This is a genomic window from Ancylobacter vacuolatus (assembly GCF_030813595.1).
Classification (GTDB): domain Bacteria; phylum Pseudomonadota; class Alphaproteobacteria; order Rhizobiales; family Xanthobacteraceae; genus Ancylobacter; species Ancylobacter vacuolatus.
On record NZ_JAUSUH010000004.1, the window covers coordinates 1 to 224,991 of the forward strand.

The 224,991-nt window shown below is 66.5% G+C and carries 215 protein-coding genes and 1 tRNA gene (1 of these 216 only partly in view); 99 read left to right on the forward strand and 117 right to left on the reverse strand.

Features of this window, described 5'->3' with window-relative positions; translation table 11 throughout:
* Positions 1-393: 393 nt before the first annotated feature.
* From J2S76_RS10515 to moaA, 6 genes are all read left to right on the forward strand, one after another.
* The gene (locus tag J2S76_RS10515) at positions 394-1,278 is read left to right on the forward strand and encodes a substrate-binding domain-containing protein (RefSeq protein ID WP_307060227.1); all 885 of its coding nucleotides are present in this window, start codon (positions 394-396) and stop codon (positions 1,276-1,278) included.
* A gap of 72 nt (positions 1,279-1,350) precedes the next feature.
* Complete coding sequence (locus J2S76_RS10520; protein ID WP_307060229.1) at positions 1,351-2,733, forward strand: sensor histidine kinase; 1,383 nt, start codon at positions 1,351-1,353, stop codon at positions 2,731-2,733.
* The gene (locus J2S76_RS10525; protein ID WP_307060231.1) at positions 2,723-4,045 is read left to right on the forward strand and encodes a sigma-54-dependent transcriptional regulator; all 1,323 of its coding nucleotides are present in this window, start codon (positions 2,723-2,725) and stop codon (positions 4,043-4,045) included. The genes J2S76_RS10520 and J2S76_RS10525 overlap by 11 nt, the downstream gene beginning before the upstream one ends.
* 188 nt (positions 4,046-4,233) lie before the next feature.
* Positions 4,234-4,758, forward strand: a complete 525-nt coding sequence (locus J2S76_RS10530; RefSeq protein WP_307060232.1) for an arsenate reductase (azurin) small subunit — start codon at positions 4,234-4,236, stop codon at positions 4,756-4,758.
* 11 nt (positions 4,759-4,769) lie between these two features.
* On the forward strand, positions 4,770-7,232 hold the full coding sequence (locus J2S76_RS10535; RefSeq protein WP_307060235.1) for an arsenate reductase (azurin) large subunit: 2,463 nt from the start codon (positions 4,770-4,772) through the stop codon (positions 7,230-7,232).
* Positions 7,233-7,310: 78 nt separating this feature from the next.
* Positions 7,311-8,357: a GTP 3',8-cyclase MoaA gene (gene moaA / locus J2S76_RS10540; protein WP_307060236.1), complete on the forward strand. Its 1,047-nt coding sequence runs from the start codon at positions 7,311-7,313 to the stop codon at positions 8,355-8,357.
* Positions 8,358-8,622: 265 nt separating this feature from the next.
* On the opposite strand, the gene minE is transcribed toward moaA, so the two are convergent.
* The 6 genes from minE to J2S76_RS10570 form a co-directional block, all read right to left on the reverse strand.
* Positions 8,623-8,895, reverse strand: coding sequence for a cell division topological specificity factor MinE (gene minE, locus J2S76_RS10545; RefSeq protein ID WP_018391565.1), 273 nt, complete (start codon positions 8,893-8,895; stop codon positions 8,623-8,625).
* Complete coding sequence (gene minD / locus J2S76_RS10550; protein WP_307060239.1) at positions 8,892-9,704, reverse strand: septum site-determining protein MinD; 813 nt, start codon at positions 9,702-9,704, stop codon at positions 8,892-8,894. Before minD ends, minE begins: the two co-directional genes overlap by 4 nt.
* 15 nt (positions 9,705-9,719) lie before the next feature.
* Positions 9,720-10,418, reverse strand: coding sequence for a septum site-determining protein MinC (minC, locus tag J2S76_RS10555; protein WP_307060241.1), 699 nt, complete (start codon positions 10,416-10,418; stop codon positions 9,720-9,722).
* A 315-nt stretch (positions 10,419-10,733) separates the two neighbouring features.
* On the reverse strand, positions 10,734-14,204 hold the full coding sequence (locus tag J2S76_RS10560) for a bifunctional cytochrome P450/NADPH--P450 reductase (protein ID WP_307060243.1): 3,471 nt from the start codon (positions 14,202-14,204) through the stop codon (positions 10,734-10,736).
* A 25-nt stretch (positions 14,205-14,229) separates the two neighbouring features.
* The gene (locus J2S76_RS10565; RefSeq protein ID WP_307060245.1) at positions 14,230-15,513 is read right to left on the reverse strand and encodes a glycosyltransferase; all 1,284 of its coding nucleotides are present in this window, start codon (positions 15,511-15,513) and stop codon (positions 14,230-14,232) included.
* The gene (locus tag J2S76_RS10570; protein ID WP_307060247.1) at positions 15,513-17,054 is read right to left on the reverse strand and encodes an MFS transporter; all 1,542 of its coding nucleotides are present in this window, start codon (positions 17,052-17,054) and stop codon (positions 15,513-15,515) included. Before J2S76_RS10570 ends, J2S76_RS10565 begins: the two co-directional genes overlap by 1 nt.
* 807 nt (positions 17,055-17,861) lie before the next feature.
* On the opposite strand from J2S76_RS10570, the gene J2S76_RS10575 reads away from it, so the two are divergent.
* Positions 17,862-18,020, forward strand: coding sequence for a hypothetical protein (locus J2S76_RS10575; RefSeq protein ID WP_307060249.1), 159 nt, complete (start codon positions 17,862-17,864; stop codon positions 18,018-18,020).
* 160 nt (positions 18,021-18,180) lie between these two features.
* Entirely contained in the window at positions 18,181-18,720 is a 540-nt protein-coding gene (locus J2S76_RS10580) for a GNAT family N-acetyltransferase (RefSeq protein ID WP_307060251.1), read from the forward strand.
* Between the two features lie 113 nt (positions 18,721-18,833).
* Here J2S76_RS10580 and J2S76_RS10585 read toward each other — a convergent pair whose 3' ends face one another.
* From J2S76_RS10585 to J2S76_RS10610, 6 genes are all read right to left on the reverse strand, one after another.
* Entirely contained in the window at positions 18,834-20,627 is a 1,794-nt protein-coding gene (locus J2S76_RS10585) for a ShlB/FhaC/HecB family hemolysin secretion/activation protein (protein WP_307060253.1), read from the reverse strand.
* Positions 20,628-27,299: an MBG domain-containing protein gene (locus tag J2S76_RS10590; RefSeq protein WP_307060255.1), complete on the reverse strand. Its 6,672-nt coding sequence runs from the start codon at positions 27,297-27,299 to the stop codon at positions 20,628-20,630. It abuts the gene before it with no gap.
* A gap of 331 nt (positions 27,300-27,630) precedes the next feature.
* The gene (locus J2S76_RS10595) at positions 27,631-27,846 is read right to left on the reverse strand and encodes a cold-shock protein (protein WP_013165949.1); all 216 of its coding nucleotides are present in this window, start codon (positions 27,844-27,846) and stop codon (positions 27,631-27,633) included.
* Between the two features lie 275 nt (positions 27,847-28,121).
* Complete coding sequence (locus tag J2S76_RS10600; RefSeq protein ID WP_018390360.1) at positions 28,122-28,334, reverse strand: cold-shock protein; 213 nt, start codon at positions 28,332-28,334, stop codon at positions 28,122-28,124.
* Between the two features lie 260 nt (positions 28,335-28,594).
* Positions 28,595-28,921, reverse strand: a complete 327-nt coding sequence (locus J2S76_RS10605) for a YMGG-like glycine zipper-containing protein (protein WP_307060257.1) — start codon at positions 28,919-28,921, stop codon at positions 28,595-28,597.
* A 144-nt stretch (positions 28,922-29,065) separates the two neighbouring features.
* Positions 29,066-31,345, reverse strand: coding sequence for an NADP-dependent malic enzyme (locus J2S76_RS10610; protein WP_018390359.1), 2,280 nt, complete (start codon positions 31,343-31,345; stop codon positions 29,066-29,068).
* A 181-nt stretch (positions 31,346-31,526) separates the two neighbouring features.
* Between J2S76_RS10610 and J2S76_RS10615 the strand changes: the two genes are divergently transcribed.
* On the forward strand, positions 31,527-33,521 hold the full coding sequence (locus J2S76_RS10615; protein WP_307060259.1) for an aq_1923 C-terminal domain: 1,995 nt from the start codon (positions 31,527-31,529) through the stop codon (positions 33,519-33,521).
* A 143-nt stretch (positions 33,522-33,664) separates the two neighbouring features.
* Here the strand turns inward: J2S76_RS10615 and aspS are convergent, their stop codons facing one another.
* Both aspS and J2S76_RS10625 read right to left on the reverse strand, forming a co-directional pair.
* Positions 33,665-35,509, reverse strand: a complete 1,845-nt coding sequence (aspS, locus tag J2S76_RS10620) for an aspartate--tRNA ligase (protein WP_307060261.1) — start codon at positions 35,507-35,509, stop codon at positions 33,665-33,667.
* Between the two features lie 151 nt (positions 35,510-35,660).
* The gene (locus tag J2S76_RS10625; protein ID WP_307060263.1) at positions 35,661-36,131 is read right to left on the reverse strand and encodes a DUF992 domain-containing protein; all 471 of its coding nucleotides are present in this window, start codon (positions 36,129-36,131) and stop codon (positions 35,661-35,663) included.
* 137 nt (positions 36,132-36,268) lie between these two features.
* Between J2S76_RS10625 and rnd the strand changes: the two genes are divergently transcribed.
* Complete coding sequence (rnd, locus tag J2S76_RS10630) at positions 36,269-37,462, forward strand: ribonuclease D (protein WP_307060265.1); 1,194 nt, start codon at positions 36,269-36,271, stop codon at positions 37,460-37,462.
* On the opposite strand, the gene J2S76_RS10635 is transcribed toward rnd, so the two are convergent.
* The 5 genes from J2S76_RS10635 to J2S76_RS10655 all read right to left on the reverse strand — a co-directional run bounded on the left by J2S76_RS10635 (position 37,398) and on the right by J2S76_RS10655 (position 44,508).
* Complete coding sequence (locus tag J2S76_RS10635; RefSeq protein ID WP_307060267.1) at positions 37,398-38,708, reverse strand: ATP-binding protein; 1,311 nt, start codon at positions 38,706-38,708, stop codon at positions 37,398-37,400. The two genes, rnd and J2S76_RS10635, sit on opposite strands and share 65 nt — an antisense overlap.
* Positions 38,709-38,810: 102 nt before the next feature.
* Positions 38,811-40,328: a Ppx/GppA family phosphatase gene (locus J2S76_RS10640; protein ID WP_307060269.1), complete on the reverse strand. Its 1,518-nt coding sequence runs from the start codon at positions 40,326-40,328 to the stop codon at positions 38,811-38,813.
* 4 nt (positions 40,329-40,332) lie between these two features.
* Positions 40,333-42,504 carry an RNA degradosome polyphosphate kinase gene (locus tag J2S76_RS10645; RefSeq protein ID WP_307060762.1) on the reverse strand — a complete coding sequence of 724 codons (2,172 nt, stop codon included), beginning with the start codon at positions 42,502-42,504 and terminating at the stop codon, positions 40,333-40,335.
* A gap of 136 nt (positions 42,505-42,640) precedes the next feature.
* Positions 42,641-43,378: a P-loop NTPase family protein gene (locus tag J2S76_RS10650; RefSeq protein ID WP_307060270.1), complete on the reverse strand. Its 738-nt coding sequence runs from the start codon at positions 43,376-43,378 to the stop codon at positions 42,641-42,643.
* Between the two features lie 2 nt (positions 43,379-43,380).
* Positions 43,381-44,508 (reverse strand): AI-2E family transporter, encoded by a 1,128-nt coding sequence (locus tag J2S76_RS10655; RefSeq protein ID WP_307060272.1) that lies wholly within the window; start codon positions 44,506-44,508, stop codon positions 43,381-43,383.
* 228 nt (positions 44,509-44,736) lie between these two features.
* Here J2S76_RS10655 and J2S76_RS10660 point away from each other — a divergent pair, with 228 nt between their 5' ends.
* The 4 genes from J2S76_RS10660 (at position 44,737) to purN (ending at position 48,544) form a co-directional block, all read left to right on the forward strand.
* A complete protein-coding gene (locus tag J2S76_RS10660; protein ID WP_307060275.1) occupies positions 44,737-45,483 on the forward strand; it encodes a class I SAM-dependent methyltransferase in 747 nt (248 codons plus the stop codon).
* Between the two features lie 78 nt (positions 45,484-45,561).
* Positions 45,562-46,710: a benzoate/H(+) symporter BenE family transporter gene (locus J2S76_RS10665; RefSeq protein ID WP_307060277.1), complete on the forward strand. Its 1,149-nt coding sequence runs from the start codon at positions 45,562-45,564 to the stop codon at positions 46,708-46,710.
* A gap of 87 nt (positions 46,711-46,797) precedes the next feature.
* The gene (purM, locus tag J2S76_RS10670) at positions 46,798-47,877 is read left to right on the forward strand and encodes a phosphoribosylformylglycinamidine cyclo-ligase (RefSeq protein ID WP_307060279.1); all 1,080 of its coding nucleotides are present in this window, start codon (positions 46,798-46,800) and stop codon (positions 47,875-47,877) included.
* A gap of 13 nt (positions 47,878-47,890) precedes the next feature.
* Positions 47,891-48,544: a phosphoribosylglycinamide formyltransferase gene (gene purN / locus J2S76_RS10675; RefSeq protein WP_307060281.1), complete on the forward strand. Its 654-nt coding sequence runs from the start codon at positions 47,891-47,893 to the stop codon at positions 48,542-48,544.
* 4 nt (positions 48,545-48,548) lie between these two features.
* Here the strand turns inward: purN and J2S76_RS10680 are convergent, their stop codons facing one another.
* Both J2S76_RS10680 and J2S76_RS10685 read right to left on the reverse strand, forming a co-directional pair.
* Positions 48,549-49,376 (reverse strand): transglutaminase-like domain-containing protein, encoded by an 828-nt coding sequence (locus tag J2S76_RS10680; protein ID WP_307060283.1) that lies wholly within the window; start codon positions 49,374-49,376, stop codon positions 48,549-48,551.
* Positions 49,377-49,579: 203 nt separating this feature from the next.
* Positions 49,580-49,912, reverse strand: coding sequence for a hypothetical protein (locus J2S76_RS10685; protein ID WP_307060285.1), 333 nt, complete (start codon positions 49,910-49,912; stop codon positions 49,580-49,582).
* 63 nt (positions 49,913-49,975) lie between these two features.
* On the opposite strand from J2S76_RS10685, the gene J2S76_RS10690 reads away from it, so the two are divergent.
* Positions 49,976-50,248 carry a hypothetical protein gene (locus J2S76_RS10690; RefSeq protein WP_307060287.1) on the forward strand — a complete coding sequence of 91 codons (273 nt, stop codon included), beginning with the start codon at positions 49,976-49,978 and terminating at the stop codon, positions 50,246-50,248.
* Positions 50,249-50,263: 15 nt separating this feature from the next.
* Here the strand turns inward: J2S76_RS10690 and J2S76_RS10695 are convergent, their stop codons facing one another.
* The 4 genes from J2S76_RS10695 to ndk all read right to left on the reverse strand — a co-directional run bounded on the left by J2S76_RS10695 (position 50,264) and on the right by ndk (position 54,803).
* On the reverse strand, positions 50,264-52,348 hold the full coding sequence (locus J2S76_RS10695) for a molybdopterin-containing oxidoreductase family protein (RefSeq protein WP_307060289.1): 2,085 nt from the start codon (positions 52,346-52,348) through the stop codon (positions 50,264-50,266).
* Positions 52,349-52,411: 63 nt separating this feature from the next.
* The gene (locus tag J2S76_RS10700) at positions 52,412-53,155 is read right to left on the reverse strand and encodes a TerC family protein (RefSeq protein ID WP_307060292.1); all 744 of its coding nucleotides are present in this window, start codon (positions 53,153-53,155) and stop codon (positions 52,412-52,414) included.
* A gap of 164 nt (positions 53,156-53,319) precedes the next feature.
* Positions 53,320-54,021, reverse strand: a complete 702-nt coding sequence (locus J2S76_RS10705; RefSeq protein ID WP_307060294.1) for a TerC family protein — start codon at positions 54,019-54,021, stop codon at positions 53,320-53,322.
* A gap of 359 nt (positions 54,022-54,380) precedes the next feature.
* Complete coding sequence (ndk, locus tag J2S76_RS10710) at positions 54,381-54,803, reverse strand: nucleoside-diphosphate kinase (protein WP_018390338.1); 423 nt, start codon at positions 54,801-54,803, stop codon at positions 54,381-54,383.
* A 221-nt stretch (positions 54,804-55,024) separates the two neighbouring features.
* On the opposite strand from ndk, the gene J2S76_RS10715 reads away from it, so the two are divergent.
* The 4 genes from J2S76_RS10715 (at position 55,025) to J2S76_RS10730 (ending at position 58,761) form a co-directional block, all read left to right on the forward strand.
* Positions 55,025-55,231 (forward strand): hypothetical protein, encoded by a 207-nt coding sequence (locus J2S76_RS10715; protein WP_307060296.1) that lies wholly within the window; start codon positions 55,025-55,027, stop codon positions 55,229-55,231.
* A gap of 255 nt (positions 55,232-55,486) precedes the next feature.
* On the forward strand, positions 55,487-55,705 hold the full coding sequence (locus tag J2S76_RS10720; protein WP_307060298.1) for a hypothetical protein: 219 nt from the start codon (positions 55,487-55,489) through the stop codon (positions 55,703-55,705).
* Positions 55,706-56,271: 566 nt separating this feature from the next.
* On the forward strand, positions 56,272-56,829 hold the full coding sequence (locus tag J2S76_RS10725; protein ID WP_307060300.1) for a DinB family protein: 558 nt from the start codon (positions 56,272-56,274) through the stop codon (positions 56,827-56,829).
* A gap of 60 nt (positions 56,830-56,889) precedes the next feature.
* A complete protein-coding gene (locus J2S76_RS10730; RefSeq protein ID WP_307060302.1) occupies positions 56,890-58,761 on the forward strand; it encodes an ABC-F family ATP-binding cassette domain-containing protein in 1,872 nt (623 codons plus the stop codon).
* 271 nt (positions 58,762-59,032) lie between these two features.
* Here J2S76_RS10730 and J2S76_RS10735 read toward each other — a convergent pair whose 3' ends face one another.
* The 3 genes from J2S76_RS10735 to J2S76_RS10745 form a co-directional block, all read right to left on the reverse strand.
* Positions 59,033-60,370, reverse strand: a complete 1,338-nt coding sequence (locus J2S76_RS10735; protein ID WP_307060304.1) for a porin — start codon at positions 60,368-60,370, stop codon at positions 59,033-59,035.
* 300 nt (positions 60,371-60,670) lie between these two features.
* The gene (locus tag J2S76_RS10740; RefSeq protein ID WP_307060306.1) at positions 60,671-61,117 is read right to left on the reverse strand and encodes a DNA polymerase III subunit chi; all 447 of its coding nucleotides are present in this window, start codon (positions 61,115-61,117) and stop codon (positions 60,671-60,673) included.
* Between the two features lie 47 nt (positions 61,118-61,164).
* A complete protein-coding gene (locus tag J2S76_RS10745; protein WP_307060309.1) occupies positions 61,165-62,673 on the reverse strand; it encodes a leucyl aminopeptidase in 1,509 nt (502 codons plus the stop codon).
* A gap of 201 nt (positions 62,674-62,874) precedes the next feature.
* Here J2S76_RS10745 and lptF point away from each other — a divergent pair, with 201 nt between their 5' ends.
* The 6 genes from lptF (at position 62,875) to rsmA (ending at position 70,705) form a co-directional block, all read left to right on the forward strand.
* Positions 62,875-64,035, forward strand: coding sequence for an LPS export ABC transporter permease LptF (gene lptF / locus J2S76_RS10750; protein WP_307060311.1), 1,161 nt, complete (start codon positions 62,875-62,877; stop codon positions 64,033-64,035).
* Positions 64,036-64,083: 48 nt separating this feature from the next.
* Positions 64,084-65,169, forward strand: coding sequence for an LPS export ABC transporter permease LptG (gene lptG / locus J2S76_RS10755; protein WP_307060313.1), 1,086 nt, complete (start codon positions 64,084-64,086; stop codon positions 65,167-65,169).
* A 146-nt stretch (positions 65,170-65,315) separates the two neighbouring features.
* Positions 65,316-67,694, forward strand: coding sequence for an LPS-assembly protein LptD (locus J2S76_RS10760; protein ID WP_307060315.1), 2,379 nt, complete (start codon positions 65,316-65,318; stop codon positions 67,692-67,694).
* A 109-nt stretch (positions 67,695-67,803) separates the two neighbouring features.
* Positions 67,804-68,784 (forward strand): peptidylprolyl isomerase, encoded by a 981-nt coding sequence (locus J2S76_RS10765; protein WP_307060317.1) that lies wholly within the window; start codon positions 67,804-67,806, stop codon positions 68,782-68,784.
* A gap of 7 nt (positions 68,785-68,791) precedes the next feature.
* Positions 68,792-69,811 carry a 4-hydroxythreonine-4-phosphate dehydrogenase PdxA gene (pdxA, locus tag J2S76_RS10770; protein WP_307060319.1) on the forward strand — a complete coding sequence of 340 codons (1,020 nt, stop codon included), beginning with the start codon at positions 68,792-68,794 and terminating at the stop codon, positions 69,809-69,811.
* A 9-nt stretch (positions 69,812-69,820) separates the two neighbouring features.
* Positions 69,821-70,705 carry a 16S rRNA (adenine(1518)-N(6)/adenine(1519)-N(6))-dimethyltransferase RsmA gene (gene rsmA, locus J2S76_RS10775; protein WP_307060321.1) on the forward strand — a complete coding sequence of 295 codons (885 nt, stop codon included), beginning with the start codon at positions 69,821-69,823 and terminating at the stop codon, positions 70,703-70,705.
* Here the strand turns inward: rsmA and gmk are convergent.
* The 7 genes from gmk to fabD form a co-directional block, all read right to left on the reverse strand.
* Positions 70,678-71,340 (reverse strand): guanylate kinase, encoded by a 663-nt coding sequence (gmk, locus tag J2S76_RS10780; RefSeq protein WP_307060323.1) that lies wholly within the window; start codon positions 71,338-71,340, stop codon positions 70,678-70,680. The genes rsmA and gmk overlap by 28 nt on opposite strands.
* 5 nt (positions 71,341-71,345) lie before the next feature.
* Positions 71,346-72,233, reverse strand: a complete 888-nt coding sequence (locus tag J2S76_RS10785; RefSeq protein WP_307060325.1) for a YicC/YloC family endoribonuclease — start codon at positions 72,231-72,233, stop codon at positions 71,346-71,348.
* Between the two features lie 88 nt (positions 72,234-72,321).
* Positions 72,322-73,437 carry an endolytic transglycosylase MltG gene (gene mltG / locus J2S76_RS10790; RefSeq protein ID WP_307060327.1) on the reverse strand — a complete coding sequence of 372 codons (1,116 nt, stop codon included), beginning with the start codon at positions 73,435-73,437 and terminating at the stop codon, positions 72,322-72,324.
* A gap of 122 nt (positions 73,438-73,559) precedes the next feature.
* A complete protein-coding gene (gene fabF, locus J2S76_RS10795; protein WP_307060329.1) occupies positions 73,560-74,822 on the reverse strand; it encodes a beta-ketoacyl-ACP synthase II in 1,263 nt (420 codons plus the stop codon).
* Positions 74,823-74,895: 73 nt separating this feature from the next.
* The gene (locus J2S76_RS10800) at positions 74,896-75,132 is read right to left on the reverse strand and encodes an acyl carrier protein (RefSeq protein WP_131834805.1); all 237 of its coding nucleotides are present in this window, start codon (positions 75,130-75,132) and stop codon (positions 74,896-74,898) included.
* 227 nt (positions 75,133-75,359) lie between these two features.
* Complete coding sequence (gene fabG / locus J2S76_RS10805) at positions 75,360-76,097, reverse strand: 3-oxoacyl-[acyl-carrier-protein] reductase (protein WP_307060332.1); 738 nt, start codon at positions 76,095-76,097, stop codon at positions 75,360-75,362.
* A gap of 22 nt (positions 76,098-76,119) precedes the next feature.
* On the reverse strand, positions 76,120-77,070 hold the full coding sequence (fabD, locus tag J2S76_RS10810; protein ID WP_307060333.1) for an ACP S-malonyltransferase: 951 nt from the start codon (positions 77,068-77,070) through the stop codon (positions 76,120-76,122).
* Positions 77,071-77,510: 440 nt separating this feature from the next.
* Here fabD and rpsF point away from each other — a divergent pair, with 440 nt between their 5' ends.
* From rpsF to J2S76_RS10880, 14 genes are all read left to right on the forward strand, one after another.
* Positions 77,511-77,999 carry a 30S ribosomal protein S6 gene (gene rpsF / locus J2S76_RS10815; protein WP_018390317.1) on the forward strand — a complete coding sequence of 163 codons (489 nt, stop codon included), beginning with the start codon at positions 77,511-77,513 and terminating at the stop codon, positions 77,997-77,999.
* Positions 77,999-78,268 (forward strand): 30S ribosomal protein S18, encoded by a 270-nt coding sequence (rpsR, locus tag J2S76_RS10820; RefSeq protein ID WP_018390316.1) that lies wholly within the window; start codon positions 77,999-78,001, stop codon positions 78,266-78,268. Before rpsF ends, rpsR begins: the two co-directional genes overlap by 1 nt.
* Before the next feature lie 138 nt (positions 78,269-78,406).
* Positions 78,407-79,363, forward strand: a complete 957-nt coding sequence (locus tag J2S76_RS10825) for a DUF2232 domain-containing protein (RefSeq protein WP_307060763.1) — start codon at positions 78,407-78,409, stop codon at positions 79,361-79,363.
* Positions 79,364-79,408: 45 nt separating this feature from the next.
* Positions 79,409-79,984 (forward strand): 50S ribosomal protein L9, encoded by a 576-nt coding sequence (rplI, locus tag J2S76_RS10830; RefSeq protein WP_307060336.1) that lies wholly within the window; start codon positions 79,409-79,411, stop codon positions 79,982-79,984.
* Positions 79,985-80,203: 219 nt separating this feature from the next.
* Positions 80,204-81,463 (forward strand): cyclopropane fatty acid synthase, encoded by a 1,260-nt coding sequence (locus J2S76_RS10835; RefSeq protein WP_307060338.1) that lies wholly within the window; start codon positions 80,204-80,206, stop codon positions 81,461-81,463.
* A gap of 167 nt (positions 81,464-81,630) precedes the next feature.
* Positions 81,631-83,115, forward strand: coding sequence for a replicative DNA helicase (locus J2S76_RS10840; protein ID WP_307060340.1), 1,485 nt, complete (start codon positions 81,631-81,633; stop codon positions 83,113-83,115).
* Between the two features lie 10 nt (positions 83,116-83,125).
* Positions 83,126-84,241, forward strand: coding sequence for an alanine racemase (gene alr / locus J2S76_RS10845; RefSeq protein WP_307060342.1), 1,116 nt, complete (start codon positions 83,126-83,128; stop codon positions 84,239-84,241).
* Between the two features lie 539 nt (positions 84,242-84,780).
* Positions 84,781-86,202, forward strand: coding sequence for a DNA repair protein RadA (gene radA / locus J2S76_RS10850; protein WP_307060344.1), 1,422 nt, complete (start codon positions 84,781-84,783; stop codon positions 86,200-86,202).
* A gap of 102 nt (positions 86,203-86,304) precedes the next feature.
* The gene (locus tag J2S76_RS10855) at positions 86,305-86,910 is read left to right on the forward strand and encodes a CvpA family protein (RefSeq protein WP_307060764.1); all 606 of its coding nucleotides are present in this window, start codon (positions 86,305-86,307) and stop codon (positions 86,908-86,910) included.
* Positions 86,911-87,008: 98 nt separating this feature from the next.
* On the forward strand, positions 87,009-88,508 hold the full coding sequence (purF, locus tag J2S76_RS10860; protein WP_370874729.1) for an amidophosphoribosyltransferase: 1,500 nt from the start codon (positions 87,009-87,011) through the stop codon (positions 88,506-88,508).
* A gap of 4 nt (positions 88,509-88,512) precedes the next feature.
* Positions 88,513-88,929, forward strand: a complete 417-nt coding sequence (locus J2S76_RS10865) for a VOC family protein (RefSeq protein WP_307060346.1) — start codon at positions 88,513-88,515, stop codon at positions 88,927-88,929.
* 17 nt (positions 88,930-88,946) lie between these two features.
* Positions 88,947-89,717 (forward strand): SDR family NAD(P)-dependent oxidoreductase, encoded by a 771-nt coding sequence (locus J2S76_RS10870; protein WP_307060348.1) that lies wholly within the window; start codon positions 88,947-88,949, stop codon positions 89,715-89,717.
* 30 nt (positions 89,718-89,747) lie between these two features.
* The gene (locus tag J2S76_RS10875; protein ID WP_307060350.1) at positions 89,748-89,957 is read left to right on the forward strand and encodes a hypothetical protein; all 210 of its coding nucleotides are present in this window, start codon (positions 89,748-89,750) and stop codon (positions 89,955-89,957) included.
* 109 nt (positions 89,958-90,066) lie between these two features.
* Positions 90,067-90,813, forward strand: a complete 747-nt coding sequence (locus J2S76_RS10880) for a hypothetical protein (protein ID WP_307060353.1) — start codon at positions 90,067-90,069, stop codon at positions 90,811-90,813.
* Between the two features lie 76 nt (positions 90,814-90,889).
* On the opposite strand, the gene der is transcribed toward J2S76_RS10880, so the two are convergent.
* The 5 genes from der to J2S76_RS10905 all read right to left on the reverse strand — a co-directional run bounded on the left by der (position 90,890) and on the right by J2S76_RS10905 (position 94,948).
* On the reverse strand, positions 90,890-92,230 hold the full coding sequence (gene der, locus J2S76_RS10885) for a ribosome biogenesis GTPase Der (RefSeq protein WP_307060355.1): 1,341 nt from the start codon (positions 92,228-92,230) through the stop codon (positions 90,890-90,892).
* A 30-nt stretch (positions 92,231-92,260) separates the two neighbouring features.
* On the reverse strand, positions 92,261-92,551 hold the full coding sequence (locus J2S76_RS10890) for a hypothetical protein (RefSeq protein ID WP_307060357.1): 291 nt from the start codon (positions 92,549-92,551) through the stop codon (positions 92,261-92,263).
* A gap of 10 nt (positions 92,552-92,561) precedes the next feature.
* On the reverse strand, positions 92,562-93,368 hold the full coding sequence (locus J2S76_RS10895; RefSeq protein ID WP_307060359.1) for a tetratricopeptide repeat protein: 807 nt from the start codon (positions 93,366-93,368) through the stop codon (positions 92,562-92,564).
* 152 nt (positions 93,369-93,520) lie between these two features.
* Entirely contained in the window at positions 93,521-94,342 is an 822-nt protein-coding gene (panB, locus tag J2S76_RS10900) for a 3-methyl-2-oxobutanoate hydroxymethyltransferase (RefSeq protein WP_307060361.1), read from the reverse strand.
* 36 nt (positions 94,343-94,378) lie between these two features.
* A complete protein-coding gene (locus tag J2S76_RS10905) occupies positions 94,379-94,948 on the reverse strand; it encodes an NnrU family protein (protein WP_307060363.1) in 570 nt (189 codons plus the stop codon).
* Positions 94,949-95,276: 328 nt separating this feature from the next.
* On the opposite strand from J2S76_RS10905, the gene J2S76_RS10910 reads away from it, so the two are divergent.
* Positions 95,277-95,855 (forward strand): L,D-transpeptidase, encoded by a 579-nt coding sequence (locus J2S76_RS10910; protein WP_307060365.1) that lies wholly within the window; start codon positions 95,277-95,279, stop codon positions 95,853-95,855.
* Positions 95,856-95,879: 24 nt separating this feature from the next.
* On the opposite strand, the gene J2S76_RS10915 is transcribed toward J2S76_RS10910, so the two are convergent.
* The 4 genes from J2S76_RS10915 to J2S76_RS10930 form a co-directional block, all read right to left on the reverse strand.
* Complete coding sequence (locus J2S76_RS10915; RefSeq protein ID WP_307060367.1) at positions 95,880-97,487, reverse strand: peptide chain release factor 3; 1,608 nt, start codon at positions 97,485-97,487, stop codon at positions 95,880-95,882.
* A gap of 201 nt (positions 97,488-97,688) precedes the next feature.
* The gene (locus tag J2S76_RS10920; RefSeq protein ID WP_307060369.1) at positions 97,689-98,036 is read right to left on the reverse strand and encodes an ArsC family reductase; all 348 of its coding nucleotides are present in this window, start codon (positions 98,034-98,036) and stop codon (positions 97,689-97,691) included.
* 82 nt (positions 98,037-98,118) lie between these two features.
* On the reverse strand, positions 98,119-98,340 hold the full coding sequence (locus J2S76_RS10925; protein WP_307060371.1) for a YMGG-like glycine zipper-containing protein: 222 nt from the start codon (positions 98,338-98,340) through the stop codon (positions 98,119-98,121).
* Positions 98,341-98,451: 111 nt separating this feature from the next.
* On the reverse strand, positions 98,452-98,775 hold the full coding sequence (locus J2S76_RS10930) for a hypothetical protein (protein ID WP_307060372.1): 324 nt from the start codon (positions 98,773-98,775) through the stop codon (positions 98,452-98,454).
* 165 nt (positions 98,776-98,940) lie between these two features.
* Here J2S76_RS10930 and J2S76_RS10935 point away from each other — a divergent pair, with 165 nt between their 5' ends.
* The gene (locus J2S76_RS10935) at positions 98,941-99,762 is read left to right on the forward strand and encodes a quinoprotein dehydrogenase-associated SoxYZ-like carrier (protein WP_307060374.1); all 822 of its coding nucleotides are present in this window, start codon (positions 98,941-98,943) and stop codon (positions 99,760-99,762) included.
* 55 nt (positions 99,763-99,817) lie between these two features.
* Here J2S76_RS10935 and J2S76_RS10940 read toward each other — a convergent pair whose 3' ends face one another.
* The 10 genes from J2S76_RS10940 to J2S76_RS10985 form a co-directional block, all read right to left on the reverse strand.
* Entirely contained in the window at positions 99,818-100,270 is a 453-nt protein-coding gene (locus J2S76_RS10940; RefSeq protein WP_307060376.1) for a hypothetical protein, read from the reverse strand.
* Between the two features lie 17 nt (positions 100,271-100,287).
* The gene (locus J2S76_RS10945; RefSeq protein WP_307060378.1) at positions 100,288-100,974 is read right to left on the reverse strand and encodes a hypothetical protein; all 687 of its coding nucleotides are present in this window, start codon (positions 100,972-100,974) and stop codon (positions 100,288-100,290) included.
* Positions 100,975-100,986: 12 nt separating this feature from the next.
* A complete protein-coding gene (gene pqqE / locus J2S76_RS10950) occupies positions 100,987-102,132 on the reverse strand; it encodes a pyrroloquinoline quinone biosynthesis protein PqqE (protein ID WP_307060380.1) in 1,146 nt (381 codons plus the stop codon).
* Positions 102,129-102,440 carry a pyrroloquinoline quinone biosynthesis peptide chaperone PqqD gene (gene pqqD, locus J2S76_RS10955; protein WP_307060382.1) on the reverse strand — a complete coding sequence of 104 codons (312 nt, stop codon included), beginning with the start codon at positions 102,438-102,440 and terminating at the stop codon, positions 102,129-102,131. The genes pqqE and pqqD overlap by 4 nt, the downstream gene beginning before the upstream one ends.
* Entirely contained in the window at positions 102,440-103,174 is a 735-nt protein-coding gene (pqqC, locus tag J2S76_RS10960; RefSeq protein WP_307060384.1) for a pyrroloquinoline-quinone synthase PqqC, read from the reverse strand. Before pqqC ends, pqqD begins: the two co-directional genes overlap by 1 nt.
* Positions 103,171-104,109 carry a pyrroloquinoline quinone biosynthesis protein PqqB gene (gene pqqB / locus J2S76_RS10965; RefSeq protein WP_307060386.1) on the reverse strand — a complete coding sequence of 313 codons (939 nt, stop codon included), beginning with the start codon at positions 104,107-104,109 and terminating at the stop codon, positions 103,171-103,173. Before pqqB ends, pqqC begins: the two co-directional genes overlap by 4 nt.
* Positions 104,110-104,148: 39 nt before the next feature.
* Positions 104,149-104,226, reverse strand: coding sequence for a pyrroloquinoline quinone precursor peptide PqqA (gene pqqA, locus J2S76_RS10970; protein ID WP_081620376.1), 78 nt, complete (start codon positions 104,224-104,226; stop codon positions 104,149-104,151).
* A gap of 192 nt (positions 104,227-104,418) precedes the next feature.
* On the reverse strand, positions 104,419-105,108 hold the full coding sequence (locus J2S76_RS10975) for a response regulator transcription factor (RefSeq protein WP_307060388.1): 690 nt from the start codon (positions 105,106-105,108) through the stop codon (positions 104,419-104,421).
* Positions 105,105-106,724, reverse strand: a complete 1,620-nt coding sequence (locus tag J2S76_RS10980) for a sensor histidine kinase (protein WP_307060390.1) — start codon at positions 106,722-106,724, stop codon at positions 105,105-105,107. Before J2S76_RS10980 ends, J2S76_RS10975 begins: the two co-directional genes overlap by 4 nt.
* A 111-nt stretch (positions 106,725-106,835) precedes the next feature.
* Entirely contained in the window at positions 106,836-107,045 is a 210-nt protein-coding gene (locus tag J2S76_RS10985) for a hypothetical protein (protein WP_307060392.1), read from the reverse strand.
* A gap of 476 nt (positions 107,046-107,521) precedes the next feature.
* On the opposite strand from J2S76_RS10985, the gene fae reads away from it, so the two are divergent.
* On the forward strand, positions 107,522-108,028 hold the full coding sequence (gene fae, locus J2S76_RS10990) for a formaldehyde-activating enzyme (RefSeq protein WP_307060394.1): 507 nt from the start codon (positions 107,522-107,524) through the stop codon (positions 108,026-108,028).
* Between the two features lie 284 nt (positions 108,029-108,312).
* Here the strand turns inward: fae and J2S76_RS10995 are convergent, their stop codons facing one another.
* The 4 genes from J2S76_RS10995 to J2S76_RS11010 are packed head-to-tail and all read right to left on the reverse strand — an operon-like array spanning position 108,313 to position 111,344.
* Positions 108,313-109,035, reverse strand: a complete 723-nt coding sequence (locus J2S76_RS10995) for an ABC transporter ATP-binding protein (RefSeq protein ID WP_307060396.1) — start codon at positions 109,033-109,035, stop codon at positions 108,313-108,315.
* The gene (locus J2S76_RS11000; protein WP_307060399.1) at positions 109,032-109,781 is read right to left on the reverse strand and encodes an ABC transporter permease; all 750 of its coding nucleotides are present in this window, start codon (positions 109,779-109,781) and stop codon (positions 109,032-109,034) included. The genes J2S76_RS10995 and J2S76_RS11000 overlap by 4 nt, the downstream gene beginning before the upstream one ends.
* A 4-nt stretch (positions 109,782-109,785) precedes the next feature.
* Positions 109,786-110,796 carry an ABC transporter substrate-binding protein gene (locus J2S76_RS11005; protein WP_307060402.1) on the reverse strand — a complete coding sequence of 337 codons (1,011 nt, stop codon included), beginning with the start codon at positions 110,794-110,796 and terminating at the stop codon, positions 109,786-109,788.
* A complete protein-coding gene (locus J2S76_RS11010) occupies positions 110,793-111,344 on the reverse strand; it encodes a DUF3280 domain-containing protein (RefSeq protein ID WP_370874737.1) in 552 nt (183 codons plus the stop codon). The genes J2S76_RS11005 and J2S76_RS11010 overlap by 4 nt, the downstream gene beginning before the upstream one ends.
* 269 nt (positions 111,345-111,613) lie before the next feature.
* Between J2S76_RS11010 and J2S76_RS11015 the strand changes: the two genes are divergently transcribed.
* The 6 genes from J2S76_RS11015 (at position 111,614) to J2S76_RS11040 (ending at position 116,768) form a co-directional block, all read left to right on the forward strand.
* Positions 111,614-112,855, forward strand: a complete 1,242-nt coding sequence (locus J2S76_RS11015; protein ID WP_307060407.1) for a lanthanide ABC transporter ABC transporter substrate-binding protein PedA1 — start codon at positions 111,614-111,616, stop codon at positions 112,853-112,855.
* A gap of 26 nt (positions 112,856-112,881) precedes the next feature.
* Positions 112,882-113,868: a PQQ-dependent catabolism-associated beta-propeller protein gene (locus J2S76_RS11020; RefSeq protein WP_307060409.1), complete on the forward strand. Its 987-nt coding sequence runs from the start codon at positions 112,882-112,884 to the stop codon at positions 113,866-113,868.
* Between the two features lie 41 nt (positions 113,869-113,909).
* Positions 113,910-114,338, forward strand: coding sequence for a cupredoxin domain-containing protein (locus J2S76_RS11025; protein ID WP_307060411.1), 429 nt, complete (start codon positions 113,910-113,912; stop codon positions 114,336-114,338).
* Positions 114,339-114,425: 87 nt separating this feature from the next.
* Positions 114,426-115,217, forward strand: a complete 792-nt coding sequence (locus J2S76_RS11030) for a lanthanide ABC transporter ATP-binding protein PedB/LutE (protein WP_307060413.1) — start codon at positions 114,426-114,428, stop codon at positions 115,215-115,217.
* The gene (locus J2S76_RS11035) at positions 115,214-116,068 is read left to right on the forward strand and encodes a lanthanide ABC transporter permease protein PedC (protein ID WP_307060414.1); all 855 of its coding nucleotides are present in this window, start codon (positions 115,214-115,216) and stop codon (positions 116,066-116,068) included. Before J2S76_RS11030 ends, J2S76_RS11035 begins: the two co-directional genes overlap by 4 nt.
* A gap of 67 nt (positions 116,069-116,135) precedes the next feature.
* Positions 116,136-116,768 (forward strand): hypothetical protein, encoded by a 633-nt coding sequence (locus J2S76_RS11040; protein ID WP_307060416.1) that lies wholly within the window; start codon positions 116,136-116,138, stop codon positions 116,766-116,768.
* A 98-nt stretch (positions 116,769-116,866) separates the two neighbouring features.
* On the opposite strand, the gene J2S76_RS11045 is transcribed toward J2S76_RS11040, so the two are convergent.
* The 9 genes from J2S76_RS11045 to J2S76_RS11085 form a co-directional block, all read right to left on the reverse strand.
* Positions 116,867-117,457 carry a PQQ-dependent catabolism-associated CXXCW motif protein gene (locus J2S76_RS11045; RefSeq protein WP_307060418.1) on the reverse strand — a complete coding sequence of 197 codons (591 nt, stop codon included), beginning with the start codon at positions 117,455-117,457 and terminating at the stop codon, positions 116,867-116,869.
* A gap of 17 nt (positions 117,458-117,474) precedes the next feature.
* Entirely contained in the window at positions 117,475-118,353 is an 879-nt protein-coding gene (locus J2S76_RS11050) for a substrate-binding domain-containing protein (RefSeq protein WP_307060419.1), read from the reverse strand.
* A 4-nt stretch (positions 118,354-118,357) separates the two neighbouring features.
* The gene (locus J2S76_RS11055) at positions 118,358-118,957 is read right to left on the reverse strand and encodes a c-type cytochrome, methanol metabolism-related (RefSeq protein WP_307060421.1); all 600 of its coding nucleotides are present in this window, start codon (positions 118,955-118,957) and stop codon (positions 118,358-118,360) included.
* A gap of 214 nt (positions 118,958-119,171) precedes the next feature.
* Positions 119,172-120,977 carry a lanthanide-dependent methanol dehydrogenase XoxF5 gene (gene xoxF5, locus J2S76_RS11060; RefSeq protein ID WP_307060423.1) on the reverse strand — a complete coding sequence of 602 codons (1,806 nt, stop codon included), beginning with the start codon at positions 120,975-120,977 and terminating at the stop codon, positions 119,172-119,174.
* Positions 120,978-121,352: 375 nt separating this feature from the next.
* Entirely contained in the window at positions 121,353-122,282 is a 930-nt protein-coding gene (locus tag J2S76_RS11065; RefSeq protein WP_307060425.1) for a quinoprotein relay system zinc metallohydrolase 2, read from the reverse strand.
* Between the two features lie 76 nt (positions 122,283-122,358).
* On the reverse strand, positions 122,359-122,763 hold the full coding sequence (locus J2S76_RS11070; RefSeq protein ID WP_307060426.1) for a c-type cytochrome: 405 nt from the start codon (positions 122,761-122,763) through the stop codon (positions 122,359-122,361).
* A gap of 179 nt (positions 122,764-122,942) precedes the next feature.
* Positions 122,943-123,452: a carboxylesterase family protein gene (locus J2S76_RS11075; RefSeq protein ID WP_307060428.1), complete on the reverse strand. Its 510-nt coding sequence runs from the start codon at positions 123,450-123,452 to the stop codon at positions 122,943-122,945.
* A 24-nt stretch (positions 123,453-123,476) separates the two neighbouring features.
* Positions 123,477-124,577 carry a carboxylesterase/lipase family protein gene (locus tag J2S76_RS11080; protein WP_307060430.1) on the reverse strand — a complete coding sequence of 367 codons (1,101 nt, stop codon included), beginning with the start codon at positions 124,575-124,577 and terminating at the stop codon, positions 123,477-123,479.
* An 84-nt stretch (positions 124,578-124,661) separates the two neighbouring features.
* On the reverse strand, positions 124,662-125,591 hold the full coding sequence (locus J2S76_RS11085; RefSeq protein WP_307060432.1) for a hypothetical protein: 930 nt from the start codon (positions 125,589-125,591) through the stop codon (positions 124,662-124,664).
* Between the two features lie 154 nt (positions 125,592-125,745).
* Here J2S76_RS11085 and J2S76_RS11090 point away from each other — a divergent pair, with 154 nt between their 5' ends.
* Positions 125,746-126,468: a carbonic anhydrase gene (locus J2S76_RS11090; protein WP_307060434.1), complete on the forward strand. Its 723-nt coding sequence runs from the start codon at positions 125,746-125,748 to the stop codon at positions 126,466-126,468.
* 73 nt (positions 126,469-126,541) lie between these two features.
* Here the strand turns inward: J2S76_RS11090 and J2S76_RS11095 are convergent, their stop codons facing one another.
* On the reverse strand, positions 126,542-126,847 hold the full coding sequence (locus J2S76_RS11095) for an antibiotic biosynthesis monooxygenase family protein (RefSeq protein WP_307060437.1): 306 nt from the start codon (positions 126,845-126,847) through the stop codon (positions 126,542-126,544).
* A gap of 422 nt (positions 126,848-127,269) precedes the next feature.
* Here J2S76_RS11095 and J2S76_RS11100 point away from each other — a divergent pair, with 422 nt between their 5' ends.
* Both J2S76_RS11100 and J2S76_RS11105 read left to right on the forward strand, forming a co-directional pair.
* Positions 127,270-127,482: a cold-shock protein gene (locus J2S76_RS11100; protein WP_018390260.1), complete on the forward strand. Its 213-nt coding sequence runs from the start codon at positions 127,270-127,272 to the stop codon at positions 127,480-127,482.
* 200 nt (positions 127,483-127,682) lie between these two features.
* On the forward strand, positions 127,683-127,814 hold the full coding sequence (locus J2S76_RS11105; protein WP_018390259.1) for a hypothetical protein: 132 nt from the start codon (positions 127,683-127,685) through the stop codon (positions 127,812-127,814).
* A gap of 20 nt (positions 127,815-127,834) precedes the next feature.
* Here the strand turns inward: J2S76_RS11105 and J2S76_RS11110 are convergent, their stop codons facing one another.
* The 22 genes from J2S76_RS11110 to J2S76_RS11215 all read right to left on the reverse strand — a co-directional run bounded on the left by J2S76_RS11110 (position 127,835) and on the right by J2S76_RS11215 (position 153,612).
* A complete protein-coding gene (locus J2S76_RS11110) occupies positions 127,835-128,653 on the reverse strand; it encodes a transglutaminase-like domain-containing protein (RefSeq protein WP_307060441.1) in 819 nt (272 codons plus the stop codon).
* Between the two features lie 140 nt (positions 128,654-128,793).
* Positions 128,794-129,069, reverse strand: coding sequence for a DUF1488 family protein (locus J2S76_RS11115; protein ID WP_307060443.1), 276 nt, complete (start codon positions 129,067-129,069; stop codon positions 128,794-128,796).
* A 100-nt stretch (positions 129,070-129,169) separates the two neighbouring features.
* Positions 129,170-129,412, reverse strand: coding sequence for a hypothetical protein (locus J2S76_RS11120; RefSeq protein WP_307060445.1), 243 nt, complete (start codon positions 129,410-129,412; stop codon positions 129,170-129,172).
* Between the two features lie 37 nt (positions 129,413-129,449).
* Entirely contained in the window at positions 129,450-129,752 is a 303-nt protein-coding gene (locus J2S76_RS11125) for a hypothetical protein (protein ID WP_307060447.1), read from the reverse strand.
* A gap of 490 nt (positions 129,753-130,242) precedes the next feature.
* A complete protein-coding gene (locus tag J2S76_RS11130; RefSeq protein ID WP_307060449.1) occupies positions 130,243-131,400 on the reverse strand; it encodes an extracellular catalytic domain type 1 short-chain-length polyhydroxyalkanoate depolymerase in 1,158 nt (385 codons plus the stop codon).
* A gap of 176 nt (positions 131,401-131,576) precedes the next feature.
* On the reverse strand, positions 131,577-133,937 hold the full coding sequence (locus J2S76_RS11135) for an acetamidase/formamidase family protein (protein ID WP_307060451.1): 2,361 nt from the start codon (positions 133,935-133,937) through the stop codon (positions 131,577-131,579).
* Between the two features lie 125 nt (positions 133,938-134,062).
* Positions 134,063-135,301: an acetamidase/formamidase family protein gene (locus J2S76_RS11140; protein WP_307060453.1), complete on the reverse strand. Its 1,239-nt coding sequence runs from the start codon at positions 135,299-135,301 to the stop codon at positions 134,063-134,065.
* Between the two features lie 45 nt (positions 135,302-135,346).
* Positions 135,347-136,981, reverse strand: coding sequence for an amino acid ABC transporter permease/ATP-binding protein (locus J2S76_RS11145; RefSeq protein WP_307060455.1), 1,635 nt, complete (start codon positions 136,979-136,981; stop codon positions 135,347-135,349).
* 75 nt (positions 136,982-137,056) lie between these two features.
* The gene (locus tag J2S76_RS11150) at positions 137,057-137,989 is read right to left on the reverse strand and encodes an ABC transporter substrate-binding protein (protein WP_370874730.1); all 933 of its coding nucleotides are present in this window, start codon (positions 137,987-137,989) and stop codon (positions 137,057-137,059) included.
* 194 nt (positions 137,990-138,183) lie between these two features.
* Positions 138,184-141,849, reverse strand: coding sequence for a PAS domain S-box protein (locus tag J2S76_RS11155; protein ID WP_307060456.1), 3,666 nt, complete (start codon positions 141,847-141,849; stop codon positions 138,184-138,186).
* 368 nt (positions 141,850-142,217) lie between these two features.
* On the reverse strand, positions 142,218-143,084 hold the full coding sequence (locus J2S76_RS11160) for a hypothetical protein (RefSeq protein ID WP_307060458.1): 867 nt from the start codon (positions 143,082-143,084) through the stop codon (positions 142,218-142,220).
* 37 nt (positions 143,085-143,121) lie between these two features.
* Positions 143,122-144,027, reverse strand: a complete 906-nt coding sequence (locus J2S76_RS11165) for a GNAT family N-acetyltransferase (protein ID WP_307060460.1) — start codon at positions 144,025-144,027, stop codon at positions 143,122-143,124.
* A 223-nt stretch (positions 144,028-144,250) separates the two neighbouring features.
* Complete coding sequence (locus J2S76_RS11170; RefSeq protein ID WP_307060461.1) at positions 144,251-145,102, reverse strand: alpha/beta fold hydrolase; 852 nt, start codon at positions 145,100-145,102, stop codon at positions 144,251-144,253.
* Positions 145,103-145,111: 9 nt separating this feature from the next.
* Complete coding sequence (locus tag J2S76_RS11175) at positions 145,112-146,161, reverse strand: proline racemase family protein (RefSeq protein ID WP_307060463.1); 1,050 nt, start codon at positions 146,159-146,161, stop codon at positions 145,112-145,114.
* Positions 146,162-146,171: 10 nt separating this feature from the next.
* Positions 146,172-147,080 (reverse strand): dihydrodipicolinate synthase family protein, encoded by a 909-nt coding sequence (locus J2S76_RS11180; RefSeq protein WP_307060465.1) that lies wholly within the window; start codon positions 147,078-147,080, stop codon positions 146,172-146,174.
* Positions 147,077-148,879, reverse strand: coding sequence for a cobalamin B12-binding domain-containing protein (locus J2S76_RS11185; protein ID WP_307060467.1), 1,803 nt, complete (start codon positions 148,877-148,879; stop codon positions 147,077-147,079). Before J2S76_RS11185 ends, J2S76_RS11180 begins: the two co-directional genes overlap by 4 nt.
* Positions 148,880-148,891: 12 nt before the next feature.
* Entirely contained in the window at positions 148,892-149,206 is a 315-nt protein-coding gene (locus J2S76_RS11190) for an NIPSNAP family protein (RefSeq protein WP_307060469.1), read from the reverse strand.
* A 7-nt stretch (positions 149,207-149,213) separates the two neighbouring features.
* Complete coding sequence (locus J2S76_RS11195; protein WP_307060470.1) at positions 149,214-150,215, reverse strand: 4-hydroxyproline epimerase; 1,002 nt, start codon at positions 150,213-150,215, stop codon at positions 149,214-149,216.
* A gap of 15 nt (positions 150,216-150,230) precedes the next feature.
* On the reverse strand, positions 150,231-151,457 hold the full coding sequence (locus J2S76_RS11200) for an NAD(P)/FAD-dependent oxidoreductase (RefSeq protein WP_307060472.1): 1,227 nt from the start codon (positions 151,455-151,457) through the stop codon (positions 150,231-150,233).
* Positions 151,458-151,471: 14 nt separating this feature from the next.
* Positions 151,472-152,257 (reverse strand): aspartate dehydrogenase, encoded by a 786-nt coding sequence (locus tag J2S76_RS11205; RefSeq protein ID WP_307060475.1) that lies wholly within the window; start codon positions 152,255-152,257, stop codon positions 151,472-151,474.
* 4 nt (positions 152,258-152,261) lie between these two features.
* Positions 152,262-153,014 carry an SDR family oxidoreductase gene (locus tag J2S76_RS11210; protein ID WP_307060477.1) on the reverse strand — a complete coding sequence of 251 codons (753 nt, stop codon included), beginning with the start codon at positions 153,012-153,014 and terminating at the stop codon, positions 152,262-152,264.
* 55 nt (positions 153,015-153,069) lie between these two features.
* On the reverse strand, positions 153,070-153,612 hold the full coding sequence (locus J2S76_RS11215) for a cupin domain-containing protein (protein WP_307060479.1): 543 nt from the start codon (positions 153,610-153,612) through the stop codon (positions 153,070-153,072).
* Between the two features lie 168 nt (positions 153,613-153,780).
* Here J2S76_RS11215 and J2S76_RS11220 point away from each other — a divergent pair, with 168 nt between their 5' ends.
* From J2S76_RS11220 to J2S76_RS11250, 7 genes are all read left to right on the forward strand, one after another.
* Complete coding sequence (locus tag J2S76_RS11220; RefSeq protein ID WP_307060481.1) at positions 153,781-154,455, forward strand: GntR family transcriptional regulator; 675 nt, start codon at positions 153,781-153,783, stop codon at positions 154,453-154,455.
* Positions 154,456-154,529: 74 nt separating this feature from the next.
* Positions 154,530-155,636: a branched-chain amino acid ABC transporter substrate-binding protein gene (locus tag J2S76_RS11225; protein ID WP_307060483.1), complete on the forward strand. Its 1,107-nt coding sequence runs from the start codon at positions 154,530-154,532 to the stop codon at positions 155,634-155,636.
* 146 nt (positions 155,637-155,782) lie between these two features.
* Complete coding sequence (locus J2S76_RS11230) at positions 155,783-156,724, forward strand: branched-chain amino acid ABC transporter permease (RefSeq protein ID WP_307060485.1); 942 nt, start codon at positions 155,783-155,785, stop codon at positions 156,722-156,724.
* The gene (locus tag J2S76_RS11235) at positions 156,714-157,748 is read left to right on the forward strand and encodes a branched-chain amino acid ABC transporter permease (protein ID WP_307060487.1); all 1,035 of its coding nucleotides are present in this window, start codon (positions 156,714-156,716) and stop codon (positions 157,746-157,748) included. Before J2S76_RS11230 ends, J2S76_RS11235 begins: the two co-directional genes overlap by 11 nt.
* Positions 157,742-158,581, forward strand: coding sequence for an ABC transporter ATP-binding protein (locus J2S76_RS11240; protein ID WP_307060489.1), 840 nt, complete (start codon positions 157,742-157,744; stop codon positions 158,579-158,581). The genes J2S76_RS11235 and J2S76_RS11240 overlap by 7 nt, the downstream gene beginning before the upstream one ends.
* Positions 158,553-159,233 (forward strand): ABC transporter ATP-binding protein, encoded by a 681-nt coding sequence (locus tag J2S76_RS11245; RefSeq protein ID WP_307060491.1) that lies wholly within the window; start codon positions 158,553-158,555, stop codon positions 159,231-159,233. Before J2S76_RS11240 ends, J2S76_RS11245 begins: the two co-directional genes overlap by 29 nt.
* Positions 159,234-159,246: 13 nt before the next feature.
* Positions 159,247-160,017 carry an SDR family NAD(P)-dependent oxidoreductase gene (locus tag J2S76_RS11250; protein WP_307060494.1) on the forward strand — a complete coding sequence of 257 codons (771 nt, stop codon included), beginning with the start codon at positions 159,247-159,249 and terminating at the stop codon, positions 160,015-160,017.
* Between the two features lie 6 nt (positions 160,018-160,023).
* On the opposite strand, the gene J2S76_RS11255 is transcribed toward J2S76_RS11250, so the two are convergent.
* The gene (locus tag J2S76_RS11255; protein ID WP_307060496.1) at positions 160,024-160,788 is read right to left on the reverse strand and encodes an HAD family hydrolase; all 765 of its coding nucleotides are present in this window, start codon (positions 160,786-160,788) and stop codon (positions 160,024-160,026) included.
* A gap of 275 nt (positions 160,789-161,063) precedes the next feature.
* Here J2S76_RS11255 and J2S76_RS11260 point away from each other — a divergent pair, with 275 nt between their 5' ends.
* On the forward strand, positions 161,064-161,873 hold the full coding sequence (locus J2S76_RS11260; RefSeq protein WP_307060498.1) for an AraC family transcriptional regulator: 810 nt from the start codon (positions 161,064-161,066) through the stop codon (positions 161,871-161,873).
* Positions 161,874-161,911: 38 nt separating this feature from the next.
* On the opposite strand, the gene J2S76_RS11265 is transcribed toward J2S76_RS11260, so the two are convergent.
* Positions 161,912-162,481 (reverse strand): GNAT family N-acetyltransferase, encoded by a 570-nt coding sequence (locus J2S76_RS11265; protein ID WP_307060501.1) that lies wholly within the window; start codon positions 162,479-162,481, stop codon positions 161,912-161,914.
* Between the two features lie 804 nt (positions 162,482-163,285).
* Between J2S76_RS11265 and J2S76_RS11270 the strand changes: the two genes are divergently transcribed.
* The 3 genes from J2S76_RS11270 (at position 163,286) to J2S76_RS11280 (ending at position 165,346) form a co-directional block, all read left to right on the forward strand.
* A complete protein-coding gene (locus J2S76_RS11270; protein WP_307060503.1) occupies positions 163,286-163,984 on the forward strand; it encodes a DUF2239 family protein in 699 nt (232 codons plus the stop codon).
* Positions 163,981-164,334 carry a hypothetical protein gene (locus tag J2S76_RS11275; RefSeq protein ID WP_307060505.1) on the forward strand — a complete coding sequence of 118 codons (354 nt, stop codon included), beginning with the start codon at positions 163,981-163,983 and terminating at the stop codon, positions 164,332-164,334. Before J2S76_RS11270 ends, J2S76_RS11275 begins: the two co-directional genes overlap by 4 nt.
* A gap of 106 nt (positions 164,335-164,440) precedes the next feature.
* Complete coding sequence (locus J2S76_RS11280) at positions 164,441-165,346, forward strand: alpha/beta fold hydrolase (protein WP_307060507.1); 906 nt, start codon at positions 164,441-164,443, stop codon at positions 165,344-165,346.
* A 185-nt stretch (positions 165,347-165,531) separates the two neighbouring features.
* Here J2S76_RS11280 and guaA read toward each other — a convergent pair whose 3' ends face one another.
* The 4 genes from guaA to guaB form a co-directional block, all read right to left on the reverse strand.
* A complete protein-coding gene (guaA, locus tag J2S76_RS11285; protein ID WP_307060509.1) occupies positions 165,532-167,112 on the reverse strand; it encodes a glutamine-hydrolyzing GMP synthase in 1,581 nt (526 codons plus the stop codon).
* A 67-nt stretch (positions 167,113-167,179) separates the two neighbouring features.
* Entirely contained in the window at positions 167,180-168,502 is a 1,323-nt protein-coding gene (locus tag J2S76_RS11290; RefSeq protein ID WP_307060514.1) for an RsmB/NOP family class I SAM-dependent RNA methyltransferase, read from the reverse strand.
* Positions 168,503-168,527: 25 nt separating this feature from the next.
* Entirely contained in the window at positions 168,528-168,959 is a 432-nt protein-coding gene (locus J2S76_RS11295) for an MAPEG family protein (protein WP_307060516.1), read from the reverse strand.
* Positions 168,960-169,005: 46 nt separating this feature from the next.
* On the reverse strand, positions 169,006-170,496 hold the full coding sequence (guaB, locus tag J2S76_RS11300; RefSeq protein WP_307060519.1) for an IMP dehydrogenase: 1,491 nt from the start codon (positions 170,494-170,496) through the stop codon (positions 169,006-169,008).
* A 310-nt stretch (positions 170,497-170,806) separates the two neighbouring features.
* Here guaB and J2S76_RS11305 point away from each other — a divergent pair, with 310 nt between their 5' ends.
* A complete protein-coding gene (locus J2S76_RS11305) occupies positions 170,807-172,240 on the forward strand; it encodes an MFS transporter (protein ID WP_307060520.1) in 1,434 nt (477 codons plus the stop codon).
* Here J2S76_RS11305 and J2S76_RS11310 read toward each other — a convergent pair.
* The 4 genes from J2S76_RS11310 to J2S76_RS11325 all read right to left on the reverse strand — a co-directional run bounded on the left by J2S76_RS11310 (position 172,237) and on the right by J2S76_RS11325 (position 180,627).
* A complete protein-coding gene (locus tag J2S76_RS11310; RefSeq protein ID WP_307060522.1) occupies positions 172,237-172,968 on the reverse strand; it encodes an RlmE family RNA methyltransferase in 732 nt (243 codons plus the stop codon). The genes J2S76_RS11305 and J2S76_RS11310 overlap by 4 nt on opposite strands.
* A complete protein-coding gene (locus J2S76_RS11315; protein WP_307060524.1) occupies positions 172,965-174,128 on the reverse strand; it encodes a Ppx/GppA phosphatase family protein in 1,164 nt (387 codons plus the stop codon). The genes J2S76_RS11310 and J2S76_RS11315 overlap by 4 nt, the downstream gene beginning before the upstream one ends.
* A 328-nt stretch (positions 174,129-174,456) precedes the next feature.
* Entirely contained in the window at positions 174,457-174,996 is a 540-nt protein-coding gene (locus J2S76_RS11320; protein ID WP_307060526.1) for an invasion associated locus B family protein, read from the reverse strand.
* A 333-nt stretch (positions 174,997-175,329) separates the two neighbouring features.
* Positions 175,330-180,627, reverse strand: a complete 5,298-nt coding sequence (locus tag J2S76_RS11325; protein WP_307060528.1) for an autotransporter outer membrane beta-barrel domain-containing protein — start codon at positions 180,625-180,627, stop codon at positions 175,330-175,332.
* A gap of 516 nt (positions 180,628-181,143) precedes the next feature.
* Here J2S76_RS11325 and J2S76_RS11330 point away from each other — a divergent pair.
* Positions 181,144-181,707, forward strand: coding sequence for a recombinase family protein (locus J2S76_RS11330; protein ID WP_307060531.1), 564 nt, complete (start codon positions 181,144-181,146; stop codon positions 181,705-181,707).
* 284 nt (positions 181,708-181,991) lie between these two features.
* Here J2S76_RS11330 and J2S76_RS11335 read toward each other — a convergent pair whose 3' ends face one another.
* Entirely contained in the window at positions 181,992-182,555 is a 564-nt protein-coding gene (locus J2S76_RS11335; protein WP_307060532.1) for an ATP-binding protein, read from the reverse strand.
* Positions 182,556-183,622: 1,067 nt separating this feature from the next.
* Here J2S76_RS11335 and J2S76_RS11340 point away from each other — a divergent pair.
* The 20 genes from J2S76_RS11340 to J2S76_RS11435 all read left to right on the forward strand — a co-directional run bounded on the left by J2S76_RS11340 (position 183,623) and on the right by J2S76_RS11435 (position 195,584).
* Positions 183,623-183,925: a hypothetical protein gene (locus J2S76_RS11340; protein ID WP_307060534.1), complete on the forward strand. Its 303-nt coding sequence runs from the start codon at positions 183,623-183,625 to the stop codon at positions 183,923-183,925.
* A 2-nt stretch (positions 183,926-183,927) separates the two neighbouring features.
* The gene (locus J2S76_RS11345; protein ID WP_307060536.1) at positions 183,928-184,170 is read left to right on the forward strand and encodes a hypothetical protein; all 243 of its coding nucleotides are present in this window, start codon (positions 183,928-183,930) and stop codon (positions 184,168-184,170) included.
* 135 nt (positions 184,171-184,305) lie between these two features.
* Positions 184,306-185,517, forward strand: coding sequence for a phage portal protein (locus J2S76_RS11350; protein ID WP_307060538.1), 1,212 nt, complete (start codon positions 184,306-184,308; stop codon positions 185,515-185,517).
* On the forward strand, positions 185,517-185,729 hold the full coding sequence (locus tag J2S76_RS11355; protein WP_307060540.1) for a hypothetical protein: 213 nt from the start codon (positions 185,517-185,519) through the stop codon (positions 185,727-185,729). Before J2S76_RS11350 ends, J2S76_RS11355 begins: the two co-directional genes overlap by 1 nt.
* The gene (locus tag J2S76_RS11360) at positions 185,729-186,232 is read left to right on the forward strand and encodes an HK97 family phage prohead protease (RefSeq protein WP_307060542.1); all 504 of its coding nucleotides are present in this window, start codon (positions 185,729-185,731) and stop codon (positions 186,230-186,232) included. Before J2S76_RS11355 ends, J2S76_RS11360 begins: the two co-directional genes overlap by 1 nt.
* A 3-nt stretch (positions 186,233-186,235) precedes the next feature.
* Positions 186,236-187,438 (forward strand): phage major capsid protein, encoded by a 1,203-nt coding sequence (locus J2S76_RS11365; protein ID WP_307060544.1) that lies wholly within the window; start codon positions 186,236-186,238, stop codon positions 187,436-187,438.
* Between the two features lie 10 nt (positions 187,439-187,448).
* Positions 187,449-187,880 (forward strand): hypothetical protein, encoded by a 432-nt coding sequence (locus tag J2S76_RS11370; RefSeq protein ID WP_307060545.1) that lies wholly within the window; start codon positions 187,449-187,451, stop codon positions 187,878-187,880.
* A gap of 16 nt (positions 187,881-187,896) precedes the next feature.
* On the forward strand, positions 187,897-188,163 hold the full coding sequence (locus J2S76_RS11375) for a spike base protein, RCAP_Rcc01079 family (protein WP_307060547.1): 267 nt from the start codon (positions 187,897-187,899) through the stop codon (positions 188,161-188,163).
* Positions 188,164-188,165: 2 nt separating this feature from the next.
* Positions 188,166-188,522, forward strand: a complete 357-nt coding sequence (locus J2S76_RS11380; RefSeq protein WP_307060549.1) for an HNH endonuclease signature motif containing protein — start codon at positions 188,166-188,168, stop codon at positions 188,520-188,522.
* The gene (locus tag J2S76_RS11385) at positions 188,509-188,811 is read left to right on the forward strand and encodes a head-tail connector protein (RefSeq protein ID WP_307060551.1); all 303 of its coding nucleotides are present in this window, start codon (positions 188,509-188,511) and stop codon (positions 188,809-188,811) included. The genes J2S76_RS11380 and J2S76_RS11385 overlap by 14 nt, the downstream gene beginning before the upstream one ends.
* Before the next feature lie 2 nt (positions 188,812-188,813).
* Positions 188,814-189,221 (forward strand): HK97-gp10 family putative phage morphogenesis protein, encoded by a 408-nt coding sequence (locus J2S76_RS11390; RefSeq protein ID WP_307060553.1) that lies wholly within the window; start codon positions 188,814-188,816, stop codon positions 189,219-189,221.
* Between the two features lie 10 nt (positions 189,222-189,231).
* Positions 189,232-189,705, forward strand: a complete 474-nt coding sequence (locus J2S76_RS11395) for an iron ABC transporter substrate-binding protein (protein WP_307060555.1) — start codon at positions 189,232-189,234, stop codon at positions 189,703-189,705.
* Position 189,706: 1 nt separating this feature from the next.
* Positions 189,707-190,036: a hypothetical protein gene (locus J2S76_RS11400; protein WP_307060557.1), complete on the forward strand. Its 330-nt coding sequence runs from the start codon at positions 189,707-189,709 to the stop codon at positions 190,034-190,036.
* Positions 190,033-190,278, forward strand: a complete 246-nt coding sequence (locus J2S76_RS11405) for a hypothetical protein (RefSeq protein ID WP_307060559.1) — start codon at positions 190,033-190,035, stop codon at positions 190,276-190,278. Before J2S76_RS11400 ends, J2S76_RS11405 begins: the two co-directional genes overlap by 4 nt.
* The gene (locus J2S76_RS11410; RefSeq protein ID WP_307060560.1) at positions 190,275-190,685 is read left to right on the forward strand and encodes a DUF3168 domain-containing protein; all 411 of its coding nucleotides are present in this window, start codon (positions 190,275-190,277) and stop codon (positions 190,683-190,685) included. The genes J2S76_RS11405 and J2S76_RS11410 overlap by 4 nt, the downstream gene beginning before the upstream one ends.
* Positions 190,682-190,999 (forward strand): phage head closure protein, encoded by a 318-nt coding sequence (locus tag J2S76_RS11415; protein ID WP_307060562.1) that lies wholly within the window; start codon positions 190,682-190,684, stop codon positions 190,997-190,999. Before J2S76_RS11410 ends, J2S76_RS11415 begins: the two co-directional genes overlap by 4 nt.
* On the forward strand, positions 190,996-191,409 hold the full coding sequence (locus J2S76_RS11420) for a phage terminase small subunit P27 family (protein WP_307060564.1): 414 nt from the start codon (positions 190,996-190,998) through the stop codon (positions 191,407-191,409). Before J2S76_RS11415 ends, J2S76_RS11420 begins: the two co-directional genes overlap by 4 nt.
* 2 nt (positions 191,410-191,411) lie before the next feature.
* Positions 191,412-193,013 (forward strand): terminase large subunit, encoded by a 1,602-nt coding sequence (locus J2S76_RS11425; RefSeq protein ID WP_307060566.1) that lies wholly within the window; start codon positions 191,412-191,414, stop codon positions 193,011-193,013.
* Position 193,014: 1 nt separating this feature from the next.
* Complete coding sequence (locus J2S76_RS11430; protein WP_307060568.1) at positions 193,015-195,012, forward strand: phage tail tape measure protein; 1,998 nt, start codon at positions 193,015-193,017, stop codon at positions 195,010-195,012.
* Between the two features lie 74 nt (positions 195,013-195,086).
* A complete protein-coding gene (locus tag J2S76_RS11435) occupies positions 195,087-195,584 on the forward strand; it encodes a hypothetical protein (protein WP_307060570.1) in 498 nt (165 codons plus the stop codon).
* 448 nt (positions 195,585-196,032) lie between these two features.
* Here the strand turns inward: J2S76_RS11435 and J2S76_RS11440 are convergent, their stop codons facing one another.
* From J2S76_RS11440 to J2S76_RS11450, 5 genes are all read right to left on the reverse strand, one after another.
* Complete coding sequence (locus J2S76_RS11440) at positions 196,033-196,236, reverse strand: hypothetical protein (protein WP_307060572.1); 204 nt, start codon at positions 196,234-196,236, stop codon at positions 196,033-196,035.
* A gap of 182 nt (positions 196,237-196,418) precedes the next feature.
* The gene (locus J2S76_RS23180; RefSeq protein WP_370874732.1) at positions 196,419-196,595 is read right to left on the reverse strand and encodes a helix-turn-helix transcriptional regulator; all 177 of its coding nucleotides are present in this window, start codon (positions 196,593-196,595) and stop codon (positions 196,419-196,421) included.
* Positions 196,596-196,615: 20 nt separating this feature from the next.
* On the reverse strand, positions 196,616-196,924 hold the full coding sequence (locus tag J2S76_RS11445) for a hypothetical protein (protein ID WP_307060575.1): 309 nt from the start codon (positions 196,922-196,924) through the stop codon (positions 196,616-196,618).
* 44 nt (positions 196,925-196,968) lie between these two features.
* Complete coding sequence (locus J2S76_RS23185) at positions 196,969-197,292, reverse strand: helix-turn-helix domain-containing protein (RefSeq protein ID WP_370874733.1); 324 nt, start codon at positions 197,290-197,292, stop codon at positions 196,969-196,971.
* A gap of 129 nt (positions 197,293-197,421) precedes the next feature.
* Entirely contained in the window at positions 197,422-197,889 is a 468-nt protein-coding gene (locus tag J2S76_RS11450; RefSeq protein WP_307060577.1) for a hypothetical protein, read from the reverse strand.
* A 471-nt stretch (positions 197,890-198,360) separates the two neighbouring features.
* Between J2S76_RS11450 and J2S76_RS11455 the strand changes: the two genes are divergently transcribed.
* The 4 genes from J2S76_RS11455 (at position 198,361) to J2S76_RS11470 (ending at position 201,160) form a co-directional block, all read left to right on the forward strand.
* Entirely contained in the window at positions 198,361-198,744 is a 384-nt protein-coding gene (locus J2S76_RS11455; protein ID WP_307060579.1) for a hypothetical protein, read from the forward strand.
* 98 nt (positions 198,745-198,842) lie between these two features.
* Positions 198,843-199,202, forward strand: coding sequence for a hypothetical protein (locus J2S76_RS11460; RefSeq protein WP_307060581.1), 360 nt, complete (start codon positions 198,843-198,845; stop codon positions 199,200-199,202).
* Positions 199,203-199,659: 457 nt separating this feature from the next.
* Positions 199,660-199,938 carry a hypothetical protein gene (locus tag J2S76_RS11465; protein ID WP_307060583.1) on the forward strand — a complete coding sequence of 93 codons (279 nt, stop codon included), beginning with the start codon at positions 199,660-199,662 and terminating at the stop codon, positions 199,936-199,938.
* Between the two features lie 190 nt (positions 199,939-200,128).
* Positions 200,129-201,160, forward strand: a complete 1,032-nt coding sequence (locus J2S76_RS11470) for a tyrosine-type recombinase/integrase (RefSeq protein ID WP_307060585.1) — start codon at positions 200,129-200,131, stop codon at positions 201,158-201,160.
* Positions 201,161-201,218: 58 nt separating this feature from the next.
* On the opposite strand, the gene J2S76_RS11475 is transcribed toward J2S76_RS11470, so the two are convergent.
* A tRNA-Gln gene (locus J2S76_RS11475) sits at positions 201,219-201,292 on the reverse strand.
* A gap of 379 nt (positions 201,293-201,671) precedes the next feature.
* Here J2S76_RS11475 and J2S76_RS11480 point away from each other — a divergent pair.
* On the forward strand, positions 201,672-202,196 hold the full coding sequence (locus tag J2S76_RS11480; RefSeq protein ID WP_307060586.1) for a hypothetical protein: 525 nt from the start codon (positions 201,672-201,674) through the stop codon (positions 202,194-202,196).
* A 194-nt stretch (positions 202,197-202,390) separates the two neighbouring features.
* Positions 202,391-202,594, forward strand: coding sequence for a DUF1127 domain-containing protein (locus tag J2S76_RS11485; RefSeq protein ID WP_307060587.1), 204 nt, complete (start codon positions 202,391-202,393; stop codon positions 202,592-202,594).
* On the opposite strand, the gene pbpC is transcribed toward J2S76_RS11485, so the two are convergent.
* Both pbpC and J2S76_RS11495 read right to left on the reverse strand, forming a co-directional pair.
* Positions 202,581-204,713, reverse strand: a complete 2,133-nt coding sequence (gene pbpC, locus J2S76_RS11490) for a penicillin-binding protein 1C (protein WP_370874734.1) — start codon at positions 204,711-204,713, stop codon at positions 202,581-202,583. The two genes, J2S76_RS11485 and pbpC, sit on opposite strands and share 14 nt — an antisense overlap.
* Before the next feature lie 28 nt (positions 204,714-204,741).
* Complete coding sequence (locus J2S76_RS11495) at positions 204,742-210,069, reverse strand: alpha-2-macroglobulin family protein (RefSeq protein WP_307060588.1); 5,328 nt, start codon at positions 210,067-210,069, stop codon at positions 204,742-204,744.
* A gap of 277 nt (positions 210,070-210,346) precedes the next feature.
* Here J2S76_RS11495 and J2S76_RS11500 point away from each other — a divergent pair, with 277 nt between their 5' ends.
* The 7 genes from J2S76_RS11500 to J2S76_RS11530 all read left to right on the forward strand — a co-directional run bounded on the left by J2S76_RS11500 (position 210,347) and on the right by J2S76_RS11530 (position 216,485).
* Entirely contained in the window at positions 210,347-210,628 is a 282-nt protein-coding gene (locus J2S76_RS11500) for an acyl carrier protein (protein WP_018390121.1), read from the forward strand.
* A 35-nt stretch (positions 210,629-210,663) separates the two neighbouring features.
* The gene (locus J2S76_RS11505) at positions 210,664-211,170 is read left to right on the forward strand and encodes a 3-hydroxyacyl-ACP dehydratase FabZ family protein (protein ID WP_091441389.1); all 507 of its coding nucleotides are present in this window, start codon (positions 210,664-210,666) and stop codon (positions 211,168-211,170) included.
* Positions 211,163-212,347, forward strand: coding sequence for a beta-ketoacyl-ACP synthase (locus tag J2S76_RS11510; RefSeq protein ID WP_307060589.1), 1,185 nt, complete (start codon positions 211,163-211,165; stop codon positions 212,345-212,347). Before J2S76_RS11505 ends, J2S76_RS11510 begins: the two co-directional genes overlap by 8 nt.
* A 40-nt stretch (positions 212,348-212,387) precedes the next feature.
* Positions 212,388-213,668, forward strand: a complete 1,281-nt coding sequence (locus tag J2S76_RS11515; protein ID WP_307060590.1) for a beta-ketoacyl-ACP synthase — start codon at positions 212,388-212,390, stop codon at positions 213,666-213,668.
* Positions 213,638-214,417: an SDR family oxidoreductase gene (locus J2S76_RS11520; RefSeq protein ID WP_307060768.1), complete on the forward strand. Its 780-nt coding sequence runs from the start codon at positions 213,638-213,640 to the stop codon at positions 214,415-214,417. Before J2S76_RS11515 ends, J2S76_RS11520 begins: the two co-directional genes overlap by 31 nt.
* A gap of 111 nt (positions 214,418-214,528) precedes the next feature.
* Positions 214,529-215,551, forward strand: a complete 1,023-nt coding sequence (locus J2S76_RS11525; protein ID WP_307060591.1) for a zinc-binding dehydrogenase — start codon at positions 214,529-214,531, stop codon at positions 215,549-215,551.
* Positions 215,552-215,579: 28 nt separating this feature from the next.
* Positions 215,580-216,485 (forward strand): lipid A biosynthesis lauroyl acyltransferase, encoded by a 906-nt coding sequence (locus J2S76_RS11530; RefSeq protein ID WP_307060592.1) that lies wholly within the window; start codon positions 215,580-215,582, stop codon positions 216,483-216,485.
* 7 nt (positions 216,486-216,492) lie between these two features.
* Here the strand turns inward: J2S76_RS11530 and J2S76_RS11535 are convergent, their stop codons facing one another.
* The 6 genes from J2S76_RS11535 to J2S76_RS11560 form a co-directional block, all read right to left on the reverse strand.
* Positions 216,493-217,179, reverse strand: a complete 687-nt coding sequence (locus J2S76_RS11535) for a DUF6064 family protein (RefSeq protein ID WP_307060593.1) — start codon at positions 217,177-217,179, stop codon at positions 216,493-216,495.
* Positions 217,179-218,096, reverse strand: a complete 918-nt coding sequence (locus J2S76_RS11540) for an aldo/keto reductase (RefSeq protein WP_307060594.1) — start codon at positions 218,094-218,096, stop codon at positions 217,179-217,181. The genes J2S76_RS11535 and J2S76_RS11540 overlap by 1 nt, the downstream gene beginning before the upstream one ends.
* A 68-nt stretch (positions 218,097-218,164) precedes the next feature.
* Positions 218,165-219,523: an MFS transporter gene (locus J2S76_RS11545; RefSeq protein ID WP_307060595.1), complete on the reverse strand. Its 1,359-nt coding sequence runs from the start codon at positions 219,521-219,523 to the stop codon at positions 218,165-218,167.
* Position 219,524: 1 nt separating this feature from the next.
* A complete protein-coding gene (locus J2S76_RS11550; RefSeq protein ID WP_307060596.1) occupies positions 219,525-219,914 on the reverse strand; it encodes a hypothetical protein in 390 nt (129 codons plus the stop codon).
* A 47-nt stretch (positions 219,915-219,961) separates the two neighbouring features.
* The gene (locus J2S76_RS11555; RefSeq protein ID WP_307060597.1) at positions 219,962-220,465 is read right to left on the reverse strand and encodes a DUF3833 family protein; all 504 of its coding nucleotides are present in this window, start codon (positions 220,463-220,465) and stop codon (positions 219,962-219,964) included.
* Between the two features lie 142 nt (positions 220,466-220,607).
* A complete protein-coding gene (locus J2S76_RS11560; RefSeq protein ID WP_307060598.1) occupies positions 220,608-221,027 on the reverse strand; it encodes a VanZ family protein in 420 nt (139 codons plus the stop codon).
* A 320-nt stretch (positions 221,028-221,347) separates the two neighbouring features.
* On the opposite strand from J2S76_RS11560, the gene J2S76_RS11565 reads away from it, so the two are divergent.
* On the forward strand, positions 221,348-221,473 hold the full coding sequence (locus tag J2S76_RS11565) for a hypothetical protein (protein ID WP_307060599.1): 126 nt from the start codon (positions 221,348-221,350) through the stop codon (positions 221,471-221,473).
* 388 nt (positions 221,474-221,861) lie between these two features.
* Here the strand turns inward: J2S76_RS11565 and J2S76_RS11570 are convergent, their stop codons facing one another.
* Entirely contained in the window at positions 221,862-222,971 is a 1,110-nt protein-coding gene (locus J2S76_RS11570; RefSeq protein ID WP_307060600.1) for a polyamine ABC transporter substrate-binding protein, read from the reverse strand.
* Between the two features lie 115 nt (positions 222,972-223,086).
* The gene (locus tag J2S76_RS11575; protein WP_307060601.1) at positions 223,087-224,496 is read right to left on the reverse strand and encodes a glutamine synthetase family protein; all 1,410 of its coding nucleotides are present in this window, start codon (positions 224,494-224,496) and stop codon (positions 223,087-223,089) included.
* Positions 224,497-224,739: 243 nt separating this feature from the next.
* On the opposite strand from J2S76_RS11575, the gene J2S76_RS11580 reads away from it, so the two are divergent.
* Positions 224,740-224,991, forward strand: the 5' end (the start) of a protein-coding gene (locus J2S76_RS11580) for an aspartate aminotransferase family protein (RefSeq protein WP_307060602.1). It continues 1,128 nt past the right edge of the window; only the first 252 of its 1,380 coding nucleotides appear in the window; it begins with the start codon at positions 224,740-224,742; its stop codon lies beyond the right edge, outside the window.

Here is a 224,991-nt window from a genome sequence, read left to right on the forward strand (position 1 = left end):
TCACGTTGCAGAACCCCGGCGGTGCCGCCAGCCCACCGCCGTGAAACAGGCCGGAAACTCTAGCCTCCGGCGGTCCAAAGAATGGGGGCGGATCAGCTCTAATCGTCACTGGATGACAAAGCCGTGGCAGGTCACACCATGGCCAATGGAGAAATAGGAACGCAGCCGGAAGCGGACTGGCCGGTCTTGGGGACTTCAAACGAGAAGCGGACATATCGCCGATGAATGTTCGAGGCTGAAACTGACCCGCTGCAGACCTTCGGTAGGTCTCCAAGGGGGACCGGACCAGGGCGCTATTCGCCACCTGGCGCCGGTGTTTGCCTCGACTATTTCCGTTCCAGCTGAAACGAGTTATCCTGACTGGAAAAAGAAGAACTCCAAACAGGAAACGCCATGCTTCGGGAGGCAGTCTTTGGGCTGAATCGGCGCATCTTCTTGGCGAGGCTGGGATTTTTCGTTGCCTCCCTTGCGGCATTGCCTTGCCTGTCCAAAGCAAAACCGTCCGATATCCGCTTCGGACTGACGCCCGTCTTCCTCACATCAGATCTTGAATTACTCGGGCGCCTGCAGGCCTATCTGGCCCGCGCCACCGGCTTTCCGATCAGCCTGATCACGCGCCGCACCTATCAGGAGATTGTCGCCCTCCTTATTTCGAGACAGATCGATGCGGCATGGATCTGCGGCTACCCCTATGTCATGCACGAGACCGAGCTTCAGCTGGTGGCGCTGCCACGTTGGCGTGGCAAGCCGCTTTATCAGTCCTACCTGATTGTGGATGCGGATCGCCGGGCGGAGATCCTTCCCGACCTCAAGGGCGATGTGCATGCCTTCTCGGATCCGGACTCCAATTCCGGTTTCCTGGTCACGCGCGCTGCCCTTGCGGAGGCCCATCTCCGGCCCGAGACTTTTTTCGAGCGGACATTCTTCACCTATGGCCACCGCAATGTCATCCGCGCCGTGGCATCGGGGCTTGCGACGTCAGGATCGGTGGACGGCTATGTCTATGAGGTCGTCGCCGAGCTGGAGCCCGAACTCACCGCCCGCACCCGCATCTTCCGGCGATCCGAATGGCTAGGCTTCCCACCCATTGCCGCCCCGCGGATCGCCGTCGACAATGAGCGCCTCGAACGTCTGTCCGCCGCCCTGTTGAATATGTCACTGGACGAAGATGGACGCGCCATCCTCGCCATGCTGCGGCTCGATGGGTTCGTGCGGGAAGACCCTGACCTTTTTGATCCGATCGCGGCCAAGGCCGCAATTGTCGCGCTGGCGGGCTAGCCGATGCCCTTCAGTCTCAACCCGCGCGCCTGGCCGGTGACACTGAAGGTACCCCTCGCGGTTGCGGCTCTCATGGTTCTCGTTGGCGTCGTCCTCTCCGAGCGCGTGATGTCGCGCCTGGACGAATCCCAGGAACGCCATCTTCGCGATCTCGCCCAGAGCTATCTGGACGGCCTCTCATCGGCGGTCGCGCCCTCTATCCTGAGGGATGATGTCTGGGAGGTCTTCGATGCCATCGAGCGCGCGCAGCAGCTGAACAAGAGTCTGCGGCCGGCGGAAGCGATCGTCGCGAACGCCGACAACCAGGTGATCGCCGCCTCCGATCCCCGGCGTCATCCGGTCGGAGCAGCCGTCGCATCCTCGATTGTCGACGCAACGGGTCGGGAAACCTTCCGCTTCGATTCCGGCGCGGATCGCGCTTATGCCCTGCGCGAGATTTCCTATCCCGGCCGAAAGGTCGGAACGATCTATGCGAGCTTCGACACCAGCCATCTCGCGATCGAGCGACGAGGTGTCCTGACCACGCTCATCCTCACGAACGGATTTCTGACCCTGCTGCTGGCGGCGGCAGGCTGGTGGCTGGTGGCGCGGATGATGCACCCGATCCGCATTCTGTCCGATCATCTGGGTAGTGCGCGCGAGAGCCATGCCGCGCCCATCGCTTCCGACATCGTCGCCTCCAGCCACGGCGAGTTCGGCCGTCTGTTTCAGGCCTATAACGCGCTTGTCCACTCGACGGCGGAGCGGCACGAGCTGTCCATGCGGCTCGCCGAGGAAGAGCGGCTTGGCAGTCTCGGGCGATTGGCATCGGCGCTGGCCCATGAGATCAACAATCCGCTCGGCGGGCTTTTCAATGCGCTCGCCACCGTCAAGAGCCACGGCCATATTGAGAGCGTCCGGCTCGGCTCGGTGGGGCTCCTTGAGCGCGGGCTGGTCGGCATCCGTGACGTGGTGCGCACGACCCTTGCGCTGTACCGCACCGATAGCGGGTCCCGCGACCTGATGGCCGCCGACATCGAGGATCTGGGGCTTCTCATCGCCCCCGAAGCCCGCCGCCGCGATGTGAGCGTCATGATCGGCAACGAGCTGCAAGGCAGCGTTCCCCTGCCGAGCACGCCAATGCGGCAGGCTATTCTCAACCTTTTGCTCAATGCCGTTGCGGCGGCTCCCGGGGGATCCGTTGTTGCGCTTTCGGCGTCGAGTTCGGGCTCGCGGCTGCTCGTCGAAGTCCGGGACCACGGCCTTGGTCTGCCGCGCGAGGCGGCCGCGCTTTTAACCGGCGCCGCCACGGCCCGCCCGCTGCGCGACGGCGCCGGCCTCGGCCTGTGGATGACGCACCGGCTGCTCAGCGAGCTCGGCGCCTCCATCGCCGTCGACTATCCCGACGATGCGGGCACCTGCGTGCGCGTGTCGATCCCGTTCGCGCGCGACGAGGAGTTCGCCCATGTCGCCTGATCCCGTTCTCATCGGCCTGGTCGAAGACGATCCTATTATGGGCGAAAGTCTGGTTCAGCGGCTGACGCTCGAAGGCATGGCGGTCAAATGGTGGCAGGCCGGGCAGGACGCGCTGGGCGAGATCGCCGACCGGCGCTTCAAGGCGATCATCTGCGACATCCGGCTCCCCGACGTCACGGGAGAAGCGGTGTTTCGTGAAGCCGGGCGAAGCGCCAATGCGCCGCCCTTCCTGTTCATCACCGGCCATGGCGATATCGACCAAGCCGTCCGCCTCATGCGCGCGGGCGCCGCCGACTATGTCACGAAGCCGTTCGAGATGGACGACTTCCTCGCGCGCCTCGGCGATCTGGTTCATCCGCCGCTTGAGGCCGACGGCGCGGTTCTGGGCATCTCGCCGGCGATCCGCGAGACGGAGCGGCTGCTGCGGCGCGTCGCCCGCGTCGGCTCCAGCGTGCTGATCACCGGCGAAACCGGCACCGGCAAGGATGTGGCCGCGCATTTCCTTCACACCCTGTCCGATGCTGCGAACGAGCCCTTCATGGCCGTCAACTGCGCCGCCATTCCCGCCGATCTGCTGGAGAGCGAGCTCTTCGGGCACGAGAAGGGTGCTTTCACCGGCGCCACGCAACGCCATCTCGGCTATGCCGAGCGCACCGGATCGGGCGTGCTGTTTCTCGACGAAATCGGCGAACTGCGTCCTGAGCTGCAGGCCAAGCTGCTGCGCCTGATCGAAGACCGGAGCTTCAACCGCGTCGGCGGTGAACGGCCCATTCGGTTCAATGGCCGGCTGGTCACGGCCACCAATGCCGATCTTCCCCGCCGCGTGGCGGCAGGCAGCTTCCGGGAGGATCTGTATTACCGGATCAATGTCGTCGCCGTGCGCATGCCGCCCCTGCGGGAGCGGCGCGAGGACATTCCCTGGCTGATGGAGCGCATCTTCGCGGAACTCTCTAGCCGGCTGGAGACCCAGGCGAACGGCTTCAGCGCCCTTGCCGAAGAGGCCGCCCTTGCCCACGCCTGGCCCGGCAATATTCGTGAGCTGCGCAACCGCATGGAGCGCGCCATCGCGCTCGGCATGGGGCCCTGGATCATGCCGGGCGACTTGTTTCCCGAGCAGGCCGTGGGTGGCCATGAGGGCGCCCATCAGCTTGGCTCGCTGGAAGAGGCGCGCCTCGATGCCGAGAAGCGGCACATTCTGCGCGCGCTCGCCAGCACGCAGGGCGAGATCACATCCGCGGCGCGGCTGCTCGGCATCGGGCGTACCACTCTGTGGGAGAAGATGCGTCGCCTTGGTCTTGGTGCCGATCTGTAGGGCAAAGCCCGTGTTCGGAAGTCCGAACCGACGGCGCCGCAGCATGTTCGGATTGTCGAACGCGGGGTTTCGACGCGCGTCGGCCTGATGAACGTAAAGCACTGATTTTCATCACTATTCTAAACTGGCGCGCCTCCTGCAAAGCCCTGTCGTCCGCACGCGGACCTGCATGATGGGAGGGAGCTACAATGAAGAGGTGCCAAAGCCTCGTAGATGCCGGCCGCCGCCAGTTTCTGACGGGTGCCGGCGTAATGACCGCCGGAGCGGCAGCAGCAACCGTGCTGCCAGCGCAGGCCAAGGCGGTCGAAGCGGGAGCCGCGCTGGTCAAATACCCTGCGAACCGGCTCGCCAATATCAAAGATCTCAAAGCCAACGTGCCGTTTGATGTCGCTTATCCCGACGAGGACGCTCCCGGCGTCTTGCTGAAGCTGGGTACAGCCGTGCCGGGCGGCGCCGGTCCCGACGGAGACATTGTCGGGTTTTCCATCCTGTGCCCGCACAAGGGATTTCCGCTGGCCTATGCCGCTGGCGACAAGACGCTGAACTGCCCCGGCCATTACTCGCGCTTCGATTGCGAGAAGGGCGGACAACAGGTCTGGGGGCAGGCGACGCAGAACCTTCCCCAATACGCGCTGCGGATCGACGACAAGGGCGACATCTACGCCGAAGGCGTGGACGAGCTCCTGTTTGGCCGCCTGTCGAACGTGCTCTGAGGGAGGAAACAATGGCTTACAAGCGCCAGATCGGCCGGCTGCCCATCGTTCCGGCCAACGCCAAGGTTCACAATGTCGTCTGCCACTACTGCATCGTCGGGTGCGGCTACAAAGCCTATAGCTGGGATGCCCGCTATGAGGGCGGCACGGCCCCGGCCGACAACAAGTTCGGCGTCAATCTTGCCGAGCAGCAGAGCGCGGATACGCCCGCCTGGTACGCCCCATCCATGTACAACATCGTCCGCCAGGACGGCAAAGACGTGCATATCGTCATCAAGCCGGATCAGGAATGCAGCGTGAATTCCGGGCTCGGTTCCGTGCGCGGCGCCCGCATCGCCGAGATGAGCTATTCGCGCCAGCGCAACACGCAACTTCAGCGCCTCACCGACCCGCTCGTCTGGCGCTATGGCCAGTTGCAGCCGACCAGCTGGGAAGACGCGCTCGACCTCGTCGCTCGCGTGACAGCTGCCGTCATCGCCGAACAGGGCGAAGACGGGCTGTTCGTCTCCGCCTTCGACCATGGCGGCGCCGGCGGCGGCTACGAGAACACCTGGGGCACGGGCAAACTCTATTTCGGTGCGATGAAGGTCAAGAATATCCGTATCCACAACCGCCCGGCCTATAACTCCGAAGTGCACGGTTCGCGCGATATGGGCGTCGGCGAGTTGAACAATTGCTATGAGGACGCCCAGCTCGCCGACACCATTGTCGCTGTCGGCACCAATGCGCTGGAAACTCAGACCAATTACTTCCTGAACCACTGGGTGCCAAACCTGCGTGGCACCTCGCTCGACAAGAAAAAGGCGGAGTTCGGCAACGAGCCGGTGGCCCGGGGCCGGGTCGTCATCGTCGATCCGCGCCGCACGGTGACCGTCAATGCCTGCGAGATCGAAGCGGGCAAGGACAACGTGCTGCATCTCGCGCTCAACTCGGGCACCGACCTCGCGCTGTTCAATGCCTGGTTCACCTATGCGGCGGAAAAGGGCTGGATCGACAAGGCCTTCATTGGCGCGTCGACCAAGGATTTCGATGCTGCGGTCGCTGCCAACAAGATGTCACTCGCCGAAGCCGCGGAGATCACCGGCCTGTCGCAGGCCGATATCGCCAAGGCGATCACCTGGATCGCCGAGCCCAAGGCCGGCGGCGCGCGCCGCCGCACCATGTTTGCCTATGAGAAGGGCCTCATCTGGGGCAACGACAATTACCGCACCAACCAGTCGCTGGTGAACCTGGCGCTGGCAACGGGTAATATCGGCCGTCCGGGCGGCGGCTGCGTGCGCATGGGGGGCCATCAGGAGGGCTATTCGCGCCCGTCCGATGCCCATGTCGGACGCCCCGCCGCCTATGTCGACAAGCTACTGATCGAGGGCAAGGGCGGCATCCACCACATCTGGGGTTGCGACCACTACAAGACCACGCTGAACGCTCTGGAGTTCAAGCGGATTTACAAGAAGCGCACCGACATGGTGAAGGATGCCATGAACGCGGTTCCCTATGGCGACAGGCCCGCCATGGTCGCGGCCATCATGGACGCGATCCGCAAGGGAGGGCTGTTCTCGGTCGACGTGGACATCGTCCCGACCAAGGTCGGCGAGGCAGCCCATGTCATGCTGCCGGCGGCGACCTCGGGCGAAATGAACCTCACCTCGATGAATGGCGAACGGCGGATGCGTCTGACCGAACGCTACATGGACCCGCCCGGCGCCGCCATGCCCGACTGCCTGATTGCGGCACGCCTCGCCAACCACATGCAGCGCGTGCTCGGCGAGATGGGCAAGGCGGACATGGCGGCGAAGTTCTCCGGCTTCGACTGGAAGACCGAGGAAGATGCCTTCATGGACGGTTATCACGGCCATGAGAAAGGCGGCGAGTTCGTCACCTATGACCTGCTGCGGGCCATGGGAACCAACGGCTTCCAGGAGCCGGCGACCGGGGTGCAGGACGGCAGGATCGTCGGCACCAAGCGGCTCTTTGCCGACGGCACGTTCAACAAGCCGAACGGCAAGGCGGTGTTCGCCTCAACGCAATGGCGGGGGCTGGAAGCGCCCGGCAAACAGGCCGAGAAGGACAAGTTCCCGTTCCTGATCAACAATGGACGCGCCAATCTGGTCTGGCAGAGCGCCTATCTCGACGTCGAGAACGAGTTCGTCATGGACCGTTGGCCCTACCCGTTCATCGAGATGAACCCGAAGGACATGACCGATCTGGGGCTTCAGGCTGGCGACCTCGTCGAGGTCTATAACGATAACGGCTCGACCCAGGCCATGGCCTATCCGACGCCGACGGCCAAGCCGAAGCAGGCCTTCATGCTATTCGGCTATCCCACCGGCGTGCAGGGCAATGTCGTGTCGGCGGGCGTGAACGAGTTCGTCATTCCCAACTACAAGCAGACCTGGGGAAGCATCCGCAAGATCGCCGATGCACCGAAATCGGTTCAGCACCTGACCTTCAAATCGAAGGAATACACCTCCTGACGGCGACGGGTCGTCGCCGTAGAGGCGGCGGCCCTTCTTCCTGCCTTGAGCCGCATCGGCTGTCCTGGAGTTCCCCTCATGAATGTCCGAGTTTCGCCCGCCCTTGGCGCGGAGAGCCTCATCGCGCGCGCCCCGCTGGTCGACACGTTCGGCCGCGCCGTCACCTATCTCAGGGTCTCGGTCACCGACCGCTGCGATTTCCGCTGCGTCTACTGCATGGCGGAACATATGACGTTCCTGCCGAAGCCCGAACTGCTGACGCTGGAAGAACTCGACCGCCTCTGCTCCGCCTTCGTCGCCCGCGGGGTGAAGAAGCTGCGCCTCACCGGCGGCGAGCCGCTGGTGCGCCGCGATGTGATGACCCTGTTCCGCTCCATCAGTCGCCATCTCGATTCGGGCGCTCTGGAAGAGCTGACCCTGACCACCAATGGCTCGCAGCTCGCCCGCTTCGCCAAGGAACTGGCGGCCTGCGGCGTCAAGCGCATCAATGTCTCGCTCGACACGCTCGACCCCGACCGTTTCCGGGCGCTGACCCGCTGGGGCGACCTCGACAAGGTGCTCGCCGGCATCGACGCGGCGCAGGAAGCGGGCATCCATGTGAAGCTGAACGCCGTCGCGCTGGCCGGCGAGAACGAGCACGAGATCCACGGCCTGATCCAGTGGGCGCATGGCCGCGCCATGGACGTGTCGCTGATCGAGGTCATGCCGCTCGGCGAGACAGGCGCGGAGCGCGCCGACCAGTATCTGCCGCTCTCCACCGTGCGCGAGCGCCTCGCCCGGGAGTGGACGCTGGAGGACATCCCGTTCCGCACCGGCGGCCCGGCGCGCTATGTCAGCATCAAGGAGACCGGCGGCCGGCTCGGCTTCATCACGCCGCTGACGCATAATTTCTGCGAGGGCTGCAACAGGGTGCGCGTCACCTGCACCGGCACGCTCTATATGTGCCTCGGCCAGGAGGACGCGGCAGATCTGCGCGCGCCGCTCCGCGCCTCCGAGAGCGACGAGAAGCTGCACGCGGTGCTCGACGACGCGATCTTCCGCAAGCCGAAGGGCCACGATTTCGTCATCGACCGCCCCGGCCGTGCCCCCTCCGTGCGCCGCCATATGAGCGTCACCGGTGGGTAAGCTCAACAAGCCAAGGCGGGCAGCAAGCCGTGCGGCACTCACGCGCAGGGGTGATGCCTTGGCGAAGGGCACGGGCGGTGAAACGCCGGCGGTCGCGGCCGGTCCGGCGCCTCGGCTTCGTGCGGCCCGTGCCGCAGCATCCCGGGGCCGAGGGCGGTCGGCTCGCTTCTGTTTGGCTTACCGCAAACAGCAACGCCCCTCCCGGCGTGACTGCGCCCGTTCGGGACGCTCACGCCGGGAGGGGCGCTGGAAGACCGGCGCGCCGTCAGGCTGCCCGGCTGGCCGCGAGGCCGACGTCGCCGCGCACCTCGACCTCGATTTCGAGGATCGACATCGGCGTCCCCCGCTCCAGGCGGACCTTCACATTGTCCTGCTCGCAGGGCACGTGCTTGGCGACGACGGCCAGAATGTCCTCGCGCAGACGCGCCAGCAGATCGCCGCCGCCCAAAACCTGACGCTCATGGGAGAGCAGGATTTGCAGCCGTTCCCGTGCCTGGGGGGCGCTGGTGCTGGGAAATAGGCGCTTCCATAAGGTCATGCCGCCCTCCGCAGGAGTTTGCTGAACAGACCGCCACGCTGCCTCGGTATCTCCATGGCGATGTTCTCGCCCTTGAGACGCAGCGCCGCGTCGCGATAGGCGCGGGCCGGCGCGCTGTCGGGATCGTGGATCGAGACCGGAACGCCCATATTGGATGCCCTGAGCACATCGGGGCTTTCCGGAACGATGCCGAGCAGCGGCAGCGACAGGATGTCGAGTACGTCCTCGGTCTTCAGCATGTCGCCACGCGCCGCGCGCGCATGGTCGTAGCGCGTCAGCAGCAGGCGCTTGTCCACCGTCTCGCCGCGCTCGGCCTTCAGCGTCTTGGAGTCCAGAATGCCGACGATGCGATCGCTGTCGCGTACCGACGACACTTCCGGGTTGGTCACCACGATGGCGATCTCGGCATGGCGCATAGCGAGCGTGGCGCCGCGCTCGATGCCTGCCGGGCTGTCGCAGATCACCCAGTCGAAATGCTGCGACAGCATATCGATGACACGGTCGACGCCCTCTTCCGTCAGCGCATCCTTGTCGCGCGTCTGGGAGGCGGGAAGCAGGAACAGCGAATCCAGTCGCTTGTCCTTGATCAGGGCTTGCGGCAGGCGCGCATCGCCCTGAATGACGTTGACGAAATCGTAGACGACACGGCGCTCGGCTCCCATGATCAGGTCGAGGTTGCGCAGTCCCACGTCGAAGTCGACGACAACGACCTTATCTCCGGTGCGGGCGAGGGCGGCGCCGATGGCGGCGGTCGTCGTCGTTTTTCCGACGCCGCCCTTTCCCGACGTGACTGTGATGATCTTAGCCATGTCTTGCTTCGCTCCTTAAAGCGCGGTGATCTGCAGGGTCTCATCTGCGGTCGATACGCGGACCGCCTTGCCCCGGAGGGCGTTGTCTATGTCTTCTGCCGTGCGATAGATGCCGTCGACGGCGAGCAACTCGGCTTCGAGCCGGGTGCAGAAAATCTGCGCCGAGGCGCCGAAAGTCGCGCCGGCGATCGCGCGGCCCGCGAGGGTTCCGTAAACATGGATGGAGCCGCCGGCGATGATCTCCGACCCGGCACCGACCGAACCGATGATCGTCACGTCGCCTTCGAGGCAGACAACCGACTGGCCGGAGCGAACCCGTCGCTCGACCAGCATATTGACCGGTTCCACGGGCTTGCGCGGTTCCGCCGGGGGAACCGCCACATCGGTGATGGCGAGGCTGGTGTCGCGTCCGCCGCGCAGGAGAAGCGGCATGCCGGCATCGACCATGCTGGGCCGGACGCCCTCCAGGCCGATCAGCCTGATGCCCCGCTTGGCAAGTTCGCCGATCCAGCGCTCGACATCCGCCTTGGTTTGCGCCGAGTCGGCGAGATCGAGAACCACGGTACGGCCGTTGAAAAATCCAGGAGAACGCTGCAGCCAGATGTCGAAGTCGGCCAGCCATGCCTGGAGCGGGACATCGGCGACGAGCGTCATCGCCGTGAACGAGCGTCCACGGAAACGGATCGACGGGCCGGTTTGGCTGACAGCGTTCACGGTGCGAATCTCCCTCTCTGGAGGATAGATTCAGTTAATCTTGGTTAACGGCTCGTTAACTGGCGCGGCACTCTCCACCGCCGCGCTACGGCCTGTGCCCGGGCCGGCCGCCACCGGCTGCCCTCCCCCGCCGCCGGCGACGGCGGGGATCGCTCACCGGACCAAAGGCCCAGCCGCATCAGGTGGTGCTGCAAGGGACAACGCAAAGCCAGTGCCCGCTCAGGGACTGAAATGGCGGGGCATGAGGGATTCGAACCGCTCAACGCAGACCGCGAAATGCCCCCCCCTGGCCCAATCGTACAGCTGTGATCACCGTCAGCTGGAGGCCCAAACGTCCTGGAGGTAGCGGTGCGCGGCTTCCAGCTCGGCCAGGGCCGGGGCGCCGAGGATGTCGGTCAGGGCCGCGCGGACATCGGGAGCCATGGTGCGGGCATTGCCGCAAATCAGGATGGAGGCCCCGCGCGCGACCAGTTCCTGGACCGTGGCGGAATGGGCCCGCAGCAGATCCTGCACATAGGTCTTGGGTGTGCCCTCGCGGCGCGAGAAGGCGACCGCGAGCAGGTTCAGCGTGGCTTCGTCCTGGTACGCCTCCAGCTCCTCGCGATAGAGGTAATCGCCCTCGTTCCGGCAGCCGAAGAACAGCAGGACCGGCCCCACCTCAACGCCCTTCGCCTTCAGCGCGTGCCGTTCCTGGATGAAGCCGCGCAGGGGCGCGATGCCGGTGCCGGGGCCCACAAGGATGAGCGGCGCCAAGGGATCTTCCGGCAGGTGAAAGGCGCTGCCCGTGTCCTTCACCACCACGCGCAGCGTCGTGCCCTCGGCGCAATTCGCCAGATAGGCGCTGCACAACCCGTCATGCACGGTTCCATCGGCGCCGTTGAAACGGTGTCCGCCGACGGTGAGGGTGCAGGTGTCCGGCGACAGCAGCGGCGAGGAGGAGATGGAGTAGTAGCGGGGTTTCAGCGCCGGCCGCACACTGAGCAGCGTGGCAAGATCGAGCGTCACGGAGGGCAATTGCGCGAGGAGATCCAACATGCGTGGCTTGCCTGCGGCGACGTTCGGAAAATCGTCCAGCCACTGGGCGATCCGCGCCTGATCGGGCGGGCATCGGGCGGCTTTGGCCCAGGCGCGCAGGTCGCGCCGCGTCACCGGGCCGGCAAGGTCGAGGTGGTCCGAGAGCAGCTCGCCCACCCGCACCGGCACGCCGAAGGGCAAGCCGCTCTCCTGCTCCGCTTCCGGCGTTAGGGCCGTGAGAAGCACGGTTGTCTCCGCTGCGAATCCGCAACGCGCCACCGCCGCGGCCACGAGGGTCGGCGGATTGCAGGGGAAGACGCCGAGATGATCGCCGGCGGCATAGGTGGTGCCGGTGGGCAAGGGCAATTCGATATGGCGGGTCGAGCCCGGGGCGCCGGGCGCCTGCAGTTCCCGGTTGACGCGCACCTTGCTCGGCACGGCGCTCTGATCGAGGGCTGTGCAGCGGCGGGGTGCGGCCCCCGTTGCCACGCCGGCGAAATTAACCACCTCCACTTTGATCGTGGGCGCCGCCGCCGCCTCCCCATCCCGAGGCTGTCCGGCGAAGCCACTGTCGAGCGCACGCCACAGCCCCGCGGTCCAGCTCTCCACCGCTGCCTCGAAATCGCTGTCGGCATCGGCGGCGCCGGGCTCCAGAAGCGGCGTGCCGCCGCGGGCCGCGAGGCCATCGGCAACGGTGCGTGGGAATTTCTGGAAGGTCTGGCGCCACTGCGCGTTGCCGCAGCCCAGCACCGCAAAGCGCAGCCCGGCGCAGGCGTCCATGGGCGCCGTGTCCAGCCAGCGGGCGAAGCCGGCGGCATTGTCCGGCGGCGTGCCATTATAGGTGGAGGTGACGATGACCACCGGCCCGTCCGTTAGCCAGGGTTGGCCCGCCTGTTCATCCAGCTCCGCCACGCGCGCGGCAAAGCCCCGGCTGGCGGCATCCCGCGCGAGCGCAAGGGCGATGTCGCGGCAGCCGCCCATGTTGGAGCCGTAGAGCACACGCATGGGCCGACCCGCCACAGCTGTCCCGGCCGGAACCGGCTGCTCCTTCGGCGCGTCCGCTCTCACCGGGAACCGGCCCTTCACCTCGGGCCGCCGTTCCAGCAGCATCTCCAGATGGTCCGGCTTCACGGTCAGCGCCTGCTTGTGGCGCAGCACGTAATGCGGATCGCGCGGGCGGGCCGTGAATCTCTGGATGAAGCGGGCGAGCACCATGCGCGCTTCGAGCAGGGCGAACTGGAAGCCGATGCAGGAGCGCACGCCCATCCCGAAGGGATGATAGGCATCGCGGTGGTGCTTGCCCTCCTCGCCCGGCAGGAAGCGGTCGGGCCGGAAGCTGTGCGCGTCCGCCCCCCAGAAGCGCGGATTGGTGTGCAAGGTCGTCAGCGACACGAACATGCGCTCGCCCGCCTTCACCTCGTAGCGTCCGTTGCCGACGGTCGTGTCGCGCGTAACGTACCGGGGGAACATGGGCACTGGCGGGCACAGCCGCAGGGCCTCCTTCAGCACGCGCTGGGTGTAGTCCAGCCGGCCGCAATCCTCATAGGTCGGGACATAGGAGAAGTCCCGACCGAGCACCTGATCCACCTCGGCGATCAGCTTCTCGAGCACCTCCGGATTCTTCCACAGATGATACAGCGCGTAGGAGAGCATGCCGCTGGTGGTCTCGTGGCCCGCGATCAGCAGGACGATAAGCTGGCCGCGAATATTGTCGTCCGGCAGCTTCAACCCCGTGACCCGGTCTGGCGTGGTGAGCATCACCTGCAGCAGGTCCGTCGGCACGGGGGCCCCGCTCTCCATGAGCGCGCGCCGCTCGCGGATGATGGCGTTCACATCCTCCAGCATGATCTTGTCGGCGGCGGCACGCTGGTGGCGGGCCTCGTGGTAGAAGACCTCCGGCAGGAGGCGCTTTGGCTCCTGCATGGCATCCACCAGAACCAGATTCATCGCCTCCACGAACGGCGGCAGCGCCGGGGAGTCGATGGCATCGTACCGCTTGTTGAAGGCGGCGTAGGAGATGGCCTCAAAGGTCATCCGGGTCATCAGGTCGGTGGCGAGGAAGCTCTCATCGGGGCCCAGCCGGTCGAGATGGGCCAGCAGGTCGTCCGCCACCTCGACGATGCGGCCATAGTAGTTCTTCAGCGCCGTGGAGCCGAAGGCGGGGGCAAGGATGCGGTGCGCGCGATGCCACAGCGGGTCATTGTCGCTGGCGGTGAACAGCGCGCTGCCGACGCTCTTTTCCGCGAGGTTGCCGAGGCCGCCACGGCCCTCAACCACCTTGGCGAACACGTCGGGCGCCGCCGTCATTTCCGAGACGATATCGGCATCGGCGCAGAAATACGCCCGGCCGCCCGGGGCCTTGAAGGCGAAGAAGTCGCCATACCGGGCGTGGAGATCGGCCACCGCGCCCACGAGGCCATCCGCATTGTGCAGTTCGGGCAGGTTGCCGACGATGGGGTAAGGCTTGGGGCCGGGTACACTTTCATGCGCCACGGCGCCATCGCCGCCGGCCGTCACCAGCGTCAGCCGCGTCCCATCGGGAACGCTGTCGTCCAACGCGACCACGATCCCATCCGGCGTTTCCACATGGAAGACGGCCCCGGCCGGGAGGTGGGCGGCGACGCGGATAGCCTCCCGCAGCGCCTCGGGGCTGGCACCGGGAAACCAGCCGACACGCACGGGACCGGCCGCCTGATCGAGCTCGATGGTCTTCAGGACGGGGGGGGCGTTATCGGCGGCGGTCTCATCGAGGGTGGTCTTGCTGGCGGACATGGGGGTTCCTGGCGCCCGGAGGTGATCAGCGATCGGCGTGCGGCAGCATGGCGGGTGTGCGCTGCGCCAGGCTGCCATGGAGGGCCTCGATCGCCGCCACGGTGCGCGCCATGTCGGCCTCGGGGTCGATCCCCCGCGCCACCGACTGGGCGCGCGCGGCGAACTCCGTATCGTCCAGCACCGCGCGCAGGCTCTGTTCGAGGGTGACCCGGTTGACCTTCTGGTGCGGAAGCACCGCCCCCACGCCCATGCGGCGCATTCGCATCGCATTGTCGGGCTGGTCGAAGGCGAAGGGAATGGTGAGCACCGGCACGCCGGCCCGCAGCGCTTCCGCGCAGCCGCCGACGCCGCCATGCTGCACCACGGCGGCGGCATGGGGGAACAGGCGGGAATGCGGCGCGTAATCCAGCGCCAGCACCTGGTCGGCCGGCGCGTCGGGCGGCGGGTTCTGGCCCATCAGAAGGATGGCGCGGCGCCCGAGAGCGCGGGCCGTATCCGCCGCGATCTGGTAGAAATCATGCGCCAGATGCACCACCGTGGTGCCGAGGGTGAAGACCACGGGCGGGGAGCCGGCCGCGAGGAAGGCGTCGATCCGCGCGTCGGTCTCGGGGCTCGCCTCCTGGGCGAAGAAGGGAAAGCCGGTCTGCACGGAGGCGGCCGGCCAGTCCTGCTGCGGCGCGCCGAAGACCGGCGGAAACAGCGCCAGCACCAGATCGGGCGAGAACTTGTCGGTGAACATGATGTCGCCGGTCCCCACCCCCACCTCACGCTGAAGGGCCAGGAGCGGCCCGGCCCAGCGGGTCGTCTGGCGACGAATGAGGCGGAACAGCAAACGCTGCGGCCAGGCCCCGAGATGGCGCAGGTGATAGCCCGCCGGAAACCAGGTCAGCACGCTGGGATCCAGCGCGGACATCATGGTGGAGGGCGCCAGCATGGCATTCGCCCAGGGCAGGCCGCGCTGCGCCGCGACCAGCCGGGCCACATGGACGAGTTCGCCTGCCACCAGCACATCGGCGCCGTCGGTGGCGTCCAGCAGATCCTCATAGGTCTCCCGGACATGGGGAAAGACGAGGTCGAGGAACAGCCGCCGCCCGCCATGCACCGGATCGCCGAAGATCTCCATCAACACGTCAGGCGGGAAATCCGGCCGCAGGGCATGGAAGGACAGGCCGAGCGCTGCCACGCGGGGACCATAGACCGCCGGTGCCGCGATGATCGGGTCATGGCCCTGCGCGCGCAGGGCCTGCCCGATGGCGAGCATGGGATAGAGGTCGCCGAACGATCCCAGCGTGGCGAGAACGACGCGCATCACGGCGCCCCCTTGACGATGGCCGGCGCGGCGGGCTTGCGGCGCATGAGCAGCATGGCGGCGAGCAGGCCCAGCGCCACCATGCCGGTTCCGACATAATAGCCGTCTCCAATGCTCCGGGCGGCGCTAAGACGCAGCGCGGACGCGACCGCCGGCCATTGCGCCACCAGCGCCTCCACCGCCTCCGGCCGGCCATAGACGGCCTGCTCCATGAGGCCTTCGAGCGCGCTGCGCGCCGCGCCCTCCGGCGCGGCGCCGGCCGCGATGTCGAGGAAGCGGGCGCGCTCCATGCCGGCGACCACCGTGCCGATCGCCGCCATGCCGATCGCGCCTCCCATCTGCCGCACCGTGTCGAGCGCGCCGAAGGCACGGCCGCGCTGACCCTCGGCGGCGCGCGCGGTGCCGTCCGTATAGGTTTGCGACAGAGCGAGGCCCATGCCCGCGCCTGTTGCGACGAGGGCCGGCATCATCAGCAGGAAGTCGGCGCGCGGCAGGGCCTGCGTTTCCCACAACAGGCCCAGCGTTCCCAGGCTCAGGCCGGCGACCACGGGCAGCTTCGCGCCATGGCGGTCATAGAGCAGGCCGCCCAGGGGCGCGCAGACCATCAGCGGCACGAGGAACAGCAGCATGGCCAGGCCGGATTGCAGCGGCGTGAAGTGCAGGATCCGCTGAAGATAGATGGCCCCGAAAGCCGACTGACCCACAAGCGCGCATTGGGCACAGAAGAGCACGATGCTGTCGGCGGCAAATTGCCGGTCGGCAAACAGACGCATATCCACCAGAGGCTCGGCGGCGCGTCGCTGCCCGAGGATGAAGAGCCCCAGAAGAGCGGCTCCGATAGCGACGAGGGCGAGCGTCAACGGCGACGTCCAGCCCCAGACATGACTTTGCTGGAGGCCCAGCACGATCGGCCCCAGCGCCGCCGCCAGCAGCAGGCTGTGGGCCGGCCGGAAGGTGCCGCCGCGCGGGCCGGGTGCCGCGGGACCCGCGGCGCGCAGCGTCAGAAGCGTGGCGGCGGCCAGCGGCAGGTTGACAAAGAAGGCCCAGCGCCAACCCCCAAGCTGCACCAGGGCGCCGCAGATGATGGGCCCGAACACCAAGGCCAGGCCGCCAAGGCCGCTATAGATGCCCATGGCCCGGCCGCGCTGCGCGGGGCCGAACGCCTCGGTGGCCAGCAGCGCGGCGGCGGGGGCCATCAGGATGTTGCCCAGCCCCTCCAGCACGCGGCCGGACAGCAGCATGGGCAGGTTGAGCGAGAGGCCGCTAAGCAGTGAGCCGGCCGCGAACAGCACCACGCCGGCGCGGAAGACGCGGTCGCGGCCAAAGACATCCGCGAGCCGCCCCCCGGTGGCGATCGCGGCCGCCACGGTCAGCGCATAGAGGGTGATGATCCATTGCTGGGCGCCGTGGCTCAGCATCAGGTCGCGCTGAATGGAGGGAAGCGCCACCGCCGTGCCGGTCGCGTCGATCATGATCATGCCCAGCGCGCCGCTGCCGGCAAACACGGCGCACCATCGCTGCTGGCTGGTTGCGGTAGTCATGCAGGCTCCCGAACACACCGACCATTGCGGCACCCGCCAGCGGTGCGTCACGGCCATGATCCGGCGCCAAGTTTCTGCGGCCGGCCCGAGCTTGTCCATGCCCGCGACATAATAAAATACCGTCGCTCTGGCGCCATCGACGGCTCGGACGCCTGTCCGCCGTCAGCGATGCGGCGGGCCCTTTTCGCGACAGGTCGTCGGCGCTTCCGCCCGTGGTCGGCAGCTAGTGAGGGCTCGTCATTGGCCCGCAGGACGTGGCCGGCCCCGACACCCCGCTCGGGGTCAGCCTCAACGGAACCGACCTGATCGGTCCGAAGAAAAGCCTGTTACCCCCTCCCCGGCATCCGGATCGGGGCCATCGGCGTCGTCTGGCGCAACGAACTTCGGCTGCCGGCCCTGCCGGTGCTGTCCGGGCCGGGGATGGCGGGCGCGAGCGACCAGATCTCCCCTTATGCCCTCGGCGAGGTGAGTTGAGGCCGGCTCCACGTCTATGACGGCGCGCTCGGCGCCGTTGCCTACCCTGGATCTATTTTCGCCGCAGCGCTGGCGGCACGCCGAAGCGCGCGGCGAAGACATGGCCGAAGGCGGCGCGCATATGCGGCGTCCTCGACCCTCACCATCCGACGCTGCTCTATAGCGCCGCGCTGTTCACCTCCTATGCCCAGACGCCGAACCCGTTCGCGGTCGCCGGGGCGGCTCGGACTCTGGACGCCGGCAATCCGGTCTTCGATGCCGTCGTGTCGCTGCCGGCCGACGCCGTGCCGAATGCCGACAACCGGCTTTCGGGCGACGCGCCGGTGGTGAGCGATGACCGGCGTCCCGATCGCCGAGGATGCCGCGGGGCTGGAAGTGGGGCTGGATATGCTGGTCGGCGCCCGCACCACGCTGGGCATCGCCTATACCGGCCCGTTCGGTGGCGGCGTCACCCAGAACGGCTTCAACGCCGTGTTGAAGGCCAGCTTCTGACAGTGTACCTCACGGTCGGTCCGCAAAGACCGGGCGTGGCGCGCTGGCGGGCCGCAAGGGATCCGCCCGCCCCCCCTTGTGGTGCGGTCGCGGGGGCCGGGGCCCTGTAGCCCGCCTCCCGGACCCGCCTGGGCCGACCGACGTCTTAGCTGGATTCCCGATGCTCACGCCCCCCACCCTCACCACCGCCCGTCTGATCCTGCGCCCGCACCGGGCCGAGGATTTCGAGGCGTATGCGGCGATGTGGGCGGAGCCGGCGGTGGTCCGCTTCATCGGCGGCGTTGCCTTCACGCGCGAGGCGGCGTGGAGCCGCTTCCTGCGCCATCCCGGCCTGTGGCGGTTTCTCGGCTTCGGCGCCTTCGCGGTCGAGGAGCGCGCCAGCGGCGCCTTCATTGGCGAGGCCGGCTTTCATGATTTCCGCCGCGCCCTCACCCCCTCTCTTGAGGGCACGATGGAGGCCGGCTGGGTGTTCTCAGGCGCGGCGCAGGGCAAGGGCTATGCGCGGGAGGCGATGACCGCCGCGCTCGGCTGGGCGGACGCGCACCGGCCCGGCACGCGCATCACCTGCATGATCCAGCCCAGCCATGCCGCCTCGCTGCATGTCGCCGGCACGCTCGGCTTCGTGCCGCTCGCGGACGGGCTCTATAATGGCCAGCCCATGGCGTTGCTGGAGCGTCGGCGCGCGACAGGCGGCGCCTGAGCGGCAGCGCGACGTCGAGACCGTCTTCCCCCACCCGAAAACGCCACCCGGCGACCGAGCCGGCCTGTTCGGCCCGCGCGCGAAGAACGGGCGGCGGGCGCGGAAGCTCAGATTCAGAAGCTCAGATAAAGCCGCGCCTGCACGGTGACGTCGCCGGGCTGGGTGTAGCCGGCTTCCGTCAGGGCGACGCCCGCCACCAGGCTGGCGGTGAAATTGCCGGCGAGGGCATAGTCGATGCCGGCGCCGGCGCCCGCCATGCTGACATCGAAGCTCGCCACCGGGCCGACAACGCCCTGATAGCCGTAATTATGGCCCCAGCCGACATCCAGGAACAGGTAGGGCGAAAGCTGGTCGCGGGCGCCCGTCCCGCCAAGCGCCGAGAGCCCCGGCAGGGTCGGCGTGCGCAGCTCATTGCGCCAGAAGAAGCCGCTATCGGCATTGCCGTCGTCGAGCGTGTAGCCGCGCGTGGCGTACATGCCACCGAGGCTGATCTGCTCGGTATCGGGCAGTGCCTCGCCCGCCAGAATGCCGGAGAACTGGCTGTTCCAGCTATAGCCCGCCGCCAGCCGCGTGACGCGGGAAATGTCGGCGCCGCCATAGACATAGTTCACGTCGGTGATGCGCCCGCCACTGTAGAGGCTCCAGTTGCGGGCATCATTGCCGTCGACCACCCCGCCGGGATTGCCCACCAGCCGCAGGTCGACGCTGGTCAGCCCGTAAGCGTCGGGCCGGGAGATCGACCAGCCGGCGATGAGATTGAACAGGCCGGCATCGGCGCCGCCAATGGCCGAACCGGCGAAATAGCCGGAGCGCGACACCGTCTTGAAGCTGGCGCCGAGAATTAGGTCGCCGAGATACACACCCGGCAGCACATTGGAGAGCGCCGTCCTGTAGAGTACCGGCACTTCCAGGGTGGAATTGTCGTAGATGAAATCCTGGAATGCCCCGGCTTGCCGGGTCGCGACATAGCTCGGCACGATGTCAAGGCTCTGCCGGTCGCCGAGGTCCAGCACGAGCCGTGCGGCCTGGCTGTAATAGCTCGGCTGGGCCGGGCCGGAGCCGACACTGGCCGGGTCGCGCCAGAAATCCCAGCTGCCGGTCGCCTGATAGGAGATGAAACTGTCCCGCAGCATCGGCAACGCCGCACCGAAGCCGGCGAAGATGCGGTCGAAGCCGGTGGCATGGGTGCCTGTGTTGGACCAGCCGGCAAACACCTGCCACGGCTTCTGCGCCGTCACCTCCAGCGTGAACGTGCTCAGCCCCACCTCGTCGCCGGGGGAGAACACGCCGGAAACAGAGCGATACGGAAAGCGGTTGAGCCAGGCGATGTCCTCGTCCAGCGCCGCGGCATTGATGCGCTCGCCCGGCACGGCGCGCACCCTGCGGGCCAGGCTGGCCTCGCCGCCCTGAACCTCGACGGCGCCGGTGCGGAACTCCACCACCCGGAAGGTGAGAACCCCGCCGGTGATCTCCTGCGGCGGCACCGTCACCGACATGAAGGGATAGCCCTCGCCCCGGTAGACCCGCGCCACCGCCGCCTGGATGTCGGCGATGAGCCGGCGGCTCACCGGCTGGCCGAGAAACGGCGCCAGCGCCGGCTCCAGCCGTGCCGGCGACAGGGCCCCGATCGCGCCGATGCGCAGACCGGGCACGGGCGGCGCGTCGATCGGGTCGGTCGGCCCGGCAAGGCGGATACCCCGGAGGTTGACGCCCAGCGGCGTGTCGTCCGCCGCGCCGATCAGATCCGGCGGGCTGACCGTCAGCTGCCCCTGCCCCGTCACCGCCGGCGGCAGGTTACGCTCGAGCGGCGCGCGCTGCTGCGCGCTCGCCCCGCCGGCCGACGCCATCAGCCCGAAAAGAGCCGCGCCGGCGGCGCCGACCGCGAAAGAGCGAAGACCGCCTGTCATCTACTGGGCCTTCATCGTCAGTTGCGGGCTGTAGAAAATGCCGGGTGCCGGCTCGCGCTGGTAGACATCGATCAGCGAGAGCAGCACGAGCAGCTCCCGGGTCCGCCGGCGCTCATCGGTCGGGTTGGTCTCGATGAAGTCGGGCGGCAGGGGCTGCGTCACCGCGAGCACGCCGGGCAGATAGGTCAGGGCATAGTTCGCCGACGCCACGACGCTGCCCTGGAGAATGGCATATTGGCCGGGCGGCGATGAAATCTCCGCCGGGGTGACAAGCTCCCCCGCCAGCGTGTCGCCATTGACCAGGCCCTCGCCACCGATCGTGTAGGTCAGGGGCGGGTTGGGCTGGTCGACGAAGCGGACCAGATTATTGGCGATGACGAGGATCGGCCGCGGCGTCACGCTGAAGGCGCCGGCTTCATAGGTGAGCGTGTAATTACCGGTGGCCGCGCCGGTCAGCGTGCCGCCGGAGGCGGTGGCGGTGTAGGCGCCGCCGACATTGGAACTTGCCGTCGCCGTGGTGGAATAGGCCAGCCCGGAGAGGTTGCTGTCGCCCTGCCCGTTCATCCAGCCACTGGCGGAGAAGTCATAGCTCGGCGTCGTCGAGCCATAGGTCTGGGTGCCGGTGGCGGTCACGGTCAGCGTCGCCGGGGTCACGGTGAAGGCGCCGGTTTCATAGGAGAGCGTGTAGTTGCCGGTGGCCGCACCGGTCAGCGTGCCGCCGGAAGCGGTGGCGGTGTAGGCGCCGCCGACATTGGAACTTGCCGTCGCCGTGGTGGAATAGGCCAGCCCGGAGAGGTCCGCGTCGCCCTGCCCGTTCATCCAGCCACTCGCCGAATAGTCATAGCTCGGCGTCGTCGAGCCATAGGTCTGGGTGCCGGTCGCCGTCACGATCAGCGTCGCCGGGGTCACGCTGAAGGCGCCGGCTTCATAGGTGAGCGTGTAATTGCCTGACGCGTCGCCGGTCAGCGTACCGCCGGAAGCGGTGGCGGTGTAGGTGCCGCTGACATTGGAGGTGGCGCTCGCCGTGGTGGTGTAATCGAGCCCGGAGAGGTTGCTGTCGCCCTGCCCGTTCATCCAGCCACTGGCGGAAAAATCATAGCTCGGCGTCGTCGAGCCATAGGTCTGGGTGCCGGTCGCGGTCACGGTCAGCGTCGCCGGGGTCACGCTGAAGGCGCCGGCTTCATAGGAGAGCGTGTAATTGCCGGTGGCCGCACCGGTCAGCGTGCCGCCGGAGGCGGTGGCGGTGTAGGCGCCGCCGACATTGGAGGTGACGCTCGCCGTGGTGGTGTAATCGAGCCCGGAGAGGTTGCTGTCGCTTTGCCCGTTCATCCAGCCGCTGGCGGAATAGTCATAGCTGGGCGTCGTCGAGCCATAGGTCTGGGTGCCGGTCGCCGTCACGATCAGCGTCGCCGGGGTCACGCTGAAGGCGCCGGCTTCATAGGTGAGCGTGTAATTGCCGCTCGCCGCACCCGTCAGCGTGCCGCCGGAAGCGGTGGCGGTGTAGCTGCCGCCGACATTCGAGGTGGCGCTCGCCGTGGTGGAATAGGCCAGCCCGGAGAGGTTGCTGTCGCTTTGCCCGTTCATCCAGCCGCTGGCGGAATAGTCATAGCTCGGCGTCGTCGAGCCATAGGTCTGGGTGCCGGTCGCCGTCACGGTCAGCGTCGCCGGGGTCACGGTGAAGGCGCCGGCTTCATAGGTGAGCGTGTAATTGCCGGTGGCCGCACCGGTCAGCGTGCCGCCGGAGGCGGTGGCGGTGTAGCTTCCGCCGACATTGGAGGTGGCGCTCGCCGTGGTGGTGTAATCGAGCCCGGAGAGGTTGCTGTCGCCCTGCCCGTTCATCCAGCCACTGGCGGAATAGTCATAGCTGGGCGTCGTCGAGCCATAGGTCTGCGTGCCGGTCGCCGTCACGGTCAGCGTCGCCGGGGTGACATGGTTGATCCCGACGAAGCGGGTGGCGCCGCCGAGCCGGTAGGTGCCGGTGAGGCCGGTGACGCCGGGATAGGTGGTGCCGGCATTGGTGGTGGAGGTCAGGTCGGCGCCGAAGACCGGCGTTCCGGTGGTGGTGTTCCACCAGCCGGTGCCCATCTGGCTCACCACCGCCGTGGAGGGATCGCTGCCATAGGTGATGGTCTGCATCGCGCCAACCACCCCGGAGACGCCGAACAGCTCGGGCAGATAGGTGGCGTCGGCCGGCGCCCAGACGCTGATATCCCAGCCGGAATAGCGGCTCCAGTCCTGCATCTGGGCGGTGGTCAGCCCATAGGAGGAAGCGGACCCGGCGGAACTCGCCTGGCCGGTGGTCTGGGTGTTCCAATAGGACGACGCGACCGTGCCGGAATTGGTGGCGACGAGGCCGCCGCGCGTGCCGCCGCCGCTGACCGCGCCGATGGCGTAGCTCTCAGTGAGGCTGCCGGTATTGCTGCCGACAAGGCCGCCGAGTTCCGCGTCCGCCCATGTGCCGGTGACGCTGCCGGTGGCGTAGGTTTGGGTGATGGCGCCGGCATTGGCGCCGACGAGGCCGCCGCCCGCGCCGCTGGCCCGCACCGCGCCGCTGGCGAAGGATTGGGTGAGCGTGCCGGCCGTCACCTCGCCGACGAGGCCGCCCACCTTGCTGGCCCCCTCCACATCGCCGGCCGCGAACACCTGGGTCACCGTGCCGGAACTGGCGCCGATCAGGCCGCCGACCGCGTCCTGGCCGACGACATCGCCCAGCGCATAGGAGGTGTTGACCGTGCCGTCATTGCTGCCGATGAGCCCACCCACCTCGGGGGCCGCCTCCTTGCCGCTGACATTGCCGGTGGCGTAGGATTCGATGACGGTGCCGGAATTGGCGCCCACGAGGCCGCCGACCTCGCCGGTTCCCTCCACCGCGCCGCTGGCGAAGGACTGGGACAGCGTGCCGGCCGTCACCTCGCCGACAAGGCCGCCGACCTTGGTGGCGCCCGAGATGGTGCCGGTCGCCGAGGCCTTGGCGAGGCTGATCTCCAGCTTGCCGACGACGCCGCCCGCCCGCTCGCCGGTGCCGGTGACATTGCCGGTGCCGTGCAGCCCGTCAAAGCTGCTGGCGCCGGTGCCGGAAGTGCCGATGAGGCCGCCCACATTGTCCCGGCCGGATACGGCGGCGCTGCTGGTCACGTCGGTCAGCGTGGCCAGCACCACTGTGCCGACCACCGCGCCGACATTGTCGCGCCCGGCGATGCTGCCGCCCTCAAGCCGGATATTCGCGAGGGTGGCGCTGGTGGTGGACGAGCCGGCGACGCCGAACATCCCGACGGAATCGGTGGCGGCGCGGGCGATCGACAGGTCGTGTATCGTGTAGTCGCCGCCGTCGAAGGTGCCGGTGAACGGCGTGGTGCTGTCGCCCAGCGACACGAAGCCGGTCGCGCCCCACACGCTGGCTTCATTGGTGCCATTGGTGGCCGAGGCGTCGATGTCGGCACCGAGGCGATAGCTGCCGGCGAGGTCGAGCCGGACGAACTGCAGCTGGTGCAGGTTGGACAGCGTGGTGACGCCGTCGGCCGCCACCGCCGCCTCCCAGCGGCCAATGGGGCGGATGTCGCCGGTCTGGTACCAATCGGTGGTGAAGTCCCAGTCCGTATAGCTCGCGGAGGTGCGCGCCTCGGCGGTCGTCAGCCCGGTGACACTGGCATTGGTGGCGAAGGAACGGCCAAAGGCGCTTGCCTGGCCGGTGGTCTCCGTGTCCCAGAAGGAGGTGGCGATGGTGGTCGCGGCGGCCACGAGACCAATCAGGCCGCCGACATCGAATCGTCCCGTCACCTTGCCGGAGGCATAGCTCTCCGAGACGCCGCCCGAGCTGAGGTAGCCGATCAGACCGCCGACGTCGCTGGACGCCGAGGTGACGTTGCCGGTGGCGTAGGTCTGGCTCACAGTCCCGCCCATATAGCCGATCAGGCCGCCCAGATATTGCGCGTCGTCGGCCCGCGGGGGAATCGGAACCTCTGCGACATTGCCGGTGGCGTAGGACTGCGTCACCGATCCGGCCAAGCGCCCGGCGAGGCCGCCGACATAATCAGCCGCGCCGGTCACGCTCCCGGTCGCGTAGGAGCGGGAAACCGCGCCGCCGCCGATGCCGATCAGGCCGCCGACATAGTCGTCCGCGCCATAGACGTCGCCCGTGGCATAGGAATTCGTGACATCCCCCCTGGTGTAGCCGACCAGGCCGCCGGCATTGCTGACGTCGCTGTAGGTCCCTGCCGTCACATTGCCGGTCGCGTGGGAATTGGTGATCGCCCTGTCGGCGCTGCCGACCAGCCCGCCGACATAGGCAAGCCCGCTCACATTGCCGGTGGCGTAGGAGTCGGAAATCGGCGTGGACGTTGCCTTGCCGACCAGCCCGCCGACATAGGCGGCGCTCGGCGCCGATATGTCGCCGGTGGCGTGGGAATTGGCGATGGTGCCGCTGGAGATGGAGCCAACCAGACCGCCAACATTCAGGCCATTGCCGGTGACGGCGCCGGAAGAGGACGAATCGATGATTCCGCCGCCCGTCATGCTGCCCACCAGCCCGCCCACATCCGCGTTGAACGTGCTGGTCACGTTCAGAGTGCTGGTGACGTTGAGCACGATGCTGTTGGTCATCGTACCGGCCACGGCGCCGACATGATTGCGCGCCGTGACGCTGCCGCCGATGAGCGACAGGTCGCGCACCGCGATCTTGTCGGAGGCCTCGGTCTCGATGACGGAGAACAGGCCGACATTGACGGCCGGCGGCGGGGCAATGGTGAGGTTGGAGATGGAATGGCCGAAGCCGGCGAACACGCCGGTGAAGGTGCCGTCGACGACCGATGTCGTATAGGTCGTGCCCGCCGCGTCGAGGTCCGCCACGAGCGCGTAGTTTGCGTAAGGGATGAACTCTATGCCGAAATCCGCCATGGAGCGGATCAGGAAGTAGTCGCTAAGCGCTCCCACCGCGCCTATCTGCAGCGAGGCATTGCTGCCGGAGAGGGTGATCGGCGCGTTGACCGTGTAGCCCTTGCCAACGCCATACTGGATCACCAGCCCGGCATTGGTGCCGCTGGCGGTGACGGCGGCGTCGAAGATCACATTGCCGGCCGCCGCCAGCGTCAGCACGCTGTCGGCGGACCAGGCGAGCGGCGCCGCCACGGTGATGTTGCCGGACTGACTGCCACTGGTGCCTGTTGTCACCGTCACATTGGCGGTCGCCAGAGCGGCCGTGAGAGTGTCGACATTCAGCACGCTGTCATCGGCAGTGGCGTCGAAGCCGGAGACGCCCGAGCTGGGCGCGTCCGAGATGGTGAGGTTGTAGGGGTCGAGCAGCAGCGTGCCCCAGGCGCCCCGGCTCGCCCGCAGATCAGCGGTGCCGGCATAGGCGAGCACCGCCTTGCCGGAGACTTCCGCGTCGCCGCCGCGGGTGATGCCGGTGGCGGAGATGGCGCCGGCGAAGCGGGTTTCCTCATTGGACCACACCACCACGCGGCCGCCCGTGCCCGCCGAACCGTCCGCCCGCAGGCGCGCGCCGGCCTCCACCGTGGTGCGCCTCGCGGTGGCGACGGTCTCGGGGAGGTACTTCGCCCCGGCGCCGCCCTGATAGTCGCCGCCGACCAGCACGGTGCCGCCTGTCGCGCCGGACGCGTCGAGCACCGAGGCCGCCCCCAGCGCCACGCTCTCGCCGGTGACAACGATGCTTCCGCCCTTGGCCTTGCGGCCGCGCGCGTCGAGCGTGCCGTCCACCTTCACCGCGCCGCCGGAGACACGGATCTCGCCGCCCTTGGCCTTGCCGGCGCGGCTGGCGGTGCGGGCGGTCATCTTCTGCGAGACGGAGACGCTGCCGCTGGCGCCGGCGGTCAGGAAGATGCGCCCGCCCTTGGTGGCGACACCCTCCGCCGTGGTGAAGCCCTTGGTGTTGCCGGCCAGCGCATAGACATTGCCACCATTGGCCCGCAGCTCCGCCTCGGCCGCCTTGATGACACCGGACGTCTTCACCTGCGTGTCCGAGCCGCCGACCTTCACCACGATCTTGCCGTCGGAGAGCGCGCTATCGCGCACCAGCACCTCATAGCCGGCGGCCAGCGCCACCGTCCCCTCGGGCGCGGTGAGGGTGCCGGCATTCTCCACCTTGCGGGCGATGAGGGCGACATCGCCGCCCAGCGCGCCGACGGTGCCGTAATTCACCACCGCCGCCGTGCTGGTGCCGCGAAAGGTCATGTCGCCGCCGGCCAGGAAATCGCCGTCCGCCACATCCTGGGTGGAGGCGACGAAATGGCCGCCGGTCGACACCGTGCCGGAGGCGCCGACGACGATGCCGGCGGGATTGACGAGATAGAGGCTGCCCGAGGCCGACAGCGAGCCGTCGATTTGCGAGGGCGAGAAGCCGGTGACGCGGTTCAGCGTCGCCCCGCTGCCATTCTCGAAGCGCACGGCATTGCCGGCGCCGACGGAGAACGAGCCCCAATTGAGGATGGCGCGGGCAGTGCTCTGGTTGACGGTCATCGCGCCAGCGCTGGGCTGGCCGATGGTGGCGCTGCCCGCGACCACGGAACCGCCGGTGGGCAGGGTGCCCTGCGCCAGCGCGCCGCCGGGCAGAGCGGCGGCGAGGAAGGCGGCGCCCGCCAGCCACCGATCGGCCGAGGCGCGAAGAATCGATCGTGCGGCGCCGTTGCCACGCCGTCGCACCGGCCCATCGTCACGCATCGGAATCGCCCACCGCTTGCAATGCCTTGGCGCCCTGCGCGCGATACCGTCCCGCGCCACGACCCCTCGTGGGGCACTGTACTCAACTACCTAGCGCTTGAGAAGATCGACCGCCGCCCTTCGAGAGCGGCGCGCCGGGCAAAACGGGCCGCGCCCTCTGGCCACCGTCGCCGGAAGCTACCGCTGGCCCGCCCCCTCCCGCACGGTCGAGGCTCGCGACGGAACGGCGAACCTCCCGCGAATCGCCGGCGCAAAAAGAAAGCCGCCGGCCCGGCGGGACCAGCGGCTTTCGCTTGTTTACGCAGAAACCGGCACCAGGGCCGGCCTGCGATCAGCCGACGCGGAGATTGACCGCCGAGGTCTTGCCCGAACGCTGATCGGTCTGCAGCTCGAAGGACACCTTCTCGCCGTCACGCAGGCCCTGCAGGCCCGAACGCTGAACCGCGCTGATGTGGACGAAAACGTCCTTGCCAGCGCCATCGGGCTGAATGAAGCCGTAGCCCTTCTGATCGTTGAACCACTTAACGGTGCCGGTCTGGGTAGACATTAGGATAGTCTCACGTATCGAGGTTGCACATCCGGCGCAGGCACGGCCCCGCCGCTGGGTCGAATTTGGAAGAAAAGCTGAACGTGCACCCGCAGGTGTAACGGCCCAGAGTCCAGCCAAAGTCTGCCCGTGAGACTACCGCGAATGGCCGTGTTTGCAAGAGGCGCGAATGGTAGAACCAGTGCTTCCGCAGCCGAAATGTCGTCGCTCCAAGGAACGACGACATTGTATTGAATCTAACCGGACTAAACCGTCCGATTCAAAGCCGCGCCGCGTCAGAGCGGACGCAGATCAACCGCCGAGGTCTTGCCCGAGCGCTGGTCCGTCTGCAACTCGAAGGAGATCTTGTCGCCGTCGCGCAGGCTTTGCAGGCCCGAGCGCTGCACCGCGCTGATGTGGACGAAAACGTCCTTGCCGCCATTGTCGGGCTGAATGAAGCCGTAGCCCTTCTGCTCGTTGAACCACTTAACCGTGCCGGTATCCGCCATCAGAGACAACCTTCGAGACCAGTGAGACACCGGCGAACCCCTGCGGGACCCGCCGAATTGCGCCGAGCACCACCAGCCGGCGGTGCCTTGCGGCACCCTCGTCTGACGAATTCGCGCTGCGGTTAGCTTGGTCAGAAATGTGTCATTTCCACGGCAAACATCGCCACATTTAGGTCGTAAAACAACCGGCGGGCGAAAAAGTGCCGCAGCGTCATTGCCCCTCCGCGCGGGGCGGGAACTCTGCCCACCCCGACCGGGTGTTAATAGCAATAGTTCTTGCTGACCTTGATCACCTGCCCGTTGGGGTAGCGGTACAGGCACTTGCCGCCGGACCAGTAGTAATACGACTTGTTCTTGTTCTTTTTCTTGTCGCTCTGGTTGCCGATGATCGCCCCCGCGGTGCCGCCGATCACCGCCCCCGCCACCGCGCCGCCGGCCTTGCCGGTGGTGGCGCCGCCGATGATGGCGCCGGCGGCGCCGCCGAGGAGCGCGCCGGCCGCCGTGTCATTGGCCCGCGCCGCATTGGGGGCGAAGGCGAGAAGGCCGCCGGCCAGCGCCAGCGTCGCAAGCGAGAAAAGGGCACGCATGGGTAAGATCTCCGCTGGGGCGGTGCCGCTCGCCGACACCCGCTAGGCCCGGAACACCGACTTGCGCGGGAAATTGCACCGCGCGAGTCAGCTCCGGCCCAGCAGGGTATCATGAGGCCGCATTCCAGCAGAAGCGCGCTGTGCTCAGGCGTGCTGCGCTTCCACCACCGCGATGGCGGTCATGTTGACGATGCCGCGCGCCGTCACCGAGGGGGTGAGCACATGCGCCGGCCGCGCCGGGCCGAGCAGGATCGGGCCGACCGGGAGCGCGTCGCCGAACACCTTCACCATCTGGTAGCCGATATTGGCGGCGTCGAGATTGGGCATGACGAGGATGTTGGCCACGCCCTGCAGGCGCGAGCCCGGCAGCACCCGCTCGCGCATTTCCGGCACCAGCGCGCTGTCGCCTTCCATCTCGCCATCGACCATCAAATCGGGGGCGCGCTGGAGGATCAGGTCGAGGGTGCGGCGCATCTTCAGCGCGCTGTCATCGTCGCGGCTGCCGAAGTCGGAATGCGAGAGCAGCGCCACTTTCGGCTCGATGCCGAAGCGCCGCACATGGGCGGCGGCGAGCTGCGCCATCTCGGCCAGGTCCTCGGCAGTGGGGTCCGCCTGCACCTGGGTGTCGCACAGGAAGAACGCACCCTTCTGGGTGAGCAGCATGGACAGCGCCGCCACGTCGCGCACCCCTGGCGCCAGGCCGATAATGGTGCGGATGTGGCGCAGATGCCGGGTGAAGCGCCCCTCGACGCCGCACAGCATGGTGTCGGCATCGCCGCGCACCACCGCGATCGCCGCGATCACCGTCGGCGTGGTCCGCACCAGCGTGCGGGCGAGCTCGGGCGTCACGCCGCGCCGGCCGGCGCGCTCGACATAGGTGGTGACATAGTCACGGTAGCGCGGATCGTCCTCGGGGTTGATGAGGTCGAATTCGCGGCCCGGGCGAATGGAGAGGCCGAAACGCTGCAGGCGGGTTTCCACCACCGAAGGACGGCCGATCAGGATCGGGCGGGCGATGCCCTCCTCCACCACCACCTGCGCCGCGCGCAGGATGCGCTCATCCTCGCCCTCGGCGTAGATCACCCGCTTGGGCGCCTGCTTGGCGAGGGCGAAGATCGGCTTCATCACCAGGCCGGAGCGGAAGACGAAGCGGTCGAGCTGCTCCTGATAGGCGGCGAAGTCAGCGATCGGCTGCTTGGCGACGCCCGATTCCATCGCCGCCCGCGCCACGGCCGGGGCGATGCGCAGGATCAGGCGCGGGTCGAAGGGCGAGGGAATGAGTGAGGCCGGGCCGAACACCGGCGTCTCGCCGCCATAGGCGCGGGCCACCACGTCGGAGGGCGTCTCGCGCGCCAGCTCGGCGATGGCGTTCACCGCCGCGACCTTCATCTCCTCATTGATCGTGGTCGCGCCCGCATCGAGCGCGCCACGGAAGATGAAGGGGAAGCACAGGACATTGTTGACCTGGTTGGGGAAGTCCGAGCGGCCGGTGCAGATCATCGCGTCCGGGCGCGCCTCGCGGGCGAGGTCGGGCATGATTTCCGGCGTCGGGTTGGCCAGCGCCATGATCAGCGGCCGGTCGGCCATCGCCGCCAGCATTTCCGGCTTCAGCACGCCGCCGGCGGAGAGGCCGATGAAGATGTCGGCGCCGGCGATCACCTCGGCGAGGGTGCGCAGCTCGGTCTTCTGGGCGAACACCCCCTTATAGGGGTCCATCAGCTTCTCGCGGCCCTCATAGACCACGCCCTCAATGTCCGTGACCCAGATGTTCTCGCGCCGGGCGCCCATGGAGCGCAGCAGGTTCAGCGTGGCGATGGCGGCGGCGCCAGCGCCCGAGGTGACGATCTTCACGTCCTCCAGCTTCTTGCCGCCGAGGAACAGCGCGTTGACGATCGCCGCCACGACGATGATCGCGGTGCCGTGCTGGTCGTCATGGAAGACCGGAATCTTCATGATCTCGCGCAGCCGGGTCTCGATCTCGAAACACTCGGGCGCCTTGATGTCTTCGAGGTTGATGCCGCCGAAGGTGGGCTCCAGCGCGGCGACCACGCTCACCACATGGTCCGGCTCCAGCGCGTTGATCTCGATGTCGAACACGTCGATGCCGGCGAATTTCTTGAACAGGACCGCCTTGCCCTCCATCACGGGCTTGGAGGCTTCCGGGCCGATATTGCCGAGGCCGAGCACGGCGGTACCGTTGGAGACCACGGCGACGAGGTTCTGCCGGGCGGTCAGTTCCGCCACCAGCGACTTGTCGGCGGCGATCGCCTCGCAGACGGCGGCGACGCCGGGCGTATAGGCGAGGGCAAGGTCGCGCTGGTTGGCGAGCGGCTTGGTCGGCTGGATCTCAAGCTTACCGGGACGCGGGTGGCGGTGGTAGAACATGGCGCCAGAGCGCAGATCGTCGGAGATGTAAGAGGCCATTGTGTTTCCTTCCCCGGAGCTTGGCGCGGGAGCATAGGGATTCTGCTCCGTCACACAACGCCTTTCCCATTTTCTGGTGCTGGACTTTGGGCGGTTGGTTTAAGATGGGCTATCGGCCGGCGCGAGCCTGCCAGCCGTCAGCCTCAAGCCGCCCCCCGGCACGTCCCCAGGTCAGCCTCGCATGCGCAAGCCGTTTCTCGTTGCTCTCAGTGCCTTCGTCGTTCTTGGCGTCGGCGGGTATTTCGGCCTCACCTCCTATGTCAACCATGAGGCGCGCAGCCAGGTGGACGCGGCGCTGAGCACGCTGCGGGCGGGCGGGGTGGAGGCGAGCGTCGGCAAGGTGACCTATGACCTGTTCGCCGGCCGGTTCGAGCTTGGCAACCTCTCGCTCGTGGGGCCGGTGCAGGGCGCGCTGAAGATCGACTCGCTGGTCGCCAACGGCGTGGCGCTGCGCGGCGCGGACCGCGCCTTCGCGCAGACGGTGGTGCTGGGCGGCGTCACCCTCAGCCCGCCGCTGCTGATCGGCGCGCCGAATATCAGCCAGTATCAGGCGCCCCGCGTGGTCATCACCGCGCTGGAATTCCCAACCCAGGCGCCGGTCGACGGCAGCCCGCCGCAGATCGCCCTCGACTTCTTCCGCGGCATCACCGCCGAGCGCATCGACATCCCCGCCTCCACCGGCACGGGCGCCGTCGGCGTGGGGGATGCGCGTGTCACCAGCGAGGAGACGAATGGCGACATCCGGCTCGAAGGGCTCGCCAAGGGCCGCTTCGCCACCGTGGACGCCGCGCCGTCGCGCTTCACCATCGCCGGCCCCTCGGGCAGCACCGGCCAGGGCTCGATCGGGCGCGTCGACATCAAGGGCTTCGACGTGGCGGGATTGATGATCCTGCTCGATTCCGAGCTGCGCCAGGCCAACGACCAGTTCATCACGATCCATGATTCGGTCGCCATGGAGGATTACCAAATCACCATGGAAGGGGGCGTGGCGCAGCGCATCGCGCGCCTGTCGATGAAAGATGTGGCGATCCGCCCCGCCGCCATCCCGGTGGAAGAGCTCCTGGAGGCCCGCGAGCAGCTGGAAAAAATCGGCGCGGCAGGTGCCAAGGCTCCGCCGGAGGAAACGGCCGGGCTCTTCCGGATGGCGGCGGTCATCTATGATGAAGGCATCCGCATTGGCGGCCTCGCCGCCGAGGGGGTGGAAGGCACGGCGCCCGGCGGCTTCGCCTTCGGCCTCGGCTCCTTCACCGTCGGCGCCATTGATGGCGGGCGGATGGACAGCTTCGCGCTGGAGAAGCTCACCGGCAAGGGGCCCGATGGCGAGGGGTTCCAGATGGGACGCTTTGCGATCGGTGGCCTGAAGGCCGGCACGCTGATGTCGCTGCTGGCGGAAGGGACGGAGAATCCCGCCGCTATCGGCCGCTGGCCCGCGCCCTTCTTCAACACCGTCGAATCGGTGGAAGTCACCAATGTGGTGTCCCCGACCGATGAGGGCTCGCCGCTCAACATCGACCGATTCGCCCTCACCTGGACCGCCGAGCCGGACGCCCTGCCGACCCGCATTTCCGCCACGCTGCGGATGAGCGGGCCCACCGCCATGGTAAACGCCGGCAACTCCGCCTTCGCGCTGGTGCCTGGGCAGATGGACCGGGCCAGCATCGCGCTGGATTTCGGCGCCGCCTGGAACGAGGCCGATAACAGTGTGGTGGTCGACCCCGCCTATCTCGAAGTCTCCGACGCCTTCTCCTTCAACGCCAAGCTCACCTTGAGCGCGGTGGACGACTCGGTCTTCTCCACCGAGCCGGACGAGGCGCTGGCCGGGGCGATGGAGGTGAATCTCGGCGCGCTCGACCTCACCGTCACCGATGCCGGCCTGTACGACCAGAAGCTGGAGGCCGCCGCCAAGGAGCAGGGGCTGAAGCCGGAGGATGTCCGCCAGCTCATCGCCGGCTTCGCCGACCTGCTGCTGGCGCAGGCGGTGACCGACCGACCGGAACTCGGGCCGGCGGTGGAGGCCTTCGTCCGCTTCGTGCAGAAGCCGATGGGCACGCTCGCTCTGCGCCTCACCCCGCGCCACGAGCCGCTGCCGGTGCTGCTGATCGTCGAGGCGCTGAACAGCGAGGACCCGCTGGGCCTCGTCGACGAACTCAACGTCGAGACGCTCACCGCGCGCTAAGCGGGAGGCAACACCCTCGACCTTCCCTCATCCCCGGGCCGGACCCGGGGACCCAGCCCTTGCCCCCTGCCCCTCCGGCATCCCTCTGGGTGGCCGGGTCAGGCCCGGCCATGAGGGTGGGCGTGAGAGCGGCCCCTCGGGCCCTACTTCTCCGGCAGGTTGGTGCGGATGTGCAGCTCGCGCAGCTGCTTCGGGCTCGCCTCGTTCGGCGCCCCCATCAGAATGTCCTGCGCCTGCTGGTTCATCGGGAAGATCGAGATTTCGCGCAGATTGGTGGTGCCGCACAGCAGCATGACGATGCGGTCGACGCCGGCCGCCATGCCGCCATGCGGAGGCGCGCCATACTGGAAGGCGCGGTAGAGGCCGCCGAAGCGCTCCTGCACCGTCGCCTCGTCATAGCCGGCGATCTCGAACGCCTTCACCATCGCCTCCGGGCGGTGGTTGCGGATGCCGCCGGACGCGATCTCATAGCCATTGCAGGCGATGTCGTACTGGAACGCCTTGATGGTCAGCGGGTCCTGGGTGTTCAACGCCTCCAGCCCGCCCTGCGGCATGGAGAAGGGGTTGTGCGAGAAGTCGACCTTCTTGTCCTCCTCGCTCCACTCGTAGAACGGGAAGTCGACGATCCAGGCCAGCTCGAACCGGTCATGGTCGACCAGCTTCAGCTCCTCGCCCACCTTGGTGCGGGCGAGGCCGGCGAAGCGGACGAACTTTTCCGGGTTACCGGCGACGAAGAAGGCGGCATCGCCCGCGCCGAGCCCGAGCTTGATCCGAATCTTTTCTGTCAGCTCTCGACCAATATTGTTAGCGATCGGGCCCCTACCCTCAATCGAATAACCCTCACCGTGTCCGACAATCTTAGTGCCTTCAGCATCCGTCTCTTTCTCGGAATGCTCTGTCTCGACCTTTACCCACATGATGTAGCCGAGCCCCGGCTGGCCCTCGCCCTGCGCCCAGCTATTCATCCGGTCGCAGAAGGCACGCGAGCCGCCGCCGGTGCCGGGGATCGCCCAGACCCGGTTCTTCGGGTCCTCGAGCATGCGCGCGAACACCTTGAAGCCGCTGCCGCGAAAATGCTCGGAGACGTCCTGCATCTCGATCGGGTTGCGCAAATCCGGCTTGTCGGTGCCGTATTTCTGCATCGAGGTGGCGTAGGGAATGCGCGGCCAGTTCTTCGTCACCGGCTTGCCCTCGGCGAACTGCTCGAACACGCCTGTTATGACCGGCTCGACGGCGGCGAAAATGTCTTCCTGCTCGACGAAGCTCATTTCCAGGTCGAGCTGGTAGAACTCGCCCGGCAGGCGGTCGGCGCGCGGGTCCTCGTCGCGGAAGCAGGGGGCGATCTGGAAGTAGCGGTCGAAGCCGCTCATCATGATCAGCTGCTTGTACTGCTGCGGCGCCTGCGGCAGGGCGTAGAACTTGCCGGGGTGCAGGCGCGAGGGCACCAGGAAGTCACGCGCGCCCTCCGGCGAGGAGGCGGTGAGGATCGGCGTCTGGAACTCGAAGAAGCCCTGGCCCTTCATCTTCGCCCGCATGGCGTCGACGATGGCGCCGCGGGTCATGATGTTCTTGTGCAGCTTCTCGCGGCGCAGATCGAGGAAGCGGTAGCGCAGCCGCGTCTCCTCCGGGTACTCGACATCGCCGAACACCGGCATGGGCAGCTCGGCGGCGGGGCCCAGCACCTCGATCTCGGTGGCGTACATCTCCACCTGGCCGGTCGGCAGCTCGGGGTTCTCGGTGCCGGCGGGGCGCGAACGCACCCGGCCATCGACCCGGATCACCCATTCCGCCCGCACCGTCTCGGCCAGCTTGAAGGCCGGGCTGTCGGGATCGACCACCACCTGCGTCAGGCCGTAATGGTCGCGCAGGTCGATGAACAGCACGCCGCCATGGTCGCGGATGCGGTGGCACCAGCCGGACAGGCGCGCGGTGGAACCGACATCGCTGGCGCGAAGGGCGCCACAGGTGTGCGAGCGATAGCGGTGCATGGCGTCTTCCCGGAGTTGGTGCCGCCGAGAGCTGGCGGAAAATAGCAAAACACCCCTCACGCGGGGCGCGCGGAGGGGTGCATGCGAGGCTCGGCTTTGTCAAGAAGGACAGGCGGCCGCCTTGTGTTCAAGGCGGCGCCGCGGCAAGCGATCAGGGCACGTAGCGCAGGGAGAGACCGCCGACGCCCAGCGCCAGCGACGCGCCGACATTGCCGGAGACCGAGATCGGGTTGAGCGCGAAGGACTGGTCGGAACCGACCAGTACATTGGCGCCGACGCCGACGCCCAGCGCGATATTGCCGGTCACGCCGCCATAGCTGCCGGCGAGCGCGCCGGGCGCCACCGACTTCGTCACCGCCAGCACGCCCCAGGTCAGCACGCCGCCGCCGGTGACGCCCAGCTCGACGCCGATATTCTTGATGGTGCCGGCATAGGACTGAACCGGGCCGTTGTCGGAGGGCGTGAAGGTGCAGGTCAGTTCCTGCTTGGATTCGATGAGCATGCCGATGCTGGTGCCGGCATTGCACACCAGCACGCCGGCATCGACCCGATCGGCGGCGGAAGCGGGCACGAAAGACAGCGCCAGAGCGGCGGTGGCGAGAGCGAAGGCGGCCTTTTTCATCGATATCCCCCAGTCATGGCGGGCATGCCGCCGGAAAGCCTTTGCGACTCGTAGCCGCGAATGGTTAATCCTTTCGCCAAATTGCGGCATGTTTCGGGGTCGAAACGGCGCTCCGACTCCGATATGTAAAAATCAACATGAACATGATCACCAGCACAGACGAACTCGCCGCGGCCTGCGAACGCCTCGCTCGCCACCCGTTCATCACCGTCGACACCGAGTTTCTGCGCGAGACCACCTTCTGGCCCAAGCTCTGCGTCGTGCAGCTCGCCAGCGTGGACGAAGCGCTGGTGGTCGACGCGCTGGCGGAGGGCATCGATCTCGCGCCGCTCTTCGCGCTGATGTCGGACGCCAATGTGTTGAAGGTGTTCCACGCCGGCCGGCAGGACATCGAAATCGTCTGGCACCTCGCCGGCATCATCCCGCATCCGGTGTTCGACACCCAGGTCGCTGCCATGGTGCTCGGCCATGGCGATTCCATTTCCTATGACCAGCTGGTGCAGCGCATCACCGGCGAAATCCTCGACAAGTCGCTGCGCTTCACCGACTGGTCGCGCCGGCCGCTCTCCGCCGCTCATGTCGCCTATGCCGAGGCCGACGTCACCCATCTGCGCGACGTCTTCCTCAAGCTCGACGCCGACCTGAAGAAGCGCGGCCGCGCCGACTGGGTGGGCGAGGAGATGGCGGTGCTCACCTCCGCCGACACCTACCGGCAGGAGCCCGAGCGCGCCTGGGAGCGGCTGCGCTCGCGCGCCCGCAAGCCCAAGGACCTCGCCGTGCTGATGGAGGTCTGCGCCTGGCGCGAGCGCGAGGCGCAGTCCCGCGACACGCCCCGTTCGCGCATTCTCAAGGACGACGTGATCGGCGAGATCGCCTCGCAGCACCCCACCACGATCGAGAAGCTCGGCCAGCTGCGCGCCATCCCCAAGGGGTTCGAGCGCTCCCGCGCCGGCGAGATGATCGTCGAGGCGGTCAAGGCCGGCCTGGCCCGCGACCCCAAGACCCTGCCGCGCATCGAGCGCGATCGGCCGCTCTCCAACGGCGCCTCGGCGACGGTGGAACTGCTGAAGGTGCTGCTGCGCATGACCTCCGAGCAGCACGGCGTCGCTGCCAAGATCATCGCCACCGTGGACGATCTCGAGCGCATCGCCTCCGAGGACGAGCCGGATGTCGGCGCGCTGCGCGGCTGGCGCGGCGAGTTGTTCGGCGATCGCGCTTTGGCGCTGAAATCGGGCCGGCTGGCGCTGGCGATGCAGCGCGGCCGTGTCATCGCGATCGAGCGGACCGCGCTGGAGCGGGCGGCTCAGGAGCGGGCGAACCCGGAGGAGTGAGCCGGGCGCCGCTGCGGCGGGCCGTGCGCAGTTCCACCAGCAGCGCCCGCAGCAGCTCCGGCTCGTCCCACGGCACGCCATGCCACACCCCCCGCAGCGCCGCGTCGGCCGGGCCAGGAATCAGCGCCTGCGGGAACAGCGCCACGCGGGTCTCCTCCCGCACCGTCAAAGCGGGCCCGGCGCCCTCCCCGCCCGGTGCCTCGGCTAGCGCCTTGAGAAAAACGCCCACCAGATCGAGCCCGGCGCGCGCGCCAAAGGGCAGGATCGGCGTCGGCCTGGCGTTGCATTCGAGCAGCCAGGCCTCGTCATTACCGTCGATCAGGAAATCGAACGACACGAAGCCGGAGGCGCCGAACGCCGCCACGAGCGCGGCGGAGGCGGCGACGAGATCGGGCCGCGCGATATAGGCCAGCACATCGGCCGGCAGAATGTCGCGCGCGCGCCGCTCCGCCACCGCGCTCAGCACGCCGAGCGTGCGCCCCTCGATCGCGGCGGCGCAGGTCACCGCCAGCCGACCTTCAATATAGGGTTGCACGCTCAGCTGCGGCGGCGGCTCCATCCAGTCGCGTCCCCGCAGCCGGGCCTTGAGCCGCCGCCACAGCGATCTCGGCCGCAGCCAGAGCGCGCAGGCGGCCTCCAGCTCCACCGGCGTCCGGCAGATGCGCACCCCGCCGCCACCGCAGCTGCGCGGACGCTTCACCATCACGGGAAAGCCGATTCGCCGCGCCGCCGCCCGCGCCGCGTCCGGGGTAGCTGTGAGAATGTCCTGCGGCGCCCGCACCCCGATCTCGCGCGCGCGGCGCTGGGTCAGCGGCTTCAGGGTCCGCGCCGGCAGCGTGTCGAGAAGGCCGAGCGAGCGGGTGAGGCAGGCCCTGAGGCCGGGCGAGAACGCGGCGAGGCCGAGCCGGCCGCCTTGCGCCCGGCAATGATCGAGAAACCACAGCGTGCGCTCGTCGCACGGCACCAGCAGGTCGGGCGCGAAGGCGGCACAGGCCCGTTCCAGATCGGCCAGCAGGTGGCGGGCGCTCGGCGTCTGCGCCAGCGGAAAGCGCGCCGTTACATGGCGAGAGCGGAACATCAGGCTGTCGGCGTCCGCCAGCGCGCCGACCTCGGCACCGGCAGCGGCGAAGGCGGCCGGCAGCCGGCAGCTGGAAATATGCCGGCCCTCCAGCGCGACCATCAGCACCCGCACGGGCCGGCCGCCGCCGGCCGGGGTGGCCGACGAATCCTCGAAGCACTCACGCACGAAACGGCCCCCGCCGGCACAGCCACGCTGCGATAACAGGCGGTTCTAGCCGTGTCGGTGACCCGAATCCAGACGGGCGGATGGTATTGTTTGCCTCTGGCCCTACCCGCCGAGAACCGTCGATTCCCGGCCGATCAGCCGGCCGAGCGTGCGCAGGCGGCTGGCGATGCGGTCGCCGCTCAGCGGCGCCAGGTCGCCGCGCAGCTGCAGCGCCAGCTTGCCGCGCTCCACCGTCAGCGGCGTCAGCGGCAGCGTGCCCGGCATGGCGGCGGAGAGGATGTAGCCGACCCGCATCGCCGCGCCGAGAATGCGCGCCCGGTCCAGCAGCCGCGCCGTGACCAGCTCGCGGATGCGCGGCGACAGGTCCTCGTCGATCAGCCCCATATGCCGGTAATAGATGGCGAGGGCGAGGAAGGCCCGGCCGGGATGATCCACCCCGATGAAGGAAGCGTGGGCGATGAGATTGAGGCTCTGCTCGCCGCGATAATCGGGATGCGCCCGCCAGCTGATATCGGAAAGCAGGCAGGCGGCGTGGCGCAGCCGCTTTTCCTCGACGCTCTCGTCGATGTGGCTGCTCTTCATGAACTGGTCGGTCCAGTCGATCAGCTCCCAGCCATGGGCGGGGGAGCGGGCGCGCACCTCGTTCAGCTCGGCGGCGGCTGATATCAGCGGATCGTGCTGGCGCTCCTCCACCTCCAGCAGCTCATAGAGCAGCCCCTCGCGCACGCCCTGCGCCGAGATGAAGACATTGGCCGGCTTGCCGATGCGGATCAGATGCTCCAGCACCAGCGCGCCATAGGGCAGCAGCGGCCGGCGCACATCCGACACGGTGTCGATGCGCGAGAGCGTGTCGATCGGGACCCGCCGCACCAGCCGGCAGAACTCCAGCGCCTCGCGGGCGGGGATGATGTAGCCGTGCATCACATGCAGGGGATAGCCGCGCTGGAACATGTGCAGCCGCGCCAGCGCGCGCCAGGTGCCGCCAACGGCGTAGAAGGTGCGCCCCCTGAGATGTTCGAGGTGCGGCTCCTTGGTGAGCAGGTCCTTGACGATCTTGTCGGCCTTCTTCAGCGAGCGGCCGGACGTGTCCTGCAAGGCGAGGCCGCCGAGCGGGAAGGTCACGCCCGAGCCGATGCGCTGGCCGTGCAGGTCGGCAAGTTCCAGCGAGCCGCCACCGAGATCGCCGACCACGCCATTGGCGTGGTGTACGCCCGAGAGAATGCCGAGGGCGGAAAGCTGCGCCTCGCGCTTGCCCGAGAGCACCTCCACCTCGGTGCGGCAGATTTCCGTGCAGGCGGCGACGAAGTCCGGCCCGTTGGCGGCGTCGCGCGCCGCCGCGGTGGCGAGCACATAGACCTTGCCCACCCCCATGCGGTCGCACAGCACCCGGAAGCGGCGCAGGGCGGCCAGCGCCTTCTCCACCGCGTCCGGGTTGAGCCGGCCGGTGGTCAACACCTCGCGGCCGAGCCCGCAGGAGGCCTTCTCGTTGAAGATCGGCGTCGGCGAGCGCGACAGGCGTTCATAGACGACGAGGCGGACAGAGTTGGAACCGATATCGATGACAGCAACCGACATGCCGGACAACAGGCCGTGTCCGGCATCACGCAAGACTTCGCTCATGCGCTCACGTCCGATCGCGACGGCGCAGGAGGTTGCGGGGCGAGGATTCCTTGAGCGACTTGCCACGTCCCGACAGGCTCGGATTGGTCATGAAATATTGCTGGGCGTTGAACTTTTCCTCGCCCTCGCCGGGCACTATGCGCTGCGAGGAGCCATCGGGCAACACGCGCCAGCTCTGCTGGTTGTCCTGCAGGTTGGCGACCATGATCTGTTCGAGGATCTGCATGTGCACGGTCGCGTTGGTGATCGGGCACAGCGACTCCACCCGCCGGTCGAGATTGCGCGGCATCAGGTCGGCGGAGGAGATGTAGAGCGCCGCCCCGGTATGGGGCAGGCCATGGCCATTGCCGAAGCAATAAATGCGCTCATGCTCCAGGAAGCGGCCGACGATCGACTTGACGCGGATGTTCTCCGACAGGCCCGGCACGCCGGGGCGCAGGCAGCAGATGCCGCGCACCACGATCTCGACCGGCACGCCGGCCTGGCTGGCGCGGTAGAGCGCATCGATGATCATCGGGTCGACCAGCGAGTTCATCTTCAGCCAGATCGCCGCCGGTTTGCCGGCCTTGGCGAATTCCATCTCGGCGTCGATATGGTCGAGGATCTTGGTCTTCAGCGTCAGCGGCGCGATCGCCAGCTTCTCCAGCCCCACCGGCTCGGCATAGCCGGTGATGAAATTGAAGATGCGTGCCACGTCGCGGCCGATCGCCGGGTCGGCGGTGAAGAAGGACAGGTCGGTGTAGATGCGGGCGGTGATCGGGTGATAATTGCCCGTGCCGACATGGCAGTAGCTCGCCAGCGCCCCACCCTCGCGCCGCACCACCAGCGAGAGCTTGGCATGGGTCTTCAGCTCCAGGAAGCCGAACACCACCTGCACGCCGGCGCGCTCCAGGTCGCGGGCCCAGCGGATATTGGCCTCCTCGTCGAAGCGCGCTTTCAGCTCCACCAGCGCCGTCACCGACTTGCCGGCCTCCGCCGCCTCGGCCAGCGCCTTGACGATCGGGCTGTCGGAGGAGGTGCGGTAGAGCGTCTGCTTGATGGCGACGACATTGGGGTCGCGCGCCGCCTGGCGCAGGAACTGCACCACCACGTCGAAGGATTCATAGGGGTGGTGGACGACGAGGTCCTTCTCGCGGATGGCGGCGAAGCAGTCGCCGGCATGGTCGCGGATGCGCTCGGGGAAGCGCGGATTATACGGCTTGAACTTCAGGTCCGGCCGGTCGACGCCGACCAGCTGGCTGAACTCGTTCAGCGCCAGCACGCCGTCGACGAGGAAGATCTCGTCTTCCACCACGCCGAGCTCGCGGGCGACGAAGACGCGCAGCTCCTCCGGCATGGAGGCGTCGATTTCCATCCGGATCACCTGCCCCAGCCGGCGGCGCTTCAGCGCCGTCTCGAACTGGCGCATCAGGTCCTCGGCCTCTTCCTCGACTTCGAGATCGCTGTCGCGGATGACGCGGAAGCCGCCCTGGCCCTTCACCTGATAGCCCGGGAACAGGCGGCCGATGAACAGGCCGATCATCTGTTCCAGCGTGATGAAGCGCTGCAGCCCGCCCTCGCCGTCCGGCAGGCGGATGAAGCGGTCGATCTTGGCCGGCACGCGGATGAGCGCGTTCATCATGCGCCCGTCATGGATGCGCGAGAGCTGCAGCGCCAGCGAGAAGCCGAGATTGGGGATGAACGGGAACGGGTGCGCCGGGTCGATGGCGAGCGGGGTCAGCACCGGGAAGACATGGGCGAGGAAGAAGTCGTCGAGCACCGCCCGGTCGGCGCGTTCCACATCGGCGCCGTCCACCAGCACGATGCCGCAGCCGATGAGCGACTGCCGCAGCCCGCGCCAGCGCGCCTGCTGGTCCTCGGCGAGTTCGGCCGCCGCCACGCCGATGCGCGCCAGCTGCTCGATCGGGTTCAGCCCGTCCGGGCTGCGGGCGGTGTAGCCCTCGCGCACCTGTTCCTTCAGGCCGGCGACGCGGACCATGAAGAACTCGTCGAGATTATTGGCCGAGATGGAGAGAAAGCGCAGCTGCTCCAGCATCGGGTGCTCGGAGTTGGCGGCTTCCTCCAGCACCCGGCGGTTGAATTCGAGCCAGGACAGTTCACGGTTGATGAAGCGCTCCGGCGCCTTCATCAGCTCGTCTTCCAGCGGACGGGGCGGCACCGTCGGCTGAATGGCCATCTCGGTCAGTTCCGCAATCGGCTCGCCCTGCATTTCCGTCTCGCTCACCGTCGCCACTCCATCCTCTTTGCGGGGGGCCCGCTTCGTCCGGCGCGAAGGTCGCTGGGCATCGTGACGGCTGGATGACATGTCGGGTTTAACCTATGGTCAAGTCGTTGAGGACAATTTCGCCGGCTGCCGGTTCCGCCTCGTCGGAGGCATCCGCCCGCCCGCGCAGCAGTTCGGCGGCGAGCGCCCGGGTCAGCGGGCGCTTGCGCGCCAGCGCCTCGCGGTCGAGTTCGGCGACGACATCGCGCAGCCCGGCAATGGACCGTTCGACGCGAGGCAGAAGGTAGGCCAGCAGCGCCTCGTCGGGAAGGATCTGCCGGTCGGCGAACAGCTTCACCGCCACCGCCGCCAGCAATTCCTCATCCGGCGGGCCGAGCCGCACCACCGGCAGCACCCGCAGCCGCGAGGCGAGATCGGCGGTGGCGAGGGTTTCCGACAGCGTCGAGGGCAGCCGCGCCGAGGTGATCAGCAGCCCCGCCTTCTGTTCGCCCACCAGGTTCAGCAGGTGAAACAGCGCTGCCTCAGGCACCGGCCCCTCGCCCAGATCCTCCAGAACCAGCGCGCCGCTGGCGAGCAGGCCGGGCACGGCGGCGATGTCGAGCGCCGACGCCGGAATGACCTTCGCGCCCGAGGCTTCGGCGAAGATGGCGGCGAGATGCGATTTGCCCGAGCCCGCCGGCCCCACCAGCGCCACCGCGCGGGCCGGCCAGTCCGGCCAGGAATCGATCAGCGCCAGCGCCGCCTCATTGGCGAGGCCGGGCAGGAAATCGTCCCGCGAGCGGCTGTCGGCATGGGGCAGATCGAGGGCAAGCTGCCGGCTGGCCATGCTCAGCGCACCCGGCTTTCGGGAAAATAGGGCACCGGCGCGGGGGCACTGTGCAGTTCCGCCTCGCCCTCCCCGGTATAGAGCGGACTTTCCAGATATTGATTGATGGCGAAGCGCACCAGCACCCCCACCGCCGCCGCCAGCGGCACCGCCAGCAGCAGGCCGAGGAAGCCCAGCAGATAGCCGAAGGCCAGCAGGGCGAACATCAGCCACACCGGGTGCAGTCCGACGCTATCGCCCACCAGCTTGGGCGAGAGGATGTAGCCCTCGATGAACTGGCCGAACACGAAGATGCCGATGACGATGGCGATCATCGAGTAGTCGGGGAAGAACTGCACGATGGCAACGCCGCCGGCCAGCACCAGCCCGGTCAGCGAGCCGACATAGGGGATGAAGGTGATGATCCCCGAGACGAAGCCGATGACGAAGCCGAAATTCAGCCCGGTCATGGTCAGGCTGATGGCGTAGAAGCTGCCGAGGATGAGGCAGACCAGCGACTGGCCGCGCACGAAACCGGCAATGGCGCCGTCCATCTGGCCGGCAAGGCCGCGAAGGGTGGCGCGGTGGCGCACCGGCAGCCAGGAATCCACCTTCTCGACCATGCTGTACCAGTCATTGAGAATGTAGAACGCCACCACGGGGGTGATGACCAGCAGCGAGAACACCGAGAGCAGCGCCTGCCCGCCGGTCCACAGCCCCTGGATCAGGGTGAGCATGTAGGTGGCCCCCTGCGACACCAGCTCGTTCAGCCCGGTCTGCACGCTCGGCAGTTTGTCGCCGACGAACTCGCGCAGCCACGCGGCCTTTTCGCCCTCGCCCGTCAAAAGGTTCTGCAGCTTGCCGATATATTCCGGCAGGCGCTGGATGAAGGCGGCGAGCTGCGAGCCGAAGATCGGCACCACAAGCAGCATCAGCAGGATCGCCAGCAGCAGCGTCAGGGTGATTGTCGCCAGCGAGGCCACCAGCCGGTTGACGCCCCAGCGCTCCAGCCGCGTCGTCACCGGATTGAGGAAATAGGCGAGCGCCAAGCCGGCGACAAAGGGCAGCAGCACGCTGCTCAGCAGCCATGAGGCAGCAATGAACAGACCGAGCACGGTCAGCCAGAACATCACCTGCTTGTGCCACGCCATTCGTTGACCGCCTCTCGCCCGGGCCCGCGCCTCGCGGCATCGCCTCGCGCACATAAATACAGGAAAACGGCGCCCGTGCGATGCACAAGCCGCACCGACGGCACGCTCGCCCCCGCCATTCACAGCGCGCGCCCGCCCCCCGGCGATATTGACAGCGGGGGCGGCGGCACCTTCCCTCGCCCATTGCCCTGCCAGGAGGCGGTTGAAGGGCCACACGGGGAAGAACGCATGCTGGACGACGACCCACTCTATAACGACGCAGCGCTGGTTGGGTTCTACGATGCCGAGAATGATTGGGGCGCCGACCGCAGCTTCTGCGCCGACCTTGCCCGCGGGGTTGGCTCGGTGCTCGATCTCGGCTGCGGGACCGGGGCGTTTCTGGCGGGGCTGGCCAATCCCGTCCGCGTCGGCGTCGATCCGGCGGCCGCGATGCTCGACGTAGCCCGGGCCCGCCCGGGCACGGAGGGCGTCGAGTGGATCGCCGCCGATGCCCGCACGCTACGCCTTGGCCGGCAGTTCGATCTCATCGTGCTGACCGGCCACGCCTTCCAGGTGTTCCTCACCGATGACGACCAGCGCGCCGCCCTCGCCACCCTCGCCGAACACCTGGCGCCGGGCGGGCGCTTCATCTTCGACAGCCGCAACCCGGCCGTCCGCGAATGGGAGGAGTGGCAGCCGCAGAATTCGCGGCGGGAGTTCGATCACCCCGCCCATGGCCGGATCGAGGCGTGGAACACCGCACGTTGCGACGAGCTCTCGGGCATCGTCACCTACGGCACCTATTATCGCCTGGACGACGGGCGCACCCTCTCCGCGCAGAGCCGCATCCGCTTCACCCCGAAGACCGATCTTGAACGGCGAATCACCCAGGCCGGATTGAGCGTGCAGCGCTGGCTGGGCGATTGGAACGGCGGACCGGTCGAGGCGGCGTCCCCCGAGTTCATTCCCCTCGGCGGCCTTGCTCCGCCGGTGTGAGCCATCCCTGATGACGGCGCCGGCCGCGCGTGCCAAAAGGCGTCGTCGCGCCGGCCCGGCGCTGTTCGGATCCGCCGCATGCGTTCCTCTGTCGTCACCTCAGGCATCGTCGCCGCCCTTGTCGGCTTTGGCGGCACGCTCACCCTTATTGTCGCGGCGGCGCAGGCGCTCGGCGCCACGCCGGGACAGATCACCTCGGGCGTCATCGGCCTGTGCCTGTCGATGGCGGCGACCTCGGCCTGGCTCGGCTGGCGCCACCGCATGCCGATCATCACCGCCTGGACCACGCCCGGCGCGGCGCTGATCGCCGCCTCGCACGGCCTCACCATCGAGCCGGCGGTGGGCGCGTTCATCGTTGCCGGCGCGCTGATCCTCGTCACCGCCGCCGTGAAGCCGCTGGGCGCGCTGGTGCAGCGCCTGCCGGTGGCGATCGCCGCTGCCATGCTGGCGGGCGTGCTGTTCCGCTTCTGCACCGGCGTGTTCGCCGCCGGGCAGACCGACCCGTTGCTCGTGCTGCCACTGGTGCTGCTGTTCCTGGTGGCGCGGCGGATCAGCCCCTTCGGCGCCGTGCTGGCGGTGCTGGTGCTCGGCATCGCGCTGGCCTTCATTCTCGGCCGGGTCGGCCCGCTGCCTGACGGCGTGCCATGGCCGACGGTTGAACTGATCGTGCCGCACTTCGACCTGCAGGCGATGATCGGCGTCGGCATCCCGCTTTACATCGTCACCATGGCCTCGCAGAACCTGCCCGGCCTCGCCGTGCTGCAGGCGGCCGGCTACAAGCCGCCGGCGCCCTCGATCCTCGCCTCCACCGCCATCGCCTCGCTGATAACCGCGCCCATCGGCTCGCTGACCAGCAATCTCGCCGCCATCACCGCCTCGATCTGCACCGGGCCGGACACCCATCCCGACCCGGCCAAGCGCTGGCTGGCGACGCCGTTCTATGCGCTGAGCTATGTCGTGCTCGCCGGCTTCGGTGCCGGCGCTGTGGCGCTGATCGCCGCCCTGCCGCGCGAACTGGTGGCCACCTTCGCCGGGCTCGCTCTGCTCGGTCCGCTGGTGAATGCGCTGGCCTCGGCGATGGGCGACGTCGCCAAGCGCTTTCCCGCCGTGCTGACGCTGGCGGTCACCGCCTCGGGCCTGTCGCTGTTCGGCCTCGGCTCAGCCTTCTGGGGGCTGGCCGCCGGCCTCACCGCGCTGGGCATCGAGCATGCCGGGCGCCGGGCCTGAGGCCGCAGCGTGCGGGGGAAAGCCGCCCGCGACCTTGCCCGCCGCGCCATAAGCAGCTAAGCCGCCAGCATTCCGAGAGGGCATGAGATGAGCGGTACGGACAAGGGCCTCAGCTATCGCGATGCGGGCGTCGACATCGACGCCGGCAACCGGCTGGTCGATCTCATCAAGCCGCTGGTCAAGGCGACCCGCCGGCCGGGCGCCGATGCCGACATTGGCGGCTTCGGCGGGGTGTTCGATCCCAAGGCCGCCGGCTTCAAGGACCCGCTCATCGTCGCCACCACCGATGGCGTCGGCACCAAGCTGAAGATCGCCATTGAGACCGGCCGGCACGGCACCATCGGCATCGACCTCGTCGCCATGTGCGTCAACGATCTCGTGGTGCAGGGCGCCGAGCCGCTGTTCTTCCTCGACTATTTCGCCACCGGCAAGCTGGCCCCCGAGGTCGGCGCCACCATCGTCGCCGGCATCGCCCGTGGCTGCGTCGAGGCCGGCTGCGCGCTGATCGGCGGCGAGACGGCTGAAATGCCGGGCATGTATGCGGAAGGCGACTACGATCTCGCCGGCTTCTCGGTCGGCGCGGTGGAGCGCGGCGAACTGCTGCCCTCGCCCAATGTGCGCCCCGGCGACGTGCTGCTCGGCCTCGCCTCGTCAGGCGTGCATTCCAACGGCTATTCGCTGGTGCGCCGCATCGTCGAGCTGTCCGGCCTCGCCTGGGATTCGCCCGCCCCCTTCGCCCGCGGCCTCACTTTGGGCGAGGCGCTGCTCATCCCCACCCGGCTCTATGTGAAGTCGGCGCTCAGTGCCATCCGCTCCACCGGCAAGGTGAAGGCGCTCGCCCACATCACCGGCGGCGGCCTCACCGAGAACCTGCCGCGCGTGCTGCCCAAGCACACGATCGGCCGCATCGACCTTGACGGGCTGCACCTTCCCCCGGTGTTCCGCTGGCTGGCGCAGACCGGCAATGTGGCGCCGGAAGAAATGCTGCGCGCCTTCAATTGCGGCATCGGCATGGTGGTGGTCTGCGCCCCGGAAGACGCCGAGACCGTGGCCGACGCTTTCGCCGAGGGTGGCGAGGAAGTGGTGCATCTCGGCGTCATCGAGCCCGGCGAGGGCGCGGCGCACACCGTCTATGACGGCACGCTCACCCTCGACACGCCGCTCTGAGCCGGACGGCGCCATGACCAAACCCCGCGTGGCCGTCCTCATCTCCGGGCGCGGCTCCAACATGATGTCGCTGATCGAGGCCGCCGCCGTGCCGGACTTTCCGGCCGAGATCGCGGTGGTGATTTCCAACCGCCCGGACGCGCATGGCCTTGCCCGCGCGCAGGCCTGCAACATCCCGACCCGCGTGGTCGACCACAAGGCCCATGCCGACCGCGCCGCGTTCGACGCCGCGCTGGACGCGGTGCTGGCGGAGGAGCAGGCCGATCTCGTCTGCCTCGCCGGCTTCCTGCGCCTGCTCACCGGCCCGTTCGTGGAGAAGTGGACGGGGCGGATGCTCAACATCCACCCGGCCCTGCTGCCGAGCTTCAAGGGCCTGCACACCCATGAGCGCGCGCTGGCCGAGGGCGTGCGCATCCATGGCTGCACCGTGCATTTCGTCACGCCGGAAATGGATGTCGGCCCCATCCTCATTCAGGCCGCCGTGCCGGTGCTGGACGGTGACACGCCCGACACGCTCGGCGCCCGGGTGCTGGCGCAGGAGCATCTGATCTACCCCGCCGCGCTGCGCCTCGTCGCCGATGGCCGCGCCCGGCTGGTGGAGGGCCGCGTCGCCCTCGACGAGTTCACCCTCGCCCCGCCGGCGCTGGTCGTGCCCCCGGTCGGCTGAGCGCCTAAGCGATTCCCACCGCCCGCAGCGTCGGCGCGGCGTGCGCCACCTCGTCGAGCGGGGCGATCGATACCTGCATGTCCGTCATGACAGCGTCGCCATAGATAGTGGCGAAGGCGGCATCCGCCGCGTCGCGGCCGACGCCGATCCGCACCAGCCCCTGCAGCGCCGCCTTGCGGGTGGGATCGAACACATACCAGGCGCCGTCGAGATAGCACTCGAACACGGCGTGAAAGTCCGGCGGGTCGAGCTGCCAGGCATAGGAACTGGCGAAGCGCGAGGGGATCGACAAAGCGCGGCAGAAGGCGATGCCGAGATGGGCGAAATCCCGGCACACCCCGGCGCGCTGCACCATCGTGTCATAGGCCGAGGTTTCGGAATTGGTGCTGCCGCTGAGATACTCCACATTGTCGTAGATCCAGTTGCAGATCGCCGTCACCCGCTCATGGCCGGGCGGCAGGCCGCCGAACTGGTGATAGGCGAAGCGCCCGAGCTGGTCGGACTGGCAGTAGCGGCTGGGGTTGAGGAACGGCACCACCGCCAGCGGCAGCTCCGCCACCGGCGTCTCGCTGACATGGGAGGGGTCGGCATCGAGCATCGCCAGCTCGACCGTCGCGTCATAGGCGACCTCGAACCGGCCCGGCTCCACCACCACGCGCACCAGCCGCGTGCCGCCCGCCAGATCATGCCTTTCCAGCGCGAAGGCGGGGGTGAGCCGCAGCGATTCCGACAGAATCGTCTGGTGGCGCAGCGCCGCCGCCTCGATGTTGAGGATGAAGACGGCCCTGTCGCGCACCTCATAGGCGAGCCGGGAGGCGACGTTGAATCTCATGGGGCGGTTCCGCTGCGAGGAGAGATGTCGATATGACGCCGACAGGGTCGATCGGTTCCCCTCAGTTACCACCTCTTGGGTCGTAAATTTGCGACAGCGGCGCATTTCGCGGCCGAGGCGGCGCTGCCCTCCCCTCTTCCGGCCACCATCGCGTGCGCTCCCGGCGTGACCCGTGCCAACGCAGGCCATGCAAGCGGCCGCCCTTAATGGCCGCCCGGCCAGCGGGCTCTCAGTTCGCGCTGCACCCTTAGAAGCCCATCGATGCCCTCAGGCACGTAGTAGGCGAGTTCGTCATCCATGTTGTGGGGATAACCGGTCAGGTTGTTCAGCGTGTCGAGCACAGCGAGCCTGAAGTCCCGCAAGTCCATCTCTGGCTCAGGCCAGCCCACATAGACGCGCCGCAACGTCGCTCTATCGATGCCGAATATCGTGGAGAACTCTATTTCGGGGAAGAAGTCGCCCTCAGTCGCGGCTTTTACCGCACGGCCGACCATATCGACATCCTCGGGCGACAGCATATCCCTGATCTTCGGCATGTCGCCTCTCAACAACGTACCAAACGCTCTACCGGAGCAGCCTCAAGGACGGGAGACCAAACCGTGGAAAACGCAAACCTGAATCGGATATGCAAACTTCTATACGATGCCTTCATAGAAATCCGCATGGCGTCCCGCGAAGGCGACAACAACATTAGCTTCTGGCTGGCGGACCTGCTCCACATAGGCCCCCTCGCCATTGCGAAAGAAGCAGCCGCCGGCAGCGATTTCAGCGACACACTTCGCACCATCCTGCAGCGTGCCGACGAGCGCGGAATACGTTCGTGGGTGGACACCCGCCTGGCGACGACCGCTGCCGGAGAGCGCCCGGAGTAAAACCGGCCGCCCCCCTCACGCCCTCCCGATCCGCACCCTATTGTCGTGCAGCGCCGCGCCGCCGGCGGGGGCGACGGGGTCGGCGCCGGTGAGGCTGTTAATGCCGCGCCCGCCTTCATGCGCGCGGTTCGGCCAGATCGATTCCGCCACCACCACGCCGCGCCGCAGCCCGTCGAACAGGCGGGCATGCAGCAACACCTCGCCGCGCGCGCTGGCCACCGAGAGCAGGTCGCCTTCCTCCACGCCAAGGCCGGCGGCGTCCTCGGGGTGGAGCAGCAGTTCCGGCCGCTTCTCGCGCGCAATCGAGCCCTCGGTCTCGGTGAAGGTGGAGTTGAGGAAGGAGCGCGCCGGCGCGGTGACGAGGCGGAACGGGTAGTCTTCATTCGCCTCCTCGATCACAGCCCAATGGTCCGGCCATTGCGGCATGTCGCGATACGGCCCGAACTTGCCCGGCGAGGTGAAGCGCGAATGCGCCCAGTCCGGCTTCAGCCGGAATTTTCCGTCCGGCCAGTTGAAGCCCTTCACATAATGGGCGGTGGCGAAATCCGGCTGCACATCGAGGAAGCGCTTTTCCTCCAGTTCGTCCACCGTGCCGCGCCCCTTCGCCTGCAGCAGCCAGTCGACATGTTGGCGCGGGCTCATGGCGAAACCCTCATGCGCGGCGCCGAGGCGCTGCGCCAGCGCGCCGATCACCTCGTGATTGGTCCGGCACTCGCCCGGCGGCTCCACCAGCTTGGGGCCAAGAATGACATATTGATTGCCGCCGCCCTGATAGAGGTCGTCATGCTCGGTGAACATGGTCGCCGGCAGCACGATGTCGGCCATGCCAGCCGTTTCGGTCATGAACTGCTCATGCACGGCGACGAACAGGTCGTCCCGCGCGAATCCCCGCCGCACCGTCTCCTGGTCGGGCGCGATGGAGACCGGGTTGGTGTTCTGGATCAGCATCGCGGTGACCGGCGGCCCGCCGAGCAGCGCTTCGGCGTCGCCGGCGAGGATGTCGCCGATGCGCGACTGGTCGAGCTCGCGCGCCGTGGTGGGGATATCCAGCCCCTCCACCATGCGCTTGTTCCAGCCATAGATGGCGCTGTTGGAATGGAAGGCGCCGCCGCCCTCATGCTTCCAGGCGCCTGTTATGGTCGGGATGCAGCTCACCGCATGCATCGCCACCGCGCCATTGCGCGAGCGGGTGAAGCCATAGCCGGCACGGATGAAGGTTCTCGGCGTCCGCCCGATGGCGTGGGCGAAGGCCTCGATCTCATCAGCTGGCAGGCCGGTGATGTCAGCCGCCCATTCCGGCGTGCGGGTGGCCAGATGCGCCTCCAGCCCGGCCGGGTCGTCGGCGAAGGCGGCGAGATAGGCACGGTCGGCCAGCCCGTCGCGGAACAGCACATGCATCACCGCGCAGGCCAGTGCACCATCCGTGCCGGGGCGGATCAGGATCGGAAGGTCGGCCTGTTCCATGGTCGGCGAGCGGTAGACATCGACCACGGCGATCTTCGCCCCACGTTCCTTGCGGGCGCGGATGGCGTGGGTCATCACATTGATCTGGGTCGCGACCGGGTTGGTGCCCCAGATCACCACAAGGTCGCTCTTGGCCATTTCGCGCGGGTCCGGCCCGGCGAGCTTGCCGGTGCCGGCGAGAAAGCCGCTCCAGGCCGGGTTGACGCAGATGCTTGAGAAGAAGCGCGAATAGCCCTTGGCGCGGGTCAGGCGGTTGATGCCGTCGCGCATCACCAGTCCCATCGTGCCGGCATAGTAATAGGGCCAGACCGCTTCCGGCCCGTGCCGCTTTTCCGCCTCGCGAAACTGGTGGGCGATCTCGTCCAGCGCCTCGTCCCAGCCGATCGGGGCGAAGGCGCCCTCACCTTTCGCCCCCATACGGCGCAGCGGCCGGGTCAGCCGGTCGGGGTGGTTGGCCCGCTCGGCATAGCGCGCGACCTTGGCGCAGATGACACCGGCGGTGAAGCTGTTGTCGCGCGAGCCGCGCACGCGGCCGATGCGCCCCTCCGCCACCTCGATCTCCAGCGCGCAGGTGGAGGGGCAGTCATGCGGGCAGGCGGAAAAGCCGGTACGGACAGGCGAGATGTGCTGATTCATGAAAAAGGCGCTCCGCCATTATCCTAGCGGAGCGCCTCGATTTTTACACCTGTGCGGTCAGGCTCAGTGCGCGGTTGCCTCGCCGCGGCGGCTCTTCACGATCCAGCCGAAGCTGATGACGAAGATCGCGCCGACCACGGCCGCGAGATAATGCGGGATGGCGGAGGGCTTGAGGCCGACCGGGTCCTCGGGGTCGGCGATCACGTCGACCAGCCACGGGGCCATGCCCTGCATGGTCTCCAGCACCACCTTGTCGCTCACCAGCATCTCGCCGGCGATCCAGCCGAGCAGCGCGGCGCCGAACCAGATCAGGATCGGGAAGCGCGAGATCAGCTTGAGGATCAGCTGCGAGCCGAACACGATCAGCGGGATGGTGAGCAGCAGGCCGAAGATGAACAGTTCGGCATGGCCGCGCGCCGCGGCGGCAATCGCCACCACATTGTCGAGGCTCATCACCGCGTCGGCGATGGCGATGGTGCGAACGGCCTTCCACAGGCTGTCGGCGCCTTCGACATGATGGCCCTCGGCGCCCTCGTCGAGCACCAGCTTGATGGCGATCCAGAACAGCAGCACGCCGCCGACCACCTTCAGGAACGGCACGCCGAGCATGTAGGAGACCACGAGGGCGAAGACGATGCGCAGACCCACCGCCGCGCCAGCGCCGAGCAGAATGCCCCATTTGCGCTGCTTCTCGGGCAGCGAGCGGCAGGCCAGCGCGATGACCACGGCATTGTCGCCGGAAAGCAGCAGGTCGATCCAGATGATCTGGAGCAGCGCCACCCAGAAGATCGGGCTTGAGAAATCCATCGTGTCCTCTCCGAGGGTCGGAATCCAAAGGTCAGGTAGGAACGCCCGGCCCACCGGCGGCAGTTCTGGAATACATTATTAAGTACGCCAGAACGCTCCGCTCAATCGGAAGCGCCCGCGACGGGTGAGGTCGCGGGCGCCGGTGGGAGGGAGTCCCGATTCGATCAGGTGCCGCGCGGCCCCGCCGCATGCGGACCCTTCAGCCGGGAAAGGGCCCAGCCCGTGCCGAGCACGATCACCGCACCGGCCGCCGCCGCCGCGTATTCGTAATGGTGGACCACGGCTTCGCCGAAATAGTCCAGCACCTTGATGTCCGACACGAACATCTCGCCCGCGACCCAGCCCAGCAGCGCCGCACCGGCCCACACCAGGAAGGGGAAGCGCGCCAGCAGGCCCATGATCAGCGCCGCGCCGGCAATGATCATCGGGATGGAAATGACCAGGCCGATGATGATCAGCGTCCAGTTGCCATCAGCGACCGCGGCGATGGCGACGACATTGTCGAGGCTCATCACCAGATCGGCGACCGCAATGGTGCCGACCGCGCGCCACAGATTGTCATGCGCGGCGACGCCGCCTTCCTCGCCCTCTTCCGGCAGCACGAGGTCGACCGCGATATACATCAGCGCCAGCGCACCGACGATGCGCAGCCAGGGCAGGCCCAGCAGCACGGCGATGATGGCGGTGAACACGATACGCATACCGACCGCGACGGCGGCGCCGAGCACCATGCCGGTGCGGCGCATCTTGTCGGGCAGCGAGCGGCAGGCCATGGCGATGACGACGGCGTTGTCGCCGGAAAGCAGGACGTTGATCCAGATGATTTTGAGAAGTGCTAGCCAGAAGAGCGGCTCAAGATAATCCATGTGGTCATTCCCTCACCTCCCGCCCGGATGCGGGCGGGACTCCAGTCAGTTGTTTCGGCGTTGGCGCGCCATTTTTTCTGGTGAGGCAAGAGGAGGTGGCTCCGGCGGGCCCACTCCCGGGCGCTCTTGGCGCGCCATTAAACGGCATCCCCGCTGCGGGCCACTTCTCCATGGCCGGACCCCCGCAGCGCCCATCTAGGGAACATACATAATAATCCATGCGGTGGCCAAGCCCGAATACCGCATTTTGCCAATTATCGTTGCTGCGAACGCTTACTCTACGCTGCTTCGCACAAAGAAACACCCCGCCCGGCAAGCCGGACGGGGTGTAACGCTGCCGAGGTCGGACGGCGCGAAGGTCAGCCGACGATCTCGTTACCGGCGAAGAACTGCGCGATCTCGATCTGCGCATTCTCCAGGCTGTCGGAGCCATGGGCCGAATTCTCGCCGACCGACAGGGCGAATTCCTTGCGGATGGTGCCTTCCGCCGCATTGGCCGGGTTGGTGGCGCCCATCACTTCGCGATACTTGGCGACGGCGTCCTCGCCTTCCAGCACCTGCACGACGATCGGCTCGGAGATCATGAAGTCCACGAGCTCGCCGAAGAAGGGGCGCTCCTTGTGGACGCCATAGAAGGTCTCGGCCTGGGCGCGGGTGAGGAGCATGCGCTTCTGCGCGACGATGCGCAGGCCGGCCTTCTCGATGGTGGCGTTGATCGCGCCGGTGAGATTGCGACGGGTGGCGTCGGGCTTGATGATGGAGAAAGTGCGCTCGAGCGCCATGACGTGCTTCCTGAAAATACAAGGGGGCGAAAGGTTCGCAGCGGCTTATAGCGGCGCCTCCGCCTGCGGACAAGAGAAGCGCGGGCGGCGTTTTCGACAAGCAAGCGTCCACCCTGTGGGCGGATCGTTCGGATAAGAAACCCACGCCTTGCGGCGGAACCCTCGCGCGCTCATTTGTTTAGCAACAGAGCGGCCGGTGCCGCAGCCCAGGATGTTCGCCCATGAAGAAGTGTGTTGTCGCCGCGTTGGCTCTGGCGGCGGTTCTTGTCGGCCTTCTCGCCCTGCCCTTCCTGCCCGTCGCCGACGCGACGACCGACCCCTCCCGGCAGCCGGCCGGCTACAAGACCTGCTTCCTGGAGCGTCGTGCCGTGTTCTCCGAGGGGGCGCCGCGCTGGGTGAAGGAAACCCGCTGCGTATTCGCCGAATAATCGCGCGATCACGACTTGATGATCGCCTCTTGGAACTTCGCCGGGAGTTCGCACGTTAAGGGTGTGTTAACGGACGGAATGAGGCGAATACGGATGAACGAACGCGAAACGTTTCGTTCCGCCGGGCCGGCCACGAAGAGTGGCGGCGCGGTACCCGGAGTTTCGTGCCTCGCGTTTCCTTCCGCAGTCGTGAGCGACGCAATGACGATGTGAATTCCGGTGGGTCATCCACCGGCAGGTGGATGAGGTGCCGAGATGTACAAGGCCATTGCCATCAGTGCTGTTGCCGCCATCATGGGGTTTACCGCCCTGTTCGTGGGTGCGGCCGACGCCACCGGTTATTTCAAGCGCCAGCTGCCGGTAGCGACTGTGGAAATTCCGGTCGAGCAGATTGCCGGTGACTGCGTGATGCAGTCGCGCTGGGTCAGTGATGCCGGCCGCATGGTCGAGGTCGAGCGTCCCGTCTGCTACTAAGGCACCCCTTCTCGATCGGCCCGGGCAGGTTCGGCTGATGCGCTTTTCCTGCTTCGTTGTGACTGGTCATTTTTGCCGGGTCTGTTTGGCCTCATCGGCCTGACACTCCACCTCACTGCACTCACTCGCCACTCGTTTCACAAGGTTAGGCTCGCGGCATCCCCACTCCCCCAAGCCCCAACGCGAGCCCATCAGCCCCGGCTTCTCCCCCAAGGAGCCGGGGCACTTTTTTGTCCGCGCCGCCCCGGCGCTCAAGATGAACAACAGCCAACGGCCCGTTCAGCGCCCGTTGTCCATCCCCCTGCAATATAAGCACATTCCGGCAACGGATAGCCGACGGCACCCGCCGTTCCCGCCGACCCGGCGGAGGCCCGACGCAAACGCCCCGCTCCTGCTTCCCGCAGGGCCGGGGCGTTTCCTTGTGCGGCTTCAGTGGTCAGCCGCGCGCGCGGTGATGGCTTCCATCACCACTGCGAATTGGTCAGCGCCCGTGCGGCAATGCATAATGCCGTCAATGGCTTGGCGCCCTCAGAGGGCAAGGGCCGGCGCCACGGAGACCGCTAGGGATGACGACCGACACACCATCCGAGACCCGTTTCGAGGCCCTCATCACCCTCCGCTACCGCGATTTCGCCGCCTATAATGAATGGGCCAATCGGCGCCTCTACGCCGCCGCCGCCCAGCTGAGCGAGGCCCAGTACCGCGCCGATGGCGGCGCCTTTTTCGGCTCGGTGCATGGCACGCTGAACCACATTCTGGTCGCCGACCGTTTGTGGCTGCGCCGGATCACCGGCAGCGGCGAAGAGCCCGCCGGCCTCGACGCCATCCTGTTCGAAACACTGGCGGAATTGACGCCGGCCCGCGCGGCGGAAGATGCGCGCATCGCGGCCTATGTCGGCGGCCTCGACGCCTCCACGCTGGCCGGTGACCTCACCTATACCAATGTCGCCGGCACCCGCTTCACCCAGACTCTGGCGCCCGTTCTCGACCATGTGTTCAACCACCAGACCCACCATCGCGGCCAGGTTCATTGTCTTATCAGCGGGTTACTCGGTAAATCCGCGGCGCCCTCGCTCGACCTGATCGCCTTCCAGCGCGAAAACGGCGCTTCCCGCCAGATCTGAAGGGCGGCGGAAACCGCCGTCTCTCTTGCCCGGCGGCGCGTGGCGCGGCACAAGACGGGCATGATCATCCTCGACGACATTTCGCTCCGCATTGCCGGCCGGCTTCTCATCGACCACGCCTCGGTAGCGCTGCCGGAAGGCGCGCGGATCGGCCTTGTCGGCCGCAACGGCACCGGCAAGACCACGCTGTTCCGCGCCATCACCGGCGATCTGGAACTGGAGAGCGGCGACATCCGCATTCCCACGGCGGCCCGCATCGGTCAGGTGGCGCAGGAGGCCCCTGCAGGCCCCGAGAAGCTGATCGACGTGGTGCTCGCGGCCGACACTGAGCGTGCCAAGCTCTTGGCGGAACGCGAGAATGCCACGGATCCCGCGCGCATTGCCGAGATCGAGCTGCGCCTTGTCGACATCGACGCCCACGCCGCCCCGGCCCGTGCCGCGCGCATCCTCGCCGGCCTCGGCTTCGACGATGAAGCCCAGCAGCGCCCCTGTTCGGAATTCTCCGGCGGCTGGCGCATGCGGGTGGCGCTCGCCGCCCTGCTCTTTGCCGAGCCGGACCTGCTGCTGCTGGACGAACCGACCAATTACCTCGACCTCGAAGGCACGCTGTGGCTGCAGGACTTCCTCGCCCGCTATCCCCGCACCGTGCTCATCGTCAGCCATGATCGGGAATTGCTCAACGAATCCGTGGGGTTCATCCTGCATCTCGACCAGGGAAAGCTCACACTCTGGCGCGGCGGCTATGATTCCTTCGAACGGCAGCGGTCCGAAAAGCTGGTGGTCGACCAGAAGGCGCGGGCGAAGCAGGAAGCCAAGCGCAAGCATATGGAAGCCTTTGTCGAGCGCTTCCGCGCCAAGGCGACCAAAGCCAAGCAGGCTCAGTCCCGGCTAAAAGCGCTGGCCCGCATGGCACCGATCGCCGAGGCCACCAGCGAGCAGGCGGCGGCGATCTCGATCCGCCATCCCGAGCGCATTCCCTCGCCGCCCATCCTCACCCTCGATGGCGTGTCGGCCGGTTATGAGCCGGGAAAGCCGATCCTGCGCGGGCTGACGCTGCGCATCGACCATGACGATCGCATCGCCCTCCTCGGCCCGAACGGAAACGGCAAGTCCACGTTTGCAAAGCTGATTTCCGGCCGGCTGGCGCCGCTGGGCGGAACGATGGTGCGGGCTGCCGGACTGGAAATCGCCTATCTCGCCCAGCACCAGCTGGACGAACTGGTCGCCGATGAGACGGTCTATGACCATGTGCGCCGGCTGATGCCGGAGGCGCCGGAGGCCAAGGTGCGCGCGCGCGCGGCGGAAATGGGCTTTTCCGGGCCCACGGCCAATACCACGATCGCGGCGCTGTCCGGCGGCGAGAAGGCGCGGCTGCTGCTCGGCCTTGCCGCCTTTCACGGGCCGCATCTGCTCATTCTGGACGAACCGACCAACCATCTCGACATCGCCGCCCGGCAGGCATTGACCGAGGCGATCAACGATTTTCCTGGCGCCGTCATCCTCATCAGTCACGATCGTACCCTGCTAGACGCCTCCGCCGAACGGTTGTGGCTGGTGGCGGAGGGGACGGTGCGTCCCTATGACGGCGATCTCGACGAGTACCAGAAGCTTGTCGTCGGTCGCAGCGCGTCGTCCTCGCGTAAGGAGGCTTCCGGTACCCGGGCCGACGAGCGGCGGCAGGCGGCCGACCGGCGCACGGAGACGGCTCCGCTACGCAAGCGGATCAAGGAGCTGGAGGCGGCGATGGTCAAGCTCGAGCGCAGTATCGCCACGCTCGATGCCAAGCTCGCCGACGACACGCTCTATACGCGGGCGCCGCTGGAGGCCCAGCGTCTTGCCCGGGAGCGGACGGTAGCGGCCGAAACTCTCGCCAAGGCGGAAGAAGACTGGCTGCACGCTTCCGCCAGCCTCGATGAGGCGACCACGTCCTAGGCGCTGAGCCACCACCATACCGAAATCCCGGCTGGGCGGTACGGAGTCCCTTGGGGGAGCCGCAAGCCGTTGCGCGGACAAATGTCGAGACCCAGTCCCGGCCTAAAACTCTTCGGCTCCGCGCTTCCCCATTCCCCAATCAGCCATTTTCAGCCCGGCAGCACGAAGGCACGCGCCGGTGCCTGAAGGCGCGTCGTTTCGAAGGCCACCCCAAAAGCAAAAAGCCCCGGCACAAGGCCGGGGCTTTCCGTAGAGCCGATCTCAGAAGAGATCAGAACTTGCGCTTGGCCGAGAAGGTCACGCGGTTCTGCGTGGCTTCGGCGGAGTAAGCGAGCGGGGTGACCGGACCATAGAGGTAGTCCGAGCCCTGGTATTCGGCGCTCAGGTAGTCGTACTGGAGGACGAGGGTCAGGCCCTTGACCGGGATCCAGCCGATGTTGACGCCGACGTTGTAGCCGGTGAAGTCGGTGGAGGCGATGCCGTCGATGCCATCGTCTTCGCCGAGAAGGTCGTAACCAACCGAGAAGTTGTCGCTCTGGGTGTAGCTGCCGACCAGGGTGGTGAACACCGAGGGGGTCCAGTAGTGGATCAGAGCGCCGCCGACGTACCAGCCGGAAACCGCATTGCCGAACGCGTCGACGACCGGGATGGTGCCGGCGAGGCCGAGATAGCCCGGAGCGCCCGAGGAGTAAGCGCCTTCGACGTACAGGGTGGTGGTCTCAGCGAAGTCGAAGCGCACGCCGGCGAGGACGGCCCAGCCGGAGTCATCGTTGCTGTTGAAGAGAGCAACGTCTTCATCCGGACCAACGAGCGGGTTCCAGTCGCCGATCTGGTGCCAGGCACCCGACAGCTTGAACGCGCCCCACGTGCCTTCATAGGCAATGTTGGCGACGATATCGGGAACCTGCTGACCGCTCAGCTCAGAGAAGTTCGCGAACTCGTCTTCACGGCCGTAGGAGTCTTCGAGGGCGATGGTCGCCGAGAAGCCGTTGCCGAAGTCAGCGGTGTACTGGATGACGTTCAGCGTGGCGTCCGAATAGTACGAACCCGGCTGAATGCCCTGCCAGCCGTCGCCGGCCCAGAAGTCGAACGCCGAAGTGGCCATACCGAAGGTGAAGCCAGCGAACTGGATGTAGCCATACTTCAGGACAGCCTGGTTACGCGCACCATCGCTGAAGCTGAAGTCACCGGTCGTGATCTGCTGACCGAAGCCGTAATCTTCACCCGCATTGAAGCGGCCTTCGAAGTACGAACGCAGGGTGCCGTATTCGGTCTGCGTGCGGGCGTCGAGCTGAACGCCAACGCGGGTCAGGAAGTAGCTCTGGCCATCCGGATCATCGGAGACCGAGGCGTAGCCGAGCGGAGTGGCAACGCTCGCCTTGAAGTCGATGTCGGTGTAGTAGGTGTCGGCCGTCACGTAGCCGCCGACCTTGAGGCAGGTGTCGGTGCCGGGGATGTAATAGAAGCCCGCGCCGTAGGTGGAGCAGATCTTCACATATTCCGCAGCCTTCGCCTTCACAGGCAGATCGGCCGCCGCAGCAGTCCCGACCATAGCAAGCCCGGCAACCGAACCGAGCAGCACATTCTTAATGACCGTCTTCAATTTCATTCTCCCCCAAATTGGACCAATGTTGGGTTTTCAATTGTCAGGACCCGCCGCACGGCGCGGCACCCACAGCGATACTGTTCGAAACCACCGGGCGGTGCAAAGCCAAAGTGGTACCAAAGGGCCCCTCTTGCCCATTCCGCAACGAAGTGTTGCCATCGAGACACAATTTTCACGCCACCCCATTCCTGAGCGGGACCCGTCCCCGCCTCGCGAAAAGCGTTGGTAAATCAGGGATTAACGGGTGCGTATGAGAGGACGGGCGCGGCAATTGTGGCACGAGGCGCCTTTGCGGGGCCCCAATCAGCGCCGCTGCCAGCGCCCCTCGGCGTCCTGCTGCCAGTAGGTCACCTCGTGCCCGCCGGCACGCGCGTCGCGCCAGGCCTGCCGAACAGGTGCGACGGCGTCGGAATCGTTGCCGTCAAACAGGTGGATCACCCGCTGATAGGCGCCGGGATCGAGAATCGCGGCGCCGTCGATCAGGAAGCGGACGACGGCGCCGTTGGGATTTGATTCGTCAGTCGTGAGGAGAATCGGCTGGCGCGCAGGCTCGGCCTGGCGGTCGGTGCCATGCGGCAGGAACGAACTCTCGTCATAGGTCCAGAGGAGAGTATCCAGCGCCTCGACCCGCTCCGGGGAGGTCGTCTGCACCGCGCACCGCCATCCCCGCTCCAGGCATTTCTCCAGGAGCTGGGGCAAGGCGGCGTCGAGCGGCCGGCTTTGCAGGTGATAGAAGAACACTTCGCTCATGAAACGCGCTCCCTATCCCTGCCCGCGCGGCCGCCGGAAAGCGGGCGTCACGATTCGTAGTGACGCGCCACCAGATCGTCGAGCAGGCGCACGCCCCAGCCCGAACCCCAGCTGCGGTTGAACTCGGTGGCGGGCGAGGACATGGCGGTGCCGGCAATGTCGAGATGCGCCCACGGCACGTCGCCGACGAAGCGTTGGATGAACTGCGCGGCGGTGATCGAGCCGCCGAAGCGCCCGCCGGTGTTCTTCATGTCAGCGAACTTCGAATCGATGAGCTTGTCGTAGTCGGCGGAAAGCGGCAGGCGCCACACCTTCTCGCCCGTCGTCAGCCCGGAATCGGTCAGCCGTTCGGCCAGCGAGTCGTTGTTGGAGAACAGGCCCGCATGCTCGGTGCCGAGAGCGACGATGATGGCGCCGGTAAGCGTGGCGAGGTCCACCATGAATTGCGGCTTGAAGCGCTCCTTGGCGTACCAGAGCACATCGCCAAGCACGAGCCGGCCCTCGGCGTCGGTATTGATGATCTCGATGGTCTGGCCGGACATCGAGGTGACGATGTCGCCCGGGCGCTGCGCCTTGCCATCGGGCATGTTCTCGACGAGGCCGATCAGGCCCACCACATTGGCCTTCGCCTTACGGCTCGCCAGTGCGTGCATTAGGCCGACGACGCAGGCGGCGCCTGCCATGTCGCCCTTCATGTCCTCCATGCCGGCGGCCTGCTTGATCGAGATGCCGCCGGTGTCGAACACGACGCCCTTGCCGACAAAGGCCACCGGCGCCTCGCCGGCCTTGCCGCCGTTCCAGCGCATCACCACGACGCGGCTCTCCTCGCCGGAGCCCTGGCCGACGCCGAGCAGCGCGCCCATGCCGAGCTTCTTCAGGTCCTTCTCGCCCAGCACCTCGACATCGACGCCGACCTTGGCGAGGTCGCCGGCGCGCTTGGCGAATTCGGTGGGGGTGAGCACATTGGCCGGCTCGTTCACCAGATCACGGGCGATCACCACGCCCTCACCGATGCCCTCGCGCTTCTTCCACGCCCGCTTGGCCGCGGCATCGTCCTCTATATAAAGAGTCACCTTCGGCTTCGCCGTCGCTTCATCCGGGTTCTTTTTCGTCTTGTAGCGGTCGAAGGCATAGGCGCGCAGACGCAGGCCAAGCGCCAGCTCGGCGGCCGCCTCGCCCGGCACCTCGCCGCCCGGCAGCGCCAGGACCACGTTCACATCCTTGGCTGAGGCCGGCAGGCGGCCCATGATCGCCCCGCCGAGCTTGAGCCAGTCGAAGGTCTTAAGGTTGGCCGCCTTGCCGACGCCCATGACGATGAGGCGGGACGCGTCGAGCCCCGTCGGCGCCAGGATCTCGAGCCCCTTGCCGGTTTTTCCGGTGAAGCGATCCGCCTGCATCGCGCGCGCGACGAGGGATGCGGCCGGCGCCAGAAGCGCGTCGACGGACGGCGCGAAGGCCGGTGCCTCCCCCTCTGCCGGCTCGGCTGCGAGGAGGACGACGAGCCCTTCAAGAGTGGCCGGCAACTTGGCAAAACTGATCTTTACATGGTCGGGCATCGGGGCACCTTGATTGGACGCGGCTCTGTTCGTCTCTCTTTAGCCGAATGCGCGACGGGGGACGAGCCTCAAACGGGCCTCGGGGTCAACGCAGCTCCGCCCGATTTGCGCCGGAACGCTCAGCCAATTATGCATCGTGCGCAAGCATGGCCACGCCGGGGCAGCGGGCAGTCACCGACAGGGATCAGGATACGCCGCTCGATGAACCGCCTGGATCGCTATGTGTTCCGCTCGGCCGCCACGGCCTTTCTCGGAACGCTGCTGGTACTTACCGCTATGATCTGGGTGACGCAGGCCCTGCGCGAGCTCGACATCATGACCTCGCAGGGCCAGACGATTCTTGCGTTCGTGGTCATCACCGCCCTCGCCTTGCCCGCCCTCATCCTCGGCCTCGCGCCAGCGGCGCTCTTCATGGCGGTGGCGCAGACGCTTTTCCGCATGAACAGCGATTCTGAAATCGTGGTGGCGAGCGCGGCCGGAATCTCAACCTGGCGCTTCCTACGCCCACTGGTCATTCTCGCGGTGGTGGTGGCCGCGTGCTGCGCCGCGCTTTCGATCGAAATCGTGCCGGCGGCCATGCGCCAGTTCCGCTATGAGATTACCAGGGTGCGCGCAGATGTCGTCGCGTTCATCGCCCAGCCGGGCCGGTTCACCACACTGTCGCAGGGCATGGTGTTCCATGTGCGCGAGCGCAATGCCAACGGCGTGTTGGGCGGCATCTTCATAAACGATGCGCGCGACCCCAAGGAAGTGAACACCTATCTTGCCGAGCGCGGCCAAGTGATCGACTCCGCCGAGGGCACGTTCCTGGTTCTCGAAGAGGGCGCCATCCACCGGCGAACTCCCGGCAAGGCGGACAGCAATGTCGTCGAGTTCCAGCGCTATGCTTTCGATCTGTCGCCCTTCACCAATAGCGGCGAGCCGACCGTCTATCGTGCGCCCGAGCGGCCCTTCCACGACCTGTGGAGCCCCGACCCGAAGGATCTGGTGGTCAAGATCGAAGGGACGGGACGTTTCACCGAGGAGCTTCATCGACGCCTGTCGCTACCGCTCTATGTGCTTGCCTTCTTCGCGATCGCCTGTGCGGCGCTGGCGGAGCCGCGCACCACGCGCGAGGGGCGAGGCCTGGCGCTGGCCGGCACAGCACCCTTCATCATCTTCCTTCAGATCACGAGCTTCGGGCTGATCAACCAGGTCCGCAGCGAACCCGCCCTTATCCCCGTGGTCTATCTTGTGCCGACCCTGTTCATCATCGGTGCGATGGCCTCGCTGAGCGGGCGTTTCAAGCCGCGCATGCCGGAAGCGATTCGCATAAGGATCGATCGCCTCGCCCAGCGCGTCGTACGCGCCACCGTGAACTGAGCCGCCGATGCGCGATCACGAAGAAATCACCGCCAGCGGAGCGTCGACATGATCGGGCGCACGCTGGGATTCTATTTCGGGCGGCGGTTCATCACCTCGGTGATGGGCATTTTTTTCGGCTGCGCCAGCCTGATCATGCTCATCGACCTGCTCGAATTGTCCCGTCGCGTCGGCGAGCGGGATGTCGACTTCGGCACGCTGCTGCTGCTTGTGTTCTACCGCATGCCGTTCTTCACCGAGCAGTTGCTGCCCTTCGCCGTGCTGTTCGGCGCGATCGGGACCTTCCTCACGCTATCGCGGCGGCTTGAATTGGTCGTGGCGCGCGCGGCCGGCATTTCGGCCTGGCAGTTCATCGCCCCTGCGGCGCTGATCGCCCTCGCGCTGGGTACGTTTTCAACAACCGTCTACAATCCGGTTTCGGCCGTGTTCAAGGAGCGGGCAAGCCGGCTGGAAGCCGAGATCTTCAACCGTCAAACTGGCCTGTTCGCGGCAGGTCGCAGTGGCTTCTGGCTCCGCCAGCAGAGCGTTGACGGGCAGGCCATCATCCAGGCGGCAGCCACCAGCGATGGCGGGCGCGAGCTCACCGGCGTCAACGTCTTCCTCTTCGACACGCACGACAAACTGCTGGAGCGGATCGAGGCCCGCCGCGCCGTGCTCGATCCCGGCGCCTGGCGGCTGGAAAATGCGCGCGTATTAACTCCTGCAATAGGTTTGCAGGAGTACGACGTGTACATGCTGGCCACCAATCTCACGCCCAATCAGGTGCAAGAATCGCTGCAAAGCGAGACCGTGCCGTTCTGGGATCTGCCCGCCGCCATCGATGCCGCGACTCGGGTCGGATTTGGTGCGGAACGCTACCGGCTGCAATATCAAAGCCTGCTGGCGCGACCCGCGCTGCTGCTGGCGATGGTGCTCATTGCCGCCTCGGTGAGCCTGCGCGTGTTCCGGTTCGGCGGCATCGGCCAGACGATTCTCGGTGGCGTCGCGGCCGGCTTTCTGCTTTATGTTTTCACCAAGCTCGCCGAGGACCTCGGTGAGGCCGGGATTGTGCATCCCATTATAGCAGCGTGGTTTCCAGCGGGCGTAGGAGCATTGATGGGCATTCTCATCCTGCTTCACCGGGAGGACGGATGAAGGTCGGCAACGTGATAGCCGGCCAGGCAGATTCGGCGATCCCGCGACTGAGACGTCGCCTGCGCCGGTCTGTCTGTGCGTCGATTATCGGAGCAGGCTCCGTTGCGTTGGTCGCCTTCGGCCCGGCGACGTTTGCACATGCCCAAATGAATGCTGCCCAGACGAGTTCGTCTCCGGCGGCGGCGCAGCCAGCTGGCCTCGCTGGCGGCCTTGTCACGCGCCAGACCGATCCTAATGCGAAGATGCTCGTGACGGCGGACGAGCTTGTCTACGACAACACCCGCAACGAGGTGATCGCGGAAGGCAACGTCCAGATCTATTATGACGGCGCGGTCCTGGAAGCGCGACGAGTCGTCTATGACCGCACCGCCAACCGGCTGCGTGCCGAAGGGGGCGTGCGGCTGAAGGACAAGGATGGCACGGTCATCGCCGCCGACAACCTCGACCTGTCGCAGGACTTCAGCAACGGCTTCGTCAACTCGCTGCGCATCGATTCGCCCGACGACATGCATTTCGTCGCCGCCCGCGCCGACCGCGAGAATGGCGACACGACCGTCCTGACCAGTGGCGCCTACACGCCCTGCGAACCCTGTAAGGAAAATCCGCAGAAGCCGCCGATGTGGCAGGTGAAGGCCGCAAAGATCATCCATAAAGAAAAGGAACAGATGATCTATTTCGAGGATGCCAGGATTGAGTTCCTCGGCATCCCGATCGCGTGGGTTCCCTATCTCGAAGCGCCCGATCCGACGGTGAAGCGCAAGTCCGGCTTCCTGATCCCGCAATTCGTGAGCACTTCCGAGATCGGCTACGGCGCGACAATTCCCTATTTCTGGAACATCGCGCCCAATATGGACGTGACGTTCTCGCCGATGATCGTCTCCAAGCAGGGCGTACTGCTCGACGCTGAGTTCCGGCACCGGCTGGAAACGGGCAGCTACAGCATCCGCGCTGCGGGTATCGACCAGCAGGACAAGGGCGAGTTCCTTAACAGCAACGTCGTGGGGCCGCAGCCCGGCTACCGCGACCAGCGCGGTGTGGTCGAGACGCACGGCCGGTTCAACATCAACGAGAACTGGTATTGGGGCTGGGACGGCTGGCTGATGTCAGACCAAACCTTCCTCCAGGACTACAACCTTATCAACGCGACGACCCGTGAGGTCACCTCGCAGATCTACCTCGTCGGCCAGGGTGACCGCTCATATTTTGATCTGCGGGCGATGTATTTCACCGGCCTCACCTCCTATGACGTGGAAGGCCAGCAGCCGGTCATCCATCCCGTGCTCGACTACAGCAAAACGCTGGACGATTCGGTGTTCGGCGGGCAGTTCAGCTACGACATCAACTTCACCAGCCTGACGCGCAACGAGATCGACCTGCGGGCCACCTCAGCGGCCTACGCGCCTCTGGTTCCCGAATTCTACAACGGCCCGACCAATCAATGCGACCTGTCGCGGATTCCGCCGGGCACGAGCGTGCGGGATGCCTGCCTGATGCGCGGCATGGTGGGCAGCTATTCGCGCCTGTCGGGCGTCGTGGATTGGCGCCGGACCTTCATCGACACCGCCGGCCAGACCTGGACGCCGTTCTTCAACATGCAGCTCGACGTGGCCTCGGTGCAGGCCCAGGCGGCCGACGAGCCTTGGCTCGGAACCGGCGGCGACAACCAGCTGATCCGTGCCATGCCGGCGGTCGGCCTGGAATACCGCTACCCCTTCATCGCCGTGCAGAGCTGGGGCACGCAGACCATCGAGCCGATCGCCCAGGTCATCATCCGCCCGGACGAGACCGATATCGGCCAGTTCCCGAATGAAGACGCGCAGAGCCTGATCTTCGACGACACCAACCTGTTCGAGATCAGCAAATATTCCGGCTATGACCGCGTGGAAGGCGGCGGCCGCGCCAATGTGGGCATCCAGTACACTGCCAACTTCAACGATGGCGGCCAGATCAACGCCCTGTTCGGCCAGTCCTACCAGATCTTCGGCGTCAACTCCTACGCCAATTACGACATGGCCAATACGGGTGCCGAGTCCGGCCTTGAGGACGACGCCTCCGACTATGTCGCCCGTCTGTATTACCAGCCGACGGACAAGTTCTCGCTCATCAACCGCTTCCGCTTTGACAATGACGACTGGTCGGTCGAGCGCTATGAGGTCGAGGGCCGGGCGACTCTGAGCAAGCACCTCACCGTGTCCGCCCTTTACGGCCTCTACACGGCGCAGCCCCTGCTCGGCTATTATGAGGAGCGCGAAGGCATTCTCGGCACCGGCACACTGAAGCTGAACGAGAACTGGAACCTTCGGGCGGCCGCGCGCTACAATCTCAATCTCGACGAGATCGACTACACGATGTTCGGCATCTCCTATATCGACGAGTGCTTCGGCATCGCCCTCAGCTATCGTTCGGACTACACTGAAAGTGGAAATCGCGAGCGGGTCGATACGGTTCTTGTCACCTTCACGCTGAAGACGCTGGGCGAAGCCGGGTTCTCGACGCAGGTCGGATCGGCCAGCAGCAACGATTAGGCAGCGGCGTCGCATTGATGCCACATCCGCCGACGAGAACATCGCGGATCGGCGAGGACGCAGTGGAGCGAATTCCCTTCGTCTGACCGACAGGTAGAGTGGAGAGAAAATGCTCGGACGGTCTTGGATACGGGATGGCTGGCGCGCCGGTCGTCGTCGCGTCGTGGGACTGATCACCCCCGCGCTGGTTCTCGGCTGCGCGGTCGTCGCCGTCATCACGCTTCCGCCCGCGCCCGCCAAAGCCCAGCAGATACTCGTCCTGGTGCAGGGGCAGCCCATCACCAGCTTCGATGTCTCCCAGCGCATCAAGCTTGCCCAGCTCACCGAGCGCCGGAATCTCTCGCAGAAGGAAGCGCTGGAAGAGCTGATCGACCAGCGTCTGAAGATTGTCACTGCCGAGCGGTTCGGTGTCACCGCCGACAAGGACGAGATCGAGAAGATGTTCGCCCGCATGGGTAGCCGAAGCGGCCGCTCGCCGGAGCAGCTGACCCAGGCGCTGGCGCAGTCCGGCCTCGACGCCAGCATGCTCAAGACGAAGATGCGGGCCGACTATGTCTGGAACAACTATGTCCGCGGCCGTTTCTCCTCTGCCGCGACGATCCGCGATTCCGACGTGTTCGCGGCGCTGGAGTCGAAGGGCGAGGACCTGACCCGCGCCCAGCGCACCACCGAGTATACAGTGCGCCAGATCGTCCTCGTGGTGGGCCGCACGGCCAATCCCGGCGAGCGTTCGCAGCGCATGGCGGAGGCCAACAGCCTGCGCAAGCAGTTCACCGATTGCGAAACGGGTGTCCAGACCGCCCGCGCCATGCGCGAAACCGTGGTCCGAGATCCGGTCATCCGCACCTCGGCCGACATGAGCGCGCCGGTACGCAAGGTCATGGACGATACGCCGGTCGGCCAGATGACCGCGCCGGAAGTCACCCGCGCCGGCATAGAGATGATCGCCATCTGCAATCGGCGCGAGGTGGTCGGCGAAAGCGCGCAGAAGCGCGAGGTCCGTACCGAGCTTGAGAACAAGCAGTTCGACGCGGTCTCCAAGAAGCTGCTGGACGATGCCCGCAAGTCCGCCATGATCCAGTATCGCTGATCGGCCGATGGCACGCCCTTCGCCTGTTTTGGCACTGACCTTGGGCGAGCCGGCCGGCATCGGTCCCGACATCACCCTCGCGGCCTGGCTCATGCGCGACGCACGGGCTTTGCCACCCTTCTTCGTGACCGGCGATGCCGGCCTGCTCCGTCGCCGGGCCGAAGCTCTCGGCCTCGCCGTGCCCTTGCGGGAATGCACGCCCGAAGACGCCGCTGCATGGTTTCCCACCGCCCTGCCCGTCGTTCCAGCCGGCCCGGCGGCGACCGCTGCCGCGGGCGAGCCGAATGCCTCCAGCGCACCTGCCGCCTGTGCGGCGATTGACAGCGCCGTGGCGCTGGTAAAGGCCGGGCGTGCGGCGGCGGTAGTGACAAACCCGATCTCCAAGGCCGTCCTGTATGCCGATGGCTTTGCCTTTCCCGGTCACACCGAGTATCTCGCCTATCTCGCAGGCCCGCCGGCGCGACGCCCGGTAATGATGATCTGGTCGCCCGACCTCGCCGTCGTCCCCGCCACGATCCATGTGCCTCTCGCCGACGTGCCGCGCCTGTTCACCCGCGAGCTGCTCATCGAAACCGCCCGCATCACCGCTCATGACCTGAGGCATCGCTTCGGCATCGGAGCCCCCCGCCTCGCCATCTGCGGACTGAACCCGCATGCGGGCGAGGACGGCACGCTCGGGCGCGAGGACGAGGACGTAACCCGCCCCGCCGTGGCGGCGCTGCGGCAGGAGGGGATCGATGCGCGCGGGCCGCTGCCGGCGGACACGCTTTTCCATCCCGCCGCCCGCGCGACGTATGATGCCGCCATCGGCGCTTATCACGACCAGGTCCTGGCGCCGGCCAAGGCCCTCGCCTTCGATCGCGCCGTCAACGTCACCCTGGGGCTGCCTTTCATACGTACCTCGCCGGACCATGGCACGGCATTCGCCCTCGCCGGCACCGGGCGTGCCGATCCCTCCAGCCTGATCGAGGCGCTGCTTCTGGCGCACCGGCTCAGCGCGCGCGATGCCGCGCGGGCGGAAGGCTGAGGCCAGCAGATGAGCATCGACAGCCTGCCGCCGCTGCGCGACGTCATCCGGGATCATGGGCTGTCGGCGCTGAAGTCGCTCGGCCAGAATTTTCTGCTGGACCTTAACCTCACCTCGAAGATCGCCCGCACGGCTGGCCGGCTCGACGGGCTGACCGTGATCGAGGTCGGCCCCGGCCCCGGCGGCTTGACCCGGGCGATCCTCGCGCTCGGAGCGCGGCGCGTGATTGCCATCGAGCGCGACGCGCGCTGTGTGGCGGCGCTGGCCGAGGTGGCGGCGCATTATCCGGGTCGGCTGGAGATCATCGAAGGCGACGCGCTTCAGACGGACTATCGCGCTCTTCTCGCGCCGGACGAGCGCGCCGTCATCATCGCCAACCTGCCCTACAATGTCGGTACGCCGCTCCTGGTCGGCTGGCTCTCGGCCGATCCCTGGCCGCCCTGGTATGCGAGCCTGACACTGATGTTCCAGCGCGAAGTGGCCGAGCGCATCGTCGCCGCACCGGGGGAGGACCATTATGGCCGTCTCGCCGTGCTGACCGGCTGGCGGGCGCAGGCCTACATCGCCTTCGACGTACCGCCCTCGGCCTTCGTGCCGCCGCCCAAGGTCACGTCGTCGGTGGTGCACATCGTGCCCCGCCAGACGCCCCTGCCCTGTTCGCTGCAGGCGCTGGAGCGCGTCACCGAGGCCGGCTTCGGCCAGCGCCGCAAGATGCTGCGCCAGAGCCTCAAGAGCCTCGGCGTCGATACGGGCGCCCTACTGGAGTCGACGGGCATCGCCCCGACCGAACGCGCCGAGCGTGTGACGGTCGAGGGCTTCGTCGCCCTCGCCAATGAATGGATGGCGATGCGCCGCGCGGGCGCCGGTCAGGATGTCAGCGTCGCCAGTTCCTGATCGAGCCGCTCGACGATCGGCGGCAGGCCGAGCTGGCGCTCTCGACGCAGGCGCTCGGCGGCCAGGATCGCCTGAAGATTGATGAAGGTCGCGTTCAGGTCCTCATTCACCAGCACGTAGTCATATTCGCGCCAGTGGGCGATCTCGGTGCGCGCGTTCTTCAGCCGCTTCTCGATCACGCCCGATGCGTCCTCCGCCCGGCGCTCCAGCCGCGTCTTTAGCTCGCCGGCCGAGGGCGGCAGGATGAAGACGCCGACAATGTCCGACCGCATTTTCTCATAGAGCTGAAGCGTGCCTTGGTAATCGATGTCGAAAAGCACATCCTTGCCGGCAGCAAGCGCGTTCTCCACCGCCTCGCGCGGCGTACCATAGAAATTGCCATGCACCTCTGCCGATTCCAGCAGGTCGCCGGCATCGCGCATCTTCTCGAAGCGCTCGCGCTTGATGAACTGATAATGGATGCCCTCGATCTCGCTCGGGCGACGCTCGCGCGTCGTCACTGAGACAGACAGATGCATCTCGGGGTGCTCCCTCAGAAGCATCTGCGCCAGTGTGGACTTACCTGCCCCGGAAGGGGAGGACAGCACCAGCATCAGCCCGCGGCGGACGACGGAAATCTGGGAAGGGCTGGTCATGGCGCTCACTCGATGTTCTGGACCTGCTCGCGGAACTGTTCGACCAGCCCCTTCAGCTCAAGCCCGATGGCAGTCAGGGACACGTCATTGGCCTTGGAGCACAGCGTATTGGTTTCACGGTTGAATTCCTGGGCGAGAAAATCCAGGCGGCGGCCGATGGCCCCGCCTTCCGCCAGCATGGCGCGGGCGGCGGCGACATGGGCCACCAGCCGGTCCAGTTCCTCGCGGACATCGACCTTCGACGCCATCATCAGCGCTTCCTGATGCAGCCGGTCCGAATCGAAGCTGGCGCCGGTATCCATCAGCACCCGCAGCTGATCGGCGAGCTTGGCACGGATGGCCTCCGGTCGGCGGGACGGGTTGGCCTCGGCGGCAGCGGTAAGCGCGGCGATGCCGTCGAGCCGCTCACTGAGCACGATGCCGAGAGCGGCGCCTTCCTGCCCGCGCATAGTGGCGAGTTCGGCGAGGGCCTGCTGGAAGCCGGCGACGACATCCGCCTCCAGCGCCGCCCGCGTCGCCTCGCTCTCCTGCGCCTCGCTGATTTCCAGCACGCCCTTCAGGCCGATGAGGCTTTCAAGCTGCACCGGCGGCGCGCCGAGCTCCTCGGAGACGCGGCGCACCGATTGCGCGATGGTGCGCAGCACATGCTCGTTGACGCGCACGCTGACCTCGGGGTCGGCGCGGGTGAGCGAGAGATTGGCGTTGACGTTGCCGCGCGACAGCACGCGCGCGGCGGACTGCTTGAGGCCCGCCTCCACGCCATCCCAGCCCCCGGGCAGTCGCAGGCGGACATCAAGGCCCTTGCCATTGACCGATTTGAGTTCCCAGGCCCAGCTCCACGCGCCGTTGATGCCCTGCGTGCGTGCGAAACCCGTCATGCTGGCCAGCGTCATGCCATCCCCCTGCCCCGTCCCCAGACGGCGGGCGGACCATAACGGGGGGCGCCGCCAGCCTCAAGCCGGCAGCGGAGAGTCATTGGCCTCAGTCGACGGCGGTGGCGCCCGTCGTGCCCGAGGTGCCGGCCGGCTGCGCCGACGGGTCCACCTTGCGCTCGCGCTCGATCTGGCGCCATCGCGCCACATTCTTGTTGTGCTGGTCCAGTGTGGCGGCGAAGGCGTGCCCGCCCGTACCATCGGCGACAAAATAAAGATTGTCGCTCTTTGCCGGACGTGCGGTGGCTTCTAGCGAGGCACGGCCAGGATTGCCGATCGGTGCCGGCGGCAGGGCCGGGATCGTATAGGTATTGAACGCCGTCGGCGAGGTGATGTCGGTGCGCGTCAGCGGACGCTCCAGCCGGCCCTTGCCACGCACCAGCCCATAGATGATCGTCGGGTCCGATTGAAGGCGCATCTTCTTGTTGAGCCGGTTGATGAATACCGCAGCCACCTCGGCCCGCTCCTCGGGAACGCCAGTTTCCTTCTCGACGATGGAGGCGAGAATCACCAGCTCCTCGGGCGACTTCAGCGGCAGGGAAGTGTCGCGCTTCTCCCAGATTTCCTTCAGCGTCGCGTCCTGTGTGCGGGCCATGCGGCGCAGCACATCCTCGCGCGATGTACCGCGCGTGACCTTGTAGGTATCCGGCATCAGGCTGCCCTCGCGCGGCACCTGACGCACATTTCCCGACAGTTCCGCTATTTCCAGAAGCCGCTCGACGATCTGGTCGCTGGTCAGTCCCTCGGGGATGGTGACGGTGTATTCGATCACCCGGCCGGAGACGATGGTGTCCAGCACCTGCTGGATCGAGGCGCCGGAGGCGAAGGCGTACTCGCCGGCCTTCAGCTTGCCGGAGGCGCGGGTGCCGACCGCCGCGCCGACAAACACCCATTTGTCGTCGATGACGCCTTGCTTGAGCAGGAGATCGGCAATGTCGATCACGCCGTAGTCGTTCGGCACAATCACCGCCTTGTCCGCTGTGAGCGGACCGGGTGCGTAGAAGCGCTCCTTGCCGATCCACAGTGCACCGCCACCCAGGACGATGGCGACGATCAGGAGCGTGAAAACCATGCTGCCGGCGACGACGAGGGGATGATTCGCTCGGCGCGACGCCTTGTGCAGGTCGGGGGGCTTTCCCGGCGTCGGGGAGATCGGATCGGTCATCGGGGGCCTCGCCTAGCGTTCGCGGGCAGCGCAACGCACTGGCAGACTACCCGAAAAGATGGCGAAAGCGGGAAACCCGCTGCCCTAAGGGCCGCGATTCCCCAGCGTTCGCACCGCCGCGTTCAGTGCGCGTAGCGCTTGAAGACCACGGAGGCGTTGGTGCCGCCGAAACCGAAGGAGTTCGACAGCGCATAATCGATCCGCCGCTCACGCGGGGTGTGCGGCACAAGATCGATGGGTGTCTCAATCGACGGATTGTCGAGGTTGATCGTCGGCGGGGCGATCTGGTCTCGGATCGCCAGCAGCGAGAAAATCGCCTCCACCGCGCCGGCCGCACCCAGAAGATGGCCGATGGCGGACTTGGTGGACGACATCGAGACCGTTGCGGCGCTGTTCCCGAGCAGGCGCTGCACCGCGCCGAGTTCGATCTCGTCCGCCATGGTCGAGGTGCCATGGGCGTTGATGTAGTCGATCTCTGCCGGGGTGATGCCCGCCCGCTTCAGCGCCGCCGTCATGCAGCGGAAAGCGCCGTCGCCATCCTCGGAAGGCGCGGTGATGTGATAGGCGTCGCCCGACAGGCCGTAGCCGACGATCTCGCCATAGATCTTGGCGCCGCGCGCGAGAGCGTGCTCCAGCGCCTCGACCACCACGACGCCCGCCCCCTCACCCATGACGAAGCCATCGCGATCCCTGTCATAGGGGCGCGACGCCTTTTCGGGGGTGTCGTTGTAGCTCGTGGACAGTGCCCGGCAGGCCGCAAAGCCCGCCATCGCCAGCCGGTTGATCGGCGATTCGGTGCCGCCCGCGACCATCACGTCGGCATCGCCGAAGGCCACGAGGCGGGCCGCATCACCAATGGCATGCGCGCCGGTGGAACAGGCCGTGACGACCGCATGGTTCGGCCCCTTGAGGCCGTGCTCGATCGACACATAGCCGCCTGCCAGATTGATCAGGCGGCCGGGAATGAAGAAGGGGGAAACGCGCCGAGGCCCGCGTTCCTGCAGCAGCAGAGCGGTTTCGGCGATGCCCTGAAGCCCGCCAATGCCGGAGCCGATCAGCACGCCGCTGGCGCACTGGTCTTCATAGGATGTGGGATGCCAGTCGGCATCGTCCAGCGCCTGCCGGGCCGCAGCCATCGCATAAATGATGAAGTCGTCGACCTTGCGCTGTTCCTTCGGCTCCATCCACTGGTCGGGATTGAAGGTGCCGTCGGTGCCGTCGCCGCGCTTCAGCTGACAGGCAATCTTGGCCGGCAGGTCGGAGACGTCGAAGTTCTCGACGCGGCCGGCACCGCTCTTTCCGGAAAGCAGACGTTGCCAGGTAATGTCGACGCCGCATCCGAGCGGCGTCACCATGCCGAGGCCGGTAACGACGACGCGCCTCATCCGATATCTCCGGAGCACTTCAGATCGGTAGGCGCTGCGACGGAAGAACCGCCGCAGCGCGCGAGAGCGGCAATCAGGCCGCGTTCTTTTCCAGGAAGTTGATGGCGTCGCCGACCGTCAGGATCGTTTCGGCGGCGTCGTCCGGAATCTCGCAGTTGAAGGCTTCTTCAAAGGCCATGACCAGCTCGACCGTATCGAGGCTGTCGGCGCCGAGGTCGTCGATGAAGCTCGCATTCTCGGTAACCTTCTCGGGCTCGACGCCCAGATGCTCGGCTACAATCTTCTTCACGCGCTCGGCAATATCGCTCATCGGTTCACCCTCGTCCGTATCCGGAGGTTGCTACGTTATACCATTTGGCCCCCGCGCGAACGCGGTGTTGGCGGCCTGCTTTTTTGCCCCGATTACAGGATGTCTCGAACATTTCCGCAATGAAGTTGCGGAGTTCAACCCTGTGAGCCGAGGCGGCTGTTAGCACACTTCAAACGCCAAAACCAGCACCGCAAAGCACGGGTTAACAGCGCTCTGGGTGGGCCTCATCAGATCATGGCCATTCCGCCATTCACATGCAGCGTCTGCCCGGTGACATAGCCCGCCTCGCTGGAGGCGAGATAGACGGCGGCAGTCGCGATATCCTCCGGCGAGCCCAGCCGCGCGGCCGGAACGGCGGAAAGAATCGCCTGCTTCTGCTTGTCGTTGAGCACCTCGGTCATCGGCGTGGCGATGAAACCCGGGGCAATGCAGTTCACCGTCACGCCGCGCGCCGCCACTTCCTTGGCAAGCGCCTTGGACATGCCGATCATGCCGGCCTTGGCGGCGGCATAATTGCCCTGCCCGGCATTGCCGGTCACGCCCACCACGGAGGTGATGCCGATGATGCGGCCGGTGCGCCGGCGCATCATCGAGCGAGCAGCGGCCCGGGTCAGGCGGAAGCCGGCGGTGAGGTTCACCGCGATCACCGTATCCCACATCTCGTCGGTCAGCCGCACGAACAAGCCGTCGCGGGTGATGCCGGCATTGTTGACCAGAATGTCGATGTCACCCATGGCCTCCTCGGCCTGCGGGACCAGTTGCTCCACCTGCTCGATATTCGAGAGGTCGCAGGGAATTACATGGGTGCGCTCCCCCATCTCAGCGGCGAGCGCTTCAAGAACCTCGCGGCGTGTACCGGAGAGCGCCACCGTGGCGCCCTGCGCGTGCAGCGCCTTGGCGATGGCTCCGCCGATCCCGCCGGTGGCGCCGGTGACGAGTGCCGTCTTCCCCGTCAGATCGAACATGGGAACCTCCTGGATTGCTGTCTCAAGCCTGCGCCGGTGCTGCGGCGAAGGCGGCGACGTCCTCGGGCGCGCCAATACTGACGGCGGCCACCTGACGGGCGATGCGCTTGGTGAGGCCGGCCAGCACCTTGCCGGTGCCGACCTCGACGAGCCGGGTCACCCCCTGCTCGGCCATGAAGGCCACGGATTCGCGCCAGCGAACCGTGCTCGTAACCTGGCGAACCAGAAGCGCCCGAATCTCGTCGGGCGCGCTGACGGGGGCCGCCGTCACATTGGCAACCAGCGGCACGCGCGGCGCGTGAACCTCAACGCCGGCCAGTGCCTCGCGCATGGCTTCGGCGGCGGAGGCGATGAGGCGGCAATGGAAAGGCGCTGAAACGGTCAGCAGAATGGCGCGCGACGCGCCCTCGCGCTTGGCGACCTCGCAGGCGCGCTCGACAGCGGCGGCATTGCCGGAGACGACAACCTGTCCGGGCGCATTGTCATTGGCGATGTCGCAGACCTCGCCCTCAGCCGCTTCGGCGGCAACCGCTGCGACCTTGTCGAAGTCGAGGCCCAGAATCGCCGCCATGGCGCCCGTGCCGACCGGTGTCGCCGCCTGCATCGCCGTGCCGCGCAGGCGCAGCAGCCGCGCTGTATCGGCAATGGAGAGCGAGCCGGCGGCAGCAAGCGCCGAATATTCGCCCAGCGAATGGCCGGCAACGAAGGCCGCGTCACGGGCGAGATCGAGCCCGGCTTCGGCTTCCAGCACGCGCAGCGCGGCAAGAGAGGCGGCCATCAGGGCCGGCTGGGTGTTCGCCGTCAGTGTCAGGGTTTCGATCGGCCCGTCCCACATGATGGCGGAGAGCTTTTCGCCCAGCGCCGCATCGACTTCGTCGAACACCGCGCGCGCCACCGGGAACTGGTCGGCGAGGGCCTTGCCCATGCCGACGACCTGGCTGCCCTGACCGGGGAAAACGAAAGCGATGCTCATGACGTTGCGATATCCATTCCTCTTTGAATTGGCGGGCGCAGGAACAACGCCCTGCGTCCCATGTCAAGCTGCAAGGGCGCGGCCGTCGGGTGTCGGCCGGCCCTCGGACATCTTGTCATTGTAAATGCATGGTGCGCCGATATGGAGGAACTCTCTCAACGTGTTTCCATCGTCGCGTCGGCGCCCATCCCTGCGGCACCGCAATGCGGTCGAACCCTTGATTTCCTGCTCTTTTGGCGTATAAGCCCGCGCACTGTCGGTCCCGGCCGGGGGCTGAACGGACGGTTTCGCATGGCTTTTTGCCGAGCGTGGCAGCGTATCCGAGGATTCGCGTCGTCCCGTGTCCCCGCCTTCGAGAATATTCGAGCCTTTCCGGGCTCGAAGGGCTCGGCGTCGGGACGATGGCCGCAATAGTGCGGAACATAGGAAAGGCACGAAACATGGCTCTTTATGAGCACGTGTTCCTCGCGCGCCAGGATGTAACGGCGCAGCAGGTCGAGGAACTCACGGCACGCTTCAAGGGCGTGCTGGAAGCGAATGGCGGCTCGGTCCCCAAGGTCGAGTATTGGGGTGTGAAGACCCTCACCTATCGCGTCCGCAAGAATCGCAAGGCGCATTTCTCGCTGCTCAACATCGACGCCCCGCCGGCCGCCGTGGCCGAGATGGAGCGCCAGATGCGTATCGATGAAGACATTCTGCGCTTCATCACCGTTCGCGTCGAAGAGCTCGAAGAAGGCCAGTCGGTCATGCTGCAGAAGCGCGACCGCGACGATCGTGGCGATCGTGGCTTCGGTGATCGCGGCTTCGGCGGTGATCGCGGCTTCGGCGGCGGCGGGCGCAGCTTCGGCGGCGACCGTGGTGGTGATCGTGGCGATCGCGGCCCGCGCCGTGACCGCGAAGAGGCTCCGGCCAGCGTGGAGACTGAGTGATGGCTTTCGGTGGCACCGGCGGCGCAGCCGCAAACACCTCGGGCGCCCGTCGCCCCTTCTTCCGCCGTCGCAAGACCTGCCCGTTCTCCGGCGCCAACGCGCCGAAGATCGACTACAAGGACGTGCGACTGCTGCAGCGCTACATTTCCGAGCGCGGCAAGATCGTTCCCTCGCGCATCACGGCCGTCTCGGCCAAGAAGCAGCGCGAACTGGCCCAGGCGATCAAGCGCGCGCGCTTCCTCGGCCTGCTGCCCTTCGTGATCCGCTGATCGCGTAGCGCCTTCGTCCCCGGCCACGGCCGGGGACGCTTCGTAAAGTGGTATGACAACAGGCCCCGGGCTTCCGGCGGCCTTGGCTGGGCTGGACTGTGATCCATCCCTAACCGCTAAGGGCGGGACAGCGTGTCGATGATTCAAAACTGGCTCATAGCGCTCGGTGCCGGCGCGGCATCCGCGCTTCTGGTCGCCACCGTTGCGACCGGCAGCCCGCTTGCGCTCCCCCTCTTCTATCTCGCTCCGCTGCCGGTGCTGATCGTCGGACTCGGCTGGACGCATGTCTCGGCGCTGATCGCCGCCTCGGCGGCGGCCGTCGCCATTGGCGTGTTCTTCGGCGTCGAGCTTCTCCTCGCCTATGTCGCCGGCGTCGGCCTTCCCGCCTATGTGCTTTCCTATCTGGCGCTGATGGCCCGGGAGCCGCAGCCCGGCGCGCCGCTTGAATGGTTCCCCATCGGTCGCGTGGTGCTCGCCGCCGCCATTCTGGGCTGCCTGGCGGTCGCCGCGCTGATCCCGCTGGTGGCGGGAAGCGTCGAGGGCTACCAGGCGGCACTGCGCACGCTGTTCCAGGCGATGTTCGAGGAAAGCCCCGGCGCCGGCGGAGCGGATGTCGAGCGGATGGTGGACCTGCTGGTCCTTGTGATGCCGCCGGCGGCCGCCGTCGTCACTATGGTGACGCAGATCGGCAATCTCTGGCTTGCCGCGCACATCGCCCGCGTCTCCGGCCGGCTGATGCGTCCCTGGCCGGACCTCGCGACGATCTCGGTGCCGCGTCCGGTCGCCGTGCTGCTCGTCGGCACCTTCATCGCCACCAATCTGGCGGGCGGCTTCGTCGGGCTGATGGCGCAGCTTCTGACCTCCACGCTGGTCATGGCGTTCGCCTTCATCGGGCTCGCCACTATCCACTGGATCACCCGCGGCGCCGCCGGCCGCGCACTGGTGATCGCTACCGTCTGGATCGCCGCACTCGCGCTCGGCTGGCCTTTCGCGCTGCTCGCGCTGCTGGGCCTCGCCGAAACGCTGTTCGGCGTGCGCCAGCGCTTCCGAAGGGGCGGGCCGCCCGGGTGCCCACCGGCCGCCAACGACGTCTGAACTCACTCAACCTTTCCGCTTTGACGCATTGAATGGAGAACTGAAATGGAAGTCATCCTGCTTGAGCGTGTCGCCAAGCTCGGCCAGATGGGCGAAGTCGTTCGCGTGCGCGACGGCTATGCCCGCAATTTCCTCCTGCCCTCGGGCAAGGCGCTGCGCGCCACCAAGGAGAACAAGGGGCGCTTCGAATCGATGAAGGCCCAGCTCGAGACCCGCAACCTCGAACTCAAGTCCGAGGCCGCCAAGGTCGGCGAGAAGATGAAGGGCACCGAGATCATTCTGGTCCGTCAGGCCGGCGAAACCGGCCATCTCTACGGCTCGGTCTCAACCCGTGACATCTCTGATGCCCTGACCGCCGCCGGCTTCTCGGTGGAGCGTCGCCAGATCGTCCTCAACCAGCCGATCAAGACCATCGGCGTGCATGACGTGCCGGTCACGCTGCATCCCGAAGTCGAGGTGTCGATCCGCGCCAACGTCGCCCGCAGCCCCGAGGAAGCCCAGCGCCAGTCGCGCGGCGAGGACCTCAGCGTCGTTCGCGATGACGAGGACGAGGACGAGGACGTCTACGTGGAAGAAGCTGATGTCGAGGCCGACGAAGAGGCTGAGGCCGAGCAGGCCTGAAGCTTTTACGTTAGGTCACATGGCAAAAGGCGTGGCCCGGCCGGTTTCGGCCGGGCTTTTTTGCGTCCAGGGCAGTATTTGCCATGTTGCGAGGCCGAAGATGTTGTGATGCAATGAGTGGCAGATAGCAGACATGCCCAGAGCATGGGCAGGCAGTCTTCCGCGGAGACGAGCCTTTGCGGTTTGTCGTCGCGACTGCCAGTACTTTGGGATTGGCCGATGGAACGGTTGCTCGCCAAGGTCCTCGAGCGCATCGTGCGCCGTGGCTCCCTCGCCGTCACTTTCGCCTCCGGCGCCCGTGCCGTCTTCGGCGACGGCAGTGGCTCCCCCCTCGCCGTCCGCTTCATCTCCAATGCCTGGCAACGCCAGATCGTCCTCGACCCCGAACTCACCTTCGGCGAGGCCTATATGGAAGGCGGCATGGTGGTCGAACAGGGCGACATCGCCGAGGTGCTCACGGTCCTGATGTCGCAGGTCGGGCTGCAGGTGCCGAGCGCCAGCGCTCAGTTTCTCCTGCGGCTGCGCTTCCTGTTCCGCCGGCTCGCCCAGTTCAATCCGCCGGAGCGTTCGCAGAAGAACGTTGCCCATCACTACGACCTCAACGGTCGGCTCTACTCGCTGTTCCTCGATGCCGACCGGCAATATTCCTGTGCCTATTTCGAGGCGCCAGGCCAGTCGATCGACGATGCGCAGTTGGCCAAGAAGCGGCACATTGCCGCCAAGCTGCTCTTTGACCGTCCAGACCTCACGACGCTGGACATTGGCTGCGGCTGGGGCGGGATGGGGCTCTATCTCGCCGGCCATGCGGGTGCCCGCGTCACCGGCGTCACGCTCTCGCAGGAGCAGCTCGGCGTCGCCCGTTCGCGTGCCGAGGAGCGGGGCCTGTCCGGCCGCGCCGACTTCCGCCTGCAGGATTATCGCGATGTGCCCGGCCCCTTCGACCGCATCGTCTCGGTCGGCATGTTCGAGCATGTGGGCGTCGGCCACTATGATGAGTATTTCACCAAGGTAGCGGCGCTTCTGAAGGAGGATGGCGTCGCCCTCATCCACTCCATCGGACGTTCGGAAGGGCCCGGAATAACCAACCCCTGGATCGCCAAGTATATATTTCCCGGCGGCTACATCCCCGCATTGTCCGAGGTGCTGCCGGCGGTGGAGAAGGCGGGATTGCTCGTTACCGACATCGAGATCCTGCGCCTGCATTATGCCGAGACGCTCAAGGCCTGGCGCGAACGCTTCCTCGCCCATCGCGAGGAGGTGGAACGGCTGTACGACCCGCGCTTCGTGCGGATGTTCGAGTTCTATCTCGCCTCGTCGGAAATGGCGTTCCGTCACCAAGGAATGATGGTCTTCCAGATTCAGCTCGCCAAGCGCGAGGGCGTGGTGCCGCTGACTCGCAACTACATCGCCGAGGGCGAGGCCGCGCTGCGTGACATGGAAAACCAGAGCCGCCCCGGCCTGCGGCTGGCGGGCGAGTAGCCCGCCACCACAGCAGACGGGCCGCAACGGTGGCGGAATCCCGTCAAGCGAGATTCGGCTTTCCACAGGCCCTCCACAGGACAAAATAGGCAGGGTACGATTCGTCCCGGACTTATCCCCGGGGCGGCGCTAGCTGTTGCGTCGCCCCACCCGCACCCGGAACAGCCATGCTCGATTCTCCGAACCGCCCCCCGGCGGAGACCGACGCGACCTATCGCACCGCCCCGCACAATATCGAGGCGGAGCAGGCGCTGCTGGGCGCGATCCTCGTCAACAACGAGGCGTTCTACCGGGTTTCGGACTTCCTGGAACCGCGGCATTTCTTCGAGCCGATCCATGTTGCCATCTACGAGACGACGTCGGCCCTGATCCGTGCCGGCAAGGTGGCGACACCGGTCACGCTGAAGACCTTCCTGCCGAGCGATTTCGATGCCGCCGGGCTGACCGCCCCGCAATATCTCGCCCGCCTCGCCGCCGAGGCGACGACGATCATCAACGCCGAGGATTACGGCCGCACCATCTACGATCTCTCGGTGCGGCGCGACCTGATCCACATTGGCGAGGAGATCGTCAACGAGGCCTATGAAGCGCCGATCGACGCCACGCCGCAGGAGCAGATCGAGGAAGCGGAAAAGCGGCTCTACGAGCTCGCCGAAACCGGCCGTTACGATGGCGGCTTCATGCGCTTCAACGACGCGCTGAAGGAAGCCGTCGACATGGCGAGCCGCGCCTTCCAGCGCGACGGGCACCTATCCGGCACGGCCTCCGGCCTCAGTGATCTCGACCAGATGATGGGCGGGCTGCAGCCGTCCGACCTGATCATCCTCGCCGGTCGTCCGGCGATGGGAAAGACCTCGCTTGCAACGAACATCGCCTTCAATGTGGCGGCTGCCTACAGCTCGGAGACGCTGCCGGACGGCTCCATCCGCGCGATCGATGGCGGGGTGGTCGGCTTCTTCTCGCTGGAAATGTCGGGCGAGCAGCTCGCGACCCGTATTCTGGCCGAGCAGGCGGAGATCGCCTCCTACAAGATCCGTCGTGGCGACATTTCCGAGCACGAGTTCGACAAGCTCGCCAGCTGCGCGCAGATGATGCAGACGATCCCGCTCTATATCGACGACACCGGTGGCATCTCCATCGCCCAGCTGCGCGCCCGCGCCCGTCGGCTGAAGCGTCAGCGCGGCCTCGACTTCATGGTGGTGGACTATCTCCAGCTGCTCACCGGCTCCTCCAAGAGCTCATCGCAGGGGCGCGTGCAGGAAATCACCGAGATCACCACCGGCCTGAAGGCGCTGGCGAAGGAGCTGAGCGTGCCGATCATGGCGCTCTCCCAGCTCTCGCGTCAGGTGGAGAGCCGCGACGACAAGCGTCCGCAATTGTCCGATCTTCGCGAATCCGGCTCGATCGAGCAGGATGCCGACGTGGTTATGTTCGTGTACCGCGAGGAATATTACCTCAAGGGTCGCGAGCCGAAGGAAGGCACCGAGGAATGGTTCAAGTGGGATCAGGACATGAAGGCGGCGCAGGGCGTCGCCGAGGTCATCATCGGCAAGCAGCGCCACGGCCCGACCGGCACGGTGAAGGTTTCCTTCGAGCCCCAGTTCACCCGCTTCTCCAATCTGGTACAGTCCGACCGTCTGCCTGAGCCGTGAGAACACCATCTTGAGTGCTGACCTTATTCCGCCCGCCGAGGCCGGCGGCGTTCTCACCGTCGATCTCTCGGCGTTGGCGGCAAACTACCGGGAGTTGGCGCGCCGCGCGTCACCAGCCACCTGTGCCGCCGTGCTGAAGGGCGATGGCTACGGGATCGGCCTCGCCGCTGCCGCCAGTACCCTTTGGGAGGCTGGCGCGCGCAGTTTCTTCGTGGCGCTGCTCAGCGAGGCACGCGACCTGCGCGATCAGCTTCCCGAGGCGGAGATCTTCGTCCTCAACGGCCTGTTTCCCGACACCGAGGCGACCTATCGCGAACGCAACCTTCGCCCGGTGCTCGGCAGCCCGTCGGAAATCGTGCGCTGGAGGGTCTTCTGCGAGCGCACCGGCGAACAACTGCCCGCAGCGGTGCACGTCGACACTGGCATGAACCGTCTGGGGTTGACGCCGGCCGAGGCGGTGAGCGTGGCAGAGGGGCGCGCCGAGCTCGGCTTTCCTCTGGCGCTGCTCATGAGCCACCTCGCCTGCGCCGACGAGCCCGACCATCCGCTCAATGCGCGCCAGTTGGAGGATTTCCGCGCCATCGCCGCCCTGTTTCCCGACGTGCGCGCCTCGCTAGCGAACTCCGCCGGAACGATGGGGGATCCGGCCTATCATTTCGACCTCGTGCGGCCCGGCATCGCCGTCTATGGTGGACGCCCACGGGCGGATGTCGCGCCCTTGCGGCCCGTGGTGCGGCTGGAACTGCGCATCGCCCGCATCCGTCATGTCCATGAAGGCGAGACCGTCGGTTATGGCGGCGCACATACCGCCATCCGTCCTTCGCGCGTCGCGATCCTGTCCGCCGGCTACGCCGACGGCATTCCGCGTCTTGCCGGCGCCTCGGACCTGCGCCCGGGCGCTGAAGCCGTGGTCGCAGGCCATCGCTGCCCACTGATCGGCCGCATTTCGATGGACCTACTCGCCATCGACATCACCGATATCCCCGAGGATGCGGTCCAGCCCGGCGATTTCGCTACCCTGCTGGGCGACGGACTGACCCTCGACAATCTGGCGCGCCACTCCCACACCATCGACTATGAGATCCTCACCTCGCTGGGGCGTCGCTATCACCGTCGCTGTGTGTAGTTGGAACGCATCCGCCCCGGTGCGACCCTGTCGCGAGAGCGGACGCGGAAGGCCTCCACCAGGTCGTCACCGTTCTGAAGCCAGCCAGGGCTGATGAAGCCCCGGCCGGTAGTAAACTGAACATCGACCCGCGTGATGCTAGGCCCTGCCGCCTCGAGCCTCTTACGAAGCTGATAGCCGCGCACCCGCTTCCAGGGCTCGCGCCGCCCCGACCACAGCGTGACGCCGCCTTCGTCAACCCGGCTGACAAACGAGCCGCGCCAGAGCCACAGAAAAACGCTACCAATGCCAAGCGTGCATGGCACAAGGACAATGAACCACATCATATATCGATGGTTCATTCGGGCAATTACCGGCATTTTCAAAGCAATCATAAAGATGCGAGATGAATTTCATCCGACACCAGTGCGACTGTATTCAGCCGAAAGCAAGAGTTGCGCTATAGGCCATTTCCACCGATACCTCTGCCTTCATGACTTTCGCGCCACAGCCTCATCGGGCTAGAAATTCGCGAAAAGGCGAAGCGGAACGGTTCATCCATGGCAAAGCGCACGGCATCCTTAATCTGCCAGATCTGCGGCGCGGTGCATTCGCGCTGGCAGGGCCGCTGCGACTCCTGCGGAGCGTGGAATTCGATCGCCGAGGAAGCGACAGCTACCGACACCATGCCAGCCAACCTGCGCGGCGGCCGCCGGGGCCGGCTCATCGCGCTGGAGAGTCTAACGGGAACCTCGGAAGACGCCCCCCGGGTGCAGGTCGGCATTTCCGAACTCGACCGCGTTGCCGGCGGCGGCATCGTGCCGGGCTCGGTGCTGCTGATCGGCGGCGATCCCGGCATCGGCAAGTCGACTTTGCTGATCCAGGCTTCCGCCGCGCTGGCGAGCGCCGGGCACCGCATCATCTATGTCTCCGGCGAAGAAGCCGTGGCGCAGGTGCGGCTCCGGGCTGAGCGGCTGGGCCTTGCCGGCGCCCCGGTGGAACTCGCCGCCGAAACGAATGTCGAAGACATCGTCGCCACCCTTTCCGAAGGCCGCCGCCCCGCGCTGGTAGTGATCGATTCGATCCAGACCATGTGGACCGACACGGTCGAATCCGCGCCCGGCACGGTGACGCAGGTACGCTCCTCGGCACAGATCCTCATCCGCTACGCCAAGCGCGCCGGCGCCGCCGTCATCCTGGTCGGCCATGTCACCAAGGACGGCCAGATCGCCGGCCCGCGCGTGGTCGAGCACATGGTGGATGCGGTGCTGTCCTTCGAGGGCGACGGCGCTCACCATTTCCGCATCCTGCGCGCCCAGAAGAACCGCTTCGGGCCCACCGACGAGATCGGCGTTTTCGAGATGACCGGCCTCGGCCTGTCCGAGGTCGCCAACCCATCCGAATTGTTCCTGTCAAACCGCGACAGCGGCGCTCCCGGCACGGCGGTCTATGCCGGCATGGAGGGCACGCGCCCGGTGCTGGTGGAGATCCAGGCGCTGGTCGTGCCCACCAGCCTGGGCACGCCGCGCCGTGCCGTGGTCGGCTGGGACCCCAGCCGCCTGTCCATGGTGCTGGCGGTGCTGGAGGCGCGCTGCGGCATCAAGCTCGGCGCCCATGATGTGCATCTCAACGTCGCCGGCGGCTTCCGTATCAGCGAGCCGGCAGCGGATCTCGCCGTCGCGGCGGCGCTCATCTCCTCGCTGGCGGGAACGGTGCTGCCGCCGGACAGCGTCTATTTCGGCGAGATAAGCCTCACCGGCGCCGTGCGCGCCGTGCCCCATGCGGTAGCGCGGCTGAAGGAGGCGGCAAAGCTGGGCTTCACCCGTGCCGTAGCGCCGGCGGCGAAGGGCGCGGGCGCCAGCGGGCGCGAGCCGGCCGAAGCGCCGCTCGCCATCGACACCATCGCCTCTCTTGGGGATATCGTGGCCGCCATTGCCGCCAAGGGGCCACGCCGCGCAGTAGCCCCGCCGCAAGAGGGATGACGCGCGCCCGGCGCCGCGCTATACGTCGCCCTTGCCTCCTGCGAGGCTGGAAGGCGCAGATTCGCTGTGCTTTCCCCTGCGCACCACATCGACCACGGTGAGATCGTCTTGACGCTCCTCGACATCATCCTGATCGCCGTGATGGTCGTGTCCGGCCTCCTCGCCATGGTCCGCGGGTTCGTGCGCGAGGTCTTCGCCATCGTCTCCTGGCTCGCGGCGGCGCTGGTCACGCTCTATGCGTATCCGCACGCCCTGCCCTTCGCCAAGCAGTACATCGCCAACGACACTTTCGCGATGGCTGCCACGGTCGGCACGCTGTTCATCGTCACACTGCTGATCGTCTCGATCATCACGGTGCGGATCTCCGACCTCGTGCTCGACAGCCGTATCGGCGCGCTCGACCGCACCCTCGGCTTTCTGTTCGGGCTCGCCCGCGGCTTCCTGATCATGGTTGTGGCCTTCCTGTTCTTCAACTGGCTGGTCCAGAACGAACAGGGGCAACCGGAGTGGATTCGCGACGCGCGGGGCAAGCTGGTCTTGCAAAGTGCGGGTGACTGGCTCATTTCCATTCTGCCGGAAGACCCCGAGAGCCTCATCCGAGAGATGCGTAGCTCGAAGGACGCCGAGCCGACCGAGCCGCCGCCTGAGCCCGTTGCACCGGGCACCACGCCGGCCACGCCGAGCCCGGTGACGCCGTCGGCGCCTTAATTCGACCGCGCCCATGGGACAAGGCGTCCCGGACGCAGTTGCTTTTGAGCACAGTGGAGCGGGCGCAGCCTTGAACTGCGCCGAGGAGCGAAGATCCTATGGCCGATCTGATGGGTGATCACGTGGCGCCGAAATCGGCGGAAGCGGACGATTTTTACGACGACTACGGGGACACGCTGCGCGAGGAGTGCGGCGTGTTCGGCATTTATGGCCACCCCGATGCGGCGGCGATCACTGCCCTTGGACTGCATGCGCTTCAGCATCGCGGCCAGGAAGCGGCCGGTATAACCACTTATGACGGCAGGCGTTTTCATTCCGAGCGCCGGCTCGGCCTAGTCAGCGATGCATTCTCCGACGGCGAGGCCATCAAGCGCCTGCCCGGCCATATCGCGGTTGGCCATGTGCGCTATTCGACCACGGGCGAAACCATTCTGCGCAACGTCCAGCCGCTCTTCGCCGAGCTTGATGGCGGCGGATTCGCCATTGCCCATAACGGCAACTTGACCAATGGCCTGACGCTTCGTCGCCAGCTCATCCGCGATGGCGCGATCTGCCAGTCGACCTCCGACACCGAGGTAATGCTGCATCTCGTCGCCCGCTCGAAGCGCCCGCGCTTCACCGAGCGTTTCATCGACGCGCTGCGCTCGCTGGAAGGCGCCTACGCCTTTGTCGGCCTCACCAACAAGAAGCTGGTGGGCGCCCGCGACCCTCTCGGGATTCGCCCGCTTGTGCTCGGAGAGCTCGACGGCCACCCGATCCTGACCTCTGAGACCTGCGCTCTCGACATAATTGGTGCGCGTCACGTGCGGGACATCGAGCCTGGCGAGGTCATCGTCTTCTCCTCCGACAAGGTGGAGACGCTTCGTCCCTTCGGCAGCTTGCCGCCCCGTCCGTGCATCTTCGAGTACATTTATTTCGCCCGCCCGGATTCGGTTGTGGGCGGGCATTCCGTCTATCAGGTCCGCAAGACCATGGGCATGCAGCTCGCCGCAGAGGCCCCGGCCAATGCCGACCTCGTGGTTCCGGTGCCGGATTCCGGTGTTCCGGCGGCCATCGGCTACTCCCAGGCATCCGGCCTGCCCTATGAACTCGGCATCATCCGCAATCATTATGTGGGCCGCACCTTCATCCAGCCGACCCAGTCCGTGCGCGACCAGGGCGTGCGGATGAAACACTCGGCCAATCGCGCGGTGGTCGAAGGCAAGCGGATCGTACTGATCGACGATAGCCTGGTGCGCGGCACCACCTCGGTGAAGATCGTGCGGATGATGCGCGAGGCCGGCGCCCGCGAGGTGCATTTCCGCATCTCCTCGCCGCCGATCACCCATCCGGACTATTACGGCATCGACACGCCGGACCGCGACAAGCTGCTGGCCGCCACCCACGACCTCGAAGGCATGCGTCGCTATATCGGCGCCGACAGCCTCGCCTTCCTGTCCATCGATGGTATCTACAAGTCGATGGGCTATGAAGGCCGCGACCCGCTGCGCCCGCAATTCACCGATCATTGCTTCACCGGCGAATACCCCACCCTGCTGTCCGATCGCGAGGGCGAGGTGGCGCCGCGCCAGCTCTCGCTTCTGGCCGAGGCGAGCTGACCGCATGGTAAAGTTTCGCGAATGGCATCGCGGTAGGCTGATCGACCATGTCTCGCTGGTCGTCGCTGACTATGAAGCCTGCCGCCGTTTCTATTCGGCGGTCCTCGCGGTGCTCGGCGTGCCGCAGTTCGAGGGCGAGGACTGTTTCTTCGCCGACGAACTTGTCGTCTCGCCCGGTGTGCCGCCGACCGGGCGAGCCCACATCGCCTTCCAAGCAGCCGATGAGGAGACCGTGCGCCGCTTCCACGCCGCCGCACTCGCCGCCGGCGGGCGCGACAACGGGCCGCCGGGCCTGCGCGATTATCACCCCGGCTATTACGCCGCCTTCGTGCTCGATCCCGAGGGCAACAACATTGAAGCGGTCTTCCACGGCCCGGCCCGGCGCTCCGTGCCCTCCGTGGTCATTACCGACGACACGTGAGCCTTCGAGGAACCGCCATGTCCGACCTTTCCACGGCAGAGCCTGCCGCGCGTCCGCTTGACGGCCGGATCGCCCTCGTCACCGGCGCCACACGCGGCATCGGCCATGCCACCGCCCTGGCGCTGGCCGAGGCAGGCGCACATGTGGTGGCCTTGGGCCGCACCAGCGGCGCGCTTGAGGAGCTCGACGATCGGATCGTCAAGGCCGGCTCCACCGCGACGCTGGTGCCGCTGGACATCAAGGATGGCGAGGGCATCGACCGGCTCGGCGGCGCGCTCTATGAGCGCTTCGGCAAGCTCGACATCTTTGTTGGCAATGCTGGCGTGCTCGGGCCGATGACGCCGCTGGCGCAGGTCGACCCCAAGGAGTGGAACGACACGCTGGCGGTGAACCTCACCGCCAGCTGGCGGCTGATCCGCTCGCTGGACCCGCTGCTGCGGCTCTCCACGGCCGGCCGGGCGGTTATGGTCTCCTCCGGCGCGGCCCACAAGGCGCGGCCGTTTTGGGGCCCCTACGCCGTCACCAAGGCGGCGGTGGAAGTGCTGGCCCGCACCTGGGCGGCGGAGGTGGAGAACATCTCCAGCCTGAAGGTCAACCTGATCAATCCGGGCCCTGTCCGCACCCGTATGCGGGCCAAGGCGTTCCCGAGCGAAGACCCGAACACCCTACCCACCCCCGAAGAGGTGGCGCGGGCGATTCTCGCCCTGTGCCTGCCGAGCTTCGAGGAAACCGGCCGGCTCTACGACTTTCCCACGCAGCGGCTTATGTCTTTCAACCTGCCATCGTGAGTGTCCCTATACGCCAGAGGCCGAACCTCTTTGAAGATTCTTATCGCGACCAACCATCTTGCGCTCTATGGCGGCTCTGAGATCGTCTGCCTGGAGATGGCGGAATACTTCAAGAGCCGCGGTCACCGGCTCACGGTCTTCGCGAGCGTGGCGGCGGCGCCGATGGCCGACATATTCGGATCCCGCGTCGGCGTGAGACTCGTCACCGACCCGTTCGAGATCGCCCCTTTTCCGCTATGACCTCGCCTATATCCAGTATCAGGTTGCCGGCCTGTTCGATTACAAACGCGACGCCCATTCGCTGGAAAAGACAGCCTTCGTCTTCGGCAAGCTGGGCCGAAAGAGTTTCATGGAAAGCGGCGGCTGGCGCCATGATCGCGTACTTGCCGACGCGTATTTCGCCAATTCGGAGGAGACGGCGAGCAGCCTGCGCGGATTGGGCGTTCCGGCGCCCGTCACGGTCTTCCACAACGCCGCACCCGAGGCCTTCTTTCGACCGACCTCCCCGGCCCAAAGCACCTTGAGGACGATCACCCTCATTTCCAACCACAACGATCCCGAGCTTATGGAGGCGATCGATCGCCTAGCACTTGACTATAAAGTGCAGCGCATCGGCCTCAGGCAAGGCCGGCAGACGTTGGTGACGCCGGCCGTCATCCACGCGAGCGACCTCATCGTCAGCATCGGCAAGAGCGCCCCTTACGCGCTGGCGAGCGGGGTACCGGTCTTCGTCTATGACCATTTCGGGGGGCCCGGCTATCTGACCCACGACAATTTTGACCGGGCAGCTCGCTTCAACTTCAGCGGCAGATGCTGCGAACGTCGGCTGGATGCTTCAGCCCTGGCGCAGGAAATCGTTGAAGGTTACGCTTGCGGCCGCGCGTTCATTAGGGAACTGGGCACCGAGAGGCTCGCGCGATACCAGCTAGAGCCGTATCTCGACGCCATGCTGGCCATTGCGCCGACCGAGCGGCCCTTCTCGCCGCAGACCCGATTATCGCGCAAGAGCGGCTCCTCGCCACTTATGTGCGCAACCAGTCGCTGGAAGAGCATGTTAGCCGAAACCGCCCGGAGCAGCGGCTCCGCGGGACGATAAAGAGAGCGCTCATTCTTGCTCGACGACTGGACCTCCTGATCACCCGAAAGGGTCTGAGGCCATTTGTCGGGCGGGCTCAGTCCTTCTCGGCGTAGGGATTGTCCTTCTCCCGCAGCGTGAGCCGGATCGGTACGCCGGGCAGATCGAAACTGGCGCGTAGATTGTTCACGAGATAGCGCACATAGCTCTCGGGCAGCGCGTCGGCGCGCGAGCAGAACAGCACGAAACTCGGCGGCCGGGCCTTGGGCTGGGTGATGTAGCGCAGCTTGATGCGGCGGCCCGAAACGGCCGGCGGCGGATGCTGGTCGGTAGTTTCGATCAGCCAGCGGTTCAGCGGATTGGTGGCGACGCGGCGGTTCCACACCTCGTGCGCCTGCTGCACGGCACGTACCAGACGGTCGAGCCCCTCGCCGGTCAGGCCTGACACCAGCACCACCGGCGCGCCCTTGACCTGCGAGAGCCGGTCATCAGCCTCCTCGCGCATGCGGGTGACGAAGCCCTGCTGGTCCTTGACCAGGTCGGACTTGGAAATCGCCAGAACGACCGCCCGGCCCTCGCGCTCGACGAGGTCGGCGATGCGCAGGTCCTGCTCCTCGAAAGGATGGGTTGCGTCCATCAGCACGATCACAACTTCGGCGAAGCGGGCGGCGCGCAGTCCATCAGCGACGGAGAGCTTCTCCAGCTTGTCGTCGATCCGGGCGCGCTTGCGCATGCCGGCGGTATCGAAGACGCGCAGTTCCACCCCGTGGCGCTCGACATCGACGGCGATCGAGTCGCGGGTGATGCCCGCTTCCGGCCCCGTCAGCAGCCGGTCCTCGCCGAGAAGCGCGTTGATCAGCGTGGACTTGCCGGCATTCGGGCGCCCGAGCACAGCGACGCGGATACGACGTCCGGCCTCGGATTCTTCCTCTTCATCCCCCTCGTCCGGCACGCACAGCGCCAGCGCACGGAGGAGATCGCCCATGCCGTCACCATGCTCCGCAGAAAGCTCCACCGGTTCTCCGAGGCCCAGGGCATAGGCGTCCAGCGTTCCGCTTTCGGAGCCCTTCGCCTCGGCCTTGTTAGCAACGAGAATGGTGTGCTTGCCGGAGCGGCGGGCGAGTTCGCCAAAGGAGCGATCGCTTGGCGTGATTCCTGCCTTGGCGTCGATCATGAACAGCAGCACATCGGCATCGGCGATGGCGGCCTCGGTCTGCGCGCGCATACGGCCTTCAAGCGATTCTGCCTTGGCCTCCTCCAGCCCCGCCGTATCGATAATCCGGAAGGACAGGTGGCCGAGCCGAGCGTCGCCCTCGCGCCGGTCTCGGGTCACGCCGGGCCGGTCGTCGACCAGCGCTAGGCGCTTGCCGACAAGACGGTTGAAGAGCGTCGACTTGCCGACATTCGGCCGGCCGACAATGGCGACGGTCATCGTCATGGAAGAACTGGGCCTCCGCGCCCATCAGCTCTACTGGGCCGGGCCGGTGGCGGCCGCCGCGCCCGCGGCCGGCGGCTCGTTCTGGTAGGGATTGTAGGCGGAATTCGCCGGCTGCGGCGGCGCCTGGTTGTAATCCACGCCCGGCACGCCTTCGGGAAACACCGGCTGGCGGGCACCGGGCAACGGCTTTTCGCGCTCGTTGAACGGGTTCAGGGAGTCCAGCGTCTCGCAGCCAGCAGCCGCCAGCGTCAGCCCGAGCACCGGGATCAGCAGCAAGGTGCGGCGCAGGCGCGAGCGGAACAGGGATGTCTCATTGCGCATCAGCATCTCCTCACGGCGCGGCGGGGGTGGCCGCCCCCGGCTCAGATGCCGGCGATGTCGAGGGCGCCGCAGCGGGCGCCTCGGGCGAAGCAGCAGCGGGAGCCGAAGCCGGTTCCACCGCCGGCGGGGTCGTCTGTACCGGAGCGGCAGACGCGGCGGGCGCCGGAACTGGCAGCGAGGAGGCCGCCAGCGTCCGCATCAAATCCGCACGGCGGCGCAGGCCGGGAGGCGTCTCGCCATCGCCGAGGATGGTGGTGAAGGTCGTGGTCGCGCCCGCATAGTCGCCCGCCTTGTACTGGGCGAGGCCGATGATCTCGCGGGCGGAATGGCGGAACGCCCCCGAAGGAGTGTCGAGCGGCTTCATCCGTCCTTCGATGTCGGCAAGCGGGGCGGTGTCGACCAGCAGCAGCGCGGCGCGCACCTGCGCCACATTCTGCATCAGCGGGCTGATCGAGGCATCACGGGCCAGCGCGTCATAATCGGCAACGGCCGCCGCGCGGTCGGTCTTGGCGAGTTCATCGGCGGCTTGGAAGCGCGCCAGAATGCGGTAGCCGCGCGTGCCGTCCTTCTCCAAGGCGGCGAAGGCGGCCTCGGCCTCGGTGGTCTTGCCCTCGGAAGACAGCTTCATCGCCGCCTCGAACTGCGCGCCGGCGGCCTGATCCTGCTGCAGGCGCCACCACTCATAGCCACGCCACCCGGCGACGGCCACGACGATGAGAACGGCAAAGCCGATGAGGTAGGCGCCGTAGCGCGTCCATAGCCGACCGAAGCGCTCGCGGCGCAGGTCCTCGTCGATCTCGTTGAAGATGTCAGCCATGTCGCGTCCGTGGGCACTCGTCGGAAGGGCGCCGCAGGGAAGCGGGGCCGGTACTGGAAAGGGCCGCGTAAACTACCGATGCGGCTTCAACAAGGCAAATCGCGCGGCGACCGTGTACAGCGCTGCGCGTTTCACCTGCATATGTGGGATTTCTAGCCCTTTTTCGGGGCGTAGACATGCTCCGGGCCGGGAAAGCTGCGCGCCCGCACTTCGCTCGCATAAGCCTCCACCGCCGCGCCAATGGCAGGGCCGATATCGGCGAACTTCTTGACGAAGCGCGGCACGCGGTCGGAAAGGCCGAGCATGTCTTCGAGCACGAGAATCTGGCCGTCGCAGGCGGGCGAGCCGCCGATGCCGATGGTGGGCGGTGCGACCTCCTCGGTGATCTGGCGGGCGAGAGGCTCGGAGATCGCCTCCAGCACGATGGAGAACGCGCCGGCCTCGGCAATCGAGCGGGCATCATCGAGAATCAGCGCCGCGCTCGCCTCGTCGCGCCCGAGCGCCTTGAACGAGCCGAGCGTGTTGATCGCCTGCGGCGTGAGGCCGACATGGCCCATGACCGGCACGCCGCGATCAGCGAGAAAGCGCACCGTCTCCGCCATGCGGCGCCCGCCTTCCAGCTTGACCGCGCCGGCACCGGTTTCCTTCAGCACCCGCGCGGCGGTGGCGAAGGCCTGCTGCGGCGAGCCCTCATAGGAGCCGAAGGGCAGGTCCACCACCACCAGCGCGCGCGCCGAGCCGCGCATCACCGCCTGTCCCTGAAGGATCATCATGTCGACCGTCACCGGCACGGTGGTTTCCATGCCGTGCATCACCATGCCGAGCGAATCGCCAACCAGCATGAAGTCGACATGCGGGTCGACAAGGCGGGCGGTATGGGCGTGGTAGGCGGTCAGCGAGACGATCGGCTCTCCGCCCTTGCGCGCCCTGATATCGGGTGCGGTGAGGCGGCGGGCGGCGGACTGGACGGACATGTCAGGCGGTTTCCTCGTTTTCTTGCAAGGGCTTGCTCAGCCCATGACCGGCACCCCGACGATATAGGGGTGGAACCAGAAAGTGAGGATGGCATAAAGCACGACACCGCCAGCGACCGCAACGAGGTCGCCCCACCAGTTGGCGGGTGCGGCCGGCAGCGGCGCCGCGCGGCGCTTGGCCATGATCCGCAGCACCACCGCCCAGGCCAGGATGACGACGGCGAGGGTTACGGTCGCGGCATCGCCATTGGAGATCAGATGCGCCAGCGCCCAGGTCTTGATCGCCACCAGGAACGGGAATTTCAGCCGCGCCTTGATATGGCTCGGCACGAGCGCCGCCACAGCGAAGATGGAGGCGAACAGCATCAGCAGCAGTGCGAGATGGCGCAGCCCCACGGGCGGGTTATAGAGCTGGGCTGGGCCTTCCGCCCGCCACTGGCCGAAACCATAGGCAATCATCAGCACGCCGATGATCGCGAGCACGCCGTGCACGATCCGGTAGGTGGTGACGCCGAATTGTGCCGTCAGCGCCGTGCCCATCTTGCGCCGCGCGGCGACGATGTGAATGGCGACGAACAGGGCAAGCCCCGCCAGCATCAGGATCATGATCGTGCTCCCCGGTGTGCGATGGCGCGCACGCTAGATCGTTTCCAATCGCCGCGCCATCCGGGCAAGGGCCGACTTTTTGTCCGGGGCCACCGGAGGCGGGCGCCTGCGGGCCACACCGGGATGTGTAAACCATAAGAGGGGACGGCTCTCCCGTGCCGGAAGGGCGCGTGTCAGAATGATGACGCCATCGGTTGGGGGAACCGGAATGAAATCCGTGCTGGCGATTCTCGCACTGGGTCTGTTGCTGGCCCTCGCTCCACCGGCGAGCGCGCAGGGTGTCGTAGCCGCAGCCACCGGAGCACCGACGGCAACGGAACTGGGTGAGATGGCTCTCCGCGGGGCCGCGCTGGCCACGGTAGCCGCGCCGCCGGAGATGAGCCCGCCCTCGGCCGCCACCCCGGGGGCGCTCTCCGCCCCCGCCATGTCAACCACGCCGCAGGCAGCCCCTTCACCTGCGGCTCCCCTGGCGCCCGCCGCGCCGGCGATGCAGGCGGCGTCCGTCGGGGACCCTGCCGGCCCGCTGGAGGCCGCGCTGCCGCCACCGCCCGATGTGCGGGTGGAGGTCAGCCTTTCCAGGCAGCGCATGGTGGTGTCGGTAGAGGGGGTCGAGCGCCATGCCTGGCCGGTTTCCACCGCCCGCAAGGGCTATCGCACGCCCCTTGGCACCTACCGGCCCGAGCGCATGCACAAGCGCTATTTCTCGCGCAAATACGACAATGCGCCGATGCCCTATGCGATCTTCTTCCACAGGGGCTGGGCGATTCACGGAACCAATGACCTGCGGCGGCTCGGCCGCCCCGCCTCGCATGGCTGCGTGCGGCTGCATCCTGGCAATGCCAAGGCACTGTTCGCCATTGTCAGCAAGTATGGCCGCGCCAATACGCGGATCGTCGTCGTTCGCTGAAGGCGGCCGCGTGTGCGGCGGGGATCAGCCGGTCTTTTTCACGTCCTTCACATCGGTGAACACGATGCCCGGCCAACGGTCGCCGGTGTAGCCGATCATGAAGGCCGAGGGGCTGAGGAAGACGAGGTCGCCATCGAGGTCGTCGGCGGTGGAGAGCCGGTTGCCAGCGGCGAAGTCGTCGAGCTTTTTCGGGTCTTCCGAGGACACCCAGCGGGCGAGCTGGAATTCCGACATGTCGAAGCCGACCTCCAGCCCGTATTCGGCCTCCAGCCGGTTCTTCAGCACGTCGAGCTGCAGCGGGCCGACCACGCCGACCAGCGCCGGCGAGCCGTCGGTGGGGCGGAACACCTGCACCACGCCCTCCTCGGCCATTTCCTGCAGCGCCTGCTTCAGCTTCTTGGCCTTCATCGCGTCCGGCAGCTTCACCCGGCGCAGGATTTCCGGCGCGAAGGAGGGAACGCCGATGAAATTGATGTCCTCGCCTTCGGTCAGCGTGTCGCCAATGCGCAGATTACCGTGGTTGGGAATGCCCACCACGTCGCCGGCATAGGCTTCCTCCGCCAGCTGGCGGTCCTGAGCGAAGAAGAATTGCGGCGTGGCGAGGCCCATCGGCTTGCCGGTCCGGACCAGCTTCGCCTTCATGCCGCGTTGCAGCCTGCCCGAGCACAGGCGGGCGAAGGCGATGCGGTCGCGATGGTTCGGATCCATATTGGCCTGGATCTTGAACACAAAAGCGGTCATGCGCGGCTCTTCCGCCTCGACCCGGCGCTTGTCCGCCTGCTGCGCGCGCGGCGGCGGGGCATAGCGGCCCAGCCCTTCGAGCAGATCGCCGACGCCGAAATTGCGCAGCGCCGAGCCGAAATAGACCGGCGTCAGATGGCCTTCGAGAAAGGCTTTCAGCTCGAACGGGTTGCACACTTCGCGCACCAGCCCGAGTTCCTCCGCCAGCGTCTCCTCCTTGAGCGTGACGTTCAGCGCGGCGATGTCGGCCATGCTCATCTGCCGCAGCGGGCCGGTCTTGCCCTCGTCGCCATCGAGCAGCCGCATACCGCCGGTGGCGATGTCCATGGTGCCGACGAAATCCCGCCCCTGCCCGACCGGCCATGTCATGGGCGTGGTGTCGAGCGCCAGCGTCTTCTCGATCTCGTCGAGAATCTCGAACGGGTCGCGGCTTTCGCGGTCCATCTTGTTGATGAAAGTGATGATCGGGATATCGCGCAGGCGGCAGACTTCCAGCAGCTTGCGGGTGCGCGCCTCGATGCCCTTGGCCGCATCGATCACCATCACCGCCGCGTCAACGGCCGTCAGGGTGCGATAGGTGTCTTCCGAGAAGTCCTCATGGCCCGGCGTGTCCAGCAGGTTGAACACATGGCCGTTGAACTCGAAGGTCATCACCGAGGTCGCGACCGAGATGCCGCGCTCGCGCTCGATCGCCATCCAGTCCGAGCGCGTGGAGCGGCGGTCTTTCTTGGCCCGCACCTGACCGGCGAGCTGGATCGCGCCGCCGAACAGCAGCAGCTTCTCGGTCAGCGTGGTCTTGCCCGCATCCGGGTGCGAGATGATCGCGAAGGTGCGCCGGCGCGCCACCTCGGTAGCGATGGGCGATGCGGCGGAATTGGAGAGAGCGTTCATGCAGGCGGATGTGGCAGGGAAGCCGCGCCGGATCAAGGGGTGGTATGGTTGTTCCGTTGCCCGCTGTCCAAGCCGACCAGTTCCATCACCGTCATGCCGGGCGCAACGTCGCCAAGCGCCGGGATCGCTCTCCATTCGGGTGACGATGCCAGATCGGCCTGAAGACCTTCCGCGATGAAGGCCAGAACATCGCCCTGCCGCTCAGCCGAACTGCTTCTCGTAAGCCTCCGGCCTGAAACCAACCAGCAACGCGCCGTCGATATCGAGCACCGGCCGCTTGATCAGCGAAGGCTGCGCCTGCATCAGGACCAGCGCCTTCGCCGCGTCGAGATCGGCCTTCTCCGTGTCGGAGAGCTTGCGGAAGGTAGTGCCAGAACGGTTGAGGAGGGTTTCCCAGCCAACCTTACCGACCCACTCGCCGAGGCGGTCGGCATCAATTCCTGCGGCCTTGTAGTCGTGGAAGGCATAGGTGACGCCACGACCATCGAGCCAGGCGCGCGCCTTCTTCATGGTGTCGCAATTCTTGATGCCGTAGATCGTGACGCTCACAGCCATCTCCCCGCACTGCCGCCCCCGTCATAGCGGGGACGGCACGGCGTTTGAAGAAGGATGTCAGGAAGCCTGGCGACGATCAGTTGGCCGTCGCCGCGCCGATGGCGCCGCCGGCCACCGCGCCGATGCCCGCGCCCCAGGCGGCGCCGGTGCCGCCGCCAGCAATGCCACCGATCACCGCGCCGGTGCCGGCGCCGATCAGCGCGCCCGTGCCGGTGCGACGCTGGGTGTTGGAACAGCCCGCCGCGACGAGAGCGACAATGGCGACAACGGTGAGCTTGACGGCAACGGATCTGGACATCGGTCGATTCCCCCAAATGAAACAATGGACGAAATTACCGCCGCCGCCTCACTCTCACAATCGCGCGCAGCTAGCTACCATTACGGAGAACAACCCAGCCGCGCATCGGCGCTAGCGCCAGCTGCGAACCCAGCGGCCGGGCTCATAGACCCATTGGCCCCGGCGCAGTACCCAGCGCGGGCCGACGAATTCGAACCCGCGACGGTTTTCCTCCCAGTGACCCGCTGTCCACACCCAGCCCCGGCGCGGCTTCCAGGCCCAATGCCCCGGTATCCATGTGTAGCCACGGCGCAGCGGCGGGCGCGGTTCGCGACGCGGGGCTGGCGGTCGGCTGGTCGGCGCCGATTGCGCCTGCGCCTCCTCCTGCGTCGCGAGGCCGATCGGGACGGCCAGCAGCGCGAGAGCGGCTTTGAGAACAGATCGGCGCGAAAGCATATCAGTCACTCCAGCGGAGGGCGTTGGCCGATGATGACCGGCGCCTTGGCGCGGCGCAACTCAGCGAGCGGCTCGCGTGTTCGTGCCCTGCAATTCAACGCTCGAAAGGTGTATGATGCGTTCAACCGCCGGACGATCAAAGATCCGGCAGGCCGGGAGGTCGCCATGCATCGCCGTATTCGCCTGTTCCTCGCCGTCACCTTCTTCTCCGCGCTCGCAGTCACTGCCGCCGCCGCGCAGGAGCCGGGGGCCGACGCCAGCTGGAAATCGTTCAAGCCGGACGTGTTCGGCGAGCGACCGATCGAGGCGGCAAGTCCGCTCGTGCGCCTTACGGCTCCCAAACGCGCGGAGGATGCCGCCATGGTGCCAATCGATGTCGAGATCGTGCTTCCCGAGGGCGATCCGCGCACCATCACCAAGCTGACGCTCATCGTCGACGAGAACCCCGCCCCGCTCGCCGCGACCTTCACCTTCGGCGGCAACCGCCGCGATGTCGCGCTCGGCACGCGGCTGCGGGTGAATTCCTATTCCTATGTCCGCGCCATCGCCGAGACCAGCGATGGCGGGCTCCACATGGCCGAGAGCTATGTGAAGGCGTCCGGCGGCTGCTCCGCCCCGGCGATGAAGGACGAAGAGGCCCAGCTGAAGAACCTCGGCCAGCTCAAGCTGAAATCGGTAAAGGCCGACGGGATGGGTGACGCCAGCCAGGCCAGCCGCGTCTCTCAGCTGCAATTGATGATCCGCCACCCCAACTATTCCGGCCTGCAGATGGACCCGCTGACGCGGGCCTATATCCCGGCGAAGTTCGTCGACAACATCCGCGTCACGCAGGGCGACGACTTGGTGTTTTCCATGGTTGGCGGCATCTCGCTGAGCGAGGACCCGGCCATTCGCGTTTCCTATGACCCTGCGGGCAAGGAGATCCATGTCGATGCCGGGGACACGGACGGGCGCAAGTTCGAGGGCGCGCTGAAGCCCGCAAGCTGAACGCCCGAACGACGAAGAGCGGGAGCCGCGCCGGCCGCGCGCCTCCCGCACTCGCTCAATAGAAGCAGGTGACTTCCGCTTCCGCCTGCGCCCGGTGCAGATCAGCGACAATGTCTCGGAAAATGCCGGTATTTCGGAACAGTTCCGCTTGCTGGCCTGCCACCTGGCTGACGCTCATGATGGTCTCGGCCTCCTCATAGCGCTCGTAGGGCAGGATGGTGGCAATGGTGTCGATCGAGCACGAGCACTTCTCCAGCGCCTGACGCGTCTGGCCGTTGGCGGCCATGCAGCCGAACACATAGTCGGCGCGGGCGACGGTGGGATAATCGTTGATCAGTCCGGCCTGCGGCGCCTGCGGGGGTGGCTTGCGGGCGCCGGCGGTGAGACCGGGCGACAGCATGTCCTGTGCCAGAACCCCACCGGCACCAAGCACCGTCAATATCAGGACTGCGGCCGTGCGGCGGAAGGCCTTTTCTCCCCGCACGGGGCGTGTGTTCGCCATGGTCATTCCTCCTGGGCGGCCGCCTATTTCACCGCCGGGGTCGTGGAGGCCCCGGTCAGAGTCAGGCTGGTCTCGATGATGTTGGCTCCGCCATCCGCCTTGGGCGTGACGACGTCGATGGAATAAAGCCCGCCAGGCACGGCATCGGAGAACAGGAACTCATACCGGCGGCCGACCAGTTCCTGCAGCTTGTCCTTGTTGGGATCCTCGGCGAAGGGAAGCATGGTCAGCTTCCAGCCCTCGACCTCGCGGCCATCGAAGGAAAAGCGCGCGGGCGTGACCGTGCCGGAGGACAGATGCTCGCGCACCCGGTTGCGTAGATAGAAGGGACTGCCCTTGGTGAGCTGTGCGAGTTCTTTCACGTCGCGCTCCAGCAGGATCAGCGCGATCGGATTGCCGTTCATGGTCGGGAACGGCCCGGCTTCGCCTTCCTTGCTGCCGCGATGGATAAGCACGTCGGCGATCCGCTTGGTGGGATCGTCGGCGGGGGCGGCCACCTTCATTTCCAGCGTTTCTTCGAAGCCGTCGCCAAGCTTGGCCTCGGCAGTCACATGCTTGTAGGCATAGGTGAGCGTCGTTCCCACGGCCACATTCGACAGATAGGGCCGCTCGAAGAAAAGCTCGGTGGCCGTCGGCGCGGCGAGCGCAGCTGTCGCAAAGAGGATCGCCATCGAGGCCGTCGCGGCGAGGGTACGGGCAGAACGCAACATGAAGACTCTCCGTCAGCCGGCGCGGTCGGGCTGGAAATAGCGCCGGTAATCGTAAATGTCGGAGCCTTCGGCGTCGGCCTCGGCAAGCGCCAGCAGGTCGGCATGTAGCGGCGACAAATGGCAGGCGGGATCGGTGGCGGCCGCATCACCGGCAATCGCCATCGCCTGGCAGCGGCAGCCGCCCCAGTCGATTTCCTTGCGCTCGCAGCTCTTGCACAGATCGGGCATCCAGTCGGTGCCGCGAAAGGCGTTGAAGGCGGGCGAGTTCAGCCAGACATCGGTCAGCGAATGCTCGCGCACGTTCCAGAAATCGAGGCTCGGAATCGTCTCAGCCGCATGGCAGGGCAGCACCTTTCCGGACGGGGTGACGTTGAGCGACTGCCGCCCCCAGCCATTCATGCAGGGCTTGGGATATTTGGCGTAATAGTCCGGCACCACCGCATCGATGGTAAGCACGCCCTTCAGCCGAACCCGCGCCTCCTCAACCACATCGAGCGCCCAGAACACCTGGTCGCGGGTCGGCATCAACGCGCCACGATTGCGCAGCGCCCAGCCATAATATTGCGAGTGGGCAATCTCGATCCGCCGCGCGTCGAGCGCCAGTGCCAGCTCGATGAAATCGGGAATCTGGTGGATGTTCGCCCGGTGGACAACCGAGTTGACGGTAAGCGGCAGGCCGAGCCGGCGAACTTCGCGCCCGACAGCCAGCTTCCTCTCATGAGCGCCGCGGAAATTGGAGACCTTGTCGGTCATCTCAGCCGTCGCGCCCTGGAAGGACAGCTGCACATGGTCAATGCCGGCATCCGAGATCGCCTGTAGCCGCTCGGGCGTCACGCCGACGCCGGCAGTGATAAGGTTGGTGTAGAGACCCACGTCGACGCAGTGGCGGATCATCTGCTCCAGATCGCGGCGCGCCGTTGGCTCGCCTCCGGAAAGGTGAACCTGCAGCACGCCGAGCTTGGCGGCCTCGGAGAACACGCGCAGCCACGTCTCGGTGTCGAGCTCGACATTGCGCCGATCGAGTTCGACCGGGTTGGAGCAATAGGGGCATTGCAGGGGGCAGCGATGCGTCAGCTCTGCCAGCATGCCATAGGGGATGGGAGGCGCCGGACGGGCCGGCACCTCCACGCGGCTGCGGGGCTCTTCGATCAGGCTCATGACGCGGCATCCCCGATCACTGGCGACGTCACCTCGATGAGGCCCTTTTCGGCGAGGCCGGAAAGGAATGCATCGACATCGGTCGCCACCGTTGTGCGCTCCACGGTGAAGGCGGTCGCCAGCTCATCGACGATGGCGTCGATGGAGCGGGCGCCGTCCACCTTCTTCAGAATCTCCACCGCTACCGGGTCGGGGTTCAGCACGCGCTCGGGCGCCAGCAGCACCCACTGGCCGCGCGCCTCATCGTGACGCAGCCGCACGCCGCGCGCGAGCTTGGGAACGCCAGTTGCGGCAAGAGTCGCTGTCATCACCCCTCCTTCGGGACGAAGGCCCCCGGATAGGCCATTTTCGGATCGATATAGGCGAAGTACAGCGCGTCGAGTTGCACCCAAAGCACGTTGCACTTGAACTCGAGCGCACGGATCGCCTGCTCCTGCTGCTCCGGGGTGCGGGCGTGCTGCTTGACATAGTCGAGCGCGAAATCCGCATCACGCGGCGCTTGCGTCAGGCGCTTGTCGAAATAGGCCAGGGTATCCTTGGAAACGAAATCATAGTTCTTCAGCATGCCGGCCACACGCTCGCCGATGATGCCGGGCGAAAACATCTCCGTGAGCGAGGAAGCGATAGCCTCTAGAAGGCTCTTCTCGCGCACGAAATGCACATAGGCATCCACCGCGAATTTCGTCGCCGGCAGCAGGCCGGACAGCGAGGTGACGGTGTGGCGGTCAAGGCCGAGGCTGTCGGTCAGCACCAGCCAGCGGGCGATGCCGCCCTCGCCTTCGTGGTCGCCATCGTGATCGACAATGCGCTGGCGCCAGACGCGGCGCAACTCCGGCTCCTCCATACGGGCGAGGATGGCGGAATCCTTCACCGGGATCATGGCCTGATAATAGTAGCGGTTCAGCGCCCAGGCCTGCACCTGCCCAAAGGTCAGATTGCCGTTATGCAGCAGCTTATGAAAGGGGTGAAGGCTATGATAGCGGCGCGTCCCGACATCGCGCAGGCGATTTTCCAGTTCTTCCGGCGAGAGAAGCGTGGTCATAGGGCAATCTCCATCCCATCTTGAGCGATTTCCCATCCGGCTTTATTCGCCGTTATCCGCTCTTCTGAGCCATCAACGAGCACCGGATTGGTGTTATTGATGTGAACATAGATTTTCCGGCCGACGTTGACGTTTCTCAAGGCCTCTATCGAACCGCGGTCGCCCGACATCGACATATGCCCCATGCGCGCGCCGGTCTTGGTGCCGACCCCGGCGCGGATCATCTCGTCGTCGCGCCAGAGCGTGCCGTCGAACAGCACGGCATCGGCACCCTCAAGGCGCGCCCTCAGCGAATCGGTCATGGCCGCGCAGCCAGGAATATAGAGGACTCGCCGCGCGCCGGCCGTCAGTTCGACGCCGATGGTCTGCTCGCCCTCCCGATCGGTGGTGAGCGAGCCCTTCTCAGCCTGCTCGCGCGCTTCGAGATAGAGGGCAATCTTGCCGGGCACCGGGAAGATTGTGGCCCTGACCCCCGGCACCAGATCGAAGGAGGAGCCGAGCTCGACGGGGCGGCGTTCGACAACGTCCGGCGCCAGCACGTCGAACGCACTGCTGCCGGCAAGCACGCCATGCACGCCCGGCGTCGCCATCAGCGTGAAGGGTTGGGCTTCACGTAGACTCAGCAGGCCGGCCACATGGTCGATATCGGCATTGGTCAGCAGCACGGACGCCAGCGGCGAATGCCGCAATCCATGGCGCGGGTGCAGCGCCGGCGTGGCCTGAAGCTGCGAGAGGATTTCCGGCGCACAATTGACAAGCGCCCAGTCGACGCTATTGGCGCTAACCGCGATCGAGGCCTGCGTGCGCCGCTTGACCCGCGGATCATTCGCCCAAGCCAACGAGCAGACCGCGCAGCGGCAGTTCCACTGAGGGAAACCACCGCCCGCGGCCGATCCAAGGATCACAAGTTTGAAGCGGGACGGGGACGTTTCCATCGGTGGGCCGATTTTACGCCATCCCGTCCCTTATTAGGCTCAGAAGTCAGCCGGATAGTAGGCGTTGACTTCCATGCCGACGCAGACTTCAACAATGCGGGGAGCAGTCCAGGCCATATCTTCCTCCTCGATTATTCAATCTCATACTACTTCATAAGAAGTTCATAAGAGATTGAGTTGCTTTGCGGATATTACACCGCACCAGTAATGTGAGGATCGTTTCGCCATCCGTCAAGAAGACCCTGTCATCTTTCGTTCTGGCGCACATAATACCACTCCACTTCCGGTGCTTTCTCCCTCGAGAGACGCTCAACTCTCCTCGGCTTCGAGCATGAAGCCACGGCCGCGTACCGTCATGATCAGGTGCGAGCCCTCCGGCAACGCCTCGGCGAGCTTGTGCCGGAGATAGCCGACATAGACGTCGACCACATTCAGCGAAGCGCCGCCATGCCCCGCCCACAGCGCGGCGAAAATGTCGGCCCGCGACAGCGGCTCTCCGGGATGACGCATCAACAGCGCGAGAAGTTCCACCTCACGCTCGGTCAGCCGCACCCGCGTGCCCCCGAATTGTGCCTGCCTTGTGTCGAGATCGAGAGACAGCGCGCCGACCTCCAGCCGGCGCGGCTCGGTGCCGGCATTGCTGCGTCGCAGCGCCTGCACCTTCACCCGGGCCAGCAATTCCTCGAAGGCGAACGGCTTGACGATATAGTCATCCGCTCCGGCCAGAAGCCCCTCAGTGCGCTCGTTAACGCTGGAGCGGGCGGAGAGCATGAGGATGGGAGCGGTCTGCCCACCGGCCCGGAGCGCCTTGCACACCTCGATGCCCGAGCGGCCCGGCAGCATCACGTCAAGGATGATCGCTCCCCAGGCCTTGCCATTGACCACCCGCAGGGCCGCCTCGCCGTCCCCCACCAGTTCGACATCATAGCTTTCCGAGGAAAAGCCACGCCTCAGCAGCGAGCCGATATCGGGATCGTCCTCAACGACCAAAATGTTCATTGAGCGGCCTCCAGTGTGATGTCCGGCACGGGGAGCGGCAGGCGCACGGTGACGCAGGTCCCGCGCCGCCGCCCGTCTTGTCCCGTACTGCTTTCAAGAGCGATGCGCCCACCATGGCGGTCGACGATCCATTTCGCCAGGGCGAGACCTATACCGAATCCCGTGCCTTCGCGCGTGCCGGCAGAGCCGCGCCAGAACCGCTCGAACACATGCGGCACTTCGTCTGGAGGGATGCCGGTACCATGATCGCGCACCTCGATCACCACCTCGTCTCCCTCGTGCCTCGCTGTCAATCGCACGCTCTCGCCGGGCGGGGAATGGCGCACCGCATTAGCGACGAGGCCGTCGAAGGTCTGGCGCAGCCATTCGCGATCAGCGTCGACGGCGAGACTCTCACTGCCCCCGTCCGCCTCTAGCACCAGACCGCCAGCCCGCGCCACGGGCGCCATGCCCTCGCAGACCTCGGTGAGCAGATCCGACACCAGGAACAGCGAACGGTCGAGTTCGATCTGTCCGCTCTCCGAGCGCGCAATGCGCAGCAGGTCCTCGACCCGGCGGTGGAGCCGGCGGGCACGCGACTGGATCACCAGCAGCGCCGCGCGCAGGTCCTCCTCGCGCGGGCGCTGCGGGCGCAGCGTGATCTCGACTTCGCCGAGGATCACCGTGAGCGGCGTGCGCAGTTCGTGGCTGACATCGGTGAAGAAGCGCCGACGCGCCATGTCGACATTTTCCAGCCGTGTATTGGCGGCGCGCAACTCCGCCGTGCGGTCGTCGACAATCTGCTGCAGCTGCTTCTGCGCTGCCACAAGCCGCGCCTCGCGCCGGGCAAGATGCACCGCCATGCGATTGAAACGCGCCATGGCGAGGCTCAGCTCGTCGTGCCCGGTGACGTTGACCCGGGTATCGGAGCGCCCACGCGCGATCGCGGCCGCGGCCGCCGACACGTCGGAGACCCGGTTCACCAAAGAGCGGCCGAGCAGGTTGTAGAGCGCCACCGCCAGCAGGCCGGTGAGCGCCAGGCCGATCAGCCCCCAGCGCAGCGTGCGGTCGCGCAGCATTTGCACCTCACCCTGTGTGGCGTGGGCGGTCGTACGCTCCTCTTCCATCGCCTGGGTGAGCGGGCTGCCGAAGCCGGCGGCGAAGACGTCGAGCACGACGCGCACACCGGTCGAGGCGTCCGGACTGGCCAGCGCATTCTCCACCTGGCGGTCCAGCACCTCGAACTGCGCCTTCAGCCGGGCGACGGTGCGACTGCGCGCCGCCATCAGCGTGCGCTGCTCCTCATCCTGGAAGCGTCGCACATCCTCCGCGAGTGCGGCCTCGAATCGGGCGAAGGAATCGCGCGTGCCGCGCCGGGCCATCGCCAGCGCCTCCTGGGTGCGGGCGCTTGGCTGCTGCGCGGTCTGCAGCGCCATCAGCGCGTAGTCGCCGATGCGCCCGGAAATCGCCGAGAGCAGTTCCAGCCGGTTCTGCGCCGAGACCAAGCGGTCAAGCTGATTGCTCGCCGCGCCAAGCGCGAACACGAGCACCAGTGTGGACGCGGCTGTGACCAGCACGGCAACGGACAACAGCAGCGCCATGCGCGCCCTGAGCGACGAGAACAAGCCACGCCCCATGGTGTCTCACCGAATGACGCCATCCCAAACATGATGGCATGCCGATGATTTCACGGACGTGGCGCGCGCGCACGCTGCGGTGCAACAGGACAGGAGACAAACGGTCGGCGATCAGATCTCGCGACCGCTGGACCCGGGCGGCGCGCAGCGCCATTTGAGCACCTTCCACTTGGGATGGGTCTCGCGCCATTCGGCGATGACGGGCATGGCCCCGACGAGGCACTGCACCGGCGCAGGTGGCCTCTCCAAACCGACGGATACCGCTTCCTCGCGGCACGTGCCGGGGCTGGCAATGAGGCAGATCGACAGAATGAGCTCCACTACAAACTCCTCGTGGCGTGAGTTCGCTGCCGCCCCAGCGCCTTCCCTATGGCTGGTCCCGATCTCTTACGCCGCACGCGGCAGTTGGATCACCTTGTCATGCCGCATCGCAGCAACTTTTGTTCCGTCCAAGCTTCCCAACGTCGCCGCCCGAGATACCCTTGACCTGAGCAGACGCCTCGACTTCGCTCGGCATGAAGTATGCCGCATTTTTGGTCGTGCCGCCATTATCCGCAACCTTAGGACCATTATCCATCCGCGACAAGAAACCATGGGGCAAGCGCCAGGGCGGGCGTCATACGGATGAAGAATCCCTTGCAGATAAAGGCGAAGCGGGCCTAGTCTCTCGCCGTAACGTGTCTGGTCGCGCTATCGGGCCAACCGGTTTGGTGTTCCAAACGCTGCAACAAAGATAGCCGGGACATCGGGGGACAATTCCCGTCCCTTGTCATGCAACCCCGTTCTGGGAGGAATAGATGGCCAAGATCAACAAGGTGCTCATCGGCGAGTCGCTGGTGGGTGACGGCAACGAAGTCGCTCATATCGACCTCATCATCGGACCGCGCGGCTCTGCGGCCGAAAGCGCCTTCCTGAATGCGCTGACCAACAACAAGGACGGCTTCACCTCGCTGCTCGCGGTCGTGACCCCGAACCTGCTCGCCAAGCCGAACACCATCCTGTTCAACAAAGTGACGATCAAGGACGCCCGTCAGGCCGTCCAGATGTTCGGCCCGGCCCAGTATGCGGTGGCCAAGGCCGTCGTCGACAGCGTCGCTGAAGGCGTGATCCCGGAAGACGAAGCCGACGACCTGTTCATCTCGGTCGGCGTGTTCATCCACTGGGAAGCGGCGGACGACGCCAAGATCCAGCAGTTCAACTATGAAGCCACCAAGGAAGCGCTCAAGCGCGCCGTGGACGGCTCGCCGACGGTGAAGGAAGTTCTCGCCCAGGCCGCTTCGGCCAAGCACCCCTTCGCTGCTTAGATCGGAAGCAACCCTGGGCAGACAACAGCTCCGCCCGCGGCCCAGTATCCGAAGGGCCTGCTCCAGCGGTTGGCGGCGATATTCCTGAACAAGTGACAGCGGCTGCCGCCGTCACTTGCGCAACGGAGACGGCGGGTTCCGCCCTCTTACGCCGACACAGCACATCTGGCCCGGGGCATCACTGCTCCGGGCCTTTTTCTTTCGCGCCGGGAATCTTCAGGGGTGATATCGCCGATTTCGCGTTGCCAAGCTGCCGCTGAGGGACGCCGGCCTTCGCCGCGAAATCAGCCCGGCGCTGCGGCGCCAAGCGCGGCCCGCACCTCGTCGATGCACGCCGCATTCGCCCGCTCCGCCGGCGTCAGGGCGAGAGGCAGGTCTCGGACGATCCGCACCGGCGTCCCTTCCAGCACGACGATGCGGCTCGCCAGTTCCACCGCCTCGCGACGATCATGGGTGACGAAAAGCACCGTCGCCGGGCGCCCGGCCAAGAGGCGCCGCAGCAGGTCGCGCAGCCGCGCCGCCCCCGCCTCGTCCAGCGACACGAAGGGCTCGTCCATCAGCAGCACGTCCGGCTCGATGGCGAAAGCGCGCGCCAGCGCCACCCGCCGCTGCTGGCCGAGCGACAGGCGCTCGGGATAGGCGTCGGCCAGTTCCCCAAGGCCGACTTCCTCGAGCATTGCCCGCGCCCGCCGCTGTCCCTCCGCCCCCGGCGGCAGCGGCAGCGCCACATTCTGCAGAACGGTGCGCCAGGGCAGGAGGCGGGGATTCTGGAACGCATAGCCGACGCGCGGCGCCGCGGCGCCGAAGCGCACCGTGCCGCGATAGTCGCGATCGAGACCGGCAACGATGTTGAGCAGCGTGGTCTTGCCGATGCCGGATTCGCCGAGCAGTGCGACAAACTCGCCAGCACCGATATCGAGCCGGAAGCCGCGAAATATCTCCCGCCCCGCCTCCCCCGCCGGCGCCCGGTAGCGCTTTTCCGCGATCTCGATGGCGATCGCGTTCATCGCCGCCACCGATTGGCGCGCCGCTCCCAGGGTTGCAGCAGGCCGATCTCGATCACCTGTACCACCGCGGTAAACGCCAGCGCATAGGCAAGGATGCCCGCGACATCGAACAATTGGAACGCCGTCTGCAGTTCGAAACCAACGCCATTGGACCGACCGAGCAGTTCCACCACCAGCACGATCTTCCAGGTCAGCGCCAGACCCGAGCGGGCGCTGGCGGCAAAGAAGGGCACGAGCTGCGGCAGGGTGACGTGGCACAGCGCGCGCAGGCGTGGCAGGCGGTAGACCTGCGCCATCTCATCGAGATCGCGCGACAGCGCCGCTGCGCCCTCGCGCATCGTCACCGCGACATTAGGGATCTTGTTGATCGCCACCGCCGTGATCGCGGCAACCTCCGTGAGGCCGAACCAGACATAGCAGAGGATGATGACCACCAGCGCCGGCAGGTTCAGCAGCACCACGACCCATGGCCCCACAAGCTCGTTGAGCGCGACCGAACGCCCGAGCGCGATGCCGATCGCCGATCCCAGCGCCATCGCGATCAGGAAGCTCGCCGCCACCCGCGCCAGGGTAATGGCGATGCTTTCGGGCAGCACGCCGGTTCGCGTGGCCCGGATCATCGCCTCGAACACCTCCGACGGTCCGGGAAGCAGGCGCGACGCGACCCATAGGGCAGCGATCTGCCAGAGCAGGAGCAGCGCCAGCAGCGAAGTGGCCGTCAGCAGCAGTCGTTTTTGCGTCGACACGGCCTCACTCGCCGACAGGGCCGAACAGCGTCCGGTCGAAGCCCGGGGTGGGTCCGACCAGTTCCGGCCCGCCGATCTGCGCCAGCACCTCGTAGAGCTTCGCGCAGGAAGCGCGTTCCGCCTCACCGAAGCTGCCGGGAATGCCGGCGCGGTAATAGTCGCGCAGCCGTACAAACTCGGCATCGTCGGACGCCTGCATCAGCGGACGGATCCGCTCCCACGCCGCATCCTTTGTCGCCAACACACGGTTGGCGGCTGCGGCCGCGCGCAGGAAGGCGGCAATCGCCGCGCCCTTCTCGGCCATCACAGCGTTGCGCCAGACGAAGCCGACCAGGGGCGGCACCGGTGCGATACCGAGCCCGGTAATCATCTCGCGAACGTCGATCAGCCGGGCGAAGCCGCGCGCGTCGAGGCGGGCGGCGTAGGGCCAGAAGGTGAGCACGGCATCAACGCGCCCGAGGGCCAGTTGCTCGCTCACCAGCGGCGGCGCGCCATAGACGGGCTCGGCTGCGCGGGCAAGGTCGATGCCGCTCTTTGCCATCCCATAGGCCCGCATCAGCAGCCAGCTTTTGTCGAGGGCGCCGCCGGCGACGCCAATCCGGCGGCCGCGCAGATCGTCGATCGTCTTCACCGGCCCGTTCGCCGCCACCATCACCGCGCCGAGCGCGCTGGAGAAAGGAGCGAAGCGCATCGACTCACCTTCGCTGGTGCGGCGCAGGGCCCAGAGCCAGTCGCTGACGATGAGGTCGACATCGCCGGCCTGCAGCGCCACCGTGGTCGCCTGGCCGCTGGCGAAGTCGACGCCCTCCAGCGCCAGCCCCTCGCGGCGGTCGAACCCCTCAGCGCGGATCGTCTCGACCAGCCAGTTGAGTGTGCCGAATTTAAGCGCGCCAACGCGAAGACCGAGCGGCGATGCGTCCTGCGCGCGGGCAATGAGCGGCGCGGCAAGGAGGCCAGCGGCTGCCGCGAGCACGGCACGGCGGGACAGCGCGGCGAGGCTGCCGGCGAAGATCATGGTGCGGCTTTCCCGGTGAGCGGAGGATCGAGCAGGCGGTTGCGTATCAGATAGGAGACGCCGCGCTGCCAGGATTCATCCGTGTTGTTGCGGATATCGGCGCTGCCGGCCCGCAGCACCTGCCCGGTGGCGACATCGCGCAGCTGGAAATTGATGTTGAGAATGAGGTTCGAGACCTTCTGCACCAGCCCGATCACCTCAATCTCCGCACCGAGCGCGCGAGCGATCTTGAGCTCGCAGCTGTTGCAGTTGCGGAACGGCGTCGCTTCCTCGATCTGCGCGGCCTGCGGGGCGAGATCGACCAGCTCAAAGCCGGCCTCCTTCAAGCGCTTGCGCATTTCGCCGGTGATCAGGTCCAGCCGGCGAATCTCGTCCGGCTTGGGTCCACGAGGATCGAACTCGCCGCTGGTGTCGAGAAGCTCGAACTCGAATACCACCACCCGCGTCGCCGCGTGGGCGGCAGCACAGAACCCAGGGACCGCCGCCATCGCGACCAGAACGGTGATCGCGAGGAAAAGACTGCGGCTGATGGCGGTTCGAACTGACATGGCGTTTTCACCTTCCCGACATGATTTCTTCCCGGGCGGATCGATCATATCGCCAAGAAGCCATCCCGCAACTTACAGGGAAAAGTTCCCGATTGAAATAACTTCGCTTTTCTTGCGCCAACAGAAGCGTTACATTCTCTTATTAGTTTCTTATACTCGCAATTTTATTGAATGCTTGATTTTGTTTGCGTAGAGTTTTCCCCAAGGCTCACGAGAAAAGTTCCGAGGACAATGTCCCGGACGAAGCAAGCCGCGGGATGGAAAGGCCGATGACCAGGATGGCAAGCGCCGTCGGCGCGACGCTTTTTGCAATGATGTGCGTGTCTGTACCCGCCGGGGCACAGGACGGCGCGTCCCCCACCTCTCCGGTGGCGCCGCTGGCGGCCAAGCCGGCAAAGACCATCGGACCAGAACAGACCTTCCTCATCGGCGTGGTTCGTCAGATTCCCGAGCCCCCGCCGTGGATCGCGCCACTGCAGATGCCGCCCGACGATCTCGGTATCGCCGGCGCCGAGCTTGGCATTCGCGACAACCTCACCAGTGGCCGCTTCCTCAAGCTCGACTACAAGCTGTCGAGCGAAATCGTCCCGACCGATGGCGACCCGCTCCTGGCGGTGGAGAAGCTCGTGGAGGCCGGCAACCGCTTCATCCTGCTGGACGTGCCGCCGGATGCGCTCGTGAAGATTGCCGACACCTACAAGGACCGCGACATCCTCTTCATAAATGTCGGCGCGACGGATGACCGGCTGCGGCAGCAGGACTGCCGGGCCAATGTGTTCCACATAGCCCCGAGCCGCTCCATGCTGACGGACGCGCTCGCCCAGTTCCTCGTCACCAAGCGCTGGCAGAACTGGTTCCTGATGGTCGGGCGCACCGACAATGACAAGCTCTATGCCGAGGCGGTGCGGCGCTCGGCCAAGAAGTTCGGGGGCAAGATCGTCGCCGAGAAGACCTGGGACTATGGGCCGGATGCGCGCGCCACCGCCCAATCCGAAGTGCCGCGCGGCACCCAGGTCGGCGAGTACGACATGCTGATCGTCGCCGATGAACTCGGCGAGTTCGGCGATATCCTGCCCTATAACACCTGGCTCTCGCGGCCGGTCGCCGGGACGCAGGGGCTGATGGCGCTCTCCTGGCACCCGACGATGGAGAACTGGGGCGCCTCGCAGCTGCAGAGCCGCTTCTTCAAGCAATCCAAGCGGCTGATGCAGCCTCTGGATTTCCAGATGTGGCAGGGCGCGTTTGCCGTCGGCTCGGCTAGCCTCAAGACGCGCAACAGCGACCCGGCCAAGGTGAAAGCGCAGATGCTATCGCCCGATTACGACCTGCCGGTGTTCAAGGGCGTCGCCGCCACTTTCCGCGACTGGGACCAGCAGTTGCGCCAGCCCATCCTGCTGACCCATGCCACCAACACGGTCACGCTCTCACCGCAGGCCGGCTTTCTGCACCAGAGCTCGCCGCTCGACACGCTTGGCTTCGATCGTCCCGAGTCTCGCTGCAAGCTCAAATAAAATCAGACAATTGCCTGGAGGAAACGATGAAACGACCGATTCTGCTGTCCACCAGCTTGGCGACCCTCGCGGCGCTGCTGCTGGCCGATGCGCTGCCGGCCGAAGCGAGCCCGCGCGCTTTCGTGACCAACGAGCGTGACCACACGATGAGCGTCGTCGACATGGAGACGCTGAAGGTCATCGACACCATCAAGACCGGCCGGCGTCCGCGCGGCATCATCGCCAGCCCGGACGGCAAGCTGATCTATGTCTGCGCCTCCGACGACAACCGCGTCGAGGTCTATGATGCGGCCACGCTGAAGCTGGTGAAGACGCTGCGCTCGGGCCCGGACCCGGAACTGTTCGTGCTGCATCCCTCGGGGAACCCGCTCTACATCGCCAACGAAGACGACAACATGGTCACGGTGGTCAATGTCGAGAACAATGAGCTGATCGCCGAGATCCCGGTCGGGGTCGAGCCGGAAGGCATGGGTATCAGCCCCGACGGCAAATACATGGTCAATACCTCCGAGACGACCAACATGGCGCATGTGGTCGACACCTCGAACAACGAGATTATCGAGAACATCCTCGTCGATTCCCGTCCGCGCATCGCCGAATTCACCAAGGACGGCAAGCAGCTCTGGGTGTCGGCGGAGGTCGGCGGCACGGTGGCGGTGATCGACCCGGCGACCTGGAAGATCATCAAGAAGATCTCGTTCAAGATTCCCGGTGTGGCCGACGATGCCATCCAGCCGGTCGGCGTGCGCATCACCAAGGATGGGTCGAAGGCCTTCGTCGCCCTCGGCCCAGCCAACCGCGTCGCCGTCGTCAACGCCAAGACGCTTGAAGTCGAAAACTACCTTCTCGTCGGTCAGCGCGTCTGGCAGCTCGGCTTCACGCCGGATGAAAAGTTCCTGCTGTCGACCAACGGCAACTCCAATGACATTTCGGTCATCGACGTCGACAGCCAGAAAGTCACCAAATCCCTCACCGTCGGTCGCGCGCCCTGGGGCGTGGTCGTGGTGCCGTGACCGCAAGAAAGAAATCAATCAGCCCATTCGGAGGAACACCCATGAAGACCCGCCTGATCCTTGCCGCCACCGCCGCGACCCTCGCGCTCTCGGGACTCGCTTATGCCAAGGGCGACCTCACGCTGAAGCCCGTCGAGCTGGAGGAACTGACCGTCGGCACCGGCAATTCCGGCTTCGGCGTCTCGCAGACCAAGTATGAGCTGGAGACCGGCAAGTCCTACAGTCTGATGATCAAATCTACCGGCAAGAAGGAATGCGCCTGGCAGTCGCCCGGCCTGTTCCAGAGCATCTTCCTGCGCAAGGTCGAAGCCGGCGGAATGGAGATCAAGGCCATACACCTCACCGAGCTTGAGTTCGAGGAAGAGGGCGAGGCCGAGATGTTCTTCGTGCCGATCCGGCCGGGCACCTTTGCGTGGTACTGCAAGGGCATGGAAGAGCGCGGCATGAAGGGCGAATTCATCGTCAAATGAGTGCCCGTCCTCGCTGACTTCTTCTCCTCGTGAACACTGTCCCCGGCTAGCCCCGGGGACTTTTCTTCTCTCGGCATGGGAGACGCTATGACGGCCCGGTCTCGCGACATCCCTCCGCTGCAGGCGCTCGATGCCGGCGTGGCGGCCCTTGATGTGCGCGGCGTGAGCCACGTCTTCGGCGCTCGCAAGGCGCTGGACGATGTCAGCCTCGACGTTCCCGCCGGCAGCTTCACCGCGCTTCTCGGCCCGAACGGCGCCGGCAAGACCACGCTGTTCTCGCTGATCACCCGCCTTTACGACAATCGCAGCGGTGTCATCCATGTGCTGGGCTTCGACGTGCGCCGCCAGCCCGCCGCGGCGCTGAGTCGCCTGGGCGTGGTGTTCCAGGCCCGCACGCTGGACCTTGAACTCTCCGTGCTCGACAATCTGCTCTACCATGCGACGCTGCACGGCGTCGGCTTTCACGCCGGGCGCCAGCGGGCCTTGGCGCTGCTAGAACAGGACGGGCTCGCCGACCGCGCCCGCGACAAGGTGCGCAACCTCTCAGGCGGCCAGATGCGCCGGGTGGAGATCGTGCGCGCGCTCATGCATCGTCCCCGCCTCCTGCTGCTCGACGAGCCCACGGTCGGGCTCGACATCGCCTCCCGCGCGGCGCTGGTGGCGCAGGTCCGCGCGCTGGTGGCCAATGAGGGCATCGGCGTGCTGTGGGCGACCCATATCATCGAGGAAATCGCTCCGGGCGACCGGGTGGTGGTGCTGCATCGTGGACGGGTCCGCGCCAATGGCACCTATGAAGGCATGCTGGCGCAGACCGGCGGCGAGGACCTCTCGGCGGCCTTCCTGCGCCTTGTCGACGACACCGGGGAATCAGCGGCATGAGCGCACCCTCCCCCCCGCCCCCCGCTCGCTTCCGCTTGCCGCTCGCGGGCTATCTCATCGTCCTCGTCGGCATCTGCTGGCGCGAGGGGTTGCGGTTTCTCAACCAGCGCGGCCGCTTCCTGTCGGCGCTGGTGCGCCCGCTGGTGTGGCTATTCATCTTCGCCGCCGGCTTCCGTTCCGTGCTCGGCGTCTCGATCATTCCGCCTTACGAGACCTATGTGCTCTACGAGGTCTATGTGACGCCTGGGCTGGTGGCGATGATCCAGCTCTTCAACGGGCTGCAGTCCTCGCTCTCCATGGTCCATGACCGCGAGGTCGGGGCGATGCGGATCTTGCTGGTGAGCCCCTATCCACGCTGGTACCTGCTGGTGTGCAAGCTCATCGCCGGCATCTGCGTCTCGCTGCTGCAGGTCTACGCCTTTCTCGCCGTCGCCTGGTTCTGGGAGGTGGAGCTGCCGCCGATCGGCTATTTCACCGTCATACCGGCACTTTTGCTGACGGGGCTGATGCTCGGCGCGATGGGGCTGCTGATGTCCTCGCTGTTTCGGCAGATGGAGAACTTCGCCAGCGTGATGAACTTTGTGATCTTCCCGATGTTCTTCGCCTCCTCTGCGCTTTATCCGCTCTGGCGCGTGCAGGAGAGCAGCCTGGCGCTGTGGTGGATCTGCACCCTCAATCCGTTCACCTATGCCGTGGAACTGATCCGCTTCGCCCTCTATGGCCAATTCGCGCCCCTGCCGGCGCTGGTCGTCGCCGGTTGCGCAATGGTGTTCCTCGCGGCCTCGATACTAGCCTATGATCCTTCCGCCGGCGTGATGGCCCGCCGTGGTGGGCCAGAGAATGCGAAGTAAGCCCGCAGCGCCTGCCAAGCCGCAACGGAAGCCGCAGAGCTTCCGGACAAAATCTCGAGGAAAACCCATGCCCACATCCCGCTCTTCCCTGCACTCCCTTTGCCTCGCCATTCCCATGCTCCTGCTCACCGGCGTCGCGCCCAGCTTTGCAGCGGCGCCTGCGGGCGGACTCTGGCCCTGCATTCAGCGCAAAGTGCCGGAACTGGCGGCCGGACAGATGTGGTCCGGCCCGCCGATCGACAATCTCAAATGGCAGGATGACCTGCAGGTCGCCGAACTGGTGCCGGTGCTCGCGGCCCAGCGCACACCCATCGATGAGGCGACAAAGCAGATCGACGCCTTCGCCAGCACGCTCGGGGCCAACAGCAAGGAGCGGCTCACCCTGCTGTTTGCCGGCCTGTTCGAGCAGATCAATGCGCGCCGCAGCCGGATCATGAACGGCATTGAACGCTACGCGCAGCACCAGATCGAGCTCTCCAAGCGGATCAAGGAAGAGAGTCTGGCGGTCGCCAAGGCCAAGAAGGCCGCCGGGCCCGAATTGGACAATGCCAAGGCGCTGGAGCTGGAGAAGCAGCTGCTCTGGGATACCCGGATCTACGACGCACGCCAGCAATCCATGTCAGCCGTGTGCGAGAGCCCGGTGCTGCTGGAACAGCGCATTTTCACTCTCTCGCGCGCGATCCAGGAAAAGTTGCCGTAACCAGCAGCCAGCCCCCGGCCGTACAGCTGGGGGGCTGGCCGGGCCGGAATAGGCTCACGGCCAAATCGCGAGGAGGCCGCCGCACGGACGGCGGTGGCTCAGGGGGTGGGCTGGCCCTGCTCCAGCGGCAGGCCGCTCCTGGCCCAGCCGTCACTGCCGGCCGGGTACCAGGCGATATTGGAATAGCCATATTCCTCGATCGCCCGCTTGGCGGCGTTCCAGCTCATCCAGCAATCGGTCTGGCAGTAGATGACCAGCGCAGCGGTGCGGTTGCTCCCGGCCAGCGCCTCCAAATGGGAGCGAAAATAGGCGTTGGTCTCGGCGGTAAGGGCACCATAGCCGACATTGGGCAGCCAGACGCTGCCCGGCAAATGGTCGCGCCGTTTGTCACGCCAGAGCGTACCGGGGGGAAGATTGGCAGGCTTCACGTCGCGCGGCATCACGTCGACGAAGATCGCCGCCTTCGCCCGCCAGAGCCGCTCAGCCTCGGCGGTGTCGATCACCCGGGCGCCCTTCAGCGTTGCTGGAGTCGGCGCCCGGTAGTCGTCCATGCGGTAGCCCGCCGGCTCGGGCACCGGCGGCTCGCCCCGGCCGGCGGTCGGCGCAAAGGCGAAGAGGACGGCGGCCAGCCCGGCCATGCCCAGCCAGGCCAGACGGGCGAGCGATGAATCGGGCCGATCGTTTTTCACCGCCGCCTCCTTCGGGCTCAGGGTGCGGCGTCGATCGGGCGGTTCTGACCGTCGAGCAGCGGAACGCCATAGTCGAGCAGGATGCGGTTGATCGCCCCCTGCTCTTCCTTGATGAAAGCATTGAGCTGATGCTTCCAGTTCAATTCGCCCGGGCGAATGCCGAAGGTAATCCGGTAGACCAGCGCCGGATCGCCCTTTTCCTTGACCAGCGGCACGACCGAGAGCGGTACGTCCGACTTTTTGGCGTAGTAGCCGCCAATAGGACCCCACAATATACCGGCGTCGATCTCACCGGCATCAATGTCGGCAATCATCGCTTCGGCGGGGCTTTCGAATCGGCGGTCCACCATCAGCGCATAGGGGCGCGCCATGGGCATGAGCCCATTGCGGCTGAGCAGGTCGCCGGGCGGCGTGCCGGCGATGACGCCGATCCGTCGACCCTTCAGGCGCGGGTCTTCCAGCGTGTCGATACCGGCGAGATCACTGTCCTTCTTGGCGATCAGCACCCAGGCCGAGCGGTAATAGGCATTGGTGTTCAGCACCGGGTCGCCGCCCGCCACATAACCCATCACCACGTCGCAGCGCTTGGCTCCCAGCGTCATGCGGTAGAAGCCGGTCGCTTGGGGAAACCACGTATAGTCCAGCGCAAGGCCGAGCTTCGCCGCCATGAGTTCGGCGATCTTGTTCTCGAACCCCTGCCCCTCCTCATTGGTGAAGGGCATGTTGGCGGGATCGGCGCAGACGCGCAGCGTCGAACGGTCGACCAGATCCGCCACCTGGGCCGGCGCCTGGATAGGAAAGGCGGCAAGGGTGGCGAGCGTCACGAACGCCGCGACGCCCCGCCCCTTCATGCGCGCCGAGCGAAGGATGTTTCCCGGCTGCGCCATGTTCGCCATGGCGTCAGCTCGGCCGTCCGAAGCACTGGTTCTCATTTGCGGTGTAGGCCTTGGTCTTGTCCTCGCGCTTGCTGGGACGCTCGCGGCCGAGGGCACCGTCGGCGCGGGCCTTCAGATAGATGTAGATATCGTCGAGATAGCACATAACGTTCTTGTTCTCGCCGAAGGCCGGCATCACCTGGTCGGCCGTTCCAACGCCGATATTCTGCTTACCGTTGACGACAATCTCCATGAACTGGGGATACGTCATCGTCTTCAGCGAATTGGCGAGCGCCGGGGCATAGCTGGAGCCCATGCCGTCGGGACCGTGGCAGACATGGCACTCGGCGTGGTAGCGGCGGTAGCCGGAATAGGTGTACCAGTCCAGCGTACCATCGGCCTGGATGTTGTAGATCGGGTCGCCATCCGCCGTCGTGTACTTGCCGAGCTCATCCTTCTCCTTCTCGACAGGCGCCGGCGTTGCCGTCGGGGTCGCCGCCGGGGCCGGCTGCTGGGCATGGACCGGGGCGGAGAAGGACAGGGCAGCGGCGAGGATCAGCGCCGACGCGCCTGCGGACGCCGGCAGCATGCCGGAAACAAACCATCCGCGAACGGAATTCTTCATGAAGCAGTCTCCTCAAGGCGCCGCAGGGGGCCGTTTCCGGCATGTCGGCGGGCGCCCAGGGGCGCCGCTCGGCGGCTTTGGAATTTTTCTAAGAATCTCATAAAGTTCCGGGCCCCGAGACGTCGGGGCCCGGCGCACCGGATGAACCGGCGGCCAGGCCCCTTTTTTGTCTCGGAAAGGGCGGGCGTTCCTTGGAAGCCCGCCGTCCCTTGGATCAGTTCGGCAGCGCGAACACTGTGAGCTGGCCGCCGAGATTGGTGTAGTTGGACAGGGCGGCATAACCACCCACTGCACCAAGACCGGCATTCGGGTCGGTCAGGCCAGCCGCAAGGCCGATACCCGCCCAGCCACCGACACCCGACAGGATGGCAATGTACTGCTTGCCCTTGTGCTCATAGGTGGTGACGTTGCCGATGATGCCCGACGGGGTCTTGAACTTATAGAGTTCCTTGCCCGTCTTGGCGTCCACCGCCTTCAGATAGCCTTCCAGCGTGCCGTAGAACACGATGTCGCCGGCGGTGGCGAGAGCACCCGACCACACCGAGAAGGGCTCGGGGAGCGACCAGACGATCTTACCCTTGTTGTTGTCCCAGGCGATGAAGTTACCCATGCCGCCATGGCTGCCCGGTGCGGGATACATCGACAGGGTGGCACCAACATAGGGCTGGCCCGCCGTGTAGCTGACGCGGAACGGCTCGTAGTCCATGCAGACGTGGTTGGTGGGCACGTAGAACAGGTTCGTCTTGGGCGAGAAGGCCGCCGGCTGCTGGTCCTTGGTACCGAGCGCCGCCGGGCAGATGCCCTTGGTGTTCACGTCCTCGCCCTGCTGGGCGGTCGAGTACTTGGATACGACCAGCGGACGACCATAGGTCGGGCTGCTCTTGTCCATGTCGACCTTGGTGGCCCAGTTCACCACCGGATCGAACTTCTCGGCAACGAGCAGTTCGCCGCTCACGCGATCCAGCGTATAGCCGAAGCCGTTGCGGTCGAAGTGGGTGAGCAGCTTGCGCGGCTTGCCGTCGAACTGCTGATCCGTGAGGATCATCTCGTTGACGCCGTCGAAGTCCCACTCGTCATGCGGGGTCATCTGGTAGACCCACTTGGCCATGCCGGTGTCGGCGTCACGCGCCCAGATGGTCATCGACCACTTGTTGTCGCCGGGACGCTGGGCCGGGTTCCAAGTCGAGGGGTTGCCCGAGCCGTAATAGACGAGGTTGGTTTCGGGGTCATAAGAATACCAGCCCCAGGTGCAACCGCCGCCAATCTTCCACTGATCGCCTTCCCAGCTCTTCAGCGAGGAATCCTTGCCGATCGGCTTGCCGAGAGCGGTGGTCTTCTCGGGGTCAACGATCATCTCGCTGTCGGGACCCATCGAATAGCCGCGCCAGATCTGCTTGCCGGTCTTGGTGTCATAAGCGGTGACGTGGCAGCGCACGCCGAACTCACCACCTGAAATGCCGACGATGACCTTGTCCTTCACCGGCAGAACGGTGGCGGTGTTGGTTTCGCCCTTCTTCGGATCGCCATTGACGACCGACCACTTCTTCTCGCCGGTCTTGGCGTCGAGCGCGACCAGGGTGGTATCGGCCTGGTGCAGGTAGACCATGCCATTGGAATAGGCGAGACCGCGATTGACCGTATCGCAGCACATCACCGGAATGACGTTCGGGTCCTGCTTGGGCTCGTATTTCCAGATGATCCGCCCGTCATCATTCAGGTCGAGGGCGTAGACGATATTGGGGAAGGGAGTGTGGACGTACATGACGTCGCCGATGATGAGCGGACCGCCCTCATGGCCACGAAGGACGCCCGTCGAGAAGGTCCAGGCCACCTGGATCTTGCCGACATTGCCGGCATTGATCTGGTCGAGCTTGGAGTAGCGGGTATTGGCGTAGTCGCCCGTCTGGATGCCCCATTGCTTGGGGTCCTTGATGATGCTTACCAGTCCATCATTGGCCGATACTGGCCAAGCATAGACCGCCGCAGCACCCAGCAGTGCTGTCGCAAGAAACTTGCGCATGCTTATTCTCCTCGTGAACGATCCTCCGGGACCGACCGAATGCACGGACGACCCGCCGCGGCTTGTTTGCCGTCTGACCTTTTTGTCTTCGACAGCGTGTCACGACCGGCTGGAGGGAGAAACAGCCGGATCTCACGGGGGCGTCCCGCCCCAAGCTGGCCTACGAACCGGACCCGGGAACTTCTTCCCGATTGCCGTTGAAGCCGAAGACGAGATTACGCTAATCCGAATCCCTCGGACTGGCAATAAGAACTCTTATGAGAAAGACCTCTTATTATGATTTTGCTGCAAGAGCGAACAAATATACAATATACCAGCAGCAATCGCTGAATTCCGGGCAGTTTTACCACTACAGCGATGCTGCAATGCAGCAAGTTACTCCCATTCCAGCTCGTGATAGGCGGCAATGGCATTCCGGGAGTTGAACTCGTCGAAAAGCGCCCAGTCGGCGCGCTCGGACACAACTGCGTGTGCCGGCGCCTCGCTAATCGGACGCCCCTCCTCCAGCAGCCGGCGCATGTCCCGCCGCAGCGCTGCCAGATAACGCCGCTCGGCGTCGCTCGCCTGCGGCCAGCCGACGCTGGCGGGACCGTGCCCCGGCACGGCGCGCTGGACAGCACTACCCGCCAGCCGATCGAGCAGGTCCAGCCACCCGACCAGACTGCCGTCAAGGGTGGGAATGTGGCCGACGAAGAGCAGGTCGCCCATCACCCAGGTGCCGCTCGCCACATCGAAGACCGTAAGGTCGTTGTCGGTGTGCGCCGTCGGGTGAGCACGCAGTTCCAGCGGCCGCCCCCCGAGATCCAGCGTCAGGCGATCCTCGACCAGCAGGTCAGGCAGCACGATTCGCGTCCCCTCCCCCTCGGTACCGAGCAGGCGCTCGACCTGAGCGAGATAGGTCTCGGCCCTGAGCGAAAGCGCGCGCGGCATCTTGTGGTGGGCGACAAAGCGCACGCCTTCGGCTTCAAAGGCAGCGTTGCCCAGAGTGTGATCGGGATGCATGTGGGTATTGATGACATAGCGCAAGGGCTTGTCGGTCACCCCACGCACCGCCGCCTGCATCAGGGCTCCGGCGCGATAGCTATTGCCGGTATCGATGACGGCGGCGCCCTCTTCGCCGACAATCAACGTCATATTGGCGATCGCCCCGTCATTGGACGGGGCGATCAGCTCATAAGGCGCGCGGAAGACGTGCACCCCGTCGGCGACAGCCTCCAGCGGCAAGGCGGCGACACCGCGCTCCTGGGCGCGAACAAAATCCGCCCGCCCGACCCCGGCCGCCAGCGCGACGCCGAGAGCGAGCATGCCACGTCGATCCAGTCGCGGCAGGACCGGCATCGGAGCACCTTGTGTCAGCAGCCTCCCCAGGGAGGCGGGATGGCTATTTCTTGGTGCCGTCGAGGTTGAACTGGCCGAGATACGCCTCGAGGTTGGCGCGGTCGCTTTCCTTCGGCAGGCCGGCGAACACCATCTTGACGCCGGGCATGTAAGCCTTCGGGTTCTCGAGGTAGGCGCTGAGGACTTCCGCCGTCCACACGTCGCCCTTGGCGTTGTGCTCCTTCAACGTGTCGGAATAGTTGAAGCCTTCCACGGCGCCCATCTTGCGGCCGATGATGCCGTTCAGCTCGGGCCCGACCTTGTTCTTGGCGCCCTCGCCGATGGCATGGCAGGCCATGCACTTCTTGAAGACGTTGGCACCCTTGACGGGATCGGCGTCCGCGCTCTGGGCCAGAGCGGCACCGGTACCGAGCACGAGCAGTGCGGCTGTTGTGAGGAAGCGGTTCATGGGGTCCTTCCAGGCGATGATCATTGAACGGCGCCCTTATGCGAGGCGCTTGCGGTGAGGCGCAGATGTTAGCGCGACCTTTAGAATGATCCTAGGGGGTGAAAGGTCCAGCCCCGCCGGCCATGAAACGCCCGGCACATTTCGTCGCGGCAGTAGCAAGCCCCCCTCCGCGCGACGCCTCAGCGGGTGAGGTCGGCCGGGTAGAGTGATTTCCAGAATGCGCAATGATGCGCGGCGGAGGCATCGAAAAGGCCGACCCTGCCCGGCTCCAGATTCATCACCCGGTCATCGGTGAGGAACGGCTCCCAGGCCGGGGCCCCTGACACCGATGGCACGCCGGAGCGCGCGAAACTGGCCCAATAGGCGATCATCAGATCAGCCAGCTTTTGAGAGGCCAGTTTGAGATCGGGCCCGGCGCGATTCATCGTGTTGTCGAAATGGGGAAAGAGATAAGGCAGCTCGGACGAATGCACCGCGCCCATCTCAAACCCCGGATCGGTCGGCGTGACCGGGGGCGCCTCCGAATCGGCGAAGACAAACTCATAGACCGGCACGAACGCACCCATCAGCTTGCCTGCTTCAAGATAGGCGCAATTGTTGATGCCAACGTCCCTGCGGAAATCCGACCACACCGTGCCAAGCGTCGCTGGCGGCGAGGAGGAGTAGGTTGCGGGATATTTGCCGAGCACCGCTCCCGCCTTCTCTTGATAAACCTAGCTTATCTTCTCGGAATAGTTTGCCGCCGTGACCGCCTCCCCGGCCAGCACGGCATAGCCGACATAGAGCCGCTGCTCGTCGCGCGTGCCGCCATTCATCACCGGCACCTTGACGAATTTGCCGGCCGGAAACGCCTCGGCGCCCGGCAGCGGCACGGTCTTGGCGCCGATGAGCGGCGTGAAGGTCAGGATATTGGCGCCGGCGATATCGGCGGCCGCCTTGAGCAGATCGTCGACCGGCTTGGCGCGCAGGCAGGCGAGCGCGCTCGCCGGATCGGCGCAGCCGACCTTGGCGGCGATCGCCACGCCAATCTTCTCCCCCTCGGCGACGCTCGGCAGCACACTGGCGCAGCCGGCGCTGAGCACGATGGCCCGCTCGAACAGGCCCGTCGTCTGGTCCGGTGCCAACAGGTGCATGCACACGGAACCAGCCCCCGCCGATTCACCCGCCACCGTCACATTGCCAGGATCGCCGCCAAAGGCTGCAATGTTGCGTTTCACCCAGGCCAGCGCGGCGCGCTGGTCCATCAGGCCATAGCCACCATTGTAGTCGGCATCGAAGGCGGGATGGGCCGTGAAACCGAAGGCGCCGAGCCGATAGTTTAGCGACACCACCACCAGATCGCCCTCCTTGGCCAGGGCATCGAGAGGATAGAGGCCGCTGGAGCCACCGACGAAGGCGCCGCCATGGATCCACACTAGAACCGGCCGCGGGGCGGCGGCTGTTTCTCCGGCACGATGCGGAGCGGCCACATTGACGAACAGGCAGTCCTCGTCGCTGCTGGATTCGGGAATGCCGTAGCGTTCCAGCTGTGGGCAGGCGCTGCCATAGCCGGTCGCATCGCGCACACCGCTCCATGGCTCGGCCGGTTCGGCAACAGCGAAGCGGCGCTCTCCCGTCGGTGGCTTGGCATAGGGAATGCCCTTGAAGGCACGCACGCCGTCGGCGACGATGCCGCGCACCGCGCCTTCCTGCGTCATCACAACGGCAGGGTCCGCGACCGGTGGCATTTGAGATTGAGCCTGCGCCGGAGCGCCCAGAATGCATGCGGCGAGCAGCACGAGCACGCCCAGCCTTGCCGGTGAAATACCGTTCATCACATCCCCCTGTCAGATCGCATGCGCCAGCGGCACCTCTCCGCTTCACCAGCAACATACTACCCTAAGGTATCATTATAAAATCTATAGTTGTAAATCCTTTGCCGCTTCCGGCTCCCCCAGCCACGCGACATGCACCATCTGCCAAGCTGCCCAGCGTTCAAACTCGGCGAGAAAATCTGCGTCGAGGGCGGCTAAGTGGCCGCCCGGCGCGATCCTGAACCAGCCTCGCGCCTCCGCTTCCGCGAACAGACTGCCGATATGGGCGGCCGACACCTGAAAGCGGTGGGCCAATTCCCGCCGACGCAGCGGCCGCGGAGTCGCGGCACCCTCGATCGTTTGCCCGTAATGGTTGCCGATCACTGCTGTCAGCAGCGGATAGCCGCAATCGCGCTGGGCGAAGAACAGCACGCTGGGGAATGGATGCAGCAGCGTTCCATTGGCGAGCACATAGGCTGCCGAGCGCGCGATCAACTCGCCCAGCGCGTCGGCGTCAGTCAGGCGAGCGGCGCGGGGCGGTCGCGACGGGTCGGACGGTGGGTCGAGCCGGTCGAACGCCTCGACGAACAGCCGCAGGGACCGGCCAATCTCGGCGATGACCACCGGCGAGGGCCGCAGCAGCGTGGCGCGCCGATCGGCGGGATCGGCCTCCACCTCGACCAGCCGTCCGGCCCGAAGCGCAGCAACGAAGCCGGCGGTCTGCCGGGGACTGGCCCCCGCCACTTTCTGCAGGGCAGAGAGCGTCGGCGACGCCCCTCCCCGCTCGCGCCACTGGTAGTAATTGTGGATCAGCATGAAGCAGACGAGATAGCGTCCCAGCTGGTCGAACAGCTTGTAATACGGCCAGCGCACCGCCGGGTTGGCGGTCATGCCGCAGCAGTAACCGGCAATAGCGCGGCGCAGGCCGGGATGACGCAGAAGGCGATCGGCGTGCTCGTCGAAACCGTCGGGCAGGCATGCCGCCGCCCGGCCGGTCGGTCCGCGTGATCCCTGCTCCACCGCGCGTCTCGACACCTGGCTTACCTGCAAAGTTTGGGCTGGCCAGCCCGCTCTACGTAGAAATACTTGGAACAAAGTCGAACGCGGAGGTACCACAGCAGGGGGGCACCTCTGTTGGCGGCTGCGCGCCGGATTCTTCACCCACGACACGCCCCCGGGAGAAACACCCATGTGCAACGATCACACCTTCGCCCTGTCGCGTCGCAAGGCGCTCACCACCGGCCTCGGCCTCGCCTCGGCCGCTTTTCTCGGTGGCCTGGCGCTACCTGTCGGCGCTTGGGCGCAAGAGGCAGCACCCAACGCCATCAGCCCCGACGAGGCGCTGAAGCGGCTGATGGACGGCAACGCACGCTATGCATCCAACGCCAGCACCAACAAGGATTTTTCTGCCGGACGAGCCGCGCGCGCCAAGGCCCAGTACCCCTTTGCCGGTCTGGTGAGCTGCGCCGATTCGCGGGTCGCGCCAGAACTGGCTTTCGATCGCGGGCCGGGCGAACTATTCGTCGTCCGCGTGGCCGGCAACTTCGTCAATGTCGACGGCCTCGCCAGCCTTGAATATGGCGTGAAGTTTCTCGGCGTGCCCCTCATCATGGTGCTTGGCCACACCAATTGCGGCGCGGTCGGCGCCGCGATCAAGGTGGTGAAGGAAAATATCAGCCTGCCGGGCCATCTCGACGAGCTGATCGACAGCATCAAGCCAGCGGTCGAGATCGCGCTGAAGGACAATCCGCAAGACCCGCTGCACGCCGCGATCATAGAGAATGTCCGCTACAACGTCCGGGAACTGTCGGAGGCGACACCGATCATTACCGAGTTCGTGGCCAATGGTAAGCTGAAGGTCGTCGGCGGCCTTTACGACCTCGCCACCGGCAAGGTCACCCTGGTTTCCTGACCCGGGCGGCCCGGCGCGACCGGGCCGCTCTCGCACGGCCCGCCGGGGCGTCACCTGAAGGACGGCGCGCCCGTCAGATCGACGGGCCGAGATCGACCGTGCGTTCATGCGTGACCACCGGCGGCGCGGCGAAGGTGGCTCCGACCAGGCCGCGCCACAGCTGGAAGTCCTCGGAATTGCGGAAATCCACCATGTGGTTGTCCAACGTCTCCCACCGCACGACGAGCCGATAGACGCCGGGCGTCTCGATCACCTGGTGCAGGGCGACGCCATGGCAGCCCTTGGCGCGCTGAAACAGCGGCACCGCCTTGGCGACGCCCCCCTCGAAAGCCGCCTCCTCGCCGGCCTTGATCCGCAGTTCGGCAATTTCGATGATCATGCGCGCTCCTCAAGCCTGATGACACGGTGCGCCGGAGCGCTCCCCTGCGGCGATCACAAGCACGAACATGTCGGCGCAACAAGCCGGGCGGATCGTGCTCGTCCCCACGACGGCCGGCGGCGCCCCGCATGCGCAGGCCGTGCTTTGCGATGGCTCCCGGCAGCGACGGAGGCCGCGATGTATTCACTCACCGCCGCGCCCGAAAGAACATTGGGCTCGATTGGGTTTCCAAATTTAAAAGTAAAGGCTCTTGAATAATGACCATTTGCGGCGCATATTGATTTGGTCGATAGACGGTGAATGCGCCCAGTTTTCATACATGAATTCATGTGTGTCGCGCGGCTTTTTATCCCTGAAAATGCAATTTCGACGACCCGCATCTTTGCGGGAACGCTATGTCTATAATTACGAAAGGGTTTTCCATGACCGTGGGAACCGTTAAGTGGTTCAACGCCCAGAAGGGCTTTGGATTTATTGCCCCCGATGACGGCGGCAGCGATGCGTTCGTCCACATCAGCGCCGTGGAACGTGCTGGCATGAGCGATCTGCGCGAAGGTCAGAAGGTGGGCTTCGAGCTCGTCACCGACCAGCGCAGCGGCAAGATGACCGCCGACAAGCTCGAAGCGCTCTCCTGAGGGCTTGACGTTGGCGGCCCCGCCCGGGGCCTTGCCGACATCGCCCTTTTCCTACCGCGTCGACCACGGATGTACTGGCGGCCGGAACGGGAAGGCAGAAACGACAAGGCGCACCGCGCCTGTCAGCCCCGCTCCTCCTTGAGGTTGCGGGGCTTTTCGTTCGTCACAGTGCCCTTCAACCGAACCGACAGGAAAACGTCATGGCCAAGGAACAACGCAGCAATCGCGAAGCCAAGAAGCCGAAGAAGGTGAAGGCTCCCGAGACGGCGGCGCCCAGCCTCTCCAAGGGGCTATCCACGCCGATCACCTTGCCGAAGAAGAAGAAGGGCTGAAGCGTCGCGCCTGCGGATCGCTAAATCTGCGGCGCGCCGTCGACCTCGTAGGTCCACACCCGGAACGACTTCAGCAGATGCGGCCCGAAGGAGTTGATGAGCGGAATGTCCGCCGCATCGCGCCCGCGTGCGACGACGATCCGGCCGATCCGCCGCACATTGTTGCGCGGATCGAACGTGTGCCACGCGCCATCCAGGAACACCTCGATCCAGGCGCTGAAATCCATCGGATCGACAACCGGCACTCCGATATCGCCGAGATGGCCGTTCACATAGCGAGCGGGAATGTTGAGGCAGCGGCAGAACGCCACCGCTAGATGTGCGAAGTCGCGGCACACGCCGACCCGCTCCCTGTAGGCATCGAACGCCGATCGGGTCGAGCGCGCCTGCTGGTAGTCGAATCGTATATGGCCATTGACGAAATCGCAGATGGCCTGCACCCGGTTCCAGCCCGGCGGCAGCGCGCCGAAGAGATCCCAGGCTGTCTGGCTGAGCAGGTCCGTTTCGCAGTAGCGGCTGCCCAGGAGATAGACGAGGCATTCGTCCGGCAAATCCGGCACCGGCACTTCGCGCGCCTCGGAATGCACAGGGTCGAGCTCGCCGTCATCCTCGATCGTCGCATCGCCCCAGATCATCAGATCGCCAGCCGGTGCCACCAGGCGGCGGCAGCGATTGCCGAACAGGTCGCGATACGTCGAGGACGGCACGTCCGGCGTGGTGAAGAAGGTTTCAGGCGCCCGGATGTCCCGCCCGCGTTCCTCATGCACCGAGAGAAGGCACACCAGCGCGGTTGGCTGCGGGCAGGTGAGCGTCATCTCGTAGCCGTAGCGGATCAGCATGGAGTATTCCCGGAATCAGAGTTCGGAGCAGAGTACACGCCATTCGCGAAACGCCCCATCGTAGCGAACACCCCAACCCCTGACAGGGGGTAAGCAGCAAAAAGCCCGATGCGACGGCTTCCGCCGATCGGTTCGGGCGTTCAGCGGATATCGGCGGCGGTCAGGGTCAGCGGCCCGCGGCGCCCCCCCGAATAGGCCTTGCTGGCGGCGGCGTAGATGGAGCTGCGCAACGTATCGAAGGCAGACAGGCAGGTGGTTTCCAGCCCATCCGACGGGCGCAGCTCCGCCGCCGACTTGCCCAGGGCGGCGATTTCGACAAGGAACTGCACCTCGAACATGCCGTCATAGCCGGTGAACCGAACGGCGCTGCGCGCGCGGTCGAAACTGCGGCTCGGATTGGGGAAGATCAGCGTCACGATACGGCTCCCTCGGCATGCCCGAAGGCCATCCGGACGGCATGCCGTCCGCAGTCCGCGCCGGCCTTTCCGTCCCGTTCAATGCTCATGCCCGTTTCAGTCACGGCGGCGGCTCCTCGTCCGGACACTGGAAACTGTCGAAGGCACCTGAAAGGAGCACCCGGCCGGTCATGTCGACGATGGACAAGGCGTCGGGCCGCTGTGGCATGTCGAGTGCGCCGGCCAGAGCCCGCGCCATCTCGACAGCGCCGTCCAGGTCGTGCACCTCGACGGCTTCGCGGCCGACGACCGCATGCGCGCTGTCCTGAGCCCGCGTGCGGTAGAATTCGATCACGACCTTCATCGCGGCGCGTCTCCGCCAGCCAACGGACGTGCCGACCTCAGCGGCTGAAGGTCCGGTCCACAAGCGCCGAGCCTTCGCCCGGCTCGGCCGCGCGCATCGGCTCCAGGCTGTCCTCCGGCGCCACGCGCTCATACTGCTCGCGCTCATTGCGGATGCGGTATTGCAGCGCATTACCGCTCGGCGGCAGCATCGCGGTGATGCGGTAGATGTCGCCCACGCGCGAGGTAAAAACGCCATACCCGCCCCTCAGCCGCACAACCTGCCCGACCGCAAAGAGATGGATCGTCGGATCGCGGTGGACGGCGGGCTCGCGGCGGGACGCGGAATTTGCGGGGGTCATGATGACATGTCGTCCTTTGTGAAGGCGGAAGGGCGACCGTAAAGTCGCCACGGCCGGTCTGGTGACGCGGCGATAGGGCACGCGGAAAGAGGCGCACGGCGCGCCGGCTTTGCCCAAAGTGGAACTGTCCGATGACCGTCAGTAAATCGGCGATCGCGGGAGGACAAATGCCGCCATGAGGCCGGAAAACACGGGCGCCGCATCGGCCCCACCTGTCTGCCCGTCGAAAATTCAAAATCCTGAACCACCGATATGCAGCACTGCCGCGTCAGCTCAATCAGGAACAATTTCTATTGTACGTTTGAATTGCGATTCAAACAAGGAAAAAACAAAGTATTACAGCCGCGGGGCCGCCCCGCATCTGGATTTTCTCGTTCCGCGCACGGCGGGGCACCCGATAAGCGCGCCAATGATGGCTCGCGCCGCTTCCACGAATGCTTATCGCCGCGCGCATTTGTTCCTCCATCTCGTGCGCTCATCAAGAAGGGCGCTAGCGCATCAACCCGGCCGCACGCAGGGCCTGCTCAATGATACCTCTGACACCGTCCGATCCCTTGACGGCCCGCCGCGACGAGGCGCCCGGCGCGTCGGTCTCGGTCCGTTCGTCCTGGCGGGAAGAGCGGATGGCGGGTACCGGAGGAGCCGCCGGACGGCTCTTCTTGGGCGAGGGCGACGGTTTGGCCGCAGCCCGCTCCGCAGCGTCGATGCCCCAGAAGCGGGCGATCTCGCGCGTCGACGAAATGCCGACATCCAGCATATAGGGGCCCGGGACACCGAGATCCTCGCCAAGCGGCGTGCCATGGCCCATGGCGGCGACCGTGTTCAGTTCGATCACCGCTTCGCCGGCGCCATTGCGCCAGATGCGCCGTGCGCGGCCGCCAGACACTTCCTCCTGCGTCGGTGCCTCGCCGAGATGATGCACGCTGCGCCATTGCGCGGCGATGTCGTCGGCATTGGAGGGCGCGACGGTGTGATCGGCCGCACCTTGCCAGATGGCCACGCGCGGCCACGGCCCGGCATGGGCCGATGCCTCCCGCAGCAGCGCCCAGAGTTCCTCGTCCGACGCTGTGCCCTGCCCGCGCATACAGTCGAACGCCTCCGGCACGGTGGTGGCGGTGCCATAGGCCAGCCCGGCGATGATGGCCCCACCGGCGAAAATCTCCGGGTAGGTCGCCAGCATCACATTGGCCATGGCCCCGCCGGCGGACAGTCCGGTGACGAAGACACGGTCGCGATCGAGCCCGTGGGTCTCGACCATGGCCGCAATCATCTGGCGGATCGACAGTGCCTCACCAGAATCGCGCCGCGCGTCGCGTGGGCGGAACCAGTTGAAGCACATGTTGGGATTGTTGCCGTGGTTCTGCTCGGGATAGAGCAGCGCGAAGCCAGCCTGATCGGCCAACTCCGACCAGCCCGCGCGATGATCATATTCGCCCGCGCTCTGCTTGCAGCCATGCAGCACGACCACAAGCGGCGCGCCTTCCGGCAGATCCGCAGGCCGGTGGTAGAGGCCCCTCAGAGAACCGGGATTCGATCCGAAGTCGCCAAGCGGCAGCAGTCGGCCGGGCGCATGGCCTGCCGAGAAGGGAGTGCCCTGTCCCGCGCCGAGCGAGGCGAGAAGGGCCATGGTATCCGACATTGTCCGCAAGGGAGGTCTCCTGGCTGCGGCGCCCAGTAGCTGGACGGTATGGGGCTTAACGCCTTGACATCCACATCGTTGCTGCACCGCACAAAAACAAGAGCCATCGCGCGGGCGTGACAGCTCCAGGGACGCCGCAGAACCGCAACCGCGCCAGGGAGAGTTCCGGGCGGAGCGCGGATCGGTCAGCTTCCGAGACCCCTCTCGCCGGGCTCATGCTGCGCAAAAAGTCGTTTGCTGAGAATGGCATGGACGCCCCAATTGCCGTCCACCACCTGGGTGATGCCGAAATCCACGGCCGCCGACATCAACGCCACGGCCTCATCCTCGCTCAAGGCCTTCGTGGACATCAGGAAGCGCCTCATCTTGCGGAAGGCATCGCGCATGGCGAGATCGAGCGAGGATTTGGCATAGACTTCGCTCTGACTGCTGGCCCCGAATTCGGCGAGGTAGTTGGGGTGGCTGAAGCCGGTTAACACCCAGTCTTCCGGCGTCTCGATCAGCGGGTAGGTCAGGTCGGCGAGCACGGTGCCACCGATGTTGGCTTTCTTGTGCAGGGTGACGCAGAAGGTTCCGGTCATCGAACACTCGATCGCCGTGCCCGAAAGCTCGCCATCGCCCTGCGCGGCGTGCGGATCGCCGACGGAGAGCAGCGCCCCGGGAACCGACACGGGCAGATACACCCTCGCCCCCTTGCCGAGCCGCCAATTGTCGAGATTGCCGCCGAAATAGGCCGGAGGCACTGAATCGACGAGTTCGGCCTCGCGCGGCGCCACCGCGATCACGCCGAAATGCGGCCGCAGCGGAATTCGCACCCCATTCAGCACCTTCTCCTGCAAGGTCACGGTGCCGGGTCGAACCAACACGCCGGGATAGTCATAGAGCATATGCTGGACTCCGGACGGGTCGGTCTGCGGCTCCCAGCGGTAGGAATGAAGAGCCCTGGCGTAGGGTTCGTCGGTATCGGTGACGATCTCATAGATCGTCACGCATTCGCGCGGGTGCGGCTCGCTGAGCAGTTCGGAGTAGTGGTAGCCCCACCAGGCCGCCACGCTGCTGCCGAACACCCGGCCGGCATGGGCGGGATGGCGCGAGCGGCGGGGCACGATGTCGAGAATATGCACCTCCAGAACGTCGCCCGGCTGCGCCCCATGCACCGCGATCGGCCCGGTGCAGATATGCACCCCGAACCCCTCCCCGGCGCCGCGCCCGAACACAGAGGCGTCGAGCGGGCCAGCGCCGCGCCGGTTCACCGTCTTGTCGGTCGACGTCCAGTGGAACACGCTTTCCGCCCCGGGATCGCCTTCGATCATGCGCTCGGGATCGTCCGAGGCGTGCTGGGTCAGCGTCTCGACCGTGACGATGTCGCCGGAGGCAATCTCGATCAGCGGTTCGAGCGAGCGGCTGAAATAACCCCAGTGCACATGCTGGGCGTGGACCGGCAGATAGTGCCGCGCCGGCGCCTCCGACACAGGTGTCCCCACCTCGCCATCCTCGCGCAGCGCCGGCCGGCGCACCGGCCCGCTCGCGACCTGACGCGCCCGCAATTGGACCAGTGCCTCCTGCGGCCAGCCGCGCTGCCCGCTCGCCACCGCGCTGTGCGTCTGCCGGTCGACTTCGCGGCGGCGTAGCTCGCGCGGCGGCAGGCCGAAGCGTTCGCGGAACAGGCGGCTGAAATGGGCGGCGTCAGCAAAGCCGCAGCGATAGGCGATCTCGGCGATCGGCACGGCGGCCTCGGCCGGGTTGGCCAGGTCGTGCCAGGCCCGCTGCAGCCGTCGCTCGCGCAGATAGTGGCTGAAGCTCTCGCCCGTTCCCTCGAACAGCTTCTGCACATAGCGCTCCGAAATGCCCTCGGCCTGGGCGATGTCGGCGATCGAGATGTCCTCGCTGCCAATGCTGCGCTCGATGGTGGCGTAGAGCCGCTGGAGCAGCGCCGCACGGCTGGAGGACGGGTCGCTGGTCGCCGCCACCAGCTCGCTGGACAAGGCCAGCAGCAGTTCGGCTGCGCTTTGCGCCACCGCCTCCCATTCCGATTCGGAGAGCCGATCAAGCGCCTCGGCGGTGGCGAGCGCGGTGCGACCCACAATATCCGGCAGCCCCTCCGCCCCAAAAACGCGCGGCTGGGCGGCGGCCAGCGGCGGCACCTTGCGGCCGCGAAACGCCTCCGCCGGGACGGAGAGCACCACGGCCCGCAGCCCGCGCTGGAACTGCAGCTGCCAGTCCGCTCCGCGCGGTGCGAGGATGAGCTGGCCGGTGGCGACGATCTGCCGGTCGTCTCCGGCCACCAGCACCGTACTGTGCTCGACCGGAATCAACAGCAGCGGCAGGCCGGCGCTGGGCGGCAAAGAGCGCAGGCTCTGCGCGTCGGCCGAGAATTTGCCCAGCCGCACGCCGCTCGAGGACAGGCGCGAGAGCGCGCTGGCATGGGCGGGCGACCCGTGCCGTGCACCCTGCGACTGCAGGCCGAAGCCGCGCAGCACGTCCTGCCACGCAGCCTCGCCCGCGTCGCCCGAATAGGACTCGCTAGTAAAGGGTTGAGCGTTCATCGGCGGCGCCTCGGCATGGCTTCCGGCCAGCAGGGCCTGCTGCCAGCAGCGCCATCTGCCAGCAAGAAGCGTGCCTCATCGATGCCGGCGCCGGAGCGCGCGACGCCGAGGAGGTGCCGGCGCCGTCAGCGCGCCGGGAAGAGGCTCTTGCGGATCGAGCCGGTGACGCCCCAATTGGCATCGACCACCTGGGTGACGGCGAAATCGGCCGCCACCGACATCAGCGAGATCGCTTCGTCCTCGGAGAGCTTTTGCGTGGTCATCAGGAAACGCCGCAGCTTGCGGAAGGCGTCGCGCATGGCGCTGTCGAGGCTGCCGCGCTTGAGGATTTCGCTCTGGTGGTCGGGGCCGAGCTCACTCAGATAATTGGCGACGCTAAAGCCATAGACCGACCAGACATCGTCGTTTTCGAGCAGCGGGTGGGTCAGCCCCTCCAGCATGGTGCCGTCAAGTTCCTCTTTCTTGTGCAGGATGAATTCGAACTCGCCGGTGAGCGAAATTTCGATCGCGGTGCCCGACAACTCGCTATCGCCCTGCGAGGCGTGGGCGTCGCCGCAGGAGAACAGCCCGCCGGGCACGGCGACCGGGTAGTACATCCGCGCGCCCTTGGCGATGCGCCAGTCGTCCATGTTGCCGCCGGTGTAGTTCGGCGGAATGGTGGAGACGAAGTCGGCCTCGGCCGGGGCAAGGCCCATCGTGCCGAAATGCAGTCGCGCCGGCACCTTGATGCCCGGGAGGATCCCCTCCTTCTTCACGATCGTGGTGTGGTCAACCCGCACTCCGGGATAGTCGATGGTCGGGTGGGTAATGCCATCGGGATCGGTCTGCGGCGTCCAGAGATAGGAATAGAGCGCCTTCACCGAGGCGTCGCCCATATCGAGCTCATAGATGGTGACGACCTCACGGGGGGCTGGCCCCTCGATCAGGTCCTTGTACTGGAACCCCCAATTGGCCGCCGGGTTGGAGCCGAAGAAGCGCCCGGCATAGGCGGGGTTGGCGCTCGGGCGCGGCCAGGTGTCGATGACCCGCACCTCGATGATGTCGCCTGGCTCCGCGCCCTCCACTGCCACCGGGCCGGTGAGCAGGTGCACGCCCAGCCCCTCGCCGGCACCATAGGTGAAGGGCCCGTCGGTCGTTCCGGCGCCGCGACGGCGCAGGGTCTTCTGGTCCTTTGTCCAGAGAAAGATCTCCTCCGCCGCCCGGTCGCCTTCGATCATGCGGGCATAGTCGTCATTGGCGTGATGGGTGATGGATTCGATCATCGCCCTGTCGCCGGACTTCAGCGTGAGCACCGGCGCCAGGGTCTTGCTGAAATAGCCCCAATGAACCGTGTCGGGCGTGGCGGGCAGATGATGCTTGGTCATGTCGAACCTCGGGAAACAGGAACGGGCGGCTGCAAGGCAGCACACCTATTCGGCGGTCATGGAGCTGAGAAAGCGTGCGGTCAGCGGGTGGGAGGGGGCGGAGAGAAGGCGCGCGGCCGGCCCTTCCTCGACGATCACGCCGCCGGACAGGAACATGATGCGGTCGGCAACATCGCCAGCGAAGCGCAGTTGGTGAGTGGAGATAATCATGGCGAGCCCCTCCTCCACCGCCAGCCGGCGGATCACCTCCAGCACCTCGCCGACCAGTTCGGGATCGAGGGCGGAGGTCGGCTCGTCGAGCAACAGCACGGTCGGCGACGGTGCCACAGCGCGGGCGATGGCGACGCGCTGCTGCTGGCCTCCGGACAGGTGGCGCGGCAACGCGTCAGCCCGGTGGGCAAGGCCGATGCGCTCCAGAAGATCGCGGGCGCGACGGTCAGCGTCGAAGCGCGAGAGCCCCTGCACCCAGCGCAGCGGGCCGGCGATGTTCTCGCGGGCGGTCAGGTGGCCGAACAGGTTGAACTGTTGGAACACCATGCCGACGCCGACGCTGGCGCGCATCTGCGCCGTCATCCGCGGCGAGAGCGGACGCCCGTTTTCGTCCACACCCAACGACCGGCCGCCGACCCGGACGGTGCCGTCCTCCCAGCCTTCCAACCGGTTGATGCAGCGCAACAGGGTGGACTTTCCCGAACCCGAGGGGCCGAGCAGCGCCACCACCTCGCCCGCGCGCACGGTCAGGTCAATGCCGTCGAGCACGGTCTGCGCGCCATAGCTCTTGCGCAGCCTCCGCGCCTCCACGGCGATATTGTTGCCAGCGAGACGCGCCGCGCGGGCGGCGGGGTCTCGCCCGGTACTTACAGGCTTGGGCGAGGCGGGCGGCAGCGGATCGGCGACGATCTCGGCCACGATCTCGCGGGCGACATCCGGCGGGGTGACGCCGGTCGCGGGAACCGCCAGTTCGGGAAAGGCATCCGGCCGGCCCGGCACCAGCACCCGGAAGAAACGGCGCAGCTGCTCGCGCGGCGGGGGCCGGTCGAGATCGAGCAGCATTTCGACCACGATCTGGATCACCGCAATGGCGCCGGTGAGCACGAGGTACATCAGCCCGGAGGCGAAGAAGATGGAGAAGAAATCGAAGGTGGCCGATGCCAGCTGGGTCGAACGCAGGGTCAATTCCTGCACCGCTACCACGGAGGCGAGCGAGGAGTTCTTGAGCGCGCTCACCGCCTCATTGCCGAGCGCCGGCACCATGGAGCGGATTGCCTGCGGGGCGATGATGCGGCGCATGATGGCGGCCGGCGTCATGCCCAGCGCCTGCCCGGCGCTCACCTGCCCGCGCTCCACCCCGAGCACGTTGGCGCGCAGGATTTCCGCGATGAACGGCGCCTCGTTGAGCGCGAGCGCCAGGCTGGCGGCGGAGATGGCGGAGAGCTTGATGCCAATCAGCGGCAGGGCGTTGTAGCAGAACACCATCTGCAGGATCAGAGGTGTCCCGCGGAACACGATGGCGTAGGCCCGCGCGACAATCGCCAGCGTGCGGAAGCGCGAGAGCTGCATGGCCGCGAGGACGACGCCCATGACAAGCCCACCGAGCAGACCGAGCACGGTGATGAGGAGCGTGTAGCCCACTCCGTCGAGGAGGTAGGGCATGCCCAGATAATGCAGGAAAAGATCCATTGGCCTTCTTCGCAACGGAGGAGAGCGGCGGCCGCGAAGGGAACGCGCGGCCGCCGGTGCCGGCGCCTCGGGAGGTCAGTCGGCGAGCACCAGCTTGGGGGCCTCAAGCTGGTCAGCGGGCAGGTTCCACTTCTTCATCAGCTCCGCCTGCACGCCGGCCGTCTGCAGCGCAGTGAGCGCCGCCATCACCGCGTCGCGGAACGGGATGTTGTTGCGCGGCACGGCGATGCCGACCGAATAGGGCAGCGTGACCGCCGTCGCTTTGTCCAGCTTGTCCGGATAGGCCTTCACCGCGCCGTCGACGGTGTTGACGTCGTTGATGTAGGTATCGGCGCGCCCGGCGAGGATGGCCTGGATGCAGTTGGCGTTATTGTCGAACAGCAGGATTTCCGGCGCCGGCTTGCCGGCGGCCTTGCATGCGGGCTCCAGCGCCTGGATCAGCGGCACTTCAACATAGCCGGTATTCTCGGCCGCCACCGCGCCGCACAGCGAGGCGTCGATGCCGGTGATCTTCTTCGGGTTGCCCTTGGCCACTAGCACCCCGTCATACACCTTCAGATAGGTGATGAAGTCCGCCGCCTTCGCGCGGTCCTTGGTGGCGTAGATGTCGGAGATGACGATATCGGCCTGACCGGCCTGCAGGGTGGTGAGCAGCGAGGCGAACGTCACCGCCTTGTAGGTCAGCTTGAAGCCGAGGCAGTCGCCGATCGCCTCGCCGAGATCAATATCGAAGCCGATATAGTTGGTCGGATCCTTGGGGTCGATCGTCTCATAGCCCGGCGTGTGCGGGTTGATGGCGTTGACCAGCGTCTTGCCCTTGAGGTCGGGATATTTCGCCTGCAGCGTGGCGCAGGCTTCCGGCGTGGCGGCCTGCGCCATCTGCGGCAGGCCGGCGGTCAGCCCCCCGGTGGCGAGGGCCAGGCCAAGGGCGCCGAAGAGGGCCGAGCGAAGGTGCGAGACGACGGACAGGCGCGGCCTGCCGGAACGGATGTCGAGAGCGTGTGCCACGTAACTTCTCCTCTGCTAGCGTGCCCCGAGGGACGGCCAGACGGATAGCGAGGCCCGAAGTGTGACGCAGGAGGGGTCGAGGAGACTTGTCTGAGGGCGCACCGATTGTTGGATGGGCAGATGCCAACGCGCAGGCATATCAGCCTAATTAATGAGCAGTTTTCGCCCGGCGAGGCTTTCACGCCTCGCCGGCGCTACCTCTCGATGATCTCGCGAATGCGGGTCGCCAGAATGTCCATGGCGAACGGCTTGGTGATCATCGCCATGCCGGGCTCGAGAAAACCCGATGCCAGCGCGGCATTCTCGGCATAGCCGGTCATGAACAGCACCTTGAGCCTGGGCCGGGAGACGCGCCCACCATCGGCGACCTGTCGCCCGTTGAGGCCAGGCAGGCCGACATCGGTGATCAGCAGATCGATGCGCTGGCGGGACTGGAGGATTTCCAGCCCCTTCGGACCGTCGGCCGCCTCGATGGCGCGGTAGCCGAGCTCGTTCAGCACCTCGACGATGAGCCCACGCACCACCGGTTCGTCTTCGACCACCAGCACGACTTCCCCGGCCTCCGTCCCCGGGGCCTCGCCAGGACCGGCCCCGCCGTCCTCGGCATCATCGTCGCCGCGATAGCGAGGCAGGTACAGCTTGATGGTGGTCCCCTGCCCGAGCTCGGAATAGATGCGTGCATAGCCTTCCGACTGGCGCGTGAAGCCATAGACCATCGAAAGGCCGAGCCCGGTGCCCTGCCCGATCGGCTTGGTGGTGAAAAAGGGCTCGAAGGCGCGGGCGATCGTCTCCCGGCTCATGCCGGTGCCGGTATCGGTGACGCAGATGCAGACATACTGGCCCGGCTTGACCTCGCGCTCGCGCGCCGCAAACAGGCTGTCGAGATGGGCGTTGCAGGTCTCGATGGTCAGCTTGCCACCCTGCGGCATGGCATCACGCGCATTGATGGCCAGGTTGAGGATGGCGCTCTCAAGCTGATTGGGGTCGCAGCGCGTCAGCCAGAGCCCGCCGCCGAGGACCAGCTCCAATTCGATACGTTCGCCCAGCGTCCGCCGCAGCATGTCCTCCAGCGAAGCGATGAGCGGGTTGGCGCGCACGGGCCGCGGATCAAGCGGCTGACGGCGGGAGAAGGCGAGCAGGCGATGGGTGAGCGCGGCAGCGCGGTCTGCGCAGGTTCGCGCCCCGCCCACCCAGCGCGCCAGGTCGTCCGTACGCCCCTGGGCGATGCGGTTGCCGAGGATATCGAGGCTGCCGGTGATGCCCTGCAGCAGATTGTTGAAGTCATGCGCGATGCCGCCGGTGAGCTGGCCGACCGCCTCCATCTTCTGGCTCTGGCGCAGCGCCTCCTCGACTGCCCTCTGTTCGGTGACGTCGCGCCCCACCGCATGGATGCGGCCATTGCCGGGCACGGCGCTCCAGGCCAGCAGGCGGTACTCACCCGCCTTGGTGCGATAGCGGTTCTCGAAAGCGAAGGTGGCGGCACCGCCCGAAGAACTGGCCAGTTCGCGGGCATTGGCTTCGAGATCTTCCGGGTGCAGGAAGTCGGCGACCCTCCGGCCGACCATCTCGCCCTCGTCCCAGCCGAGCAGCCGCTCTGCCGAAGGGTTCACCGCCGTGATAGTGCCCTCGAAATCGCAGACCAGCATCAGGTCCTGGCTGATCCGCCACAGTCGGTCGCGATCCTGGGCAAAGGCTTCCTCGGCACGCTTCTGTGCCTCGATGTCGGTATTGGTTCCGACCCAGGCGCTGATCAAGCCTCGAGCATCGATCAGCGGCACCGCCCGCGCCAGATGCCAGCGATAGGTGCCGCCAGCGTCACGCAGGCGCATCTCTGTCTCATAGGTCGCGCCAGAGGCCACGGCCCGCGCCCAGCGCTCGCGTGCGTTCGGCAGGTCGTCGGGCTGCACGAGGCCGGTCCAGCCCTCGCCGTCGAGGCTGCCGGGCGCGGCGCCGGAATAGACGTAGATCTGGTCGTTGAACCAGTCGAGTGCGCCATCGGCACGGGCCGTCCACACCTGGTTGGGCATGTTCTGCGCCAGCGCGCTGAACTGCGCCTCGCTCTTTTCCAGCGCCATCTGGGTGCGGCGCCGGTCGGTGACATCCTGCACCGCGCCGACCATGCGAACCGGGCGGCCGGCCTCGTCGCGCTCGTAACCTGCCTTGCGCGCGATGATCCGCTCCTTGCCCGTGTCGTGCCGGCGGATACGGTACTCGACATCGAGCAGCGCCGATCCCCCCTCGCGGCTCACGACGTTGGAAATGCGCAGGGCATCCTCCGGCACCACCAGCCGCTCGACCATAGACGCGGGAATTTCCGCGGCCGGGGGCAGGCCGAAGAGGCGGCAGAATTCGGCGGTAGCGTGGATCACGTTGCTGGTGATGTCGATGGAAAAGAGCCCGACCCCACCCGCCGCTTGGGCGCGACGCAGCTGTTCCTCGCTCTGGCGAAGCGCCTCCTGCGCCGCATATTCAGCCGTCCTGTCTCGGATGAGCTTGACGAAGCCGATCGGCGTCCCGGCCGCGTCGCGCAGGGGCATCATCTCGCTCAGGCCCCAGAAGCGTTCGCCCGAGCGGTTGAGATGCCAGCGCGCGTCATGGGCGCGGCCGGAGGCGAGCGCCTCGTCGCGCTTGGCCTGCGGCCGGCCGGCCTCGCGGTCCTCCGGCGTAAAGAAGGCGTCCACCGGCTGGCCCAGCATTTCCTTTTCGGTCCAGCCGAGCATCTCGGCGGCGCCACGATTCCACAGGGTGCAGCGCCCGTCGAGATCGGTGGCGACGATGCCGTAATCGACGGCGCTGTCGAGAATCTGCCGGTGATGAGCCTCGCGCTCGCGAAGTACGCCCTCGGCTCCGGCGCGCTGAATATGCGCCCAAGACCGTTCCGTGACCTCGCGGATCACGCTCAGCTCATAATCGGACCAGTCATGCGGCACCTTGTCGTGAACCGCCATCAGCGCGATGAGGCGCCCCTGCTTGAACAGCGGCATGCAGATCGTCGCCGCGACGCCCAGGGCGGCAAAAGCGGCGGCCTCCTGCGAGGGAAGCTCTACACCCGTGTCACGGAGGATGAGCGGGCGGCCCGCACTGAGCTCGCCGGAGACACGGCTACCAAAATCCGCGAGGCGATAATGACCGAGGATCGAGAGCGAACCAGGCGCGTGCCAGTTGCCGCGGATTGTGAAGCCATCCTCATCCTCGTCCATGTCGGCATAGGCGCAGATGGAGACGGCGAGATGCTCCGCCGTCATGCGGGTCGTGATGGCGAGAATTTCGCCCGCGTCGCGGCATTCGGCCACCGCACGCCCAAGAGCGTCGAGGAAGCGCAGCCGCGTCTCGCTCTCCTCGAGAGCGACCCGGGTCCGGTGCGCTTCTGTCACCTCCACCACGACGGCAATGACGCCGCCGGGTGTGCCGTCATCGCCGGCCACCGGCGAGTAGTCCAGATTGAGCCACACCTGCTCGGGATGGCCGTCGCGGTGCAGCGTCAGCGGCAGGTCCCGGTAGCTGAGCGTGGCGCCCGACAGGCCCACCCGCATGACATTGTCGTTGAAGTCGGCGACCTCGGGCCAACCTTCCCGGACATTCGACCCCAGAAGACGGCTGTCTCGCCCGCCGGCGAAGACGGAATAGGCGTCATTATAGATCATCACGCCGTGCACGCCCCACAGCAGCACGAGCGGCACGGGGCTGGCGAGCATCAGGCTGACCGTGTTGCGCAGGCTGGAGGGCCAGGCTCCAAGTGGGCCGATCGGCGTTGAGGCCCAGTCAAACTCCGCAATGCGGCGCGCAAGTGCCCCACCGCCGGCAGAAGATGCGCGATCGGTGGCAACGACGCTCTCGTCCAGCCGCACGTCAAACCCCATGACACTAGCGTCTGCCCTGAACCCGGCCGGACAGGGCTTCGACCTGCCAGAACGCACAAATATCGTTCCAGTTCCACTCGTGAACGGGGTTTTGATTGCGAGCCCAAGAGGCCGCTTCGGACCGGATTCGAGGGACAATGCCACAACAGGCCCTGCGGCCGTGGCGGCAGAATCTGAAATGGCGAGACAATCCCTGCCACAGGCGCCTCCGAACCGCGCTCGCTGGGCCGTCGGCGGGAGATACCCTGCAGCGCTCGCTGCAGCAATCGAACGGCGAACCGAGGACGCCTGGTGTCACCGATCACCCCTCCACCTTCCTCCTAGCCGAAGGAATAATGGATCTCTGGCCGTCGGCTCCAACGCTCATTTCAGCGACGCGGCCACAACACCTTCCAAAATCTGTCGCTCTGCTTTCGAAGAGGGGCCGCCTCTGGCACAGGCCAGCGCGTGTGGACTTCGCGCACAAAGTCATGTGTGAACGAACTGTCCCTAAACTTGCGGGCATAGTTTTCGACCAGATTGTCCTGCCACCAGATGTTTTTCTGACAAGAGCAGCCCCGCGGATCGTGCCACCCCTCCTCCTCGCTTATCACCCTGATATCGCAACCGCTAATCGCCGCTTCGCGCAGAACATTGCTATAGTGATCATAGGAGTAGAGGGTCCGGGTGCGCCGCAATGTATCCCCGAGGGCCGCCATATCCGGCGTCCGGTCTTCCAAAGCTTCGATAGACAAGCCCGGTGGTAAAGGGAATCGCTCCCGGAGGGCACGTCCCTTGTGCGTGAAAGAACAGTCGATTGTCTTCGGCACTGACGCATCAGGGAAGATGACTTCCGGATCGATCAGTCCTGTCCACAATACGCGGTTGGGGCCCAGAGGCTCGCTCACGGCCCGGCTGACGGTTTCGAGTTTTTGCGGATCGTAGACGAACACCATTTCTTCGTCGGGATAGGTCGTGTCTCCGGCCAGCAAGCCGGGATCATTGAGCGCCCACCTCACCACTTTCCCTGCACGGAGTGGATTTCCCGAAACGATCTCGGGATAGACGACAATGCTGTCTCCCACCGCGCCTCGATGAAACGGAACATTCCAATCGGATGGCCGCACTTCGCGGTCCGCCTTTATGGCGCTGGGGTAGCCGGCCTCATTCAAATGATGGCAGAGCCGGTAAAGGGCACGCACGCCAGAGCTTTTGCTCGTGTAGGGCGGCGCCAAGATAATGAAGATGTACTTCATGCGAGTCTCTATTCCGCAACACGGCGTCTACAACGTGCTAGGCGCACATTTGTGTGGGCGCAGCCTCACTGGCGACGCCCTCTCGGGCGCGGTAGGCGGGGAAGTAACGTGTGTCCGGAGCTCGCTCGGCGCAAAGTGCCCTATACGCCCTTGCGTCATTGACAATGCGCAGCAGGTAGACCGGCTCGGAATGGTTTGCCCAGCGCTGCTTGAACAGCCTCAGCCCATCTGTGCCGGAATCCGGCATTCCTCCCGTCAACAGCCGAACGCCGAGTTCCCTCGCTTGTCGCTGCAATCCCGCCATCAGCAGATAGGACGCATTCCACCGAAGCCCGTCATCCGTGCTGGCCATATGCAGGATCTGCAGCATGTCCCCGAAGAGCACGCCGCACGCCATGGCACCAATTCCTTGTGCGTCACGAACCTCGAAAAACACGCCACTTTCGAGGCGCGCGATGGTCTCAAAGTGCGCGCGTGGAAAATCGACATAGCTGCCTGCCAGTCCCCGACGCGCCAGAAGTCGTGCATGAATGTCCGCCATCTGCAGGCGGCAGGTCATCTGGGTGACAGGGCGAAATTCAGCACGCTCCTCGCAGCGGCTCAGGCGCAGTCGCGTACGCCGGCTCATCGGAACGTCCGGACGCTGTGGATCGTAGACGAAATGCTGCTTGAGCAGTGTGGGGTTGCCCATGGATCCATGCGGCACATAGCCAGGCTGCGTCACTGCAGTAATCGTCACGAGGTGGCGAAAATCCTCGTGGAGCGCCCTTACATCCTCGCCACCACCAATCCAAAGATAGGGCCATGGTCCGACGCCATCATGCAAATCCGTGCCGGCGATCGAGCGCCGGAGAACCATCAAGCCGCTGCGCGCGCCGCGTTCCGGCGCTCCCATCAAGCCAGACGCGTAGCTCTCCGAGTTAAATGGACAATCAAGAACCATACGTCAGTTTTGCCTGGAGTGATGATTGACGAACGCGGCTGTCCTCGGTGGACAAGACAGTCCCCGGCTGCAGTATCGCCGACCGCACAGATCGATGCCAGAGGTATCATGCTCTGCAAAACCCTCCATATCAGAAGGGCCCGCCTCACTTTAGGGACGTAAAATGCTACGGAATTGATTTTAAAGGGCAAACTTAATCAAAAAACTTCCGAGCCTTCGCAGGCTATCGAGGCCCGTCGACCCGCTGCGCGGGGGGCGCGTCCTCATTTGGCGCAGGAGCGCTACCCGGCACAAGAAAATCCGCGACGTGCTGGGCGAACAGGTCTGCCCGCGTGCGCGGGTAGAAATGTCCACCATCGAACGCGACAAGCGTTGCGCTCGCAATGTCACGCGCAAGGCGCTCGGACTGCGTAAAGAGGATCATCTCGTCATCGCGTGCGCCCAGGATCAGGGTCGGCGCACGGATTTGGCCGAGTTCCCCCGCCCGGTCGAACGCGAGCAGCATGCGGATGCGGGCGATCGCGACCGGGAGCGGCGCCAGAGCCTGCCCCGCTCGCCGAACCGCCGCGTCGAGATCGGCCTCATGGGCGGCGATCCAAGCCGCGTCATAGCCCAGCACATGGGTGAAAGCTTGATAGATATCCGGTCGGCCGGCTTCGAGAAGGGCGAGTCGGGCCTCGAACAGGGTGCGAAAACGCGCATCCGGTCCGGGCCAGCTTCCGGAAATCACGAGGTGGTCGGCCCTCGCCGGGCTGTCGAGGGCGAGGGTCTGGACCACGGCGCCGCCCGTGGAATGGCCGACAAGATGGGCCCGCGCCCATCCGGCCTCGTCCATGATCTCTACGACGTCGCGGGCGATGCGCCCGATTGTGTAGGGCCCCGCCGGCCGGTCACTGCGCCCAGCGCCACGATGATCGACAATCAAGAGCCGGAAGCGCGATTGCAACCGCTCCGCGACCGGTTCCCAGAAGCGCCCGTCACCACCGAGCCCCGGAATCAGCACCACAGCGGGGCCGCCGGCGCCTCGCACCTCGAAGTGCACGCGGCAGCCATCGGATGTCGTCATCAGGGGCATGGCTGGACCTCAGATCGGCTGCTCGCCCGTGTATCCCGGCCAGGTGTCGCCCAGTCGGAAGCCGTCTGGGAACGGGTCAGTCGGATCGAGCACATATTGATGGAACGCGGTGATCCAGCCCGGCCCAGTGATGGTCGGCAACACGGCCGGCAGGCCGCCGAGCTCGGTGGTGCCGCGCAGCCGGCCGATGAACTCGGTGCCGATCAGCGAGCGATGCAGGAAGCGCTCGCCCACCTGCAGCATGCGCTTGGCATGCAGCACCGCCATGCGCGCGCAAGTGCCGGTGCCGCAAGGCGAGCGATCGTGCCGACCCGGCGAGACGATGACTGTGTTCCTGGACACCAGCCCCTGCTCGTCGCGCTCCAGCGGCCCGGCGAAGAGTGTCTGGTTGATGGTGTGGATCTCTGGGTTTTCCGGGTGCACGCAGGGGATTTGCTCGGCCGCCGCCGCCTTGATGCGCTCTCCCACCTCCACGAGTTGCGCCGCCTCTTTCAGTTCCAGCCGGAAACCGAGCGATGCGGCGTCCACGATGGCGTAGATCATGCCGCCATAGCCGACATCCACGGTGATGCGGCCGAGCCCCGGCACCTCGACCTCGCGGTCCAACGCGAAGGCAAAGCCGGCAACGTTGTCGAAGGTCACGTTCACGCACTTGCCGTCGCGGCACTCAGCCGAGACCTTCACAAGCCCGGCGGGCGCTTCCAGCACCAGATGCGTGACCGGCTCCTGCATGGGAATGATGCCCGTCTCCAGCAGCACGGTGACGGTGCAGATCGTGTTGGTACCCGACATCGGTACGTAATAGTCGGACTCGATGATGACGAAGCCGGCGTCGGCTTCCGGCGTCGTCGGCGGCAGCACGAGATTGACGCATTGCGAGACGCGCCCGCGCGGCTCGTTAAGCAGAAACCGGCGCAGCTCGTCGCGATGCGTCTGCACATATTTCATCTTTTCGAACATGGTCTTGCCGGGAACGTCGCGCACGCCCCCGGTGATGACCTCGTTGAGTTCGCCGGCAGCGTGGGCCCCGACGACATTGATCATGCGGCTGAAGCGCATCGCGCTCTCCTCAGATTGCCGAACGCGGGGTGGTGGCAAGCGCCGTGACCGTCGCCTCAAGGACGCCGAGCACCCGCTCGCGCTCCGTCCCAATGAGCGGTAGGCGCGGCGCGCGTACCCATTCGGGCGCGCCATAGGTCACCTTCTCCGCCAGCTTGATGTATTGCACCAGCTTGACGTCAGTATCGAGGTGGAAGGCAGGCGTGAGAATACGGTAAAGCGCGCGGGCTTCAGTGTAACGTCCGGCCATGCAAAGATTAAAAAGCTCGACGCATTCGGCGGGCCAGGCGTTGGTCATGCCCGACACCCAGCCGGTGACGCCAAGCGCGGCGCTTTCCAGCAGCAGATCGTCGACGCCGCAGAACACTGAGAAGCGGTCGCCGCACTCATTATAGAGGTCGGTGACGCGGCGGATGTTGCCGGTCTCCTCCTTGATGCAGACGATGGTCTCCACATCCGCGATTTCGTTGAGAATAGAGGGGGTTACATCGACGCCATAGGCGATCGGGTTGTTGTAGATCATGATCGGCAGGCCGCAGCCCGTGCCCAGGGTACGGTACCAGGCTGCCGTCTCGCGCGGGTCGCTCTTATAGGCGATGGAGGGGAAGGCCATCAGGCCCTGCGCCCCCAGCTTCTCGTAATGGCGGGCGGATGCCAGCGCCTCGGCCATGCCGACATGGGCGAGGCCCGAGAGCAGCGGCACGCGGCCGGCGACGACTTCCTTGGCGGCGAGGATGACGCTCTCGCGCTCGGCCGCCGTCAGCGAGGCGTTTTCTCCCAGCATTGGCAACACGATAACGCCGGACACGCCGTTGTTTATCAGCCGGTCGATGCTGGCCTGGGTGGCGGCGAGATCGAGGCTTTCATCCTCCTTGAGCTTGGTGGTGACGGCGGGAAAGACTCCGGTCCAGCGGGTCATCGCGTGTCCTTTCGGAAGACAGAACGGGTGGCGGCGGGTTGGTCGATGAGTGCAGTGAGGTGATCGATCAGTGCAGTGGGGGTAAGACAGGGCACGACACCGAGGGCGGCGATGTCGGCGACGACATCGACCGGCAGGCCGGAATTGGAATCCTCCGGCACCTGGTTCAGCCGTCCCCCGATGCAGACCGGGAGGTCGGCCCCGGCGCGGGCGAGCGCCTGGATCACCTCGCGGGCGTAGCGCAGGGCGATGCCGTTATAGGTGCTGATGGCGATGATGTCGGCGCCGGCGGCCAGCGCGGTGGCGACGAGGTCGTCGGCATCGACCGAGGTGCCGCCGTCCACCGTGGCGACGCCGAGATGGCCGAGCGTGAGCTCGATGAGGTTCTTGCCGTGCTCATGCACGTCGCTGGAGGCGACGCAGGCGGTGAAGCCGCGCGCGGCGAGGCGGGCGGCGGCCGCCGGCGGCACCCGGCCGGCCCAGTCGCGCGCGGCGTGCTCCAGTTCCTCAACCCATTCGGCCTGTGCCACCGCGCGGCGCCCGCTCCACGCCTTCGCCTCCGGCACGCCAGCGCCGAACGCCGCCTCCAGGCGCTTCGGGCCGATGCGGCGCAGGGCGAGCATCATCTGGGCGGGATCGGCGGTGTCGATGCCCGCGTCCTCCAGCCCGGCCAGCGTTCGCGCGGCAAACAGACGGCCGCCCTGAACCAGCCGCTCGGCCAGCGCATCGACGGGCGCGGTATCTATCAGCCCGGACGAGCCGGCGGCATGTTCGGCGAGGCGGTGGGCGAACATCTGCGCGTCGATGATTTCGTCAATATCGGGGATGCGCTCATTCTCGGTCACCGGCACCGGATTGACCGCATGGCCCGTCGGCTGGCGCCCGAGCGCCCAGAGGTCGGCCTGCAGGTAGCTCGCCAGGCTGGCATAATTGCCGGCGGGGGTGGTTTTGTAGCTCACCGTGTTGCCGAAGATCATCGTCCCCGGCGTGTCGGTCACTTGCGCCAGCGCGGCGTGGAAGGCCATGCGCACCAGCGGCGCGGTGAAGTGGTGGCCGAAGCAGTGCGACAGCCGGGCGCCGATCAGCGTCTCGACGATGTGCTTTTCCACCAGCACCATGCCGAGCGCCGAGCTCATATCGGCGAACAGGCCGGCAAAGCCGTCGTCGAGATTGGAATGCACCAGCACCTCGACCGGCTGCGCGGCGATGAGGCCGAGCGCGGTGACGGTGGCGTGGGTGGTGGCGACATCGTCGTCCCAGTCCGGCAGGCGGAAGGTGAAGTACTGGCCAAGATTGCCGATGGCGGTGGCACCGGCGGCGAGAGCGCCCTTGGTGTTCTCCAGCGCCCCCGGCAGGCCCAGCATGAAGTCGCCGAAATGCGCGGCGGCGGGCGCGGCATTGGTGATGCGGGCGAAGCTCTCGGCCCCTTCCAGCACGATGCCGGTGCCGCGCCGGCTACCCTTCCGCATTTCCGGCGGGTAGCCCATCGATATGTCGAGCGTGATGCCGAAACGGTCCACCTGGGCGCCGTGCCGGGCACAGGCGGCGTGCACTTCGGCGATCGCGGCGACCGTGCGCTCCACACTGCGGAAGCCGATATGGGCGTGCTGCATGACGCGCCCGGCGACCGCCTCGCGGCGCTTATACGCGGCCTCGCTTGCCACATTCTGCGCGTCGAGGAAGGCATTGCGACCGACCGTCCAGTCCCGGGCCAGCGCCCGCCCCGCGGCCACGAGGTCCTCGCCCGGCTGAAGGGTCGGCGGAATCAACTGGTCGCGGGAGGGAAGCGGCGCGGTCATGGGCGGACTCTGTCAGCGCATCGGGGAGAGCGCGGTGGGGGCGAGCAGGCGCGTCTGCTGGCTCTGGATCATGCCCTTGATCGCGGCGAGATAGTCCTGCCATGGCGGATGGGCGAGCATCAGCGCCCGGCGCGCCTCGCGATCGGCCATGCTGTCATAGCGCCAGAGCGCGACGACATGGTTCAGTTCGCCGATCTCGGTGACGAAATGACCGATGAACGTGCCCAGAAAGCGCTTCTGGATGTCGAGGCCGAGCGTCTCATAGGCGTTGAGGAAATCGCCCATCCGGCCCGGCACGATGTGGTAGTCGCGCTCTTCGAGGATCATCGCCGCCTCACGCCAGCTGGAAGCCGAAGGCGAGCGGGTCGCGCTCGTCGACGGTAATGGTGTTGTGGCCGTAGACGCGGGCCCAGCCGCCAATGCTCGGGCGGATCGCCGGACGGCCGGCGACCTCGGCGGCGCTCTCCACCCTTCCGTGGAACAGCGTGCCGATGATGCTCTCATGCACGAAGTCGTCCCCCACCTTGAGCAGCCCCTTCGCCACCCGCTGGGCCATGCGCGAGGACGTGCCGGTGCCGCAGGGCGAGCGGTCGATGCCCTTGTCGCCATAGAACACCGCGTTGCGGCCATGGGCCTCCTTGTGCTTGGGGCCATCCGCCCACATCACATGGCTGACGCCATTGATGCGCGGGTCCTCGGGATGCACCGGGGCCACCGCTGCCTGCACGGCCGCGCGCACCACCGGGCTCCACTTCAGGATATCCTCGGCCTTCATGCCGTCGAGGCCGGCCCAGTTCTTCTGCGGCTCGACAATGGCGTAGTAATTGCCGCCATAGGACACATCGACGACGAGTTCGCCGATGCCGGGAATGTCGACCGTCACCCCCTCCGCGTGCAGGTAGCTCGGGATGTTGAACAGCCGCACCTGATCGACGAAGCGGCCATTGCGCGTGTATTCGATCTCCACCCGCCCGGCCGGCACTTCCAGCGCCAGCCGGCCCTCCACCCTCGGCACCACGAAGCCCTGTTCGAGCGCCACGGTGACGGTGCCGATGGTGCCGTGACCGCACATGGGCAGGCAGCCGGAAACCTCGATGAACAGCACGCCCAGCTCGCAATCCTCCCGCGACGGCGGGTAGAGGATCGAGCCGGACATCACATCATGGCCGCGCGGCTCGAACATCAGCGCCTTGCGCACCCAGTCATGGTCGCGAAGGAAGATCTGTCGCTTCTCCGCCATCGACACATTGGGCAGCAGCGGCGCGCCGCCCGCGACCACGCGCACCGGGTTGCCGCAGGTGTGGGCATCGACGCAGAGAAAAGTATGCGGGTTCATCACGGGCTCCGCGTTTCAGTTGAAGCGTTGGATGGCGAAGGGGGTGACGTCGACGGCGGGCGGACGGCCGGCGACCAGTTCGGCGATCAGGCGCCCGGTCGTCGGGCCGAAGGTGAGCCCGGTATGGCCATGGCCGAAGGCGTAGAACACGTCGTCACGCCGGGGCGAGCGGCCGATGACCGGGAGCGAATCCGCCGTGGTCGGGCGATGGCCCATCCAGCGCGTGCCGCCTTCAATGTTCAGGCCCGGCAGGAAGCGGCGGCCCAATTGGGCAAGCGCGTCGGAGCGGGCATAGTTCGGGGCGGCCCCCAGCCCGGCGAACTCGGCCGCGCCGCCGATGCGCAACCCCGCCTCGATCGGGGTGGCGACGAAGGCACGCTCGGCGAAGATCACCTCGCGTGTGAGCGAAACGCCCGGCGCGGGCAGCGTGGTGTTGTAGCCGCGCTCGCTCTCGATCAGCGCCCGATCCCCGATCTGGCGGGCGAGCTGGCCCGACCAGGCGCCGGCGGCAACCACCAGCCGCTCGAAGGCGATGCGCCGCCCGTCCTGGGTCAGCACCTCATGGCCGGATATGCCGGCCACCTCGCCCCGGACCATCGCCACGCCGCGCGCCTCAAGATGGACGCGCAGGCGATCGACGATGCGTTTGGGATCGGAAACATGCGACCATTGCGGGGTCATGATGGCGTGGCGGATCGTGGTCGCCAGCGCCGGCTCCAGAGCCTGCGCGGCCGCGCCGTCCATCTCCTCGCAGACGAGGCCATGCCGGCGGCGCAATTCGTGGAAGCGCCGGTCCGCCTCGAAGCCCGCCCGCGTCTCATACACCCACAGCGCCCCGACGCGGTGCAGGTCGCCCATCAGGTCGAGCTCGGCGAGCAGCGGCAGAAGGTCGTCATAGGTGCGGGCCGACAGCGTGGCGAGCGAGGCGGCGATCGCCTCCACCCGGTCCCAACGTCCCTCTTTGAGAAAGCGCAGCAGCCAGGGCAGCAGCTTGGGGAAATGACCCATGCGCAGCGACAGCGGGCCGAGCGGATCGGCCAGCCAGCCCGGCACCTTCCACGCGAGGCCAGGCACGGAGGCGGGGATGATCTCGGTGACCCCGATGCCGGCAGCGTTGCCGAAGGAGCATTTGTCCCCGGCCGGGTCGCGGTCCAGCACCGTTACCTCGTGCCCCTCCGCACGCAGCGAGCGGGCACAGGAGAGGCCGACAATGCCGGCGCCGATGACGAGAATGCGCGACATGGTGGATGGCTCTCTCAGATGACCAGCGAAGCGAAATGGCGCCGCACCGCCTGGGCGAGGCTGAGTGCGGTAACGACCGACGTCTTGGGATTGTCGGGTGAGGGCCGATTGGCAAAGCGCAGCGTGGCGGTGCCGGCCGGGCTCTCGATCTCGATCTCATGCGTGTTGCCGCTCACCGCCGGGTCGGCGATGACCTGCACGCTCACCACAGCCGGACCGGCCGCCAGCGCAACGGTCAGCCCGGCATTGAGATTGCGCGGGTAGCGGCGGGCCGCCTCCGCCGCGTTTCCCTCGAACAGCACGATCGCCGAGGCGAGACTTTCCGACGCGTGCCCCAGCGCCGCCAGTTCGGCGCGCCACGCGGCCGGCGGCTTGCGGGAGATATAGCGCACCTTTGCGCCCCCGATCCCCGCCACGGCGGCGAGATAGTCGAGCCCGCCAATGGCGCCGGCCGGCACGATGAGCCGGGCGCCACTTTCCTGCGCGGCAGCGGTGAGGCGTTGCAGCAGGCTTTCATCGGCCAGCGCACCGGTGGAAGCGACGACGAGGCTGATGCCGGCCTTGAGCAGCAGCGGCCCATATTGCGCCACCGCGCTTTGCCCCGCCGCCTCGACGACCAAAGCGGGCCGGGCAACGATGAGCGCCGCCACGTCAGGCAGGGCCCGGATGTTGGGGGGCAATTCGGCCGCATGGTGCGTCAGCACAGCAAGGCGATGGGCGGGGTCGCAGCCGAGATCGGCGGTCAGCGCCCGGCCAATGGCGCCGAAACCGATGAGAGCGATGTCTCGCGCGGCGCCCATCACCTCACCAGGCCGACATGCCGCCATCGACGGTGAACATGGCACCGGTGGCGAAGGAGGCTTCATCGGAGGCGAGCCAGAGGATGGCGTTGGCAATCTCCACCGGCTGCGCCCAGCGATTGATCGGCGAGCGCGCCTTGAGCTTGGCCTTGAAACTCTCGGGGTCGGGATGGTTCTCGACCATTCTGTCGAAATAGCTCGACCAGGTGACGCCCGGCGCCACGCAGTTCACCCTTATGTTCTGCTCGGCATGGTCGAGCGCCATCGCCTTGGTGAGCGCCGCGACGCCCCCCTTGGAGGCGACATAGGCGGCGCGGTCGAAGATGCCGACGGAGGCGACGTTCGAGGCGGTGTTGACGATGGTGCCGCCGCCCTGAGCCGCCATGACCGGAATCGCGTGCTTGCAGCACAGGAACACGCCCTTGAGGTTGACCGCCATCAGTGCATCCCACGCGTCCTCCTCGGTATTTACAACCGTACCGGGGATGCCGTAGCCAGCATTGTTGGCGAGGATGTCGAGCCGGCCGAAACGCTCTACCGCGCTTTCCACCATGCGCTTCACCTCGTCGCTGCGGCTGACGTCGACGGCGATGGCGGCGGCATTCGGGCCGAGGCGTTCGGCGACCTGCGCGGCCCCCTCGCCATTGCGGTCTGCCAGCAGGACGCGGGCACCTTCCCGCACGAAAAGCTCGGCCGCCGATTCACCGATGCCGGCGGCAGAGCCAGTGATGATGGCGACCTTGTCTTTGAGACGCATGGATTCCTCGATCGTCGGGAAGGGCACGAACGCGCGGGCCTGTGGGCACGTCGGCTCAGGGCTGGCGCTGGTCGTCCGGCTGGGCCGCGAACACGGTGTCGCGCTCGATCTGCAGCACGTTCTCGGGCCGCGGGAACGGCTCGGGCGTCGGCTCGTCCGGCTGACGGGGACGGCCGATCAGGCGGAAGAAATCCTCCAGCCCGTTGGGCACGATGAGCCACGTCCAGAGGATGTCCTCGGTGCCCTCATTGATGAACATGTGCCGGCGGTTGCGGCCGATGAAAAAGGCCGAGCCCGACTGCATCTCGTGGCTCACGCCCTCGACCACGGCACGGCCCTTGCCACGGATGACGAAGATGACTTCCTCATTGCGGTCATGGGCATGCTCGCGCACATAACCGCCCGGCGGCACGGTCTGGGTTCCGAAGCCTATCGGAAACTCCATCGGCACGAGATGCGGGGCGAAGATCACGTCGATATGGCCATTGGCCGGCACGGGCTGCCAGTAGCTGACCTCCTCGCCCGGCTGTTTCACCAGCACATCGCCGAGATGGGAGGTGTCGCCCGCCTGGGCCGACCGGCCCGCCTGTTCCGACATGAGTCTGCTCCGTTCGCCGGGGAGATAATTGAATACAATATTCAGCCTAGACACTCAGAAAGGAGAATAAAAGATGAAAAAATAGGCATATATAACCCATTTTTGCCTAATAATTGTTCTTGTTGATCCGTATCAATTGAATATCGTATTCAATATGGAGCTTGTGGAATGGTCGTGAAAATCGGTCGTCAGTCGTTGACGGACCAAATCGTCACCGAATTGCGGCGCCAGATCATCATCGGTCAGCTGCCCGAAGGCGCCCCGCTGCGCCAAGAGAAGCTGGCCACCGAGTTGGGGGTTTCCCGTGTCCCTCTGCGCGAGGCGATCCGCCAGCTGGAGGCCGAGGGCCTCGTCGTGTCGGAGCTGCACAAGGGGACGGTAGTGTCGTCCCTGTCGCTGGAGGAGATCGAGGAACTTTTCGAAATCCGTGCGCGCATGGAAACCTGGCTGTTCGAAACGGCCATTCCGCGCCTGACGGAAGAGGATTTCGCCCTTGCCGAGGCGGTGACGGACGAAGCCATGGCGAGCGGCAGCGTCGAGAACTGGGGCGAGCTGAACTGGCGCTTCCACGAGGCGCTGTATCGCCCGAGCGGTCATCTGATCGCGCTCAAACTGCTGCGCACCGTGCACGACCACGCCAATCGCTACGTGAACCTGCAGATCGCGGTTGCGGAAGATGTCGAACGCGAGCTCGCCGACCATCGCGCGCTCATCGCCTTTGCCCGGCTCGGCGATATCCGCCGGGGCGTGGACACGCTGCGGGCACACATTCAGCGGGTCTCGCGCAACCTCATCGCGTCGCTGGCCGAAGGCCGGATGGGGAAGGCGCGCGACATAGCTTGAAGAACGGGCTGCCGGCGCGTGTTGGCACCCTGAAGCAACGGTCCGGAACGGACCCCAGAGAGAAGGGAACTGACATGCGTATCAAGAGCATACTCTACGCTGCCGTTGCCGTGGCCGCGCTGACGGGAGCGGCGCGCGCCGATATCCTCATCGGCACAGCAGGTCCGACGACCAACGCCGAGGCTCTCTTCGGCACCACGTGGCAGAACGGCATGGAACTCGCCGTGCGCCAGGCCAATGCGGCGGGCGGCGTTCATGGCCAGAAGCTCGTCCTGGTGCGCGACGACGATGGTGGCGACCCCAAGCAGGGCACGCTGATCGCGCAGAAGCACTGCGACGAGACCGGCATGCTTGCCGTCGTCGCCAATTTCAACAGCGGCGTGACCATCCCGTCTTCCGATGTCTACAATCGCTGCGGCATGCCGCAGGTGACCAACGCCTCGAACCCGAAGGTCACCAAGGCCGGCTACAAGAACCTGTTCCGGCCCATCGCCAACGACCTCTCGCAAGGCTCGGCCCCGGCCGATTACGCGCTTGCCAAGCTCGGCGCCAAGAAGGCCGCCGTCGTGCATGACAAGCAGGCCTTCGGCCAGGGGGTGGCCGAGGTGTTCCGCGAGAACTTCACCAAGGGCGGTGGCACCATCACCTCCTTCTCCGGCATTGCCCAGACCGATGTCGATTTCAGCGCCCTGCTCTCCTCCATCCGCGCCGAAAACCCCGACGTGGTGTATTTCGGCGGCGTCATGCCGGCGGTCGGCCTGTTCGTGAAGCAGGCCCGCGAGCTCGGCATCAAGGCGACCTTCTTCGCCGCCGACAGCGCCTTCACCCCGGACTTCATCGCCGGCGCCGGGCCCGCCTCCGAGGGCACGGTCGTTTCCTTCCAGGCCCCGCCCTACGATTCCTCGCCCGCCCTGCAGAAGTTCGCGACCGACTACAAGGCGGCGTTCGGCGAGGATCCCGGCCCGTACTCGGCCTATGGCTATGTCGAGGCCACCATCATCATCAAGGCGATGGAGAAGGCGCCGACCCCGCTCACCCGCGCGGGCATCGCTTCCGAAATCGCCAAGAGCGACTTTGACGGGCTGGTCGGCCACGTCGCCTTCACCCCGGCAGGCGAGCTCCAGAAGCCCTTCCTGTTCCTCTATGCGGTCAAGGACGGCAAGTTCGCGCTGGTCCAGTAGCGCGCCGCCTTCCCGAAACGGGTTTGCTTCATCGAACGGCCCCCTCCCGTCTCGTGAAGCCTCCTGGTCCGGCGCTGGCGCGCCCCCGCGCGCTGCGCCGGACCTCTTTCCGCCCGCTACCGCAAGCAACGGACCGAAAGGCTGACATGGGCGCCCTCATTCTCCAGCAGACGATCAACGCCCTCACCGTCGGGTCGATCTACGCGCTCATCGCGCTCGGCTACACGATGGTCTATGGCGTGCTTCGGCTCATCAATTTCGCCCATAGCGAACTGTTCACCGCCGGCGCTTTCATCGGCCTCGCGCTTGCCGGCGCGCTGGGCATTGCCGGCCACCCGACGGGCGGGCTGCTCGTGGGGCTCATCACCTTCGTGCTCGTCGGCCTCGTCGGCGTCAGCGTCGAGATCGTGGCCTACCGCCCGCTGCGCGGCACCTCGCGCCTGGCGCCGATGCTCTCGGCTCTCGGCATGGCGGTGGTGATCCAGAACGCGGTGATGCTGATCGGCGGCCGCCGGCCGATGATCTATCCCTCTTTCCTGCCGTCGGGTGCGATCGACGTCTTCGGCGCCGTCGTCAGCTACAAGCAGATCACCATCTTCCTCGTCGCGGTGGTGCTGATGGTCGGGCTCGAACTGTTCGTGAACCGCACCAATCTCGGCGTGCGCATCCGCGCCGTGGCCGAGAATGCCGAGACCGCCTCGCTGGTCGGCATCAATCCGAACATGGCGATCTCGCTGATCTTCTTCATCGGCCCCGGCCTCGGCGCCGTCGCCGGCATCCTCTATTCGTCCTTCTACGGCGTGGCGACCTTCACCATGGGTTTCGTCATCGGCATGAAGGCGTTCACCGCCGCCATTCTCGGCGGCATCGGGTCGATCCCCGGCGCGGTGCTCGGCGGGTTCCTGCTCGGCGCCATCGAGACCTTCGGCACCGCCTGGATGCCGGTGCTGACCGGCGGCGTCATCGGCACGGAATATCGCGACATCTTCGCCTTCTCCGTCCTCGTCCTGATCCTGCTGTTCCGCCCCGCCGGCCTGCTCGGCGAGCATGTCAGCGAAGAAACCAGGGTGTACAAGAGTGACTTCTGACGCACCGAATACAGGCGGAGCGGCGGCCGGCGCGCAGAGCGCGGCCCCTGCCCGCACGATGCGGGTGTGGCCCGGCGCGCTCGCCATGGCGCTGCTGCCGGTGCTGGCGCTGATCGCCGGGCAGTTCCTGCCGGCCTATCCGCTGCGCATCCTCGACATGATCCTGCTCTATGCCATCCTCGGCCTGGGGCTGAACATCATCGTCGGCTATGCCGGGCTGCTCGACCTCGGCTATGTCGCCTTCTACGCCATCGGCGCCTATTCCTGGGCGCTGCTGGCCTCCGGCCAGTTCGACATCCACCTGCCCTTCGCGCTGGTGCTGCTGATCGGCGCCAGCCTCGCCGGCCTCGCCGGCATCTTGCTCGGCATTCCGGTGCTGCGGCTGCGCGGCGACTATCTCGCCATCGTCACGCTCGGCTTCGGCGAGATCATCCGCGTGCTGATGAACAATCTCGACGGCGTGACCAATGGCCCGCAGGGAATCGCGCGCATCGACGAGGCGCACCTGTTCGGCTGGACGCTGAGCACGCCGCACGACTTCCTCTATCTGCTCGTCGCGATGCTGGTCGTCGTCTTCCTGTTCGTCTGGCGCATCCAGGAGAGCGCGCTCGGCACCGCCTTGTCCGCCGTGCGCGAGGACCAGGACGCCGCGCGCGGCTGTGGCATCGACACGACGCGGGTCAAGCTCGTCGCCTTTGCCTTCAGCGCCTTCGTCGGGGGCGGGTGCGGCGTGGTGTTCGCCGCCATGCAGCGTTTCGTCAGCCCGGAGAGCTTCACCTTCTGGGAGTCGCTGATCATCGTGCTGGTGATCGTGATCGGGGGTCTTGGCAACCCGTTTGGGGCGCTGCTTGGCGCGACGCTGCTGATCCTCATTCCCGAGCTGCTGCGCGCCTATGCCGACTATCGGCTGCTGCTCTACGGGATGGCGCTGGTCATCATCATCCTCGCCCGTCCGCGCGGCATCATCAGCCGTCCGTTCGGCCCGACCTGGCTGATGCGACGGCTGGGAGGCGGCAAATGCTGACATTCGACCATGTCACCAAGCAGTTCGGCGCGCTGAAGGCGATCGACGACGTCTCCTTCGCGGTGAAGCCCGGCATCATCACCGCGGTGATCGGGCCGAACGGCGCCGGCAAGTCCACCCTCGTCAACATGGCGGCCGGCTCCTACGGCGTCAGTTCCGGTCGCATACTGGTCGATGGCGTGGAATTGCAGCGGCTGCCCAAGCACCGCATCGCCCATGCTGGGCTGGCGCGGACCTACCAGAACATCCGCCTGTTCGACGCCATGAGCGTGGTGAAGAACCTCGAAGTGGCGCTCGTCCCGCCACGGATCGGCCGGCTCGTCGCCGACACGTTCGGCCTCACCCCCCGGGCGGCGGCCGAGGAGCGGCGCGCACGCTGCCACGCGGTGCTCGATCGCCTCGGCCTCGGCCCGTATGCGGAGCGGCAGGCGGGTAGCCTCGCCTATGGCCAGCAGAAGCTGGTCGAGCTGGCCCGCGCCGTGGTCGCCGGCCCGCGCGTGCTGCTGCTCGACGAGCCGGCCGCCGGGCTCAACCATGGCGAGACCGAGCAGCTCAAGCAGCACATTCTCGCTTTGCGCGCGCCCGACCTCGCCATGGTGCTGATCGAGCACGACATGAAGCTCATCATGTCCATCTCCGACACCATCGTCGTGATGGAGCGCGGGCGGGTGCTCGCGCAGGGCACCGCCGCCGAAATCCGGGCCAACATCGAAGTGCAGGAGGCGTATCTTGGCCAGCCAGGAGCCATCAAGGACATCGAGGCCGCTGCTCGCGGTCGACGCAATCGAGTCCGGATACGGGAGGGTGAAGGTCTTACATGGCATCAGCCTTGAGGTCCTGCCCGGCGAGATCGTCTGCCTGATCGGCCCCAATGGCGCGGGCAAGACCACGCTGCTGCGCACGATCAGCGGGCTGAACCGCGCCACGCGCGGGACCATCCGCTTCAAGGGCGAGGACGTCGCCGGGCTCAAGCCGCACCAGATGGTCCGGCGCGGCATCGGCCATTGCCCGGAAGGGCGGCGGGTCTTTCAGCTCTCGGTCGAGGAGAACCTCATCACCGGCTATATCGCCGGCCGGGGCAAGAGTTTCGCCGAGCTGCGCGACGAGGTGTACGGGCTGTTTCCGATCCTCGGCGAGCGGCGCCACCAGTCGGCGGGCCGGCTGTCGGGCGGCCAGCAGCAGATGGTGGCGATCGGCCGCGCGCTGATGGGCAGCCCCGAACTGCTGCTGCTCGACGAGCCCTCGCTCGGCCTCGCGCCGATCATCATCCACCAGATCTTCGAGATCGTGCTCAAGCTCGCCGAGAGCGGCGTGTCGATCATCCTCGTCGAGCAGAATATCGACCTGTCCTTCGAGGTGGCCGATTTCGTCTATGCGCTGGAGCACGGCGCGCTGCAATGTTCGGGACCGGCCGCGAAGATGGCCGCCGACCCCCGCATCAAGGACATCTATCTGCCGGGCCTCGACAGCCACGGCGCGCACTGAGGCGGACAGCACGATGTACAATCTTGACGGACGCGTCGCCCTCGTCACCGGCGGGGCGGTCGGCATCGGCCGCGGCATCGCCATCCGCCTCGCGCAGGAGGGCTGCGACGTCGCCCTTCTCGATCTCGACCTCGCCGGCGCGCGGGAAACGGCCGCTCTCGTACAGGCGGCCGGGCGCCGCGCGCTGGCGCTCGCCGTCGATGTGGCGGATGCCGAGGCGGTGGCGGCGGCGGTGGCAGAGATAAAGACCACGCTCGGACCGATCGACATTGCCGTCAACAATGCGGGGATCACCGGGGTCGGCAGGGTGGTCGATCTCGAGCCCGCGGCCTGGCGGCGCATGTTCGCCATCAACACCGACAGCGTCTTCCATGTCGCCCGTGCGGTGCTGCCGGACATGATCGACCGCGGCGCCGGGCGCATCGTCAACATCGCCTCCTGGTTCGGCAAGATCGGCAAGCCGAGCTATGCCGCCTATTCCGCCTCGAAGGCGGCGGTGATCGTGTTCACCCAGGCGCTGGCCGCCGAGGTCGCCCCGCTCGGCATCAACGTCAACGCCGTCTGTCCCGGCTCGATCGTCGGCACAAAAATGCGCGACGACGCCGACCGGATGTCCCGCGAGCAGGGGCTGCCCACCGCGAAAGAGCGCGAGCACCTCATCCCGATCGGCCGCGTCGGCGAACCCGACGACATCGCCCGCGTCGTCGCCTTCCTCGCCTCGGACGAATCCGCCTACATGACCGGGCAGGCGATCAACGTCACCGGCGGGTTGTGGATGAACTGAGCGCGCTTACCCCGCGAGGAGAGCGGGAAAGGCGGAAAGATCGGCCAGCCGTGGCACCTCGGGCGGAAAGAAGTCCGGCGCCCCCTCCCCCACAATGGCGAGAAACGGGATGCCAAGGTCGCGCGCGGCCTCGAACTCGGTGGTGGAATCGCCCACCGCCAGCACCTCTTCCGGTGTGAGGCCCTCTACGCCGAGGATGCGGCGAAACTCCTCCCGCTTGTGCTTGGGCGCGCCGGCGACCGACGCGAAGAACGGCGTGAGCCCGCGCCGCGCCAGCACCGCCACCAGTTCGTCCTCCGGCATGCCGGAGACGAGATGAAGTGGCACCCGGCCGTGCAGCGCCCGCAAGGTCTCCCGCGCTCCCGGAATGAACGGTGCCTCCCGCATGGCCCGGTCGATGTGTTCGGCAAAGCGGCGGCATAGCGCGTCCAGCGACAGGGGATCGGCAGGCCGGCCGAAGAGGCTGCGCTCGAAATGGGCGAACTTTTCGCGTCGCCCAATGCCGCCGTGCCGCTGCTGATAATCGACGACGGCGGCGATCTTGCCGGCGTCTTCGCCCGCATAGCAGTGGGCGAAGGCCTGTGTCTTCACGCCCGCTGAATCGAGGATGACCCCATCAAAATCGAAAATAATCGCTTTGACCTGCGGTGCGGGGTGTGAGTCCATCAGTCGGCCTCCCTGTCGATACGTTCCGCGTCGTCCGATTGATGCGTCGGATACGTCGCCGGCGATTTTCTGTTGTCTCATCCCGTCGCACCCGGCGGCAACCAAGCCGGCGCATCTTGCGGGTATCCGGGCTGTCGATGCGGGTGTCTCGGGGGAAGTGGGTGCTGACAGCCGCGCAAATCAGACGGGCCATGGCCGGAAGTGGGCAGTCGTCCGTCTTGGGCGATATGGCTTGAAAGGCGCTGGTGGGACGCGCCTTCCTGATCGATCGCAGCCATCGAAAAACAGCAAGATCGGGACCGCCGGCGGACGTTGGTCAGGCTATTCTCCCGTCATGGCAATAGTTGGAGACGGCGAAGATGAAGGGTTGGATCGCACGCATGGAACGCGCCCTCGCGTTGCTGGCATCCCGTCTGGACGCTCCACCATCGCTGGAAGAACTTGCCGCCGCGGCGAACGTATCGCCCTTCCACTTTCACCGCATCTGGCGCGCCATGACCGGTGAGACGGTGGGCCAGACCGTGGCGCGTCTGCGCGTCGCGAATGCCCAGCAGCGCCTGACCGAGGGCAACGCCACGATCACAGCGGTCGCGATGGAGGGCGGTTTCGGCACGCCGCAGAGCTTTGCGCGTACGTTCCGGCGCGTAACGGGGGTGTCGCCAACACAATTCCTATCGCACGGCACCGGACGGATCGCCGCCGCAGCGGTCGGCGATGCGCCAGTCCGGATCGAATTGCGTGAAAGGGGCGAGCTTGTCGCCTTGCATCGGCAGGGCGGCGCGTATCGCGAATTGAACGCTCTCTTCTGGCAGCTGTGGAACTGGGCGGAGGGAGCCGGGATGCTGCAGGACCTGCAGGGCATTTACGGCATTCCGCTCGACGATCCGGCCAGCGTTCCGGAAGAGCGACTGCGCTACGACGCTTGCCTCGCGTTCAGCGATCCCGGCGCGCCGCCCGCACCTTTCAGGCACATCACCTTGGCCCCGGGCCACTATGCGACACTGCGGCATAACGGCAGCTATGACGGTTTGGAGGATTCAAACCAACGCCTCATCGATGGCGTTCTGGCATCGGGACGGGAACCCGCCGACTTCCCCCTGATCCACCACTTCCTGGACGACCCGGAGGAAGTTGCATCTGATGCACTGCGCACCGACATTCTGGTGCGCCTCAACGCGGAAAGTGCCTGAGCTTCTGCTGATGCTCTCCGGCGTAGCGCCAGCGCCGGTCATCCCGGCGGTTGCCAAATTGCCGGAACACCCGACAGCCATTCCCTGCGCAGGATGGCGTATTGCAGGGTGTTTTCGTAGATCGGATGGCCCGCATCGTCCTTGGTGAACGATACGAACTCGATGAACACGCCTTCCCGGCGCATGCCGAGCTTTTCGCAGAGGCGCTGCGAGGGCGTGTTGTGGTCTTCGACATAGGCATAAAGCCGGCGAAAGTCCTTTGCCCGGAAAAGATGGTCGCAGAAGGCTCTGGCGGCTTCGAACGCATATCCCCGGCCACCGAATTGCGGATTGAGGTTCCAGCCGACCGAGGCCGTCTCGTCCTCCTCACCCTCTCCGGCGCCGCTGAACAGATCGCCGATGACCTGACCGGTCTGCTTCAGGCATATCGCCACGCTGCCCTCGTCGAGGGCGCGCTTTCTGACCTCGGCCTCCGCCTCGGCCAGGTCTGCGAGCTTGAGCGAGAGGAAGCAGGTGGCGGCGGGCGCACGCAGATAGGCGAACAGGTCCGCTGCATCGCCCTCCCGGAAGGGGCGGAGGATCAGGCGCTCGGTTTCGATGATCTGCATGTCCGGACCTCTTCAAAAGGCGGTCAATGATGCGCATGGGACTGGCCGCGATACCCGGCCAGCGCGAAGAAAACCACGACCGCCAGCATCGCGACCACCCCGGCCGCCGTCGTCAACAACACGGAGTGTGCCTGAGTGACGGCGATCCTGCCTGCCCCGATCAATGCCTCACCCTGCTCACCCGAAATCTGGCCGGCGACGATGCGGAGCGAGCGATGGGCAGGCGGCTCGGGTCGCGCTGCTGGCCGTCGAGGGCCGGTTCCTTCTGCGCATGACCGGCATAGATGAAGACGGCGAATGGAGTGGGCTTCTCGACGACGTGGAGAGCGTCTTTGAGCGGCGGCTGGAGACAAGATAGGCCGTATCAGACACAGTCTGGAGCGAAGACGAAGACGGCCGTCCCCTGCGGCCGTGGCGGGAAACGGAGCGCGGGCCTGCCGGCCGATGGCGTTCAGTTCGGCTTCGTCAGAAGGGCGTCCTCTATCGCAAGGCCGACGAGGCCAGTCGCAGTGCCTTCCAACGCCATGGCTGCGCGCCGTTCCGCTTTGCCGGCGCCTCCGGGCTGGAGAGGCACTCGACGACCACGAAGGCTTGTCAGGATGCGCTGAGGGCCGCCCGCTCGGTTCATCGCCGATGATCCGCATGGCCACATGTGGAGCCACCTCAAGACGGTCCGGCAATTCAGTGCAGGTCGCAGCGGGTCGTGCACGACGTCGGACGTGAATCCAATTTAACCCGGGCAATATTGACGAGCCGTTTTTATCCGGGTAATAACGGACCATCATCCTTTCCGGTGCACGCTCAATGTCCGACCTGCTGTCAAAACCCTGTACGGCCTTCGAAGGCTATCGGCGGCTGCTCGCCGGCCCGCTGATCGATGTCGCTCTCGCCGTCAAAACCGCGACCGAAGGTGGATCGCCGAGCGCGATCCTCGTCTTCGACGACAGAACCGGCCGCGTCGTCGATCTCGACCTGCGCGGCGGCACGGCCGAGATTGTCGAACGACTGTCTCGGCCGCCCCAGACGTTCGCCGGGCGCCATCGGCCGCCCTCGAACCAGCTGGCCGAGCCTGCGAAGGACAATGCCGCGAAGGATGACGCCGCGAAGGAAGAGGGCACCGAAGCACGAGGCCGGGGGCGGCCCAAATTGGGGGTCGTCGCCCGCGAGGTGACCCTGCTGCCGAAGCAGTGGGACTGGCTTGCCACCCAGCCGGGCGGCGCCTCCGCCGTCTTGCGACGGTTGGTGGACGATGCCCGGCGCAATGGCGGGGAGCGGCAGGCCCGGCGGGCCGCGCAGGAGGCCGCCTATCACTTCATGCAGGCGATCGCGGGCGACCTACCGGGCTATGAAGAGGCGACACGCGCGCTCTTCGCCAATGATCGGCCGAAACTGGAGCACGGCATCGCCGACTGGCCACACGACATCCGCGCGCACGCCCTGCGCCTGGCGTTCGGCGCGCCGGATGGCGCGATGTCGGAGAGCGGCCGAAAAGAAACGCCATGACCGCGTCCGCCGGCATCGGCCACCTCGAACCGACGCAGAACGCCGGCAGGCTCTTTGTCCAGCGCGGCCTTGAAGGCCCCTTCATAATGCTGAACCTGCTGCGGTTTCGCGAGGTCGCCGATTACACGGCCCATCCGGACCTCGCGCCGGCCATGCCGATCAGCGGGGCGGAAGCCTTCGCTCGGTATTTCAGGCACACGCTGCCCTTCTTGCGCGAGAGCGGCGGCGACGTGGTGTTTCTCGGCGCCGGCGGGCCGTTCCTGATCGGGCCGGAGGGCGAAAGATGGGACCCGGGCATTGCTGGTCCGTCAGGCGAGCATCGCCGCCTTCCTCGCCTTCGCCAGCCATGAAGCCTATCTGGCGGGTCTCGGCCACCGCAGCGCGGCCTTACAAGATTCGCGCCTGCTTCCCCTCGCCGAATTGCCATTCCCGACCTGATCCGGAAAGAGCACGTCCATGAACATGGTGAAAGCCAATGGCATCGATCTGGCCTGGGATCAGTTCGGGCGCGAGGGCGATCCGCCGATCCTGCTGATCGCCGGGCTGGGCGTTCAGATGATCCGCTGGGCCGTTCCGTTCTGCGAGCAACTGGCGGCACACGGCTATCGTGTGATCCGTTTCGACAACCGCGACGCGGGATGCTCGACGCATTTTGCCCAGTGCGCCCCGCCGGACTTCGGCGCGTTGGCCGCCGCGCTCATGGCCGGTCAGCGGCCGGAGGTTCCCTATACGCTCCACGACATGGCTGCCGACGCGATCGGTCTGCTGGATGCCCTCGCCATCGATCGGGCGCATGTGGTCGGCCTGTCGATGGGCGGCATGATCGCGCAGATCATGGCGAGCGAGCATCCCGAACGGGTCCTGTCCCTCACCTCGATCATGTCGGGCACCGGCAATCCCGCCCTTCCGCAAGCCGAGCCGGACGTCATGGCGATGATGATGCGTCCGGCGCCGGATCCGCTCGCCGACGAGGCCGGATTTCTGACACACAGCCTCGCCTTCGCACGCCGGATCGCCGGCCCGGGCCACCCGGTCGACGAGGCGGCACAGCGCGTCCTTGTGCTGGAGGAGGTCAGGCGTGCCTATGATCCGGGCGGTGCCGGACGACAGATCGCCGCCATGGCCGTGGCGGGTGATCGCCGCGCGCGCCTCGCCACCATCGGCGTGCCGACGCTCGTCATCCATGGCGCCGACGATCCGCTGATCCCTCCGGCCTGTGGTGCCGAGACCGCCGCCTCGATCCCGGGCGCCGAGTTGATGCCGATCGACGGCATGGGCCACCACCTGCCGACCACGCTGCATCGCACGGTCGCGGAGGCCATCGACCGAGTGGCGAGAAGGGCACCGCCAAAAAGAAGGTGATTTACCTGGCCCGTGACCGCGCCCAACACCGCCGCGCCGCACTATGCCGGTCGCGTTCTCATCGGCCGCGGTCCACTGAACATATGCGGCGCACGCATCCGGTCACGACACACGTTCAATTCCCATAAAGCTCATCAACGGCGGTAGCAGCGTCGGCACGCCCGATAGCTTCGGATGGGACTGAATCACTCCCACTCGATGGTCCCGGGCGGCTTGCTGGTCACGTCGTAGACCACGCGGTTGACGCCCTTGACCTCGTTGACGATGCGGGTGGCGACGCGGCCGAGGAAGGCCATGTCGAACGGGTAGAAATCCGCCGTCATGCCGTCCACCGAGGTCACGGCGCGCAGGCCGACCACATAGTCATAAGTGCGGAAGTCACCCATCACCCCCACCGTCTTCACCGGCAGGATCACGGCAAAGGCCTGCCAGATCTCGTCATAGAGGCCGTGACGGCGGATCTCTTCGAGGTAGATCTCGTCGGCAAGGCGCAGAATGTCGAGCTTCTCGCGGGTGATCTCGCCGGGGCAGCGGATCGCGAGGCCCGGCCCGGGGAAGGGATGGCGGCCGACGAAGACTTCCGGCAGGCCGAGCTCGCGGCCCAATGCGCGCACCTCGTCCTTGAACAGTTCGCGCAGCGGCTCGACGAGCTTCATGTTCATGCGCTCGGGCAGGCCGCCGACATTGTGGTGGCTCTTGATCGTCACCGAGGGGCCGCCGGTGAAGCTGACGCTCTCGATCACGTCGGGATAGAGCGTGCCCTGGGCCAAAAATCCCGCGCCGCCGACCTTCTTCGCTTCGTCCTCGAACACGTCGATGAACAGCTTGCCGATGGTCTTGCGCTTCACCTCGGGGTCGGTGACGCCTTCCAGCGCGCCGAGGAACATCTCGGAAGCGTCCACATGAACGAGCGGGATGTTGTAGGCGTCGCGGAACAGGGTAACGACCCGCTCCGCCTCTCCGAGGCGCAGCAGGCCATGGTCGACGAACACGCAGGTCAGCTGGTCGCCGATCGCCTCATGGATCAGCACCGCCGCCACCGAGGAATCGACGCCGCCGGAGAGGCCGCAGATCACCCGCCCCTCGCCCACCTGCTCGCGGATACGGCGGATGGACTCTTCGCGATAGGCCCTCATCCCCCAATCGCCGCGCGCACCGGCGATCTTGCGCACGAAATTGCGGATCAGCGCCGCGCCATGCGGGGTGTGCACCACTTCCGGGTGGAACATGGTGGTGTAGATGCGCCGTGCCTCGTTCACCGCCACGGCGAAGGGCGCGTTCTCGGAGGTGGCCACCACCTCGAAGCCCTCCGGCAGGCGGGTCACGCGGTCGCCATGGCTCATCCAGACGGGATAGCGCTGGCCGACCTCCCACACGCCGTCATAGAGCGCGCTCGGCTTGTGCACCGTCACCTCGGCGCGGCCGAACTCGGCGGCGTGGCCACCTTCCACCTCGCCGCCGAGCTGCAGCGCACAGGTCTGCTGCCCGTAGCAGATGGCGAAGATCGGCACGCCGAGCTCGAACGCCTCCTGCGGCGCGCGCGGGCTGCCCGCGTCCATCACCGATGCCGGGCCGCCGGAGAAGATGATGCCGACCGGCTTGAGCCGCCGCACCGCCTCGGCCGCGCTCTGGAACGGCACGATCTCGGAATAGACCCCCTCCTCGCGCACGCGGCGAGCGATGAGCTGCGTGACCTGCGAGCCGAAGTCGATGATGAGGATGGTGTCGTGCTCGGCGGTGGCGGCGGTCGGTTCAAACTGGGTCATGGCTGGCTCTGTCTGGCGGGCTCTGTCTGGCGGCTCTCGGCGGTGGGGGCGGTCTCGTCTGCGTTCCTTATCCGGCTTGATCGCCGCGCACCATCAGGCTGATGAAGAAGCCGTCAGTGGCGGTGCGGCGCGGGGTCAGCAGCAGGCCCTCGGGGCGCTCCAGCGCCGCGGCGCGCAGCGTCATGCCGCGTTCGCCCAGCGCCAGCACCATCTCGGCCGGCGGCACGAGGCGGAATCCGGGGTGACGGTCGAGGAAGCCGCGCACCTGGCCGACATTTTCCTCGTCCAGCAGCGAGCAGGTGACATAGGCGAGGCGCCCGCCGGGCTTCACATAGCGCGCGGCCGTGTCGAGGATCGACGCCTGTTCCTTCATCCGCTCGGCCAGCGCGCCGGGGCGCATGCGCCATTTGGCGTCGGGGTTGCGGCGCCAGGTGCCGGTGCCGGTGCACGGGGCATCGACCAGCACGAGGTCCATGCGGTCTTCAATGTCCTCCAGCACGTCGGCCTTGCCACGCGGCGAGCGCACCTGGACATTATGAGCGCCGGCGCGCTGCACCCGCTCGTGAATGGGGGCGAGGCGACGCAGATCGTCGTCATAGGCGTAGAGCTGGCCGGCGCCATCCATCAGCGCGGCGAGTTCCAGCGTCTTGCCGCCGCCGCCGGCGCACAGATCCAGCACCTGCCCGCCGCGCGGCGGGGCGGCAAGGATGGCGGCGATCTGCGAGCCTTCGTCCTGAATCTCCACCAGTCCCTTGAGATAGGCCGGCTCGGAGGTGAGCGGCGGTGCCTTGCCGTCGGCCTCCAGCGCGATGCGCAGCGCCAGCGGCGACCAGCGGCCGGGCGCGGGCGACAGGTGGCCGATCAACTCGCCCGCCTTGTCGACATCGCCCTTGAGCGAATTGACCCGTAGGTCGAGCGGTGCCCGCTCGGCCAGCGCCGCGCCTTCCTCGGCCCGGGCCTCACCGAACACGGCGGCCAGCGCCGCGTCGAGCCATTCGGGGTAGTCGCCGCGCACATGGGCGGGGGCGTCGCCGAGCGAAGCCTCCGCCAGCCGCGCATGCTCGTCCTCGCTCAAAGGCGCGGGGGCGAAGCGCGAGCCGTCGCACAGCGCCGCGATGGCGCTCGCGTCGAGGCCGCGGGCGACCTTCAGCATGCCGAGAACCAGCCCGCGCGGGCTCTCTTCTCCCATTCGCTCGCCCATGATCCAGGCGGCGGAGGCGCGGCGGCGCAGCGCGTCATAGACCAGCGAGGCCAGCGCCGCGCGATCGCCCGAACCGGCGAAGCGGTGGCTGCGGCCCCAATCCTTCAGCACGTCGGCGGCCGGGCGGCGTTCGGCGAGGAGGGTGCCGATCACCTCGATAGCGGCGGAAAGCCTGGCAGCCGGCGTCATCTCAATTCCACTCTCAAAAAGGGCATCACGGCAGGGCCGGCGCCAGCAGGATCGCCAGCGCGAACATCACCCACATAGCCAACAGCACCAGCGCGCCGAAGGCGAAGGCGCCGAAGCGCCAGCCGATGTGGTTGCTGGTCACATAGACGAAGGCGTGGACGATGCGGCTGAGCACGAACAGCCATGCCAGCACATGGAAGAAGTCGCTCGTCTGGCGCGTCATCAGCGCCAGAATGACCAGCGCATAGAACAGCACCGGCAGTTCGAACTGGTTGCGGAAGCAGTTGCTGGCCTGCCGCACCTTCGGCGGCCAGCCCCTGTCGTCAAGAACCACCTCCTCGCGGACGAGGCCGCCCGCGCGGATGGCGGCGAGCCGCACCGCTCCAAGCCGGAACAGCACGACGAAAGTGAGGGCGACCTGCACGAACACGGGCAGCAGAGTGGCAGTGACGTACATGGATCAGCCCTCCCTCATCGGTTCAGCGCGGGCGGAAGCCCGGCGCTCAGACGGCGCCCGGGTAATTCGGGCTCTCGCGGGTGATGGTCACGTCGTGGACATGGCTCTCGCGCAGCGAGGCGCCGGAGATGCGCACGAACTTCGCCTTCTCGCGGAAATCCTGCAGCGTGGCGCCACCAACATAGCCCATGGCGGCCCGCAGGCCGCCGGCCAGCTGGTGCAACACGCCGCCGACCGGACCCTTATAGGCCACCTGTCCCTCAATGCCTTCCGGCACGAGCTTCAGCGTGTCCTTCACCTCGGCCTGGAAATAACGGTCGGCCGAGCCGCGCGCCATGGCACCCACCGAGCCCATGCCGCGATACGACTTATAGGAACGGCCCTGGTAGAGATAAACCTCGCCCGGGCTCTCGTCGGTGCCCGCCAGCAGAGAGCCGATCATCGCGCAGTCAGCGCCGGCGGCCAGCGCCTTGGCGAGATCGCCCGAGAACTTGATGCCGCCATCGGCGATGACGGGCACGTCGCTCTTCCGCGCCGCTTCCACCGCGTCGAGGATGGCGGTGAGCTGGGGCACGCCGACGCCGGCAACGATGCGGGTGGTGCAAATCGAGCCCGGGCCGATGCCGACCTTGATGGCGTCCGCGCCGGCATCGATCAGCGCCTGCGTGCCCTCGGCGGTGGCGACGTTGCCGGCGAGAATCTGCACGCTGTTGGACAGCGTCTTGATCCGGCTGACCTGGTCGAGAACCTTGCGCGAATGACCATGCGCGGTATCGACCACGACGAGATCCACGCCGGCCTCGATCAGCAACTCGGCGCGACGATAGCCGTCCTCGCCGACCGTGGTGGCGGCGCCGACACGCAGGCGGCCCTGATCATCCTTCGCCGCGTTGGGATTGGTGACGGCCTTTTCCATGTCCTTGACGGTGATGAGGCCGACGCAGCGGCCTTCATCGTCCACCACCAGCAGCTTCTCGATGCGGTGCGTGTGCAGCAGGCGCTTGGCTTCGGCCTGATCGACGCCCTCGCGCACCGTGATCAGCCGCTCCTTGGTCATCAGCTCGGAAATCGGCTGGGCCGGGTTGGTGGCGAAGCGCACGTCGCGATTGGTGAGAATGCCGGCCAGCCTGCCGGCGCGCCCGTTCGGGCCACGCTCGACCACCGGGATGCCGGAAATGCCGTGGTTCTTCATCAGCGCCAGCGCATCGGCCAGCGGCTGGTCGGGATGAATGGTGACGGGGTTCACCACCATGCCGCTCTCGAACTTCTTGACGAGGCGCACATGCTCGGCCTGCACCTCGGGATCGAGGTTACGGTGGATCACGCCGAGGCCGCCGGCCTGGGCCATGGCGATGGCGAGACGCCATTCGGTGACCGTATCCATGGCCGAGGACAGGATGGGGATATTGAGCGAAATGGTGCGCGTCACCCGCGAGCGGATGTCGACTTCACCGGGCATGACATCGGACAGGCCGGGCTTCAGCAGCACGTCGTCGAAGGTAAGCGCTTCCCGCGCGAGGCCGTCATAGACCGACATCGCCAACTCCCGATTGGGGGCAAGGGGAGCATGGCTCCAGACCCGCCCGATGAATGGATGGACGAAGCGGGCCGGCCTGACAGAGAACGCCCGCTCGCTTCGAGTTGGCGAGGGCTCATACCATGGCCTGTCACGCTTTCCTAGGCATCTATCTCTGTGCCTGGCGCATTGCCGCTGCGCGTGGCACGGCCCCTGCGTAACCCGCGCCGATGACAGATTTGTGCGTGCGTTTCCGGTCGCCGGATGGCGGCGTCGGCGTTATAGCCGGAACCCGCCTGTCTCTCCCCCGCCCGCGAATCCGGACCGGCCCGTGCGCTCCGAACGTCTCGTCCCGCTAATCGTCGCCTGCGCGCTGTTCATGGAGCAGCTCGATTCGACGGTGATCGCCACCTCTCTGCCCGCCATTGCAGCCGACCTGCAGGAAGACCCGATCGCGCTGAAGCTGGCGCTGACCTCCTACCTGCTGAGCCTCGCCGTGTTCATTCCGGCGAGCGGCTGGTTCGCCGACCGGTTCGGCTCGCGCACCGTGTTCCGCGCTGCCATCGTCGTCTTCACGGCCGGCTCGCTGCTCTGTGGCCTGGCCCAGGCGCTGCCGGACTTCGTCGCCTACCGCATCCTGCAAGGAATGGGCGGGGCGATGATGGTGCCCGTCGGGCGCCTCGTCATCCTGCGCACCGTGCCGAAGGAAGAACTCGTCTCCGCGCTGGCCTGGCTCACCATTCCCGCGCTGCTGGGCCCGGTGATCGGCCCGCCGCTCGGTGGCTTCATCACCACCTATTTCGACTGGCGCTACATCTTCTTCCTCAACCTGCCGATCGGCCTGCTCGGCTTCGTACTGGTCAGCCGCTTCATTCCCGACATTCGCGAGCCGAACGTGCCGCCCTTCGACCTCCGGGGCATGTGCCTTTCGGGACTTGGCCTGGCGGGCCTCGTCTTCGGATTCGCGCTGCTCGGCCAGCATGCGGTTGCCCCCTCGCTCGCCTTTGCCGTCATCGCCATCGGCGCGGTGTCGATGGGGTTCTATGTCCGCCACGCGCGGCGGACCGTGAAACCGATCCTCGACCTCGCGCTGCTGAAGATTCCCACCTTCTTCGCCGGCGTGGTGGGGGCCTCGCTGTTCCGGGTCGGCATCGGCGCCCTGCCCTTCCTGCTGCCGCTGCTGCTGCAGCTCGGCTTTGGCCTGAGCCCCTTCGCCTCCGGCATGATCACCTTCGCCTCGGCGGCGGGAGCGATGACGATGAAGTTCACCGCCGCTCCCATCATCCGCACCTTCGGCTTCCGCCGCGTGCTGGTGGTGAACTGCGTCATCGCGGCGGCGTTCATCGCGATCGGCGCGCTGTTCCGGCCGGACATGCCTTATCTGCTGCTGATCGGGGCGCTGCTGCTCGGCGGCTTCTTCCGCTCGCTGCAGTTCACCAGCACCAACGCGCTCTCCTATGCCGACATCCCCTCCGAGGCGATGAGCCGGGCCACCAGCTTCGCCAGCGTGGCGCAGCAGGTATCGATCTCCACCGGCGTGGCGGTGGCGGCGCTGGTGCTCGACCTCATGCGCGGCTGGCGCGGCGACGGCACCATCGCGCTTGGCGATTTCAGCGTCGCCTTCCTCGTCGTGGCGGGGATCGCGGTGTGCTCGGTGTTCTTCTTCCTGCGCCTGCCGGCCGACGCCGGCGCCGAACTCGCCCGTGGTCGGGTGAAACCGGCGCAGGTGCCCGCGCCCGCTGGCGAGATGGGCAGTGCGGGCTAATCGGCGGCGGACGCCGGATCGGGCGCGGCCTGCCGCCCCCGGAACCCGGTCGCCACCACATAGAGCTCGGAGGAATCCGCCCGGCTGGCCTGCGGCTTGATGTGGCGCACCGTGGTGAAGTCGCGCTTCAGCTCGGCCAGCAGCGTGCTCTCCGTGCCGCCCTGGAACACCTTGGCGATGAACGCCCCGCCCGGGGCCAGCACCTGGCGGGCGAAGTCGATCGCCAGTTCCACCAGCCCGACGATCCGCAGATGATCGGTCGCCCGGTGCCCGGTGGTGTTGGCCGCCATGTCCGACATGACAAGGTCGGCGTCGCCGCCGAGCATCGCCTTCAGCTGCCCGGGCGCCTCCTCGGTCAGGAAGTCCATCTGGGCGAAGTCGACGCCCGTGATCGGGTCGACCTCCAGAAGGTCGATGGCGATGATCTTGCCGTGCCCTTCCTCCAGCTTGAGCCTCTTTGCCGCCACCTGGCTCCAGCCGCCCGGGGCGGCGCCGAGATCGACCACGCGCAGGCCGGGCCGCAGGATCTTCAGCCTGTCGTCGATCTCGATCAGCTTGAAAGCGGCACGCGAGCGCCAGCCTTCACGCTTGGCGCGCGCGACATAGGGATCGTTGAGCTGGCGCTGAAGCCATTTCTGCGAGGAGGAGCTGAGCGAGCGGGCCTTCTTGAGCCGCACTTTGAGCGGCCGCGCCTCGCCGCCCTTGCCGGGCTGGGGCTTGTCGATCACGTCGGGGCTCCAGCCCTCTGACGCCACACACCATCGGCACGCATCAATTCCACCAAAATTCCTTCCCGCAGGCCGCGATCGGCGACGCGCAGACGGTCGCAGGGAAAAGCCCGGCGCACCGATTCCAATATCGCACAGCCGGCCAGCACCAGATCGGCACGCTCGACGCCGATACAGGGATTGGCGGCGCGCTCGGCGAAAGGCATGGCGAGCAGCCGGTCGACCACCACCCGCACCTGTTCCGCACCGAGCCACGTACCATCGACCTGCGAGCGATCATAGCGCGGCAGGTCGAGATGCACGCCGGCAATCGTCGTCACCGTGCCCGAGGTGCCGAGCAGATGCAGACGGCCGCAATTATGCGGCCCTACCGCCGAGACGAAGCCGGCGAGGTGCGGGGTGAACTCATTGACCATCGCCTCGAAATCGTCGCGCGTCACCTTCACGCCGCCATGACGCTCGGCCACCGTAACCACGCCGAGCGGCACCGACACCCAGGCGCGGATCACCGCCGCCGGCGGGCCGCCGTCGCGCGTCTCCAACCGATCGAGCCAGACCACCTCGGTCGAGCCGCCGCCGATATCGAACAGCACGGCGCCGTCCGAGGTGGGGTCGACCAGCGGGGTGCAGCCGGAAGCCGCCAGCCGCGCCTCGGTCTCGCGGTCCACGATCTCCAGTTCAAGCCCGGTCTCGCGGGTGACGCGGTCGATGAACGCCTCGCCATTCACCGCCGTTCGGCACGCCTCGGTGGCGATCAGCCGACGGTCGACAATGTGGCGCGCCTCGATCTTGGCGGCACAGACCTTCAGCGCCTCGACCGCGCGGTCCATCGCCGCCTCGCCCAGGCGGCCAGAGCCGATCAGCCCTTCGCCCAGCCGGACGATGCGCGAAAAGGCATCGACGACGCGAAAACCACTCCCCGTCGGGCGGGCCACCAGAAGCCGGCAATTATTGGTGCCGAGGTCCAGCGCGGCATAGCAGGGATCGTTGTTGCGCGGCCGCGCATGGGACCGCGGATCGCGTCCCGTCGCGCCGGCCGGCGCACCGCCCTGGGCCGGCCCACCGCCCTGGCGATGGCGCGCACGCGCCGGGGGCCGCTCGTCGCGAGCCGACGTATCCGTCACCCGCTCCCCGGCCCACATCTGGGTCTCGTCGACCATTTCAGTTTCCCCGGCCGAAGCCGTCGTCCTGGCCACGCAGAAGGGCGGCCCAGGCTCGCATTGTTCAACATCTCGGGTGAAATGTAACATTCGCGAGCGCTGGCGCAATCGACTTCATGGCAGCCCGGCGCGGCAGGCGGGGCTGGTTGCGGCGCAAAGACCCGCAGGGCAAGGGTGCAGCGCCTCTGCCGCCCAAGCGTCAGGGGCGGTGCTTTTTTGCCTTCCGGCGGTCGCCGCACCGATTCGCCTCGGTCCGGCGCCGGACGGAGCCCGCCCGCAGCGCCGGCGGGTCGCATCACGGCAGGACAGGGGCGGCAGGTTGGCCGGCTCAGCCCTTGAGCGCCGGCAGAGCCTGGGCGATGCCGGCGATCGGCAGGGTCACGTTCACCGTCTGGCCATTGGCGAGCACGAAGCTCGCGACCACTTCCTTGGCGGTCATAAGTTCCTTGCCGAAGGCATCCTCGAAGGGACCGATGGCCTCGCAGCCGCCGCGGTTGCAGGAGGCGTAATCGATCTTGCGCGGCTTGCCCTTGCCGATGGTGATCTGCACGCCATCCTTCAGCCGCACGCCGAGCGGGGTGCGAACCAGATAGGTCGGCGTCCCGGCCTTGTCCTGGCCGACCTGCCAGAGCAGCACGGTCTTCTTGGACTTGGCCTCCGTCACCTTCATCGTGGCGACGCAGGTCTTCTTCGCGCCCTTCTCGACGCTGGCGCGGCAGGTGACGATCCAATTGTCATAGGTGGTGGATTCGGTGCGGACCGGGGCCTTGCTCTCGGTCGGCGCCGTCTGCGCCAGGGCGGCAGGAATGCCGGCCAGAAGGCAGGGCGCCAGCAGCAATGCGGCGGCCCGTGTGGCGAAAATGGTCATGATGTCCTCCGGCGGATATCCCGGGGCCGGTCGACGTCGGCTCTGCGCCGCCGACCGGCGCCACGGGATGAGAATCACTGATCTGTTTGTGCCATTGCGCGGGGCACATGGCGAGAGGCACGCGGCGAGAGGCAAATGGTGAGGGGACATGGCGAGGAGCAAGGCCCGTCTGCCGGGCCGCCAGTTCCGAGGAACGGCCGGCCCTGGGGGCCTGCTGCCGCATGCCGTGCCCGCTGACGAATGCCCCTTAACAAAGCAATGGGCCGACCACGAGGGCCGGCCCAGGCTCATCTTGTGGGCGAGCGGCCGGAGCCGCGCGCCATCCGCTGGAGCTTACCAGCGGAACTTGACGCCACCCTGGCCGGCCCAGCCCTGGACATCGCCGAAATTGTATTCGCCGGTGCCGAACAGGGCCACGCTGCCATTGAGGTCGGCGGTGAAGCCGAGGCCGGCATTGTACCAGGTGCCGTTAATGTCGCTGGTGAGCACGGTGCCCGCGACATTGGTCTTGTTGTCGCCGAGGAACTCGGAATTGACGTTGAAGATCGCGTAAGGCGTGATCGTCTGGCCGGTGGCCATGACGAAGGTCGACTGGACCTGCAGGCCCAGGCGGCCGATCAGCGACTCAGCATCACCCGGCGAGATCGAGGTGCCGATCGAGTCGTAATAGGCGTCCTGGCTCGCGCTGGCATAGGTCAGCTGGGCCTGGGGCTGGATCACCCACCCGTTCGAGATTTCAAAGCCATAGCCCATCTCGACCGAGCCACCCCACACCGTGGCGTCGGTGTTCGCCGTCACGTTGCTGGTGGAGGTGATGTCCAGGTCGAGCACGTCCACCTTGCCGACGAGGTCGGTGTAGAAGCCGGCGCCCGGGACAAGGCCGACCTGGCGGATCGAGGCGTAGATACCCGCGTTCCAGCCATTGATGTCCATGCTGGAGCTGCCGCCCCAGGACGACCAGTCGCCATCCACGTCGACATCCGACCAGCCATAGCCGCCGAAGGCGCCGGCGGTGATGCGCCAGTCATTATAGTCGAAGGTGTAGTCGCCACCGGCCTGGAGTCCCCAGGTCTGCTGCGAGAAGTCCCACCCGCCGCTGACGTCGTAGCTGAGATCCGCACCACCGCCGCGGCCCCACATCTGGAACTTCGGCGCCGGCACCGGCTGGTAGGCAGGAGCCTTTTCCACAGAAGACTGGGCCAGATCGGCATTGCGGCCTTCAAGCTGGTCCTGCTGGCGCACCTCGCCGAGCCGCTTATGCAGCGTGTCGAGGCCGGCATAGAAGTGGCGCTGCATGGCAGAAGGCGCCGTAGCATAGCCGGTGGCCTGGGCGGTATAGCCCGCGCGCAGATACCAATCGCCAGCGCCGGTGTCGATCGACTTGCCGAAGGTCGGCGCCTCATTGTCGGGGTCCTGGTACAGGCGGTAGGAATAGGCGCCCGCCATGACCTCGCGCTGGCCGCTGACCGTGTTGCGCGCCAGCTGGAAGGCGTCATCCGGCGACACGCCGCCCTCGGAGACGTCGACCACCTTGATGCCCTGGCCGAGGCCCGTGCCGGTGTAGACGCCCTCGCCGGCATTGGTGTTGTTGACGTAGATCGTCGTCGTGTTCTCGGCAGCCACGTTGCCGTTGATGACCAGGATGTCGGTCGGGCTGTTGGCGTCACCCAGATAGGTGTCGATCAGCAGGTTTCCGCCGCCGATATAATCGCCATTGATGGTCAGGCGATCGCCGGCAACATCGTCAATCCCGTTGTGCAGGGCGATCGTGCCCTGGTTGATGAAGGTCGCATCCGGCAGGCTCACACTCGGCTCGCTGCCCTCGGTGTTGGTCAGTTCGACCTGGGTGTAGGCAAGGCCGGTGGTGGTGTTGCCGGAGACATCCAGCACGCCGCCGGTCTGGTCCAACCAGCCGGCATCCCGGCCAGTGTAGATCGAGCGGTAGCCCAGTTCGCCATCTTGCGACGCTTCCAGGACGACGGTTCCGGTATCGAGGTCGGCATCGGGATCCGAAAGCTTGAGGTACGAGGTCGCGTCGACCGTCACCAGCCCATCGGTCTCGCTGTTGCCGTTGAAGTTCACCCAGCGCTGGGTGAGTTCGAGATAGGAGCCCTCTTCAACCCCGAGCTGTTGGAAGTGCTCGACATCATCGAGCGACAGCGTGCTGCCATTGGTAACGACGAGTGTATCGAAACCGCGCCCGCCGTCGACTTCCCCGCCGATGAAGAAGTTGGAGTTCATGTTGTCGAGACCCGACAGCACGACAAGATCATCGCCGCTGCCGCCGCGAATATTGTCGAGGGAGATCCAGGTCCCCTCCGCATCGGTGCCGCCGATAAAGATGTCGTCGTCGCCCGAGCCGCCGTCGATGTCGTCGATGCGGATATCGCCACCGTTGGCGTAGAGGGCAATCCGGTCGTCGCCCGAACCACCGTCAATGTCGTCTACGCGGATGTCCCCGCCTTCCTTGGCCAAGAGGCCGATGAAGTCGTCGCCACGATTGCCGTCAATGTCGTCGCCGCGGATGTCGCCACCTTCGGACGCCACGAGCGCAATGACGTCGTCGCCGCTGGAGAACCAGCCGCCGTCGCCGGAGATGTCGTCAAAGCGGATCTCGCCGCCCTTCGACGCCACCAGCCAAATGGAATCAGCGCCATCGCCGCCGGAGATATCCTCGACGCGGATCTCACCGCCCTTGGTGGCGATCAGGCCGATCTTGTCGTCACCGAAGCTTCCGTCGATGTCGTTGCCGGAGATCTCGCCGCCCTTGGTCGCCAGCAGCCCGATGACGTCATCGCCAAAGCCGCCGGAAATGGTGTCGAAGCGCACTTCGGCCCGGTCCGAGGCGAAGAGACCGATGAAGTCCTTGCCGAGGCCGCCCGAAATGTCATCGACCCGGACGTCGCTGCGCCGGTCCGTCGCCGACAGCAGGATCGTGTCGTCGCCCCAGCCGCCATCGATGTCGTCGACGCGGATGTCGCCACCTTCGGAGGCGAACAGGCCGATGAAGTCATCGCCAAGATTGCCGTCAATGTCGTCGCCGGTGATGTCGCCGCCGTCCGTCGCGGAGAGCACGATCCGGTCGTCGCCGCTCGACAAGAAGCCGCCGTCGCCGGAGATGTCGTCAAAGCGGATTTCGCCGCCGCTGCTCGCGCGGAGCGTGATCTCGTCGTCGCCATCGCCACCGGAGATGTCCTCGACGCGGATCTCACCGCCACGGCTGGCGGTCAGTCTGATCTCGTCATCGCCGAAGCCGCCCGAAATGTCCTCGGCGCGGATCTCGCCGCCGCGGGTTGCCCGGAGCGTGATTTCGTCGTCGCCGAAACCACCGGAGATGTCGTCGACGCGCACTTCGGCGCCCCGGCTGGCAAAGACGCCAATGAAGTCCTTGCCGAGGCCGCCCGAAATGTCGTCGGCGCGGATGTCGCTGCGCCGATCGGTCGCCGACAGCAGGATCGTGTCGTCGCCCCAGCCGCCGTCGATGTCGTCGACGCGGATGTCGCCACCTTCGGAAGCGAACAGGCCGATGAAGTCATCGCCAAGATTGCCGTCAATGTCGTCGCCGGTGATGTCGCCGCCGTCCGTCGCGGAGAGCACGATCCGGTCGTCGCCGCTCGACAAGAAGCCGCCGTCGCCGGAGATGTCGTCAAAGCGGATCTCGCCGCCCTTCGACGCCAGCAGCCGAATGGAATCATCGCCATCGCCGCCCGAGATATCCTCGACGCGGATCTCACCGCCCTTGGTGGCGATCAGGCCGATCTTGTCGTCACCGAAGCTTCCGTCGATGTCGTTGCCAGAGATCTCGCCGCCCTTGGTCGCCAGCAGCCCGATGACGTCATCGCCAAAGCCGCCGGAAATGGTGTCGAAGCGTACTTCGGCCCGGTCCGAGGCGAAGAGACCGATGAAGTCCTTGCCGAGGCCGCCCGAAATGTCATCGACCCGGACGTCGCTGCGCCGATCGGTCGCCGACAGCAGGATCGTGTCGTCGCCCCAGCCGCCGTCGATGTCGTCGACGCGGATGTCGCCACCTTCGGAAGCGAACAGGCCGATGAAGTCATCGCCAAGATTGCCGTCAATGTCGTCGCCGGTGATGTCGCCGCCTTCCGTCGCGGAGAGCACGATCCGGTCGTCGCCGCTCGACAAGAAGCCGCCGTCGCCGGAGATGTCGTCAAAGCGGATCTCCCCGCCCTTCGACGCCAGCAGCCGAATGGAATCATCGCCATCGCCGCCGGAGATATCCTCGACGCGGATCTCACCGCCCTTGGTGGCGATCAGGCCGATCTTGTCGTCACCGAAGCTTCCGTCGATGTCGTTGCCGGAGATCTCGCCGCCCTTGGTCGCCAGCAGCCCGATGACGTCATCGCCAAAGCCGCCGGAAATGGTGTCGAAGCGTACTTCGGCCCGGTCCGAGGCGAAGAGACCGATGAAGTCCTTGCCGAGGCCGCCCGAAATGTCATCGACCCGGACGTCGCTGCGGCGGTCCGTCGCCGACAGCAGGATCGTGTCGTCGCCCCAGCCGCCATCGATGTCGTCGACGCGGATGTCGCCACCTTCGGAAGCGAACAGGCCGATGAAGTCATCGCCAAGATTGCCATCAATGTCGTCGCCGCGGATGTCGCCGCCGTTCGTCGCGGAGAGCACGATCCGGTCGTCGCCGCTCGACAAGAAGCCGCCGTCGCCGGAGATGTCGTCAAAGCGGATTTCGCCGCTCTTAGACGCCACCAGCCGAATGGAATCATCGCCATCGCCGCCGGAGATATCATCGACCCGGACGTCGCTGCGGCGGCCCTTCGCCGACAGCAGGATCTTGTCGTCGCCGCGATCACCCTCGACGTCGCCACCGATGGTTATATTGGCACCTTTGGTGGCGGAAACCGAAATCTCGTCTCGCCCGGAGCCGCCATCGACCGAACCATCAATGACGATGTCCTTGGTCGAGGAGTTGACGATGTTGATATCGTCGTCGCCAGAACCGCCGAGAACATTGGCGCTATCGTTGACGCCATCCTTGGAAATATAGGTCCCAACCTGGTCGGAAGCAGTGATGTTGATGACATCGTCACCACTGCCGCCATCGATGTTTCCCTGATGAAGTGAGACCCAGCCATTCGACCAGTTGTTCGAGGAACCACCGCCGAAATTGATTGTGTCGTTACCTTTGCCGCCGTTGATCGACCCCTTGATGTCGATCGAACCGTTCGGGTTGAAGGCAGCGTCGGGCGCAATGCTGATGACATCCTTGCCGCCACCACCATTCACATTGGTGGAAACGAGGACGCCGTCCTGCCAAGAATAATTGCCACCGACGATTGTGATGGTGTTGTCGTTGGCGTTGCCGTCGATGTCGCCCTGGCTGAGCGGGGGATCGTTGTCGCAGAACCAACTGCCCGAGCCGGACGAGGTTTCGGTGCAGCTTGCCGGGGTCGGATTGGGCTCAGCGCGCACCGGCGCGGGGGCCAAAATCACGGCGGCGGTCAGCATGGCCGCCACGGCGACGGCAGAGGCCGACCCGAACAGCGCGCCCTTTCGATGATCGATAATGATGGAAGCCTCTGCGTGGCCCGCATTCAGCGCCACGCGCGCCTTCACGGCGCGCGCACCACGGCGCACCTGGGCAATCTTCTTCGCCATATAATCCCCCGAAATCCCCATATCGAGCGGGCGGTCGAGCCGCCCATTGCGCGACGAAGCCGGTGCCCGCTAGCCCGGAACGTCACGATTCGGGGACACGCTAATGCAACGCCCTTTGAGGTTGCAAGGACGCCTCATTGTCATAAATGTTGCGTAAGTATCGGTAATAAACTGCCTTTTGTGGTACCATAGAACTCCGATTATAAAAACATGTATGAATTTCAACAATTTCAAAACAATCCCCACAGCCGCGAAAATTTCTCAAAAATGACGCTAAAATCGTACCGCTCGCGAGACGTGCATGTGAGCGTGGCAGTTCTCGTCGACCGTGCTATTTTTGCTACGCATTAGGGGAGGCCAGAGGCACGGTCGGAACGGGTTCGACCGACATTCTTTTTGCGGAGGATGCCCGGCCTGCGGGGAATTATGCTCATTGGTTATTGTCTCGTCGAAACCGACGGCCGGACGGACGGCAGCGCCGTGCCTGGCCCCTCTTTTCTCTTGCCGGGAGATTCCGTGTCTCCTCACGCCCGCACGCCTGAGCGGACCGAGCCGGAACCGCCGGAAGCCGCAGCGCTGCGGGCGCTCGGCTGCGAGCATGTCTTCACCGACATAGACGACGATCGCCGCTTCGATCGGCCCGGCCTGCGGGCGGCGCTGGATTTCTTGCGCCTCGGCGATGTGCTGACAGTGCCGGCGCTCGGGCATCTCGGCGCCGATGTCGAGACGGTCGTCCGCATCGTGGCGTCCCTCAGCCAGAAGGGCGTGACGATCCGGTTGGGCGGCATGCCGATGGACATGATGATTCCCACCGGCGAGGCGCTCGCCTTCGCCTGCCGCGCTCTGGCCCAGCTGACAGAGCCCGGCCCGGCGCCGGCGGTCACATCAAGCGGGCCGCGGCGGCGCGGTCGGCCACAATCGCTCTCGAACAAGGATATCGCCAAGGCCCACCGGCTGCTGGCCAACGGCAACGCCGTCCCGGAAGTTGCAAGGGCGCTCGGCGTCTCCCCGGCGACAGTGTACCGGATCTTCCCCCGCCGCCCCTCGAAATCCGGGCACCCCGACGACACCGCGAACTGAGCGGCGGGTCCCCTGAGCAGGTCGCTGTCACCCCCGTCTCTGTCCGCCTCAGCGAGGTCGAAGGCGGGCGCCTCGGGGGCGTCAGGCTGCTCTTCGGGGGCGGCGTCGGGTTTCGTCTGCATGGCGGTCTCTCCTCGTGCCCGGATCGAAGCATGAGGACGAAAAGGGAAAGTGTGTCCTGCGGCGTTGACACTTTCGCCAGATGCCCCGGATGGCGCGCGTAGTCGCCAAGCTCGTTGAAGAGACGGCCCTTTCGCGCTCACGCAGGCGTTCCGCCCGTTCGATCAGTCGCGGAGAGAGTGGCCGGACAGCACCTGAACAACGGACTGCGCTAGTTCCTCCGTGGGGCGTTCCCCTTGCAGGCGAAGCACCGGCGCGGATTGATCAGCTAACCAGCGCTCATGCTGCGCCTGATTACGCCCCTCGAACAAGGGATCATCATATCGCGATGCCCAATCACGAAATGCGCGGTGGGCTTCATGCATATCGCCGCCGGGAAGAATGCGCGCACCGTGCCGTTCCGCCTCCCGCGCGGCCAACCGCCGCAATCGAATCTCCGTGGGCGTCCAAAGAAAAACGATCAGATCAACGACCTGAATAAGCGCGTCGCCCCAGCCGATGAACGACCCCGTAAGGACCCAACCTTCGGCCTCATTTTGATTCTGCGTGATGAGGCGAACTCGATCCTCGGGCGAGCGCTTGATGCTGTACGGAGGATCGGTTGGCATCCAGTAGAAGTCGTCCACATCGAGATGCGGCACCTCAAGCTGGGTGGCCAAGGCACTCCCCAGCGTGGAAACGCCTGAACACGATGCCCCCATGACATAGATACGCGGGCGTCGGGTCATCACTCCCTCCGAGAAAGCCACATCAGTTCCTCAAGCGCCTAGGCTTGCGGGTGTATTCGTGGGAGTATTTGGTGGGTGGAGCCGCAGATTAAAGTCTTTGATTTCAAAGACTTTTCTGGGGTGGCTGGGGGACCTGGATTCGAACCAGGACTAACGGAGTCAGAGGCCCCGAGCGAGCATTGATTAGATTGCGCCATTCTCCCGAATGCGGAGAAGGCCTATCATGTCGGATCAATGGGTTAGGAGCAATATCCCGAATACTCCTGACGTCATACGGCCCGTTGCCACTCGTTCGACCGGGGCTCGCGCATGAACATTTGCGCAGCCGCCGATGCCCTAAAGCTCGCCATCTCGCAGGCCTCGGGTTCGGAACTGGATCGCCTTTCCGCTGCCGTATGGGAGCAATGGGGCGCCCAGCGTCTGACTGATGATCAGGCGCAAGCCTTGGCCGATCTGGCCTCCCGTCGCCGGGTGCCGAGCGCTTCACCGCGAGCTTCCTCCGTGATGGCGAGTTTGAGCCGGTTCAAGCCGCGCCGACGACAGACGTCTCCGGATCGCGAAGCGTCCAAGCGGCGGCGCCGTGGCTTGGCACGATCGGCGCCCATGCCCGCAGCATTGGCCGCTTGTTTTACAGAGGCTGAGAGCGCTGCCCTGGCAATCGTCGCAGGCGAGGTAAAACATCGCGGTGCATGCGAACTTCCTATTGATCAGATAGCAGCCCTGTCCGGCGTCTGTCGTACCAGTGTGCAGAACGCGCTTCATGAGGCGCGGCGGCTCGGCCTGATCGACATCGCCCATCGACCGCAGAAGGGCCGGAAACATCTTCCGAACCGTATCGAGATTGTGTCGCCTGAGTGGTCGGCATGGATCAAGCGCGGCCCGACGTCTCATCGGCCGATAGGGTCCAAACGTTCGGAACGGTCCAAAAATCTGAACCCCACGAAGAGCCAGAAGCAAAGGAAAGGAGGGCCTTCGAGAAGGATAAAGGAAGACGTGACATCAAACGGAACAAGTAGAGCGCAATCACCACCTGTCAACGGGAGTGCCCTAGCCGCATAAAATGCCACATGCTTCAGACCAGCAACATCGTCGCCTCGACGTCTCTTGCCGAACTGGCGAGAGATGCGGTCTTTGGCACTCCCGATCACGATTGGACCTTCGTCGAAGCCGGCAGTCTGGCTTGGCAGCAATGGTGCGACTTCTGTCGTTCTGAGATTGGCCGAGAGCCTGCTGTCGCCCACGTCTTCGCCCATCTGCCCGGCCGGTCCTTCGGTCGGTATCGCGGGCGCAGCCTGCCGATGGCTCGACCTCCGGGCGCCCCGTCTCTTGACCGCATGCGCATCGCCAGCGGCGAGCGGGAGGATAGCTGACCATGCGAGCCGGGCGCCCACGCAAGACCGACGTTCGCGCCATCGACGCGGGCAAACTCAACCGGGCGGCACGGCTGCAGGACCTGCGGGAGCGGCTGAGGCGGACACAGTTGTCGGTCTCTCGCCTCGAGGCTGAGGTTGCCGCCAACCCTCGCGCCTCCAATGGCAGGGCCAACCTGAACCAGATGAAGCAGGCCGTGGTGATCCTCGAGCACGAGATCATGAAGGTGGAAGCGCGTGGATAGCTGCTCACCGCGCGTACCCCGGGGTGGTCGTGAACTTCCGGGACCCGGCCGGGACCGGCGGGGGTAGCTTCGCGCGCGATACGGGCCAATTAGGATTTTTACTTTATTTATCAGTTAGATAGGCAGAGGTTGTAAGTGCTTCAGCGGCTCTCAGGATGGTTCAGGACGACGAAGAGCTTGTCCGCTCCCGATGCGGAGCTGCAGGCGGTCTTCGGCGCGCTGCCCTCCGGCCTCGGCGTCGGAACTGCCCAGGCGCTGACCGTGCCGGCGGTTCAGTCCGCGATCCGGCTCTTGAGCGAAGCCAGCGCATGCCTTGATCTTCGCGTCGAGCGCCGCGTCGGCGGTGCCTGGATCGAGGCGCCGGAGCACCCGGCCGCTGCTCTCCTCGGCAGCCAGCCGAACGACTGGCAAAGCAGCTATGAGCTGATCCGTGATATGGTGGCGGCGGCGCTGATCACCGACAAGGGCTCGCTCGCCCTGGCGAATAAAGTGGACGGCCGGACGATCGAGCTGGTGCGCTATGAGCCCGGTCACTTCACGGTCGATTATTCCGGCGATGGTCGGCTGGAGCCCAGCTATCGCATCAACAACACGCCCGTGTCGGCGGACGACGTGGTGCATCTGCGCTCCCCATTCGCCCGTTGCCCTCTCAGCCTTGCCGCCGACGCCATCGGCGTGGCGAAGACGCTGGAGGAGCACGCTGGCCGGCTGTTCAAGAACGGTGCCCGGCCCTCGGGTGTCCTGTCGCTGAAGGATCGTGTCACGCCGGAGGCGCTCAAGCGCATTCGCGAGGCGTGGGCGATCGCGCATGGCAACGGCAAGTCCGGCGGCACCGCCATCGTCGAAGGCGGGGCGGAATATGCCCAGCTCACCATGCTCTCGACCGATGGGCAGTTCTTGGAGAACAGGACGTTCCAGCTTCAGGAGATCGCCCGCGCTTTCCGAGTTCCGCCGACGATGATCTACGAGCTTTCGCGAGGTACTTTCAGTACAACGGAAGCTCTCGGACGTGATTTTCTTGTGTTCAGCTTGGACCCTTGGCTGCAGGCGCTTGAGGGTGCGCTGCGCCGAGCGCTGTTCGCCGCCGGTGAACGCCGCGAATACAGGGTGAAGTTCGACAGGGATGATTTGACGAGGGCAAGCCTGACCGAACGCGCCACGGCCATCGCCTCGCTGATCGCCTCTCGGGTGCTCAATCCGAATGAGGGCCGTTCCTGGCTGGACCTGCCGCCCCGCGAGGGCGGCGAGGAGTACGCCAACCCGAACACTGGCAGCAACCAGCCCGGCGGACAGATCGGCGCCGCTGCTCCGCCTCCCACACCCGACCAGCGCGAGGATGACGCCTGATGGACAACGTCATTCATCTGCACCCCCGAGCGGAACTCGACGGGGGCGTCATCACAGGCGGCGGCCCGGACGCGGGAACGCCCTGGTTCTTCATCGAGTACTGCGGCCTGACCGTCTGGGACGGCCTTTCCTATGAGGATGGCGTCAGCGTCCTTGCGGATCTCTGCCGCGACGGTGTGCGCACCGTCGATCTCGTGGGGAGGTCTCACTGATGGAGCACGCCTTCATCGAGACCAAGGTCATCGCCGACAATGCCGGCACCATCACCGGCCTGGCGTGGAAGTTCGGCACGCCCGATCGCGTCGGCGACATGATCGAGCCGGGCGCCTTCAAGGGCATGAAGCTGCCGATTCCGATGCTGTTCGGCCACGACATGAACGATCCCGTCGGCGTGTGGACCGAAGCCCAGGAGACCGGCGCCGGCCTCGCCCTGAAGGGCCGCATGCTGGTGGAGGACGTTCCCCGCGCTCGCGAGGTCCGCGCCCTGGTGATGGCCGGCGCCGTCGGCGGCCTCTCAATCGGCTTCGTCACCAAGAAGGCGGTGGCACGCAGCGGCGGCGGCCGCACCATCAAGTCGCTTGAGCTTTTCGAGGTGTCGCTTGTCACGGCGCCCATGCACCCCGGCGCGCGGATTACCGGCGCCAAATCCGCGGCGGACGCCTTCCGGCTCGCCGAAGCACTCCGCCGCGCCGATGCGGCTCTCCGAGGAAACTGAAAGATGAAGCATACCTGCCTGCACGCGCTGGCGCCCGGCGCACTGGAACTGAAGGGCGAGAACGACGATCCGAACGAGATCGTCACCAAAGCGCTCGGCGACCTGACGAAGACCGTCACCGATGGCCAGAAGGCGCTCGGCGATCGCATCGCCGCGCTGGAGGGCAAGGGCACCAAGCCGGACGACAAGAAGGACGACCCGGCCGCGAAGCTCGTCGAGCGCCTGGACAAAATCGAGGCGAAGGTGAACCGCCCGAACGGCACCGACACCAAGGGCGAGCCGACCGTCGAGCAGAAGGCCTTCGCCTCCTACCTGCGCTTCGGCAATCAGGCCCCGGCCGAGGAGCTGAAGACCCTCACTGTCAGTTCGGACCCTCAGGGCGGCTATTTCGCCCCGGCGGAGATGAGCACCGAATTCCTGCGCAACCTGGTCGAGTTCTCGCCGGTTCGCAGCGTCGCCAGCGTGCGCTCGACGGGCGCGCCGAGCGTGATCTACCCGACCCGAAGCTCGATCACGGCCGCCCGATGGAAGGGCGAGACGCAGGCGCAGGAGGGCAGCGAGCCGACCTTCGGACAGGCCGAAGTCGTGGTGAAGGAGATCGGCACCTATGTCGATATTTCCAACCAGCTCATCGCCGACAGCGCGGGCAACGTCGAATCCGAAGTGAACCTCGCCCTCTCCGAGGACTTCGGCCAGAAGGAAGCCCTGGCCTTCGTGTCGGGTAGCGGCGTGCTGGAGCCGGAAGGCTTCATGACCGCCGCTGGCATCGGCGAGACGGTCAACGGCCACGCGACCAACCTCTCGGCCGATGCGCTGATCACGCTCCTCTACGCCCTGCCTGCGACCTACCGCAATTCCGGCGCGTGGGCGATGAACGGCACCACGCTCGCGGCCATCCGCAAGTTGAAGGACGGACAGTCCAACTATCTCTGGCAGCCCAGCTATCAGGCCGGCCAGCCCGAGACGATCCTCGGTCGCCCCGTGCTCGAGATGATCGACATGCCCGACGTGGCCTCGGGAACCTTCCCCATCATCTACGGCGACTTCAGCGGCTACCGGATCGTCGACCGCATCAGCCTCACGATCCTGATGAACCCGTTCCTGCTCGCGACCAACGGCCTCACCCGCTACCACGCGACCCGTCGCGTCGGCGGCCGGGTGCTCCAGCCGGCCAAGTTCCGCAAGCTCAAGATGGCCGTTTCCTGAGGAGGGACCCATGCGCGACATCATCTCGAACATCGCCGTCGTCGAAGCCATCCCGCCCGCCGCCTACGCGGCGGACAACACCCCGGCGGCGATCGACATCAAGGGGTTCGACGCCGCCATGCTGGCGATCCACGTCGGCGTCGGCGGCATCACATTCAGCGGCACGAACAAGATCGAGTTCAAGCTGACTCACAGCGATGACGACTCTACCTATTCGGCCGTCACCATCGACGACGTGCAGGGCATCGCCAGCGTCGGCACCGGCGGCATCGTCAAGTCGCTGATCGCCGCGCACGCGGCGCCCACGATCACCCGCGTCGGCTATGTCGGCAACAAGCGGTACCTGAAGCTGCTGGCGGACTTCTCCGGCACCCACGGCACCGCGACGCCGTTCTCCGCCTCTGTCGTCAAGGGCCACGCCGCCGACAGGCCGGTGGCGTGATGTGGGGGTACGGTCAATGGACCTGAGCACCTTCGCACCCACGCCGACCAGCTTCCCGCGCCGGGGGCGGGCGATCACGCCGAGCAACACGACCGATCTCCCCTTCCCGGCCAAGGCCGTCATCGTCGTTGTGGCCGGCAATGTGGTGGTGCTTCCGATCGAGAACCCGGACAACGAGCCCATTACTTTCACGGGCTGCGAGATGGGTTTCGTCGTGCCGTATCAGGTCCGCCGCGTGCTCGCGACTGGAACCACGGCAACCGTCTACACGGCGGAGAGCTGAACATGCCGGTGCGCGCGCCCCGAATCTGCGGCTGTGGCTTCCGGATCGCGTCAGGGCAGCAATGCTCGTGCGAACGGCGGCGCGCGGCAGAGCGGAATGCGCGCGCCGAAGCGCAGCGACCCTCTGCCCGCGAGCGCGGCTATGACAGCAAATGGGACCGCGAGCGTGAGGTTTACCTGAAGGCGCACACGACCTGCGCACGGCCTGGCTGTCGTGCCCCCGCGACGGTGGTCGACCACATCATCCCGCACCGTGGCGACCGCAAGCTCTTCTGGTCGCGCTCCAACTGGCAGCCGATGTGCCGCTCCTGTCACAGCCGGGTGAAGCAGGCCGAGGAGAAGCGCCATGGATACGTCTGACATCGTCAGCCTCGCCGAGATCAAGGCGCACCTGAACATCACCGACAACGACGACGACACGTTGCTGACGGATGCGCTGGAAGCAGCCCGGCGTCATGTCGAGGCCTGGTGCGGCTCGTTCGACGAGATCGAGGGCGCCGCGCCGCAGGATCTTGTCGAGGCGCTGAAGCAGCTCGCCGGGCACTTCTATGAGAACCGCGAGGCAACTTTCACGGGTCAGGGCTCCGTGAGCGAGGTGCCTTTCGGGTTTCACGACCTGATCGGTCCGCATCGGAAATGGGAGTTCTGACCATGAGCGCCCAACGCGATCGTCTCCGCCGCAGGCTTAAGGCTATCCCGGCAGCCACCATCGCGGCGACTGCGCCAGCACTGCGCAAGGCGGCCGATCAGATGGCCGACACGATGCTCCAGTTCGTGCCCGTCGATACGGGCGAGCTGGCGGAGTCGATCACCGTCACCCCGGCCGGGCATACGACGCCGCCCTATTCCCAGCCGGGCGGCTCCATGTCGGTGCCGGCGAACGCGGTGGCCGTGACGGTCGGCAACGCCGATGTCCGATATGGCCACCTCGTCGAATACGGGACGACCAAGGCCCCGCCGGATCCCTTCTTCTGGCCGGCGGTGAGGCTCCACCGGAAGAAGGCCACCAGCAGCATCAAGCGCGCCGTCGCGAAGGCGGTGCGGTCCACCAAGGCATGAGGAGTTCGTCATGACCATTGCATCCGCCGCAGGCGCGAAGATCTACATCGGCACCACGGTGCCCGCGTCAAACGAGACCGCTTTCGCCGCCGACATCTATGTCGAGATCAAGGAGATCGAGGACCTTGGCGAGCTCGGCGATGAGAGCGAGGCCATCAACTTCGCCAGTCTCGGGGATGCCCGCGTCAGGAAGCTGAAGGGCGCGAGGGACGCCGGCACGCTCGTGCTTGTCGTCGGCCGCGACCCGCTCGACCTGGGCCAGATTGCCGCGAAGGCGGCGGAGAAGACCAGCTTCGAATACAACTTCAAGATCGTCGCAAACGACGCCCCCGACGCCGATCACACCAGTTCGATCTATTACTTCCGGGGTCTCGTGATGTCCGCTCGCGACAATTACGGGCAACAGAACAACGTGGTCCGCACCACGTTCAACATCGGCATCAACACCGCAATTATCGAGGTGCCTGCGGAAGAGGAGGCCTGACATGGACGAGATCGAGATCCAACTCGGTGGCTCCGTCGTCACTCTCCGCCCGACTCTCGGGGCCGCCATGGGCATGAGCAAGAGGCACGGCGGGCTCATGAACGTGCTCGCAGGCCTCGAGCGCTACGACCTCGCGATGGCGGCCGATGTCGTCTCGGCCGGCACGGGAGCCGGAGCGGACCAGCGGCAGGCGATCGAGGAGAAGGTCTTTGCCGCCGGGCTGGCCGGTCTCGTCTCGCCTCTGGTGCGGTTCGTCATCCTGCTGTCGAACGGCGGGCGATCTCCCGAAGAGCCCGAGGAGGCGAAAGGGGTAGAGCGCCCTTTCGCGTGACCTTCGCCGATTACTGCGAGTGGCTTTTCAAGATCGGCACCGGCTGGCTCGGCTGGCCCCCCGCCATCGTTCTCAGCAGCACCATGCGCGAGTTGCGGCTCGCCTATGAGGGCAAGGTTTCCATGCTCAAGGCGATCCATGGCGGAGGGGAAAAGAGCGGTCCGGTGCTGACGTCGGCGCGGGATGTCGCTGGCGTGAGAGCTTTGATGAAGGGCCTTGGCGCCCGGAGGGCGGAGCTGTGACGGATGTCTCCCTGGCGATGCAACAGGCGATCCGCGCGCGCCTGACCGGCGACGCCAGCGTGCTGGCACTGGTGCCGGCGGCGAACATCTTCGACCGTCATTCCCGGCCGGAGCGGTTCCCCTGCATCATCCTCGGCGAAGGTCAGGCAGTGAGGGACAACCTGACACTCGCCGACAATCATGTGCGCCTGTTCTCGACCATCCACGTATGGACGCGAGACGGCGACCTCGTCTCGGCCCGTGCCATCGCCGGGGCGGTCGGGGTGGCGCTTCGGGGCCGGTTCTTCGGCGACCGGGCTGCCGTCCGGGCTCGCTACCGCGACGCGCGCTTCATGCGCGATCCCGATGGTGAGACCGGGCACGGCGTGCTCACCTTCGAGGCGCTGGTCGAGGAGTTCGCGGCATGAGAGCCGGAGCCTTGGACCGAGTGATCGATATCCAGCGATCCACCGAGAGCGTGAACGGCCTCGGCCAGGTGGTGACCGGGTGGAGCACGATCGCGACCATGCGGGCGCAGAAGGTCGAGGCCAGCACGGCGGAGTTCATGCGCGCCTTCGGTGCCAGCACCGAGACGGCCATCGTCTTCCGCATCCGCTTTCTCGACGGCGTCACCCTGGCGGACAGGGTTTCTTATGAGGGAGCCGCCTTCAACCTCATCGAGGTCAAGGAGATCGGACGTCGCAAGGGGCTGGAGCTGCGCTGCACAAGGATCGGCCCGTGAGAGGTCGAAAGCCGTCCTTCGTAGATCCCGGATCCTCGCCGGTGCGCGGCCCGCTCGATCCGCCGGAGTGGCTGTCGCCTGACGCCCGCGCCGAATGGGAGCGCGTGGCGCCGATCCTGATCGAGGAACGCCGCACCCTCACCATGACCGACGTTGCCACCCTGGCGAACTATTGCGTCGCGGTCGGGCGGGCGGCGGAAGCCGAACGGCTCATCACCAGCGAGGGCATGATTTACCACAGCAAGACCGGGCCGAAGAAACATCCGGCCGTCGCGATCTCCTCCGATGCCCAGACGCAGGCACGCCTGCTTGCCGGCGAGCTCGGCCTTACCCCTGTCAGCCGCTCCCGCCCGGCTGCCCGCGGTGCGGCTGATTCCGGACAGGACGACCTCTTTGGAATGGATGGCTGACCATGGCCCGCTCGACCTATCCCGAATGGATCTTCGACGGCAGTGAGATTGCCGACCCGATGGGGCGAGGCGAGCGCGCCGTGCGCTGGCTCCGGATGCTGAAGCACCCGAAGAGCAGCCAGCCCGGCCGGCCGTTCCAGCTCGACCCTTGGCAGGAGCGGATCGTCCGCCGCATCTACGGCCCTCGCCATGTCGACGGCACGCGCATCGTCAAGACGGTGGTGTTGCTGCTGCCGCGCGGCAACCGGAAGACCGCGCTCGCGGCGGCGCTGGCGCTGCTGCACACGATCGGGCCGGAGCGGGTACCGGGGGGCGAGGTGATCTCGGCCGCTGCCGACAGAAAGCAGGCTCGTCTGGCGTTCGCCGAGGCGCTTGGCATCGTCCGCGCTGTGCCGGCGGCCGCTTCCAACACCCGCGTCGTCGACTACCGCAACCGACTGACGTACCCGCGTGACGGCTCGTTCTATGAGGCGATCTCGGCAGATGCCGGCACCCAGCATGGGCGCACGCCCGCCTTCGTGCTCGCCGACGAGTTGCACGCCTGGCCAAAGCGCGAGCTTTGGGACGTGCTGCGCTCCGGCCTGGTTAAGCAGAAGGGTTCACTTCTGGTGGTCGCCACCACGGCCGGTCGGGGGCAGGAAAACGTCGCGTGGGACATCGTTGAGGATGCCCGCCGCGTCGCTCGCGGCGAGATCGACGATCCCTCGATCCTGCCGATCATGTTCGAGGCAGACCGCGATTGCGACTGGACGGACGAAGCCGTGTGGCATCGGGTGAACCCCGGCCTCGCCTATGGCTATCCCGACCTTGAAGGCCTGCGCCAACTCGCCCGCGAGGGGCAGCGCCGCATCGGCGACCGCGAGGCCTTCCGCCAGCTCAACCTCAATATCTGGCTCGACCACTCCGCCGACCCGTTCGTCGATATGGACGTCTATGACGAGGGCGCGGTTCCGGTCTTCCTCGAATCTCTCGAGCTGGCGCCGTGCTGGCTCGGCGTCGACCTCTCCAGCAATCACGACCTCACCGCCGTCGTCGGCGCCTGGCGCGATGAGAAGGGCGGCTATGTGGTCCACCCTTGGTTCTTCTGCCCCGAGGACAACCTTCGCGTCCGTGCCGACCGCGACGGCGTGCCTTATCCGACGTGGGCGGAGCAGGGCTTCATTATTCCGACACCCGGCAACGTCGTCGACTTCCGCGTCGTCGAAGACACGATCCGCGATCTCTGCTCCCGCTATGCGGTGCAGGAGATCGCCTTCGATCCGCACCTCGCCCGCAACATGCTGAACAACCTGCTCGACGATGGCCTGCCGGCTGTCGAGATGCGGCAGGGCTGGGTGACGATGGCGCCCGCCGTCAAGGAGCTGGAGCGCGCCATTGTGGGGCGCCAGCTCACCCATGGCGGCCACCCGGTGCTGCGCTGGTGCTTCGACAACATCGCTGTCCACACCGACAGCGCCGGCAACCGCATGTTCCACAAGGGCAAGAGCCGGGACCGGATCGACGGCGCTGTCGCCTGCGCCATGGCGGTCGCGCGGGCCTCTTCTGAGGGTGGCGGCAGCATTTACGAGAGCGACGACTGGTCCCCCGAACTCATGGTGATGTGAAATGGCAGCGGATGAGGAACGCCTTGTCGTCTTGCTTGAGGCCCGCGTGCGGGACTTCGAGCGCAATTTCGCCCGTGCCCAGCAGACCGCCGACAAGCGGTTCAAGGCGATCGAGGATCGGGCGAAGTCGTCGGCCACCCGGCTGAAGGCGGCCTTCGCCGGCATAGGCGGCGCGGTGTCCGGTGCAGCCGGTGCTCTCGGCGCCGCAGCGGGTATCGGCGGACTGGGGCTGGCGGGTCTTTTCGCCGGCGCGAAGACTGCCGCCGCTGACCTGGCGCAGATCGCCGCCGAAGCTCAAAAGGCCGGTGTCGCTGTAGAGGCCTTCCAAGAGCTTGGCTATGCGGCGCAAGGCGCGCTGGTGAACATCGACGCCCTGACCGATGGCGTGAAAGAGCTGCAGCTTCGTGCGGACGAGTTCATCGTCACCGGGGCGGGCGGCGGTGCGGAGGCTTTCCAGCGGCTCGGCTATACGGCGGACGATCTCAAGACCAAGCTGCAGGATCCGGCGGCCCTGTTCGAGGAGATCATTGAAAAGCTGGGTCGGCTCGACAAGGCCTCGCAGATCCGAATCTCCGATGAGCTTTTCGGCGGAACGGGCGGCGAGCAGTTCGTGCGCCTGCTGTCGCAGGGTAACGGCTACATCGCGAGGATGCGGCAAGAGGCTCGCGACACGGGCAATGTGCTGGATGCCGAGCTGATCCAGCGCGCTGTCGAGATCGACCGGCAGTTCGCGAAGCTGGCGACGACGGTCGGCACGCAGCTTAAGGGCGCCCTGGTCGGTGTCGTGGCGCTGATGCGCGACTTCACCGACATGTTGAACTCCACGGAAACACAGACCTCTGCCACGTTGCAGCGACGAATCGACCTGCTCACCGCTGCGGCCGAAAACATGCGGAAATCGAGCATGGCTTTCGCTCTCGGTGGCGGGGAAGATGGCATCAAACGCCGTGAGGCCGAAGCCGCCGCGCTCCAAGCGCAGCTCGATAGCCGCCCGCCACGGGTAACGGTCAATCCTTCTGGCGTCACCGGCGGTCGGGGGGACCTCTCCAATGTCGGCGAGGCGCATGACCTGGCGAAGGCGTACGACCAGATTGTGCAGTCCGCCGAGGGCCGCATTGCCCAGATGGCAATTGAGCAGCAAGCGCTCGGCCTGACGACTGCCGCTGCCGAGACGCTTCGTGTGAAGCAGGAGCTTCTTGCCGAGGCGCAGCGAGCCGGCATCACTCTCACCGCGGACCAGTCAGCAAAGCTTGAAGAGCTGGCCCAGCGATCGGGCGTGGCGGCGGGGGCATTCGAGCAGGCGGCGCTCTCGCAGGCTCGCCTTCAAGAGACCATGCTGCAGTTTGAAGACATCTCCTATGATGCGGTCTCGGGGTTCGTCAGCGATCTTCGGGCGGGTGTCGACGCTGCCGACGCTCTCCAGAACTCGCTGAACCGCGTTCTCGACACGCTGATCGAGATGGCTCTTCAGGAGAGCATCAAGTCCATCTTCTCCAGCCTTAGCGCGCCCGCCGGCGGGGCCGCCGGCGGAGGTTCGGTCGGCGGCGGGCTAATCAGCAGCATCATCGGCATGGTGGGCTCCGCCTTCGGCTTCGCCGAGGGTGGGTTCACTGGCGCGGGAGGCAAGCACCAACCGGCCGGCGTGGTCCATCGGGGCGAGTACGTCTTCAGCAAAGCGGCAGTCGGCCGGATCGGGGCGGGCAACCTCGATGCTCTTCACAAGGGTTATGCCGAAGGTGGCTATGTGGCGCCCGGCTTTGCTATCCCCCAGCCCGGTATTGGGTCCTCAAATGGCGGCTCGCAAGTCAACGTCACGGTGAACAACTCCGCCGGGGCCAAGGTCGACTTACAGCAGTCGCGCGGGCCGAATGGTGAGACAAACCTCAAGCTCCAGATCGATCGCGCCGTGGAGAGCGCGATGGTCGATCAATTCCAAGGCCGTGGCCGCGCTGCCAGAGTATTCGAGAGCGCCTACGGCGTCCGCAGGTCGACCGCGTGAGCCGGCGCGCACCTCAGCGGCACCGTCTGAACCGCGATCGGGAGAAGGTTGTCCGCGAGAGGATTGCCGCTCTCATGACCAAGGCGGAACCGACGCCCTTTGCCGCTGAAGGTCCCTGCCGGGCTGGCGTCCGCTCCGCTCTCTGCCTTCAGGGCTGGCCTTGGCACGATGCCGATCGTGCGGCCTCCGAGGTGGTGGGAGCGGCCCTCAGGATCGTGGGCACGGTGCGCCCGACTTGGCAACAGGGCCAGCCGGAATGGACGCAGGACGGCATCATGGCTGTCGAATACGTGTGTTGCCGCAACTGCTCCCGGCCGCTTGAGGCGGGTCACTACAAGTTTTGCAGCAGCACCTGCCTTCAGGCTTACCGATGGAGACACGATGGGAGGTGGTTGGATGAACATTACCTCGCACAGCGCGCCGCAGCTAAAGCAGCACGGCTGGAGCGGCGGCCCATCTTCGCCTGCGAGCATTGCGGAACAGGCTTCAAATCCAAGTATGACCGCCAGAAATTCTGCTGCGCATCCTGTGCCCAGCTTGCCCAGAAGGTCTACTGCGCCAGTGTGTCTTGAGGCGCTGGCCGGTGAAGTCTGCCTTCGCTGCGGGAAGCCCTTCGAGCCCCGCGCCACCAATCATCTTTTCTGTTCGAAAGTGTGCCAGGCGGAAGCTCACAGCGGCTTGCCCGTGGTCCTGCCGTCCACCGATCTAGGCAGGTTTCCGGAGGCAAGCTGCGCCTGGTGCGGCGGCAGCTTCCTGCTTAGGAAGGAGGACCAGAAATATTGCAGCCGGCGTTGCAACGCCACGGCGTTGCGAGATCGGGCTATCAAGAAAAGGCACGCCCAACTGGCGGCGCAACTAAGGTGTGTCGATTGTGGAGGGGCGCTGTCTCGCCCGACGCGAAAGAGCTGCAAGCGTTGCCCGGCCTGCAATGATCGGCACTGGAGGGCTTACCGCATCGAATACTGCCGTCGGTGGCGCGGGGCGCAGCGCTCTGTTTGATGCGTTTCAGAGACAGGCGCATCAACTGACGTTGTCGAGCGTGAACGTGTTCTCCGGCTCGCCTTCGGCAATCACAGCATCAAGCGCCTGAATGGCGAGTTGTACCTGCGCTATTTTCTCAAGCCGCTCGTAATTGAAAGCGTGGTGGATCCAATGCGCCTCCTTCCTACGACGTTCTGCCAGCTCTTCACGCAGCTTTTTCAAATCTTCAATCGTTTCAGTCATTTTCTTCCCCGAGTCTTGACCGAGTTTTCTGCAACGTTAGCAGCCCAAGAACCAGTGTCGAGTCAGCGTGTAACCTTCCGCCTCACCAGAGCTCGAACCAATCCGCTGTCGGCAGGCCTGACAGCCGGCGACGGGGGCCTACCCGGCGCGGGTTGTGGCGCCGGGTCGCTGCACGCCTCGATCTACTCGACCGCAGACAACGGTATCCTGAGCAGCCGACCGCCAAGGCGGAAGTGCTTCAGTCGCCCGGCGCGGATCATGTTGCGCACGGTTCGCTCGGAGCACCCCCAGCGCTCGGCGACATGCTTTGGCAGAAGCGGGCGCGGTGGCAGATTCATGCCTTGAACTCCCAGTGACATGGTACGAATTACGTCCGATGTCAGCGGCCCTCCAAGACCTTGCCGTCGACTGCGACGCGCATGGTATGCCCAGCCTCAAACACGCACACAGCAGAACTCAATTTGTCGCCGTGGATGAAGGCCCCCTGGACCTTGCCGTTGTATACGTCGCCTGCAACTCCCAGCGCTGACACCTCTCTGCCGCTGAGATGATATCCCGTCAGTGCCTCGATATGGTGCTCGCACTCCAGCTTGGCGGCGGTCACAGGGTCGATGCCGCGCAGCAACAACCATCCGCAGATGCCGGCGCTGACGACTGCAAGAGTGGTCACATACCGATTGAGCTTCATATCGTCCCCCGGCAGATTGTGTACCACAACACGTGCGGGTTGCATCAGCCCTTGATTTGACGCAACTCCCGCAGGACTTTCTCGTAGGCCTCTGCTGAGTGTTTGGCTTGCAGTGGCGGCCATGCCTTCGGATCATAAGCTTGCCTGGGCCTTGCTGCCCGTGGCTCTCGTGCCGGCGTCTCCGGGGTCGATATCGCCTTCAGCCAGCTGCGAAGAGTGTTCTCGTCAAAGGTCCAGAGCCCGCCGATCTTGGCGGCGCCGGGTAGCTCCCCCTTAGCTGCGAGCGATTGCACAGCGCGGACGGATATCCCGAGGATTCCCGCCGCTTCGTGCGCCCTAACGCGCTCCCGCAAAGCTGGTTGCTGCATCTTCACGCTCCACGCCGGTCAAGCTCGAGGAGCGTGCCCCAACGCGCGCGACCTCGCATCACTCTTGACGGGAGGGGGAGACCATCAAGTCGGCTCTGCCGCGCGGGCAAATCGAGATAGCGTCTAAGCCTATCTGAGAAATGCCGCGATCAGTCGCTTTAGCTCGACTCTGACGGCTGGCCCAAACTTTTCCCCACGGGGAATGATCTCGACCGGGCGGGGAAGCGCCGGAGGTACGGCCTTCCATTTCCACTCTTGGCGCGACAGCTCCATTTGGGCGAAACAATCATCGTCCGGCACGCTATTGGCTGACCCTTGGTCGAGCCTAGATATTGTGATGGTGGCCGAGGGGTAGACTAGTTGATTTCCGTCCAATCGTCCTAGATCGCTCTTTAATTCGACCTTGCCATTTTGCGGACGAAGGGCGGCATCCGCCTCGTTGACGATTGGCCTCAGTAATTTTGTTAATTCATCATTTGCTTGTTCGATTCGCGTTAGTTCAACTTCCCTTCGGTCTTGTTCGGCCTTCTGTTTTTCGGTCCGCTTTTGCTGATTTGCCTTCATTGTTTCTCTTACAAAGTCGTCAAACTCCGACATATTCTCCTCCAATCCCATTGCATCCTTAGAAGGTGAGCGTGTCGAGATCGGCCTACATCGGCTGAAGCAATGCCACTGCTCTTCGGGTCGAGATAGGGTTGCACGGCCTTCGGCTACCAGCAAGCGCGCGCGTTCGCATCCCTCTTGGCGAGAGGGGCGAAGCAGCGCATAAATGGGATTGGGCGTGACAACCCGGACCTGAGATAGACCGCACCATCCTTTGGCGAGGATGCTGCCGGACCCTTGGCGGGGAACGGCGGCGGTCGAAACGCATCTCCCTTTTCAGGGAGAGCAACGGACGAGCTTGGCGGCTCGGCTCCGAACCGGAACATATTGTCCGGGGTCGGGCGTGCTGTCCAGAGGGGCAACCCTTAAAAGCGTCCGGCCAGTCTCTCAGGCTGGTTGTCACCCCCCGGATGCCGACTCCGTCCGTCGGCACGGCCGTGACAAGCCGAAACCTGAGAACGAACCATGTACCTCGATAGCGCCTATGGCGGCCCTGCGCCGTCACCACGCCGCGATCGCCAAGCGATGTGGCACGACCTCACTGACATCATCGAGCGCGCCATGGCAGCGCTGGACGCCCTGGACGGCGACACCGACCGGGAACCAGATGAAGAATACGAGCACGACGGCGCCGAGCCGGACAGCGACGGCGAGCCGAGCCTCGGCGCCCCGGAAGCCGTCATGGCTGATATGACATGGCGGGGCGCGGACGGCCTGCCGCAGGTCTACCGCATGACCGGCTCGCAAATTGGATGGGCAGCGGGCGCCAGCGACGACGGCGAGGACGGCGACGACAACGGCATAGCCGACGACGGCGGGCTTCGTGAGCAGTGCGGGGACGCAGAATGAACCGGCGCGCCCTTCTCACCGGCGGGAGCGCACTTGCCTTCTGTGCCCTCCCTCAGCCCGCCAGCGCGGTCTGCGCGCTTCCTGCTCCAGAGCACCCCATGATCCGCGCCCGGCGGCTGGCGTGGGAGCTAGCCGACACGATGAACGACTATGAGGGCGGCGAATGGCACGCCGTCGTGCATCCGTCGCGGTCAGTACATCCCGTCGCGTTTTTCATGACGGACCTGCAGCGGACGCCCGAAGAGCGGATCGAGCGCGCGCTCGCCACCATCAAGGCAGCGCTTGCCGAGAAATACCCGGCTCACTTCATCACCAGCTCTGCCGACATGGGAAACCACACGGCGGGTGTCGTGGTCGCGGCCTCGCGCTTGGCCGATGATCGGGCGCAATGGTGGTTGCGCAATGGGTCGTTGCTGGCGGCGGATGCCGGCAACCTGCCGAACGCCTCGCCGAGCTAATGCCAGATCGCCCGGCGGTACGAAACGTACTGCCGGGCCTTCGGCCGTTGGGTTTGTCACAAACTGAGGCAAAACCCTCTTGTCAGGACTATGCACTTTGGTGTTCTCTATATGTCCCCGGCGGCGCTCATTGCCGTTGAAGCTGCGGCATCTGTGTTCCCAGCTTCGCTATGGCTCAACAATCCCGAGGCCCCGATGGGGCGGCAATCATACATTCTGTGCGTTGCTTCGCGTGGCCGCGACGGCCTCGCCATGCATTCGCGTGTCAAGACAAATCACGCAGTACACAGGCCTTCCACACCCTCTTTCTTTCAAGAAGGTTCAAGTGTTTGCGGTGGGATTCCATGGCGCGCCTAATGTTCGCGCGATGTTCCATTAAGGAACGGCCAGGACGGGGAGCCGATGCTTGCCGGCGACGCTCCCCGTCCCGTTCATCAAACCCAGCTATGGAGTGAGCATGACGGATAACCATATTGCCCCCTTGAGCCGTGAAGGCAACGCTCTTGTTGCGCCTTCTTGCACCGAACGGCCGGCGCAGGTTGCGGCCCCTGCCGGGGACGACGAAGTCATTCGCGGATCTGCAGCGATCGCCCACGCCTTCGGCTGGTCAAGGTCGACCCTGAACCGGATGAAGGCACGCCTTCCGCTTCGCAAAGGATGCACGGGCGGCAAGACCTCGCCGCTCGAAATCGACCGCAGGGACGTCGAGGCGTTCAAGCGGGCGCGAAGGGGTTGAGCCATGGCGCGACCCTCCGCCTTCCGCCAAGTTGATGTAACGCGCGCAGTGCGCGCGGCGCAGTCGTCAGGGCTTCAGGTCATGCGGATTGACGTGGCGCCGGATGGCAAGATCAGCGTCATCACCGACGCTGGTACGTCGGCCGCGCCGGCACCGTCCAGCCCCTTCGATGAATGGAAGTCCGGGCGAAATGCGCGTTGAACTGAAAGGTATCAACAAGAAGACCGTCAAGCTCGCGAGCGGGACGGTCGCCACTTATTATTACGCTTGGAAAGGGGGGCCGCGGCTCTCTGGCAAGCCTGGATCGCCGGAGTTTACGGCCAGCTATCTGGATGCAGTAAGCCGGAAAACTCGCGCCGCCGACAACTCGATCCTATGGCTGCTCGATCGCTATCAGCAAAGCTCCGACTTCATCGACAAGGCGAAGCGGACCCGCGCCGACTATCTGAAGCAGATTCACAAGATCGAGTCAGAATTTGGCGACTTTCCGCTGACGGCGCTTGCCGATCGGCGCACGCGCGGCGAGTTCCTGGCGTGGCGTGACCGGCTGGCCATCAAATCCCGACGTCAGGCGGATTATGCCTTTCAGGTGCTCGCGCTGGTCATGGCATGGGGCAAGGAGCGGGGGCACATAGCGGTCAACCCGTGCGAAAGGGGCGGACGGCTTTACCAGTCGAAGCGCGCCGATCAGGTGTGGTCGGATGCGGATGAGGCTGCTTTCCTCGCGGCCGCGCCGGGCCATCTACATCTGCCCTTGTTGCTGGCCCTCTGGACTGGCCAACGCCAGGGCGATCTGCTGCGGCTGCCATGGTCGGCCTACGATGGGGCGAGGATCCGTCTGAAGCAGGGAAAGACGGGCGTGCGAATCGTCATACCTGTCGGCGCGCCGTTGAAGGCGGCGCTTGATGCCACGCCCCGCCGATCTCCGCTGATTCTGACCAACATGGACGGTGTGCCCTGGACGTCGGACGGCTTTCGCTCGTCATGGCGCAAGGCCTGCATTAAGGCCGGCATCGTCGATCTGACATTCCATGATCTCCGAGGCACGGCTGTAACCCGCCTAGCGGTAGCTGGCGCCAGCGTACCGGAAATCGCGGCGATCACCGGGCACTCGCTGCGAGATGTCTCGGCGATTCTCGATTCTCACTACCTCAGCCGCGATCCAGCGCTCGGCGAGGCGGCGATCCGTAAGCTCGAAACGAGAACAAAAGCACCCGAATGAGTGCCCGAATGGGCGCTTTCATCTTGAACCCCGAGGGGGAAAGCGCAGCTAAATCAAGTGGCTGGGGGACCTGGATTCGAACCAGGACTAACGGAGTCAGAGTCCGCAGTTCTACCGTTAAACTATCCCCCACCGTGGCGCCGCGAGCGGCGCTTCCGGGGCCTTCCGCGGCGACACGAGGTGTCGGGGCGCGGGGGCAGCGGCAGTGGCGCGCTCTATAGACGCTCCTGCCGGCTCGGTCTACCCCCCTGCGTGCAGTTTCCACCATCCCCGCTCCGCCCTGCCGGAAAGCGGGCGCCACGGTTGGGCCGGCCACCTCGCCAAGCCGGAATGACCCGCGCCCGCCACGCGGCGCTGTCCCCCAATTTCCCCGCATGCAGCCCGGACGGGGGAGCGCCGATTCGGCGGCCAACCCGGCCGGCGGCGTCGACACCGCAAAAGCCGTCGCTCGCGATCGCTGCTCGCAACTGGCGGACGTGACATCATCGCCCATCTGGAGAGCCGGCATGGCGTGGCGCTCGACGGCGGACTCACCCGCGCGCAGCGCGACACGGTGCTTCTGGTCACGCGCCGGCTCGATGACGTCGATTGGGTCATGTCCTCTTCGCGCTGGAAGGACCCCGCTTTCCGGCCCGCCTTCCACGCGGCGGTGCGGCGCGAGCATCCCGAGCTGGCGGCCCCCCCTTCTGCAGCAGGCCCGCGACCACAACGCCCAGCGCTACCATTTTCAGGGATCAGCCGTTATGAGCCGCACGCCGCCTATGCGCGCGGGCTGGCCGATCTCGCCGTGCCGGCGCGGCAGTTCCCGGCTGAGGGCGATGCCTTCGGGCCGGCGCCGACCCGCGTCGATGCGGCGATCTTTGGTTTCATCGCCACTATTCTATTCTCCGACATCGAGACCCCGCTGCGCCGCTTCACGGGGGGGGCAGCCGAACCTCGTGCGGCACTGCCAGGCCATCCACGCCGCCACAGCCCCCTCCGCAGGGGCGGAATGACCCTCGTTTTAAACATGGCTCCTAGGCCGAAAGGCGCATGAAAGGGCAGCTAGATCGGCCATACCGGAGAATTCTCAACCATTTTGGTTGGATTGAACCCTATTCAGCCGGTTAATGCTGGATTAACGGGCAAAGTCAGGCATGCACGAACATCAGTGCTGCCATGCAGCATTCCGTCTTTTGCGCTGCGGTAAAGCCTCTATATTCCGTGGCATACAGAATACTGGAGGCTCAAATGAACACCACGACCCTTAACCACACCTCGTCCGACTTCTTCTCGCGCATCGTCGAAGGCGTCACCAGCTTCTTTGAAGCCATCGGTGAAGGCCGTCGCATCGCCCAGCGCTACGAGGCTCTCGCCCGTCTTTCGGACGCTGCCCTCGCCAAGCGTGGCCTGACCCGCCAGGACATTGCCCGCGCCGCCGTCAACGGCCGCTGAGACGTCCCGGCTGAGCGGCCTCGTTCAAATCGGTCGCTCCGCGAATACGCAAGGTGACGCTGTCGGTTGATCCTGCAGCGTCCATGACGGTCAGACGCACGAAGCCCGCGCCCGCCGGCCGCCAGAACAATGTGGCGGCCCCGGCGGGCTGGCCGCTCGGCACGCCATCGACGAACACGGTCAGCTTGCCGGCCCCGCCGCTCACCTTGAGCACCATGGGCTCGTCGCCCTCGCGTTCCAGGCTGGCCCCATCAGGCGGGAAGGCGATTTTCGGCCCCTCTCCCCCATTTTCCTGCCCCGACGCCCGCCCGAAATGCCGGAGCGGCGGCGGCAATTGTGCGTTCTTCACGTCCAGCGCCTCGCGTGGCGCCGGCGCGAACGGGGCGGGTCGGCTCACCAGCCGGGCAAACGCCTCGAACAGGATCGGCGCTGCCGCCTCACGCCCGATCATCCCGGGCACCGGCTGGCCGTCGGGCCGCCCCACCCACACCGCGATCGTCCGGCGCCCGTCGAACCCGACCGCCCAGGCGTCGCGATAGCCGAAGGACGTGCCGGTCTTGAAGGCGATGCGCCCGGCGCGCTCGTTGCGCGGCGCCGGCGTGCCGGCCAGCGATTGCGCGAGATAGGCCGCGGCGACCGGGCTCATCAGCTGCCGGGCGCTCTCCGGCCCCGAAGCGGCGCCGTCCAGCCGGTCGCGCAGGCCCTGCGCCGCCCCGCCATTGGCGATGCCAGCATAGAGGCCGGCCAGTGCGTCGAGGCTCATGCCGACGCCGCCCAGCCCGACAGCGAGCCCCGGCACCTCGCCCGGCGGCAGCTTGAGCGCGAAACCCGACTGGCCGAGCCGGCTGGCGAGCCTTTGCGGCCCCACCGCCTGCAGCAGCACCACCGCCGGCACATTCAGCGACAATTGCAGCGCCTGCTTCACCGACACCGTGCCCTGATAGTCGCGGTCGAAATTGCGCGGCCGGTAGGCGCCGAAGCGCGCCGGCCGGTCCTCGATCAGCGTCTCGGGATGGGCAATGCCGTCCTCGAAGGCGAGGCCATAGATGAACGGCTTCAGCGTCGAGCCGGGCGAGCGGATCGCCCGCGTCAAATCCACCGCGCCCGCGCGCTCGGTGTCTTGCGGGTCGGCGCCGCTCACCCGCGCCAGCACCTCGCCGCTGGCATTGTCGACCATGACAAGCGCCAGCGAGACGCCCGTGCCGAGCTCGCGCACCCGTTCGGCGGCAAGGGTCTCCAGTCGCGCCTGCGCCGAGGCGTCGATGGCAAGTGCATGGCTCTGCGCCGCCGGTTGCTGGCGGCGGGCCGCCTCGGCCGCGTGGGGGGCGAGCATCGGCAAGGCGAGGCGCCCCGTGGGCACCGGCGCCCGGCCGGCGAAAGCCACCTCGGCCGCGCCGAACAGCCCGGCCTCGCCGAGCCGGGCCAGCACCGTGTCGCGCGCTTGCAGGGCCCGGGCCGGGTGCCGGTCCGGCCGGCGTGATTCCGGCGCCTGCGGCAGGGCGACCAGCAGCGCCGATTCGGCCAGCGTGAGCCGGCGCGGCTCCTTGCCGAACCAGGCGAGGCTGGCCGCCCGCACGCCCTCGATATTGCCGCCATAGGGCGCCAGAGTGAGATAGAGCGCGAGGATCTCGCTCTTGCTCAGCCGCGCCTCCAGCTGGATAGCGCGACGCATTTCGGCGAGCTTGGCGCCGAGCTTGGCCGCGAACCCGCGCCCCTCGCGCGGCTCCAGCAGCCGCGCCACCTGCATGGTCAGGGTAGAGCCGCCGGAGACGATTCGCCCGTGCCGCAGCATCTGCCCCGCCGCCCGCAGCAACGCGAGCGGATCGACCCCGCCATGCTCCCAGAAGCGCTTGTCCTCATAGGCGACCAGCATGTCGCGAAAGCGCCGGTCGACCTCGCGGGTCTCCGCTTTCAGCCGCCAGCGCCCGTCAGTGAGGGCGAAGGGGCGCAGCAGCCGCCCCTCGCGATCACGCACCTCCACCGAGAGGGCGAGCCCGGGTGGCGGCGGAGCGCTGGCGCGCACGCCGGCGAGCCAGGCCGTGGAGCCCCCCGCCAGCAGCATCGCCCCGAGGACGGCAAAGCCGCCGGCGCGCCACAGTCCCCGCCTCACGCGAGCCATGTCGCGCCCCTCATCGCGCCGCCGGCCCTCACTTCGCCGGTCCCGTCACCTCGGTCCGGCCCGCGCTGGTGCGGGCAAAGCGGCCGGGGCGGTACATGTCTTCGACGATGGCCGGGGGATGGGCGTAGCGGCCGGGGGAGACGGCGCGCACGATATAGGCGACGCGCAGCAGCTCCGGCTCCTCCGAGCCCTGGGTGCGATCGAAGGCGGCGGCGAAGAAGGCGTCGCGGAACTCCGCATGCGCCGGCTGCGTCGTATCGCCCAGCCAGGCCAGCGCGCCGACATCCGAGCCGACCGCAAGGCTGGGATTGTCGATCTCGAAGCCGGCGGGGAGATGGTCGACCAGCAGCACATGGCTCGGACCCGCCTCATCCTCCTGCGCCTCCAGCACGACGACGAGGCGCTGGTTCTGTGCCACCTTGGCCGGGTCGGCCGGCACGCCGGCAAGCGTGTAGTAGCTGCGGCTCAGGCTGAACCCGTTCGCCGCCGCCGGCTCCGGCGCCACCGGCGGGCCGTCAATGGAAACCACGACGTCCAGCGGGGCGATGCCGCGATTGGTCAGTACGATCGGCTTGGCCAGCTCCCCCGGCGTCAGCGTGCGCTCATAGAGCCCGGTATGGGCGGTGCCGTCGATATCGAGGGCGATGCCCCTGCCCTCGCGCAGCGCCCGTGCCGCGAGCAGCAGCCAGGCGTCCTCCTGCGTCGAGGTCGGGCCGGCATCGATGAAGGCCGTTGCCACGCGCTGGCGGGCGGTGCGCGCCGTGCCGGTGAAGCCGGCCTCGGAAGCGAGCGTCGCCACCCCGGCGGCGTCGCGCAGCACCGAGCCGAAATCCGGCCGGCCTGATGTCACCGTCTCGGCCGCGCTGGGCAGCAGTTCCAGCGCCGCGCCGAACACCTTCTCCGCCCGCCCCTTGTCGCCGAGCATGGCGAGCGAGGCGGCGAGCTGGCCGCGCGCCATCGCGCTCGTCACCTCGTCGAGCTTGGCGTCGGCGACATAGCGCAGATCGCCCAGCGGCGCCCGGCCGTTGCGCGCCAGCACGTAGATGGCGTAGGCAGCGCCGTCGTCGGTGGCGCCGTCCCCCGCATAGGCGAGCGAATTGCGCAGCCGGTCGAGCGCCATGGCGAAGGGCTGTTCCGGCACGGCGTGGCCGCGCTCGCGGGCACGAGTGAGGAAGTCGCTGACATAGGCGTCGAGCCACAGATCATTGCCCCCCGCCTCCCACAGGCCGAAGGAGCCGTCCGAGCCCTGCCGGGCAATAAGCCGGGCGATGGCGTTGCGGATGGTCTCGGCCGGGTCCTTGGTCAGGCGGAAGCGCTGCGGTGGGCCGAAATCGCTGAGATAGAGCAGCGGCAGCGCCCGGCTGGTCAGCTGTTCGGAACAGGCGAAGGGGTAGCGGTCGAGCGCGCCGAACAGCGCCGGCACGTCAAAGGCCGGGTCCAGCCCGGCGGAAACGCTCACCCCGCCACGCCCCGGCACCAGATCGGCGACGAGATCCGCGCTCAGAATCAGCGCCGCCCCCGGCGCCAGCGTGTCGATGCTGCGGCGGGAAATCGCGGGATAGGCCGGGCGCACATTCAGCGCATAGTCGCGCACGATAGCGAGCCCGCCGGGCCCCGACAGCCGCACCGAGACCTTGGCCTCGCCGATGCCGGTGCCGTCCATCTGTGCGGCGAAGGACTGGCGCGCGCCCTTGGCGAGCGGCACCGTCTTCGGCGCGCTGGCCACCTTCACCGGACCGTCGGTGACGATATCAAGCGCGTAATCACCCGCCTCGCCGTCCACATTGTCGAGCGACAGGTTGAGCGTGGAGCGGTCGCCGGCGGCGAGGAAGCGCGGCAGGGTGGCGGTGATCACCACCGGATCGCGGATCACCACATCGGCCTGCGCATGGCCCACCGCCGCACCGGACCACGCCACCGCCATCAGCCGGCCGGTGCCGTCGAAGGGCGGCAGGGTAAAGTCGATAGTGCCCCTGCCCTGCGCGTCGAGCTTCACCAGGCCGGAGAACAGAGCGAGCGGCGGCTGCGTCGGCGGCTCAGCCTGCAGGCCCATATCCATGGCGTCGCCGCCCGAGCGCAGGCGCCCCCGGCTGCCGAGCATGCCGTCGATGAGCTGGCCATAGAAGTCGCGCACCTGCGTGCCGAGCGCGCGCTGGCCGAGATAGAAGCCATCGGGATCAGGCGCCTTGAAGCCGGTGAGGTTGAGAATGCCGACATCGACCAGGGCGAGCGTCACATAGGCCTCGCCTTGCCCGCCCCCCGTCACCTGCACCGGCACGGAAAGCGTCGTCTCCGGCCGCGCGAGAGCGGGCGCGTCCAGCTTAACGCCGAGCACCCGCGCGGCGCGGTCGACGCCGAACCAGGCGAGGCCGATGGCGCGGCCGGGATTGCGGCTCGCCGCCACATCAAGCGGGCGATGGACGAAGGCCAGCGCATAGGCGCCCGGGCCCCATTCCGGGGCGACGGTGAAGGCGACCGAGGTGTCGCCGGCCTTCACGTCGAGCGTCTTCGCCGCCAGCACGCCGTCACCGACGATCAGCACGGTGGCGGAACCGGCCATGCGGCTGGTGAGGTTCACCTTGAGTGAGTCGCCGGCGACGTATTGCGCCTTGTCGAGCCCGACCTCCAGCCGGTCCGGAGCGTCGGCGGTGGCCCCGCCACCCCAGCCGGCATCGAAGGAGACGGCAGTGGCGCGCGTGCCGTCGGTGACTTCCAGCCGATAGCGACCCCAAGCGACCGGAACGTTGACACGCGCCAGTGCACTGGTGGTCAGCTCGAGCGCACCGTCCGCAACCTTCGCCACCGATTCGACCGGCTCGAAATCCCAGCTGCCGCCGAGGCGATACCATTGATAGCGGGTCTCGATGCGGTAGAGCGCCCATTGGGCGCCCTTCAGCGCCACCGGCTGGCCGGCGGCATCGAAGCCTTGCACCTCAAACCCGGCAGTGGCGTTCTCGCCGGGGCCAGCCTTGTCGAACAGCGGCTTGACGCCAATGCCGTCGCCGGCCGCGCGCACCGGCAGGACGAGGGAACGGCGCACCGCCCGCCCGCCGCCTTCATTCAGCGCGACAAAGATTTCCGCCTCCAGCGGGCGGGCGGTGGCGGGAAGCGCGGGAAGCGCCACTGGCAGGCTCGCCTTGCCCTGTGCGTCCGTCACCGGCGCGTCGGCCAGCGGCTGGCGCACCGGGGTGAAGCCGTCATCGACGCGGCCGAAGCGCCAGCCCGGCAGGCCCGGCCGCGCATCCGCCACCCGCACCTCGATCTCGCCCTCAATGTCGAGCCCCGCCGCCGGCGGGCCGAACAGCCAGCGCCCATCGGCCGCCACCGTCACCGGGGCGTTGGCGGCAAGGAAGGTCGCGGTGGTGGAGAGGTCGAGCGCCAGACGCTCGGGCACATAGTCTTCCAGCAGGAAAGTGGTGGCGCCCACCGGCGCGCCGCGCGGGTCGACATAGGCCTCGACGCGCCAGGTGCCGGTCATCGCGTCGCCCATCAGCGGATAGGTGAGCGTGCGCCCGCCTGCCCCCTGGTCGGCCACCAGCTCGCGGCGCTCCTCGACGCCATCGGGACGCTTGAACATCACCGTCAGCGGCACGCCGGCCGCCGCGCTCACCTGCGGGCTGCGCAGCAGGGCGGTGACGTGCACCTCCTCGCCGGAGCGGTAGACGCCGCGCTCGGTGGTCACAAAAGCGTCGTAGCGCTCGGGCGCCGCGCGCCCGCCGACGCCACGGTCGGTGAGGTCGAAGGCCTGGTCCTCCAGCGACAGGAAGGCATAGTCGCCCTCCTTCGCCTGGGCGACGATGACCGCCGGCGCGAAGCCTTCCGTGCCGCGCATCAGCCCGGCATCGAAGGCAGCGCTGCCGCTCGCGTCCGTCCGGGCGGTGGCGAGCACATCGTTGGATTTGGCGAGAAGGCGCAGTTCCACCCCCTCGAGGGGCTGGGCGCTGCCGAGCGCGCGCACCATCACCGTCAGGCCCTTGCTGCCCGACAGGGCGGTGAGGCCGAGATCGGAAACCACGAACCACTGGGTGGCGCGCGAGCTCCACTCGTCATTCGGGTCGGCAACATCGCCACCCGGCCGGGCGGCCAGCACATAGACGCCGGGCGCCAGCGTCTTCACTGCCTCGTCGACGGGGAAGGAGGTGGTGACGTCCTCGTTCAGCGGCGACGCCGTCTCCAGCTCGCCCTTGAAGATGACCTCCGCCTTGCCGTCCTTCAGCTGCTGCAGGTCATAGCCGCCGAGGTCGCGGCGGAATTCGCCGTCGAGGGCGGTGGGAATCAGGCTGCGGTCGCCGATGCGGTAGAGATCGACCGCGACGCGGGACGTATTGACCGACACCACCGGAATGCCGCGCGGGCCGGTGCGGGGCAGCACATAGTTGCGCCCGGTGAAGCGCACACTCGGCTTGCGATCGCGCACATAAATGGTCAGCTCCGAATTGGCACGGAGCGGCTCGGCGGTGATGGAGGACGGCAGGCCGGCCCGCAGCGTCACATCGTAGGTCTCGCCATGCTTCAGCCCCTCGACGCAGAGCTGGCTCTCCTCCGCCGTCACCGCCGGCTTGTCCACCGGGCCCTGCGGCCCGCGCAGCGTCACATAGGCGGAATAATCCTTGCCGCCCTTCACCAGCGGCTCGGAGAACTGCACGCAGATCCGCGGGTTGGAGGCATCCGAATCGACGCTGTAGTCGAGAATGCGGAAGCCGCGCTCCTCGCGCAGCTTGTCATAGAAGGCACGCTGTTCGGGCACGTCGGCATAGCCGAGCGCGGTGGCGAACGTGTCGAGCGCGGGGCGCCAGAGCGAGCGCTGGTCATAGAGATGGCCGATGGCGAACAGTGCCTCGGCCTGGGCTACCCGCGTCGTCGCCGCGCGATAGGCGAGGAAGGCGGCCGCCTGCGCCCGCTCGAGGAACGTATCGGCGCTTTCATTTTCGCTCGGCTTGATGCGTGAGAGAGCGCGTGAAAAGCGCTGCCAGAGACCGGCATCGCCAGGGCTCGCCTGCGCCAATTGTCCGTAAAGGCCGGCGGCGGTGCGGGCGTCGCCGGCGGCGAGCGCGGCATCGGCGTCCTTGCGCAGCTGGGCGGCCGGCTTCGGCAGCGGCCCGCGTTCACGTTGCAGCAGCGCCTGCAGCCGGCGCGCAGCCTCGACGAGCTCTTGCGGGGCATAGGTCTTCGGCAGTGCATCGGACGCAGGCTTCGCCGTTGGCGCGGCCGCCGGTTTGGCGGGCGCCGCCGCCGCGGGCTTGGTCGCGGCAGGTTTCGGCGCCTGTGCCGCCGCCGGGCCGACCAGCGACAGGGCCAGCACCGACATGGCGACCCCGTGGCCGAGCCATGAAAAGGCCGAGGTAAACGGGATCATGGCACCTTCTCCGACACTGACCATCTGCTCAGGGCGGGACGATAGGACGAAATCGGCCACGGTGCCATGACGTTGCCGGGCGCCGGCGACCTCCCCCGCCGGGGCTCGTCGACGGCATGGATGTCACACTGCCGAGGATTGCCGCGCCGCCGCCATTGAATCACCGTCCGCGCTTAGGTATACGGGCCGACATCCATTCGGGGGCCTGCGACGCGGGAGCGCCGGGCGAACCCATTCAACCGTGGCCGGACGCGGCTGCCGAGACCAGAGGCCTTTCATGTCGACCACGTTCGAGACCGTTGCCAACATCATTGCCGAGACGTGCGACATTCCGCGCGAGAACATCACGCCGGAAAGCCACGCGATCGACGATCTCGGCATCGACAGCCTGGACTTCCTCGACATCGCCTTCGCCATCGACAAGGCGTTCGGCATCAAGCTGCCGCTTGAGAGCTGGACGCAGGAAGTCAACGAAGGCAAGGCGACGACCGAGCAGTACTTCGTCCTCAAGAATCTTTGCGCGCGCATCGACGAGCTGATCGCTGCCAAGTCCGCCTGATCCGGCGGAAGGACGTTGTACAAGCGGGACAGGTGATGCGCCTCGAATATTTCCAGATGATCGACAAGGTGGTCGAGCTCGATCTTGAAGCTCGTACCTTGCGGACCGCTAACACCGTCCCGTGCGAGAGCCCGATCTTTGAAGGCCACTTCCCGGGTCATCCGCTGCTGCCGGGCGTGCTGCTGTTTGAAATCATGGCGCAGAGCTGCGGCATGCTGCTGCTGCGGCTGCACAATTACGACCGCATGGCGTTCCTCGCCTCGGTCGACAAGGGCAAGCTGCGCACCTTCGTGGTGCCGGGCCAGGTGATCGACGTCTTCGCGCGCCTGGAGCATGACGGCTCGGGCTATGCCCGGCTGAAGGCCGAAGGGCGCGTTGAGGGCAAGCTCGTCTGCAATGCCGACGTGACGCTCAAGACCATGCCTTTCCCGGCGCCGGAGCTGCGCGGCTATCTGCTCTCCACCGCCGAACGCATCGGCATGCCGATGGGCGACGCCGTGATTGGCACGGCGGAACGCGCAGGAAATCTCACGCATGTCTAATCGTCGCGACGTCTGGATCACCGGCATCGGGCTTGTTTCCTCGCTCGGTGAAGGGCCGGAAGCTCATAGGCTGGCGCTTTCCTCGGGCACCGCCCCGGTGGTCAACGAGACGGGCTTCGCCCCCTATGTCGTCCACCCGCTCGCCCCGATCAGCTTCGACGCGCAGATCCCCAAGAAGGGCGACCAGCGGCAGATGGAGCCCTGGCAGCGCATCGGCACCTATGCCGCCGGGCTGGCGCTGGATTCGGCCGGCATCAAGGGCGACAAGGACATTCTCGGAACCACCGACATGGTGGTGGCGGCCGGCGGCGGCGAGCGCGACCAGTCGGTCGACGGCGCCATCCTGACCGAGATCGAGAACCAGCCGAACCCCGAGGTCTTCCTCAACGAGCAGCTGCAGTCGAACCTGCGCCCGACGCTGTTCCTGGCCCAGCTCTCCAATCTTCTGGCCGGCAACATCTCGATCGTGCACGGCGTCACCGGCTCCTCGCGCACCTTCATGGGCGAGGAAAGCTCGGGCACCGACGCGGTCCGCATCGGCTGGTCCCGCATTGCCGCCGGCACCAGCGAGATCGCCCTGGTGGGCGGCGCCTATAATGCCGAGCGGCGCGACATGCTGCTGCTCTTCGCCCTCAAGCGCCTCGCCATGCACGCCCCCTGGGCGCCGGTGCTGGCGCAGCCCAAGGGCGTGCCGACTGGCTCGGCGGGCGCCTTCCTGGTGCTGGAATCGCCCGAGCACGCCACGGCGCGGGGCGCCAAGCCGATTGCGAAGCTCTCCGGCGTCTGGTCCGAGCGCGCCCGGCGCAATGAGCCCGGCGCCGTCGAGGCGGTGCTGGAAGAGCTTCTGAAGACCGCCGGCGCCGGCAATGGCGACGAGACCGCCGTGTTCTCCGCCGCCTCCGGGGCGCCCGAGCCGACGCAGGCGGAAGCCGCCGTCCTCGCCCGCTCCGGCCTGCCGGTACGCTCCGTGACCGACCGCGTCGGCCATGGGCTGGAAGCGCAGATGCCGGTGGCGCTGGCGATGGCCGCACTCAGCGTCGCCGAAGGTCGTCTCTTCGCGCCGCTCGCCGGCGAAACGCTCGAAAAGCCTTTCGATGGCCCGCTTTCCCGTGCCATCGTCACCGCAGTGGGGCATTGGCGTGGGGAAGGCGTCGCGCTTGTCGAGCGCGCCGACTGACCCCACCACGCGGAAGCACGCCGCTTCCCAGGAGCAGATCATGGCTTCCTATACCGACAAGGCCGGCCGGCCGATCGTCGTCGTCACCGGCATGGGGCTCGTCACCTCGCTGGGTCAGGGCAAACAGGACAATTGGGCGAAGCTGACCTCCGGCATGTCCGGGATTCACCGTATCACCCGCTTTCCGATCGACGCGATGCGGACCACCATCGCCGGCACGGTCGACTATCTGCCCAAGAGCAAGAGCACCGCTCCCGACCTCTCCGAGGAGCTGGCGACGCTGGCGGCAGACGAGGCGATTGCCGAATCCGGCATCGGCACCAAGGGCGCCTTCCCGGGCCCGCTGTTCTGCGCCGTGCCGCCGATCGAGCTGGAATGGCCGCAGCGCCGCATCCTGGCGCAGGAAGCCGCGCCCAATGCCGCCGTCTCCTATGATGACCTGCTGCGCGCCGCCGAGGCCAATGGCCACGACGCCTGGCATGAGCGCTTCCTCTATGGGTCGATCGCCGACCATCTAGCGGACCGTTTCGGCACGCGCGGGCAGCCGATCTCGCTGTCCACCGCCTGCGCCTCCGGCAACACCTCGATCCAGCTCGGCGTCGAGGCGATCCGGCGCGGCGACTGCGACGCGGCTCTGTCCATCGCCACCGACGGCTCGGTGACGGCGGAGGCGCTGATCCGCTTCTCGCTGCTCTCCGCCCTGTCGACCAATAACGAGGTGCCGGAAGCCGCCTCCCGCCCCTTCGCCAAGAATCGCGACGGCTTCATCATCGCCGAGGGCGCCGGTGCGCTGGTGCTGGAAAGCCTGGAGCACGCGCTGGCGCGCGGGGCGAAGATCCTCGGCGTGGTCGAGGGCGTCGGCGAGATGGCCGACAGCTTCCACCGCACCCGCTCCTCGCCGGACGCCAAGCCGGTCATCGGCTGCATGCGCCGGGCGCTGGCCGATGCCGGCGTCGAGCCGGACGCCATCGACTACATCAACGCCCACGGCACCTCCACGCCCGAGAACGACCGCATGGAGTTCACCGGCATGAGCGCCGTCTTCGGCGAGCGGCTGACCGGCATCCCGATCTCGTCCAACAAGTCGATGATCGGTCACACGCTGACCGCCGCCGGCGCCATCGAGGCGGTGATCTCGCTGATGACGATCGCCAATGGCCGCATCCCGCCGACCATCAATTACGAGCTGCCCGACCCGGCCATCCCGCTCGATGTGGTGCCGAACGTGGCGCGCGACGCGACGGTGACACGGGTGATGTCGAATTCCTTCGGCTTTGGCGGGCAGAATGTCTGCCTGATCCTGACGGGCGAGCCGGCGTGAGTCAGCGCGTCCTCGTCACCGGCGGCGGGCGCGGCGTCGGTGCGGCCATTGTGCGCGCTTTGGCGCTGGCAGGCTTTGAGGTCGTCTTCACCGTCCGCACGGCGGAGGCCGAGGCGCAGGCGCTGATTGCGGCGATCGAGGCCGAGAAGCCGGACGCCCGCGTCGAGGCGCGCGCGCTCGATCTGGCCGACAAAAGCGCGGTGGAAGCCTTCGCCGCCATCCTCGCCGAGGAGCCGGCCTATTTCGGCTTCATCCACAATGCCGGCATGAGCTACGACACGCTGGCCGCGCTGGTCGACCAACACCGCGCCGAGCAGCTGATGCAGGTGAATTACTGGTCCTTCGTAAGGCTGGTCGGGGCGCTGGTGCGGCCGATGACGCGGGCCCGGGCCGGGCGGATCGTCGCCATCGGCTCGATTGCCGCCGATGTCGCCAATGCCGGCAACGCCATCTATGCCGGCTCCAAGGCGGCGCTGGCCGGCTATTGCCGCACGCTGGCGATCGAGAGCGCCCGGCGCGGGGTGACGGTCAACGTCGTCGCCCCCGGCTTCGTCGACACGGCGATGCTGGCGCCCTATGCCGCCTACCGCGCCAATGTCGAGAAGCAGATCCCCGCCGGCCGCTTCGCCGCGCCGGAGGATGTGGCGGCGGTGGTCGCCTTCTTGCTCTCCCCCGGTGCCGCCTATGTCACCGGCGCGACCCTGCCGGTGGATGGCGGGCTCACCGCCGCACTAGCCATACAGCGCTGATTTCGCTATCCACCCTCGTCCTTGCGCGGACGGCATCCGTGCCCGCCCCTTGTCCGTATAAATCCGGTCGACGGGACGAGATGTGCCGCCGCCGCCTGCCCGGAGTTGTTCATGCGCGCGCTTCAGCTGGTCTCCGACCGCGAACTGATCCTCACCGACCTGCCCGCCCCCGGCGCGCCGGAACCGGGCGAGGTGCAGGTCAGCGTCAAGGCGCTGGCGCTCAACCACATCGACGTGTGGGGCTGGCGCGGAATGGCCTTCGCCAAGCGCAAGATGCCGCTGGTGGTGGGCGCCGAAGCGGTCGGCGAAGTCACCGCCATCGGCGAGGGCGTCACCCGCTTCAAGCCCGGTTCCAAGGTCGCGATGTATGGCGCGCTCACCTGCGGCCAGTGCAAGATGTGCCGGCAGGGCCGCGACAATCTCTGCGAGGAAGTCGCCGGCGTGATGGGCTTCCATGTCGACGGCTTCGCCCGCGACCAGCTCAACATCAAGGAACGGCTGTGCGTCCCGATCCCGGACGGCATCTCCTGGACCGACGCCGCCACCGCCCCCGTCACCTTCTCCACCGTCGAGCACATGCTGTTCGACAATGCCAAGCTTGAGCCGGGCGAGACGATTCTGGTCCACGCCGCCGGCTCGGGCATCGGCACGGTGGCGATCCGCATGGCGAAGGAAATCGGCTGCACCGTCATCACCACGGCGGGCGACGACGAGAAGTGCGCCAAGGCGCTGGCGCTCGGCGCCGACCATGTCATCAACTACAAGACCGACCGGTTCGAGCACGAGGTGCGCAAGATCACCAAGAAGAAGGGGGTCGACGTGGTGTTCGAGCATGTCGGCGCCGAGACGTGGAACGGCTCGCTGCTGTCCATGAAGCCGGGCGCCCGCCTTGTCACCTGCGGCTCGACCTCGGGCGTGTCGGTCAACATGAACCTGATGCAGCTGTTCCAGCGCCAGTACCGCATCATCGGCTCGTTCGGCGCGCCGATCCGCGCCATTGCAGACGGGCTGAAGCGAATGGAGCGCGGTGTAAAGCCGGTGATCGATTCCGAATTCCCGCTGGAGCAGTTCGGCGCCGGGCTGGAGCGGCTGGAGACGCGGCGCGTGTTCGGCAAGGTCGTCATCACCTTCTAAAGGCTGCGAGGTTCGAGCCATATCCGCGATGAGCGCGCCCCGCCCCTGGACCACCCGTCTGCGCGATGCCGCCCTCTCGGCGGGCGTGTGGGCGCTGGCGGGGGCGATGCGCCTGCAGCCGCCGCGCTTCGCCTCCTGGGCCGGCGGGTTCTGGGCGCGCAAGATCGGCCCGCGCACCTCGATCCACCGCACCGCCCTGAAGAATCTGCGCCTCGCCTACCCTGAGAAGACCGAGGCCGAGCGCGAGGCGATCGCCATCGGCATGTGGGACAATCTCGGCCGCATGGGCGGCGAGTTCGTCCATCTCGACCGCATCTGGCAGTACAATATGTGGGAGCCGGCCAAGAGCCGGATCGAGACCACGGGCGTCTCCAACTTCGTTGCCATGCGGATCGACGGCAAGCCGGCCCTGGTCTTCACCGCGCATCTGGCGAACTGGGAGCTGCCGGCCATCGCCGCCGCCGCGCAGGGGCTGGACAGCGCGGTGCTGTTCCGCGCGCCCGACAATTCCTTCTTCGCCGACCTCTTGTTCGAGGCGCGAAGCCGGGTGATGGGCAATCTCGTCGCCGCCTCGCATGTGGCGGTGTTCGAGCTGGCCGCCGTCCTCGACCAGGGCAAGCATCTCGGCATTCTGGTGGACCAGGCGCGCCGGGGCGGGCCCACCGTTCAGTTCTTCGGTCAGCCCTGCTCGGCCAACCCTACCATCGCCCGCCTCGCCCGGCTCTATGAGTGCCCGGTGCACGGGGTGCGGGTGATCCGCCTGCCGGAAGGGCGCTTCCGCATCCAGTGCACGCCCGCCCTCAACCTGCCGCGCGATGCCAAGGGCAAGATCGACGTCGACGGCGCCATGCAGATGATCACCTCGGTGGTGGAAGGCTGGGTGCGCGAGCATCCCGACCAGTGGACCTGGTTCTACAAGCGCTGGCGGATGTAGGCCGGCCTCATTCCCGGACAGCCCGCGACCCGCGCCGCACCAGCCTCAGCGTCCCAAGCAGGGCAACCAGAACGGTGCCCGCCAGAAGCAGCCATGCCTGCGCCTCCCCCATCGCCAGCAAGGTGAGGCCACTGAACAGGCACCACAGCAGCGGAATCGGCAGCAAGAAGGCGAGCCATCGCCCGCGCGCCGTGAGCAGCAGGCCGACCGTCACCAGCACGGTCGGATCAGGCGCGATGCCGAACACCTCCGCACCCGCCAGAGGGCGGCCGGAGGCGAGCGCAAGCGCGGGATAGAGCAGCAAGCCGGCAAGCACCAGCCCCAGCCCGGTTTTGCCGATGGCGTCGAGCCGGCCCATGGCCGGGCCGCCGGGCATGAGGGCGGCGGCGAGCAGCAGCACGGCCTGCACAAGAAAGGCCGGCGCGGCATAGGAGGCGGCCCAGTTGATGCCGGAGTAGCGCTGCAGCAGAAAGGTCCAGGCGACAAAGGCCCAGAGCGGCGCGAGGAGAAGCCCGGTCCACAACATCGCCCGGCCCGGCCGGCGCAGGATCAGCACCACCAGCGACAGCCCTGCCAGCATCGTCGCCAGATGCAGCGGCCACAGCGCCGCGTTATGCGCCTCGAACAGGCGCCAGTAGACGCGGGGCGAAAACAGCAGGAAGTCGTCCAGCCGATAGGTCCACCATTCGGACATTACAGCGCGCCGATATGGGCGGCGATGCGCCCGCGCAGCTCACGGTCGGGCAGCGCGCCACCGGCGGCGGCGAGGTTTTCCCGCACATGGTCGACGCGGGTGGTGGCGGGAATGGCGACGGTGACAGCCGGTTCCGCCAGGATGAATTTCAGGATCAGCTGCGCCCAGCTCGTCGCGCCGATCTCGGCCGCCCAGTCGGGCAGCGGCGCGCGGTCGAGCCGCCGCGTCAGGGCGCCCTGCTGGAAGGGCCGGTTGACGATCACCGCGATGCCGCGCTCGGCGGCGAGCGGCAGCAGGCGCTGCTCGGCTTCGCGGTCGACCGGATTGTAGCTCAGCTGCACGAAATCGAGCGGCTGGCGCGCCATGATCTGCTCGACCAGATCATGGCGGCGCCCCTCCGAGGTGGTGATGCCGACATAGCGCAGCCGGCCTGCGGCCTTCATCGCCTGCAGCGTGTCGAGATGTGCCTCCCAGCCCAGCAGATTGTGCACCTGCAGGAGATCGAACCGCTCCACGCCCCAGAGGCGCCGCGTCTCATCGATCTGCGCCGGGCCATTCGTGCCCGATGACGTCCAGACCTTTTCCGCCGCGAACAGCGCGTCCGGGTGCCCCAGCGTGGCAAGGCCCCGGCCGATCACCGCCTGCGAGGAGCCATACATCGGCGAACTGTCGATCATCCGTCCCCCGCCGGCGAAGAATGCCGCCATGACGGCGGTGCACTCCGCCTGCAAGGCCGCATCATTGCCGACATTGAAGGTGATCCAGCTGCCCAGCCCGATCGCCGGCATCCGTTCGCCGGAGGAGGGAATCGCCCGGGCCAGCGGCGCCGGCTGGGCCAGCGCCCGCCCCGGCGGCAAAGCGAGCATGGCGGTGCCCAGCGCCGCCGTCGCCATCAGATCTCTGCGCGTGAGTGCCACCCGTCTCCCCCGTCCGCTACGGCCTTTGACCTAAGGTCATATCCTCGCGCTTCCACCGGCGGGGCGGATCACACCTGCGTGCGGCGCGCCGTTGCCGCGCCCGCGTCGATCTGACGGCGCAACCGCGCCTGCGCGGCCTCGTCGAGTGGAAATCCCCACATCAGGGCGATGGCCGCCAGCTTGGCCGGAATGGGCAGCCATGCATAGAGCATGGCGAGCGCCGCGCCGGCTTCCGCCGAGGGCACCCCGGCGCCGGGCCGATAGCCGGCCCAGTCCAGCAGCGGGAAGGTGACGCCCACCGCGATCGCCAGCGCCAGCTTGGTGGCGAGCGCCCAGAGCGCGAAATAGAGCCCCGAGCGCTGCTCGCCGGACGCGGCGGTGTCGACGTCGATCACATCGGCCTGGATCGCCGGCGGCAGCGCCACGTCGAAGGCGAGCAACAGGCCGGTAGTGGCGCAGATCAGCGCGAAGGGCACGACATCGCCCGGCCCGAGCCAGCCGGCGCTGGCGAAGACGACGCAGGCTACCGCCATAGCGCCGCACCAGGCGCGGTGCTTGCCGAAGCGGCCGGCGCAGCGCAGCGCCAGCGGCAGCCCGGCCACCCCGCACAGAAAATAGAGAAAGAGCAGCGGCCCCTGCAGCGCGGCGGCGCCGATGCGGTCCGCCACGAAATACAGAAACAGCGTGGCGGGGATGGCGTTTCCGATGCCGTTGAGCAGGAAGGCGACGACCAGCCGCAGAAAGGGCCGGTTCGCGCTGAGATGGCGCAGCCCCGCACGCAGGCCAAGCCGCTCGCGCGTGCGGTCCGCCGGTTCCGGCACGCCGACGACACAGGCGAGGCTGGCCAGCGGCAGGGCCACCAGCACGAACACACCCATCGCCGCCAGCCCATGGAAGCCCGCCGCGCCCGTGCCGAGCCCGACCGCGAAGGGCAGCGCGATAGCGAGCAGCGTGCCCAGCAGCGTCACCGCCTCGCGCGCGGCGACCACCCGGGCGCGGCCGCGATAATCGGCGCTGATCTCGGCGCCCCAGGCGGTATAGGCAAGGCTGAGCGCGGTGTAGCCGAGCGAAAGCCCGAGCCCCCACAGCACGAGATAGGCAAGGCCCGCTCCCGCGCCGGGCCAGAACACCATGAAGGCTGAGATCGCCGTGACCGGCGTCGCCACCAGCATCAGCGCGCGCCGCCGGCCCATGGCGGGGGTGAGGCGGTCCGAGACCCAGCCGAGCAACGGGTCGGCAACGGCGTCAAGGATACGGATCGCCAGCAGGGCGGTGCCGACCGAGGCGAGCGATAGCCCGAGCGCCTCGGCATAGAAGCTCGGCACGATCACATAGAAGGGCAGCGCCAGCGCCGCGAGCGGCAGCGCCGGCAGGGCATAGAGCGCGAGGCGCCAGGCCGGAAGGGCCGGCGCCTGCGGGCCGGGCATCTCAGCGGCCCATCTCGGCGGTTCCGGACAGGCCGTCGTCCCGCGTCCAGGCGATCTTGTCCGGCCCGAGCGAGGTGATGGTGAAGCAATGGGTGCGGCCGTCATACCAGCTCGGCCATTTCTGGCAGAGCCGATCATCCTTCACCCACCAGCGCCCTTCCTCGCGCGGGGCCAGCATGGCGCCGATCGAGAAGCCGGAGAGATCGCCGGCGACGACGCCGTCCTCGCGGTAGACCAGCGGCAGGGTGAGGCCATAGGGGGTGCTTAGCCGCACCAGTTCGCCGCTGATCCTGTCCCTGATCTCGGGGCCGCTCAGGGGCTCCGCGACGGCCGGCGCCGCCGCGAGAGCGAGAAGCAATCCGATCGAAACGGATGTCACATGGTGGCGCATGGATGTCCTCCGGGAATGTCGAGGGAAACGCGGTTGGTGGCGCGCCCCTAGGGGCGGCGGAACTCGACCCGTGTCAGCGCCACGGGGAAGCCGAATTTCGTGACCCAGGCGGTGTTCAGCACGGTGCCGTCGCCGCGCAGCACCATCCGGTCGTGGAAGCGCACGAGGTTCTCCTCCGCGCCGGGAGTGAGGTCGACGAGATAGCTGAAGGTGGCGGTATCGCCCTTCACGCTCACCTGCGTCTCGCCCCGCACATCCTCGCGTGTGCCGCGATAACGGCCGGGGCCCAGCTTCTCGAACCGCCAGGTCTTGCGGTCCGTCTCGCCGTCGGCGAAGCGGAAGTCCTCGACCAGGGTGAGCACATGCCCGTTCCAGCGGCCGTCGAGATCGACGGTGAAGGCCCGCTTCACGCCGTTGATGGCGGAAAAGGTGCCCTCCGCGACGGTCCGGCCGGCAAAGAACTGTTCGAGCACCAGGTCCCTCGCCTGAGCCGACGGCGCGCCGAGCCCGACAAAGGCGAGAAGCCCGGCGAAAAGGAGCGTTCTGATCATTGATGCCTCCGCAGCGTTGCTTCGTTTACGGGGGCACAAAGGTGGTGGATCAGGGGACGGCATCCGCCTCGGGGCGGCGGCCACGTCGCCGGCGGGTGCCGGCGCAGGGGTTCCCCGCCGGGAACAGGTTGAAGGCCGGGACCTAGGAGGCGGGTGCGCTGCCGAGGCGCTCGCTGTAGTGGCGGCGCAGATGGCTGATGATGCGGGCCGCCACGGTCCCCATCAGAAGCCCGGTAAGCGCCCCTCCCCCACTCATGAGGAAATCGCTCCATGTCGAGGTGCGGCCCGGCGCGAGCTGCTGCAGCACCTCCATCAGGCCACCAAGGCCGACCAGGGCGAGACCCGCGACGACAAGCACCGCGCCCCGCCCCCGGAAGGCGAGCGCCATCAGGCCGCCTGTTCCCCAATAGGCGATGAAGTGGTCGGTGCCATCGGGAATGCCCGTGCGCGGCATCTCCTGCGCGGGAAGCAGGGAGAGGACCACAATGATGAGCACGCAGGTGAAGGCCGCTGCATAGAGCAGCAGATTGACGGCGGGCGGCACAGGGGCGGGCTTGTTCATGGCTGCCCCATACAGCATCACCCCATCGATTGCAGGGCGCGGATCTTCACAATGGCCGGAGCCGTTGACGGGGTGCACCTTTCCATCCCTCTGCCGGACCTGCAAGACGCTTCCTCATCCAGCTTTCGAGGCCATTGCCGGCGCCCGACACGGGTCGGACCGGGCGGAAACCGCCTCAATCGCGACGCAATGACGGAGTATAGGTTTCGCAGTCGCTCATGCGGCCAGCCCCATCTTCGAGATGCCGGGCTTTTCCTTCACTCACACATCGACGCACCAGCGTCAGCCGCCGACCAAGGGTCGAAGCGGCAAGAGGATATATGCGTACCAATAAGCTTACCCCGCCCGCCCCTTCCATCATCCGCTCGAGCCCGGAATGGAAGCCGGAGCCCTGCGGTCTTACGCGCGAGCAGATCCGCGCCATCATCATCGAGCAGATCGGCTAGAGCGCGATCCGATCAGATAGAACCCATCTGATCCGTCGATCGCCCACTCACTCAAAGACAGAGAACGCATTATCCGGCCGGCTTGCGGTGCGAGCTGGCCGGCGCGTGCTGCCGAGGATTTTCGGCAAAAGCGATCGACCTTCGCACGGGAAAATGCTCCCGGCTCATGGCCTACCGGGCCATCGCGTGTCGATCGGGCGCTACCAGCGGACGGACGACGCCTCCGGGCCACGCTAGGCCAGCCCTGCGTGACATGGAGCGCCCCGCCCCCTCCGAGGATGCGCGAGGAGAGACCAGCGCCGCTCCTCCCCACTGCCGCGCTTCAACAAAAAAGGCCGGGCGCGAGCCCGGCCTTTTCCATCAGTTGCAAGCGCTGCCTGTCAGCCGCTCACTTGCCGCGCTTGAAGTCGCTCCAGGTGCGGGTGACGACGCGCTGCACCTTCTGCGGATAGGTGGTGACGGTGAACAGCTTCTCCAGCGTCTCCTTGTCCGGGTAGATCGCCGGGTTGTCGAGGATCGCCTTGTCGATGAACTTCTGCGATTCGAGGTTGCCGTTGGCGTAGGAGATGAAGTCGGAGTTCTTCGCCGCCACTTCGGGCTTCATCATGTAGTTGATGAAGGCCAGAGCCTCGTCCGGATGCGGGGCATCCTTCGGGATGGCGAAGTTGTCGAACCACATCAGCGCGCCTTCCTTCGGGATGACGTACTCGATGTTAACCGCCGGCTTGCCGGTCTTCTCGGCGGCTTCCTCGGCGCGGGCCTTGGCCTGGAACACGTCGCCCGACCAGCCGAGCGCGATGCAGATGTCGCCACCGGCCAGCGCGTTGATGTAGCCCGAGCTGTCGAATTTGCGGATGAAGGGGCGGATCGGCGCCAGCAGCTTGCCGGCCGCTTCGATATCCTTCGGGTCCTTGGAGTTCGGGTCCTTGCCGAGATAGCGCAGCGCGGTCGGGATCACCTCTTCCGGGCCGTCCAGCACGTAGACGCCGCAATCCTTCAGCTTGCTGAGGATTTCCGGCTTGAAGATGATGTCCCAGCTGTTGAGCGGGATGTCGCCGAGGCGCTCCTTCACCTTGTCGACATTCATGCCGATGCCGGTGGTGCCCCACATGTAGTTCACGGCGTATTCGTTGCCGGGATCATAGACGGCGAGGCGCTCGGCGATCAGCGGCCACTGGTACTGAAGGTTCGGCAGCTTGGCCTTGTCGAGCTTCAGGAACACGCCGGCCTGGATCTGGCGCTGCAGGAACGAACCCGTCGGCACCACCACGTCATAGCCGGTCTTGCCGCCGAGGAGCTTGGTCTCGAGCACCTCGTTGGAATCGAAGACGTCATACCGGACCTTGATGCCGGTTTCCTTGGTGAACGCCTCCAGCACCGACTCGTCGATATAGTCGGACCAGTTGTAGACGTTCACGACCTTGTCCTGTGCCGAGGCCGGCGCGATCGCCAGCGCGGTCAACAGGCCTGCCGCGATGGTCGTCAGGAGTCGAGACATCCTATTCTCCTCGGGAAATGGGTTTCTTGGGTAGAACGCAAACCACGTCAGGCCAAGGCTAGAGCGTCGATCGCCTCTGCTCAAGCCATCACCGTGCTCACAAACCCGGCGGGGCTCACAAATAGGTCTCGTACTCCAGCGGGTTGATCCGCCGCTCGAAGGCGATGAGTTCGGCCTCCTTCATGATGGCGTAGATGCGCTGATATTCCGGCCCGAAGGCCCGCGCCACGAAGTCGGAGCGGCCGAAGGCACGGATCGCCTCGCCCATGTCGTAGGACAGATGCGGCGCCTCCTGCTCATAGGCATTGCCGGTCAGCGGCGGCGGCGGCTCCAGCGTGCGCTCGATGCCTTCCAGCATGCCGGCGAGGATCGCCGCCAGCACGAGATGGGGATGAGCGTCGGCACCGGCGATGCGGTGTTCCAGCCGGCGCGCCTTGGGCGGCCCGTTCGGCACCCGCACCGCCACCGCGCGGTTGTCATAGCCCCAGGAGATGCTGGTGGGGGCATAGCTGCCCGGCACGAGGCGGCGGAAGCCATTATAGCTCGGCACATAGAGCACGGCGGTATCGGCCATGGTGTCGAGCAGCCCCGCCGCGCACTGGCGCAGCAGGCGTTCGCCCGCCTCGCCGGCGCCGAAGGCGTTGTGGCCCTCATCATCGGTCAGGCTCACATGCACATGCATGCCAGAGCCAGCGAAATCGAGGAAGGGCTTGGCCATGAAGCTGGCGCGCACGCCATGCTTGCGGGCCACGCCGTCGATCAGCCGGCGCAGCAGGATGGCGTCGTCCGCCGCCGCCATCGGGTCGCGGCGGTGATAGAGGTTCACCTCATACTGGCCCGGCGCCGCCTCGGAGATCACCGTGTCGGCCGGCAGACCCTGGATGCGGGCGGCCTCGCGCACATCGTGCAGCAGGGGCGCATAGGCGTCGAGGTCGGACATGGAATACATGTTCTGCCGCGCCGGCCCGCCCACAGAGGCAGGAAACACAGGCTCGGGCACGCCATTCGGCCCGGGCGCCGGCTTCATCAGGTAGAATTCCAGCTCGAAGGCGACACAGGGCGTGAGCCCCAGCGCGGCGAGGCGCTTCACCTGCCTCTCCAGCTTGTGGCGCGGGTCGAGATCCCACGGCCGCTCAAAGCCCCGCCCGTCCGGCTCATACATGGAGAGCACCACCTGCGCCGCCGGGCGCGGCGACCATGGCACCGGCTTCAGCGTGCCTGCCACCGGGCGGCAGATGCCGTCGCGGTCGCCGGTTTCCATGTGGACGCCGGTCTCCTCGACCTCGCGACCCCAGATGTCGAGCCCGAAGATGGAGAGCGGAATGGCGACGCCGTCGCCCCAGATCTTGCCCCCCGCCCCGCCGGGAATCCATTTGCCGCGCAGCACGCCATGCGTGTCGGGCAGCAGAACCTCGACGATTTCGGGCGCACCGTGTGCGGCGACATAGGCGCCGAATTCGTCGATCTGCGGGACGGTCTCGCGCGCAGCGGCCGTGGCGTCTTCCACGGCTTCGGGCAATGGCATGATCCACCTAGTAAACGTCGATACGTCAAATCTGCGCATGGTGCGGGGGTATCGGTCAAGCCGCCCGCCCGTGGTGGGGCCAGAAGCTGACGGCGTCCCGTGCCGTGCGCCGGCAGTTCTGCCATGCCGGACGACTTGACGCACGCAAAATGTGATCACATTGTGCAGGCAGGTTTTCCGTCCTCCCGGACCGCGCGCTGCGCCGCGCCGACCGGGACGACGTAGCGGGATAGGAAGCGACAGATGACCCTGCCCAAATCCACGGCCGAGCTGCGTGCGCTCGATGCGGCCCATCACCTCCACCCGTTCAGCGACATGAAGGCGCTGAACGAGGAGGGCTCGCGCATCGTGGTCAAGGCGGAAGGCGTCTGGCTGACCGATTCCGACGGCAACCGCATTCTCGACGGCATGTCCGGCCTGTGGTGCGTGAATGTCGGCTATGGCCGCGAGGAGATCGTCGAGGCGGTAGCGGCGCAGCTGCGCGAGCTGCCCTAT

Excerpts from the sequence above, each read along its gene's own strand:
- J2S76_RS10515 (WP_307060227.1), top strand. The coding sequence starts at position 394 with ATGCTTCGGGAGGCAGTCTTTGGGCTGAATCGGCGCATCTTCTTGGCG.
- J2S76_RS10520 (WP_307060229.1), top strand. The coding sequence starts at position 1,351 with ATGGTTCTCGTTGGCGTCGTCCTCTCCGAGCGCGTGATGTCGCGCCTG.
- J2S76_RS10525 (WP_307060231.1), top strand. The coding sequence starts at position 2,723 with ATGTCGCCTGATCCCGTTCTCATCGGCCTGGTCGAAGACGATCCTATT.
- J2S76_RS10530 (WP_307060232.1), top strand. The coding sequence starts at position 4,234 with ATGAAGAGGTGCCAAAGCCTCGTAGATGCCGGCCGCCGCCAGTTTCTG.
- J2S76_RS10535 (WP_307060235.1), top strand. The coding sequence starts at position 4,770 with ATGGCTTACAAGCGCCAGATCGGCCGGCTGCCCATCGTTCCGGCCAAC.
- moaA (WP_307060236.1), top strand. The coding sequence starts at position 7,311 with ATGAATGTCCGAGTTTCGCCCGCCCTTGGCGCGGAGAGCCTCATCGCG.
- minE (WP_018391565.1), bottom strand. The coding sequence starts at position 8,895 with ATGACCTTATGGAAGCGCCTATTTCCCAGCACCAGCGCCCCCCAGGCA.
- minD (WP_307060239.1), bottom strand. The coding sequence starts at position 9,704 with ATGGCTAAGATCATCACAGTCACGTCGGGAAAGGGCGGCGTCGGAAAA.
- J2S76_RS10560 (WP_307060243.1), bottom strand. The coding sequence starts at position 14,204 with ATGTCCGCCAGCAAGACCACCCTCGATGAGACCGCCGCCGATAACGCC.
- J2S76_RS10565 (WP_307060245.1), bottom strand. The coding sequence starts at position 15,513 with ATGCGCGTCGTTCTCGCCACGCTGGGATCGTTCGGCGACCTCTATCCC.
- J2S76_RS10570 (WP_307060247.1), bottom strand. The coding sequence starts at position 17,054 with ATGACTACCGCAACCAGCCAGCAGCGATGGTGCGCCGTGTTTGCCGGC.
- J2S76_RS10575 (WP_307060249.1), top strand. The coding sequence starts at position 17,862 with ATGACCGGCGTCCCGATCGCCGAGGATGCCGCGGGGCTGGAAGTGGGG.
- J2S76_RS10580 (WP_307060251.1), top strand. The coding sequence starts at position 18,181 with ATGCTCACGCCCCCCACCCTCACCACCGCCCGTCTGATCCTGCGCCCG.
- J2S76_RS10585 (WP_307060253.1), bottom strand. The coding sequence starts at position 20,627 with ATGACAGGCGGTCTTCGCTCTTTCGCGGTCGGCGCCGCCGGCGCGGCT.
- J2S76_RS10590 (WP_307060255.1), bottom strand. The coding sequence starts at position 27,299 with ATGCGTGACGATGGGCCGGTGCGACGGCGTGGCAACGGCGCCGCACGA.
- J2S76_RS10595 (WP_013165949.1), bottom strand. The coding sequence starts at position 27,846 with ATGTCTACCCAGACCGGCACCGTTAAGTGGTTCAACGATCAGAAGGGC.
- J2S76_RS10600 (WP_018390360.1), bottom strand. The coding sequence starts at position 28,334 with ATGGCGGATACCGGCACGGTTAAGTGGTTCAACGAGCAGAAGGGCTAC.
- J2S76_RS10605 (WP_307060257.1), bottom strand. The coding sequence starts at position 28,921 with ATGCGTGCCCTTTTCTCGCTTGCGACGCTGGCGCTGGCCGGCGGCCTT.
- J2S76_RS10610 (WP_018390359.1), bottom strand. The coding sequence starts at position 31,345 with ATGGCCTCTTACATCTCCGACGATCTGCGCTCTGGCGCCATGTTCTAC.
- J2S76_RS10615 (WP_307060259.1), top strand. The coding sequence starts at position 31,527 with ATGCGCAAGCCGTTTCTCGTTGCTCTCAGTGCCTTCGTCGTTCTTGGC.
- aspS (WP_307060261.1), bottom strand. The coding sequence starts at position 35,509 with ATGCACCGCTATCGCTCGCACACCTGTGGCGCCCTTCGCGCCAGCGAT.
- J2S76_RS10625 (WP_307060263.1), bottom strand. The coding sequence starts at position 36,131 with ATGAAAAAGGCCGCCTTCGCTCTCGCCACCGCCGCTCTGGCGCTGTCT.
- rnd (WP_307060265.1), top strand. The coding sequence starts at position 36,269 with ATGAACATGATCACCAGCACAGACGAACTCGCCGCGGCCTGCGAACGC.
- J2S76_RS10640 (WP_307060269.1), bottom strand. The coding sequence starts at position 40,328 with ATGAGCGAAGTCTTGCGTGATGCCGGACACGGCCTGTTGTCCGGCATG.
- J2S76_RS10645 (WP_307060762.1), bottom strand. The coding sequence starts at position 42,504 with ATGGCCATTCAGCCGACGGTGCCGCCCCGTCCGCTGGAAGACGAGCTG.
- J2S76_RS10650 (WP_307060270.1), bottom strand. The coding sequence starts at position 43,378 with ATGGCCAGCCGGCAGCTTGCCCTCGATCTGCCCCATGCCGACAGCCGC.
- J2S76_RS10655 (WP_307060272.1), bottom strand. The coding sequence starts at position 44,508 with ATGGCGTGGCACAAGCAGGTGATGTTCTGGCTGACCGTGCTCGGTCTG.
- J2S76_RS10660 (WP_307060275.1), top strand. The coding sequence starts at position 44,737 with ATGCTGGACGACGACCCACTCTATAACGACGCAGCGCTGGTTGGGTTC.
- J2S76_RS10665 (WP_307060277.1), top strand. The coding sequence starts at position 45,562 with ATGCGTTCCTCTGTCGTCACCTCAGGCATCGTCGCCGCCCTTGTCGGC.
- purM (WP_307060279.1), top strand. The coding sequence starts at position 46,798 with ATGAGCGGTACGGACAAGGGCCTCAGCTATCGCGATGCGGGCGTCGAC.
- purN (WP_307060281.1), top strand. The coding sequence starts at position 47,891 with ATGACCAAACCCCGCGTGGCCGTCCTCATCTCCGGGCGCGGCTCCAAC.
- J2S76_RS10680 (WP_307060283.1), bottom strand. The coding sequence starts at position 49,376 with ATGAGATTCAACGTCGCCTCCCGGCTCGCCTATGAGGTGCGCGACAGG.
- J2S76_RS10685 (WP_307060285.1), bottom strand. The coding sequence starts at position 49,912 with ATGCCGAAGATCAGGGATATGCTGTCGCCCGAGGATGTCGATATGGTC.
- J2S76_RS10695 (WP_307060289.1), bottom strand. The coding sequence starts at position 52,348 with ATGAATCAGCACATCTCGCCTGTCCGTACCGGCTTTTCCGCCTGCCCG.
- J2S76_RS10700 (WP_307060292.1), bottom strand. The coding sequence starts at position 53,155 with ATGGATTTCTCAAGCCCGATCTTCTGGGTGGCGCTGCTCCAGATCATC.
- J2S76_RS10705 (WP_307060294.1), bottom strand. The coding sequence starts at position 54,021 with ATGGATTATCTTGAGCCGCTCTTCTGGCTAGCACTTCTCAAAATCATC.
- ndk (WP_018390338.1), bottom strand. The coding sequence starts at position 54,803 with ATGGCGCTCGAGCGCACTTTCTCCATCATCAAGCCCGACGCCACCCGT.
- J2S76_RS10715 (WP_307060296.1), top strand. The coding sequence starts at position 55,025 with ATGAAGAAGTGTGTTGTCGCCGCGTTGGCTCTGGCGGCGGTTCTTGTC.
- J2S76_RS10720 (WP_307060298.1), top strand. The coding sequence starts at position 55,487 with ATGTACAAGGCCATTGCCATCAGTGCTGTTGCCGCCATCATGGGGTTT.
- J2S76_RS10725 (WP_307060300.1), top strand. The coding sequence starts at position 56,272 with ATGACGACCGACACACCATCCGAGACCCGTTTCGAGGCCCTCATCACC.
- J2S76_RS10730 (WP_307060302.1), top strand. The coding sequence starts at position 56,890 with ATGATCATCCTCGACGACATTTCGCTCCGCATTGCCGGCCGGCTTCTC.
- J2S76_RS10735 (WP_307060304.1), bottom strand. The coding sequence starts at position 60,370 with ATGAAATTGAAGACGGTCATTAAGAATGTGCTGCTCGGTTCGGTTGCC.
- J2S76_RS10740 (WP_307060306.1), bottom strand. The coding sequence starts at position 61,117 with ATGAGCGAAGTGTTCTTCTATCACCTGCAAAGCCGGCCGCTCGACGCC.
- J2S76_RS10745 (WP_307060309.1), bottom strand. The coding sequence starts at position 62,673 with ATGCCCGACCATGTAAAGATCAGTTTTGCCAAGTTGCCGGCCACTCTT.
- lptF (WP_307060311.1), top strand. The coding sequence starts at position 62,875 with ATGAACCGCCTGGATCGCTATGTGTTCCGCTCGGCCGCCACGGCCTTT.
- lptG (WP_307060313.1), top strand. The coding sequence starts at position 64,084 with ATGATCGGGCGCACGCTGGGATTCTATTTCGGGCGGCGGTTCATCACC.
- J2S76_RS10760 (WP_307060315.1), top strand. The coding sequence starts at position 65,316 with ATGAATGCTGCCCAGACGAGTTCGTCTCCGGCGGCGGCGCAGCCAGCT.
- J2S76_RS10765 (WP_307060317.1), top strand. The coding sequence starts at position 67,804 with ATGCTCGGACGGTCTTGGATACGGGATGGCTGGCGCGCCGGTCGTCGT.
- pdxA (WP_307060319.1), top strand. The coding sequence starts at position 68,792 with ATGGCACGCCCTTCGCCTGTTTTGGCACTGACCTTGGGCGAGCCGGCC.
- rsmA (WP_307060321.1), top strand. The coding sequence starts at position 69,821 with ATGAGCATCGACAGCCTGCCGCCGCTGCGCGACGTCATCCGGGATCAT.
- gmk (WP_307060323.1), bottom strand. The coding sequence starts at position 71,340 with ATGACCAGCCCTTCCCAGATTTCCGTCGTCCGCCGCGGGCTGATGCTG.
- J2S76_RS10785 (WP_307060325.1), bottom strand. The coding sequence starts at position 72,233 with ATGACGCTGGCCAGCATGACGGGTTTCGCACGCACGCAGGGCATCAAC.
- mltG (WP_307060327.1), bottom strand. The coding sequence starts at position 73,437 with ATGACCGATCCGATCTCCCCGACGCCGGGAAAGCCCCCCGACCTGCAC.
- fabF (WP_307060329.1), bottom strand. The coding sequence starts at position 74,822 with ATGAGGCGCGTCGTCGTTACCGGCCTCGGCATGGTGACGCCGCTCGGA.
- J2S76_RS10800 (WP_131834805.1), bottom strand. The coding sequence starts at position 75,132 with ATGAGCGATATTGCCGAGCGCGTGAAGAAGATTGTAGCCGAGCATCTG.
- fabG (WP_307060332.1), bottom strand. The coding sequence starts at position 76,097 with ATGTTCGATCTGACGGGGAAGACGGCACTCGTCACCGGCGCCACCGGC.
- fabD (WP_307060333.1), bottom strand. The coding sequence starts at position 77,070 with ATGAGCATCGCTTTCGTTTTCCCCGGTCAGGGCAGCCAGGTCGTCGGC.
- rpsF (WP_018390317.1), top strand. The coding sequence starts at position 77,511 with ATGGCTCTTTATGAGCACGTGTTCCTCGCGCGCCAGGATGTAACGGCG.
- rpsR (WP_018390316.1), top strand. The coding sequence starts at position 77,999 with ATGGCTTTCGGTGGCACCGGCGGCGCAGCCGCAAACACCTCGGGCGCC.
- J2S76_RS10825 (WP_307060763.1), top strand. The coding sequence starts at position 78,407 with ATGATTCAAAACTGGCTCATAGCGCTCGGTGCCGGCGCGGCATCCGCG.
- rplI (WP_307060336.1), top strand. The coding sequence starts at position 79,409 with ATGGAAGTCATCCTGCTTGAGCGTGTCGCCAAGCTCGGCCAGATGGGC.
- J2S76_RS10835 (WP_307060338.1), top strand. The coding sequence starts at position 80,204 with ATGGAACGGTTGCTCGCCAAGGTCCTCGAGCGCATCGTGCGCCGTGGC.
- J2S76_RS10840 (WP_307060340.1), top strand. The coding sequence starts at position 81,631 with ATGCTCGATTCTCCGAACCGCCCCCCGGCGGAGACCGACGCGACCTAT.
- radA (WP_307060344.1), top strand. The coding sequence starts at position 84,781 with ATGGCAAAGCGCACGGCATCCTTAATCTGCCAGATCTGCGGCGCGGTG.
- purF (WP_370874729.1), top strand. The coding sequence starts at position 87,009 with ATGGCCGATCTGATGGGTGATCACGTGGCGCCGAAATCGGCGGAAGCG.
- J2S76_RS10865 (WP_307060346.1), top strand. The coding sequence starts at position 88,513 with ATGGTAAAGTTTCGCGAATGGCATCGCGGTAGGCTGATCGACCATGTC.
- J2S76_RS10870 (WP_307060348.1), top strand. The coding sequence starts at position 88,947 with ATGTCCGACCTTTCCACGGCAGAGCCTGCCGCGCGTCCGCTTGACGGC.
- J2S76_RS10880 (WP_307060353.1), top strand. The coding sequence starts at position 90,067 with ATGGAAAGCGGCGGCTGGCGCCATGATCGCGTACTTGCCGACGCGTAT.
- der (WP_307060355.1), bottom strand. The coding sequence starts at position 92,230 with ATGACGATGACCGTCGCCATTGTCGGCCGGCCGAATGTCGGCAAGTCG.
- J2S76_RS10890 (WP_307060357.1), bottom strand. The coding sequence starts at position 92,551 with ATGCGCAATGAGACATCCCTGTTCCGCTCGCGCCTGCGCCGCACCTTG.
- J2S76_RS10895 (WP_307060359.1), bottom strand. The coding sequence starts at position 93,368 with ATGGCTGACATCTTCAACGAGATCGACGAGGACCTGCGCCGCGAGCGC.
- panB (WP_307060361.1), bottom strand. The coding sequence starts at position 94,342 with ATGTCCGTCCAGTCCGCCGCCCGCCGCCTCACCGCACCCGATATCAGG.
- J2S76_RS10905 (WP_307060363.1), bottom strand. The coding sequence starts at position 94,948 with ATGATCCTGATGCTGGCGGGGCTTGCCCTGTTCGTCGCCATTCACATC.
- J2S76_RS10910 (WP_307060365.1), top strand. The coding sequence starts at position 95,277 with ATGGCTCTCCGCGGGGCCGCGCTGGCCACGGTAGCCGCGCCGCCGGAG.
- J2S76_RS10915 (WP_307060367.1), bottom strand. The coding sequence starts at position 97,487 with ATGAACGCTCTCTCCAATTCCGCCGCATCGCCCATCGCTACCGAGGTG.
- J2S76_RS10925 (WP_307060371.1), bottom strand. The coding sequence starts at position 98,340 with ATGTCCAGATCCGTTGCCGTCAAGCTCACCGTTGTCGCCATTGTCGCT.
- J2S76_RS10930 (WP_307060372.1), bottom strand. The coding sequence starts at position 98,775 with ATGCTTTCGCGCCGATCTGTTCTCAAAGCCGCTCTCGCGCTGCTGGCC.
- J2S76_RS10935 (WP_307060374.1), top strand. The coding sequence starts at position 98,941 with ATGCATCGCCGTATTCGCCTGTTCCTCGCCGTCACCTTCTTCTCCGCG.
- J2S76_RS10940 (WP_307060376.1), bottom strand. The coding sequence starts at position 100,270 with ATGACCATGGCGAACACACGCCCCGTGCGGGGAGAAAAGGCCTTCCGC.
- J2S76_RS10945 (WP_307060378.1), bottom strand. The coding sequence starts at position 100,974 with ATGTTGCGTTCTGCCCGTACCCTCGCCGCGACGGCCTCGATGGCGATC.
- pqqE (WP_307060380.1), bottom strand. The coding sequence starts at position 102,132 with ATGAGCCTGATCGAAGAGCCCCGCAGCCGCGTGGAGGTGCCGGCCCGT.
- pqqD (WP_307060382.1), bottom strand. The coding sequence starts at position 102,440 with ATGACAGCGACTCTTGCCGCAACTGGCGTTCCCAAGCTCGCGCGCGGC.
- pqqC (WP_307060384.1), bottom strand. The coding sequence starts at position 103,174 with ATGACCACGCTTCTCTCGCCGGAAGAACTGGAAAATCGCCTGCGCGAT.
- pqqB (WP_307060386.1), bottom strand. The coding sequence starts at position 104,109 with ATGGAAACGTCCCCGTCCCGCTTCAAACTTGTGATCCTTGGATCGGCC.
- pqqA (WP_081620376.1), bottom strand. The coding sequence starts at position 104,226 with ATGGCCTGGACTGCTCCCCGCATTGTTGAAGTCTGCGTCGGCATGGAA.
- J2S76_RS10975 (WP_307060388.1), bottom strand. The coding sequence starts at position 105,108 with ATGAACATTTTGGTCGTTGAGGACGATCCCGATATCGGCTCGCTGCTG.
- J2S76_RS10980 (WP_307060390.1), bottom strand. The coding sequence starts at position 106,724 with ATGGGGCGTGGCTTGTTCTCGTCGCTCAGGGCGCGCATGGCGCTGCTG.
- fae (WP_307060394.1), top strand. The coding sequence starts at position 107,522 with ATGGCCAAGATCAACAAGGTGCTCATCGGCGAGTCGCTGGTGGGTGAC.
- J2S76_RS10995 (WP_307060396.1), bottom strand. The coding sequence starts at position 109,035 with ATGAACGCGATCGCCATCGAGATCGCGGAAAAGCGCTACCGGGCGCCG.
- J2S76_RS11005 (WP_307060402.1), bottom strand. The coding sequence starts at position 110,796 with ATGATCTTCGCCGGCAGCCTCGCCGCGCTGTCCCGCCGTGCCGTGCTC.
- J2S76_RS11010 (WP_370874737.1), bottom strand. The coding sequence starts at position 111,344 with ATGTCAGTTCGAACCGCCATCAGCCGCAGTCTTTTCCTCGCGATCACC.
- J2S76_RS11015 (WP_307060407.1), top strand. The coding sequence starts at position 111,614 with ATGACCAGGATGGCAAGCGCCGTCGGCGCGACGCTTTTTGCAATGATG.
- J2S76_RS11020 (WP_307060409.1), top strand. The coding sequence starts at position 112,882 with ATGAAACGACCGATTCTGCTGTCCACCAGCTTGGCGACCCTCGCGGCG.
- J2S76_RS11025 (WP_307060411.1), top strand. The coding sequence starts at position 113,910 with ATGAAGACCCGCCTGATCCTTGCCGCCACCGCCGCGACCCTCGCGCTC.
- J2S76_RS11030 (WP_307060413.1), top strand. The coding sequence starts at position 114,426 with ATGACGGCCCGGTCTCGCGACATCCCTCCGCTGCAGGCGCTCGATGCC.
- J2S76_RS11035 (WP_307060414.1), top strand. The coding sequence starts at position 115,214 with ATGAGCGCACCCTCCCCCCCGCCCCCCGCTCGCTTCCGCTTGCCGCTC.
- J2S76_RS11040 (WP_307060416.1), top strand. The coding sequence starts at position 116,136 with ATGCCCACATCCCGCTCTTCCCTGCACTCCCTTTGCCTCGCCATTCCC.
- J2S76_RS11050 (WP_307060419.1), bottom strand. The coding sequence starts at position 118,353 with ATGGCGAACATGGCGCAGCCGGGAAACATCCTTCGCTCGGCGCGCATG.
- J2S76_RS11055 (WP_307060421.1), bottom strand. The coding sequence starts at position 118,957 with ATGAAGAATTCCGTTCGCGGATGGTTTGTTTCCGGCATGCTGCCGGCG.
- xoxF5 (WP_307060423.1), bottom strand. The coding sequence starts at position 120,977 with ATGCGCAAGTTTCTTGCGACAGCACTGCTGGGTGCTGCGGCGGTCTAT.
- J2S76_RS11065 (WP_307060425.1), bottom strand. The coding sequence starts at position 122,282 with ATGCTCGCTCTCGGCGTCGCGCTGGCGGCCGGGGTCGGGCGGGCGGAT.
- J2S76_RS11070 (WP_307060426.1), bottom strand. The coding sequence starts at position 122,763 with ATGAACCGCTTCCTCACAACAGCCGCACTGCTCGTGCTCGGTACCGGT.
- J2S76_RS11080 (WP_307060430.1), bottom strand. The coding sequence starts at position 124,577 with ATGAACGGTATTTCACCGGCAAGGCTGGGCGTGCTCGTGCTGCTCGCC.
- J2S76_RS11090 (WP_307060434.1), top strand. The coding sequence starts at position 125,746 with ATGTGCAACGATCACACCTTCGCCCTGTCGCGTCGCAAGGCGCTCACC.
- J2S76_RS11095 (WP_307060437.1), bottom strand. The coding sequence starts at position 126,847 with ATGATCATCGAAATTGCCGAACTGCGGATCAAGGCCGGCGAGGAGGCG.
- J2S76_RS11100 (WP_018390260.1), top strand. The coding sequence starts at position 127,270 with ATGACCGTGGGAACCGTTAAGTGGTTCAACGCCCAGAAGGGCTTTGGA.
- J2S76_RS11105 (WP_018390259.1), top strand. The coding sequence starts at position 127,683 with ATGGCCAAGGAACAACGCAGCAATCGCGAAGCCAAGAAGCCGAAGAAG.
- J2S76_RS11110 (WP_307060441.1), bottom strand. The coding sequence starts at position 128,653 with ATGCTGATCCGCTACGGCTACGAGATGACGCTCACCTGCCCGCAGCCA.
- J2S76_RS11120 (WP_307060445.1), bottom strand. The coding sequence starts at position 129,412 with ATGAAGGTCGTGATCGAATTCTACCGCACGCGGGCTCAGGACAGCGCG.
- J2S76_RS11125 (WP_307060447.1), bottom strand. The coding sequence starts at position 129,752 with ATGACCCCCGCAAATTCCGCGTCCCGCCGCGAGCCCGCCGTCCACCGC.
- J2S76_RS11135 (WP_307060451.1), bottom strand. The coding sequence starts at position 133,937 with ATGAACGCTCAACCCTTTACTAGCGAGTCCTATTCGGGCGACGCGGGC.
- J2S76_RS11140 (WP_307060453.1), bottom strand. The coding sequence starts at position 135,301 with ATGACCAAGCATCATCTGCCCGCCACGCCCGACACGGTTCATTGGGGC.
- J2S76_RS11145 (WP_307060455.1), bottom strand. The coding sequence starts at position 136,981 with ATGGATCTTTTCCTGCATTATCTGGGCATGCCCTACCTCCTCGACGGA.
- J2S76_RS11155 (WP_307060456.1), bottom strand. The coding sequence starts at position 141,849 with ATGGGGTTTGACGTGCGGCTGGACGAGAGCGTCGTTGCCACCGATCGC.
- J2S76_RS11160 (WP_307060458.1), bottom strand. The coding sequence starts at position 143,084 with ATGAAGTACATCTTCATTATCTTGGCGCCGCCCTACACGAGCAAAAGC.
- J2S76_RS11165 (WP_307060460.1), bottom strand. The coding sequence starts at position 144,027 with ATGGTTCTTGATTGTCCATTTAACTCGGAGAGCTACGCGTCTGGCTTG.
- J2S76_RS11170 (WP_307060461.1), bottom strand. The coding sequence starts at position 145,102 with ATGCCCCTGATGACGACATCCGATGGCTGCCGCGTGCACTTCGAGGTG.
- J2S76_RS11175 (WP_307060463.1), bottom strand. The coding sequence starts at position 146,161 with ATGCGCTTCAGCCGCATGATCAATGTCGTCGGGGCCCACGCTGCCGGC.
- J2S76_RS11180 (WP_307060465.1), bottom strand. The coding sequence starts at position 147,080 with ATGACCCGCTGGACCGGAGTCTTTCCCGCCGTCACCACCAAGCTCAAG.
- J2S76_RS11185 (WP_307060467.1), bottom strand. The coding sequence starts at position 148,879 with ATGACCGCGCCGCTTCCCTCCCGCGACCAGTTGATTCCGCCGACCCTT.
- J2S76_RS11190 (WP_307060469.1), bottom strand. The coding sequence starts at position 149,206 with ATGATCCTCGAAGAGCGCGACTACCACATCGTGCCGGGCCGGATGGGC.
- J2S76_RS11195 (WP_307060470.1), bottom strand. The coding sequence starts at position 150,215 with ATGAACCCGCATACTTTTCTCTGCGTCGATGCCCACACCTGCGGCAAC.
- J2S76_RS11200 (WP_307060472.1), bottom strand. The coding sequence starts at position 151,457 with ATGTCGCGCATTCTCGTCATCGGCGCCGGCATTGTCGGCCTCTCCTGT.
- J2S76_RS11205 (WP_307060475.1), bottom strand. The coding sequence starts at position 152,257 with ATGGGCGCCGCGCGAGACATCGCTCTCATCGGTTTCGGCGCCATTGGC.
- J2S76_RS11210 (WP_307060477.1), bottom strand. The coding sequence starts at position 153,014 with ATGCGTCTCAAAGACAAGGTCGCCATCATCACTGGCTCTGCCGCCGGC.
- J2S76_RS11215 (WP_307060479.1), bottom strand. The coding sequence starts at position 153,612 with ATGTCGGAACAGGCGGGCCGGTCGGCCCAGGCGGGCGACACCTCCCAT.
- J2S76_RS11220 (WP_307060481.1), top strand. The coding sequence starts at position 153,781 with ATGGTCGTGAAAATCGGTCGTCAGTCGTTGACGGACCAAATCGTCACC.
- J2S76_RS11225 (WP_307060483.1), top strand. The coding sequence starts at position 154,530 with ATGCGTATCAAGAGCATACTCTACGCTGCCGTTGCCGTGGCCGCGCTG.
- J2S76_RS11230 (WP_307060485.1), top strand. The coding sequence starts at position 155,783 with ATGGGCGCCCTCATTCTCCAGCAGACGATCAACGCCCTCACCGTCGGG.
- J2S76_RS11240 (WP_307060489.1), top strand. The coding sequence starts at position 157,742 with ATGCTGACATTCGACCATGTCACCAAGCAGTTCGGCGCGCTGAAGGCG.
- J2S76_RS11250 (WP_307060494.1), top strand. The coding sequence starts at position 159,247 with ATGTACAATCTTGACGGACGCGTCGCCCTCGTCACCGGCGGGGCGGTC.
- J2S76_RS11260 (WP_307060498.1), top strand. The coding sequence starts at position 161,064 with ATGGAACGCGCCCTCGCGTTGCTGGCATCCCGTCTGGACGCTCCACCA.
- J2S76_RS11265 (WP_307060501.1), bottom strand. The coding sequence starts at position 162,481 with ATGCAGATCATCGAAACCGAGCGCCTGATCCTCCGCCCCTTCCGGGAG.
- J2S76_RS11270 (WP_307060503.1), top strand. The coding sequence starts at position 163,286 with ATGTCCGACCTGCTGTCAAAACCCTGTACGGCCTTCGAAGGCTATCGG.
- J2S76_RS11275 (WP_307060505.1), top strand. The coding sequence starts at position 163,981 with ATGACCGCGTCCGCCGGCATCGGCCACCTCGAACCGACGCAGAACGCC.
- J2S76_RS11280 (WP_307060507.1), top strand. The coding sequence starts at position 164,441 with ATGAACATGGTGAAAGCCAATGGCATCGATCTGGCCTGGGATCAGTTC.
- guaA (WP_307060509.1), bottom strand. The coding sequence starts at position 167,112 with ATGACCCAGTTTGAACCGACCGCCGCCACCGCCGAGCACGACACCATC.
- J2S76_RS11290 (WP_307060514.1), bottom strand. The coding sequence starts at position 168,502 with ATGACGCCGGCTGCCAGGCTTTCCGCCGCTATCGAGGTGATCGGCACC.
- J2S76_RS11295 (WP_307060516.1), bottom strand. The coding sequence starts at position 168,959 with ATGTACGTCACTGCCACTCTGCTGCCCGTGTTCGTGCAGGTCGCCCTC.
- guaB (WP_307060519.1), bottom strand. The coding sequence starts at position 170,496 with ATGTCGGTCTATGACGGCCTCGCGCGGGAAGCGCTTACCTTCGACGAC.
- J2S76_RS11315 (WP_307060524.1), bottom strand. The coding sequence starts at position 174,128 with ATGGTCGACGAGACCCAGATGTGGGCCGGGGAGCGGGTGACGGATACG.
- J2S76_RS11320 (WP_307060526.1), bottom strand. The coding sequence starts at position 174,996 with ATGACCATTTTCGCCACACGGGCCGCCGCATTGCTGCTGGCGCCCTGC.
- J2S76_RS11325 (WP_307060528.1), bottom strand. The coding sequence starts at position 180,627 with ATGGCGAAGAAGATTGCCCAGGTGCGCCGTGGTGCGCGCGCCGTGAAG.
- J2S76_RS11335 (WP_307060532.1), bottom strand. The coding sequence starts at position 182,555 with ATGACCCGACGCCCGCGTATCTATGTCATGGGGGCATCGTGTTCAGGC.
- J2S76_RS11340 (WP_307060534.1), top strand. The coding sequence starts at position 183,623 with ATGCTTCAGACCAGCAACATCGTCGCCTCGACGTCTCTTGCCGAACTG.
- J2S76_RS11345 (WP_307060536.1), top strand. The coding sequence starts at position 183,928 with ATGCGAGCCGGGCGCCCACGCAAGACCGACGTTCGCGCCATCGACGCG.
- J2S76_RS11355 (WP_307060540.1), top strand. The coding sequence starts at position 185,517 with ATGGACAACGTCATTCATCTGCACCCCCGAGCGGAACTCGACGGGGGC.
- J2S76_RS11360 (WP_307060542.1), top strand. The coding sequence starts at position 185,729 with ATGGAGCACGCCTTCATCGAGACCAAGGTCATCGCCGACAATGCCGGC.
- J2S76_RS11365 (WP_307060544.1), top strand. The coding sequence starts at position 186,236 with ATGAAGCATACCTGCCTGCACGCGCTGGCGCCCGGCGCACTGGAACTG.
- J2S76_RS11370 (WP_307060545.1), top strand. The coding sequence starts at position 187,449 with ATGCGCGACATCATCTCGAACATCGCCGTCGTCGAAGCCATCCCGCCC.
- J2S76_RS11375 (WP_307060547.1), top strand. The coding sequence starts at position 187,897 with ATGGACCTGAGCACCTTCGCACCCACGCCGACCAGCTTCCCGCGCCGG.
- J2S76_RS11380 (WP_307060549.1), top strand. The coding sequence starts at position 188,166 with ATGCCGGTGCGCGCGCCCCGAATCTGCGGCTGTGGCTTCCGGATCGCG.
- J2S76_RS11385 (WP_307060551.1), top strand. The coding sequence starts at position 188,509 with ATGGATACGTCTGACATCGTCAGCCTCGCCGAGATCAAGGCGCACCTG.
- J2S76_RS11390 (WP_307060553.1), top strand. The coding sequence starts at position 188,814 with ATGAGCGCCCAACGCGATCGTCTCCGCCGCAGGCTTAAGGCTATCCCG.
- J2S76_RS11395 (WP_307060555.1), top strand. The coding sequence starts at position 189,232 with ATGACCATTGCATCCGCCGCAGGCGCGAAGATCTACATCGGCACCACG.
- J2S76_RS11400 (WP_307060557.1), top strand. The coding sequence starts at position 189,707 with ATGGACGAGATCGAGATCCAACTCGGTGGCTCCGTCGTCACTCTCCGC.
- J2S76_RS11415 (WP_307060562.1), top strand. The coding sequence starts at position 190,682 with ATGAGAGCCGGAGCCTTGGACCGAGTGATCGATATCCAGCGATCCACC.
- J2S76_RS11425 (WP_307060566.1), top strand. The coding sequence starts at position 191,412 with ATGGCCCGCTCGACCTATCCCGAATGGATCTTCGACGGCAGTGAGATT.
- J2S76_RS11430 (WP_307060568.1), top strand. The coding sequence starts at position 193,015 with ATGGCAGCGGATGAGGAACGCCTTGTCGTCTTGCTTGAGGCCCGCGTG.
- J2S76_RS11435 (WP_307060570.1), top strand. The coding sequence starts at position 195,087 with ATGACCAAGGCGGAACCGACGCCCTTTGCCGCTGAAGGTCCCTGCCGG.
- J2S76_RS11440 (WP_307060572.1), bottom strand. The coding sequence starts at position 196,236 with ATGACTGAAACGATTGAAGATTTGAAAAAGCTGCGTGAAGAGCTGGCA.
- J2S76_RS23180 (WP_370874732.1), bottom strand. The coding sequence starts at position 196,595 with ATGTCACTGGGAGTTCAAGGCATGAATCTGCCACCGCGCCCGCTTCTG.
- J2S76_RS11445 (WP_307060575.1), bottom strand. The coding sequence starts at position 196,924 with ATGAAGCTCAATCGGTATGTGACCACTCTTGCAGTCGTCAGCGCCGGC.
- J2S76_RS23185 (WP_370874733.1), bottom strand. The coding sequence starts at position 197,292 with ATGCAGCAACCAGCTTTGCGGGAGCGCGTTAGGGCGCACGAAGCGGCG.
- J2S76_RS11450 (WP_307060577.1), bottom strand. The coding sequence starts at position 197,889 with ATGTCGGAGTTTGACGACTTTGTAAGAGAAACAATGAAGGCAAATCAG.
- J2S76_RS11455 (WP_307060579.1), top strand. The coding sequence starts at position 198,361 with ATGTACCTCGATAGCGCCTATGGCGGCCCTGCGCCGTCACCACGCCGC.
- J2S76_RS11460 (WP_307060581.1), top strand. The coding sequence starts at position 198,843 with ATGATCCGCGCCCGGCGGCTGGCGTGGGAGCTAGCCGACACGATGAAC.
- J2S76_RS11465 (WP_307060583.1), top strand. The coding sequence starts at position 199,660 with ATGACGGATAACCATATTGCCCCCTTGAGCCGTGAAGGCAACGCTCTT.
- J2S76_RS11470 (WP_307060585.1), top strand. The coding sequence starts at position 200,129 with ATGCGCGTTGAACTGAAAGGTATCAACAAGAAGACCGTCAAGCTCGCG.
- J2S76_RS11485 (WP_307060587.1), top strand. The coding sequence starts at position 202,391 with ATGAACACCACGACCCTTAACCACACCTCGTCCGACTTCTTCTCGCGC.
- pbpC (WP_370874734.1), bottom strand. The coding sequence starts at position 204,713 with ATGGCTCGCGTGAGGCGGGGACTGTGGCGCGCCGGCGGCTTTGCCGTC.
- J2S76_RS11495 (WP_307060588.1), bottom strand. The coding sequence starts at position 210,069 with ATGATCCCGTTTACCTCGGCCTTTTCATGGCTCGGCCACGGGGTCGCC.
- J2S76_RS11500 (WP_018390121.1), top strand. The coding sequence starts at position 210,347 with ATGTCGACCACGTTCGAGACCGTTGCCAACATCATTGCCGAGACGTGC.
- J2S76_RS11505 (WP_091441389.1), top strand. The coding sequence starts at position 210,664 with ATGCGCCTCGAATATTTCCAGATGATCGACAAGGTGGTCGAGCTCGAT.
- J2S76_RS11510 (WP_307060589.1), top strand. The coding sequence starts at position 211,163 with ATGTCTAATCGTCGCGACGTCTGGATCACCGGCATCGGGCTTGTTTCC.
- J2S76_RS11515 (WP_307060590.1), top strand. The coding sequence starts at position 212,388 with ATGGCTTCCTATACCGACAAGGCCGGCCGGCCGATCGTCGTCGTCACC.
- J2S76_RS11525 (WP_307060591.1), top strand. The coding sequence starts at position 214,529 with ATGCGCGCGCTTCAGCTGGTCTCCGACCGCGAACTGATCCTCACCGAC.
- J2S76_RS11530 (WP_307060592.1), top strand. The coding sequence starts at position 215,580 with ATGAGCGCGCCCCGCCCCTGGACCACCCGTCTGCGCGATGCCGCCCTC.
- J2S76_RS11535 (WP_307060593.1), bottom strand. The coding sequence starts at position 217,179 with ATGTCCGAATGGTGGACCTATCGGCTGGACGACTTCCTGCTGTTTTCG.
- J2S76_RS11545 (WP_307060595.1), bottom strand. The coding sequence starts at position 219,523 with ATGCCCGGCCCGCAGGCGCCGGCCCTTCCGGCCTGGCGCCTCGCGCTC.
- J2S76_RS11550 (WP_307060596.1), bottom strand. The coding sequence starts at position 219,914 with ATGCGCCACCATGTGACATCCGTTTCGATCGGATTGCTTCTCGCTCTC.
- J2S76_RS11555 (WP_307060597.1), bottom strand. The coding sequence starts at position 220,465 with ATGATCAGAACGCTCCTTTTCGCCGGGCTTCTCGCCTTTGTCGGGCTC.
- J2S76_RS11560 (WP_307060598.1), bottom strand. The coding sequence starts at position 221,027 with ATGAACAAGCCCGCCCCTGTGCCGCCCGCCGTCAATCTGCTGCTCTAT.
- J2S76_RS11565 (WP_307060599.1), top strand. The coding sequence starts at position 221,348 with ATGCGTACCAATAAGCTTACCCCGCCCGCCCCTTCCATCATCCGCTCG.
- J2S76_RS11570 (WP_307060600.1), bottom strand. The coding sequence starts at position 222,971 with ATGTCTCGACTCCTGACGACCATCGCGGCAGGCCTGTTGACCGCGCTG.
- J2S76_RS11575 (WP_307060601.1), bottom strand. The coding sequence starts at position 224,496 with ATGCCATTGCCCGAAGCCGTGGAAGACGCCACGGCCGCTGCGCGCGAG.